Below are 224,266 nucleotides of genomic sequence, written 5' to 3'. Positions count from 1 at the left end.
TCCTTCGGCGGCTCGGGGAAGTCCTCGTCGTGGGAGGAACATACGGGAGGGCGCCGGCATTCCCGCCGGCCGGCCGCACGGGTCCCACGTGATACCCGCCGCATTGGTACGACTACGGGGGCCTCCCTGTGGACAACCGGCTCGCCTGTCTCCGGCGACCTGGCAGCATGGCTGTGTGACAGCAGCAACGCACTCCACTCTCTTCCCACAGGTACCGGACTCGGCCGACGCGGTGCTCGAAGGGCTCGACCCCGAGCAGCGCGCCGTGGCCACCGCCCTGCAGGGTCCGGTGTGCGTGCTGGCGGGTGCCGGCACCGGCAAGACCCGGGCCATCACCCACCGGATCGCCTACGGGGTGCGCGCGGGCATCCTCCAGCCCTCCAGCGTGCTCGCCGTCACCTTCACCAACCGCGCCGCCGGGGAGATGCGCGGCCGGCTGCGCCAGCTCGGTGCCGTCGGCGTCCAGGCCCGCACCTTCCACTCCGCGGCGCTGCGCCAGTTGCAGTACTTCTGGCCGAAAGCGATCGGCGGCTCCCTGCCCCGGCTCGTCGACCGCAAGATCCAGCTGGTCGCCGACGCGGCCACCGCCTGCCGTATCCGGCTCGACCGGGGCGAGCTGCGGGACGTCACCGCGGAGATCGAATGGTCCAAGGTCACCCAGACCGTCCCGGCCGACTACGCGGCCGCCGCCGCCAAGGCCGGCCGGGAGTCCCCCCGTGACCCCGCCGAGATCGCCCAGCTCTACTCCGCCTACGAGGACCTCAAGCGCGAGCGCGCCGTCATCGACTTCGAGGACGTGCTGCTGCTGACCGTCGCCGTCCTGCAGGACCGGCACGACATCGCCGAGCAGGTCCGCGCCCAGTACCAGCACTTCGTCGTCGACGAGTACCAGGACGTCAGCCCGCTCCAGCAGCGGCTGCTGGAACTGTGGCTCGGCGAGCGGGAGAACCTGTGCGTGGTCGGCGACGCCAGCCAGACGATCTATTCGTTCACGGGCGCAACCCCCGACCATCTGCTCGACTTCCGCACCCGTCACCCCGGGGCCACCGTCGTCAAGCTGGTCCGCGACTACCGCTCGACCCCCCAGGTCGTCCGCCTGGCGAACGGCCTGCTCGCCCAGGCCCGTGGCCGGGCCGCCGACCACCGGCTGGAGCTGGTCTCCCAGCGTGCTGCGGGGACCGAGCCGGTCTTCACCGAGTACCCCGACGAGCCCGCCGAGGCGGAGGGCGTCGCCCGACGCATCCGTGAACTGATCGACGCCGGGGTCCCGGCGAGCGAGATCGCCGTCCTGTTCCGGACGAACGCCCAGTCCGAGACCTACGAGCAGGCCCTCGCCGATGTCGGCGTGCCCTACCAGCTACGGGGCGCCGAGCGGTTCTTCGACCGCCCCGAGGTGCGCAAGGCCGGCATCGCCCTGCGCGGCGCGGCCCGCTTCGGCGGCAACGACGCCCTCCTCGACGACGCCCCCGACCTGCCCTCCCAGGTGCGCGCCGTGCTCTCGGGCGAGGGCTGGACGACCCAGCCGCCGGCCGGCTCCGGAGCGGTCCGGGAACGCTGGGAGTCACTGGCCGCGCTGGTGCATCTCGCCCAGGACTTCGCCGCCGCCAGGCCCGGCGCCACCCTCGCCGACCTCGTCGCCGAACTCGACGAGCGGGCCGGCGCCCAGCACGCCCCGACCGTGCAGGGCGTCACCCTCGCCTCGCTGCACTCGGCCAAGGGCCTGGAGTGGGACGTCGTCTTCCTGGTCGGCGTCGCCGAGGGCATGATGCCGATCACCTACGCAAAGACCGACGAACAGATCGAGGAGGAGCGCCGCCTCCTCTACGTCGGTGTCACCCGCGCCCGTGAGCGCCTCCAGCTCTCCTGGGCCCTCTCCCGCTCCCCCGGCAGCCGGCCGAACCGCCGCCCCAGCCGCTTCCTCCACGGACTGCGCCCCGGTTCGAACGCCGCCGCGGGCCGGGCCGGCGCGGCCGGCGCGGGAGGTGTGGAGCGCGGCTCGTTCGGGGCGGCGTCCCCCTCGGTCGTCCCGGGCCCCAGACGCGGACAGCGCAGCCCCGCCCGCTGCCGGGTGTGCGGCCGCACGCTGACCGACGCGGGCGAGATGAAGCTGATGCGCTGCGAGGACTGCCCCACGGACATGGACGAGGGCCTGTACGAGCGGCTCCGTGAGTGGCGCGCCGTCCAGGCGGGGCGCAGCGGGCAGCCGGCCTTCTGCGTCTTCACCGACAAGACGCTGATGGCCATCGCCGAGACGGTCCCCGACGACGAGCACGCGCTGGCCAGGATCCCCGGGGTGGGGATGCGCAAGCTGGGCCGCTACGGAGCCGATGTTCTGGCCATCTGCGCAGGTCGTGACATCACCGAGGAACAGGATCAGGACTGATCCGAACTCGTCGGAAAAATAGTTTGCGCATGCCCCGGCAATCCCCATAGGTTCTTAGGCACGGGGACGGCGGCCTTCTCCAAGGCCCCGCTGCCGTGTTGTACTTGCATATCCGCGGACCGGTTCACCCCGGTCCCCTAGACGCCGAGAGGAGGCGAGTCCAGTGATCAGCATCAACACCAGCTCCATCGTCAAACTGACCGATCGCTCGGCCGTCTCCCTGTGCATGCTCGGCGCCTCGAACCAGGGCACCGGTCTGTCCGGCATTCATGCCGCACGTCTGGTGTCCTCCCTCGCTCCCGCGGCTCCTGCCGTCCGTGAGCGCGATGAGCGACCGACCAAGGCACTGGAAGCGGTAGTGGCACAGGCGAAGGCCTATGCCTTTGCGGCAGCCGGTGCCGGATTCCGGAAGCAGACGACGCAGCACCACCTGATGTGGGCCTTCCGTGGGCCAGAACCCTGGAGTGATCCAGCCTGATGCGATCAGGCCGGCGCCTTCAGGGCCGCGGAACCCCACCCGGGATCCGCGGCCCTTCTGTTTTCCCCCAAGCGGGGAGAGCGAAGCGCCTCGGGACAAGAAAAGAACCCGGTACCAGCCGCCACCCGGCCAACAGGCCGGAAACGACCAGACGAGGAAGACGAACCGTGCAACTCGAAGCGCACGTCCCGTCCGTACCGCCTTCCGACACGATCCCCAAGCCCGGCTCCACGGAGGACCCGACCTTGACTCCGCTCACCGCGCTCACCGCGCTCGACGACGCCATCGAGAACCTCGGCGTGCCCGTCCCGTGCCGTTCCTACGACCCGGAGGTCTTCTTCGCCGAGTCGCCGGCGGACGTCGAGTACGCCAAGTCCCTCTGCCGCACCTGCCCGCTGGTCGAGGCCTGCCTCGCCGGCGCCAAGGAGCGGCGTGAGCCCTGGGGCGTCTGGGGCGGCGAGCTGTTCGTCCAGGGAGTTGTCGTCGCCCGCAAGCGGCCGCGTGGCCGCCCGCGCAAGAACCCGGTCACGGCATGAACACCCCAGGAACGATCGACCGCCCTCTCACGCTCGACCCCCAGAAGCAGGCCCCGATGATGCCGTCCGCCCACGAGCCCTCAGGCTCCGCGACCGAAGACTTCACCACCAGCGGTGCGAACGACTCGCGCCAGAACAGGACCCGAGAGATGCAACTCATCCCAGAAGCCCTGGCCCGTGCGCATATGCACGAGCGACTGCGGGAGGCGCAGCGGGAGCGCCAGGCCGTGCGCCTGGTGACCGCTCGCCGGATGCAGCGCCGGGCCGAGCGCGCCTCCCGGCGCGCCCGCCGCGCGCTCGCCATGGCGGTCATGCAGTAACCGGTCCCACCTGAAGCGGTGGCCTCCCCCAGCCGGAGGCACAGCTCTCCCCGCGGGGGCCGGTCCGTGCGAACGGACCGGCCCCCGCGGTGCGTTGCGCGGGGCGGGCCGTCGGGAACGGCGTTATCGTCGGCGAGTGACGAGTCATCCCGGTGGCGACGACGACGGCTCCGCGGCGGAGCCGGAGCCGCTGGTGTGTGCCCGCTGCGGCACCCGCGCCGAGGGGCCGCGGCCGACCTGGACCTTCTCCGTCGAGGGCGGCGCCCGCCGTCACTACTGCGAGGCGTGCTCCCGCGACAACCTGCGGGCGATCGAGGGCCGCCTGGACGCGCGGTGGTGGTAGCGGCCGGCACGGGAAGCGCCCGCCGCGTCCCTCATGCCCGGGCGGCCGGTTCCTCCACCGCCGGTTCCTCCGGGACGAAACCCGGCAGCCACTCCTCCAGCTCCTCCCGCAGCCGCACCGTCGCGCCCAGCTGACAGAGCACGCCGATCGTGCTCAGGGTCACCCGGTGGATCAACAGGTAGGCCGGGGGAAGGTTGAGCTGCTTGGCCAGCTGGGAGGCGGGGGAGCGGGGGTCGGCTATCCGGGCCGCCTGGCTCCGCATCCAGCCGCGGGTGAAGGTGAACTCGTCGGCCGCGGCCGGCTCGATGATCGGCAGGAGGTAGTCGAGGACGGTGTCGGGGTCCAGTTCGATCGACTCCTTGACGAAGCCCTCGGCGCAGAGCATCTCGTAGACGGTCTCCGCCTCTCCGTCCAGCGTCATCCGCAGGGCCGCGCCGATGGGCTCGGGCAGCCCGCCCGGGAGCCGGTCGACGGTGCCGAAGTCCAGCACACCCAGACGCCAGTCGTCCTCGCCCCGCGGCCCGCCGGGCAGCAGACGGAAGTTCCCGGGATGCGGGTCGGCGTGCAGCAGACCGGTGCGGGCGGGACCGGAGAACAGGAAGCGGGCCAGGAGCTGGCCGGCCCGGTCGCGCTGTGCCTCCGTGCCGTCCGAGATGATCTCCGACAGCGGTATGCCGTCCATCCACTCGGTGACCAGCACCTGCTCGCACTGGTGGACCACATCCGGCACGACGACGTCGGGGTCGTCCGTGAACTCCTCGGCGTGGGTCCGCTGGGCCTGGGCCTCCAGGCCGTAGTCCAGCTCCTCGGAGACCCGGTCCTTGAGCTCCGTGATCAGTGGTTTGACGTCCATGCCGGGGATGAGCGGCCCCAGCAGACGGGCGAAGCGGCTCAGCTGGTTCAGGTCGGACAGCAGGGCCTCGCCGGCGCCCGGGTACTGCACCTTGACCGCCACCTCGCGGCCGTCGTGCCACACCGCCCGGTGCACCTGGCCGATCGAGGCCGCGGCGGACGGCTTGTCCTCGAACTCGAGGAACAGCTCCTGCCAGCCTTCGCCCAGCCGCTCCGCCAGCACCGTGTGGACGGTACGGGTGGGCATCGGCGGGGCTGCCTCCTGCAGCTTGGTCAGCGCCGCCCGGTAAGGGCCGGCGACCTCCTCCGGCAGTGCCGACTCGAAGACCGACAGGGCCTGGCCGAACTTCATCGCGCCGCCCTTGAGCTCGCCGAGCACCTTGAAGAGCTGCTCGGCGGTGCGCTGCTGGAGCTCGCGGCCGACAAGCTCCGCGGACTCACCCACGATCCGCTTGCCGAGCCCCCAAGTAGCCCGCCCGGCGAAGCCGAGCGGGAGCGCGGCCAGTTTGGCGGTCCGGGTGACCGCCTTCCGGGGAAGATCAGACATGCGCCCTCCAAGTCCCTGCCGGCCGTTTCGCGTCCGCCTCGCGGCGCCACTCCTCCGACGGCCCGTGCTCGGTCATTGTCTCGTGCGACCCCCCGTCCCCGGGGGTGTGTTCTCCCTTACCTTTTTCCGGACCTTCGCGCACGGCTCCGCAGGGGCAGGCCGGGTGCGGCCGGACCGGACGCGCATCCCAGTGCAGAGCGGGAAGGGAGACCTCCCAGCGTGCGCCGGCGCTGGACGGGACCCGGCCGTCCAGGAAGGCGAGCGCGTGGGCGGCCGCCAGCCCGGCCACCGTCGTGGCCAGCGTCAGGTCGCAGGCGCCCACCCGGCGCTGCCGCCCGGAGCGCCACTGGGCGGCCAGGCGCGGCCAGGCCGGATCCCGGTCGGTGCGGTCCTGCTGGAGACAGCCCGCACAGCTCGTCTCGCCGGGCAGGACCAGCGGGCCGACCACACCGGTCCCCTCCACGACACCGGCGTAGAGATGGGGTGTGCCCGAGGACACGAGGGGTTCGGCGGCCGCCGGATCGGGCGCGTGCACGGCGACGTCGTCCCGCGGGGCGAGGACGACCAGACCGAAACCGGGGTCGCCCCCTTCGAGGGGGGACCGGGCGGTCCGGTGCGGCGGGCGGTCCGGGGCGGCCTGGCGTACCGCGCGGCGGGCCGCCTCGTCCCTGCGGTCGCCGACGGCCTCGGCGGGCAGCCCGCCCGGCACGACGTCCCACGGCTCGACCTGCCCGACGTCGCGCACGTCGACCTCGCCCACCCCGGCTCCCGACAGCAGCGCCGCGAGGGCGGCACCCACCCGGCCCGCGCCTCTCACCTGCACCCGCATACTGCGGCGCGCCGCCAGCCGGCGCAGCGGATCGCCCGGTTCGGAGGTGGTCAGGGCGAGGGAGGCCAGGTCCGGACGGAGCCGGTCGAGGACCTCCGGTTTCTCCCGCAGGGCCTCGGCGGCCGGCCCGCCGCCCCGCGAGTCGTCCAGCAACCCGGCCCGCGACAGTCGGCGTACCAGCCGGTCGACATGGCCCTCGGGCAGGTCCATGCGCTGTGCCTCCTCCCGCAGGAGCTCCAGCCCGCGGGCGCCGTTGAGCAGGTCGAGAAAGCTGCCCGTGGCCGTGTCCACCGGGCCCAACGTCAACGCGTGGGCCGGCGTCATCCCGAACTGCACGGTGTTGAGATCGCGCCATCCGCGCCGCAGCGCGGGCTTGACCATCGGATGCATGAAAGGCCCCCGTATGTACCGGATCGTCCCGTTGGGCGGTCGAGCCCTTCACGGCTCGTCCGACGCATGCCAGCATGCCGGGACGGGGCGAAGGCCGCCGAAAGTTGTCCACAGGCGGCGGGATTCATCGTACAAATCCGGCGCCCGGTGGGGGATCGCCGCGGAACCGTCCCGGAGCCAAGACTTCCCCGTGTGCAGCGGGTACCGTCGGGACGTGCCCGCCGACCCACTGCACCGCGCCGGAAAGTCACAGCGCAGCACGACGAGCCAGCCGGCGAACGGCTCACGGGCGAGCGCGATCGAGGTCCGCAGGAGCGCCCGCCGCCGCAGAACGGTCTCCGCGTACCGCGAGGGCGACCGCACCGTCGTACTCATCCCTGCCCGGATGTCCGAGGCGGAGGAGCAGCGCTGGGTGACCGTCATGCTCGACAAGCTGGCCGCACAGGAGAGCAGGCGGACGCTCGGGGACACGGAGCTGGCCGAGCGCGCCCGGCGGCTGTCCGAGCAGTACTTCGGCGGACGGGCCAGGCCCGCCTCGGTGCGCTGGGTCACCAACCAGAACACGCGCTGGGGCTCGTGCACCCCGTCCGAGGGAAGCATCCGGCTGTCGCACCGGCTGCAGGGCATGCCCGAGTACGTCGTCGACTACGTCCTCTGCCACGAGCTGGCGCATCTGCTGGTGCCCGGGCACGGCCCGCGTTTCTGGCGGCTGCTGGAGGCGTATCCGAGGACCGAGCGGGCCCGTGGCTATCTCGAAGGAGTGGTCGCGGCCGGGCGGCTGCCGCATGTGCCGGGTGCGCGCGATGCGTGAGCACCGCCCGAGGTGAGCGCGCCGCAGGCCTGTGCGCGCGTTGTGTACCGGGTCTGTACCGACTTCATCCGGTGTCCGGGTTTGCCGTTAGCCTGGCGCGACGCACTCACATTCGGGATGGGGGACGGTCGTACGTATGGCCAGGGAATTCCAACGCGGCCACAAGGCCAGGATCAGTGACCTCACGGCGGGGACGGATCTGTACGTAGGTGTGCAGATCTCCGGCCCGGGGCTGACCTTCGACATCAGCTGCTTCGGTCTCGACGCCGACGAACGGCTCTCCGACGACCGGTACTTCATCTTCTACAACCAGCCGAAGTCCCCCGAGGAGTCCGTCCAGCTCCTGGGTGCCCAGGCGGGCGACACCGAGTCGTTCCGCGTGACGCTGGACCGGATCCCGCAGCAGATCAGGAAGCTGTCCTTCACGGCGACCCTCGACGGCGCCGGGCAGATGTCACAGATCGGTCCCGGGTACATCCGTATCGTCGCGGGCGGCGAGGAGGTGGCCCGGTACCCGTTCAGCGGCTCGGAGTTCTCCACCGAGCGGGCCGTGATGCTGGGTGACTTCTACTTCAAGGACGTCTGGCGGTTCGCCGCCGTCGGGCAGGGCTTCGACGGCGGGCTCGACGCGCTGCTGCGGAACTTCGGCGGAGAGGTGGCCGAGGAGGAGCCGGCCGCCCCGCAGCAGCAGCCGGCCGCCGGCGCAGCCGCACCCGGTTTCGCCCCGCCCGCCCAGGCCACCGCGCCGCCCGCGTTCGGAGCACCCGGCGGCGGCCCGGCCCCCGTGCCCGCTCCGGCCCCCGCCCCCGCCCCGGTTCCTGCGCCCCAGCCCGCCGCGCAGGGCTTCGCGCCGCCGCCGGCCCCCGCACCGTCCGCGCCGCCGGTGCACACCGCGCCGACCATCGTCGCGCCCTTGAACACCCCGCCCGGCGGCTCCCCGGTGCCGCCCCCGGCGCCGGCCCCCGCACCCTACGGCCAGCCGGGCCAGCAGCCGCCGTACGGTCAGCCCGCCCCGCCGCCGGGCTACGGGCAGCCGCCGGCCCCGCAGGCACCGACCGGCTACGGACAGCCGACGCCCCCTCCGGGGTACGGACAGCAGCCGCCGCCCGGACAGCCGCCGGCCCCGCAGGCCCCCTACGGGGCACCGCAGGGTGCCCCCCATGGTGCTCCGCAGGGCGCACCGCAGGGCCCCGGTGTCCTCGGCGCGCTCCAGCAGTTCAAGGAGACGCCCACCGGTCAGCGCTGGACGCAGCAGAACAAGAAGCTCGTCCGCGCGGACCTCGGGATCGGCGGTCAGCCCGTGCTCGCCCGGCAGGGCAGCATGGTGCTCTACCAGGGCAAGGTCGACTTCAGCTACAAGGGCGCCGGCTTCTCCGGCCGCATCGTCGGCAACACCACCGGCCAGGAGATGCAGCTGATGCGCTGCACCGGCCAGGGACAGGTGTTCTTCGCCGAGAACTCCACGATGCTGCACCCGATCGAGCTCCAGGGCGACGCCGTCTGCGTCTCCGCCGAGAACGTCCTCGCCTTCGACGAGAGCCTGCAGTACGAGGTCCGCCGCATCGAGGGGCACGGCATCCCGGGCGGCGCGCTGTTCACGATGCAGTTCCAGGGGACCGGCACCCTCGTCGTCAAGACCCACGGCACGCCCGTGGTGCTGCCGGTCACGCCCACCACGTTCGCCGACTGCAACGCCGTGGTCGCCTGGTCGGCCGCCTCCCAGGTGGTCGTCTCCAGCCAGGTGCGGATGCGCCGCAACTCCTACCCCGGCGACACCGGAGAGAGCGTGAACCTCCAGTTCAGGGGCGCACCCGGCAACTTCATCGTCGTCCAGCCGTACGAGATCTGAGGGAGCCCGTCATGAACCAGCCACTCGCGGGCTACGCCCCCGCCCCCGTCACCGCCCGCATGGAGAACCACGGCAACCACATGGCGAAGATCGCCATGCAGACCGGGAACGACCTCCTCGCGCGTGTCGGATCGATGGTCGCCTACGAAGGGTTCGTCCAGTACGAGCCCAACCCGCCGGCCGTCCGCCAGATCGCCAAGGACTGGATGACCGGTGAGGGCGCGCCACTGATGAAGTGCTCCGGCGACGGTCTGCTCTACCTCGCCGACTACGGCGCCAACGTCGTCGTGATCAACCTCAACGGCGACGGCATCTCCGTCAACGCCACCAACCTGCTCGCCTTCGACGCCCACCTCACCTGGGGCGTGGAGCGGGTCAAGGGCCTGGCGAAGTTCGCCGGACAGGGCCTGTGGAACACCAGGATCTCCGGGCAGGGCTGGGTCGCGCTGACCTCGCGCGGCAAGCCGATCGTCGTCGACTGCGGTGGCGGCGACGACGAGACGTACGTCGACCCGGACGCCCTCGTCGCCTGGTCCCCGAACCTCAAGGTGAAGGGCAAGCGCAGCTTCCGGGCCCAGTCGCTGATCGGCCGCGGCAGCGGAGAGGCCTACCAGATGGCCTTCTCCGGTCAGGGCATCGTCGTCGTCCAGCCCAGTGAGGACAGCACCGACCGTCTCCGGGTCCGGGGCTGAGGGGGAGCACCAACACCATGCAGAGCCCGCTTTTCGCCTTCAACGACCAGCAGACCCAGGAACGCTGGAGCCTGCAGAACCAGCAGATGCTCCGCGTCGCCCTGGAGGGCCACGACGACATCCTCGCCCGCAAGGGCACCATGGTCGCCTACCAGGGACTCGTCGAGTTCGACGCCGAGTTCCAGAGCAACAGCGCGTCACGCGCGCGTGCGCAGACCGGTGAGGGACTCGACCTGATGCGCTGCCACGGGCAGGGCACGGTCTACCTCGCCAATCTCGCCCAGCGCATCCACGTGATGGAGGTGGAGCAGGACGGGCTGACGGTCGACAGCAGCTATGTGCTCGCGATGGACTCCTCGCTGCACCACGAGGTCATCGCCGTCGACAGCCTGTACGGCATCTCCGGCTCCGGGAAGTACCAGCTCAACATCACCGGCAACGGCAGGGTCGCCCTGATGACCTCCGGCATGCCGCTGCTGATGCGGGTGACGCCGGACAAGTACGTCAACTGCGACGCCGACGCGATCGTCGCCTGGTCCACGTCCCTGCGCGTGCAGATGCAGGCCCAGACCCACTCCTCCGGGGTGTGGCGGCGCCGCGGCAACACCGGTGAGGGCTGGGAGCTCAGCTTCATGGGCAGCGGCTTCGCACTCGTCCAGCCCAGCGAACTGCTGCCGCCGCAGAACGCCCAGATCGGCGGCGGTCTCGCCGCGCAGTACGGCGTGGGACAGCAGGGGGCCCGCGGCCAGAACCAGGGCAACGCCTGGAGCTGAACGCACCGGTAAGGGACGGCCGCAAAGGCGGCCGCCCCTTACCCCTGTGTCAGACGCCCAGTCTCGTCCGGGTCGCTTCCACCAAACGGGTGACCGAGGTGTCGGCTACGTCCGCCACCTCGTCGTACGGGAACCAGCGCAGGTCGAGGGACTCGTCGCTGATCGCCTCGACGGCTCCGGACGGAGCCAGCGCCGCGTACTGGACGTCCAGGTGCCAGGCACACGGTGTGTGATGACGGTCCAGACGCACGGGGCCGCCGGGGACCAGGGTCAGTCCCGCGATGCCGGACTCCTCCGTCGCCTCCCGCAGGGCCGCCGCGGCGAGCGAGACGTCACCCGGCTCGCAGTGCCCGCCCATCTGGAGCCACATCCGCAGCTTCCGGTGCAGGGTCAGCAGCACCCGGCCCCGCTCGGGATCGATCACCAGGCCGCTCGCCGTGATGTGACCGTCCGTACAGGCCTTCCACATGCCGTCCGGATGCGCCGCGAGATGGTCCAGATAGGTCTGGCGCAGTCCGGGCTGGTCCTCGTACCCCTTGAGCACGAGGACCGCGTCGTCATGGAGGCTCACTCGGCGTCGTCGCCCTTGTTCTTGCCCTCGTCCTCGCCCTCGTCCTTCTTCTTGAGGTCGGGCTTCCCGCCGGCGGCCTCGCCGAGCATCTTGTCCAGCTCGGAGAAATCGATCTGCTCGCGGTGCACGAAACCGTCCGGATCGTCCAGGTCGGTCGCCGTCGGCAGCATGTCCGGGTGTGCCCACAGGGCGTCCCGGCCGTCGACCCCGCGCGCGTCGGTGAGCGAGGCCCACAGGCGCGAGGCGTCGCGCAGCCGGCGCGGGCGCAGCTCCAGACCGATCAGCGTGGCGAACGTCTGCTCCGCCGGACCGCCCGAGGCGCGGCGGCGGCGCAGCGTCTCGCGCAGCGCGTCGGCCGACGACAGCCGCGGCTTGGCCGCGGCGTGCACCACGGCGTCCACCCAGCCCTCGACGAGTGCCAGCGCCGTCTCCAGACGGGCCAGGGCGGCCTTCTGCTCCGGCGTGTCCTCCGGCTGGAACATGCCCTGCTGAAGGGCCTCCTGCAGCTGCTCGGGGTTCTGCGGGTCGAACTGGCCGACCACGTCCTCCAGCTTGCCGGTGTCGACCTTGATCCCGCGCGCGTAGCCGTCGACCGCGCCGAAGAGGTGCGAGCGCAGCCACGGGACGTGTGCGAACAGGCGCTGGTGGGCCGCCTCGCGCAGGGCGAGGTACAGCCGCACCTCCTCCTGGGAGACGCCCAGGTCCTTGCCGAACGTCTCCATGTTCAGCGGCAGCAGCGCGGCCTTGCCGGCCGGACCCAGCGGCAGGCCGATGTCGGACGAGCCGACGACCTCACCGGCGAGCACGCCGACGGCCTGCCCGATCTGCGTGCCGAACATGGCACCGCCCATGGAGCGCATCATGCCGATCAGCGGGCCGGCCATGGCCTGCATCTCCTCTGGCAGCACATCGCCCATCGCGTTCCCGACGCGCTCGGCCACCGGGTCGACCAGCTCCCGCCACGCCGGAAGGGTGGCCTCCACCCACTCCGCGCGGCTCCAGGCCACGGCGGAGCCGGCGCCCGACGGCAGGGAGGTCGCGTCGTCCAGCCACAGGTCGGCCAGACGGACCGCTTCCTCCACGGCCCTGCGGTCGGCGGGCCCGACGCTCGTGTCCTTCGAGCCCTCCGCGGTGCCCTGCGAGACGGTCTGCCGGGCGATCTGCTTGGCCATGTCCCAGTTCACCGGCCCGCCCTCGTAGGAGAGCATCTGGCCGAGCTGCTGGAACGCCGCGCCCAGGTCGCCCGGGTTCAGCGACCCGAACATCGCGGCGAACGGATTGTCCGCGCCAGGGCCGCCAAAGCCTCCGGCTCCGGGCATGCCGAAGCCGAACGGGTTGGCCGGGCCCTGACCACCACCGCTCTGCGGGTCCTTCTTCTTGCCCTCGTCGCCGTCGTCCGGCTCCTCCGGCGGAAGGCCGAATCCGAATGGGGTGTCACTCACGGGTTTCCTCGGCTGGTAGGGCCACCGGTTCTTTCCGGCGGCACGGCTGCCCGACAACACCACCCAGCGTAGACACCTGAAGCGGTTCGGGCCTCGGTGCTTCGCCGACAGAAGGCCTGCGGCAGGATGGATGCCACCTGGTACGTACGCGTCGCTCGCGCCCGTACTGAAGACAACCGCTGGAGACGCCCGGTGAGTTCCCCAGATCCACAGGTTCGCGCAGCGCGAAACGAGTCGGCCCATCCGCCGCCCGACCACCGCCCCTCGACGACGGCGCTTCGCGCCGGCGGAACGACCGCGGCGCGCGGGCCCGTCGTCGCGGTCACCGGTGCCGCGTCCGGCATCGGCGCGCTGCTCACCGCGCGGCTCGCCGCCTCGGAGGAGATCAAGCAGGTCATCGCCATCGACGAGCGGCGCGGCGAGTGCGCCGAGGCGCGCTGGCACATCCTGGACGTACGGGACCCGGCCATCGCGGACAAGCTGCGCGGGGCCGACGCGGTGGTCCACCTCGCGCTCGACCTCGATCTGGAGACCGATGCCGCCGCCCGGACGGCCTACAACGTGCGGGGCACGCAGACCGTACTGACGGCCGCCGCGGCCGCCGGGGTGCACCGCGTGGTGCTGTGCACGTCGACGATGGTCTACGGGGCGCTGCCGGACAACGAGCTGCCGCTGTCCGAGGACGCGGAGCTGCGGGCCACGGCGGAGGCCACCGGGGTCGGCGACCTCCTGGAGATCGAGCGGCTCGCGCGCCGGGCGCCCAGGGCGCACCCGGGGCTGAATGTCACGGTCGTGCGCCCCGCCGTGCTGGTGGGAGGCACCGACACCGCGCTGACCAGGTACTTCGAGTCGCCCAGGCTGCTCGTGGTGGCCGGATCGAGGCCCGCGTGGCAGTTCTGTCACGTCCAGGATCTGTGCAGCGCCCTGGAGTACGCCGTCCTGGAGAAGGTCGACGGTGAGCTGGCCGTCGGCTGCGACGGATGGCTGGAACAGGAGGAGGTCGAGGAGCTCAGCGGGATCCGGCGGATGGAGCTGCCGTCGGCGGTCGCGCTCGGCGCGGCGGCCCGGCTGCACCGGATCGGGCTCACCCCGTCCCCGGCCGGGGACCTGGCCTACACGATGTACCCCTGGGTGGTGAGCGGGAGCCGGCTGCACGATGCCGGGTGGCGGCCCGCGCACACCAACGAGGAGGTGCTCGCGGAGCTGCTGGAGGAGGTGTCCGGCAGGCACACGGTCGCCGGCCGGCGCCTGGGGCGCAAGGACGCGACGGCGGCGGGCGCCGCGGGGGCGACGGTGGCCCTGCTGGGCGCGGCCGCGGTGGTACGGCGGGCACGCAAGGCCCGGCGCCGGATCTGACGCGCCTCCCGCGGGAGGCTCCGGACGGGCCCGCGCGTGTGCCGGGCGATGACGCTGTTCCGGGTTGTCGCCGGGGTGGGGCACGATGGAGACATGGCATCCACGCACGATCACCCGGGTGAGCAGGCCGCGCAGGACCCGCTCAAGCTGATCTCGATACGCGACACGCCGTTGTCCGTGGACGAGGTCCTCCACGCGGTCGGGGACGACGCGGCCGGCGGAACGGCGCTGTTCGTCGGGACCGTGCGCAACCACGACGGGGGCGCCGACGTCGACGAGCTCGGCTATTCGTGCCACCCCAGCGCCGAGGACGAGATGCGGCGGATCGCCGAAAAGGTCGCCGCCGAGTACCCCGTCCGGGCGCTGGCCGCCGTGCACCGGGTGGGGGACCTCAGGGTCGGCGACCTCGCCGTGGTCGTCGGCGTGTCGTGCCCGCACCGGGGGGAGGCCTTCGAGGCCTGCCGGAAGCTGATCGACGACCTCAAGCACGAGGTGCCCATCTGGAAGCACCAGAGGTTCTCCGATGGGACCGAGGAATGGGTGGGGGCCTGCTGAGCAGGCCCGGACCTCCGGTTGCGTAACCCCACCCCTGGCGTGAGCGTTGTCACTGCGGATGGTTAATCTGCTGATCAGTCAGTGTTGCGGACGCTCATGGGGTTGGGAGGTCGGCATGGCGGTGCTCACCTGGTTGCTGATTCCGCTGGTGGCCGCGATCGGGGCAGGACTGTGGGGCAGTTGGGCCAATCGCACCCGCAAGGTGCGGAGCGACGGCCCCGAACTCATCGGTTACGCCCGGTTCCGCGAGGCCATGGAAAAGTCGCACTCGGGTAGCTGAGGCCAAAGAAGAGCAGGTCACGGTAGACGAAGCGAACAGGGCCGCCCGTCCGGGCGGCCCTGACGGTGCGCTGACAGGCCTGTCCCGTACTGTCGAGGCATGCCACGCCGCACCGCGACGATGCTCGCCTCCACCCTGATGCTGATCGCGCTCCTGTGCGCGGGAGTGTTCATCCCCGTGCCCTACTCGGAGATGTCCCCGGGGCCGACGGTGAACACGCTGGGCGAGCACGACGGCGAGCCGGTGCTGCAGATCTCCGGGCGCAAGACCTATCCGACGGACGGTCATCTCAACATGACCACGGTGCGGGTCACCAGCGCCGACTACCGGATGAACCTCGTCGAGGCCGTCTACGGATGGCTCGCGCACGACAACAAGGTCGTCCCGCACGAGACCCTCTACCCCGACGGCAAGACGGAGGAGGAGTCCACCCAGGAGAACGCCGAGGAGTTCAGCCAGTCCCAGGAGAGCGCCAAGGTCGCGGCCCTGAGGGAACTCGACGTCCCGGTGAAGTCCTGGGTGATCGTCTCCACGGTGGTCAAGGGGTCCCCGGCCGAGGGCAAGCTGCACGCGGGCGACGTGATCAAGAGCGTCGACGGCGAGGCGGTGAAGGAACCGGCCGACGTCGCCGAGCGGGTGACCGAGCACAAGCCGGGCGAGGACGTCGTCTTCACCATCGTGCCCGCCGAGGAGCAGGCCGCCGCCGAGAAGGGGAACCGGACGGCGACGAGGACCGAGAAGGTGACGATCACCACCACGGCCTCCGAGGACGGCGGCGAGAAGCGCGCCATCGTCGGGATCTCCGCCGGGACCGACCACACCTTCCCGTTCAGCATCGACATCAAGCTCGCCGACGTCGGCGGGCCGAGCGCGGGCCTGATGTTCGCGCTCGGCATCTACGACAAGCTCACTCCGGGCAGTCTGACCGGCGGCGAGTTCGTCGCCGGCACCGGCACCATCGACGACGACGGCAAGGTGGGGCCGATCGGCGGGATCCAGATGAAGACGGTCGGCGCGCGCGACAAGGGCGCCGAGTACTTCCTCACGCCCGCCGACAACTGCGCGTCCGCCGCCAAGGACACCCCCGAGGGCCTCACCCTGGTGAAGGTCGACACCATCGACGACGCCCTGGGGGCCCTGGAGGACATCCGCTCCGGCGACACCTCGGACCTGCCGACGTGCACGGCCTCCTGACCGGCCCCGCTACTCCTCGAACGTCGCCGACAGCGCCTGGGCCAGGCCCGGCACCAGTCCGGAGCCGGTGAGGACCTCCGTGGCGGAGTCCTTCTCACGCAGCCGCAGGGCCGACTCGCGGGTCCCGTCGCGCAGCACCGCGACCGTCATCCGGACCTCCTGACGCTCCGGGTGCCGCGCCACCCACTTCGTCAGCGCGGCCTCGTCCAGGTCCTCGGGGACCTGGGCCTCGGCCGACGGCGGCAGCATCAGCCGTTCCACGGTCAGGGCACAGCCGGCCACCGCGTCGGGCCAGGCGATGGTGCCCAGGAACTCGTCGAGCGGCTTGCCCGTTGGAATCTCGTCCTGCTCGATCGGGGTGAGAGCGGTTGTCTCCTGTTCGTCGCCCAGACCGAGCCGGTCCGCGAGCGAGGGCTGTTCGGCCCGCAGCCGGGCGGTGTCGACGAGGGCGAACAGGCGGGCGGGCTGGTCCCAGCCGAGGCCGGAGACGTACTCGTCGATCTCGAGTACGGCCCGGGTGAGCGGGTTGGCCGCCATGGGTGTGTTGGACATGGTCACAATCCTCTCTCGTTCCTGGCCGGAATCGGGAACCGAGTAAAGGGTGAGTAAGTTGCATAGGTGTGGGCCTGCGATCACGGGGGACCACATACGGTCCGTGAAGACGCGGGCTTGACGAATCAACAGCGAACTTCGAGGTGCCTACCTTGGCTTTCCAGATGCCGGACCGCGGCGGAGGCCCGACGGGGCCACGGATCAGAGTGGGCCGCCCGTCCCGGCGGGTCCGGACCCTGCTCATGACACTGGGCGTCCTGGCCGTCCTCGGCATGGTGTTCACCATGTTCGCGGGCTTCTGGACCGACTGGCTGTGGTATCGCTCGGTCAACTACTCGTCGGTGTTCACGACGACCCTGTGGACCAAGATCGGACTGTTCTTCGTCTTCGGTCTGCTGATGGCCCTCGCGGTCGGTTTCAACGTCTGGCTGGCGCACCGCATGCGGCCGCCGCTGAGCGCCATGTCGATGGAGCAGCAGAACCTCGACCGGTACCGGATGGGCATCGCCCCGTACAAGAAGTGGCTGCTGCTCGGCATCACCGCGCTGGTGGGCCTGATCGCCGGCGCCTCGGCGTCGAGCCAGTGGCGGACCTGGCTGATGTGGGTCAACGGTGTGTCCTTCGGCCGGAAGGATCCGCAGTTCAAGCTCGACGTCTCCTTCTACGCCTTCGACCTGCCCTGGTACCGGTTCCTGCTCGGCTTCGGCTTCGCCGCCACGATCCTGGCGCTGATCGCCGCCGCGCTCACCCACTACCTGTACGGCGGGCTGCGCATCACCAGCCCGGGCGCGCGCGCCACGGCGGCGGCCACCGGACACCTGTCGGTGCTCCTCGGTGTCTTCGTCGCCCTGAAGGCGGTCGCCTACTGGCTCGACCGGTACGGGCTGGCGGTGAAGTCCAGCGACTTCAAGGCCACCGACAGCTGGACGGGCCTCAGGTACGTCGACGCCAACGCCTATCTGCCGGCCAAGACGATCCTGTTCTGCATCGCGGTGATCTGTGCGCTGCTGTTCTTCGCCACCCTGTGGCGGCGCACCTGGCAGCTGCCCGTGATCGGCTTCGGCCTGATGGTGCTGTCGGCGATCCTCATCGGCGGCCTGTACCCGGCGATCGTGCAGAAGTTCCAGGTCCAGCCGAACGAGCAGGCCAAGGAAGCGCCGTACGTCGAGAAGAACCTCAAGGCCACGCGTGAGGCCTACGGCATCGACGACTCCAAGGTCACTGACTACCCGGGCACGAGCCAGACCGAGGACAAGACCCAGTTGCGGGACGACGTCACCGACACGGCGAGCATCCGGATCATGGACCCGAACATCGTCTCGCCGACGTTCCAGCAGCTCCAGCAGATCAGGAACTACTACGCGTTCCCGACCAACCTGGACGTCGACCGGTATCCCATCGACGGCCAGGAGCAGGACACGGTCATCGGTCTGCGCGAGCTGAACCTGAACGGCATCCCCAAGCGGAACTGGATCAACGACCACTTCCGCTACACCCACGGATACGGTGTCGTCGCGGCCGAGGGCACCAGCGTGGACTCCGGCGGCCGTCCGGACTTCATCGAGTCCGACCTGCCGTCCAAGGGCGAACTCCCGGAGTACGAGCAGCGTCTCTACTACGGCGAGCGCACCACCACCTACTCGATCGTCGGCGGTCCCCAGAAGGAGATCGACTACTCCGACGACAGCGGCGAGAAGACGTACAGCTACCAGGGCGACAGCGGGGTCAACCTCGAGAACCCGATCAACCGGGCCGCCTACGCGGTCGCGTTCAGCGAGCCGCAGATCCTGTACTCCGGGGCGATCGGCGAGGGATCGCGGATTCTGTACAACCGCACGCCCAAGGAGCGCGTCGAGGCGATCGCCCCGTGGCTGACCATCGACGGCGACGCCTACCCGGCGGTCGTGGACGGCCGTATCCAGTGGATCGTCGACGCCTACACCACGACCAACGGCTATCCGTACGCGTCGCGGACGACCCTCGGCGACACCACGGCCGACTCGCTGACCGCCACCAACGACCAGCGCGCGGTGGTGGCCCAGCAGAACCAGGTCAACTACATCCGCAACTCGGTGAAGGCGACCGTCGACGCGTACAGCGGCGAGGTCAAGCTCTACCAGTGGGACACCCAGGACCCCGTCCTGAAGACCTGGATGAAGGCCTTCCCGGACACGGTGCAGCCGAAGACCGAGATCTCCAGCGCGCTGATGGCCCATCTGCGGTACCCACAGGACCTGTTCAAGGTGCAGCGCGAACTGCTGACCCGCTACCACGTGAAGGACGCCACCACGTTCCTCTCGGGCAGCGAGGTGTGGGAAGTACCGGACGACCCGACCAACAGGACGGGCGACGCGGTGCCTCCGTACTACCTGAGCATGAAGATGCCCGACCAGCAGGAGCAGACCTTCTCGCTCACCACGACGTTCACACCGAACGGCCGTGACAACCTCAGTGCCTTCATGGCGGTGAACGCCGATCCGGGCACCGAGGACTACGGCAAGATCAGAGTGCTGAAACTGCCGACCAGTACCACGGCCGCCGGACCCAAACAGGTGCAGAGCCAGTTCAACTCCGAACAGGACATCGCCGAGTCGATCAGGCTGCTGAGAGGCGGAGACTCCGAGGTCGAGTACGGCAACCTCCTGGCCGTCCCGCTCGACGGAGGGCTGCTCTACGTGGAGCCGGTCTACGTACGTGGTGGTGGACTGAAGTACCCGCTGCTGCGGAAGGTGCTGGTGACCTACGGAGGCCAGACCGCCTTCGAGGACACCCTCGACCAGGCTCTCGCCAAGGTCTTCGGAGGTGAGGGAACGACCACCGAACCACCGGGTGAGGACGAGGGGACCGGCGAGGAGGAGGGTACGACGCCGCCACCGACGTCCGACAACCCCACGGTCCAGGAGGCGCTGAACGACGCCCAGAAGGCCTTCGAGGCCGGCCAGGAAGCCCTGAAGAAGAATGACTGGGAGGCCTACGGCAAGGCGCAGAAGGACCTGGAGGACGCGCTGCGCAAGGCCGAGGAGGCCCAGTCGGCCGAAGGAGGTGGCGGCGCCGGCGGCGGGGAGAGCGGTCCCGGTCCCGACGCGAGTCCGAGCAGTTAGCGAGCAGGCTGGTCAAACGCCCGTCCCGCGCCGTGCTACGGTTGCAACACAACGGCGCGGGGTGGAGCAGCTCGGTAGCTCGCTGGGCTCATAACCCAGAGGTCGCAGGTTCAAATCCTGTCCCCGCTACTCAGGTCGCGAAGTCGGCGACATCAAAGGCCCGGATTCCTCAAGGAATCCGGGCCTTTGTGATGGGCGAACGCATGTGCCTGGGTGAGGGACGGCCGCGCCGCCGACGGGAGTTGGCCGATCTGTGTTTGACTTGTCTCTCTGTGGGCATGTCGACAAAACGCTGTAGTGACCTCACTGACTGCGGTATACCAGGTGTACCCAGGTTGCAGGTGGTGCGACGATGGATGTTATGGGGGACAAGGCAACTCTGTTCGGGACAGGGCGTTTTGTGAAGTCCTCCTCTCAGGAGGAACCCCGGGACGAGACGGGGGAGGCCGCCGACGAGGCGGCCGAGGAGCTGCGTCAGCGGCTCGCCGCCGAGGCCGGCGACGTCGAGGCGATGAGCGTCCTCGGCGCCATGCTGCTGCGCCGCGGTGATCTCGACGGAGCCGAACCCCATCTGCGTGCCGCCACCGCCGCGGGCGACCGCGCCGCCGCCAACAACCTGGGCGTCCTGCTGCACCAGCGGGGCTACGCCGACGAGGCCGCCGGCTGGTGGCGGATCGCCGCCGTGGCCGGCTCCACCGCGGCGGCCCACGCGCTCGGCCGCCACCACCGGGAGCGCGGGGACGAACCCGCCGCCGAGTACTGGCTGCGCCAGTCCGCCGAGCAGGGGCACACCCTGGGCGCGTACGCCCTCGCCGACCTGCTGGAACACCGTGGGGACACGGCCCGGGCCGAGCGCTGGATGCGGGCCGCCGCCGAGCGTGGGCACCGGGAAGGCGCGTACCGGCTGGCCCGCGCGCTGGACCGCCGGGCCGCGCGGGGGAGCGACGACGCCGCCGCGCTGCTGCGGGAGGCCGAGCAGTGGTACCGACAGGCCGCCGCGCGGGGACACCGCCGGGCCGCGCTGCACCTCGGGGCGATCCTGGAGCGGCGCGGCGAGCTCAAGGAGGCCGGCCGCTGGTACCTGACCTCCGCCAAGGACGGCGAGACCCGGGCCGCCTGCGCGCTCGGCTTCCTGCTGCGCGACGCCGGGGACACCGAGAACGCCGCCGTGTGGTGGCTGCGGGCCGCGCAGGACGGCGACGGCAACGCCGCCAACGCGCTGGGCGCGCTGCACGCCGAACGGGGCGAGACCCAGACCGCCGAGCGCTGGTACCGGGCCGCGATGGACGCCGGTGACATCAACGGCGCGTACAACCTCGGGCTGCTCTGCGCCGACCAGGGCCGGACCGGCCCGGCCGAGCAGTGGTACCGCCGGGCCGCGTACGCCGGTCACCGCGAGGCGGCGAACGCGCTGGCGATCCTGCTGCTGCGGGCCGGGGACGAGACCGGCGCGGAGCCGTGGTTCTCCAAGGCCGCGGAGACCGGCAGCGTGGACGCCGCCTTCAACCTCGGCATCCTGTACGCGGGCCGGGGTGATGAGCGGTCCGCGCTGCGCTGGTACGAGCGGGCGGCGGCCGCCGGGCACATGGAGGCGGCGCTCCAGGTCGGGATGGCGCGGCTGCGGGAGGGCGAGGAGGGCGAGGCGGAGCGGTTCCTGCGCTGCGCGGCGGGCGGGGGGAGCGCGGAGGCGGCGTACCGGCTGGCGACGGTGCTGGACGCCCGTAGACCGCCTGAGCCGGCGCACGAGCTGGGGGAGCCGGTGAACCGGCGCAGCGAGTGCGAGGAGTGGTACGAGCGGGCGGCCTCGCAGGGGCACCGGCGGGCGCAGGTGCGGGTCGGGATGCTCGCGGCGGCGCGCGGGGACGTCGTCGAGGCGGCGCGGTGGTACCGGGAGGCGGCGGAGGCCGGGTCGCGGAACGGGGCGTTCAATCTGGGGCTGCTGCTGGCTCGCGAGGGGAGTGAGCCGGAGGCGGTCGTGTGGTGGACCCGGGCGGCCGATGCGGGGCACGGCCGGGCGGCGCTGCGGCTCGCGCTGGTCTGCGCGCGGCGGGGGGAGCTCGCGGAGGGGCAGCGGTGGGCGGAGCGGGCGGCTGCGCTGGGGCCTCCGGCGGTCACGGAGCGGGCGGCGCGGCTGCGGGACGCGTTGCGTGAGGAACTGTCCGCGTGAGGCCGGGAGGGGGTGTGCGAGGTGAGGCAGCGGTGGGCTGAGCGGGGGTGGGTTCCGCAGCCCGGCGTTTGCGGGGCTCCTCCCCACTTTCGGCTCCGCTCGAGCGGGGGGACCCCCATCGCTCACCCGTGCCGCCCTGGGGGCACCTCCCAGGCCCTTTCGGGCTCTGGGGGAGGCACGACTGCCCGCGGCTACGGGCGGAAACGGATTTGCTTCTGTTGGACGTCTTGACGTAGTGTTCCATTCATCGACGCGGGGTGGAGCAGCTCGGTAGCTCGCTGGGCTCATAACCCAGAGGTCGCAGGTTCAAATCCTGTCCCCGCTACTGAAGGCCGAGGGCCGGAATCCGAGAGGGTTCCGGCCCTCGGTGCGTACGGCGCATCCGGACGGCAGAAGAGAAGCCCCGGCACCCATCGGTGCCGGGGCTCGCTCGTGCGCCTCAGGCCGCCGCGCAGTTCGGGCAGACTCCGCGGTACGTCACCTCGACGTCGGAGACCGTGAAGCCGAAGCGCTCCGTGTCGGGGAGGTCGGCCAGCGGATTGCCGGTCGGGTGGACGTCGCGGATCGCGCCGCACCGCGCGCACACCAGATGGTGGTGCGGGCGGTGGGCGTTGGGGTCGTACCGCTTGGCCCGCTTGTCCGTGGCGACCTCCAGCACCTCACCGAGCGAGACCAGCTCGCCCAGGGTGTTGTAGACGGTCGCCCGGGAAATCTCGGGCAGCTTGGCGACAGCCCTGGCGTGCACCTCGTCGGCCGTCAGGTGGACGTGTTCGCCGTCGAGGACCTCGGCCACGACACGGCGCTGCGCGGTCATCCGCCATCCACGTCCGCGGAGCCGATCCAAAAGGTCACTCATAGGCACCAGCCTAACAGCAGGGGGAAAGGAATCCCGAACAGGTGTGACTTTGGAGCTTTGCTTGACTTAGACATTGTCCATTGTAGGATCGGGATCGGATTTGGCCAAGGCACGGTTTGGTCAGCAAGGACGCAGGAGGCGCACGTGACGCAGGGACCGCTCACTACGGAGGCCGGTGCCCCGGTTGCCGACAACCAGAACAGCGAGACCGCGGGCGTCGGTGGCCCGGTCCTCGTTCAGGACCAGCTCCTCATCGAGAAGCTGGCCCACTTCAACCGCGAGCGCATCCCGGAGCGTGTGGTGCACGCCCGCGGTGCCGGTGCCTACGGCACCTTCACGGTGACCGCCGACGTCACGCGGTACACGCGGGCCGCTTTCCTCTCCGAGGTCGGCAAGGAGACGGAGACCTTCCTGCGCTTCTCGACGGTGGCCGGCAACCTGGGCGCCGCGGACGCCGTGCGCGACCCGCGCGGTTTCGCGCTGAAGTTCTACACCGAGGAGGGCAACTACGACCTCGTCGGCAACAACACCCCGGTGTTCTTCATCCGGGACGCGATCAAGTTCCCGGACTTCATCCACACCCAGAAGCGCGACCCGTACACGGGCTCGACCGAGGCGGACAACGTCTTCGACTTCTGGGGCCTGTCGCCGGAGTCCACGCACCAGGTGACCTGGCTGTTCGGTGACCGCGGCATCCCGGCGTCGTACCGCCACATGGACGGCTTCGGCTCGCACACCTACCAGTGGAACAACGAGGCCGGCGAGGTCTTCTGGGTCAAGTACCACTTCAAGACGGACCAGGGCATCAAGAACCTGACCGCCGAGGAGGCCGAGATCCTCGCGGGCAAGGACCCCGACTCCCACCAGCGGGACCTGCGCGAGGCCATCGAGCGCGGCGAGTTCCCGTCCTGGACCGTCTACGTCCAGGTGATGCCGGCGGCCGAGGCGGCCACGTACCGCTTCAACCCCTTCGACCTGACCAAGGTCTGGCCGCACGCGGACTACCCGCTGATCGAGTTCGGCAAGCTGGAGCTCAACCGCAACCCGGAGAACATCTTCGCCGAGGTCGAGCAGTCCGCCTTCAGCCCCGCCCACTTCGTGCCGGGCATCGGTCCCTCCCCGGACAAGATGCTCCAGGGCCGCCTCTTCGGCTACAGCGACGCCCAGCGCTACCGCATCGGCATCAACGCCGACCAACTGCCGGTGAACCGCCCGCACGCCACCGAGGCGCGCACCAACTCCCGTGACGGCTACCTGTACGACGGCCGCCACAAGGGCGCGAAGAACTACGAGCCGAACAGCTTCGGCGGTCCGACCCAGACGGGTCGTCCGCTGTGGCAGCCCATCGCGGTGACCGGCGTCACCGGTGAGACGGTCACGCCCGTCCACGCCGAGGACAACGACTTCGTCCAGGCGGGCAACCTGTACCGGCTGATGACGGAGGAGGAGAAGGAGCGCCTGGTCAACAACCTGGCGAACGCCATCTCCGGCGTCACGCGTGACGAGATCGCCGACCGTGCGATCAACAACTTCCGCCAGGCGGACGAGGACTTCGGCAAGCGGCTGGAGGCCGCGGTCCAGGCCCTGCGCGGCTGATTCCAGCGCTGGACCGCTTGTCGAAACACGGGCCGGACCCCCTCTCGGGGTCCGGCCCGTTCCGCATGTCACTACGCCGGTACCCGCTGGACCGGCTGCCGCTGAGGTACCCAGCAGCGGATGATGTCGCGGACCGAGACGATGCCGGCCGGCTCGTCCCGGTCGAGGACGATCAGGTGACGGAAACCGCCGTGGGCCATGGCGGTGGCGGCCTCCTCCAGGGTCCAGGACGGGGCGGCGAACACGACGTCGGTGGTGGTGTGGGCGTGGGCGCGCTCGGTGTCGGGGTCCTGGCCTAGCCCGACGGAGTTGAGGACGTCCCGCTCGGTGAGGATGCCGATGCCGATGCCGTCGGGATCGAGGACCACGGCCGCGCCCACCCGGCGGGCGGACATCAGGGCGGCGGCCTGGCGCAGGGTGTGCGCGGGACCGATGGTGAGGACCACGGTGCTCATGGCGTCACGGACGAGCATGGATGGAGCCACCTCCTACCGGAAAACGCGAGGTCACGGGCGTAGGAGCCCGTTCGTTCGCGATTTCACAAGTTCACAAGTGGGGGAGCTCTCAGAGTGGCAGGCAAAGCGGGGGTCAACAAGAGGGCGCGTGCGGCCGACCGGGGGCGCGCACGCTCACCCGTGCCGCTCAGTAACGCTGGTTGAGGTACCCCAGCAACTCGTCGTGCAGCAGCCCGTTCGACGCGGCCGCGTTGCCGCTGTGCGGCCCCGGGCGGCCGTCGAGCCCGGTGAAACTGCCGCCCGCCTCCGTGACCACGATCGCGGTGGCCGCCATGTCCCACAGCGACAGCTCCGGCTCGGCGCACAGGTCCACCGATCCCTCGGCGACCATCATGTACGGCCAGAAGTCGCCGTACGCGCGCGTGCGCCACACCTCGCGGGTGAGGTCGAGGAAGCCGTCCAGGCGTCCCTGCTCCTCCCAGCCGCTGAGCGAGGAGTACGCGAAGGAGGCGTCGGACAGCCGGGAGACGCGGGAGACCCGCAGCCGGGAGGCCGACGACAGACTGCGGCCGCTGAAGGCGCCGTGCCCCCGCGCGGCCCACCAGCGACGGCCGAGGGCGGGGGCGGAGACCACCCCGACGACCGGCTGGAAGCCCCCCTCACCGGCCTCCGTCAGGGAGATCAGCGTGGCCCACACGGGCACTCCGCGCACGTAGTTCTTGGTGCCGTCGATCGGGTCGATCACCCAGCGCCGGGGCCCCGTGCCCTCCACCCCGTACTCCTCGCCCAGGATCGCGTCCCTGGGGCGGGCGCGCTTGAGGTGGCCGCGGATGAGTTCCTCGGCGGCCTTGTCCGCCTCACTCACCGGCGTCATGTCCGGTTTGGTCTCCACCTTGAGGTCGAGAGCCTTGAACCGTTCCATCGTCGCGGCGTCGGCGGCGTCCGCCAGGACATGGGCGAGACGCAGGTCGTCGAGGTAGTCGGGCATGCAACGAACGGTATCCGCCGAGGTCGGTGCGGGGCCACCGGGGGGCGGGTCCCGCGAACCCTTGACAGTGCCCGACGGCGCGTCAAATCTAACCGCAGGGTCGGCCGCTCGCCCCGAGGGAGGCGAAGATGCCTGCAGCGCGGGAGTCTCTGCTGGACGCCGCTTACACGGCACTGGCACGTCGCCCGTGGTCCGCGGTGCGGATGGTGGACGTGGCCGCCGCGGCCGGGGTCTCCCGCCAGACGCTGTACAACGAGTTCGGCAGCAAGGACGGCCTCGCCCGGGCCCTCGTCCGCAGGGAGGCCGACGGCTACCTCGCCGGCGTCGACCGCGCCCTCACCGGCCACTCGGACCCGCGCGACCGGCTGACCGCGACCGCCGAGTGGACCACCGCCAGCGCCCGCGAGAACGCCCTGGTCCGCGCGATGCTCACCGGCTGCTGGGGCGAACGCCTGCCCGCCGTGGACCTCGCGGCCGTGACGTCAGGACCCGCCGCGCCCGCGCAGCGCCGCGCCGACGGCCCGCTGCCCTCACCCGCCGACCTCGTCGCCCTCGTCCGCGACCGTGCCGTCGCCGTCCTGGCCAGCCCCGGCGTCCCCCGGTCCGACACCGCCGACCTGGCCCGCTCCTGCGAGCTGGTGGTCCGCCTCGCCCTGTCCTGCGTCACCGCGCCCCCGGCCGACACCGGCGTCGCCGACCTGGTGCGCGGCGCCCTGCGCCGGCCCTCGGCGGTGCCGTAGCGGGGCTCAGTGCGCGGACCCCGACAACTGCAACCCGATCACACCGACGATCACGAACGTGATCGACACGATCTTCAGCGTCGACACCAGGTCCCCGAGGAACACCATCCCGTAGATGGCCGTCCCCGCCGCGCCGATGCCCGTCCACACCGCGTACGCGGGCCCCACGTCCAGCTTCTTCAGCGCCAGGGTCAGCAGCCCGAAGCTGCCCAGCGCGAACGCGCAGAACGCGACGGTCGGCCACAGCCGGGTGAAGCCGTGCGACAGCTTCAGACACACGGCGAAGCCGGTCTCGAGCAACCCGGCCACGATGACCAGCAGCCACGCCATGTGTCGTCCTCCCGCATTCCCCACGTACAGTGACCGCTTCGCCAGGTTCGACGGGTTCGGGTCCGGCTCGGTGCGATTATGCACTTACCGCCCGGCGGCCACGACAAACAACGCGGAGGTCAGTCGCCCTCCGTGTGCTCCCGCGTCGCCAGCAGCCGGCGCAGCGAGTACAGCCGCGCCGGATCCGCGTGCCCCTCGGCCACCCACGCGTCCAGCGCGCAGTCCGGCTCGTCGTGACTGCACGCGCGCGGACAGCCCTCCGTGCCCGGCCCCAGATCGGGGAAGGCGTGGATCACCCGGGACGGGTCGACGTGGGCCAGCCCGAAGGACCGCACCCCCGGCGTGTCGATCACCCAGCCCTCGGCACCCGACAGCGGCAGCGCCAGCGCGGACGTCGTCGTGTGCCGTCCCCGCCCGGTCACCGCGTTGACATGTCCGGTCGTACGCCGCCGTTCCTCCGGCACCAGTGCGTTGACCAGCGTCGTCTTGCCGACCCCGGAGTGCCCCACGAACGCGGTGATCCGGCCGTCCAGATGCTCCCGCACCCGGTCCGCCGCCTCGCCGCTCTCCAGTTCCGCGCGGCTGGTCACGACGTACGGGATGTCGAGGTCGCCGTACAGCTCCAGCAGCTTGTCCGGCGGCGCGAGGTCCGACTTGGTCAGCACCAGCAGCGGCTCCAGGCCGCCGTCGTACGCCGCGACCAGGCAGCGGTCGATCAGCCGCGGACGGGGTTCGGGGTCGGCGAGGGCGGTGACGACGGCGAGCTGGTCGGCGTTGGCGACGACGACCCGCTCGTAGGGGTCGTCGTCGTCCGCGGTGCGGCGCAGCACCGACGCGCGCTCCTCGATCCGTACGATCCGCGCGAGCGTGTCCTTCTTCCCGGACAGGTCGCCGACGAGGGCCACCCGGTCACCGACCACCGCCGCCTTGCGGCCCAGTTCACGGGCCTTCATCGCCAGGACGACCCGGTCCTCGACGAGACAGGTCAGCCGGCCCCGGTCGACGGTGAGGACCAGGCCCGGGGCCGCGTCCTCGTGTTTGGGCCGGATGTGGGTGCGCGGCCGGTTGCCCTTGCGGTTGGGGCGGGAGCGGATGTCGTCCTCGTCGGTGTGCTTGCCGTAGCGGCGCATGGTGAACCCCTACGCCCCGAGCATCCCGGTCCACAGCTCGGGGAAGTCCGGCAGGGTCTTCGCCGTGGTGGCCACGTTCTCGATCCGCACGCCCTCGACCGCGAGGCCGATGACCGCGCCGGCGGTGGCCATGCGGTGGTCCTCGTAGGTGTGGAAGACCCCGCCGTGCAGCCGGCGCGGGCGGATGTGCAGGCCGTCGGCGGTCTCGGTGACGTCGCCGCCGAGCTCGTTGATCTCCTTGGTCAGCGCGGCCAGCCGGTCCGTCTCGTGCAGCCGGAGGTGAGCCACGCCCCGCAGGGTCGACGGGGAGTCCGCGAGCGCCGCCACGGCCGCGATGCCGGGCGTCAGCTCGCCGACCTCGCCGAGGTCCACGTCGATGCCGTGGACCGACCCGGAGCCGGTGAACACGAGCCCGAACTCGGTCAGCTCGCAGGAACCGCCCATCTCGGTGAAGATCTCCCGCAGCCGGTCACCGGGCTGGGTGGTACGGGCCGGCCAGTCCGGGACCACGACCTTGCCGCCGGTCACCAGCGCCGCCGCCAGGAACGGCTGGGCGTTGGACAGGTCAGGCTCGACGGTCAGGTCCCGGCCCAGCAGGGCGCCCGGCGTGACCCGCCAGACGTTCGGCTCGCCGCCCGACTCGGGGGTGTCCACCTGGGCACCCACCGCGCGGAGCATGTCGACGGTCATCCGGATGTGCGGCAGGGACGGCAGCGTCGCGCCGGTGTGGCGGACCTCCACGCCCTGGTTGAAGCGCGGCGCGGACAGCAGCAGGGCGCTGACGAACTGGGAGGACGAGGACGCGTCGACCTCCACGGTGCCGCCGTCCAGGGCGCCGCCGCCGTGCACGGTCATCGGCAGCGCGCCGCGCTCCTCGTCGTCGATCCGGGCGCCCAGCCGGCGCAGCGCGTCGATGACGCCGTCCAGGGGACGCTCGTAGGAGCGGGGGTCGCCGTCGAAGCGGACGGGGCCGTCGGCGAGGGTGGCGACCGGGGGCAGGAACCGCATCACCGTGCCGGCGTTGCCCACGTCGACGGTGGCCGGGCCGCGCAGGCCCGTGGGGAGCACCCGCCAGGCCTCGCCGGTGCCGTCCGGGCCGACGCCCTCCTCGATCTCCACGCCCATCGCGCGCAGGGCGCCGGCCATCAGCAGGGTGTCGCGGGACCGCAGCGGGCGGCGCAGCCAGCCCGGCTCGGAGGCCAGGGCGGCGAGGACGAGGGCGCGGTTGGTGACCGACTTGGACCCGGGCACGTGGACCGTCGCGTCGACGGCTCCGCTCGCGTGCGGGGCGGGCCAGAGGGCGGTGTGTGCGGGGTTCGGGGCCATGGGGCCCACTTTATAAGGAGGTCCGGGGGCAGGCCGTCTTTCGGGTGCGGCCACGTGAGGGGCCTGTCGCGCCCGCGCGGCGGAGCCGCGTGCCGGTACGGCCTCGCGCCCCGGGGAGCCGCCGGCGGCCCTCGACGCCTCACAGCCCCAGGAGCCACCTGCCGCCGCCCAGCAACGCGCACAGGGACACCGCGTGGAACAGGAACAGCCACAGGCCCGCCGGGACGTGGGTCAGGCGCGAGAGCTGGTCCGCGTCCGAGTCGGGTGCGCCGCCGTGGGAGCGCTTGGCCTGGAGTTCGAAGGCCGGGCGTACTCCGCCGAGGAGGAGGAACCAGACCACGGCGTACGCGAACGCCGCCTGCACCTGGGGGCCGGTCAGCCAGGACACCAGCAGGAAGGTGCCGCCGGTGACGACCACGGTCAGCGCGCCGTACGCGTTGCGGATCATCACCAGCATCGCCACCAGCAGCACCGTGGCCAGCCACAGCAGCAGCGTGATGCGGCCGGCGCCGAGCAGCGCGGCGCCGCCCAGACCCAGCAGCGGGGGAGCGGTGTAGCCGGCGGCGGCCGTGAGGATCATGCCGACGCCGTGCGGTTTTCCGCGGCTGACGGTCAGGCCGCTGGTGTCCGAGTGCAGACGTATCCCCGTCAGCGTGCGGCCGGTGAGCAGCGCCACCAGACCGTGTCCGCCCTCGTGGGCGATCGTGACGGCGTTCCGGGACAGCCGCCACAGCCCCTGCGGTACGACGACGGCGGCCGCGGCGGCCAGGGTGGCGACGACCACCCACACATCGGGGTCGGACTGGGTGCCGGAGACCTCGTCCCAGAGGGAGGCGAGTGACGCGGACGCGGTACTGACCATGCTTTCCATCTGTTTCCGGTTGCTCCCTCTGCCTGGGCGTACGGAGTCTGGCAGTGTTGCACGTATGTGCGGACGGTATGCAGCGAGTCGCAGGCCCGAGGATCTCGCGGGAACCTTTGAAATCGACAAGTGGGATCCGGAGGAGACCCTGGCGCCCGACTACAACGTGGCGCCGACCAAGGAGGTCTACGCCGTACTCGACCGTGCCCTGAAGGACGCGGCGGACCCGCGCCCGGTTCGGCAGCTGCGGAAGCTGAAGTGGGGCCTGGTGCCCTCCTGGTCCAAGACGCCCGAGGGCGCCGCCCGGATGATCAACGCCCGCGCGGAGACCGTCCACGAGAAGCCGTCCTACCGCCGGGCCTTCTCCTCCCGGCGCTGCATCCTGCCCGCCGACGGCTACTACGAGTGGGTCACCGGCAAGCAGGAGCGGGACCTGGAGGTCGAGGGGAAGAAGAAGCGGCCCCGCAAGCAGCCCTACTTCGTGACGCCGGCCGACGGATCGGTGTTCGCCATGGCCGGACTGTACGAGTTCTGGCGGGACAAGACGCTGCCGGACGACCACCCCCGGGCCTGGTGGGTGACGTGCTCCGTCATCACCACCGAGGCCGAGACCGGCCCGCTCGCCGTGTCACCGGCGGACGGCCCGCACACCCTCGCCGAGATCCACCCGCGGATGCCGCTGATGCTCACGCCGGACCGCTGGGACGCCTGGCTCGACCCCGCCCGCACCGACGCCGGCGAACTGCGCGAGCTGCTCGCCCCGCCGCCCTCCGGCCTGATGCGCGCCTACCCGGTCCCCACGGCCGTCAGCAACGTCCGCAACAACGGACCGGAGCTGCTGGAAGAGCTGGCCGCGCCGGAAGAGGGCACACTCTTCTGACGTGACCCCCGACACGGCAGACACGACCGACACGAGCGGCGCGTCCGTCTCGACCGAGACCGTTGAGACGGACGCCGGCACCGCCCGCGTCACCTGGCACCCCGCCGGGCGCCGCGCCCGCCTCGTCCTCGCGGTGAGCCACGGCGCCGGCGGCGGCATCGAGGCCCGGGACCTGAAGGCGCTCGCCGCCGTCCTGCCCGCACACGGCGTGACCGTCGCCCTGGTCGAACAGCCCTGGCGGGTGGCCGGCAAGAAGATCGCCCCCGCGCCGAGGACCCTCGACACCGGCTGGCGCGGCGTCTGGCCCGCGCTGGCGAAGCCGGGCCTGCCGGTGATCTCGGGCGGGCGCAGCGCCGGCGCCCGCGTCGCCTGCCGGACCGCCACGGAACTCGGCGCCCACGCCGTACTCGCCCTGAGCTTCCCCCTGCATCCGCCGGGCAGGCCCGAGCGGTCCCGCGCCGACGAGCTGCTCGGCACGGGGGTGCCCACCCTCGTCGTCCAGGGCGGCAACGACCCGTTCGGCAGGCCCGGGGAGTTCCCCGAGGGGACATACGAACTGGCCGAGGTACCCCACGGCGATCACGGCTTCGCCGTGCCCAAGCGGGCGGACCTCACGCAGGAGGAGGCCGTGACGGTGATCACGGACGCGGTCGTGCGGTGGACCGGCACACTCGGATGAGGCCCGGGAATGCCCGGACGGATCCCGCTGTTGGGACGGACGTACATGCCGGTCAGCGGCATCGCCGTCGTAGGAGAGGAAGTCCGCCGCATGGGTTCGACCTTCTGCCCGAGTCGCAGTGCCCGCGCCGATCTGGACTGGACGGTGCTGCACGCGGCCAAGACCGTCCCTGTTCGGGCGGCGGGTGGACCGGATCGTCGTCTATCCTCCGATTCGGGTGAGACCGGTTTCGGTCTCACGACAACTCTGGAGGAGGTGGGTCCGGTTCCCGGTACCGACGCAGGGACCGAACACGGCCAGGCGGAGCAGCCCGAGGGCCAGGGCAGCACGGGCGCGGAGTCGACCACGGAGCGCAGCGCGCGCTTCGAGCGGGACGCGCTCGAGTTCCTCGACCAGATGTATTCGGCCGCGCTGCGCATGACGCGCAACCCGGCCGACGCGGAGGACCTGGTGCAGGAGACGTACGCCAAGGCGTACGCGTCCTTCCACCAGTTCCGTGAGGGCACCAACCTCAAGGCGTGGCTGTACCGGATCCTCACCAACACCTTCATCAACTCGTACCGCAAGAAGCAGCGCGAACCCCAGCGCAGCGCGGCCGAGGAGATCGAGGACTGGCAGCTCGCGCGCGCCGAGTCGCACATGTCCACGGGTCTGCGCTCCGCGGAGTCGCAGGCGCTGGACCACCTGCCCGACTCGGACGTCAAGGAAGCGCTCCAGGCGATCCCGGAGGAGTTCCGCATCGCGGTGTATCTCGCCGATGTCGAGGGCTTTGCCTACAAGGAGATCGCGGACATCATGGGGACACCCATCGGTACGGTGATGTCCCGGCTGCACCGTGGCCGCCGTCAGCTGCGCGGCATGCTGGAGGACTACGCGCGTGAGCGCGGACTGGTCCCGGCCGGCGCCGGAGAGTCGAACGAAGCGAAAGGCTCGGGGTCATGAGCTGCGGAGAGCCGCACGAGACGGATTGCAGCGAAATCCTCGATCATCTCTACGAGTTCCTCGACCGTGAGATGCCGGATTCCGACTGTGTGAAGTTCGAGCACCACTTCGAGGAATGCTCGCCGTGCCTGGAGAAGTACGGGCTCGAGCAGGCGGTGAAGAAGCTGGTCAAGCGCTGCTGCGGACAGGACGACGTGCCGGGCGACCTGCGCTCCAAGGTCATGGGCCGGCTCGACCTGATCCGCTCCGGCCAGGCCGTCCCCGACCAGGACGTCACGGCCTCGCCGGCCGCACCGCAGGAGTCCTGACACTCCGCGGTTCCCCGGCCCCTGTGTCACTCGAACGTGCTAATCCGCGGGTTATCGGCCCGTGGAGGCACCCCTCGCGGTCCTAGGCTCCAGAGCCTGGCAGACGGCAGGTCGGGTGTCGGCGGGCACGGTCGGGGAGGGGCACATGGAGGCGTTACCGGCACGGGTCCGCGCGTATGTCGCCTGTGTCACCGTGCTGGGCCTGCTCTGTCCACTGCCGCTGGTTCCCTCCGTCCCGGTGTCACCGCCGGGCGGTACCCGCTTCTCCTGGTGGGCGGTCGCCCTGCTCGCCGCGCTGTACGCGGGCTGCGAGTGCCTCGCCCGATCGCGTCCGGTCGCCGCCCCGCACCCGGGCGGAACCTTTCACCCCGTCCTGCTCGCCGGGGCCTTCCTGCTGCCACCGCCCGCCGCGGCGCTGGTCGCGCTCCCCGGGGCGCTGCTGCTCCCCGTGGAACAATGCCCGTACCTGGCGCGCAGGCTCTGGCGGGCCGGCAGGCTGATGCTCGCCGTATGGGCCGCGAGCCGGGTCCATCTGGCGGTCGGCGGCCGGGACGCGGTGGCGGACTGCGACGTGTCGGCCGCGCTCGGCACGGCCGGGGCCGCGGTGCTGGCGTTCTGCCTGGTGCTCACCCTGCTGGACGGCGGCATCCCGGCGTCGGCGCCCGGCGTGCTCCCGCGCGGGAGACGGATTCCGGCACCGGCCGCCTGGTGGCGGCTGTTCCTCGGGTCGCTGGCCCCGATCACCGTGCACGGCCTCGCCGGACTCATGATGGCGCTGCTGTGGCGCAGCCCCTACGGCCCGGTGGCCGCGCTGCTGGTACTGCCGCCGATGGGGGTCTCCTGGTGGGCGTTCGTCCAGTACCACCGGGAACGGGCCGCCCATCAGGCGACGATCCGCGCCCTCGTCCAGGCCGTCGACATCAAGGACGGCTACACGCGCGGGCACAGTGAACGCGTCGGACAGGCGTCCATGATGATCGCGCGGGAACTCGGCATGGACGACGAGCGCGTCGAGATGCTCCGCTTCGCGGGCATCCTGCACGACGTCGGCAAGCTCGGCGTGCCCACCCGGCTGCTCACCAAGAACGGCCCGCTGACCCCCGAGGAGCGCCGGGTGATCGAACTGCACCCCGAGTACGGGCACGAGATGGTGCGGGGGATCTCCTTCCTCGGCGAGGCCCGCGCGGCGGTGCTGCACCACCACGAACGGCTGGACGGCACCGGCTACCCCTACGGGCTGGCGGGCGGTCAGATCCCGGAGTCCGCGCGGGTGGTCGCCGTCGCCGACGCCTTCGACGCGATGACCTCCACCCGCTCCTACAGCAGGGCACGGCCCGTGCCCGTGGCGCTGGAGGAACTCCGGCGGTGCGCGGGTGCCCACTTCGACCCGCGGATGGTGGCCGCGCTGGTCCGGGCGATCGGCCGGTCCGGCTGGCACTCGGCGGTGACCGCCGACGAAGCACGACCCGCCCCCGGTGACACGCGGCCCGCCCCCGACGGCCCCCGACCGGTCGCCGGTGCCCCCGGGCCTGCCACGGGCGGCATTCGATCGGTTCTCGGTGACACGCGGCCCGCCGACGGTGGCACGCGACCGGTCGCCGGTGCCCCCGGGCCTGCCACGGGCGGCATTCGATCGGCTCCCGGTGACACGCGGCCCGCCGACGGTGGCACGTCGTCCGCCACCGAGGGCACTCGGTCCGCCACCGGGGACATACGGCCCGCGGCCCTGCCCGGAGCCGCCGGGCCGGTCGTCGGCCGGCCAGGGACGCGCCGATGAGGCCCCGGCTGCACACCGTCGTGCACCTGTGCGCCGCCGTCCTCGCCGCCGGTTCCCTGGGCAGCACGCTCTACGACGGCGTCGAGGAGCGCGGTACGGCCCTCGCCTTCGGGGTGCTCATCGCCGTCGGCGAGCTCACCCGGCGCAACGGGACACGGATCAGGGAGGCCGCGCCGCTCGCCGCCGCGGGTTCACTGTCGTACGCCCTGCTCGGCGAGACCGCGGCCCGGCCCACCCACCACGGCGCCGCCCAGGTCGTCACCGTGGTGCTCGCCGCGTCCCTGCTCGGCAGCGTGCCGCACGTCGGGCGCGGTGAAGGCCCCGCCCTCGACCCGTCGGCCCGCAGGGTGCTGACCGTCGGCTTCGTCGCCCTGTGCTTCCAGCCGCTGTACAACCGGGGCACCTTCGACGGCTGGAGCGGCCCCGCCCACGCGCTGCTCCTGCTCGCCCTGCTCTCCCTCACCGCGCTGTGCGACGCCGTCCTCGCCGCCGCGCTGACCCACTCCCGCACCGGTTGGCCCTTCCCGCCGACGCTGCGCGACGAACTGCGGGCCCTGCCCGGCATCGGGGCCGCCGTCATCGCCACGGGCGCGGTGATGGCGCTCGGGGTCGCGGTCGTGGGGCTGTGGGCGCTGCCCGTCTTCTCCGTACCCCTGCTGCTCGCACAGCTTTCCTACCGGCGGTACGCCGCCGTGCGTGCCACCTACCGGCAGACCATCACCTCCCTCGCGCGGGCCACCGAGATCGCCGGATACACCCCGGCCGGGCACGCCCGCCGGGTCGCCGCGCTCAGCCGGGCGGTGGGGCGGGACCTCGGGCTGACCGAACCCGAACTGACCGTGCTGGAGTACGCCGCCCTGATGCACGACATCGGCCAGCTCAGCCTCGTCGACCCGGTCCCCGACGGCGCCACCGCCGTCCTGCCGGTCACCGAACAGCGGCGGATCGCGCTGCTCGGCGGCGCCGTGGTGCGCCAGACCGGGGTGGACCCGCGCGTGGCCGCGATCGTCGAACGCCAGGCCGACCCGCATCGGGAACAGCCGCTCGCCGCACGTATCGTCCGGGTGGTCAACGCGTACGAGGAGAAGTCCAGGGAAGGCGGACCCGGCGGGCCGCTGACCGCGCTGGAGGAACTGCGCCTGACAACCGCCGGGGAGTACGCGCCGGAGGTGGTCGAAGCACTGGCCCGGGTGCTGTCACGGAACACGGAGGGGGCGCGTGAACACCAGGGCCGAACGTGGCGAGGGCCACGAACGGGACTGTCTGACCCCGGCCGAGGCTGGGTAACCCATGGGTAATGAGCGCCCTCGCGGCCGTACGTGGTTGGATGCGAAGGAGAGGGTGTCCGGGGGCGCGGACAGGTACGGCCAGCCCACCGACGGAACTGGCAGGCGGGAATCGTGAGGATCTTCGGCAAGGGACGGCACCGGCCCTCCGCCTCCTGGCGGCAGGCCACGGACCGTGCGTTCACGCTCATCGGCGACGGCCGGTACGAGGACGCGGGCGCGCTGCTGACCCGTGCCGCCGACCTGGAGCCCTGGTTGTCGGAGTCCTGGTTCAACCTCGCGCTGCTGCACAAGTTCCGGCACGACTGGGAGCAGGCGCGGTCGGCCGGTCTGCGGGCCGTGGCGCTGCTCGACCGCGACACGGGTGCTCCCGACTGGTGGAACGTCGGCATCGCCGCCACCGCCCTGCAGGACTGGCCGCTGGCCCGGCGGGCCTGGCAGGCCTACGGACTCAAGGTGCCCGGACCGGCCACCGACTCCGGCGAGCCCCTCGGCATGGAGCTGGGCAGCGCGGCCGTACGGCTGTCCCCGGAGGGGGAGGCGGAGGTCGTGTGGGGGCGGCGCCTCGACCCCGCCCGGATCGAGGTGCTGTCCATTCCGCTGCCGTCCTCCGGACGCCGCTGGGGCGAGGTCGTCCTGCACGACGGTGTGCCGCACGGGGAGCGGAGCACCGCCGCCGGGCACACCTACCCGGTGTTCGACGAGATCGAGTTGTGGGCGCCCTCGCCGGTGCCGACCTGGGTGGTGCTGTTGGAGGCCGCGACCGAGGCCGACCGGGACGCACTGGAGCAACTGGCCTCCGACGCCGGGTTCGCGGCCGAGGACTGGTCGTCCTCCGTGCGGCTGCTGTGCCGGATGTGCTCGGAGTCCCGGATGCCGTCGGACGAGGGGGAGGGCGAGCATCTGGATCCGCACGATCACAGTGAGCCGGGGCATCCGGGGCCGCTGGGGCACCGGACGGACGGGCAGCTGTGGGTGCCGGAGCGGGAATGCGGCGTCGCCGCCCCTGCCTCCCTCGTACGGGGGTTGCTGGACGGGTGGGTCGCGGACAGTCCGGACTCGCGGGACTGGCGGGATCTCGAAGAGGTGTGCTGAGACCGTTCACCGACCGCAGGTTCGTGGGGGTTGACCGCGCCCACGCGGCGGAGCCGCACATCGATATGGCCCCGCCCCTTTCGGGACGCGTTTCCCCGTACCCTGTACCGAGCATCAACCTGGGTTTCACTGAGGAAGGCGTACGTCGGTCATGGCTCAGCAGGACACCGATCAGCAGCACGCGGGCGTGCTCCCTGTCGACGGCGAGGGGTACGTCATCGACACGGAGGACTGCGAGGAGCGCGAGACGGCGTGGCGGGAGCGCGGTACCTCGCGCCCCATCACCGTGGTCGGCAACCCGGTGCTGCACCAGGAGTGCAAGGACGTCACGGACTTCGGCGACGAGTTCCAGCAACTGGTCGCCGACATGTTCGCCAGCCAGCGCACCGCCGAGGGCGTGGGCCTGGCCGCCAACCAGATCGGCGTGGACAAGAAGGTCTTCGTCTACGACTGCCCGGACGACGAGGGCGTGCGGCACGTCGGCGTGATCTGCAACCCCAAGCTGGTCGAACTGCCCGCCGAGCAGCGCCGGCTGGACGACAGCAACGAGGGCTGCCTGTCGGTGCCCACGGCGTACATGCCGCTGGCCCGCCCCGACTACGCCGAAGTGACCGGCCAGGACGAGAAGGGCAACCCCGTCCGGGTACGCGGCACCGGTTACTTCGCACGGTGTTTGCAGCACGAGACCGACCACCTCTACGGCTACCTCTACATCGACCGGCTGTCCAAGCGTGAACGCAAGGACGCGCTGCGGCAGATGGCCGAGAACGAGCCGCGTTACCCCGTGGTGGCCAACGACTGACCGGCCCTCGGGGCCCCTCCCTCTCCTCACGAACGGCGTCCGATCGAGCACCTTTTCGATCGGACGCCGTTCGTCTGTGCGACCTCCGCAGTGGCGAAAGAAGCAAATCCGTTCCCAGAACGGTCAGTTGTGGTGCTGAATGGAGGTGCGGGGATACGCACGGCGTGCGCCCGGCTCGGGGGCGGGCGCACGCCGACTGGCGGCAGAGAGGGGATTGTTCGTGCATGCTTTGTCACACGGCACCACATCGACACCGACCACCATCGCAGTTCCACCGGCGCTGTCTCTTCCGGTGATCGAGGCGGCGTTTCCCCGGCAACTCCACCCGTATTGGCCCCGACTTCAACAGGCGACCAGGGCGTGGCTGCTCGAAAAGCGGCTCATGCCGGCGGACAAGGTGGAGGAATATGCCGATGGCCTGTGCTACACCGATCTCATGGCGGGCTACTACATAGGCGCCCCCGACGACGTCCTGCAGGCGATAGCGGACTACAGCGCGTGGTTCTTCGTCTGGGACGACCGGCACGACCGCGACATCGTGCACGGCCGCTCAGCCGCCTGGCTGCGGCTGAAGGACCGGCTGCACAGGGCCCTCGACAGCCCCGGTGACCACCTGGACCACGAGGATCCGGTGGTGGCGGGGCTCGCGGACAGCGTGGAGCGGCTGTACGCGTTCCTGCCGGGCGGCTGGAACGACCGGTTCGCCCGGCACTTCCACGAGGTGATCGAGGCGTACGACAGGGAGTTCCACAACCGTACGGAGGGGATCGTCCCCACCGTCGAGGAATACCTGGAACTGCGCCGGCTCACCTTCGCGCACTGGATCTGGACCGATCTCCTGGAGCCGAGCGCGGGCAGTGAACTGCCGGACGAGATACGGAAGTACCCCGCCTACCGGAAGGCGGCACTGCTCAGTCAGGAATTCGCCGCCTGGTACAACGACCTCTGTTCCCTGCCGAAGGAAATAGCGGGCAGTGAGGTGCACAATCTCGGCATCAGTCTCATCACCCACGAGGAACTCACGCTCGAAGAGGCAATCACGGACATGAGGCGCCGCGTCGAGGAATGCATCAGCGAATTCCAGGACGCCGAACGGGACGCCCTGCGCTTTGCGGACGCCCTCGACGACGGCACGGTGGGAGGAAAGGAAACGAGTGCCGCCGTACGCGCCTGCGTCGGCAATATGCGGAACTGGTTCAGCTCCGTCTACTGGTTCCACCACGAGTCCGGCCGGTACCGGGTCGACAGCTGGGACGACCGGTCCACACCCCCGTACGTCGACAACGAAACGGCAGGTGAGTCATGACCGTCGAGTCGGTGAACCCCGAAACGGCCGGGGAGGCCGGACTGCGCGAGCCCCCCGTGGCCGGCGGAGGCGTCCCCGTCCTGGGCCACGGCTGGAAACTGGCGCGCGATCCGCTGTCCTTCATGTCCCGGCTGCGCGACCACGGCGACGTGGTGCGCCTCAAGCTCGGACCGAAGACGGTGTACGCCGTCACCACCCCCGCCCTCACCGGGGCGGTGGCGCTGAGTCCCGACTACATCATCGCCGGACCACTCTGGGAGTCCCTGGAGGACCTGCTCGGCAAGGAGGGCGTCGCCACCGCCAACGGCCCGCTGCACCGGCGCCAGCGCCGCACCATCCAGCCCGCGTTCAGGCTCGACGCCATCCCCGCGTACGGGCCGGTCATGGCGGAGGAGGCGTACGCGCTCGTGGAGCGCTGGCGCCGCGGCGAGGTGCTGGACGTCACGGCGGAGTCCTTCCGCGTGGCCGTCCGGGTGGCCGCCCGCTGCCTGATGCGCGGCAGTTACATGGACGCCCGGGCGGAGCGCATCTGCGCCGACCTCACCACGCTGTTCGGCGGGATGTACCAGCGGATGGTGGTACCGCTCGGACCGCTCTACAAGGTGCCGCTTCCGGCCAACCGGCAATTCAACCGCGCGCTGGCCGATTTGCATGTCCTGGTCGACGAGATCGTCGCCGACCGACGGGCAAGCGGTCAAAAACCGAACGATTTGCTGACGGCTTTGCTGGAGGCGGAGGACGAGAATGGCGAGCCCATAGGGGAACAGGAGATCCACGACCAGGTACTCGCCATCATCACCGCCGGCAGTGAAACCGTCGGATCCACGATCATGTCGCTCCTCCTGGTTCTCACCGAGCACCCGGAACTCGGAGACAAGATCCGCGACGAGGTGAAATCCGTCGTGGGTGACCGCCCGGTCGCATTCGAGGACGTCCGAAAGCTGACGTACACCGCGAATGTCGTCGTCGAGACCCTGCGGCTGTATCCGGCCGTATGGATATTGACGCGCCGCGCGGTGGCCGACACGGAACTCGGCGGATACCGCATTCCCGAGGGCGCGGACCTCATCTACAGTCCGTACGCGATCCAGCGCGACCGGCGGTCGTACGAGCGGCACGAGGAGTTCGACCCCGACCGGTGGCTCCCCGAGCGGGCGGGGGACGTGCCCAAGTACGCGATGAGTCCGTTCAGTGTGGGCAACCGCAAGTGCCCCAGCGACCACTTCTCGATGGCTGAGCTCACGCTCGTCACCGCGGTGGTCGCCTCCGCCTACCGCTTCGACCACGCGCCCGGCTCCGACGCCAGGCCCCGGATCGGCATCACGCTCCGGCCGCGTCGGCTGATGCTGCGGGCGGTGCCCCGCTGACCCGCGCGGCGCGCGTTCAGGCGGCCTGAGGGCCCCTGAACGTGCGCCGGTAGGTCTGGGGCGTCGTACCGACGGCGCGGACGAAGTGGTGGCGCAGCGCCGCCGCGTTGCCGAAGCCGGTACGGCCCGCGATCGCGTCCACCGTCTCGTCCGTCGCCTCCAGCAGACGCTGCGCCAGCAGTACCCGCTGGCGCAGGATCCAGCGGTAGGGCGTGGTGCCGGTCTCCTGCTGGAAGCGGCGGGCGAAGGTGCGCGGCGACATGTGGGCGCGGGCGGCGAGCTGCTCGACGGTGGTCTCCTCGTCGAGATGCCGCTCCATCCACACCAGGACCTCGGAGACGGTGTCGCCCCCGGACCGCGGCAGCGGGCGCTCGATGTACTGGGCCTGCCCGCCGTCGCGGTGCGGGGGCACCACCATGCGCCGGGCGATCTTGTTGGCGACCTCCGGCCCCTGCTCCTTGCGTACCAGGTGCAGACAGGCGTCGATGCCGGCGGCGGTGCCCGCGGAGGTGATCACCGGGTCCTCGTCGACGTAGAGCACATCCGGCTCGACCGTCAGATGGGGATACTTCCTGGTCAGCGCCTCCGCGTGCTTCCAGTGGGCGGCGGCACGCCGGCCGTCGAGGAGTCCGGCGGCGGCGAGCACGAACACCCCGGAGCAGACGCTGAGCACCCGCGCGCCCCGGTCCACCCCTCTGCGCAGGGCGTCCAGCAGTTCGGGCGGGAACTCCCGGGACACGTAGGAGGAACCGGCGGGCACGGCGATGAGGTCCGCGGTCTCCAGACGCTCCAGACCGTGCTCGACCTGGAGGGAGAAGCCCGCGTTGGTGCGCACCGCCGGGCCGTCGGCCGAGGCGACGGCGAAGTCGTAGACCGGCAGGCCGTCGTCGCTGCGGTCGACGCCGAAGACCTCGCAGACGACACCGAGTTCGAAGGGGTTCACACCGTCGAGGAGGACGGCGGCCACGTTCTGGAGCATGGCTCCAGTGTGCCGCGCCCTTGGCAGTAAATCGAGGGTGCACGGCAGTCCTGCCACTGCCGGTAAGGAGTGTCGGGCGCGACAGTGGTGTCATGGATACGACGCAGATGGAAGCACTGATCGCGATGGTGGCCGTTCTCGGCCTGTTCGTCCTCATGATCCTCCCCGCCCTGATCGGCATCGCGCACGACCGGCGGATCGACCGGCAGATCAGGCAGGCCGAGGCCGCCCGCGCCGCCGCCGAGCGCCGCACCGGGCCGGCCGCCGCCCGCCCGGCGCGGGGTGCCGCCCCCCACCGCACCGCACGGGCGGCGTGAGGCGGCACCGGGAGGCCCGGCTCCCTAGAAGTCCTCGTCCAGGTCGACCGTGCCCTCCACGGCGACCTGGTACGCGGACGGGCGCCGCTCGAAGAAGTTCGTCAGCTCCTGGACGCCCTGGAGCTCCATGAAGGAGAACGGGTTCTCCGACCCGTACACCGGCGCGAAGCCCAGCCGCACCAGCCGCTGGTCGGCGACGCACTCCAGGTACTGCCGCATCGACTCGGTGTTCATGCCCGGCAGCCCGTCCCCGCACAGGTCCCGCGCGAACTGCAGCTCCGCCTCGACCGCCTCGCGCAGCATGTCGGTGACCTGCTGCCCCAGCTCCTCGTCGAACAGCTCCGGCTCCTCCTTGCGCACGGTGTCGACCACGTCGAAGGCGAAGGACATGTGCATCGTCTCGTCCCGGAACACCCAGTTGGTGCCGGTCGCCAGCCCGTGCAGCAGACCCCGGCCGCGGAACCAGTAGACGTAGGCGAACGCCCCGTAGAAGAACAGGCCCTCGATGCACGCGGCGAAGCAGATCAGGTTGAGCAGGAAGCGCCGGCGGTCGGCCCGCGTCTCCAGCCGGTCAAGCTTCTCCACCGAGTCCATCCACTTGAAGCAGAACTCGGCCTTCTCCCGGATGGACGGGATGTTCTCCACGGCCGCGAAGGCCGCCGCCCGGTCGTCCGGGTCGGGCAGATAGGTGTCGAGCAGCGTCAGGTAGAACTGGACGTGCACCGCCTCCTCGAAGAGCTGCCGCGACAGGTACAGCCGCGCCTCCGGGGAGTTGATGTGCTTGTAGAGCGTCAGCACCAGGTTGTTCGCCACGATCGAGTCGCCCGTCGCGAAGAACGCGACCAGCCGGCCGATCAGGTGCTGCTCCTCGGGGCTGAGCTTCGCCAGGTCGGCGACGTCCGAGTGGAGGTCGACCTCCTCCACGTGCCAGGTGTTCTTGATGGCGTCCCGGTAGCGCTCGTAGAAGTCCGGGTAACGCATGGGGCGGAGCGTCAGCTCGAAGCCCGGGTCGAGCAGGTTCTTCGTGGTGCTGGTCATTACTGGCAGGCCTCGCAGGACTCGGGGTTTTCCAGGGAGCAGGCGACGGCCTCGGGGTCGGCCGCCTGCGGGACGGGGACGGTGGTGCGGGCCGCCGCGCGGGCGATCCGGGTCGCCGGGCGCGAGCGCAGGTAGTACGTGGTCTTCAGGCCCTGCTTCCAGGCGTACGCGTACATCGAGGAGAGCTTGCCGATGGTGGGCGTCTCCAGGAACAGGTTGAGCGACTGCGCCTGGTCCAGGAACGGGGTGCGGGCGGCGGCCATGTCGATCAGACCGCGCTGCGGGATCTCCCACGCCGTGCGGTACAGCCGCCGCACGTCCTCGGGGATCCACGCGAAGTCCTGCACGGAGCCGTTGGCCTCGCGCAGCGCCTCACGGGTGCGGGCGTCCCACACGCCGAGCCGCTTCAGATCGTCCACCAGGTACGAGTTGACCTGGAGGAACTCCCCGGACAGCGTCTCGCGCTTGAACAGGTTGGACACCTGCGGCTCGATGCACTCGTACACGCCCGCGATCGACGCGATGGTGGCGGTGGGCGCGATCGCCAGGAGCAGCGAGTTGCGCATCCCGACGGAGGCGATCCGCGTCCGCAGCGCCACCCAGCGCTCCGGCCAGGTCAGGTCGGTGTCGTAGTGGTCGGGGTGCAGCACGCCCCGGGCGGTACGGGTCTTCTCCCAGGCCGGGAGCGGGCCGTCCCGCTCGGCCAGGTCGGCGGAGGTCTCGTACGCGGCGAGCATGATCCGCTCGGCGATCCTCGTGGACAGCGCCTTCGCCTCGGGGGAGTCGAAGGGCAGCCGCAGCTTGAAGAAGACGTCCTGCAGGCCCATGGCGCCGAGACCGACGGGACGCCACTTGGCGTTGGAGCGGCCCGCCTGCTCGGTCGGGTAGAAGTTGATGTCGACGACCCGGTCGAGGAACGTCACGGCGGTGCGCACCGTCTCGTCGAGGCGCTCCCAGTCGATGTCCCCCCGGTCCACGAAGGCGCCGAGGTTGACCGATCCCAGGTTGCAGACCGCCGTCTCCCCGTCGTCGGTGACCTCCAGGATCTCCGTGCAGAGGTTCGAGGAGTGGATGACGTGGCCCGGCTCGGCGGTCTGGTTCGCCGTGCGGTTGGCGGCGTCCTTGAAGGTCATCCAGCCGTTGCCGGTCTGCGCGAGGGTGCGCATCATGCGGCCGTACAGCTCGCGGGCCGGGAGGGTCTTCCTCGCCAGGCCCTTCGCCTCGGCGGCCCGGTACGCCGCGTCGAACTCCTCGCCCCACAGGTCGACCAGTTCGGGCACGTCCGCGGGGGAGAACAGCGACCAGGGCGCGTCGGCGTTCACCCGGCGCATGAACTCGTCCGGCACCCAGTGCGCGAGGTTCAGGTTGTGGGTGCGGCGGGCGTCCTCGCCGGTGTTGTCGCGCAGCTCCAGGAACTCCTCGATGTCCAAGTGCCAGGTCTCCAGGTAGACGGCTGCCGCGCCCTTGCGCCGGCCGCCCTGGTTCACGGCGGCGACCGAGGCGTCGAGCGTCTTCAGGAACGGGACGATGCCGTTGGAGTGCCCGTTGGTGCCGCGGATCAGCGAACCCCGGGCGCGGATACGGGAGTACGACAGGCCGATGCCGCCGGCGTGCTTGGAGAGGCGGGCGACCTGGTGGTAGCGGTCGTAGATCGAGTCCAGCTCGTCCTTGGGGGAGTCGAGGAGGTAGCAGGACGACATCTGCGGGTGCCGCGTGCCGGAGTTGAACAGGGTGGGGGAGGAGGGCAGGTAGTCCAGGCGGCTCATCAGCCCGTACAGCGCGGCGACCTCGTCCACGGAGCGGGCGCTGTCGTCCTCGGCGAGTCCGGCGGCGACCCGCAGCAGGAAGTGCTGGGGCGTCTCGACGACCTTGCGGGTGACCGGGTGCCGCAGCAGGTAGCGGCTGTGCAGGGTGCGCAGGCCGAAGTAGCCGAAGCGGTCGTCGGCCCCGGGGTCGATCAGCGCGTCCAGGCGGTCCGCGTGCAGGCGGACGAACGCGGCGGTCCGGTCGGCGATCAGACCCTCGCGGTGCCCGGTCGCGACGGACCCGGTGAACGAGGTGACGCCCTGCGAGGCGGCCTCGGCGCGGATGCCGATGGTCAGCAGCCGGGCGGCGAGCCGGGAGTAGGCCGGGTCCTCGGAGATCAGCCCGGCCGCCGCCTCGGTGGCCAGCTCCCGCAGCTCCGCCTCGTCGGCGGAGGCGGACCGGCCGCGCAGCGCGGCGGCGGCGACCCGGCCGGGGTCGGCGTCGGGCAGGTCGGCGGTCAGCTCGGTCAGGGTCCGCAGCAGCGCGGCACCGGGGCCGCCGCTCTCCTCGGGCACGTCGATCACTGAGGCCGGATCGGCTGGCGCGATGGTCACGTGGGGCTCTCCCTCGCTCGGCACGGGGCCTCGAAGAGCGCAGGGGGCAGTACACGAGCGCACGCGGCGTCGCGTCCACCGGCCCATTCCGCGAGGCCCGGACGTCCACGCACCCGGACCGGACGGCCGGGTGCGCTGTCGGCAGGTCCTCGGACTGACGCCCAGGCACACGCGTACGCGGGCATGGGTACACCGTTGCGGGACAGTTCCGGATTCACACCGGATTCCCCTGCGACGACAGCGAGCATGAGCATACATCTTGTGCCGGGTGTCGTCGGCAACCCCATATGTTGTGTCGCGGAGGTGTCAGAGCGTCAACTCGTAGGTGAGGAGAGTGAGGTCCGGACGCTCCGCAAGGGGGCCCCAGTCGCGCTCCGGGGTGCGGGTGAAACCGAGCCGTTCGTAGATGCGGTGGGCGGCGTGCATGGTGCGCTGGGTCGACAGCACGACCCGTACGCAGCCCCCGGTGGCCCGCGCCCGGTCCACGCAGGCCCGCACCAGGGCCTCCCCGGCGCCCCTGCCCCGGACCGCGCGGGCGACCGCGAGCATCCGGATCTCCGCCTCGCCCGGCCCCGCTATGTCGGCCATCGGGCCGGGGCCCGGCACGAAGGTCACCCCGCCCAGCACCGTCCCGTCCGCCACGGCGACCAGCACCTCGGCGGCGGCCGCCCGCTTCCCCACGTTCCGCAGCTCACCGAGGTACGTGTCGCTCTCCCCGAAGTCGAGCAGTCCGTCCAGCAGATAGGCCTGCGCGGTGATCTCACCGAGCTCCGCGTGCTCGCCGGGCTCCACCGGCCGGATGACGATGTCCATGAGGGGAGTGTGCCGGACGGGTACGACGACGGGCCGCCGGATTTCTCCGACGGCCCGTCGTCCCGGCTCACCGGGGGTCAGTGCGCGCTGCCCGCCGTGGCCGGCGGGAGCTCCACCTGGACACCGGGGTCGCCCGCGTCCGCCGTGTAGTCCTGCGGCCTGGTCTCGTCGATGCCCTCGGGCGCCTTGAGCGCCCTCATGACGAAGGTCAGGACGACCGTGACCAGGACGTTGAGCACGAACGCGGTGAGGCCGATGTAGCCGATCTCCCCGATGCCCGGGATCTCCTCCGACGACCCGCCGAAGTGCTTCTGCGTCGGCGAGGCCACCCCGTACGCGGCGACCGTGCCGTAGATCATGCCGACCGCCCAGCCGCCGATCAGCGCCCAGCGGTGGAACCAGCGGGTGAACAGGCCGCCCACCAGCGCCGGGAAGGTCTGCAGGATCCAGATGCCGCCGAGGAGCTGGAAGTTGATCGCGACCGTCTTGTCCATGGTCAGGACGAAGACCAGCGCGCCCACCTTCACCAGCAGGGACACGATCTTGGAGACCTGGGTCTCCTGCTTCGGCGTCGCGTCCGGCTTGATGAAGTCCTTGTAGATGTTGCGGGTGAAGAGGTTCGCCGCCGCGATCGACATGATCGCCGCCGGCACCAGCGCGCCGATGCCGATGGCCGCGAAGGCCACGCCCGCGAACCAGTCCGGGAACATGTTCTCGAACAGCTGCGGGATCGCCAGCTGGCCGTTGCCGACCTTGACCCCGGCCGCGATCGCCATGAAGCCGAGCAGCGCCAGCAGGCCCAGCATCAGGGAGTACAACGGCAGGATCGTGGTGTTGCGGCGGATCACCTCACGGCTGCGCGAGGAGAGCGTCGCCGTGATCGAGTGCGGGTACATGAACAGCGCGAGCGCCGAGCCGAGCGCCAGCGTGGCGTACGTCCACTGGCCCGCCTCGCCCGGCACCAGCGCACCGCGCGGCGCGCCCGTGGCCGGGTTGGTCTGGCTGTACGCCTCGCTCGCCTTGGCGAAGATCTCGTCGAAGCCGCCCAGCTTGATCGGGATGTAGATGATCGCCACCGCGATCACGATGTAGATCAGCGTGTCCTTGACGAACGCGATCAGCGCGGGGGCCCGCAGACCCGACGAGTACGTGTACGCCGCCAGCACACCGAAGGCGATCAGCAGCGGCAGGTCCTTGACGAACCAGTTGGTGTCCTCGCCGCCGCCGACGCCCATCACGTCCAGCACGGCCTGGATGCCGACCAGCTGGAGCGCGATGTACGGCATCGTGGCCAGGATGCCGGTGACCGCGACGGCCAGCGACAGTCCCTTCGAGCCGAACCGGCCGCGCACGAAGTCGGACGTCGTGACGTAGCCGTGCTTGTGCGACACCGACCACAGCCGGGGCAGGAAGGTGAAGATCAGCGGGTACACCAGGATCGTGTACGGCACCGCGAAGAAGCCGGCCGCGCCCGCCGCGTAGATCGCCGCCGGTACGGCCACGAACGTGTACGCGGTGTACAGGTCGCCGCCGAGCAGGAACCAGGTGACCCAGGTACCGAACGACCGGCCGCCCAGGCCCCACTCGTCGAGGCTGTGCTCGTTCTCGGCCTTGCGCCAGCGCGCGGCCATGAACCCCATGGCCGTGACCAGCAGGAAGAAGAAGATGAAGACGGCGAGTGCCACGCCGTTCACGCCGTCGTTCACTGCGACGCACCGCCCTTCGCGGCCGAGCGGGCGCGCTGGTCACGCTGCCAGAGCTTGTACGCGATCATCGTCAGGGCGGTGGAGACCAGCACCCACAGCATCTGGTACCAGTAGAAGAACGGGATGCCGATGAACGTCGGGTCGGTCTTCGCGTAGGACCCGACCCACAGCATGGCCACGAACGGTGCGACGAGACAGAGGGCGATGACGACGCGCACGGGCGTCACCACCGGCCCTCCTGCGGTTTCTGGGGCTTGTGACATCAGACGGTTCCCGTCCCCTCACTGATCACCGGCGTTGATGCGCGGAAATGTAGGTCAGGGCGTAGCACGGTCGTAACCCCTCGTCCGCATAGCGGTACCCAGGCGCCGCTCAACCGAGAGGAAACAGCAACGAAAACCCTGCCGACCGCCCGCTTCGCCGGGTTTTGCGGCCCCGCCGAAAGCACGGCCGCGGGGACGGTCCGGGCTCAGTCCTGGGGGCGCTTCAGGCGCGCGACGAACTTGTACCGGTCGCCCCGGTACACCGACCGCACCCACTCCACCGGCTGTCCGTCGCGGTCCCGTGAGTGCCGGGACAGCATCAGCATCGGCAGGCCGACGTCGGTGCCGAGCAGGCCGGCCTCGCGCGGGGTGGCCAGGGAGGTCTCGATGGTCTCCTCGGCCTCCGCGAGATGGACGTCGTACACCTCGGCGAGGGCGGTGTAGAGGGAGGTGTACTTCGTCAGGCTGCGGCGCAGCGCGGGGAAGCGCTTGGCGCTCAGGTGGGTGGTCTCGATGGCCATCGGCTCACCGTTGGCCATGCGCAGCCGCTCGATGCGCAGCACCCGCCCGCCGGCCGTGATGTCGAGCAGCCCGGCGAGCCGGTCGTCGGCGGTGATGTAGCCGAGGTCCAGCAGTTGCGAGGTGGGCTCCAGGCCCTGGGCACGCATGTCCTCGGTGTACGACGTGAGCTGGAGCGCCTGGGAGACCTTGGGCTTGGCGACGAAGGTCCCCTTGCCCTGGATGCGTTCCAGGCGCCCCTCGACGACCAGTTCCGAGAGCGCCTGGCGCACGGTGGTGCGCGAGGTGTCGAACTCCGCCGCCAGGGTGCGCTCGGGCGGGACCGGAGTGCCGGGAGGCGCCGTCTCGGTCATGTCGAGCAGGTGCTTCTTCAGCCGGTAGTACTTAGGCACACGCGCGGTACGGACCGTGGGCCCACCCTCGTTCTCCGTACTGCTGACGTCGGTGCTCATGCTCTGCCTTCCCGGCTCCGGGTGCCGAAACGACCGACATCCCCATCGGCCGCGGCTGACATCGTGGCACGGCTCGGGGCGGGGGTGTGCCCCGCCCGCTCCGTGATCCCCTTTGTATACCCCTGGGGCGGGGGCTGGTCCAGACCACGAGGGGCGGTCAGATCCCCTGCCACTCCGGCTTGTTGGCGTAGGTGTGCCGGAAGTAGTCGGCGAGCTTCAGCTTGGCGGCGGCGGCCTCGTCGACGACCACCGTGGCGTGCGGGTGCAACTGGAGCGCGGACGCGGGACACACCGCCGCCACCGGCCCCTCGACGGTCGCGGCGACCGCGTCCGCCTTGCCCTCGCCGGTGGCGAGCAGGACCAGGTGACGGGCCTCCAGGATGGTGCCGATGCCCTGGGTGATGACGTGGTGCGGGACCTGGTCGATGTCGCCGTCGAAGAAGCGGGCGTTGTCCACCCGGGTCTGCTCGGTCAGCGTCTTGATCCGGGTGCGGGAGGCGAGCGAGGAGCAGGGCTCGTTGAACCCGATGTGCCCGTCCGTGCCGATCCCGAGGAGCTGGAGGTCCACGCCGCCGGCCACGGCCAGCTCCCTGTCGTACGCCTCGCACGCGCCCTGCACGTCCTCGGCGGTGCCGTCGGGGCCCATGAAGGCGTCCATCCCGATCCCGAGCGGCTCCAGCACCTCGCGCCGCAGCACCGAGCGGTAGGACTCGGGGTGGTCGGCGGGCAGCCCCACGTACTCGTCGAGCTGGGCGATCCGTGCCCGGGAGGTGTCCACGGCGCCGGATTCCACCTGGGCCGCCAGCGCCTGGTAGACGGGCAGCGGCGTCGAACCGGTCGCCACGCCCAGCAGGGCGTCGGGCTTGCGTCGCAGGAGCTGTGCCATGGCCCCGGCGATGAGCTCGCCGCCCGCCTTGGCGTCCGCAACGATGACAACTTCCACGGTGGGCCTGCCGATCTTGAGGAGGAGCCGACTGGGACCGGATCCGCGAGCACGGATCCGTAGGGTGGTGCAATGTGGTTTAGACCAATCTCAATCTAACAGAGCGGGCACGCCGGCCGCGCGCCGAAATTGCCCTGTCCGACCGGCCCCGCGCGGGAACCCCACGGGTTAGGCTGCGTGACGGACGCCCGTGCGGCCCCGGTGGGATGAACGGCGTCCGACGTAATCGGTCCGACGCATTTACAGGGACAGTGGTCTAGTCCACAATGCGTAGCAGGACGCACCAAGCCTGCCTTCCCCGCACAGGAAGGCGGAACCGAGGAACCGGAGCTCTCTGCCCTGACTGCCCCGGCTCCTCGTCCCTCGGCCGACCGGGACCGCACACCCCACGGCCGATGTTGCTCCGGGCTGCGGTGCCGGGAGGGTTGAGGGTCCCTCTCAGGCGCCGCGGCCCGCGGGTGTTCTCGGAGGTGGTGCCGGCCCCCGGGTACGCTCGCTGACGTGCCCTCCATGAACGAACTCGTACGCCAGCACACCGCCCTCGACGACACCGATCTCGAGTGGCTCCACCTGCTGGTCTCGGAGTGGCAGCTGCTCTCCGACCTCTCCTTCGCCGACCTGGTCCTGTGGGTCCCCACCCATGACGGCACCCGCTACGTCTCCGTCGCCCAGATGCGGCCCAACACCGGCCCGACCTCCTACCAGGACGACATGGTCGGCCATCTCGTCCCGCGCGGACGCCGCCCCATGCTGGACGCGGCCCTGGACGAGGGCCGGATCGTGCGCGAGGGGGACCCGGAGTGGCGCGAGGAGGTCCCCGTACGGGTCGAGTCCATTCCCGTGCGGCGTGAGGGGCGCGTCCTCGGCGTGATCGCGCGCAACACCAACCTGCTCACCGTGCGCACCCCGAGCCGGCTGGAGCTCACCTACCTCCAGAGCGCCTCGGACCTCGCGCAGATGATCGCGGCCGGCGCCTTCCCGTTCGCGAACCAGCAGCTCGAGATGGACGCCTCGCCCCGGGTCGGCGACGGGCTGATCCGCCTCGACGCCGACGGCATCGTCCAGTACGCCTCCCCGAACGCCCTGTCCGCGTACCACCGCATGGGTCTCGCCGCGGACCTGGTGGGACATCACCTCGGCCGGACCACCGCCGAACTGGCCCCCTCCCGCGGGCCGGTGGACGAGGCGCTGGCCAAGGTCGCCAGCGGCTGGGCGCCGCGCGAGTTCGAGATCGAGGCGCACGACGGGGTGATCCAGTTCCGGGCGATCCCGCTCAAGCCGAAGGGGACGCGCATCGGTTCGCTGGTGCTGCTCCGTGACGTCACGGAACTCCGCCGCCGCGAACGCGAGTTGATCACCAAGGACGCGACCATCCGGGAGATCCACCACCGGGTGAAGAACAACCTCCAGACGGTGGCGGCGCTGCTGCGCCTGCAGGCACGGCGCATCGGGTCCGAGCGCGGCCGTGCGGCCCTGGAGGAGGCGGTGCGACGGGTGGGGTCCATCGCGATCGTGCACGAGACGCTGTCCCAGAACCTGGACGAGCGCGTGGAGTTCGACGAGATCGCCGACCGTGTCCTCGCGATGGTCGCCGAGATCTCCCCGGGCAAGGTCACCGGCCGGCGCACGGGCCGCTTCGGCATACTCGACGCCGAGGTCGCCACCCCGCTGTCGATGGTGCTGACCGAGGTGCTGCAGAACGCCCTGGAGCACGGCTTCCGCGAGGGCGAGACCGGCACCGTCGAGGTGTCGGCGGTCCGCGGCGGCACCACCAAGGAGACCCGCCTGCTGGTCACCGTGCAGGACGACGGCGTGGGTCTGCCCGAGGGCTTCGACCCGCACACCGCGGGCAATCTCGGTCTGCAGATCGTACGGACCCTGGTGGAGGGCGAGTTGGGCGGAACCTTCGACATGGTGCCGGCGCCGGAGCGGGGGACCAGGGTGATCCTGGACATCCCGGTGCAGTCGGACAAGTAGCGGGCGCGGACCCGCACGCGTGTGCAGGGACGTGTGCGGACACGCGTGGACGGCGAAGAGCCCCGGACCGCTGAAAGCGGTCCGGGGCTCTTGCTCAACTGCGCGCTGCGGCTCGGGGCGGGAGATGCGTACGCGCCGTACGCGCCGCCAAGCTCAGGCTGTCAGCAGGGGTGGGTTGTCAGGCGGATGCCTGACGGGCCCGGTTGCGGGCGGCACGGCGCTTCATCGCGCGACGCTCGTCCTCGCTGAGACCACCCCAGACGCCGCTGTCCTGACCGGACTCGAGTGCCCACTGCAGGCAGCTCTCGATCACCGGGCAGCGACGGCAGACGGCCTTGGCTTCCTCGATCTGCAGCAGCGCAGGACCGGTGTTGCCGATGGGGAAGAAGAGCTCGGGGTCTTCCTCGCGGCAAACGGCGTTGTGACGCCAGTCCATGGCTGCTACCTCTCCTGGGTATGTACTGCGATTGCTTGTGAATGTGAACGCTTTCACGAATCCCTCGACAAGGGAAGGGCCGACCGCCAGGTTCACTGGCGTCGTCCTTGGGTTTGAAGAGGGGTTCCGGTGATCTGTCGAGGCCGGTGTTGCGGGCCGTCCCGATCGCCAAGAAGAGACTCGCAAACCTCGGCGGCGGATACAACCCCTTCCGGAAAGTTTTTTTTGATTCTTCGGTGTCGACTAGGTCACAGCCGTACTTCCATGGGGTGGACCCTGGCCTAAACGTTCGACTGAAAGGACTTTGGCCCTTTCTGCTCACACAATCACACGCAGTGCACGGCGTACGCCTGTGAACGTCACGCTGGTTCGCAGCCCCAGGTGGTCACCGTCCATCTGGAGGGGCAGCGGCACCTTCGAATGCAAGGTGAAGTGCGTCAGATCGTGCCGGGAGACCGCATGCCTGCCGCGGGGTCCGCGCTCCGGGGACGAAGTGAGCAACTGGGTGCCATACCGGGCAACCGCGGCGGTGGAGAGCCGGTGCAGACCGAAGAGATCGAGCGCCGTATCGAACGAGGCCTTAGGCGACGCGTAGATCGGGCGATTGCCGAGAAACGTCCACGGCGAGGTGTTCGAGACTATGGAGAGCGCGAGATCGGTGACCGGTTCCTCGTCCGGGTGCTCGAACGTGATCACCCCGTTCCGCCGGTGCGGATCGCCGAGCAGTTGACGGACCACCTGGCGCATGTACAGCGCGTGGGTCGACTTCCTGCCGCGCTCCCGCTGCTGCTCCACCCGGCCGACCACGCCGGCGTCGAAGCCCAGCCCCGCGTTGAAGGTGAACCAGCGGGCCGGTACGGCCTCGTCGTCCGAGCCCGGCGTGCCCGAGGTCAGACCCAGGCCGACGGTGCGCTCACGGCCCTCGCGCAGCGCGTCCAGCAGGACGCCGGTGGCCTCCACGGGCTGGTTCGGCAGGCCCAGCGCGCGGGCGAAGACATTGGTGGAGCCGCCGGGGACCACGGCGAGACCGGGCAGGTGCTCCGGGTCGGGCCCCGCGTGCAGCAGACCGTTGACGACCTCGTTGACCGTGCCGTCCCCGCCGAGGGCCACCACCAGGTCGATGTCGTCGCTCTGCGCGGCCTGCCGGCCGAGGTCGCGCGCGTGCCCGCGGTACTCGGTGGTGACCGCCTCCAGCTTCATCTCGCTGGCGAGTGCGTGGATCAGCACATCGCGCGTGCGCGCACTGGTGGTGGTTGCCGCCGGGTTGACCACGAGAAGTGCACGCATGACGTGCAGGGTACCTACTCAGTGGTACCGGGCCCAGACCGAGTCGGGGCGGAGGGGGGAGACGGGGCGTGAACCTCGACACGGGGGCGTGCGCGGCGAGGACTACCCTTCAGGGGTGAGCAGTGAGCAGACCCCCACCACCGCCCCGGACGCCACCGGCCCCCGCCCGCGCCGTCTGACGTACGCCGCGGCGCTGGCCGCCCTGGAGGGGCTCGCGCTGGTGGCCGGCGGCGTGTGGATGGCGGTCCTCGCCCTCACCGGCGAACCGGACGACCGTCAGCAGGCGGTCACCGGCGGGGTGACGCTGATCGTGCTCGCGCTGCTCCCGCTGCTCGCCGCGCGGGGACTGTTCGCCCGGCGGAGCTGGAGCCGCGGCCCCGCCGTCATCACGCAGATCATCGCGCTGCCGGTGGCCTACAACCTGCTGCGCTCCGACAGCGTGGCCATCCCCGCCGGAATCGCGCTCGCCGTCGTGTCCGTCACCGCGCTCGTCCTGCTGGTCAACCCCGAGACGACCCGGGCCCTCGGCATCCGGGGACCCGGGAACGCCGAGAAGTAGCGTCCGTCCCCGGACCCTGCCGGGGTCGCGGGGGTCGGCGTGCACCCCCTGGGGAGGGGCCCAGCGGCGGTGTCGTCGGTCGCCGGCTCCCCACGCTCGACTGCCCCCACTCCCGGCTCCGTTCGAGCGGAGAGGACTCCCGTACGCGGGAGGGAGCCCCGAGGGCGTGGAGGTGTGCGCCTGTCCCGGCCGGGGACCCCGCGCGCGGGAGGGAACCCCATGGCCCCCGCCCGGCCCGGCTGCCAGGCGCCGTCACCCGGGGCGGCCCGATCCGGGAGACGGACCCCGGCGCCCCGGCGCCCGAGCCGGGTCACTCCTCCACGAGCAGCTTCTCCCGGAGCTGGGCCAGGGTGCGGGCCAGCAGCCGGGAGACGTGCATCTGCGAGATGCCGACCTCCTGCGCGATCTGCGACTGGGTCATGTTGCCGAAGAAGCGCAGCAGCAGGATCCGCTTCTCGCGCGGCGGCAGGTCCTCCAGCAGCGGCTTGAGCGACTCCCGGTACTCCACGCCCTCCAGCGCCTCGTCCTCGGCGCCGAGGGTGTCGGCGACCGCCGGGGACTCGTCGTCGGTGTCGGGGACGTCCAGGGACAGCGTGGAGTACGCGTTCGCGGACTCCAGGCCCTCCAGGACCTCCTCCTCGGAGATGGCCAGCTTCTCGGCCAGCTCGTGCACCGTGGGGGAGCGGCCGTGGAGCTGGGACAGCTCCGCCGTGGCCGTGGTGAGCGACAGCCGCAGCTCCTGCAGCCGGCGCGGCACCCGCACCGCCCAGCCCTTGTCGCGGAAGTGCCGCTTGATCTCGCCGACGACCGTCGGGGTCGCGTACGTCGAGAACTCCACGCCCCGGTCGGGGTCGAAGCGGTCGACCGACTTGATCAGCCCGATGGTGGCGACCTGGGTGAGGTCGTCCAGCGGCTCACCGCGGTTGCGGAAGCGGCGCGCGAGGTGCTCGACGAGCGGCAGATGCATGCGCACCAGGCGGTTGCGCAGCTCCGCGTACTCGGGAGTGCCGTCCTGCAGCGTGCGCAGCTCGAGGAACATGGCGCGCGCCCCGCTGCGGTCCTGCGGGTTGTGGTGCGCGTGCCCGCCCTGGGCGCCCGGAGCGCCGGGGGTGCTCCGCGTGCCCCGGGCGGCGGGCGCCCGCGGCGCCTCGTCCTCGGCGTGTCGCTCGTGCTCGCTCATCGTCCCGCCCGTCGCCCTTCCCCGAGCGCTCGCCTCGTCCCCCGCTGCCGGCCCGGCACTGGCGGGGGCGCCCCCCTGGCCCGGAGCGACCCCGGCCGGTCCGGCCGCGGGCGCGCCCCGCGCGGCCCCGCCGGACTGCCCGCCGCCCGGGGCGACGGCCTCCGTGGAGTCGTCCTCCGGATGCGGCCGGGCCTGCTCGGGGATGCCGTCGATGCCGTCCGGCACGCGCTCGGCCGGCAGCTCCCGTGTGCCGCGTTCTTCGTCCCGCACCGGCCCGTCCTCGCTCCTCACGCCGGCCCGGGTCCCGCGCCGCGCTGTTTGTAGAGGCTGATCGACACGGTCTTGTCCTCGTCCACGGCGGAGGAGACCTTGCCGGCGAGCGCGGACAGGACGGTCCAGGCGAAGGTGTCCCGCGAAGGGGCGTGACCGTCCGTGGTCGGCGCCGAGACGGTCACCTCGAGCGAGTCGTCGACGAGCCGGAAGACACAGCTGAGCACCGAACCCGGCACGGCCTGCTGGAGCAGGATCGCGCAGGCCTCGTCGACCGCGATGCGCAGGTCCTCGATCTCGTCGAGGGTGAAGTCCAAACGGGCCGCGAGACCGGCCGTGGCCGTACGCAGCACCGACAGGTAGGCCCCCGCGGCCGGCAGCCGGACTTCCACGAAGTCCTGGGTCGCGGGCTCGCCTGCGATCTGGGACACCCTCACCTCCAAGGTGGTACAAGCGTTTCAGGGCCTGATTCGCCCCCGGGTAACGCGCTACGTGGTTCAGCGGTGACGCTATCGCGCTCTCGACGGTCCTGTCCCCGGGACCCCGACCCGTCTGCTGTCACTCATAGTAAAACTATGAATACGCTCCGTGGCTAGGGGTCTGCGGCTCCCAAATGGGAAGAGCGCGCGCCGCATTGACGTACCCAGACGTCAGACGGTCGAACCGTCCGGCACCGGGGTCACTCCGGGTCACACCAGTACGTGGTCCACGAAGCACCAGCGCCAGTCCTCGCCGGGCTCATGGGTCCTCATCACGGGGTGGCCGGTTTCTTTGTGGTGCTCCGTGGCGTGCCGGTTCGGCGAGGAGTCGCAGCACCCGACGTGACCGCAGGTGAGGCAGAGGCGCAGCTGCACCGGATCGGTGCCGTCCCGCAGGCACTCCGGACACGTCTCACCGAGCGGGACGGGTTCCGGGTGCGGCAGCGCGTCGGCGTGCGTGCACTGTTTCATGATTGCCAGATTACGACGCCCGCGCGGGGAGCCGCGCGGAAAAACGAGGGTGGGCCCGACATGGATGTGATGCCGCTGCTGTTGCTGGTGGCGGGCAGTGCCGCGATTGCCGCGGCCGCCCGGCGCACTCCGGTGCCGCCACCGCTGCTGCTGGTCGCCGCCGGGCTGGCGGTCAGCTACCTCCCCGGCGTGCCCGAGTACACGCTCGACCCGCACGTCGTCCTGCCGCTCATCCTGCCCCCGCTGCTGCACACGGCGGCCACCGACAGCTCCTATCTCGACCTGCGGGCGCAACTGCGGCCGGTGGCGCTGCTGTCGGTGGGGTACGTGCTGTTCGCGACGTTCGCCGTCGGCTGGGTGCTGTACCTGATCGTGCCGGGTCTGCCGCTGACCGCGGCGCTGGTGTTCGGCGCCGTGGTGGCCCCGCCGGACGCGGTCGCGGCGACGGCGGTGGCACGCCGGGTGGGTCTGCCGTCCCGGATCACCACCATCCTCCAGGGCGAGTCCCTGCTGAACGACGCCACCGCGATCACCGCGTTCCGGGTCGCCGTCGCGGCCGCGGTGGGCGAGGGCGCCACCTGGGCCGGGGGAGTCGGCGAGTTCCTGCTCGCGGCGGTCGGCGGGCTGGCGGTCGGCCTGGTGCTGATGGCACCGCTGCACTGGCTGCGCACCCACGTGAAGGAGGCGCTGCTGCAGAACACGCTCTCCCTGCTGATCCCGTTCGTCGCCTACGCCGTCGCCGAGCAGGTGCACGCCTCCGGCGTCATCGCCGTGGTGGTCGTCGCCCTCTACCTGGGGCACCGCGCGTGGGAGGTCGACTTCGCCACCCGCCTCCAGGAGGACGCGGTGTGGAAGATGGTCGCGTTCGTCCTGGAGTCCGCGGTGTTCGCGCTGATCGGACTGCAGCTTCCCGTCGTCCTGAGAGGGCTCGGCGAGTACGAGGGCATCGACGCCGCCTGGTACGCGGTCGCCGTCTTCGCGGTGGTCGTCGTGATCCGGTTCCTCTGGGTGTACCCGGCGACCTGGCTGCCGCCGATGCTGTCGGCGAGGATCAGGGAGCGCGAGGGGAGGCCCGGCTGGAAGGCGCCGTTCGTCATCGCCTGGGCCGGGATGCGGGGCGTGGTCTCGCTGGCCATCGCCTTCTCGATCCCGGTCGCCACCGAGGGCGAGGACTTCCCGCAGCGCAACCTGCTGCTCTTCCTGACCTTCACCACCGTCATCGGGACCCTGGTCGTGCAGGGGCTGACGCTGCCCCCGCTGATCCGGGTGCTCAAGCTCCCCGGACGCGACGCGCAGGCCGAGACCCTGGCCGAGGCCAACGCCCAGGCGCAGGCCTCCCGGATCGCCGAGCAGCGCCTGGACGAGCTCCTCGCCGACGAGCGCAACGCCCTGCCCGCACCGCTCGCCGAACGCCTGCGCACCGTCCTGGAGCGTCGCCGCAACGCCGTCTGGGAACGGCTCGGGCAGGTCAACCCGGTCACCGGGGAGTCGGTGGACGACACCTACCGACGGCTGTCCCGGGAGATGATCAGCGCGGAGCGCGAGGTGTTCGTCCGCCTGCGCGACGGCCGCTACATCGACGACGAGATGCTGCGCACGCTGCTGCGCCGGCTGGACCTGGAGGAGGCGGCGGCGTTCCGGGAGACGACCTAGGGGGTGAGGGGGCGCCGCGCGAGTGCGGTCGAGTGCGGGGAGCGTCCGGCTGCACGGCGGGGGAGGGCGTCGACGAGATGGGGTCCCCCGCGCATGGGGCCCTCCCGCTCCGGCGCAGCCGAGCAGTGGGGAGGCCGGCGACCGGCGACAACGCCGCCGGGGGCACCGCCCACGTCCTTTCGGGCAGTGGGGGAGGGCGTGCCGTGCCCCGCGTCCCCGGCACGATCCGCCGGACAGGCCCTAAGGGAAGGGCCGGCCGGTGATCACCGCGGCGACCGTGCTCCCGCGCGGGAACGCGTTCTCCTCCACCAGGGCGACAAGGGCGTAAAGCAACTTGGCGACATAGAGACGTTCGACCAGGATGTCGTGGCGGTGCTCGAAGTCCTTCGCGAACACCTCGAGTTCCGGGGGGACGCGGGCGTAACCGCCGAAGTGGAAGCGGTCGTCGAGGCTCCAGTCCCCGCGCGGGCCGCCGAACGCCTCGTTCTGCAGGGCCCGTATGTCATCGGCCAGGAAGCCGCCCTTGAGCACGGGTATGCCCAGTGCGCGCGTCCCGCCGCCGAGCCCGGCGGCCAGTCCGGCCAGCGTGCCGCCGGTGCCGCAGGCCACCGCCGCCACGTCCGCCCGGCCGGCCAGTTCCTCCCCGAGTGCCCGGCAGCCGCGCACGGCCGCGGGATTGCTGCCGCCCTCGGGCACGACGTACGCGTCCTCGGCGTCCGCCGCGCGGAGCACGGCCGCCAGGGTCTCCGGCTCGGCCTTGCGGCGGTACGCCGACCGGTCGACGAAGTGCAGCCGCATCCCGTCGGCCGCGCACCGGGCCAGCGAGGGGTTGAGCGGGCGGCCGGCGAGTTCCTGCCCGCGCACCACGCCGACCGTGCGCAGGCCGAGCAGCCGGCCGGCGGCGGCCGTGGCGCGCAGATGGTTGGAGTACGCGCCGCCGAAGGTGAGCACGGTCCGCCCGGCCGCCTCTTCGAGGTTCGGCGCGAGCTTGCGCCACTTGTTGCCGACCAGCTCGGGGTGGATCAGATCGTCCCGCTTCAGCAGGAGCCGTACCCCGTGCCGCTCGAACCGCCCGTCCGCGGCCTCCCGCAGCGGGGAGGGCAGCCGCGGGCGCAGGCCCGCGAGGGCGTCGGGGGTGTCGGAGCCGGTCACCGGGCCATTGTCGCCCGTGGCTCCTCACGGTTTCGGCCGCGGTCCCGGAACATGCCGGTCAGGGAGGGACCGCCCCGCAGGCACCACAGGGCGATCACCGGGTCGCAGATCGCGCAGCCCAGGGACGACGTGTGGGCGAACGGGACGATGGGGTTGCCCTTGATGTGGTGGACGACGTCCCACGCGGTGTGCAGCAGCCAGCCGACGCCGATGAACGTCCAGGAGTCCAGGCCGCGGAAGGCCACATAGGTGACCAGCGCCGTGAAGGCGAACTCCCAGCCGCCCAGCCCGCCGCCGCTGAGGTAGGCGGCGCCCGCACCGGCGACCATGAGGGCGTTCAGGCGCCGCCGGTGCGGTTCACGGACGAGGGACATCAGCAGGGCGTAGAGGACACCGATGCCGACCGGGGCGACGTACTGCATGGCGAGGCCTTTTCCTGGGACCGTCGGGGACGGTTCACCACGCTAGGAGCGGGCCGCCACGGGCCCCAGGGGAGCGAGCGACAGATTCCAACGGGTTGTCGCCGACCGGGCCGTGCGCCGTCGCGCCCGCGCGTCACTTCAACCGGTCGCCGATCCGTTTCCGCATCGAGCCCATCGTGAACCCGCGCGGGTCCACCTTCCCCGGCTGCCACTCCAGGTGCCCGATCACCGACCGCTCGTTCCAGCCGTGATGACGGCACACGGCGGCCGCGGCCTTCTCGATGGCCTCCAGCTGGGCCGCCGGCCAGGGGTCCTCGCCGTCGCCGAGGTTCTCGCACTCGAAGCCGTAGAAGTGCCGGTTGCCGTCGGTGTTCGCCTCGTTGTCCGTCGGCAGTGCCCTCTCGGCGATCACCGCGCGGAGCACGTCGTCGTCGCCGAGCCCGGCGTGGTTGGCCCTGCCGTAGCCGACGAGGTGGACCCGGCCGTCCTTGGTGATGACGCCGTGGCACAGGGGGCCGGGCAGACCCTCGTAGCCCTTGCGGCAGATGTCGACCGTGCGGGCGCTGCCCTTGGTCACGGTGTGGTGGATCATCACGCCGTGGACCGGGCCCCACGGGCCCTTGTGGTTGCGGTTGTGGTCGCGCCAGTCGCCGACCTCGACGACCGTGAGTCCTTCCGCCTTCAGAGCGCGCAGGAACGCGCTCGCGGACATGGGTGGGGCCATGACCGCCCTCCTTCGTGCCGGGCGACGACCGCCCTTCGCGACCGCTCGCCACCAGGCCTATACCTAAAAGGAGTGAGTTCAACTACTCGTCCGTCTCCTGTACGAGCCGATCCGGACAATTTCCTTCCGGTACGGCGCCGTCGAACAGGCGCCCATGTCTGCCCAGTCCTCCCAAGATCCAATCCCGCTCGATCGGGTAATGGTGCGCGCACGCTGCGTGAGGAAGGCTTGATCGCGCAATGCCACGCCCGGCACGGCCGGGTGCGGGATCACCATCGGGGAGGGCAATTCTCTATGTCGGTAGGCGAAGAGGTCCGCACGGAGCAGGCCAGGCAGCAGCAGAGCCTCGGCACGGCGGCCGCGCGGAACCTGGCCACCACGACCAAGTCCGTGCCGCAGATGCAGGAGATCAGCTCGCGCTGGCTGCTGCGCATGCTGCCCTGGGTCGATGTGCAGGGTGGTACATACCGGGTCAACCGGCGGCTGACGTACGCCGTGGGTGATGGCCGGATGACGTTCGTGAAGACCGGCGACCGCGTCGAGATCATTCCCGCGGAACTGGGCGAGCTTCCGGTGCTGCGGGGGTACGAGGACGACGAGGTGCTGACCGAGCTGGCCGCCCGCTGCCGGCAGCGGGAGATCGAGGCCGGCCAGGTCGTCGCCTCCTTCGGCAGCCCGGCCGACGAGGTGTACCTGCTGGCGCACGGCAGGGTGGAGCGGGTCGGCACCGGCCCCTACGGCGAGGACGAGTCCCTCGGGGTCCTCGCCGACGGCGCCTACTTCGGCGAACAGGCGCTGCTGGGCGGGGACGCCATCTGGGAGTACACCGCCCGCACCCTCACCGCCTGCACCGTGCTCGTGCTGCCGCGCGAGGCCGTCGAACAGGTCGCCGAGCGGTCGGACACCCTGCGCGACCACCTCCGCCGGCGGCTCACGGTCCCGGGACAGCGCACCAACAAATACGGAGAGAAGGAGATCGACCTCGCGGCCGGTCACAGCGGAGAGCCGGACATCCCGCACACCTTCGTCGACTACGAGGCCAGGCCACGCGAGTACGAACTCAGCGTCGCCCAGACCGTGCTGCGCATCCACACCCGCGTGGCCGACCTCTACAACCAGCCCATGAACCAGACGGAACAGCAGCTCCGGCTGACCGTCGAGGCGCTGAAGGAGCGCCAGGAGCACGAACTCGTCAACAACCGCGACTTCGGCCTGCTCCACAACTGCGAGTACGACCAGCGGATCCAGCCCCACAACGGCGTGCCGAGCCCCGACGACATGGACGAGCTGCTCAGCAGGCGACGCGGGACCAGGCTGCTCCTCGCCCACCCGCGTGCGATCGCCGCGTTCGGCCGCGAGCTCAACAAGCGGGGACTCGTCCCCGAGACCATCGACATGGGCGGCAACCGCATCCCCACCTGGCGGGGGGTGCCGATCTTCCCGTGCAACAAGATCCCGGTGACCGAGGCCCGGACGACCTCCGTCATCGCCCTGCGCACCGGCGAGGAGGAGCAGGGCGTCATCGGACTGCGGGCCGCCGGAATCCCCGACGAGATCGAGCCGAGTCTGTCCGTGCGGTTCATGGGCATCAACGAACAGGCCATCATCAAGTACCTGGTCACGGCCTACTACTCGGCCGCGGTCCTGGTACCGGACGCGCTCGGCGTCCTGGAGAACGTCGAGATCGGCCGTTGGCGGTGACCTGCCGCCGGCTCCCGCCCCGCACGCCGTGTCCCCGCCCGTCCGGGCGGGTACACCTCGGGGGTACGCGCTCGACGGGTGCGGAAGCACCGCACCTCCGCTCCTTCACCGAGCCGGTCCCAGGGGGAAGTCGATGACGGAGTCCATCACGGAGCCGAAGACGGGGCTTACGGCGGAGAACACGGCCGAGACGCCGGCGGTGCCGGAGCAGCGGCCCGGTGACGGGCACGAGGCGGCGATGCTGCTGGAGCGGGCGCGGGCCGCGGTCGACCCGGTGCTGCGGGCCGCCCTCGGCTCGCTGCCCGGCCCGATGCGCCGCGTCGCGCTCTACCACTTCGGCTGGGAACAGGCGGACGGCACCCCGGCCGGGGGCGGTTCGGGCAAGGCGATCCGCCCCGCCCTGGTGCTCACCGCGGCCTCCGCCCTGGGCGGGCCCGTGGCCCGGGCGGCCGCCGTGCGGGCGGCCGCCGCCGTGGAACTGGTCCACAACTTCACGTTGCTGCACGACGACGTGATGGACCGGGACACCACCCGCCGCCACCGGCCCACCGCCTGGACGGTCTTCGGGGACGCCGACGCGATCCTCGCCGGGGACGCCCTCCAGGCGCTCGCCCTGCGGCTGCTCGCCGAGGACTCCCATCCGGCGGCCTCGGCGGCGGCGGTCCGGCTCGCGGACTGCGTGGTCGAGCTGTGCGTGGGGCAGCACGTCGACACGGCCATGGAGCAGCGGGACCCCGGCGAGGTCACCCTCGCCGAGACGCTCGCCATGGCCGAGTCCAAGACCGGCGCCCTGCTCGGCTGCGCCTGCGCGATCGGGGCGCTGTACGCGGACGCCCAGGACGCGGACGTGGCGGCCCTGGACGGGTTCGGCCGGGAGGCGGGACTGGCCTTCCAGCTCATCGACGACGTGATCGGCATATGGGGCGATCCGCGCCGCACCGGCAAGCCGGCCGGCGCGGATCTGGCCGCCCGCAAGAAGTCGTTGCCGGTGGTCGCCGCGCTCACCTCCGGCACTCCGGAGGCCGCGGAGCTCGCCGCCGTGTACGCGACCCCGTACCACGAGGAGGACGACCTGGAGGAGATCGCGCTGGCCGTGGAGCGGGCGGGTGGCCGGGACTGGGCGCAGACCCAGGCGGCCGACCGGATGGCCCGGGCGATGCAGGAAGTGGCCCGCGCGGTGCCCGACCCGGAGGCGGCGGGCGGGCTGCTGGCCCTGGCCGAGTTCGTGACACGGCGCACCACCTGACGGCCCTTCGGCCGTCTCCCCGGCCCCGGACCCACGGTGCCGTGCGGCTCCTGACCCCGCACGGCACCGTGGCTCCGGCCCGGCGGGTCCCGCACTTCCCCACGATGTGCGGGGCCCGTCCTCCCCACGCCCGTCCCGCACTAGGCTCGACGTCCGTACGTTCGGCGACGGTTGAGGCGAAGGGGCGGACATGGGCGTGGCGATCCGGACGGCTGGGGACGGAGACCGGGAGCTGATCGTCCGGCTCCTGGACGAGGCGTTCCAGGACGACCCGGTCAGTGGCTGGGTCTTCCCCGGTGACGAGTACCGCCGTACGACGCACCACAGGCTCATGGCGGCCTTCACCGACGCCGTGCTCGCCGAGGGGCGTGTCGACCTCACCGAGGACGGCTCGGCGTGCGCGCTGTGGATGTCCGTACCGGCGGACGACCCCGGGCACGGCGGGGATCAGCCGGACGACGACGATTTCGCGCGGATGCGCCGGGCCGTCGACCCGGACAACGAGCGGGTGGAACTGATCGGCCGGCTCACCGCGGGCGTCCACCCCTCGGGGCGGGCCCACGAGTACCTGTGGATGATCGGCGTGGCACCCGGCCGCCAGGGCGAGGGACTCGGCACCGCGCTGATCGGCTCCGTCCTCGACCGCTGCGACCGGGAAGGGCTGGCGGCGTACCTGGAGGCGAGCAGCGAGCGCAGTGCCCTGCTGTACCGGCGCCTCGGCTTCGAGACCACGGGAGAGCCCCTGGCCCTCCCGGACGGCCCGTACATGTGGCCCATGTGGCGCGAACCCCGCACCACCGGCTGACGGACCGGCCGGGCCGGGGCCGGGGAGCCGGCCGCCGGCGGGCCCGGGCCCCCGGAAGGGACGTTCGGCCCTGGCCGCCGGCGCGCGTCCGGACTTCACTGGCTCGCGGGCAGCGCCCGCCGGCCGCACCGACGGACCCGGCGGGTGTCGGACGACGAGGCCGGCAGGGGCGTGACGATGACGATGACGGGCGACGACGGCACGACGAGCGGGAACATCGCGGTGGTGGGGCACGCCGACCTGACCCCGGACACGCTCCTGCTGGTGGAGTCCGTGCTGCGGACCCGGCTGGCGCGGCGGCCCGCCCCGGCCGTGGCCATGGTGCGCACCGGCGCGGGGACGCCCCTGGCGTCCGGCCGGGCCGCGCGGGCGGCGGGGTGCCCGCTGGCCGTGGTGATCCCCACGCGCATCGGGGTGCCGGCCCTGCCGCCCCGGCGGGACCGGATGGCGGCCGGCGAACTGCTGACCCTCGCCGACGAGGTGCGCCTGCTGACCTACGACCCGGTGGACCGCGACTCCTGCATCGGCGCGGACGAACGGCTCGTCGCCGCCGGCGGTCTCCTCCTGGCCGTCTGGGACGGTTCCCCGTCCGACGGCCGCGACGCCACCGCCCACCTGGTGACCTACGCCCGCGCCCGGGGCGTCCCCGTGGAGATCGTGTGGCCCGCGGGGGCCGCCCGGGAAGCACCGTCGGCCCCCCGTGCGGAGGGCTGACGGCGGGAACAGGGACCATCGGCCCCCGCCCGGGACCCTCGCGGGGACCCTTCGACCCATGTGGACCCCTCCCCCCGCCGTCGATCATGGGCGCGCGGAACAGCCTGGGGAGGAAGACGTCCGGTGGACGAGATACGCATGGAGAAGGTCGAAGCCGCGGAGGCCGGACGGTCCCGTCCGGTGCCGCCGTCCGAAGGGACACCCGTGGTGCGCCGGGCCGCGTGGGTGGACTGGCTGACCACCACCGACCACAAGAAGATCGGCACGCTGTACCTGGTCAGCGCGTTCGTGTTCTTCATCGTCGGCGGGGTCATGGCGCTGGTGATGCGCGCCGAACTCGCCCGGCCCGGCCTGCAGATCATGTCGAACGAGCAGTTCAACCAGGCGTTCACGATGCACGGCTCGATCATGCTGCTGATGTTCGCGATGCCGCTGTTCACGGGCTTCGCCAACTGGATCATGCCGCTGCAGATCGGCGCGCCCGACGTGGCGTTCCCCCGGCTGAACATGCTGGCCTTCTGGCTGTTCCTGTTCGGCTCCTCGATCGCCACCGCCGGTTTCCTCACCCCGGGAGGAGCCGCCGACTTCGGCTGGTTCCTGTACGCCCCGCTGTCGAACGCGGTCTACTCACCGGGCATCGGGGCCGACCTGTGGATCATGGGTGTGGCCCTGTCCGGCTTCGGCTCGATCCTGGGCGCGGTCAACTTCATCACCACGATCATCTGCATGCGCGCACCCGGCATGACGATGTTCCGCATGCCGATCTTCACCTGGAACGTGCTGCTGACGGCGCTGCTGGTGCTGATCGTGTTCCCGGTGCTGGCGGCGGCGCTGTTCGCGCTGGAGTGCGACCGGAAGTTCGGCAGCCACATCTTCGACTCGGCCAACGGCGGGGCGCTGCTGTGGCAGCACCTGTTCTGGTTCTTCGGCCATCCCGAGGTGTACATCCTGGCGCTGCCGTTCTTCGGCATCATCTCCGAGGTGATCCCGGTCTTCTCCCGCAAGCCGATGTTCGGCTACATGGGCCTGATCGGCGCGACCATCGCCATCGCCGGCCTCTCGGTGACCGTATGGGCCCACCACATGTACGTCACCGGCGGTGTGCTGCTGCCGTTCTTCGCCTTCATGACGATGCTGATCGCGGTGCCCACGGGCGTGAAGTTCTTCAACTGGATCGGCACCATGTGGAAGGGCTCGCTGAGCTTCGAGGCGCCGATGCTGTGGACGCTGGGCTTCCTGACCACCTTCCTCTTCGGCGGCCTGACCGGCGTCATCCTGGCCTCGCCCCCGCTGGACTTCCACGTCTCCGACACCTACTTCGTCGTGGCGCACTTCCACTACACCGTCTTCGGCACGGTCGTGTACGCGATGTTCGCCGGATTCCACTTCTGGTGGCCGAAGTTCACCGGCAAGATGCTCGACGAACGCCTCGGCAGGATCACCTTCTGGACCCTCACGGCCGGCTTCCACCTGACCTTCCTGGTCCAGCACTGGCTGGGCGTCGAGGGCATGCCGCGCCGCTACGCGGACTACCTCGCCGCCGACGGCTTCACCGCCCTGAACACCCTGTCCTCCATCGGGTCGTTCCTGCTCGGCCTGTCGATCCTGCCGTTCCTCTACAACGTCTGGAAGACGGCCAAGTACGGCAAGCCGGTCGGCGTCGACGACCCCTGGGGTTACAGCCGTTCCCTGGAATGGGCGACCTCCTGCCCGCCCCCGCGGCACAACTTCACCACCCTGCCGAAGATCCGCAGCGAGTCCCCGGCGTTCGACCTGCACCACCCCGAGATCGCCGCGCTCGAACCGGTGAGGTGAGCCGTGCCGCAGCCCGTACTGGCCCTGGGGTGCGCGGTGGTGACGGCCGCCGGATCGGTCTGGTACCTGCCGGCCCTCACCGACCTGCGCGCCGGAGCCGACCGGCCGCTGTCCCGTCGTACGGCGGCGCTCGCCTGCCTGACCGCCTGGGGCACCCTCGGGGCGGTCGCCCTGGTGCTGCTCGTGGCCACGGCCTGGTGGGTGCCGGTGGGGGTGGCGGTCGCGGGTGGTACGGCCGCTGCCGCCCTGTGGACCGATGCCGCCGTGCGGCGCGCCGCTGAGCAGCGGGAGGCGGCCCGGCAGTGGGCACAGTTGCCGTACGCCCCGCTGCCCGTCGGCACCCGCCGCTCCCGCGGCGCGGTCGCCGCCCTGACCGTCGCCGGTCCGGTCGCGGGAGCGGCGGCCACTGTCGCCCTCGGTGTGTTCGTCACGGCCCTGGTCGTGGGCCTCTTCCTGGTGTTCGCCGTACGGCACACCCGTATGGTCCGCCGCACGACGACGGGCCGCGGGCACCCCAGGCCCTAGGCGCCCGGGCCGCCTCTATGCGGAATCCCTTCACCCACTTGCGGCTGATTCGGCAAACCTCCTTGCACCACTACAAGTGAAGTACTACAACTGGAGTTGTTCGAGCGAAGGCAGTCCACGGAAAGAGGCCGCGTTGCGAAAGCTCACGTACTACATCGCCTGCTCCATCGACGGCTTCATCGGGGACCCGCAGGGCGACGCGTCGGCGATGTACGCCTTCGTCGACGAGGAGTTCCTCGGCTTCCTCGTGGCGGAGTACCCGGAGACCATCGCGAGCCCCGCCCGCCGGCAGATGAACATCGACGACCTGCCGAACAAGCGGTTCGACACGATCGTCCAGGGCCGGGGCAGCTACGACATCGCCCTGAAGGAGGGCATCACCAGTCCCTATGCCCACCTGCGTGAATACGTGGCCTCCCGCACGCTGGGGGAGTCGCCCGACCCCAACGTCGAGATCATCGCGGACGACCTGGTCGGCCGGGTGCGCGCGCTGAAGGCGGAGGACAGCGCGTACGACATCTACCTGTGCGGCGGGGCCGAGCTCGCCGGCGCGCTGGTCGACGAGATCGACGAGCTGGTCATCAAGACGTACCCCATCGTGCAGGGCTCCGGCATGCCGATGTTCGGCTCCGGCTTCGCGATCACGCAGTTCGCGCTGGAGTCGGTGCGCTCGTTCGGCAACGGTGCGCTGGTGCGGACGTACAGCAGGAAGCGCTGAACCCATTCCGGGCCTACCCTGGGGGCATGGACAGCGAACAACCCGTCTGTCCCGTCTGCGGACAGCCGGTGGAGACAGTGGTCCGGCGCCACAAGACGCTGGGCGCGTGGGTCCCGGTGTGGACGCACGGCCCGTGCCGCAACCCGAGGTGCCGGGAATCCCGCTTCCAGGAAGCGGAAGCAGAAGTAGAGGAAGCCGTGAACCGGGCACCCACCAAGCGCTAGCGTGGCGGCATGGGTGCGGTGTGGCGATGGGGCGTGGGCATCTGGACTGCCGTCGTGATCGTCGGAGGCGGACTGACCCTGTGGCTGCGGGACGAGACCGAACCGCCGCCCCCGGTCAGCTGGGAAAGGACGGACCCGAGCGCGACCCCCCACCTCCCGGAGTGCCCGCTTCCCGAGCCGCCGCCCGGCGTCGAGGACGGCTCGGTGGTCACCGTCTGCCTCGTCAGCACCGACTAGCCCGACCGGCGGGCCAGCCCGCCCGTCTCCGGATCACGGCCGGTCAGGCAGTACGTACCGCCCGCCGGGTGCCGCATCACCGTCCAGTTGCCGAACACGGCCACGCACACCGCCCCCAGCTCCTCGTGGAGCGCCCGGGCCGCCCCGATGTCGGCGCAGGCGAGGTCCGGATGGGCGGAGGCCGGCCGTTCCTCCTCCAGCCGCTGGAGCAGGATGCGCACGGGCAGCCCGGCCGGCGGCCCGACCACGTGGAACTCCGGGAGCGAGCCGGGCGCCGAGTCCCAGCCGGGCAGCAGCCCGCTCCAGAAGGCGACTTCCGCGTCGTAGGCGGACGGCGGGAGGTCGAGGCACACCTGGTCCAGCCGGCTGCCGTGCACGACGGGCGGCCGCACCGACTCCCCGCGCCAGGGCACCGCGCAGAACAACTGCCCCGCGGGCGACCGCAGTACGGCCCACCCCTCGTGCTCGCCGACCGTCTCCGCGCCCAGCCGCGACGCGTGCGCCACGAACTCCGGCACGTCGTCCACGGAGAAGTCGAGATGGACGCCGCCCCCGCCCGAGGTGACCCCCTGAAGCTTGACGCAGGCGTCGGCGCCGTCCGCCAGCAGGGTCACGAACTCCCCGTCGTCCCCGCGGACTTCGGACAGCCGGGTGCCCGTGACCGCCGTCCAGAACTCGGCGGCCGGACCGGCCTGGGGGGCGGGGCGGTCGATGAAGGCGTACGTCCAGCGGATGCTCATCGCCCGATCGTAGAGCGAGCGCTGCGCCCCTACCTGGTTCTGGGCCGTTCCATGAACCGCAGCATGTTCCCCGCCGGGTCGCGGAACGCGCAGTCACGCACCCCGTACGGCTGGTCCACCGGCTCCTGGAGCACGTCCACACCGGCGGCGCGGACGCGCTCGAAGAGGGCGTCGCAGTCGGTGGTGGTGAAGTTGACCCCGCGCAGCATGCCCTTGGCCAGCAGCTCGGCCATCGCCTGCTTGTCGGCGGGGGAGGCGTCCGGGTTCGCGGCGGGCGGCTCCAGCACGATCTCCACGTCCGGCTGCTCCGGCGAGGCCACCGTCACCCAGCGCATCCCCTCGAACCCCACGTCGTTGCGGACCTCGAGCCCCAGCACGTCACGGTAGAAGGCCAGCGCCTTGTCGTGGTCGTCGACGGCGATGAAGCACTGGGCGAGCCGTACATCGTTTCCTGTGTCCATGGACCCACGCTAAGAGGTTTCGCTCGGACCGACCCTCGCCCGGCCCCGGAGCGGCCGGGTGTACATCCGCGCCACGCACGGCGGAATGACCGCGCTCTCCTCGTGCGACCGGGACCGGTACGCGCTCGGCGTCTCCCCGACCAGCTCGGTGAACCGCGAGCTGAACGACCCGAGCGAGGTGCAGCCGACCGCCAGGCACACCTCCGTCACCGTGAGATCGCCCCGCCGCAGCAGCGCCTTGGCCCGCTCGATGCGCCGGGTCATGAGATAGGCGTACGGCGTCTGCCCGTACGCCTCGCGGAAACTGCGCTGGAAGTGCCCGGCCGACATCAGCGCGGTCCGCGCCAGCTCCGCGACGTCGAGCGGCTCGGCGTACTCCCGGTCCATCCGGTCCCGTGCCCGCCGCAGCCGCACCAGATCATCCAGCTCCATCCGCCCAGCATCCCACGGCCCGCAGACAGCCGTCCCGCATACGCCGAAGGGCCCCGGCCGCACGGAAGCGGCACGGGACCCCCCGGAATGTCCGCGGACCCGCGATGGTGCACCGATCGCCGGCCGTCGCGCGGGTCAGGCCTTCTTGGTCTCCCAGAAGATCTTGTCGATCTGGGCGATGTAGTCCAGCGCCTTCTGGCCGGTGGCCGGGTCCGTCGACGCCTTGGCGGCCGAGAGGGCCTTCAGGGTGTCGTTGACCAGCTGGTGCAGCTCCGGGTACTTCTCGAAGTGCGGGGGCTTGAAGTAGTCGCTCCACAGCACGGAGACGTGGTGCTTCGCCAGCTCGGCGCGCTGCTCCTTGATGACCGTGGCGCGGGCCTGGAAGTGCGGGTCGTCGTTGCCGGCCATCTTCTCCTGGACGGCCTTCACCGACTCCGCCTCGATGCGGGCCTGGGCCGGGTCGTACACGCCGCAGGGCAGGTCGCAGTGGGCGCTGACCTTGACCTTGGGGGCAAACAGGCGGGAAAGCATGGAGCGTTTCCTTCCTCGTGATCGTCTTCTCACACTGGACATTACTCCGTGGCGGACGGCTTTTCGCGGGTGCCCCCGCGGGCTTAGGACAAAAGTCCGGGGTGAGACTGAGACTGGTGGAGGACGAACCGGGGAGGTGCCGGGAGATGCCGGAGCTGTCGCAGGACGCCGAGCGGGCGAGGGCGCCGCTGCCCTTCGGGGTGGCCGAGGTGACCGGGCCGTCCATGGTGCCCACGCTGCACCACGGGGACCGGCTCCTGGTGCACTACGGCGCCCGGGTCAAACGCGGGGACGTGATCGTGCTGCGGCATCCGTTCCAGCAGGACCTGCTCGTCGTCAAGCGGGCCGCCGAGCGGCGCGACGGCGGCTGGTGGGTGCTCGGGGACAACGCGTTCGCGGGCGGCGACAGCACCGACTACGGGGTGGTGCCCGACGAGCTGGTGCTCGGCCGGGTCCGGTTCCGTTACCGGCCGCGCGGCTCCGAGCAGCGTTCGCCGCTGGCCGTGGTGGGCTGGGCGCTGTCGTCGGCGCGGCCCGTGCGCTCCGGCCGGTCGGCCTCCAGGCGTTTGCGGGCGCGGTAGGCGGCCACGTTGGCGCGGGTGGCGCAGCGGTCGGAGCAGTAGCGGCGGGAGCGGTTGGTGGAGGTGTCCAGGTAGGCGTTGCGGCAGGGCGACGCCTCGCACAGGCCGAGGCGGTCCACGCCGTACTCGGTGAGGTGGAAGGCCAGGCCCATCGCGGCGATGGCGGCGTAGCCGGCGGTGGCGTTGGACGGGTGGTCGGCCAGGTGCATGTGCCACAGCGGGCGGCCGTCGTCGTCGCGGAAGTCGTGGCCGGAGATCTGCGGGCTGACCGGGAACTCCAGCAGCAGGGAGTTCAGCAGGTCGACGGCGAGGGTCTCGTCGCCGCCGTCCGCCGCCTCGAAGACCGAGCGGAGCCTGGCCCGGACCGAGCGGAACCGCGTCACATCGGCGTCGGTGGCGCGCCGGGCGGCCGACTGGTTCCCGCCGAACAGATCGCGGACGGCCTCGACGGAGGTCAGCGTGTCCTTCCCCCGGGCCGGTTCCTCGGTGTTGACGAGACGTACGGCGTAATCCGAGTAATAGGCCAGTTCCACTTGTAGTCCTTACGCAGGGGCTCTATGGTCGTGCGTGCGGTCGGGTAATAGACGATCGTGCACCCAGGGTATTACGGGACGTACGTGAAGGAGGCGCTCGATGACGGACGCGGACACCACCACGGCCGCCGCCGACTGGCGGGCCTGGCAGGAGAGCTGGGACCGGCAGCAGGAGTGGTACATGCCGGACCGCGAGGAACGCTTCCGGGTCATGCTCGACATGGTGGAGGCCCTCGTCGGCACCGCGCCGCGCGTGCTCGACCTCGCCTGCGGCACGGGCAGCATCACCGCCCGGCTGCTCGACCGGTTCCCGGACGCCACCAGCACCGGCGTCGACCTGGACCCGGCGCTGCTCGCCATCGCGGAGGGCACCTTCCAGGGGGACGAGCGGGTCTCCTTCGTGACGGCCGACCTCAAGGACCCCGCGTGGCCGGCGAAGCTGCCCCACGACTCCTACGACGCCGTACTGACCGCGACCGCCCTCCACTGGCTGCACCGGGAACCCCTCGCGGATCTCTACGGACACATCGCGGGGCTCGTCCGCGACGGCGGTGTCTTCATGAACGCGGACCACATGATCGACGACACCACGCCCCGGATCAACGCGGCCGAGCGGGCGCTGCGCCACGCGCGCATGGACCAGGCCAAGCGGGACGGTGCCCTCGACTGGGCCCAGTGGTGGCAGCTCGCCGCCCAGGACCCGGTCCTCGCCGGACCGACGGCCCGCCGCTTCGAGATCTACGGCGAGCACGCCGACGGTGACACGCCGTCGGCCGCCTGGCACGCGCGCGTGCTGCGCGAGAAGGGGTTCGGGGAGGCGCGGCCGGTGTGGTGCTCGCCGTCGGACACCCTGCTGCTGGCGTTGAAGTAGCCGGAGGGAACGCGAAGGGGCGGTACGGAAGTCCGTACCGCCCCTTCGCGTGTGTGCTCAGAGCACCTTGGACAGGAACGCCTTCGTGCGCTCGTGCTGCGGGTCGGTCAGGACGTCGCGCGGGTTGCCCGACTCGACCACCACACCGCCGTCCATGAAGACCAGGCTGTCGCCCACCTCGCGGGCGAAGCCCATCTCGTGGGTGACGACGACCATCGTCATGCCGGACTCGGCGAGGTCGCGCATGACGTCGAGGACGTCACCGACCAGCTCCGGGTCGAGCGCCGAGGTCGGCTCGTCGAAGAGCATCAGCTTGGGGTCCATGGCGAGCGCCCGCGCGATCGCCACCCGCTGCTGCTGGCCGCCGGAGAGCTGCGCGGGGTAGTTCCGGGCCTTGTCGCCGAGGCCCACGCGCTCCAGGAGCCCCATCGCGCGCTCCCTGGCCTGCGCCTTGCTCGCGCCCTTGACCTGGACCGGCGCCTCCATGACGTTCTCGACGGCCGTCATGTGCGGGAACAGGTTGAAGCGCTGGAAGACCATGCCGATGTCCCGGCGCTTGAGGGCGACCTCGCTGTCCTTGAGCTCGTACAGCTTGTCGCCCTTCTGGCGGTAGCCGACCAGCTCCCCGTCGACGTACAGACGTCCGGCGTTGATCTTCTCGAGGTGGTTGATACACCTGAGGAAGGTGGACTTGCCGGAGCCGGAGGGGCCGATGAGGCAGAACACCTCGCCGGTTTTCACCTCCAGGTCGATGCCCTTGAGGACCTCGACGTGGCCGAAGGACTTGTGCACGCCCTCCGCCTTGACCATGGGGACGGCGGACCCCTTCGCGGGCGTGTCCGTCCTGCCGAGCTTCTGCTCGCTCATGCCATGCCTCCCTTCGGGCGGCCGAGGGAGAGCATGTTCGCCCTGACCTTCTGCCACGGCGTCGGCGGCAGCTGGCGCGTGGAGCCCTTGGCGTAGTAGCGCTCCAGGTAGTACTGGCCGACGCTGAAGACCGAGGTCAGCAGCAGGTACCAGGCCGCGGCGAGGAACAGCATCTCGGCCGGGGCACCGGAGCTCTGGCCGATGTCCTGTGCGACCCGGAACAGTTCGGAGTACTGGACGACCGAGACCAGCGAGGTCGTCTTCAGCATGTTGATGACCTCGTTGCCCGTCGGCGGCACGATCACGCGCATCGCCTGCGGGATGACGATCCGGCGCAGCGTCTTCGCGTGGCTCATGCCCAGCGCGTGCGACGCCTCGGTCTGGCCCTCGTCGACCGAGAGCAGACCGGCCCGGCAGATCTCCGCCATGTACGCGGCCTCGTTGAGGCCGAGACCCAGCAGCACCGTCAGGAGCGGGGTCATGAACTGCGACCACTCGTCCTTGTAGACCGGCCCCAGGTTGATGTACTCGAAGACCAGGCCCAGGTTGAACCAGACCACCAGCTGCACCAGGACCGGGGTGCCGCGGAAGAACCAGATGTAGAACCACGCGATCGTCGAGGTCACCGGGTTCTTCGACAGGCGCATCACGGCCAGCAGGATGCCGCCGAAGATACCGATCGCCATGGACAGCACGGTGATCAGCAGCGTCTTGACGACGCCGTCGAGGACGCGGTCGTCGAGGAAGTACTCGGGGATCGCGTCCCAGTTGATCCTGCCCTGGGAGAACGCGTAGACGATCCCGCCGAGCAGGACGAGGGCGACGACGGCGGAGACGTACCGCCCGTAGTGCCGGACCGGGATGGCCCTGATGGCCTCCGGACCGGCCGGGGGTGTGCCGGCCGGGCCTGTCGTCTTGTCGATGTCAGTCACGGGTGTTGCCTTTCAGCGCCGCTCGGCCGCGGTCACTTGCCGCCGTTGATGGTGGCTTCCTTCACGGCGCCTTCCGCGACGCCCCACTTGTCCAGGACCTTCTGGTACTCGCCGTTCTTGATGATCTCGTCCAGCGCGGCCTTGAGGGCGTCCCGCAGCTGCGTGTCCTCCTTGGCGACCGCGATGCCGTACGGGGCGGCCTCGACCTGCTCGCCGACGAGCTGGAAGTCGTTGCCGCCGCCCGAGGTCTTCACGGCGTACGCGGCGACCGGGAAGTCGGAGGAACCGGCGTCGGCACCGCCCGCGCGCAGGCGGGTCTGGGCCTGCTGGTCGTTGTCGTAGGGCTCGATGGTGAGCTTCTCGCCCGTGGGGCACTTCTCCGCCTCGGCCTTGGCGAGGTCCTCCGAGACCGTGCCGCGCTGGAGCACGATCTTCTTGCCGCACAGGTCGGACCAGGTCTTGATGCCCTGGTCGTCGCCCTTCTTGGTGTAGATCGAGACACCCGCGGTGAAGTAGTCGACGAAGTCGACGCCCTCGCCGACCTTCTTGCCGGTCTCGGCGTCGACGCCCTCCTGGCGGTCCTTGGTGTCGGTCATCGCGGACATGGCGATGTCGTACCGGTCGGAGCGCAGGCCGGTGATCAGCGTGTCGAAGGTGCCGTTCTCGAACTCGAACTTCACGCCGAGCTGCTTGCCCATGGCGTCCGCGAGGTCGGGATCGATGCCGACGGTCTTGCCGGAACCGTCCTTGAACTCGACCGGGGCGTACGCGATGTCCGAGCCCACCTTGATGACGCCCGCCTTGCGGATGTCGTCCGGGAGCTTGTCGGCGAGGGGAGCGGCGGACGTCTCGGAGGTGCCGGCGTCGTTGCCCTCGTCCGTCTGGTCACCGCAGCCGGTGAGAAGCAGTGCGCCTGCGACCGCGATCGCGCCGGCCGCTGCAAGACGGGAACGCGCGGCGGTGGTACGACGGGTGGTGCTTGCGGTCATGGTGGGTTCCTCCGGCGGATGGGTGGAGATGCCGATGGGCGGGCCCTGCCGACGGGTATCGGCAGCGCCGCAGGTCGACAAGAACACACGTCTTCGAGTGTCGCGACCTCGTGCGATTACGGCATCTTGCCATTCGGTCTGAGCCATTCAGGGGGCCCGCGATGTCAAAATCGGATAACGGGTGACACCCGAACCGCATCACTCCGGGACATCCGACCGGACAGTCTGCGGGAATCAGTCGTTCCGGCCGGAAGATCTGCGGTCCATTCCAGGATGCGGACGCGTCGGCCGTGGTTTTTGTCGTGATTGTGGGCTTGCTCGTAGACCGTCCCGACCTTGTCCTGATATGAAGCGACAATTCAGAGCGGCGGCATGTGACCTTCGCGTTATGGACTCGTCGCCGACGGCGTCCGTCCGGTAAGAAGGTTCTTTACACCCCTCATCCGGGGCTCAGGGCGCGTGTGCGGCGCGCCCGTCGTGTTCGGCCCGTACGCATCAACCCTCCGGGCCGTGCGCGGTCCCGCCCACCCCTCACCAGGAGTGGCAACCCTCAAACCGTGAACATTTAAGGGGTAAAACCAAGTGGCAGCGGAGATTGTCAATCCTCGCAGCGACAGCGAACACCGGAACGGTCGTACGGAGCAGGGCGACGGGGCCGAGCCCCTCGACTCCTTCGACCCGGCGTTCGCGCTGCACCGCGGCGGCAAGATGGCCGTGCAGGCCACCGTGCCGATCCGTGACAAGGACGATCTGTCCCTGGCGTACACGCCCGGCGTCGCGAAGGTGTGCAGCGCGATCGCCGAGCAGCCGGACCTCGTCCACGACTACACGTGGAAGTCGCAGGTCGTCGCCGTCGTGACGGACGGCACGGCCGTGCTGGGACTCGGTGACATCGGGCCCGAGGCCTCCCTCCCGGTGATGGAGGGCAAGGCCATCCTCTTCAAGCAGTTCGGCGGCGTGGACGCGGTCCCGATCGCCCTGGACTGCACCGACGTGGACGAGATCGTCGAGACCGTGGTCCGGCTCGCCCCGTCCTTCGGAGGGGTGAACCTGGAGGACATCTCCGCGCCCCGCTGCTTCGAGATCGAGAAGCGGCTGCAGGAGCGGCTGGACATCCCGGTCTTCCACGACGACCAGCACGGCACGGCGGTCGTGTCGCTGGCGGCGCTGCGGAACGCGGCGCGGCTGAGCGGACGGACGCTCGGTGAGCTGCGGGCCGTGATCTCGGGCGCGGGCGCGGCGGGTGTCGCGATCGCCAAGATGCTGATCGAGGCCGGTATCGGCGATGTCGCCGTGGCCGACCGCAAGGGCGTCGTGTCGCGGGACCGCGAGGACCTCACGCCGGTCAAGGCGGAGCTGGCGTCGTTCACCAACAAGGCCGGCCTCTCCGGATCGCTGGAGTCGGCGCTGGCCGGCGCCGACGTCTTCATCGGTGTCTCCGGCGGCACGGTGCCGGAGGCGGCGGTGGCGTCGATGGCCGAGGGCGCGTTCGTCTTCGCCATGGCCAACCCCGACCCGGAGGTGCACCCGGAGGTCGCGCACAAGTACGCGGCGGTCGTGGCCACCGGGCGGTCGGACTTCCCGAACCAGATCAACAACGTGCTGGCGTTCCCCGGCATCTTCGCCGGTGCGCTCCAGGTGCGGGCCTCCCGGATCACCGAGGGGATGAAGCTGGCGGCGGCCGAGGCGCTGGCCGCGGTGGTCGGCGACGATCTCGCCGCCGACTACGTCATCCCGTCCCCGTTCGACGAGCGGGTCGCCCCCGCGGTGACGGCGGCGGTGGCCGCGGCCGCCCGTGCGGAGGGTGTCGCCCGCCGCTGAGGCGCGCGGATCACCGGTCGGCCCCGTCCCGGGTGGGCGGGGCCGATGCGCTGTGCCGATTCTCGCGCCGGGGGCTTGGGCCGCCCGGGTGGCGGATCCCGCCGGGTGGCAAGAGGGCGTGTCTCACAGCGGGGCCTGGTTCCTTCGGCGGGGCCGGGAACCTATCGTCAAGGTCATGTTCGCCGTCTACGCCGCCCGAATCGACCGCGACCAGCCGCTCGCGGGTCTGGAGACGGGAGAGCGCCCCGCTCCCGAGTCCCGGCCCGGCTGGAGCACCGTCACGGTCAAGGCCGCCTCCCTCAACCATCATGACCTCTGGTCCCTGCGGGGCGTGGGCCTCGCGGAGGACAAGCTGCCGATGATCCTCGGCTGCGACGCCGCCGGCGTCGACGAGGACGGCAACGAGGTCGTCCTGCACTCGGTGATCGGACAGAGCGGCCACGGGGTGGGTCCCCGTGAGCCCCGGTCCATCCTGACCGAGCGCTACCAGGGCACGTTCGCCGAGCGGGTCGCCGTGCCCACCTGGAACGTCCTGCCCAAGCCGAAGGAGCTCTCCTTCGAGGAGGCCGCCTGTCTGCCGACCGCCTGGCTGACCGCGTACCGGATGCTGTTCACCAACGCCGGGGTGCGGCCCGGGGATTCCGTACTGGTGCAGGGGGCCGGGGGTGGTGTCGCCACCGCCGCGATCGTGCTCGGCAGGGCCGCGGGGCTGCGGGTCTTCGCCACCAGCCGGGACGAGGCCAAGCGGAAGCGGGCGCTGGAACTCGGGGCCGTGGAGGCGGTGGAGACGGGGGCGCGGCTGCCGCAGCGGGTCGACGCGGTGATCGAGACCGTGGGGGCGGCCACCTGGTCCCACTCGGTGAAGTCGCTGCGGCCCGGCGGCACGCTGGTCATCTCCGGTGCCACCAGTGGTGACCGGCCCTCGCACGCCGAGCTGACCCGGATCTTCTTCCTGGAGCTGAAGGTCGTCGGGTCGACCATGGGCACCAAGGACGAGCTGGAGGACCTGCTCTCCTTCTGCGCCGCCACGGGGGTGCGTCCCGTCATCGACGAGGTGCTGCCCATGGACCGGGCGCGGGAGGGCTTCGAACGGATGGAGTCCGGCGGGCAGTTCGGCAAGATCGTGCTCACGAACCCCTGAGGGGCGAGGCTCGCCTCGACGGCCGGTCCGGGTCTCCGGGCCGGCCGTCGGTATGTCAACCGGGGTTGACGGCGAGGGGGTGTCAACGTACGTTGACATCATGACTGAGGCAACCGACCTCGCCGAGCGGGCGGGTGATCGCGACCCACGGGTCGGCCTGCGGGCCGTCGCCGCCCTGCGCCGGCTGCTGGAGCAACTGGAGACCGTGCAGGTGCGCAACGCGCGCCACCAGGGCTGGTCGTGGCAGGAGATCGCCACCGAACTCGGGGTCAGCAGGCAGGCCGTGCACAAGAAGTACGGGAGGCATTGATGTTCGAGCGGTTCACGAAGGACGCCCGTGATGTGGTGAAGGGGGCGGTCGGGCACGCGGAGGAGGCGGGGGCCGAGCGGGTCGGTGCCGAGCATCTGCTGCTGGCCCTGCTCGACCGGGAAGGGAGCCGGGCCTCGTTCGTGCTGGCCGCCCTCGGCGCCGCTGAGCGGCGGGAGTCGGTGCGGGCGGCGCTGGGGGAGGCCCGGCGGCGGGCCGGGCTGACGCAGGCCGAGACCGACGCCCTTGCCGGGCTCGGCATCGACGTGCCGGAGATCGTGGCCCGGGTGGAGGAGGTGCACGGGGCCGGGGCGATGTCCGGCGACCGGAAGGCCGGGGGCCGCAGGCCGGGACACCGGCCCTTCGACCGCGCGGCCAAGGACGTCCTCACGGGCGCCCTGCGCGCCGCCACCGCCCTGCGCGACCGCCGTATCGGCGACGAGCACCTTCTGCTCGCCCTCACCACCCGCCCCGGCGTCCCCGCCGAGGTCCTCGCCGACCACGGCGTGACGTACGAGTCCGTGACCCGGGTCCTCCACGGGGGTGGCGAGGCCAAGGCGGGCTGACGTCGGCGCAGGGCCGGCCCGGACCCGGACCCGGGCCTGGCCCGATCCGGGCGGGCCTGGTGCATCCCCGTCGGGCCGGGATCGTCCCGGTGGGCGAGGCCGGAGGGCTTCGGCCAGGCCCGGGTGGGTGCACCGGTCCTGCGGCCACGGCCGGGTCTTGCCGGGTCCGGGGTGTTCCGCCGGACCGGGGTGTGCCGGAGCCCGGGTGCCGGCCCGGTCCGGGTGGGCCGGTGCGGGACTGGTCGTGTCCGGCCGGGACAGGAGGCCTACCGCTTCGGCGTGCGCAGGATCCCCCCGATGTGGGCCGCTGCCGTGGACAGGTGGCGGCGGGCGTCGCGGAGCTGGTCCGGGGTGACCCCGTGGTCGCGGGCCGCGTCGCGGATGTCGTCCCGGAAGCGGTCCAGCAGGCGGTCCAGGTCGCGGGCCGGGTCGCCGGTGGAGTCCGAGGTGTCCTCGTGCGCCCAGGCCGGGGTGTAGCCGGCGGGGAAGTCCTCGGGCGTCTCCGAGTACGACGGCTCCGAGGTCTTGTCGAAGGCTCCCGTGCCGGTGCGGCCGAAGGCGAAGTCCTTGCCGAACCCGCTCATCTCCTTGGCCAGTTCACCCAGGCCCTCGCGCAGCCCCGTCGGCCAGTCGCCCCGCGCGAAGTGGCCCTGCACCTGTTCCTGGACCTGGCGCATGATGCGCTGCACCTCCTCCTGCGCCCTGTCCTGGGCCTCCTTGGCCTGGCGGCGGGCGCGCTGGGCCTCCTCCCGGGAGCGGCGGCTCTCGTCCTTGGCGCGGCGGGCCTGTTCCTTCCACTCCTGCTTGGCGCGGCGCATCTCCTCCTTGGCCGCCTGCCAGGCGTCCTTGTCGCCGAAGACCCCGAAGTCGCCGAAAGCGCCTTCCTCCCCGGCGGACGCCCCGCCCGTACGGCTCTGGCGGGCCTTGCCGGCCGCGGCCCGCATCTCGCGGCGCAGATCGCCCGCCGCGCCGCTGACGTCGGCGCGGATCTCGGCGGCCAGCTCGGCGACCGACTCCCGGATCTCCAGCTCCAGATCGGCCAGCTCGCCGCTGCGGTCGGCCAGTTCGGCGCGGCCGGCGTCGGTGATGGAGTACACCTTGCGGCCGCCCTCGGTGGTGTGGGTGACCAGACCCTCCGCCTCCAGCTTGGCCAGGCGCGGGTAGACCGTGCCCGCCGACGGCGCGTACAGCCCCTGGAAGCGCTCTTCGAGGAGGCGGATCACCTCGTAGCCGTGGCGCGGGGCCTCGTCCAGCAGCTTCAGCAGGTAGAGGCGGAGGCGTCCGTGGGCGAAGACGGGGGGCATGTCAGAGCACCTTCTTGTCGGTCGTACCGGCATTGTCTCCCGAGGCGGCCGGCGGTTCGGGCTCGTGCTCCCCGGCCGGGCGGCGCAGCAGGGCGATGGAGCCGGAGACGGTGGTGGCGCGCAGCTTGCCGCTGCCGGTGCCCAGGCGGCCGGTGAGTTTGTGGGCGCCCCACATGCCCTGGACCCGGAGGTCGTCGAAGGCGTTGGAGATGGCGCCGCTCGCCGTGTTCGCCTCGACGTCCGCGTCCGCGGGGTCCGGCAGGCGGATGGCTATCTCGCCCGAGACGCTGGACAGCCGGACGTCGGTGGGGCCGTCGGGGTCGAGGTCCACGATCATGGATCCGCTGACCGTGTCCGCCCGCACGGAGGGGCCGGAGCCCTCGACGACGGTGAGGTCGCCGGAGACGGAGGCGAAGCGGAGGTCGCCGGTGACGGACTGGGCCTCCACGCTCCCCGAGACGGTCTCCGCGCGGACCGGGCCGGCGAGGGCGACCAGGGTGGTGTCGCCGACGACGCCCTTCACCGAGACGGGGCCCTGGATGCCGGAGACCACGGCACCGGCGCCGACCACGCCCACCTCGATCCGGGTGCGGGCCGGGACGGCGAGGGAGACCACCGCGCTGCGGCGCCAGCCCTTGCGGTCCAGCCACTTGAGGAAGCCCTTCCAGGGGAGGTCGTCGTAGGCGACCGTGAGGGTGCCGTCCTGCTGGGTGACCACCAGGGGTGGGCCCTCGATCTCGGAGACCTGGAGGTGGGCGGTGGGGTCGTCGGTGCCGACGATGTTCACCGTGCCGTTGACGATGCGGACGTGCAGGTCGGTGACGGGGGTGTCGAAGGTGAGCTTCGTGGGTTGCGCGACGGACCACTCGGGCATGGTGGGGCCTCCTGCTCGGCGCATGGCGCTCGGCGCTCGATGGCGACGCGGCATATCGCGTCTTACGTGATTCACGATATATCGCGGCAGGGGAAAGTCAAGGCACTCGTTCTGGTGAACGGTCGGTTTGGTGGCGCGCTGGTGCGCGGTGCACGGTGCGCATTGCGGGGTGCCCCGTACCTGGTGTGGGCCGGGGGTGCGTGGCCCCGGCGCGCGTTACGGGTGCCCCGGCGTGGGGGCGGGCCGGGGGTGGGGTTGCGCGGCCCGGCGCTCGCGGGGTGCCTCCCCCACTCTCGGCTGCGCTCGAGCGGGAGGTACCCCCACCGCCCACCCGTGCCGCCCTGGGGGTACCTCCCAGGCCCTCAAGGCACTGGGGGAGGCACGACTGCCCGCGGCTGACGAGGCATGCGGCGCGGCTGCCCGCGGAGGTGGCGGGAGCGGTGCGGTTGTTCGTGGGAACGCGGTGCGCGGCTGCCCGTGGGCAGCCGCGCGGGTTCTACTCCTCGTCCTCGTCGTCCAGGCGGGCCAGCCAGGTGGCCAGGCGTTCCACCGGGACCTCGAAGTCGGGGTTGAGGTCGACGAAGGTGCGGAGCTGCTCGGCCAGCCACTCGAAGGTGACCTCCTCCTCCCCGCGCCGCTTCTCCAGTTCCTCGATGCCACGGTCCGTGAAGTACATGAGGTCAAGGATATGTGCGGGAAAACGGGCGGGCCGCACCCCCCTGTGAGGGGATGCGGCCCGCGCGTACTGCTCTGCCTGCCGCCGGTTACGCCTCGAAGACCTCGCGCACCAGCTGCTCCTGCTCGGCCTGGTGGCGCTTCGCGGAGCCGACCGCCGGGGACGAGCCGTGCGGCCGCGAGATGCGGCGCAGACGCTCGGCGTGCGGGAGGTCGGCGCCGACCGCCAGGTCGAGGTGGTCGATCAGGTTGAGCGCGATGAACGGCCAGGCACCCTGGTTCGCCGGCTCCTCCTGGGCCCACAGGTACTTCTCGGCGTTCGGGTACTTCTTGATCTCCGCCTGGAGTTCCGCGCCCGGCAGCGGGTACAGGCGCTCGATGCGGATGATCGCCGTGTCCGTGGCGCCGCGCTTCTGCCGCTCGGCCTCCAGGTCGTAGTAGACCTTGCCGGCGGTGAAGACGACCTTCTTGACCGCGGCCGGGTCGACCGAGGCGTCGCCGATGACCGGGCGGAACTGGCCCGTGGTGAACTCCTCCGCCTTCGAGGCCGCGGCCTTCAGGCGCAGCATCGACTTCGGGGTGAAGACGACCAGCGGCTTGTGGTGCGGGTTGTGCACCTGCCACCGCAGGAGGTGGAAGTAGTTCGACGGCGAGGTCGGCATCGCGACCGTCATGTTGTTCTGGGCGCAGAGCTGCAGGAACCGCTCCGGGCGGGCCGAGGAGTGGTCCGGGCCCTGGCCCTCGTAGCCGTGCGGGAGGAGCAGGACCACACCGGAGGTCTGGTTCCACTTCTGCTCGGCCGAGGAGATGAACTCGTCCACGACCGTCTGCGCGCCGTTGACGAAGTCGCCGAACTGCGCCTCCCACAGCACGAGCGCGTCGGGGCGGGCCAGCGAGTAGCCGTACTCGAAGCCCATCGCCGCGTACTCGGACAGCAGGGAGTTGTAGACGTTCAGCCGCGCCTGGTCCTCGGAGAGGTACTGCAGCGGCGTGTACTCGTCACCCGTGCTGCGGTCGATGATGACCGCGTGGCGCTGGCCGAAGGTGCCGCGCTGGGAGTCCTGGCCGGCGAGCCGCACCGGGACGCCTTCGAGAAGCAGCGAGCCGAAGGCGAGGGTCTCGCCCATGCCCCAGTCGATGGTGCCGTCCTCGACCATCGCCGCGCGGCGCTGCAGCTGCGGCAGCAGACGCGGGTGGACGGTGATGTGGTCGGGGATGTTCACCTGGGACTCGGCGATCCGCTTGACGACCTCCGTGGTCACCGCGGTGTTCACGGCGACCGGGAACTCCGCCTGCGGCTCCGAGGACTCGACCGAGGCCGGCTGCGAGGTGGCCTCGCGGACCTCCGTGAAGACCTTCTCCAGCTGGCCTTGGTAGTCCTGCAGTGCCTGCTCGGCCTCTTCCAGGGTGATGTCGCCGCGACCGATGAGGGACTCGGTGTACAGCTTGCGCACCGAGCGCTTCTTGTCGATCAGGTCGTACATCAGCGGCTGGGTGAAGGCCGGGTTGTCCGACTCGTTGTGACCGCGGCGGCGGTAGCAGATGAGGTCGATCACCACGTCCTTGTTGAACGCCTGACGGAACTCGAAGGCCAGCCGCGCGACGCGGACCACGGCCTCCGGGTCGTCGCCGTTCACGTGGAAGATCGGGGCCTCGATCATGCGGGCCACGTCCGTCGCGTACATCGACGAGCGCGACGACTCCGGGGCGGCGGTGAAGCCGACCTGGTTGTTGATGACGACGTGGACCGTGCCGCCGGTGCGGTAGCCGCGCAGCTGCGACATGTTCAGGGTCTCGGCCACCACGCCCTGGCCCGCGAAGGCCGCGTCGCCGTGGATCGCCACCGGCAGGACGGTGAAGTCCGTGCCGCCCTTGCCGATGATGTCCTGCTTGGCGCGGGAGACGCCCTCCAGGACCGGGTCCACCGCCTCCAGGTGCGAGGGGTTGGCGACCAGGGAGACCTTGATCTGCTCGCCGTCCAGGCCGGTGAAGGTGCCCTCGGCGCCCAGGTGGTACTTCACGTCGCCGGAGCCGTGCATCGACTTCGGGTCGAGGTTGCCCTCGAACTCGCGGAAGATCTGCGCGTACGACTTGCCGACGATGTTCGCCAGCACGTTCAGCCGGCCGCGGTGGGCCATGCCGATGACGACCTCGTCCAGGCGGGACTCGGCGGCCGAGTCCAGCACCGCGTCGAGCAGCGGGATGACGGACTCGCCGCCCTCCAGGGAGAAGCGCTTCTGGCCGACGTACTTCGTCTGCAGGAAGGTCTCGAAGGCCTCCGCCGCGTTCAGCCGGCGCAGGATGCGCAGCTGCTCCTCGCGCTCCGGCTTGGTGTGCGAGCGCTCGATGCGGTCCTGGATCCACTTGCGCTGCTTGGGGTCCTGGATGTGCATGAACTCGACGCCGGTGGTGCGGCAGTACGAGTCGCGCAGCACGCCGAGGATGTCGCGCAGCTTCATCAGGGACTTGCCGGCGAAGCCGCCGACGGCGAACTCGCGCTCCAGGTCCCACAGGGTGAGGCCGTGCTCGACGATGTCCAGGTCCGGGTGCTTGCGCTGGCGGTACTCCAGCGGGTCGGTGTCGGCCATGACGTGGCCGCGGACCCGGTAGGAGTGGATCAGCTCGAAGACGCGGGCGGCCTTGGTGACGTCGTCGTCGTGGGAGGCGTCGATGTCCTTGAGCCAGCGGACCGGCTCGTAGGGGATGCGCAGCGCCTCGAAGATCTCGTCGTAGAAGCCGTTCTCGCCGAGCAGGAGGTTGGCGACCGCGCGCAGGAACTCGCCGGAGGCGGCGCCCTGGATCACCCGGTGGTCGTAGGTCGACGTGAGCGTCATGACCTTGGAGATGCCGAGCTTGTTCAGGGTGTCCTGGGAGGTGCCCTGGAACTCCGCCGGGTAGTCCATGGAGCCGACGCCCATGATCACCGACTGGCCGGGCATCAGGCGCGGCACGGAGTGGACGGTGCCGAGGCCGCCGGGGTTGGTCAGGGAGACCGTGACGCCGGTGAAGTCGTCCATCGTCAGCTTGTTGTCGCGGGCGCGACGGACGATGTCCTCGTAGGCCTGCCAGAACTCGAAGAAGTTCAGCGTCTCGGCCTTCTTGATGGCCGCGACGACCAGCTGGCGGTCGCCGTTGGGCTTCACCAGGTCGATGGCCAGACCGAGGTTGACGTGCTCCGGCTTCACCAGGGTCGGCTTGCCGTCCACCCGCGCGAACGAGTGGTTCATCGCCGGCATGGCCTTGATGGCCTGCACCATCGCGTAGCCGATGAGGTGCGTGAAGGAGATCTTCCCGCCCCGGGCCCGCTTGAGGTGGTTGTTGATGACGATGCGGTTGTCGAACAGCAGCTTCACCGGGACCGCGCGCACGGACGTGGCCGTGGGCAGCTCCAGGGAGGCGTCCATGTTCTTCGCCACGGCGGCGGACGGGCCGCGCAGGACGACCTGCTCGGGGCCGGTCTTCACCTCGGTGGCGGGCTCCGCCTTCGGCTTCGCGGCGGCGGGCGCGGCGGCCTTCGCCGGAGCGGGAGCCGGAGCCGGGGCGGCGGGCGCCTTGGCGGCCGGCTGAGCGGCGGGCGCGGCGGCGGGCCGCGCGGCCGGCTGAGCGGGCGCGGCGGGCTGGGCCGGAGCGGCCGGCTGGGCCGGGGTGGTGGTTACCGCGGCCCCCGCGGCCGCGGTACCCGCCGGAGCCGAGGTCGCAGGCGCGCCCGGCTTGTAGTCGGCGAAGAAGTCCCACCAGGCTCGGTCCACCGAGTTCGGGTCCTGGAGGTACTGCTGGTAGATCTCGTCGACGAGCCATTCGTTGGCACCGAAGGCCGCAGCGGGGTTCTTGCCCGCTTGGTCGGTGTCGGTCGAGATGCTCGAGTTACTGGGGGACTGTGGCGACACGGCGTCAACCGCCCTCTTCCGCTTCGCAAGATGATGGACAGCGGAAATAAAGGCTACGCCCCCCGGAGCGAGAAGGTCAGGCCGGGCCCGTCCATCGTCGTGTAAGTCACATCACGGCGGGTGTTTCGGCGCGGGAAATGGCGGGAAACAACCCTGGTTCCGCGTCTCCGGGCCGCTTCAGGGATCGCTCGGACGGGCCCCGGCGCGCAGTTCGCGCGGGCCTCTGCCTGATCACACGTGTCCGTCAGGGCGAACACCGGTGGATCTTGCGGCTCCGCTTCGAACTTTACGTCAACCCGGTACGGATGACGCTCCCGGAAGAGTGATGAGAATGCGGCAGCCCCGCTCGGATTCGGCCACTCCGATCCGGCCGCCGTGCAGATCGACGGCCCAGCGGGCGATCGCCAGGCCGAGACCGGTGCCTCCGTCGCTGCCCGGACCGTGCGGCCGGTTGACGCTGCCCCGGTTGAACCGCTCGAAGACGCGGTGCCACTCGGCCCGCGGAATGCCGGGCCCCTCGTCCAGCACCTCCAGCTCCAGCGACCCCGGCTGGTCCCCGGGCCGCGCCCGGACCGTCACCCGGCCGTGCGGCGGGCTGTGCTTGACCGCGTTGTCGATGAGGTTGGCGACGACCTGGTGGATGCGCTCGGGGTCGGCGTACGCGACGAGCTCCAGCGGCGACACGTCGAGGTGCAGATGGACGTCCGTACGGGTGTGGCTGCCCGATCCGGAGGCCATGCCCGCGCGGGCCGTGGAGACCATGTTGGCCTCCTTCAGCACTCCGGACAGGTACGGCCACACCTCGAACCGCCGCTTCTTCAGCGGCACCACGCCGTTGTCCAGGCGGGACAGGTCGAGGAACGTCTCCACGAGGCGGCCCAGCCGCTCGGTCTGCTTCAGGGCCGTGCGCATCGTCTCGGGGTCGGCCCGGGTGATGCCGTCGACGATGTTCTCCAGCACCGCGCGCAGGCCCGCGATGGGCGTGCGCAGCTCGTGCGAGACGTTGGCGATCAGCTCCTTGCGCTGGCGGTCCTGGGCCTCCAGCTCGTCGGCCATGACGTTGATCGTCCGGGCCAGGTCGCCGAGCTCGTCCCAGCGGTTCTCGCGCACCCGGCGGGTGTAGTCGCCGTGCGAGATGGAACGGGCCACGGCGTTCATGTCGTCCAGTGGCGCGGTGAGCGAGTGCGCCACGAACTGCGTGATGAGCAGCGTCGCGATCATCGAGAAGATCGTGATGAAGCGCAGCTCCGTCTTGGTGTGCACGGCGATCACCGAAAGGCCCGTGGTGATCAGGACCGAGACGACGACCAGCGCACCCAGCTTGGTCTTGATCGAGAACGGGCGTACACCGCCCCAGGGCTGCCGCGCCCCGGGGCCTCTGCGTCCGGCCGGACCGCCGTTCATGGCGTCGGCGTCTCCAGGGCGTAGCCCACGCCGTGCACGGTGCGGATGCGCTCGGCGCCGATCTTCCGGCGCAGCGCCTTGATGTGGCTGTCGACCGTGCGGGTGCCGGAGGCGTCCGCCCAGTCCCACACCTCGGCCAGCAGCTGCTCACGGGAGAGCACCGCGCGGGGGGTGTTCGCCAGGCACACCAGGAGGTCGAACTCGGTGGGCGTCAGATGGACGTCCTCGCTGCGCACCCGCACCCTGCGCTGCGCGTGGTCGATCTCCAGTTCGCCCAGGCGCAGGATGCCGCTGCGCGGGGTCGTCGCCGCGAGGGCGGCCCGCTCCATGCGGCGCAGCAGGACGTGCACGCGGGCCGCCAGCTCCCGCATGGAGAAGGGCTTCGTCATGTAGTCGTCGGCGCCGACGCCCAGCCCGACCAGCATGTCGGTCTCGTCGTCCCGCGCGGTGAGCATCAGCACCGGCACCGGCCGCTGGGCCTGCACGCGCCGGCAGACCTCCAGGCCGTCGAAGCCGGGCAGCATGATGTCGAGGATCAGCAGGTCGGGCTGCCAGGCCTCCGCCGTGTCCACCGCGGACGGACCGTCGCCCGCCGTTTGCACCAGGAATCCCTCGGCGCGCAGGCGCGTCGCGATGGCGTCCACGATCGTCGCGTCGTCCTCGACCACCAGGACCCGGCGCTGGGCGCCGGGGGTGGCCGTGGCCGTGCCGTTGTGGGAGGTCTGTGTCTGCTCCATCGCCCGCCCCTGAGGTGTGCTTTTTCCGGAATCCGTGGGGTGATCCGTCGTCTGCGCATCACTGCTATTGACGCTTGAATGACCGCGTCAGGGCAGCAGCGTACGGGGATTCACCGCGGCTTTGCTATCCAGGGCGGACGCCGAGGTGCACGACGTCCGGAACGCCCCGGGCAACGGGGATCTCTTCGGTACGCACCTGCTGGAACCCGGCATTCCGCAAGGTTCCCTCGAATTCCGGAGACGGCTTCGCCGACCACACGGCGAGTACCCCGCCCGGCCTCAACACCCTTGCGCAGGCGGCCAGTCCGGCTGCCGAATAGAGCCCTTCGTTGTCCTCGGTGACGGTCCAGTCGGGCCCGTTGTCGATGTCGAGACAGAGCGCGTCGAACGTGTCCGATGTCTCATCGAGATAACGGACGAGGTCCGCGTCGACGATCTCCGTGCGCGGATCGGCGAGGGCCCGCGCGGAGAGCCCGGACAGCGGTCCCGCGCGGTGCCACTCGACGATCGCCGGCTCGCGCTCCACCACGGCGATCCGTCCCCACCGGGGCTGCCCGGCGGCGTGTGCGAGCGAGAAGCCCACCCCGAGGCCGCCGATCAGGACGTGCGGCTCCGTCACGCGCGCGTCGAGGGCGGCCAGGGCGGCGTCGACGAGCCGCCGCTCCGAACGGCCGTCGGAGGTGTCCATCAGGAAGCAGCCGTTGGCGATGATCTGCAGCAGGTCACCGTGCCTGCGCAGCACGACCTCGCCGTACGGGCCCTCGCGGCGGTCCAGGACTTCGGGGGCATCGGGAATGTCGTACGGGGTGGACATGCGTTCATCCTGGCAGCTTCGTTTTCCCGGCGTTCACGGCTTCGGCACCCGCAGGCGGTGATCGCTCAGAGCGAACGGCCTCTTGGGAACATTCGGCGGCTCACATGCATTGAGTCGGCATAGCTCAACTTGACTGCCGAAGGGGAGATCATGGCTGCTGAGTCCACACCGCTCGCCCTGCCCGTGCTGCCGCTCGACGACGAGGTCGTGCTGCCCGGGATGGTGGTTCCGCTGGACCTGAGTGATTCCGAGGTGCGCGCCGCGGTGGAGGCCGCCCAGGCCGCCGCCCGCGACGAACCGGGCAAGCCCCGGGTGCTCCTGGTGCCACGCGTCGACGGGACCTACGCCGGCACCGGTGTGCTGGGCACGGTCGAGCAGGTCGGCCGGCTGGCCGACGGCGATCCCGGCGCACTGATCCGCGGCCGGGGCCGCGTGCGCATCGGCGCCGGTACGACCGGGCCGGGCGCGGCGCTGTGGGTGGAGGGCACCCGGATCGACGAGACCGTGCCCGAGCCGCTGCCGGGACACGTGACCGAACTCGTCAAGGAGTACAAGGCGCTCGCCACCGCCTGGCTGCGCAAGCGCGGCGCCTGGCAGGTCGTCGACCGGGTCCAGGCCATCGACGACGTCTCCGCGCTCGCCGACAACTCCGGTTACTCGCCGTTCCTGACCACCGAACAGAAGACCGCCCTGCTGGAGACCACCGACCCGGTGGCCCGGCTCAAGCTCGCCACCCAGCAACTGCGCGACCACCTCGCCGAGCAGGACGTCGCCGAGACCATCGCCAAGGACGTCCAGGAGGGCGTCGACAAGCAGCAGCGCGAGTTCCTGCTGCGCCGCCAGCTCGAGGCCGTACGCAAGGAGCTGCGCGAGCTCAACGGCGAACAGGAGGGCGAGGAGTCCGACGACTACCGGGCCCGCGTCGAGGCCGCCGATCTCCCCGAGAAGGTCCGCGAGGCCGCGCTCAAGGAGGTCGACAAGCTGGAGCGCGCCTCCGACCAGTCGCCCGAGGGCTCCTGGATCCGCACCTGGCTCGACACGGTCCTGGAGATGCCGTGGAGCGAGCGCACCGAGGACGCGTACGACATCCAGGGCGCCCGCGCCGTACTGGACGCCGAGCACGCGGGCCTGCAGGACGTGAAGGAGCGGATCACCGAGTACCTGGCGGTGCGCAAGCGGCGCAACGACCGGGGGCTCGGCGTGGTCGGCGGCCGGCGCGGCGGTGCCGTACTGGCCCTGGTCGGCCCGCCCGGCGTCGGCAAGACGTCCCTCGGCGAGTCCGTCGCCCACGCGATGGGCCGCAAGTTCGTCCGCGTCGCCCTCGGCGGCGTCCGCGACGAGGCCGAGATCCGCGGCCACCGCCGTACGTACGTCGGCGCGCTGCCCGGCCGGATCGTGCGGGCGATCAAGGAAGCCGGCTCGATGAACCCGGTCGTGCTCCTCGACGAGATCGACAAGGTGGGCTCCGACTTCCGCGGCGACCCGGCCGCGGCGCTGCTCGAGGTCCTCGACCCGGCGCAGAACCACACCTTCCGGGACCACTACCTGGAGGTCGAGCTCGACCTGTCCGACGTGGTGTTCCTCGCGACGGCCAACGTCCTGGAGGCCATCCCGGAGGCCCTGCTCGACCGCATGGAGCTGGTCCGCCTCGACGGCTACACCGAGGACGAGAAGGTCGTCATCGCCCGCGACCACCTGCTCCCGCGCCAGCTCGAGCGCGCCGGACTGGACGGGGACGAGGTGACGATCGACGAGGGCGCGCTGCGCAAGCTGGCCGGCGAGTACACGCGCGAGGCGGGCGTGCGCACCCTGGAGCGGTCCGTCGCGCGGCTGCTGCGCAAGATCGCCGCCCAGCACGAACTGGGTGAGCGGAAGCTGCCCTTCACCGTGACCGACGGCGACCTGCGGGACCTGATCGGCCGTCCGCACCACGTGCCCGAGTCCGCCCAGGACCCGGCCGAGCGCCGTACCGCCGTCCCCGGTGTCGCCACCGGGCTCGCCGTGACCGGTGCCGGCGGGGACGTCCTCTACGTGGAGGCGTCCCTGGCCGACCCGGAGACGGGCGCGGCGGGGCTGACCCTGACCGGCCAGCTCGGTGACGTGATGAAGGAGTCCGCGCAGATCGCGCTGAGCTTCCTGCGCAGTCACGGCGCCGAACTGGAGCTCCCGGTGGGCGACCTGAAGGACCGGGGCGTGCACATCCACTTCCCGGCGGGCGCGGTCCCCAAGGACGGCCCGAGCGCGGGCGTCACCATGACCACCGCCCTGGCCTCGCTGCTCTCCGGCCGGCTGGTCCGCACCGACGTGGCGATGACCGGCGAGGTCTCGCTGACCGGGCGGGTGCTGCCGATCGGCGGGGTGAAGCAGAAGCTGCTCGCCGCGCACCGCGCGGGGATCACCACCGTCATCATCCCCAAGCGCAACGAGCCCGACCTGGACGACGTCCCGGCGGAGGTGCTGGACAAGCTCGACGTCCACGCCGTCACCGACGTCCGCCAGGTCCTGGAACTGGCGCTGTCGCCGGCCACCCACGGCGCGGCGCCCGAGATTCCGGTCGCGGCGTGACGGACGCGGCCGGATGAGGGAAGGCCCGGGTCCCGTGAGGGAGGCCCGGGCCTTCGCCACGCCCGGCCGCCGCCGGCGCATCCGTGGACCGCTCCCCTCGGCGTCCTGCCGCCGGCGTCGCCGACGGCTTCCGTGCCGCCCGGCGGGGACCGGCCGGGTCAGCCCAGCGCGAAGGTCCGCACCCGGTCCAGGGTGCCGTTGAAGAGGTCGTGGTCCCCGACGGTCGGGCCGGTCGAGGTGTACTGCCACATCGTGTACGTGCTCCAGCCCGCGGGCAGCTCGCCCACGGTGGAGGCGTACCGGGCGATCCACAGCGGGGTGGTGGCGGCGAAGCCGGCGTAGTTGCCGGTGCACTGCTTCCACCAGCTGGTGGCCGTGTAGAGGACGGCGTCCCGGCCGGTGCGGTACCGGTACTGGTCCAGGAAGTCGCGGATCCAGCTCACCATCGCGCTCTGCGACTTGCCGTAGCAGGCGTCGCCGTACGGGTTCCACTCGATGTCGAGCACGCCCGGCAGGGTCCGCCCGTCCGCCGACCAGCCGCCGCCGCGGTCGACGAAGTAGTCGGCCTGGGCGGCGCCGCTCGCCGTGTCGGGCGTGCCGAAGTGGTAGGCGCCGCGGACCATGCCGACGTCGTAGGAGCCGCCGTACTGCTGCGAGTGGTACGGGTTGGTGTAGTACGTCCCCTCCGTGGCCTTGGCGTAGGCCCAGCGGACCCCGCTGTTCCACAGGGTCGTCCAGGCGACGTCGCCCTGGTGGCTGGAGACGTCCACCCCCTCCGTCCGGGTGGAGCGGACGGTGGGCAGGCCGCCGCTGCCGTCGTGGGCGGCGACGCCCATGCCCATGCGGGCGGAGCCGCGCGGAGGCACGGTGGGGGCGGATCCGGCCGCGGCGGCCGGGTGGGGGAGGGAGAGCACCGCGAGCAGGACCGCGCCGGCGGTCGCGAGCGCGCGTATGCGGAGGAGACCGGATCTGTGTACGGGCATGACGCATCTCCGAAAGGTCGGTGTGGGGCGAACCCGGAATGTGGCCCACGTCCCAGGTGGTGGGCATGCCGCGCGATCGCCCGGTGAGGAAACCGCGCACGCGGACCACGACGGGGACGGGGCGTCCTCCCCGCTGTCCGCATGAGGCGGGAGGTGGCCCCGGCCGTCATTGGTCCACGCCTGCGAAATACTGGTGGAGCCGCGGCGACGTCGCCACTTGGCGGGAAACTCGTCGGACCGGAAAACCGAAGCAGGGGCAGACGTGCACGAACAAGGACACCGCGGCGAAGAGCGCGCCGCCTCCCCGGAGCCCGCACCGGGTGTGGACCAGCCGGGATTCCTGGCGCTGGAACGCGAGTTGACGGTGCTGCTGCGGCGCGCCCGGGCCAGTCAGGGGGAGATGGCCCGCGCGGTCCATCCCGACCTGGAGCCGTCCGCGTACGGGCTGCTGGTCCGTCTGGATGAGTGCGGCCGGCAGCGGGCCACCGAGCTCGCCGCCTACATCGGCGTCGGCAAGGCGACGATGTCGCGTCAGCTTCGCGCGCTGGAGCAGCTCGGCCTCGTCGCCCGCGAGCCGGACCCCGCCGACGGCCGCGCCTGGCTGATCGCCCTCACGCGGGAGGGCCACGAACGGGTCCGCAGGGTCCGCGAGGCCCGCCGCGCGCGCTACGCCGGCCGGCTCGCCGACTGGGACCCCGCCGAGGTCACGGAACTCGCCCGGCTGCTGAACCAGCTCAACCGGGGCATGGAGAAGTGACCCCGTACGGGCTACAGCCGACGGGGTGACAGCTCGGCGTACACCACCGTCGCGTCGTCGTGCGTCTTGCCGCGGCGCGGCGGTATCCGGTCCGCGTCCGCCCGTTCCAGGGTCCGTACGCGGTCCACCAGGGACCGGGCGCCCTCCTCGCGGACCAGGGTGAGGCAGTCCGCCCAGTCGCCCTCGTGGAACCTCTCCACCCAGCGCGCCGCACCGTCCGTCAGGGCGGCCAGGGCGCGCACCCCGTCGCGCGGCAGCGAACCGGTGACCGCGCGGGAGGCCACCGAGGGATCCGCCGCCGCGGTGAAGAAGCCGCCCTCCTTGTTGCGCAGCGTGGTGTCCACCAGGGTGTGGGAGGCCAGCGCCGAGCGGGGCAGCCGGTCCAGCCGGTCGTCCAGGAACGGGGTGACCGTCCCGTCGGGGGACTCGACGAGCAGGGCCGAGTCGGACAGCACCAGGTAGTCCACCGAGGCCGGTGACCAGCGGGCCAGCACCACGGTCGCCTGCGGCGTACGGGGGTGAGAAAGGTCACAGGTTGCCGCGTGACCGGCGGCGGTACGCGCGAGGGCCCGGGACAGCAGCTCGGCCAGGGGCACATCCGGGAGGGAAACGGTCAGTTCGGTCAGCGCCCCGCCCAGCCGCGCGGTGAACCAGGGCACGGAATGCAGACATCCGCCGCCGTCCCCCGGTGGCGTGACCCCGTCCAGCACCACGAGCGAACCGCCCTGTCCGGAGGCCGGAAGACCGACGCTCGCGAAGTCCTCGTTGGGGCGGCCGGGGTCACCGGGCTCCGAGACAAGCTCCGTACGCATCCCGTCAGTCTGCACGACCCCTTCACAAGGGCCGCGAAAGGCCCTCGCCGGTCGCCGGATACCCGCAGCGGCGCAGGTCAGGCGCCTGGTTTGGGAGGGAATACAGTGCTCCGGGAAGACGTGGCGGCGAATATTGCCACCGCCCGCCGCAGACGTCCAACCGGCGTGCCGCGCGGGGCCGCTGCGGGAGCCGGCGGAACTTGCCCCTCAACTCACCTCCGGGGTTCACTCCTTCGAGTGGCGGGTCAGGTGATGCGCATCCACTGTCCACGCTCACTGGGAGGGTCGGGGAGCGATGGGGGCGCCTCGCTGTCCGAGCGCGGTCAAGAGCTCGGGGTGAACGCCCGCACCCGTTGACGGAGCGTCACCCGGACCCACGGGTACACGAGTCAGGAATGCGAGCACCGGTGCAGAAGTCGCGGCCTCGTCGCACAGGCAAGCAGACGGCCCCCACGGGGGACGCGGAGCGGAAGCCCACCGTCGGCAGGGGTCGCCCCACCCATGTACGCAACCGGCTCATCGTCGCCGTGGCCGTGGTGGCCGCCGCGATCGCCGCGGCCGGGGCACCCTCCGTACTCACGGCCTCCGGGCAGCTCAAGGACTCACAGGACCTGGTGACGCTCGCCGAGCAGACCCAGGACGCCCTCACCCTGGCGCACTCCCTCGCCGACGAGCGCGACGAGGTCGTCCCCTACATCGCGGCCGGCCGCCCCGAGTCCAAGGCGCCCTCCGAGGACCACAGCGCCCGCGTCGACCGGCAGGTCGAGGAGCTGCGCACCGACGCCGACATGCCGCAGGAGCTGCGCGACGGCCTCGACGCCGTCGCCACCGTGCGCAGAGCGGCGCTCACGGGCAAGAGCAGCGCCCTCGAAGCGCATCAGGCGTACTCCACCGCCGTCACCCTGCTGCACCGGCTCGCCGAACAGCTCGCGGAGCAGACCCCGCCCCGCGCCGGCTCGGGCGCCCACGCGCTCACCGAACTGGACTCCGCCGTCCAGCAGGCCGCCGCCACCCGCGGACTGCTGCTCGCCGCGCTGAACGTGCCGGCCACCACCGAGACCGTGATCGACCCGATCACCGGCCTGCCGTCCACGGTCACCGGCTCCTCGGACGCCGACACGAAGCGGCGCGACGAGCTGACCGCCGCCGCGCTCCAGGCCCGGCTGCGCTCCGACGCGGCCCTCGCCGACTTCCGCGAGACCGCGCCCAGGAGCGCCCGCGGCTCCTACGACTCCACGGTCACCGGACCCGAGGTCGAGACCGCGGAGAAGTACCTGGCCCGCCTCACCGACGAGCCCACGCTCTCCGACGACGATCTCGGCACCAGCGTCAAGAAGCTGCGGGACGCGCTCACCGCGCGGATCGACACGATGCGCGGCGTCGAGTCCGCGCTCTTCGACCAGCGCACCAAGGACCTCGCCCGGCTCCGCGACGACGACGTCACCGCGCTGGAGATCCGGATCGCCGTCCTCGGCGCCCTGATGCTGCTCGCGATCGGCATCGCCACGGCGATGGCCCGCACCCTGACACGCCCGCTGTCGGTGCTGCGCCGGGGCTCCGCCCGCCTCGCCGAGGCGGAGGACCTCACCGGCCAGGAGCCGGTCGCCTTCACCGGCCGCAACGACGAGTTCGCCCAGGTCGTCCGCTCCGTCAACGCCCTGCACACGCGCGCCGCCGCCCTCGCCGAGCGGATCGCCACCCTGGAGGCCGACCGCAAGCACCTCGTGGGCCAGCGGCAGAAGATGGCCGACGCCCGCGAGGAACTGCGCACCGAACTCGCCGAGTCCGCCGCCCACCTGGAGCGGCTGCGCGCCGGCATCGGCGGTACGTTCGTCAACCTCGCCCTGCGCACCCTCGGACTGGTCGAGCGTCAGCTCGGCGTCATCGAGGGGCTGGAGGAGCGCGAGGACGACCCGGACCGGCTGGCCACCCTGTTCAAGCTCGACCACTTCGCCACGGTGATGCGCCGGCACAGCGAGAACCTCCTGGTCCTCGCCGGCACCGAGCACGGCCGGCACACGGCGGGCCCGGTTCCGCTGGTGGACGTCGTACGGGCCGCGGTCAGCGAGATCGAGCGGTACGAGCGGGTCCGGATCGCCGCGCTGCCGCCGCACGCGCACATCGCCGGGTTCGCCGCGGACGACCTGTCCCACCTGCTGGCCGAGCTCATGGAGAACGCCACCTCGTTCTCCCCGCCCGACCTGCCCGTCGAGATCTCCGGCTGGCTGCTGGAGAGCGGCGAGGTCATGCTCTCCGTCCGGGACGAGGGCATCGGCATGACCGGGGAGCGGCTGGAGCGGCTCAACGCCCGGCTGTCCGACTTCGACCCGGAGGTCACCTACGACGCGGAGGCCGAGGACGGTCTCGGGCTCGGCCTGTACGTCGTGGCCCGGCTCGCCCACCGGCACGGGGTGCGGGTCAAGCTGCGCGAGCAGAAGCAGGGCGGCATCGCCGCGGTCGTCGTCCTCCCCGAGCCCCTGCTGGCACCCGCCGCCCCCGGCGCGGTCCCCGCCTCCGTCACCGGCGCCACCTCCACGTACACCCTCCCGGGCGCCGACGCCGAGGCCAACTCCAACGTCCTCCATGGCCGTACGGAGTCGGACGACCCGCTGGTCGCCCTGGCGGAGAAGGCGGTACGCCGCCAGGGCGCACCCGGTGACGGGACACCGGGCGCGTCGGCGGAGTCGCCGGCGGCGGACGGCGCGGAGGGGTCCTCGCCGGCCCCCGCGGAGACCCTCGCGAAGACCCCCGCGAGGGGCTCGGCCGGGCAGTCCGCGCAGGCACCCGCGGAGGACGCCCAGCCGGACGGTGACGACGGTCCGGCGGACGCGAAGGCCCCTGCCGGGGAGGCGGAGGAGTCCGCGCCCGGCCGCGGGGACGAGTCCGCGAGCGGTCTCGCTGGGCGTGAGGGCGGCGACGCGCCGGCCGAGCGGCCCGCCGAGGTCACGATGGAGTTGCTGATCCCGGTGCAGCCGGAGGCGGCCGACGAGCCGGAAGCCGCCCGGGACCACGGCGCCGGCGCCGACCGCACGGCCGTCCCCGGCGCCCGGGGAGCCGAGGCCGGAACCGGACCTGCCGCCTCCGCCGAGCCCGGTACCGACGCCGTCGGCCGGGCGGAGGGCGAGAGCGTTCGCCCGGGGGCGGGGCACGCGGGCGGTGACGAGGCCGCGGGCGCCGCCGCGCAGCCGTTCGCCGGGGGCGCGGACGACACCGTCCGCCCGGGCGCCGGTCACGCGGCCGCGGACGAGGAGTCCCCGTCCGGTGCCGCGAGCCGGCCGGCCGGTGAGGACCCGGAGGACACCGCTCACCCGGTCGCGTCCCCCAGGGACACGCCCGGCACGGACGCCGGGCCCGGGACTCACCCCGAAGCCGAAGCCGGCGGTGACACGGAGCACGCGCGTGTCGCCGACGGAGACGGGAACGAGGACGGGGACGAGGAACCGGTCACGGCCAAGGGGCTGCCCAAGCGCACGCCCCGGATCACCGCGCCCGTCGCGGCCCCGCGCCCGCGTACCGGTTCCGTGGACGCCGAGGCCCTGCGCCGCCGGCTCGGCGGTTTCCGCCAGGGGGCGGACGCCGGACGCCGGGACGTCGAGGCGGAACTCGCCGAACGGACCGGTGGCCACCAGGCGCCGTCCGGCCCGGCCGGCACATCCGAAGAGACCACGGGGGGCACAGTCGAGGAGGCAAGCAGTTGACCGCGTCGCCCAGTACTGTCGGACTGAGCAGTGAGGCCCGCAACCTGCACTGGCTGTTGAGCAACCTCGTCGAGGAGGTGCCCGGCATCCTCTCCGTCGCGGTGGTCTCCTCCGACGGCCTGCTCCTGCTGTCGTCCGACGACTCCCGCAACACCGAGGCCCGCGACGCGCGGAGCGCGAGACGCACCGGCCCCCGCGGCTCCGCCGCCGACCTGGCCACCGTCGTCTCCGGCATCGGCAGCCTGACCGTCGGTGCCTCGAAGCTGATGGACTTCGGTCCGGTCAAGCACACGATGGTGGCGATGGACGAGGGCAGCCTGTTCGTGATGTCCATCAGCGACGGCTCCCTGCTCGGCGTGCACGGCTCCGCGGAGTGCGACATGAGCGTGGTGGCGTACCACATGGCCCTGTTCGTCGGCCGCGCCGGCCATGTCCTGACCCCGGAACTCCGCAGCGAGCTGCGCCAATCCCTGGAGAGCGAGTCCACCGGGGGTTCCCGATGAGCAAGTCCAGGAAACTGCTCCCGGTCCGCGGCGGCGACCGCAAACCCGCCCGGGTCCGCCCCTACTCGCTCACCGGCGGCCGCACCCGCTTCGGCCACGTCCTGCTCGTCGAGACGTTCGTCGGCGCCACCGCCGCGCTCGAAGCCGCCGGGGAGCGCAGGGAACTGACGAACGGCAACCTCACCTCCCGCGTGATGCCGGAGATGCGGGCCATCGTCGAACTGTGCCGCCGCATGCGAACGGTGGCCGAGATCGCCGCGCTGCTGAGGATGCCGCTCGGCGTGGTCCGCGTCCTCCTCAGCGACCTCGCGGACCAGGGAAAGATCCGTGTCTACGGAACGGGAACCGGCCACGGCACGGGCCGCCCGGACCGCGCGCTGCTGGAAAGGGTGCTGAGTGGACTCCGTCGTCTCTGACGTCGCGCACGGCGTCTCCCCGCTCACGGAAGAGGGCGACGAGCCGCTGCTGCCCTGGCAGACGGACCGTACCCGCGCGCCCGTCGCCACGAAGATAGTGGTGGCGGGCGGGTTCGCCGTCGGCAAGACCACGCTGGTCACCTCCGTCTCGGAGATCACGCCCCTGCAGACCGAGGCGCTGATGACCGAGGCGAGCGAGGGGACCGACGACCTCACCGCCACGCCCGGCAAGCTGACCACCACCGTGGCCATGGACTTCGGCCGCATCACGCTCGACGACGACCTGGTGCTCTACCTGTTCGGCACACCGGGCCAGCAGCGGTTCTGGTTCATGTGGGACGACCTGGTGCGCGGCGCGATCGGCGCCGTCGTGATGGCCGACACCCGCCGCCTGAAGGACTGCTGGCCGGCGCTGGACTACTTCGAGAGCTGCGGACTGCCGTACGTCGTCGCGGTCAACCACTTCGACGGCAGTGAGCGGTTCGACGCCGAGGACGTGCGGGAGGCGTTGACGATCCCCGCACACATACCTGTCATGATCATGGACGCGCGCCGCCGGATCTCGGTCATCGAGACCCTCCTGTCCCTCGTGGGCCACGCGCTCGACGAAACCCCCGAGTAATCCCCGAGCCATCCTCGAGCAGCCCCCTTAGGAGCATCCCCCGTATGCGGAAGATACTCGTCGTCGGAGCCGGCCAGTCCGGTCTCCAGCTCGCCCTCGGCCTCCAGTCGCACGGGTACGAGGTCACCCTGATGTCCAACCGGACCGCGGACGAGATCCGCGCCGGACGGGTCATGTCGACGCAGTGCATGTTCCACACGGCACTCCAGCACGAGCGCGACCTCCAGCTGAACTTCTGGGAGTCCCAGGCCCCGAAGATCGAGGGACTCGGCGTCTCGGTGGCGGCCCCCGGCTCCTTCGACCCGGGCCCCTCGCAGCGCGCGATCGACTGGCTGGGCCGGCTCGACGGGTTCGCGCAGTCGGTGGACCAGCGGGTGAAGATGGCCGGCTGGATGGAGACCTTCGCCCAGCGCGGCGGCCAGCTCGTCATCCACGGCGCGGCGGTCGGCGACCTCGACTACTTCTCCCGCACGTACGACCTGGTCCTCGTCTCGGCGGGCAAGGGCGAGCTCGTGCAGATGTTCGCCCGCGACCCGGAGCGCTCCCCGTACAGCGAGCCGCAGCGCGCCCTCGCCGTCGCCTACGTCCACGGCCTCGGCCCGCGTCCGGAGCACCCGGACACGGAGGCGGTCCGCTGCAACCTGGTCCCCGGCGTCGGCGAGATGTTCGTCATGCCGACCCTCACCACCTCGGGCCGCGCCGACATCCTGTTCTGGGAGGGCATACCCGGCGGCCCGCTGGACGCCTTCAAGGACGTCAAGGACCCCTCGGAACACCTCTCCCTGACCCTGGAACTCATGGAGCGGTTCCTCCCCTGGGAGTACGCGCGGGCCACCAAGGCCGAACTGACCGACGCCGGCGGCACCCTCGCCGGCCGCTACGCCCCCACCGTCCGCAACCCCATCGGCCGGCTGCCCTCCGGCGGACTCGTCCTCGGGGTCGCCGACGTGGTCGTCGCCAACGACCCGATCACCGGCCAGGGCTCCAACTCCGCCTCCAAGTGCGCCGCCTCCTACCTCGCCTCGATCCTGGAGCACGGCGACAAGGAGTTCGACGAGGCCTGGATGCAGCAGACCTTCGACCGCTACTGGGACGTGGCCCAGCACGTCACCAAGTGGACGAACGCCATGCTCGCCCCGCCGCCGGAGCACATCCTGAACCTCCTCGGCGCCGCCGGACAGCTCCAGCCCGTCGCGGACCGCTTCGCCAACGGCTTCGACGACCCGGCCGACTTCGAGAACTTCTTCTACGACCCGAAGAAGGCCGAGGGATACCTGATGGAGGTCTCGGGCGCGGCCGGCGCGTAACCCCCGTCGGGCCCCTCCGTCGCCCCGTCGGGGAGCTCCGGCGGCACGTACCGCCGTACGGGCTCCCCGTCCGGGTCGGGGCGTACGGCGCCCAGCACCGGGTTGGCCGCGATCGGGGAGACCTTGATCCGCGCGCCGGGGCGGGGTGCCTGCACCACCATGCCGTCGCCGAGGTAGAGGGCGACGTGCGTGGCCTCCGGGAAGTACACGACGAGGTCACCCGGCCGCAGCTCGTCCAGCGGCACCCGCTCCAGCCGCGCCCACTGCTCCTGGCTGGTCCGGGGGACCGGCGTCCCGGCGGCGGCCCACGCCTCGGAGGTCAGCCCCGAGCAGTCGTACGCGGCGGGCCCCTCCGCACCCCACGCGTACGGCTTCCCGAGCTGCTCCACGGCGTACCGCACGGCCCGTTCGCCCGCCGCCGAGGGAGGAGTGCCGCCGCTGCCCAGCGCGCCGGAGGCCACCAGCTCCTCCTGCGCCTCTGCCGTGTTGCCCCGCTCCAGCTCGGCCAGGGCGGCGAGCTGCTCGGCGGTGAGCGAGGCGAGGAGTTCCTCGACCGCGCGGAGCCGTTCGCGGACCTCGTCCCGCTGCTTCCCGCGCCGCTCGGTGAGGGCGAGCCGGGCGCCGAGGGCCTTGCGCGCCCGGCGGGCCAGCGCCTCGGCCTCCCGCTCGTCGCCGGTCAGCCGGCCCACCGTCTCCGCCCGCTCCCGCGCCAGCCGCCCGATCACGTGCCCCTGCTCGAGCGCGCGCTGCGGATCACGTGCCAGCAGCAGCCGTACGTAGGGGGAGAGGCCGGTGACGCTCTGGTACTGCTGGCGGGCCAGCCGTCCGGCCGCGCCCCGGCTGTCGTGCAGGGAGAGCCGGGTGCGGGCGAGGGCGCGCTCCAGCCGCGCGGTCTCGGCACGCTGCCTCCTCAGCCGTTCCTCGGTGGCGTTGTAGGTCTCGGTGGCCTTCTCGGCCTCCCGGTACAGGGTCTGAAGCTCCGTCAGCAGCTCGGCGACGGAACGGCCGTCGGAGCCGGCGTCGCCGCCGCCCGGTTCCGGGACGGCCGCCGCGGGCACGGGCGCGAGGACGGCCCCGGCCGCCAGTACCGCCGTACACACCAGACGCAGCAGCTTTCCTGACACTCCATCACCTCCGGCGCGGGGCGGCTCGTCCGCTCCGCACCGCGAGCATCGGGCGGGTGTCCGCGGTCCGCTCGCCGAGTGTGCGCGGTTCGGCGCAACCCGGTCACCCGTCGGCGTCGTCCGGCTTGCCCTCCGGCGTGGCGTCCGGACCGTGCGCGGGCCTCGACCACGGCCACTTCCGGCCGTCGCCGGCCCGCCCCGTGGGGTCGTACAGGTACTTCCAGCCCCGCGTCAGCCCGGTCCGCGCGCTCCGCGCCCGGGGCGCCCGCCGGTAGACCAGCACGGTGGGCGGGCCGCCGTCCGGGGCCGGGACGGGGATGCGGTACGTCTTCGGCGGGTGCCCGGTGATGCCCAGCAGCACGGGCAGCACGCGCCCGTCCATGGGTCCGCCCTCGAAGGGGGTGTCTTCGCTCTTCACGCCCCCAGTGTCGGCGACGCGCGGGCCGTCAGAGGTCCGCGGCCAGCTCCCGCACCAGTGCGTCGGCCTGCGCGTCGCGCCGCGCGGTCACCGTCAGCACCGCCACGAACTGCTCCACGAGCCAGTCCCGCAGTTCGTCCAGGGGCGGCTGTTTGTCCTCGTCGAGCCAGATCAGCGAGGCCGCCTCCACGGCGGTGATCCACATCCGGACGGTCATCCGGAGCCGGCGTCCGGGCTCCGTGACCCCGAGGTGGCTGAGGACGTGCTCGGCGGCGGCCCGCCGTACGCCGTCCACGATGGCGGTCGTACGGGAGGTCTCCACGACGCTCCCGCCCTGGAGCAGCGCGCTGAACCCGGTGTCGTGCCGGTCGACGAAGGCGAGGTAGCGGTCGAGGGCGCGGGACAGCCGGGACAGCAGCGGGCCCTCGTGCGGTTCGTCGAAGCAGTGCCCCAGCTCGTCGGCGGCGGAGCGGAGGGCGGCCTCGTAGAGCTGCTGCTTGCCGCCCGGGAAGTACCGGTACACCAGGGGGCGTGACACGCCGGCCGCCTCCGCCACGTCGTCCAGGGAGACGTCCTCCGGGGCGCGGTGGGCGAAGAGGGAGAGCGCGGCCTCGAGCAACTGGCTGCGGCGCTCCTCGACACTGAGCCGCCGGTAGGCGGGGGTGGGGGCCTGCGAGGTCATGCCCGCAGGGTATCCGCCCGCCCGTCTGGGCGAGCGGTCCCGACGACTGCTGCGGCTCCCGTCCGGCTCCGCGCGGTACGCCGATGCCGTCGAGGCTGTGCTCGATGTGCGGCTGCGCCGCGTGGCAGTGAGCCGTTCGGGGGGGGCGGGTGCGGGCGCCCGTCTACGCGAGCAGCCCCGACGACCGCCACAGCTTCCGTCCGACTCCGCGCAGCACACCGATGTCGTCCAGGAAGTCCGTGAGCCGCTTCGAGCCCTGCTGCATCACCTCCCGGCGGTGGGCGCTCGCCCTGACCTGGGCGACGGCCGCGCGCCGGTCCAGGCCGACGTTCGTGTACACCTCGGGGTTCACGAAGGCCACGGAGAACACCCGGGCGAACTCCCCGGAGGTGACCCGGGTGAACTCCTGCGACCACTTCGGCGCGGTCACCATCTGGCGCCGCAGCTCCTCACGGGCGTACCGCACGTGCCGGGCCTCCTCGATCACATGGATGCGCGTGACGCCCCGGATCAACGGCTGGACCCGCTCGTCCGGGAAGGTCAGCCGCTGCATCCAGTCCAGGACCTCCTCGCCGAGCAGGGTCGCGGTGAAGGAGCCGGGGGTGGTGGAGATCGTCTTGAAGAGCCGGCCGAGGTTCTGGTGGACGCGGCTCACCGGGTACCAGGGCGTGCCGCCGCGCGCGATCAGCCGGGCGAACATCTTGGAGTGCCGGCACTCGTCCTCGATCTCGGTGAGGGCGTAGCGCACGTGCGCGCTGGTGGCGGACTTGTCGTAGATGTGCCGGACCAGGAGCTGCATCAGGATCAGCTCGAACCAGATGCCGAGCGAGGCCAGCGCCGCCGCCTCGTGCCCCGAGAGCAGGAGGCGCTGCTCCTCGCTCATCCGCTTCCACATCGGGGTGCCGTACAGCGACACCAGCTCCGGCGGCCAGAACCACTTGCCCTCCTCGAAGGGCGCCTCCCAGTCCAGCTCCCTGTCCGGGTCGAAGGAGTGCTTCGCGGAGGACTCGAGCAGTCTCAGGGCCACCTGCTCCCGGTCCTTGAGCGTCCCGAGCGCGTCCCGCAGACCATCGATCGCGTCGGCTTCGGACAAGGTCGTCATGACGGTTCCACCTCGGGGCGTCTCGGGTTACCGGAGGGTCACCCCCTTATGAGACTGCCTGTCAGCAAGGTCGTCAATCCCTCGGGCGGGACTTGTCGTCGATGAATCCCGTCCGTCCTGTCTCGCTGGATACACTGGCCACGCCGAGCGGACTTCCGTGCACAGGAGCGACCATGAGAGCCACACGTGACTTCGGGCTGGACGACGATCACGAGTGGCCTCGTCCGCCGGAGGGCGGCTGGGTGGCGGACGACCTGGACGAGCTCCCCAACCTGCCCCGGCGTACGGAGCTGCTCGACGGGAGCCTCGTCTTCGCGAGTCCGCAGACCCGATTCCACGCACGCACGGTCAGCCTGTTGGATCGCGCCCTCTACGAGCAGGCGCCGGAGGAATGCGTCGTCTACTGCTCATTCACGGTGACCCTCGACAGGCGGAACCGTCCGGAGCCCGACGTCCTGGTGGCCCGTGCCGGTGCCGACGAAGGGCCGAAAGGGACAAGGCTCCTGCCCCAGGACGTCTTCCTGGCCGTCGAGGTCGTCTCCGAGGACTCGGAGGAACGGGACCGTGAGGTCAAACCCCGGAAGTACGCGAAGGCGGGGATTCCGCACTACTGGCGCGTGGAGGCGAACGAGGGGCTTCCTGTGGTCCACGTCTACGAACGCGACCCCGCGACTCAGGCCTACGGGCCGGTCGGCATCTTCCGCGACCGCCTCGAGCTCACCGTGCCGTTCCCTGTCGACATCGACCTCACGGCCGTCGACCGCCGTCGTTCCTAGGCCGAGCAGCCCAGCCCCTCCGGTACCTCGCCCGTCACCGGTGCCGACGATTCCGGCGGGAACGACGTCCGCAGGGTGAAGGCGTGCGGGGTCGGGCCGTTGGTGCGGAGGTGGAGGAGGCGGGATTCGGCCTCCGCGACCGTCGGGCGGTGGCCCGCCGGGACCCACCACAGCGCGACCATCGCCTCCTCGACGCGCTCGAACCACTCCCGCCGCCGCGCCAGCATCTCCCGGTGGCGGCCCTGGTACATGAACGCCGTCAACGCGTCGGTGTCCCGCCACACGGACAGGTTGAGGATCAGCCAGGAGTCGCCGAAGGCGGCGATGTCCGTCGCGTCACCCCCCTCGCCCTTCAGACGCCAGACGAAGCCGCCTGCGGCCTCCGCGTCGGCGTTCACCGGGTCGAGACCGTCGACGAAGTCCTTCAACTGAGGGGAGTCCAGCGGAGCCTTGAGGCGGGCGATGTTCACCTGGGCGAGTTCGTACGCGGTATCGGTCATGTACCGGACGTTAGGTAGGGAACGTGTCGCTCCGGCACCCCCGTCTCACCAAGTGGGCTGTTTGACCTACGAGTTCAGCACCGCCTCCATCACCGCCCGCGCGATCGGCGCCGCCGTCCCGCCGCCGCTGATCTCCCGCCGGTTCGCCGCCGCGTCCTCGACCACGACCGCGACCGCCACCTTCGCCTCCATGTCCGCACCGCCCCGCGCCCAGGAGATGAACCAGGCGTACGGCGTCCCGGAGTTGCCCAGCCCGTGCTGGGCGGTGCCGGTCTTGCCGCCCACGATCGCACCGGGGATCGCGGCCTTCGTGCCGGTGCCGTCCTCCACCACGCCCCGCATCAGCTCCCGCAGCCGCGTCGCCGTCGCCGGGTACATGGCCCGCCGTACCGGACGGGAACCCGCCGTCGACACCGTGCTGCCGCCCGCCCGCGTGGTCCGCTCCACCAGGTACGGCTCCCGCACCTGCCCGCCGCCCGCCACGGCCGCCGCGACCATCGCCATCTGCAGCGGGGTCGCCCGGGTGTTGTACTGCCCGATCGACGACAGCGCGAGCTGCGCCCGGTCCACCGTGGTGTCGAAGGTGCTGCGCGCCACCCGGAACGGGATCCGTACGTCCGGGTCGTTGAAGCCGAAGGCCTCGGCCGTCGCCCTCATCCTCTCCACCCCGGTGGTCACCCCCAGCTTGGCGAACACCGTGTTGCAGGACCAGACGAACGCCTCCCGCACCGAGGCGTCCTCGCACCCCTCGGACCCGTTGGTCAGCCGGGTCCTCGTCCCCGGCAGGGTGTACGGGTCGGGGGAGTCCGTCGGCCTGTCCAGGTTCCCCACCACCCCGGCGTCCAGCGCCGCCGCCGCGGTGACCACCTTGAACGTCGAACCCGGCGGATACGTCCGCCGCACCGCCCGGTTCAGCATCGGCCGGTCCGGATCGGCGTTCAGCCGCTCCCAGGCGTCCCGCGCCGCCGCGCCGTTCCCGGACAGCAGCGCGGGGTCGTACGACGGGACCGACACCAGTGCCAGGATCCTTCCGGTCGACGGCTCCACCGCCGCCACCGCGCCCTTCCGCGACCGCAGCCCCTCGTACGCCGCCCGCTGCGCCGCCGGATCGATCGTCGTCACGACGTGACCGCCCGCGTTGCGGCTGCGCGTGAACTCGTTCCACAGCGGCAGCGGCGCGAGCACCGGGGCGGCCCCGGACAGCAGCCCGTCCTCCGTGTGCTCCAGCAGCGTCGTGCCGTACTCCTGCGAGGCGAAGCCGGTCACCGGGGCGTACAGCGGCCCGTCGCGGTACGTCCGTTCGTAGCGCAGGTGCTCCCCGGTGTCCCGCGAACCGGTGACCGGCCGCCCGTCGACCAGGATGTCGCCGCGCGGCTGCCGGTAGCGGGCGATGGTGTCCCGGCGGTTGGCCGGGTTGGTCTCGTAGTCCTCGGCGTGCAGGACCTGCACACGGGTGGCGTTCACCAGCAGCGCCACCAGCAGCAGGGCGCAGAACAGCGCGGCGTGCCGGATGTGCCGGGTCACCGGGGCGCACCCCCGCCGCCCTGCCGCCGCGCGGAGTCGCTCAGCCGGACCAGCAGCGCCACGATCGCCCAGTTGGTCACCACCGACGAGCCGCCCTGCGCCAGGAACGGCATCGCCATCCCGGTCAGCGGGATCAGCCCGGTCACCCCGCCCGCGATCACGAACACCTGGAGCGCCACGAGCGAGGCGAGGCCCACCGCGAGCAGCCGCCCGAAGGGGTCGCGCAGGGCCAGCCCCGCCCGGTAGCCGCGCTCCACCAGCAGCCCGTAGAGCAGGAAGATCGCGGACAGCCCGGCCAGGCCCAGTTCCTCACCGGCCGTCGCCAGGATGAAGTCGGACTTGACCGCGAAGCCGATGAGCACCGAGTGCCCGAGCCCGAGCCCGGTGCCGAGCGTCCCGCCCTCCGCGAAGGCGAACAGGGACTGGGCGATCTGGTTCGGGCCCTCGCCCGCCTCGATGGAGCCGAACGGGTGCAGCCAGGTCTCGATCCTGTGGTGCACGTGCGGCTCCAGCCGGCCCACGGCCACCGCCCCCAGCGAGGCCAGCAGCAGCCCCACCGCGATCCAGCCCGTGCGGCCGGTGGCGACGTACAGCAGGACCACGAACAGGCCGAAGAACAGCAGCGAGGTGCCGAGGTCCCGCTCCAGCACCAGCACGCCCACGCTGACCAGCCAGACGGCGAGGATCGGGCCGAGCACCCGCCCGGTGGGCAGCCGCAGCCGCAGCCACCGGACGCGGCGGCCGGCGTAGGTGAGGGCGCCCCGGTTCGCGGCGAGGTACGCGGCGAAGAAGACCGCCAGCAGCACCTTCGCGAACTCGCCGGGCTGGATGGAGAATCCGGCGACCCGGATCCAGATCCGCGCCCCGTTCACGGCGGGGAAGAGGATCGGGACCGTCAGCAGGACCAGCGCGACGGTGACGCAGACGTAGGTGTAGTCCTGGAGCACCCGGTGGTCGCGCAGCACCAGGACGACCACGATGAACAGCGCCACGCCCAGCGTCGACCAGACGAGCTGGGTCGGGGCCGCCGGATCGCCCGGCGTCTCCAGGTCGAGCCGGTAGATCAACACCAGGCCGAGACCGTTGAGCAGCACTCCGATGGGGAGCAGCACCGGGTCGGCGCACGGAGCGCGCCAGCGCACCGCCAGATGGGCGACCAGCGCGAGCACGCCGAGCCCGGCGCCGTAACCGGCGGCGCCGGGCGGGACGGTGCCGTTCCTGGCGAGGCCGACGGCACAGTAGCCGTACACCGACAGCAGGACGGCCAGGACGATCAGGGCGAGTTCGACGCCGCGGCGCCCGGTGAGGCGGACGGCGGGCGCGGGCGGATCCGCCGTCACCAGGGTGATACCGGCCTTGCTCATGTCCGGAACTTACCCAAATAGGGCGCCTTGCGTGCTTCGCTCATCAGCACCAGCGTGGCGCGGGACCGAGGTTGTCGATGTGGGCGGCCGGGCCCCACGCCCAGGTGCCGTCCGTGAGGAGGTACCAGAGGGGGTTGCCGTTCACCTTGTCGCCCGGGACCTTGCAGAAGATCGAGACGACGTCACCCTTGTGGGCGTACCGGATGATCTGCGAACCCCGGTTCGGGGCGCTGCGCAGGGCCAGGGAGTCGACCGTGACGACACCCTTGTACTGGCCCTGGTCGTCCCGGTTGCCCTGGTCGCCGAAGTTTCCTTGGTCGCCCTGGTGGCCGCCGCCCTGGTTGCCCAGGCCGTTGCCGCCGCCCTGGTTGCCCAGGCCGTTGCCACCGCCCTGCTGGTTGCCGTTGCCGTTGTTGCCGTTGCCGCCCTGCTGGTTGCCGTTGTTGTCGCCACCGCCTTGCTGGTTGCCGTTACCGTTACCGCCTTGCTGGTAACCGCCACCGCCCTGCTGGTTGCCGTTGTTGTTGCCGTTGCCGTTGCCGCCTTGCTGGTGGCCGCCCTGCTGGTTGCCGCCACCGCCCTGCTGGTTGCCGTTGCCGCCACCGCCACCGCCCTGCTGGTGGCCGCCGTCTTGCTGGTTGCCGTTGCCGTTGTTGCCGTTACCGCCCTGCTGGTTGCCGTTGTTGTTGCCGTTGCCGTTGCCGCCCTGCTGGTTCCAGTTCCACTGGCCGCCGCCCTGGTTCGGGTCGTCGGCGGCGACGGCGGGGGCGACGGCGGCCGCGACCACGAGGGCCCCGGCGGCGACAGCTATGGGCAGGCGGCGGGTGAGCGGGGGACGCAGGGACATGGGATACCTCCACATGCGGGAAAACGGGTCGAAGGTGACTTATCGCCACATTAGGAGCGGCCCTCCGTGCCCGCCCGCCCTGCTGCGCCATCGGGGACGGCACCACCCGCTCCGCCTACTCCTCCGGCTCCTCCGGCAGCCGTGCCGTGGGCAGCCCGGTACGGAGGTAGTCGACGAACAGGTCGTTGTGCAGGGCCCAGGACGAGCGGCGGGAGCGGATCAGCCGGATCGCCGCCTCGGCGGTCCTGCCCCGCCGTACCAGCGCGTGCGCGACCACCAGGCCCGAGCGGTTGTACCCGTGGTAACAGCGCACGAGGACCGTACGGCCGCCGTCCAGTGCCTCGCACGCCGCCTCGGCCAGCCGGATCACGCCCGCGAGCTGCGCCCCGTCCAGCGGCCCGTCGGGGATCGGCCACACCTGGTGCTCGACCCCGGGATCCGGCCCGTACCCGGGCAGCCGCAGCAGCGTCTGCACAAGATCGAACCGCCGGTCCACCACGGCGGACTCCAGTCGCCCGGAAAGGCCCCGGAACTCGTGCCCGCCCATCCACAGGCCGGGCACGACCTCGTTCCACGGACTGCCCGGAGCCGGTACGTCGGGTTGCCTCCCGCGGGTACGCAACGACGCCTCACCGCCCAACTCTTCTCCAAGGTAACCGCCTTCTTGCCCCCGGAGCACCCGCCTGTTCCCATGGATGTGGGGTGATGATGCATGGACGGACTGCGCGTCATACCGACCTGGTGGCACGGCCGGGAAAGGCTGTACGTCCGCCTCCCGGACGGCCGGAACCTCGCCTGGTGCGACCGCGAGACGGCCAGGGTCGACCTGCTCGACGAGGATCACGAGGAGGACGTGCTCACCGCGCTCGGTCCCTTCCTCACCGGCCCGGTCTCGGTCGGCCCGCCCCCGGTCCCCACCCCCGCCGAGCTGGCACGCCTGTCCCTGCACCCCGACGACGACCTCGCGCCGAACCGCCCCGGCGAGGCCCTGCTGATCGACCTCGACCGCGATCCCGGCCCGGCCCGCCGCCTCCGCCCCGACCCGCGCCGCAGGGCGCTCGCCGCGGAGCGGACGGTGGGCGAGGCCCTGGACCGCATGGACGGCGCCGGCTGGCACACCCTGCACTCGATCCCGCTCCCCGGCGGCGACCGCATCCACCACCTGCTGATCGGCCCCGGCGGCCTGTACGCCGTCCACGCCCTGTACGCCCACCGGCAGCGGGTGACGGTCGCCGACCCCCGGATCGCCCTGGGCCGCCACGAACCGCGCCCTGTGCTGCACCGGGTCCGGGCCGACGCCGACCGCGCCTCCCACGCCCTGACGGCCGAGGTCCGCCCGGTACTCGTCCTGGTCGGCGCGTCGGCCGTGACGGTCCCGGCCCCGCCCCGCGAGGTGCGCGTCCTGACGGACGCCGACGTGGAGACCCTGGCCCGCACGGGCGGAGTCCTGAAACCGGCCGACACGGAGGCCCTGCACGCGCTGGCCCGGGACCGGAACACCTGGTCCCGGCTGTGACCGACCGCCCCCGCCGCCCTCCCGGCGAAGAACGCCATAAGATGAGAATCTCGTGCAAAGTGTGACAAACATCCGACCGTGATCGGCGAACGGCCGGACCGGAAAGGTGCTGCACATGAGATCCATCTGGAACGGCGTGATCTCGTTCGGCCTGGTCAGGATCCCGATCAAGCTCGTGAACGCCACCGAGAGCCACGCGGTCCCCTTCCGCGAGATCCACACGGAGGACGGCGGCCGGATCCGCCACCGCAAGTTCTGCGAGCTGGAGGACCGCGAGGTCACCCCCCAGGAGATCAGCAGGGGCTACGAGGAGGCGGACGGCACGATCATCCCGATCACCGACGAGGACCTGGCCCACCTGCCGATTCCCACCGCCAGGACGATCGAGATCGTCACCTTCGTCCCCGAGGACAGCATCGACCCGCTCCAGATGAGCGCCGCGTACTACCTGGCGGCGGGCAGGGCGCCGGCCGCCCGGCCGTACACACTCCTGCGGGAGGCCCTGAAGCGCGGCAACAGGGTGGCCATCGCGAAGTTCGCGCTGCGGGGCAGGGAGCGACTGGGCATGCTCCGGGTGGTCGGCGAGGCGATCGCCCTGCACGGTCTGCTCTGGCCGGACGAGGTCCGCGTCCCCGAGGGGATCGCCCCCGCCGCGGACGTCACCCTCCACGACAAGGAGCTCAACCTCGCGGACGACCTGGTGGACGCCCTCAGCGAGGTCGGCCTGGAGGACCTGCGCGACGAGTACCGCGAGGCGGTGGAGCAGGTCGTCGCCGCCAAGATCTCCGGCGAGGCCCTGCCCGAGGTGCCCGAACCGGAGCGCGGCGTCGAGGTCCTGGACCTGACGACGGCCCTGGAGCGGAGCGTCCGCGCGCTCCGCGGTGAGCCGGACGAAGCCGGGACCGGGCGGTTGCCGCGACGCGGGACGTCCCGCTCGTCCCCCAAGGAGACCGGCGGCAGGAAGTCCACGTCGACGGCGGAGAAGAAGACGCCGTCCCCGGCGCGCAAGCCGACGTCGAGGACGAGCCGGACCGAGCAGAGGACGACGGCGAAGAGCACGGCCAAGAGCACGGCGAGGAACACGGCCAAGGACACGGCCGGGAAGGCACCCGCGGAGAAGGCCCCGGCGAAGGCGAGGAAGACGGCGGCGTCCCGCAAGCGTTCGGCCTGACCCGCCGCGGGGACCGCCCGCACGCCGCGCTCGCGGCACCGGCGTGCGGGCCCCCGCCCCCGCCTGCTCCCGTACGCCGTGCCGCTCATCGAACAGCCCCTGCCACGACTCGCCCGCACCGACGCCCGGCAGGGTGACGGCGCCGCGCCCGGTGGCGACGGCCCGCCGCGCCCCCGCCGCCCGCACGGGGCGCGGTTCGTGCCGTACGACGTGTCCCTCCCGGTAGGCCCCGGCGATCCGCGTGCGGCCCCTATGAGTCACCCAGCCACAGGCCGCGCGTGCAAAACGTCATGAACCTCCCGACAGCCCCCATAGCTCCCCCGCCAGTTCCTCCGCGTACCCCGTCGGGGACGGATCGTTCGGCAACTGCGCGGGCACGGTGGTGTTCCTCTTCGCGCCCGGCCGGTCGGCGAACAGTGCCACGGCCAGGGTGAGCCGGGAGTCGTACCCGACGGACCAGACGGTGCGCCGGGTGATCCCACCCCCCGCCCCGGCGGTGAGGAACGTGCCGTTCCCCGTCTCCTCGCCGGGCCGGGCGGCGGGGAGGACGGGAGCGGCCTGCCCGTCGAAGCCCTGCCGCGCCCGGGCCGTCACCGCGAACGCGCCCTTCCCGTCCAGCACCCGCCGGGTCTCCGGGCGCGCGGTGTGCACGGTCCGCCCCCCACGGGTGATCCGGGCCACCGTGCGGGGCTTCGCGTACACCCCGTCCGCCGCCACGGCCGCGTACGCCGAGGCCAGCCGCAGCGGCGTCGGCGCCGTGGACCCGTGCAGCCCGCGCAGCGGACCGCCGAGCCGTACGCCGCCGAACGGATCGAGCACCGAGCCCGCCTCCACCGCCCCGCTCACCGCGTCGTTGAACGGCTGCCGGGCGTAGTCCGCCCCGCCGTACAGCACCCGCACCGCCCCGTCACCCGGTTCGATCCCCACCACCGCCGTGTGCACCCGGACGCCGCCGTCGCCGGAGCCCTCCGCCCGCTCCTTCACCGACTCGGCGGTGGCGTCCTGCAACGCCAGGTCGAAGGTGGTGTGCACGGTGTAACCGCCGCGCGCGAGCTGGTCCCCGGTGATCCCGAGCCGGTCGGCGGCCTCCCGCGCGGCCACGTCGATCAGGTACTGCCGCTGTCCCTCCGTCCCACCCGGCGGATAGAACCGGAACGCCGGGAAACGGGCGGCCGCCCGCTGCGCGCCCGTGATGTCGCCGGCCGTCTCCATCGCGTCGAGCACCCACTCCCACCGGTCCCGGAGCCGCGCCGTCACCTTCGGGTCGGAGCCCGCCTTCTCGTAGTACGAAGGGATGTTGACGATCGACGCCAGCGCCGCGCCCTGGGAGACGGTGAGGTCCTCCGGCGCCACGTCGAAGTAGTTCCGGGCGGCGGCCCGGACACCGGCGGCGCCCCGGCCGAAGTACACGGTGTTGAGATAGCCCTCCAGGATCTCGTCCTTGTCGCGCGTACGGTCGAGCTTGACGGCGATCAACGCCTCGCGCGCCTTGCGCGTCAGCGACCGCTCCGGGGTGAGCAGCGCGTTCTTCACGTACTGCTGCGTGATCGTGGAACCGCCCTGCGGGGCGCCGCCGGACACCGTGGCCCACACCGCGCGGGCGACGGCGCGCGGCGACACCCCGGTGTCCGTACGGAACGAACGGTTCTCCGCGGCGATCACCGCGTCCTGGACGTGCCGGGGCACCTGGGACAGCGGCACCTCCTGCCGGTCGACCGGACCGCGCCGGCCCAGGTAGGAGCCGCCGGCGTCGACGAAGACCGTGCTCTGCACGACGGTCTCGGGATGCGGCTCGGGGATGACGGTCAGCCTGTACGCGACCACGACCCCGCCGCAGGCGAGGACGACGAGCGTGAGGCAGGTGACGAGCAGCCGCCGCAGCAGGCGTCCGCGGTTGCGGCGGAGACGGGTGCGGAAGGGCACGCGGGGACGGTCCGGGTCCCTGCGCGGGAGCCGGCCGGCGATCGGGGGCAGCCTCATGAGCGCCACGCCCCGACGGACACCGGCCGCGCCACCGGGGGACCGAGGTCCGACCGCATCAGGACGTCACCGGACGCGTCGTACACGGTGACGGTCCGGGCACCGCCGGCCGCGGCGTCCTCCGGCGGCGTCCTCGCGTACCACACCCCCCACCCCGGACTGCCCGCCAATGTCAGGACGTTCGCGGTGACCGTCCTGCCGCCGGCGCGGATCTCGACGCGGGCGGGATCGGCGCCCAGCCCGTGGTAGACGCCGGACCGGAAGTACGTCCCGTCGTCCAGCCTCTCGCCCTGCACGGAGACGCCCTGCACGGAGACGCCTCGGACGGAGCCGCCTTGGACGGAGCCGCCCGCCACGGCGCGGCCGGGGTTTCCGTCGCTCGCCGGGCGGAACCGGTTGCGTGCCCGCGGGGACGACCAGTGCTGCCCGTCCGGCGTCAGCCAGACCTCCACACCGGGAGCGGCGGCCACCCGCTCACCGGGGGCGACGACCCGCACCGGCCCGGGTTCGAAGCGGTCGGGCACCTCCGGGGCCCCGTCGGCGCCGCCGTCCCCGAGGGGACCGGCGGCGAGGACGGCCGGCGGGGCGAGCAGCAGGGCGCACCCGGCGGCGACCGCCCCCGCCCGCCGCCGGCGGCGCAGCGCGCCGTCCCGCAGGATGCCGTCGAGCGGAACGGCCGGCGGCACGAAACCGGCGAGCACCGCGGCGAACCCCGCCCGCCGTTCCTCGGCCGGGACACGCTTCCCCTCGCGCCGCAGCACCGCGCGCACGGCCCCCACCGAACACCCCAGCACCTGCGCGATCTCGGCCTCGCCCAGCCCCTCCCAGTACCGCAGCACCAGCACCACCCGGCGCCGGCCGCCCGCACGGCGTGCCCGTCCGCGCAGATGCGCCCGGACCAGGGACCGCCGTACGTGGAAGTCGACGTCGTCGCGCGGGATCCGCCGCCACCGCGCGCACACCCGCACCAGCGTGCGCCGCGCCAACTCCCCGGCGTCCCGCGCGTCCTCGGTGAGCAGCCGCGCGGTGACGACCAGCCGCGGCCAGCGGTCGTGCGCGTACCCGGCGAAGTCACCGTCCCCGGCCCGCACTCGGGGCGGGCGCGCCGGGCGGAGAGGGGAGTACGCCACGTCCGTGACGGCGGGCCGATGGATCCCGGCACCCGTGTTCAACGTCTTCCTCCAGGGTTGTGCTTCGATGTGCGCGACCTGCGGAACCTGTACGCATGGCGGGGGCGGCCGGGTTGCACGGGAAATCCGAGACACCGGTGGAGGGCATGACCGAGGAAGAGTTCGACGCTTTCTACGCGGCCGCGTTCCCCCGTCTGACCGGGCAGTTGTACGCCTTCACCGGGGACCTCGGCGAGGCCCAGGACGTGGTCCAGGAGGCGTTCGTACGGGCTTGGGACCGGCGTCGGAAGCTGCTCGCCGACGAGGCGCCCGAGGCATGGGTACGCACCGTCGCCATGCGCCTCGCGGTGAGCCGCTGGCGCCGTGCGAGACGCTGGCTGGAACTGGTGCGGCGCACCCCCCCGCAGGAGACCACCCCCGGACCGGGCCCCGACCGCACCGCCCTGGTCACCGCGCTGCGCCAACTGCCGGAGCAACAGCGCATGGCCATCGTCCTGCACCACCTGTGCGACCTCAGCGTCGAACAGGTAGCCTCCGAAACAGGCGCACCCGTGGGCACGGTCAAGGCCAGGCTGTCCCGCGGACGGGCGGCACTGGCCAGACACCTGGCGGTGGACGAGGCCGAGGAGCCGGCCTGGAGGGAGAGCGGCCGTGTCGGATGAACTCGCCGGTGCCTTGCGCGAGTTGGCCGCACAGCACGAGACCCCGCCGCGCGTCGGCGCCGCGGAGGTCCGCGACCGCGCCCGGCGCCGCTCCCGCCGCCGCAGGGCGAGTGCCGTGCTCGGCACGGCGGCCGCGGCGGCCTGCGCGCTGACGGCCGTCGCGTTCACCCTGCACACCGGGGACCCCGGCCGGGACGGCCGGACCCCGGCGGCGGCACCCGGGGCGCCCACCCCGAGCGCGGCGACCCCGGCTCCCACCCCCGTCGGCGTCGGCGTCCTGGACCTGGGCCGTCACACCCTCACGTTCGGCGGGCGCGTCCTGCGCGTCGAATCGCACTCCTTCCCCCGGTTCCCGTCCGGCAGTCGCATGACGGTGGTCGCCAAGGACGACGTCAGGACGCTGCGGCTCGAGAACGGCATCAAGTCCGGCACCGAGATCAAGGTCCCGTACCTGGTGGAACTGCGCACCTCCGGCCGGCAACCGGTCTACGCGGGCGCCCCCGCCTTCGACATCAAGGAACTCGCCGCGCTCTCCGCCGGGACGGGCTGGCTGGGCATGAGCGCCACGGACGCGAAGTGGTTCTACGCCCGGGTGCGGGAGGGCGACCGCGTCGAGATCACGTCGACGGTCACCCCGGACGCGGGGGCGACGGCCACCGCCCCGGCACGGGCGGAGACGGCGGCCGGTGCCCCGGGAACCACGGACCGCACCGGGACGCCCGGCACGGACGACTGACCTCCGGTCGGCCGCCACCACGCCCGGGGCGCCGTACGGGAGGACGCCCCGGACGGGCTTCCGTACCGGACAGGACGTTCCCGGCGTCAGACCTTGATGACGGTGGCGCGTGTTCCGCAGAACGCGGTGATGTCCTCCGGGTCCGAGGTGAGCACGGTGACGGGCCCGGGAGCGGCCAGGGCGGTCGCGCTGAGCATCGCGTCGATGGCGTACTTGTGACCGTGCAGTCCGGTGTCGGCCAGCAGGGCGGCGGCGTGGCGGGCGATCGCCTCGGTGACGGGTTCGACGACGAGGCGGGAAAGGGTCCATTCCAGAGCGGGGCGGTTGATGCGGGGGTGAACGACCTCCACGAGCGTGGCCGTGGACGTGATCACCCGCAGGTCGTCGGCACGGGCGAGGGCGAGCCAGGCGGTGACCGCGCGGTCGCGGAGGACGGCCTTGGCGAGCCCCTCGCTGTCCAGCACCAGCGTGCCGCCCGGGACGGCGGGGGAGCGGCTCACGCGGCGTTCGCTCCACCCGGCGTCTGCTGCTGCCGGGCCTGGTGGAGCTGGTCGCGCAGGGCCAGGATCTCGTCCTCGGTGACGGGCCCGTGCTCGGCCTCGGCGACGGCGATGAGTTCGTTGAGATTGTCGCGTTCGATCTGACGGGCGACCGCGGCGGCGACATAGGCGGACAGCCCCGACGGGCCACTGCGGGCCTTGGCCGCTTCGGCGATGTCACGCGGCATGGTGATCGAATACTTGCCGGTAGGCTCACTCATGCCACTCATCCTACCTTTTATCCTCCCCGCTGGGCCGGTATGCCGGACGGACCGGCCCTTCACCCCCCACAGGAAGCCCGCCGAGGCCTGCCGGCTGGCGAAGGGCTCACCGGCCGTCGGAAACCCCCGTTCCACCAGGGCGGCCATACCACCGCCCTCCCCCTTGACCGCCCCCGACGTCAGCCCCCGGATGAACGACCGCTGCAGCGCCGGGAAGGCCCCCACCAGCAGCACCTCGATGCCCCCTGAGCCACCATGCACGGCACCATGTTCCGTATGGCCGACAACCGGATCGTGAACACCCACCAGTCCGAGGCGTGGAACGGCTACGAAGGCCGGCACTGGGCCGACCACCAGTCGCGCTACGACGCCCTCAACGACTCCACCAACGCCCCGCTCCTGTCCGCCGCCCGCCTCCGGGACACGGACGGCGTCCTGGACATCGGCTGCGGCAACGGACACCTGACCCGGCTGGCCGCCCGCACCGCGCATCACGCCGTGGGCGTCGACCTGTCGGCCCCCATGCTGGAACGGGCCCGCGCGAGCACCGCCGCGGACCACCTCACCAACGTCACTTACCTCCGGGCCGACGCCCAGGTGCACCCGTTCGAGCCCGCGTCCTTCGACGTCGCCCTGAGCCGCTTCGGCATCATGTTCTTCGCCGACCCGGTCGCCGCGTTCACGAACATCGGACGCGCCCTGCGCCCGGGCGGACGGCTGGCCTTCGTCTGCCCGCAGTCCATCGACCGCATGGACCAGTCGGTGATCTTCGCGGCGATGGCCGAGCACGTCTCCCTGCCCGACTTCTCCGAGAGGACGGAGACGGGCCCCGCCGCCTTCGCCGACCCGGCACGCACCCGGCACGTCCTGAGCGAGTCCGCCTACGACGCGATCACCGTCACCCCGCTCGAAGTACCGCAGATGTGGGGCACGGACGCGGCCGACGCCGCCGCCTTCCTCTTCGGCTGGGGCCCCGTGCGCCACTGGCTGCGCGACGCCACCCCCGAGGCCACCGCCAGGGCCCGCCAGGCCGCCACCGCCGCCTTCCGCCCCTACGAGACGAAGAACGGCGTACGCCTCACAGCCCACCACTGGCTGGTGACAGCGACCTGGCCGGGACGCGCGTGAGGCGGTACGAAGGGAAGGGGCCCCGGCCGGTCCCGCCGACCGGTGGCCATCGGCGAGCGTCTCTCGGGCAACAGCCCGTAGAGGAGGCGTGATCGTGCTTTCACCGGCTGCGTCCTGGCGCAGCCGCCGTGGGCCCTTCCGCCGCTGCGGCTACTTCACGTTGCCCACGAAGATCGCCGCCTCCGATTCGAAGTCGGGTGAGACTTCGACCTGGAGGTACTTCTCCTTCTTCGGGATCTCGCAACCCCAGGTGATGGACAGCGAACGTCCCGCGAGGATGCGTGTGTCGGGAAGCCCGTCGAGCCCTTCGTCGAAGACGGCTTCGCTCTCCCTGCCGTCATCGCCGTAGGCGCAGTTGACGGTCATCCCGGTCGCGTCGACGGTTTCGGTGGAACCATTGACGACCTTGATCGTGAACTTGGCGTAGGGAGTGTTCTCGGGAGAGGCGTACTCGCTGGAGACACTGCGGGAGAACTTCGACAGGCTGACTTCGACGTCGTTCTCGTAGGTCACCGTGTCGGTGAGGCTGTACGAGTCGCTGCTGCTCTCCTCGTCGGCCGGTTCCGACTCGGCGTCCGCGGCGGTGTCCGCGCCCTCGACGGTCTCCGTCTCGGTGACGGTGACGGTCGGTGCGGGCTTGGCCTCATCGCTGTTCGTCACGCCGGCCGTGACGGTGGCCGCGATGACGGCGGCGACCACGGCAGCGGCGGAAGCGATGATGATCGTGTGCGTCTTCGTGTTCTTCGGCGGCGCCGGTGGAGCCGGCGGGAAGCCGGGCATGGGCGGCGGCGTGGCGTTGTAACTCATCGTCCCCCCAGGATGTGCGTGGTTGCGTTACGCATCATTCCTGGTGAAGGAGTGTTTGTGGAGAGTTCGTGTTGGAATTGTGTCCATTGCTCGTACGGGGGCGTGCGCTGGTCGTGACGCCGTAGGCGCTTTGTGACAGGCGGATGCCAGGGGGGCGACGGCGCTCGGGCGCCGGGTTCCTGACGCGGCACGCCAGGGAACGGCCGTACCGGAGGAAAGTGGCCGGTGACATCGTGTCCGCGCCGATCCGGACGACCGGAACACAGATCCTGCACCAGGACACCACAGTCCTATAGTGACCCGGGCAACGACACTGCCGTACGGGGGGATCGAACGCTGTGCGATCGGACGGACCACGACGAACAGGCGTGATCGCCCTGCTCTGTGCCGCCGCCGTACTGCTCCTCGGCGCGTGCGGAACGGAAACGGCCGGCGGGGGAGGAGGAACGCGGTCGTCGGCGGCGACCGAGCCGCTCCCCTGGACCACGGCGCAGCCCTCCGCGGTCACCGGAGCCCGCCTCGGTGACGACCGCCGCACCCTGTTCCTCGAGACACGGGTGCCCAGTGGTCCGCACCCCTGCGTGCGCGACCTCAAGGCAGTGCTCACCGACCCGATGACCGACCTCGCCCGGGTACAGGTCACCTTCACCTCACCGTCCGGGGACAGGTCCTCCGGATGCGCCGAGGAGCGCACGGCCACGGTAAAGGTCACCCTGCCCGAGCCACTGGGCGACCGGGACGTGATCGTCGACAACTACACGCGCTTCACCGCCGACGGCGCCGAGCCGCCCGCGCTGCGGCTGTGCGGAGAGCTGGGCTGTACGCCACCGGCCACCGGCTGCACCACCGCCTCCTACGAACAGGCGTTGATGGCCGTCGGCGCGCCCGACCACACCTACCGGAACTCGGAGAAGTGCGACGGGAAGTGGCTGGTGCTGGACTTCTCCTGGCGCACGGGACCGGCCTGCGGCGGTTCGGCGGACCCCGCCTGCTCGTCCCGGCTGGGCGACCGCTACTTCTTCCGCGCGGAGGAATCCGGCTGGGATCCGATCTTCCGCACCTCGGCCGGAGGCTGCCAGGACATCCAGCGCAGGGAGCCCGCCTTCCCGACCTCGCTCTGCGCGTCCCTGGAGCCGCTGTCCCCCTCACTGCACCCGAGCCATCCCCCGGCGACGACCACCCCGTGAGCCGCCCGGCCCCCGGACGTCACCGACACGCGTGACCGGACTCACCCGCCTTCCAGCGGACGAGCCCGGTCACCTCCGGCACCGCCGGGCCACCGTCACGAACGGCGGCCGGCCGCCTTGGGCCGTGCCACACCCGCGTCCGGGAACGATTCCGGACCGTCGTCCGGACCGAAGGACCAGTCGTCCCCGAAGTCCGGGGCGTGGAAGGGCTGTGTCGCCGGAGGCGGCGCTGCCGCGGAAGCGGGGCGAGGCGCCTTTTCCGGGGCGGAGAACTGCGAGGTCAGATCGATGAGGGAACTCCCATTCGTTACGGGTCCCGGTGGGACCCGGCGTGCCGTGACCGGGCACAGCGGTGCTACAGCTTGGTCATCTTGGAGTAAGGGCTCAGGATCCGCCGTTCCTCCGAGCCGAAGTTCACGACGGTGGCGATCCCCTCCTCGACACCGGTGACCCGGCCGAGGCCGTACATGTCGTGGGTGACCTGGTCGCCCACGGCGAACTCCTTGGGCGGCAGCGTGACCGGGGCCTTGAAGGGGCTCGTGGGCAAATGGCGCTTGGGTGCAGCAGACTTTGTCATTGCCCCCAGTATGCGCCCGCCGCCCCCGGCTTGCTGCGGTCCTGCGACGCCCGAATCGTCACACTCCCACAACGCCGTCGACCGGACGCCCTTCGCGATCAGGCGAGTGCGAGCGGCGCCGGGGGCGCTGACCTGCGGAAAGGCCCGCAGGAACACGAGGAACGGCCCCTTTCCGGCGCCATCACCCCGACCCGGGACGGGAGCGGACCGACGGGACACCGCGCACGGGCGGCACGAGGCGAACCTCGCAGCATCATTGGGAATCCGCCGGGACAGATACAGGGGCGCCTTTTGTTCACCTGGCACCGCGCCGGACGGGACACGCCGTGACCCGCCCTCTTCGGTCCGAGGCCCGCGCGCTGAAGAGTGCGCCCTTATTGCGTCGCGTCGCAGCTCTCGCAGCGGCTCACAGCCGTCCGCTCGGTGTTGCCCTGGGTGGCGCGGAGCGGGCTGGAGGGAGCGAGACGACGCCATGCTCCGGGTGAGGGGGTGAGCACCCAGCCGTAGCGGGGCGGCCGGATGTCGGCCGGGACGATGTGCGTGCAGCCCGGAAGGTGGGCCTTGCCGCTGGCGTGGATGATGATCGCGGCCGCCGGCCAGCCGTCCCATTCGCCGGTGGTAGGTGCGCCGCCGTGAGGTGCGCGCGGAGCGCAGTCGGCGCAGTTGTGCATTTCATGGCGTTCGCAGTACCGCATCGTCCTCACCCTGCCAGGTCTCGAGCTGTCGCTCGGTGCGCTCGAGCCACCTCCGGTACCAGTGCGCGAAGTCATGCCCGGTCGGCTCGATTCCCCGGTCCGCCGGTCTCAGATCCTCCCAGATGGCGCCCCGGTGCGGGCCCGTCATCACCAGCAGTGACGCGTAGCCGCACCCCTGTTCGCTGAGGAACACCGCCCCCGCCTCCTGCGCGTCGTACAACTCCTCGTAACGTGCGTCCCAGGCCGCGTGCGCGCGACCGAACTCCTCGTCGGTCGCGAAGGCGTCCGGCGTGGGCTCCTGTGTCTCGAGCGCGTCGAGCTCGCTTTGCAGTGCCTCGGCCACGAAGGGACGTCCGGCGAACTCGGCGGTGGTCGGCTGTGCGGGGAAGGCGAGCCCGACGCCGAGCCACCGCCACCCGTCGTCGCCCATGACCGGTGTCATCAGGCCGTAGTCGGGGCCGGCTCCCCCCGCTCCGACGTGAAGCAGGAAACTCCGGTATTGCGCCGGCAGACTGACGCCCAGATCTGCTTCCAGCGCTCGGATCTGCTCTTCGCCCATGACCGGACCGAGGCGAAAACCATGCCCCCGCGCCCCGAAGACCTTGCCTGCTCCGGGGTGTTCGACAAGCCGAAGCACCCGCTCCCGCACTCCCGCCCACATGTCTTCGCTCACGGGTTCACGCTAGTGAGACGCGCGCCGTACCGGCACGGGATTTTTCCGTGGAGCAAGGATGACCGCCTACCGTGTCGCATGGATTGTCATACTGTCCGACTAGCCTTCGGCGTATGGGGCTTGGCGACATCAGGTACGAGGACGTCATCGCGGCGACCGAGGAGTTCCGCCGTCTGGGCCGGGACGACTTCCTTCAGAAGTACGGCTTCAAGCGAGCCAGGTCGTACGAGTTGGTCCTGGACGGCCTCCGCTACGACTCGAAGGCCATCGCAGGTGTCGCCCACGGGCATGCCACAGGCGAATTCCTCCGCGCGGGGGACTTCAGCGGCGGTGCGGCCACGGTGGCGCGATGCCTGAGTGAGCTCGGCTTCGTGGTGGAGAACGGGGAGACCCCCCTTGACCGCGCCGCCCTCCTGAAGCACCTCCGGAAACTCAAGGTCTCCCGCGGCCCCGGGAACCCGGCCCCCAGCCGTCACCAACCGCTGAGCCTCCTGTGGGCGATATCCCGCGAAGCCGACGAGCGGCCCCGCCTGACCCCGTGGCCACAGTTCCGGGACGAGGTCGGCCCGCTCCTGGTCGAGTAGGCCTTCCCAACGCGAAGGCCACACCGGAGTATCCGTTCTGGCACCTCCGGGGCAGTGGACTGTGGGAGGTCCAGGGCATACCGGCCGAGTCGGTCTGTAGCCGGGGCGCCGCGAGCCCTACAGCAGGTGGTCGGCCTTACCGGCTTTGATGTCGGTGATGAGAGTGCGCAGGGCTTCGAGGGAGTCGGTGAGAGGGCTCTCCTCCTGACCGGCGACAGCTATGTATCCGTTGCCGTCGGCATCGGTACCGAGGCGGAAGCAGGAGCTGCCCTCGGCGCAGAACGGGGCTTCCCAGATGATGTCGGGCATCGATACTCCTCAGAGTTGGCGTGAGATGTCGCGGACGAAGTCTCTGGACCGCTCTGGCGACAGAGCCAGACTTTCCAACAGATCGAGCTGCGCCCGGTATTTCGCCAACTGACCCTCGGCGTGGAGGAAGGTGGGCCCGTGAGAGCTGTCCACCTGCACCGTATCGAGCTGCGGGACGGGCCCCTCGATGTGGACGACCGTCTGCCCGGCGCCCGGGAAGGCACCGTGGGCGAAGGGCAGAACAAGCACGGTGACGTTGTCCCGCTCAGAGACCTCCAGAAGGTATTCCAACTGGGCGCGGGCCACGTCGGTACCGCCAAACTGCATGCGGAGCGCCGCCTCGTGGATGACCGCGACGTACGGGACCGCCCTGTCACCGGCGATCACCTGTTGGCGTTCGGCACGCAGCGCAAGCCGCAGGGCGACCTCGTGCTCGGGCAAGGCGGGAACCGCGGCCCGGAAGATGGCCATCGCCTGTTCCGAGGTCTGGAGCAGGCCGGGCACGTGCACGGTGTTGGCACCGCGCATGCGCACCGCGTGGCTTTCCGTCTCCGCGATGTCCAGCAAGCCTTGGGGCAGGACGCCTCGGTAGCGCTCCCACCAGCCCGTACTCGCCTGAGCCATCTCGACGAGCGCCTCGATGTACGTCTCATCGGTCACATCACAGTTGCAGGCCAGCGTGCGCAGACGGTCGGCGCTGATACCCCGGACCCCGGACTCGATGTTGGAGATCTTGCCCCGATCCACACCCAGCAGGCCCGCCGCGAACTCCGCGGACATCCCTGACGCAGTGCGGATGCGCCGTAGCTCACTTCCCAGCCGCTTCTGCCGCTCTGTGGGGGTCGTCCTCGGGGGCATCGGGATTCCTTCCATCCGAGGCAGGGGTCGCTCGGCGGCGCTCGGAGGCCGCCCTACCTCTCCGTGGTGAATTCTCTTGAGCGCGTGGGAAATTTACCACCGACTGCTCTACTGTCGGTATCGCGCAAGCTACACACAGTGATGCCGGAAGCGCACCGCGCGAGCATGCTCGCCTGCCCTGGGGCGGGTGTGCCCGCGACCAGGGCGGTAGGCCACCGGCGAGCCCCGAACCCCCTACAACAGCACTGGAGTTCGTCATGCCCGAAATCCCCCTGGTACCCGTCCACTGGCACTTCCCCGCCCACCCCGCCTCCGTACGGAGAGCCCGCCACGCCGTCACCGAATCGCTGCCGCACGTCCTCCGCCCGCACCTGGGTGACGACCTGAGCCTGCTGACCTCCGAACTGGTCACCAACGCCATCCGCCACGGAGCCTGCCGGGAGGACGAGGACCTCATCGAGCTCGTGCTGTGGCCGGCCGACGGCCACTACTGGCTCGCCGTCTCCGACCCCGGCACCGGCAAGCCCGCACTGTCCCACCCGGACGCGGCCTCCGAAAACGGCCGGGGCCTGCTCCTCGTCGACAGCCTCGCCACAGCCTGGACCGTCCGCCCCCGCCCCACACGCGGAACCTCCGTGGTCGCGGGCCTCTCTTTCCGCCAAGGCGGTTGACCCGGCGGAGTGGTCAGCAGGGCCGGTCGGACAGTACGGCCCTGCCGGTGCTGTCCGACCGGCTAACCCGCTGAAGCGGGGCGTCTCATCAAAGGCTGACAGAGAGGCCTCGGCGCTGTCGACGTGGCTCAACGCCGGTGTCGACCCGACCGAGGTGGCCGAGCGCGTCGGCAACAGCGTCGCGGTCCTGCTGACCCGCTACGCGGAGTGCCTCGACGGACAGCAGGACGTTGCCTACCGGCGTATAGAGGGTCTGCTGCGCGAGTACGAGTAGGCATCCCTGCCCGTACCCGAGGCCCTGGCATCGCGTTCGGGGGCCTCGTCGTCGCTCCATGTCCCAGCTCATCGGGTAGCCGCTCTCCGTGATGTCCTTCACGAGGTCTGCCAGGACGATCTCCGAGTTCAAAAACTCCACCCGAAGCATATTGACTCGGTGCGTAACCTGCCTAATCTGGTTAATAAGCCACAACACCGGAAGAGTCACAAAGTCGATGAGGACGCCTAGTCGGCGGAGTGGCTTGGACAGGATGCGGTGTAGGCCCCCGGCAAGCCGGCGCGATACCGGAGTGACAGTGACGACTGAAGCTCCAGGACACGTGCAGTACTACCGGGGACTGTTTTTGCCCTCGCAGCCTTCGCGCGGCCTGGCCGCAGTGCGAAGGCTGCGTCATGACCACGAAGCCGCCCGTCTGGTTTCCCTGTTGTGGGCGGCTCATGCCGTGGGTGTGCAGCGATCGAGGGCGGCGGTGGCACCCCGTAGGCGCCCTGGGCTGACCGCCGCGTCACCATGCGCGCGCCCTTTCGGGGCGTCCTGAGTGTCCGACTCTTGGAGCTGTTCAGGGACCTTCCTGTTTCCTGGGGCTCACCTCCGGCGATGCCCCAAGATCCCGTCCACGCCTCGTCCACGGACCCCGACATACGGCCGCTCCGGGCCGCACACGCCTGCACATACGCGAAGACCCCGGCCTCAGCGTTTCCGCTGGTGACGGGGTCTTTAGGCACCTTCTTCGAGGTGCCCCCGGCAGGATTCGAACCTGCGCACACGGCTCCGGAGGCCGTTGCTCTATCCCCTGAGCTACGGGGGCGTGTCCGTCGCGGTGATCGCGGCGACGGGTAGAACATTACCAGCTCTCCGGGGGTGGTCATGAACCCGTTTTCGCAGCAGGTGGAAGGAGGCGGGGGTCGGTCCGGGGTGCGGGGGGTCGCCCGTGCGGGGCGGAAGTCGGGAAACGCCGGACGCGGTGGCCGGGAGCGACCTACTCTCGAGTTGTGCCAGGCGCATCGGGCCGGGTTCTTGTTGTGGACGACAACAAGGTCATCCGGCAGTTGATCAGGGTCAACCTCGAGCTGGAGGGCATCGAGGTCGTGACCGCGGCCGATGGTGCCGAGTGTCTGGAAGTCGTCCATCAGGTGCGGCCCGACCTCGTCACCCTCGACGTCGTCATGCCGCGGCTCGACGGGCTCCGGACGGCGGCCCGGCTGCGCAAGGATCCCCGGACCAGTCATCTCCCGCTCGTCATCGTCAGTGCCTGCACCCAGTACGAGGTCGAGAGCGGGCTCGACGTGGGAGTGGACGCCTTCCTCGCCAAGCCCTTCGAGCCCGGGGAGCTCGTGCGGCTCGTGCAGCGGCTGATCCTCGGTCCCCTCGGGCGGGTCCGTGGGCCCGGGGACGCCGAGCCGGCCGCCGGGCACGCCGGAGGGTGAAGCCGACGGCCGTCCACATCTCGGGATCGCGGCCCAACTCATTCGTCTACCCACCCCCCTCCTCCCCTACGCTTGTCCCGTGACCCCCGTCGAGCTCTCCCGCACCGTGCTGCACGCGGTGCGCCGTGCCGTCGACGAGGGGGAGCTGAGGGTGGCGTTGCCGGAGAAGGTGCTCGTCGCGCCTCCCCGTCCCGGAGGGTGCGGGGACTACGCGACCAATGTCGCCCTCCAGCTCGCACGGCCGGCCGGACAGCCGCCCCAGCGGGTCGCCGAGATCCTCCGGCCCCGTCTTCTGCGCGCCCCCGGCATCGGTGACGTCGTCGTCACCGGACCCGGGTTCCTCAACATCAGCCTCGCCGACGCGGAAGGGGCGGAAGGGGCCGCCGGGCTCGTCCGCGAGATCCTGCGGTGCGGTTCCCGGTACGGGCACGGTGACGCCCTGAGCGGTCGCACCGTCCGGCTCCGCGCGGTCTCCGAGGTGCGGGCCGTCGTCCAGGCCGAGGCGCTCGGCCGGATCCTCCGGTCCCAGGGTGCCGTCGTCCACCTCGACGACGATCACGGCACCGTCGTCCGGCCCGTCCCCGTGCCCGCCGACCCCTTCCGTCTCGGCCCCGACGCCGCCCGCTGGGCCCTGCTGCACCCCGCCCCGCACGACCGGCCCCGGATCGGCGACGAGCACCTGGTGCAGCGGGAGAGCAATCCGCTGTTCCGGGTCCGGTACGCCCATGCCCGCACCCGGGCGCTGCTCCGCAACGCCGCCGACCTCGGATTCGGTCCCGGGCCCGGTCCCGTGGCGGAGGGCCGGTCGTTGGTCCAGGTTCTCGCCGACCACCCCCGTGTCCTCGTCGCCGCCGCCACCCACCGCGCGCCCGACCGGCTCGCCCGGCAGCTCGTCGCCGTCGCCGATGCCGTGATGCCGCTGCTGCCCGCCGTACTGCCCCTCGGCGACGAGAAACCCTCGGCCGCCCACCGTGCCCGGCTCGCGCTCGCCGACGCCGCCGGGACGGTGCTGGCCGGCGGCCTGTCCCTGCTCGGCATCGACGCACCCGACCATCTCTGAGAGAGCACGCGAACAATGAGCCGTTCCGCCCACCCCGCCGGGCCCCGTCACGCCGACGTCCTCCCCGAGGGGCACTACTCCGCACCGCCCACCGACCTCAACGCCCTCGACTCCAAGGTGTGGGCCGAGACCGTCACCCGTGACACGGACGGTGTGCTCACCGTCGGCGGGATCGACGTCAAGCGGCTCGCCGAGGAGTACGGCACCCCCGCCTACGTCCTCGACGAGGACGACTTCCGGAGCCGGGCGCGGGCCTGGCGCACCGCCTTCGGCAGCGACGCCGACGTGTTCTACGCCGGCAAGGCGTTCCTCTCCCGGGCCGTCGTGCGGTGGCTGGACGAGGAGGGGCTGAATCTCGACGTCTGTTCCGGGGGCGAACTCGCCACCGCGCTCTCCGCCGGGATGCCCGCCGAGCGGATCGCCTTCCACGGCAACAACAAGTCCACCGGCGAGATCCGGCGGGCCGTCGAGGCCGGGGTCGGGCGGATCGTGCTCGACTCGTTCCAGGAGATCGTCCGGGTCGCGCACATCGCACGGGAGCTCGGTACGCGGCAGCGGGTGCAGATCCGTATCACCGTGGGCGTCGAGGCGCACACGCACGAGTTCATCGCCACCGCCCACGAGGACCAGAAGTTCGGCATCCCGCTGGCGGGCGGGCAGGCCGCGGAGGCCGTGCGGCGGGCGTTGCAGCTCGATGGTCTCGAGCTCATCGGGATCCACTCCCACATCGGGTCGCAGATCTTCGACATGTCCGGGTTCGAGGTGGCCGCGCACCGGGTGGTGGGGCTGCTCAAGGACATCCGGGACGAGCACGGGGTCGAGCTGCCCGAGATCGACCTCGGGGGCGGGCTCGGGATCGCGTACACCAGTGACGACGACCCGCGCGAGCCGCACGAGATCGCCAAGGCGCTGACCGAGATCGTCACCCGGGAGTGCGAGGCCGCGCGGCTGACGACTCCCCGGATCTCCGTCGAGCCGGGGCGGGCCATCGTCGGGCCCACCGCCTTCACGCTCTACGAGGTCGGCACCGTCAAGCCGCTCGACGGGCTGCGGACCTACGTCTCCGTGGACGGCGGGATGTCGGACAACATCCGGACCGCGCTGTACGACGCCGAGTACAGCGTCGCCCTCGCCTCCCGTGTCTCCGACGCCGAGCCGATGCTGTGCCGGGTCGTCGGCAAGCACTGCGAGAGCGGGGACATCGTGGTGAAGGACGCCTTCCTGCCGGGGGACCTGGCACCCGGTGACCTCATCGCCGTCCCCGCGACCGGGGCGTACTGCCGGTCGATGGCCAGCAACTACAACCACGTGCTGCGTCCGCCCGTCGTCGCCGTCAAGGACGGCGAGGCGCGCGTGATCGTGCGGCGGGAGACGGAGGAGGATCTCCTCCGTCTCGACGTCGGATGAGCGGCGGCGACAGGAACACCGACCGGGGAGGCGGAAGATCTTCTGTCTCCCCGGTCGTGAAAATGAAATAGATGTCTCACGATCCGGACATAACGCAGAAAGTCCCGTCCGGTGAGTGAGACTGGTGCAACCGAGACGGTAATCAGGAAACGAGGTCGGATGATGCGTACGCGTCCGCTGAAGGTGGCGCTGCTGGGCTGTGGAGTGGTCGGCTCAGAGGTGGCGCGCATCATGACGACGCACGCCGACGACCTCGCCGCCCGGATCGGGGCCCCGGTGGAGCTCGCGGGCGTGGCGGTACGGCGGCCCGACAAGGTGCGCGAGGGGATCGACCCCGCCCTGGTCACCACCGACGCCACCGCGCTCGTCAAGCGCGGCGACCTCGACATCGTCGTGGAGGTCATCGGCGGCATCGAGCCCGCCCGTACGCTCATCACCACCGCCTTCGAGCACGGCGCGTCCGTCGTCTCCGCGAACAAGGCGCTGCTCGCCCAGGACGGCGCCGCGCTGCACGCCGCCGCCGAGGAGCACGGCAAGGACCTCTACTACGAGGCCGCCGTCGCCGGCGCCATCCCGCTGATCCGGCCGCTGCGCGAGTCCCTCGCCGGTGACAAGGTCAACCGGGTGCTCGGCATCGTCAACGGCACCACCAACTTCATCCTCGACAAGATGGACTCCACGGGCGCCGGCTACCAGGAGGCGCTCGACGAGGCCACCGCGCTCGGGTACGCCGAGGCCGACCCCACCGCCGACGTCGAGGGGTTCGACGCCGCCGCCAAGGCCGCCATCCTCGCCGGGATCGCCTTCCACACGCGGGTGCGGCTCGACGACGTCCACCGCGAGGGCATGACCGAGGTGACCGCCGGCGACTTCGCCTCCGCCCGGGAGATGGGCTGCACCATCAAGCTGCTCGCCATCTGCGAGCGGGCCGAGGACGGGGCGTCGGTCACCGCGCGGGTGCATCCGGCGATGATTCCGCTCAGCCACCCGCTGGCCTCCGTGCGCGGCGCGTACAACGCCGTGTTCGTCGAGTCGGACGCCTCCGGGCAGCTGATGTTCTACGGGCCCGGTGCCGGTGGCGCGCCGACCGCCTCCGCCGTGCTCGGCGACCTCGTCGCCGTGGGGCGGAACCGGATCGGCGGGACGACCGGACCCGGTGAGTCCGCGTACGCCGCGCTGCCCGTCTCGCCGATGGGCGAGGTCGTCACGCGGTACCACATCAGCCTCGACGTGGCCGACAAACCGGGTGTTCTCGCCCAGGTCGCGACCGTGTTCGCCGAACACGGCGTCTCGATCGATACGGTTCGCCAGTCGGGGAAGGACGGTGAGGCCTCCCTCGTCGTCGTCACCCACCGTGCGTCCGACGCGGCCCTCGGCGGGACCGTCGAGGCGTTGCGCAAGCTCGACACCGTGCGCGGTGTCGCCAGCATCATGCGGGTTGAAGGAGAGTAACCAGCAATGACCCACCAGTGGCGCGGAATCATCGAGGAGTACCGGGACCGGCTGCCGGTCTCCGACACCACGCCGGTCGTGACGCTCCGCGAGGGCGGCACGCCGCTCGTGCCCGCGCAGGTGCTCTCCGAGCGCACGGGCTGCGAGGTGCACCTCAAGGTCGAGGGCGCGAACCCGACCGGGTCCTTCAAGGACCGCGGGATGACCATGGCCATCTCCAAGGCCAAGGAGGAGGGCGCCCAGGCCGTCATCTGCGCCTCCACCGGCAACACCTCCGCCTCCGCCGCCGCGTACGGGGTGCGGGCCGGGATGGTGTCCGCCGTCCTCGTGCCGCAGGGCAAGATCGCGCTCGGCAAGATGGGGCAGGCGCTGGTCCACGGGGCGAAGATCCTCCAGGTCGACGGCAACTTCGACGACTGCCTCACGCTGGCCCGCGCGCTGAGCGACAACTACCCGGTGGCGCTGGTCAATTCGGTCAACCCGGTACGGATAGAAGGCCAGAAGACGGCAGCCTTCGAGATCGTGGACATGCTGGGCGACGCCCCCGACATCCACGTCCTGCCGGTGGGCAACGCGGGCAACATCACCGCGTACTGGAAGGGGTACAAGGAGTACGCCGCCGACGGTGTCAGCACGAGGACGCCGCGCATGTGGGGCTTCCAGGCCTCCGGCAGCGCGCCGATCGTGCGCGGCGAGGTCGTCAAGGACCCGTCGACCATCGCCACCGCCATCCGCATCGGCAACCCCGCCTCCTGGGACTTCGCGCTCGCCGCGCGGGACGAGTCGGGCGGCGCCATCGACGAGGTGACGGACCGTGAGATCCTGCGCGCCTACCGGCTGTTGGCCTCCCAGGAGGGCGTCTTCGTCGAGCCCGCGTCCGCCGCGTCGGTCGCCGGTCTGCTGAAGGCCGCCGAGCAGGGCAAGGTCGACCCGGGGCAGAGGATCGTGTGCACCGTCACCGGCAACGGCCTGAAGGACCCGGACTGGGCCGTCGCCGGCGCCCCGCAGCCGGTCACCGTCCCCGTGGACGCCGCGACCGCCGCCGAGCGGCTCGGCCTGGTCTAGCACAGGCGGCCGGACGCGACCGGGCCCGCACAGCGGGCGTAAGAGGGCGTCCACCTGGGGAAGTTCCCTAGAGGGGGTGCACGGGGGGCTTGCGACACGCATCGTGCGCCTCCTGTGCGCCCTATGTCGCCACTGAACCTTCCTTCGATAGGCTGTACCGAACCCGCCCGCCGCATATGCCGCGGTATCGCGGCGTCTCCGTGGTCCGGAAAGCGGCCCGGAGCGGCCGGAGAGCGGCCGGCCACCCCGGTCGGCGGCGATCCCGGGAGTCGGCCCCCAGGGGTTGACCCCAGGGGGTTTCGTACACCCTCGAATGTCCATCGAATGCCCTCGAACGTTCATCGAATGTCATTCGACAGTCACGCAGCTCAAGGAGAGTCTTCGAGCGATGGCCGGTCCCGCGTTCCGCGCCGCCGCCGTCCGGGTGCGCGTCCCCGCCACCAGCGCCAACCTCGGCCCGGGCTTCGACGCCCTCGGCCTCGCGCTGGGTCTCTACGACGACGTGGTCGTCCGGGTGGCCGACTCCGGACTGCACATCGACATCGCCGGTGAGGGCGGCGAGACCCTCCCGCGCGACGAGCGCCACCTGCTCGTACGCTCCCTGCGCACCGCCTTCGACCTGCTCGGCGGGCAGCCGCGCGGCCTGGAGATCGTCTGCGCCAACCGCATCCCGCACGGCCGGGGCCTCGGCTCCTCCTCCGCCGCCATCTGCGCCGGCATCGTCGCCGCCCGCGCCGTGACCATAGGCGCCGAGGCCAAACTCGACGACACCGCGCTCCTCGAACTCGCCACCGAGATCGAGGGCCACCCCGACAACGTCGCGGCCTGTCTGCTGGGCGGTTTCACCCTCTCCTGGATGGAGCGCGGCGCGGCCCGCGCGATCAGGATGGAGCCCGCCGATTCCATCGTTCCGGTGGTTTTCGTGCCCGGGAAGCCGGTTCTCACCGAGACCGCGCGCGGACTGCTCCCGCGCACCGTGCCGCACGTCGACGCCGCCACCAACGCGGGCCGTGCCGCCCTGCTCGTCGAGGCCCTCACCCGGCGCCCCGAGCTGCTGCTGCCCGCCACCGAGGACCGACTGCACCAGGAGTACCGCGCCCCGGCCATGCCCGAGAGCGCCGCCCTGGTGGAGCGGCTGCGGGGGGATGGGATCCCCGCGGTGATCTCCGGCGCCGGACCCACGGTCATGGCGCTGGCGGACGCGGAGACGGCCGACAAGGTCGAAGCGCTGGCCGGCGACGACTGGGCCGCCAACCGGCTCGGCCTCGACGCGCGGGGCGCGAGCGTGCTTCCGCTCGCCACCTGACACACGGTCGCCGGATTTGGAGAGGGGGAATGTTTGTTGGATCCGGTAGTGTTAACCTCAAGTCTGCACCCGACCCCACCATGGCGAGGTGCCTCGTGTCCCCGTCCGGGACAGACATTCTTCCGGGAGCCCCCCAAGCCGCACTGTGTTCTCTGCTACGTACGCGGGCAGTACGTCGTACGCGAATGCTGAACGGCCCGCGGGGCGGGCTTCGGAACCGGTGCGACCACGCCACGTGACACTGGGTGCCACGGCTCGGGGAAGCGCCATCACCAGATATCTCTTCCGCCGCTCAGGCGGACAACCGCCCCGGCACGGTTCACACAGCAAGGACCGATGCCGGACAGCACAACCGGTCGCCGAGCCAGACAGGCCGACGTCCGCTCCAGGGAAGGACCCTTCGTGAGCGACACCACCGATCTGATGGGCGCACGTGTCGAGGAGACCGCTGCCGCGCCCGCCACGGACGCTTCCGCGCCTGCCACCGGTGCCGGCTCCCGGCGGCGCCGCGGTACCGGCCTCGAGGGCATGGTGCTGGCCGAGCTGCAGCAGGTCGCATCAGGCCTCGGAATCAGGGGCACCGCGCGGATGCGCAAGAGCCAGCTGATCGAGGTCATCAAGGAGGCGCAGGCCGCCGGAGGCACCGCCCCGGCCAAGGCCGAGTCCGCCGCCGAGACCAAGCCCAAGCGCCGCGCCACCTCCCGGACCCGTACGGGTGAGGCCGCCGAGAAGAAGACCGACGCCCAGGCCGAGCAGGCCCCCGCCGAGAAGGCCGCGGCCCAGCAGCAGATCGAGATCCCGGGCCAGCCCTCCCCGAAGGCCTCCGAGCAGGCCGAGGAGGCCGCTCCCGTCGAGCGCCGCCGCCGTCGGGCCACCGCCGAGGCGGGCGCCCCGGCCGCCGCCGCGACCGAGACGGCCACCGCCGAGGCGAAGGCCGAGCCCAAGGCCGAGACCCCGGCCCAGCAGCAGTCGCAGCAGCAGGGCGACGCCAAGTCCGACCACGACGGCGAGGGACGCCGCCGCGACCGCCGTGAGCGCGGCCGCGACCGTGACCGCGGTGAGCGTGGCGACCGCGGTGAGCGTGGCGACCGCGGGGACCGCCGCGGCAAGGGCGACGACCAGCAGCAGGGCCAGGGCGGCCAGGGCCGTCAGCAGAACCAGCAGGGCGGCGGCGGCCGGCAGGACCGCCAGCAGCACGACGACGACGACTTCGAGGGCGGCCGTCGTGGCCGTCGCGGGCGCTACCGCGACCGCCGTGGCCGTCGTGGCCGCGACGACATGGCCTCCGAGCCGCAGCTCACCGAGGACGACGTCCTGATCCCGGTCGCGGGCATCCTGGACATCCTCGACAACTACGCGTTCATCCGGACCTCCGGCTACCTGCCCGGCCCGAACGACGTGTACGTCTCCCTCGCCCAGGTCCGCAAGAACGGCCTGCGCAAGGGTGACCACGTCACCGGCGCCGTGCGCCAGCCCAAGGAGGGCGAGCGCCGCGAGAAGTTCAACGCGCTGGTCCGCCTGGACTCGGTCAACGGCATGGCGCCCGAACACGGCCGAGGCCGCCCGGAGTTCAACAAGCTCACCCCGCTGTACCCGCAGGACCGCCTCCGCCTGGAGACGGACCCGGGCGTGCTCACCACGCGGATCATCGACCTCGTGTCGCCGATCGGCAAGGGCCAGCGCGGTCTGATCGTGGCCCCGCCGAAGACCGGCAAGACCATGATCATGCAGGCGATCGCCAACGCGATCACCCACAACAACCCCGAGTGCCACCTGATGGTCGTCCTCGTCGACGAGCGTCCGGAAGAGGTCACCGACATGCAGCGGTCGGTGAAGGGCGAGGTCATCTCCTCGACCTTCGACCGCCCGGCCGAGGACCACACCACGGTCGCCGAGCTCGCCATCGAGCGCGCCAAGCGCCTGGTGGAGCTGGGTCACGACGTCGTCGTGCTGCTCGACTCGATCACCCGTCTGGGCCGTGCGTACAACCTCGCCGCCCCGGCCTCCGGCCGCATCCTGTCCGGTGGTGTCGACTCGACCGCCCTGTACCCGCCGAAGCGCTTCTTCGGTGCGGCCCGCAACATCGAGGACGGCGGCTCGCTGACCATCCTCGCCACCGCGCTGGTGGACACCGGGTCCCGCATGGACGAGGTGATCTTCGAGGAGTTCAAGGGCACCGGCAACATGGAGCTCAAGCTCGACCGGAAGCTCGCCGACAAGCGCATCTTCCCCGCGGTGGACGTCGACGCGTCCGGTACCCGCAAGGAGGAGATCCTGCTCGGCAACGAGGAACTGGCCGTCGTCTGGAAGCTGCGCCGGGTGCTGCACGCGCTCGACCAGCAGCAGGCGATCGAGCTGCTCCTCGACAAGATGAAGCAGACCAAGTCGAACGCCGAGTTCCTGATGCAGATCCAGAAGACGACGCCGGGCAACGGCGACTGACGTCACGCTGTCCGCCGGAAGGGCCGCTCCCGCGAGGGGGCGGCCCTTTTGCGTACGGCGAGGGCTCCGCCCGGTCCTGCGTTTTCCTGTCCGCCCCGACGGCGGGACGATGGATGTCGTACGGCGGTGGCGGCCGGGTCCGGCACCGGGTGCGGGGGGCGACCGACCGAGGACGAGCCGAGGAGCACATGTACGCCGAGAGCACACCGGGCCACCGGGGCGAGGAACGCCGGAGCAAGGGCCACCGGGGCCTGAAGGCCGCGGCCTGGGCCGCCGCCGGCGTCGTCGCCCTCGGCGGCACCGGCGCCGGATACATGTACCTCAAGCTCGACGGCAACATCGAGAGCCTCGACATCGACCGGGTCCTCGGCGCCGACCGGCCCGAGGAGGCCCGCAACGGCTCCGAGAACATCCTGATCCTCGGCTCCGACACCCGCTCCGGCGGCAACGAGGAGCTCGGCGGCGGCACCGGTGACACAAGCGCCCGCTCCGACACCGCGATGATCGTCCACGTCCACGAGGGCCGCACGAGGGCGAGTGTGGTCTCCGTCCCGCGCGACACCCTCGTCGACCGCCCCGAGTGCACCGGCACCGACGGCGGCACCCACCCCGCCGCGCGCGCCGTGATGTTCAACTCCGCCTACACCATGGGCGGGGCGGCCTGCGCGGTGAAGACCGTCGAGTCGGTCACCGGCCTGCGCATGGACCACTACCTGGAGATCGACTTCACCGGCTTCCGGAAGCTCGTCGACGAACTCGGCGGCGTCGAGGTCACCACCGGCGAGGACATCGAGGACCCGGACAGCCACCTCGACCTGAAGGCCGGCACCCACCGGCTCGACGGCGAACAGGCCCTCGGCCTGGTCCGCACCCGGCACGGCGTCGGCGACGGCTCCGACCTCGGCCGCATCCGGCTCCAGCAGGCCTTCCTCAAGGCCCTGGTACGACAGGCCGGGGAGGTCGGCGTCCTCACCGGCCCCAAGAAGCTCTACGACCTCGCCGACACCGCCACCAAGGCCGTCACCACCGACTCCGGCCTCGGCTCGGTCAACGCCCTGATGTCCTTCGCGTCCGGCCTGAAGGACATCACCCCCGCCGGCCTGCGCATGATCACCATGCCGGTGACCTACGACCCGGCCGACGCCAACCGGGTCCTGATCAAGAAAGCCGAGGCCCAGCAGGTCTGGAACGCCTTGAGGAACGACCAGCCGATCCCGAAGAGCGCCACGGAAGGAACGGCCACGGGTGAGACGAGGGGCGTGGTGACTCCCTGAGGGGCGCGGGGCTGTATCGATGTGCGGCTCCGCCGCGTGGGCGCGAGAAACCACAGACGGCCCGCAGGGAATACACAACGCGAACCCCCGGTTTTGGGTGATGGCGCCAGTCCTGGCAGACTGGTAAGTCGGCCCCGGTTCACGCTCCCGCACCCCGCGGATGCGACCCGGTGCCCTCCCGAACCTAGGAGACACCTTGAAGCGCGACATCCACCCCGAGTACGTCGAGACGCAGGTCAGCTGCACCTGTGGCGCGTCGTTCACCACCCGCAGCACCATCGAGAGCGGCACCATCCGCGCCGAGGTCTGCTCCGAGTGCCACCCGTTCTACACGGGCAAGCAGAAGATCCTCGACACCGGTGGCCGTGTGGCCCGCTTCGAGGCCCGCTTCGGCAAGGCCGCCGGCTCCAAGAAGTAGCGAGCCCCATACCGCCGGTCCACGGCCGCGTCCCCACCCGGGGGCAGGCCGGGACCGGCGTTTTTGGTCGCCCGCCCTTCACCCACGCAATCGCAGGAGCCCAAGATGTTCGAGGCCGTCGAGGAACTCGTCGCCGAGCACGCCGACCTGGAGAAGAAGCTCGCCGACCCGTCGGTCCACGCCGACCAGGCGGGCGCGCGCAAGCTGAACAAGCGCTACGCCGAGCTCACCCCGATCGTCGCCACGTACCGCTCCTGGAAGCAGACGGGCGACGACATCGAGACCGCGCGCGAACTGGCCGCCGACGACCCCGACTTCGCCGCCGAGGTCAAGGACCTGGAGAAGCAGCGCGAGGAGCTCACCGAGAAGCTCCGCCTGCTCCTGGTCCCGCGTGACCCCAACGACGACAAGGACGTCATCCTCGAGATCAAGGCGGGCGCCGGCGGCGACGAGTCCGCCCTGTTCGCCGGCGACCTGCTGCGCATGTACCTGCGGTACGCCGAGCGCGTCGGCTGGAAGACCGAGATCATCGACGCCACCGAGTCCGAGCTGGGCGGCTACAAGGACGTCCAGGTGGCCGTGAAGGCCCGCGGGCAGGTCGAGCCCGGCCAGGGCGTGTGGGCCCGGCTGAAGTACGAGGGCGGCGTGCACCGCGTGCAGCGCGTGCCGGCCACCGAGTCGCAGGGCCGCATCCACACCTCCGCCGCCGGTGTCCTGGTGACCCCCGAGGCGGAGGAGGTCGACGTCGAGATCAACCCGAACGACCTGCGCATCGACGTCTACCGGTCCTCCGGACCCGGCGGGCAGTCCGTCAACACCACCGACTCCGCCGTGCGCATCACGCACCTTCCGACCGGAGTCGTCGCCTCCTGCCAGAACGAGAAGAGCCAGCTCCAGAACAAGGAGCAGGCGATGCGTATCCTGCGCTCCAGGCTGCTCGCGGCGGCGCAGGAGGAGGCGGAGCGGGAGGCGGCCGACGCCCGCCGCAGCCAGGTCCGCACCGTCGACCGCTCCGAGAAGATCCGCACGTACAACTTCCCGGAGAACCGCATCTCGGACCACCGCGTCGGCTTCAAGGCGTACAACCTCGACCAGGTCCTGGACGGGGAGCTCGCCGCGGTGATCCAGGCCTGTGTCGACGCGGACTCCGCCGCCAAGCTCGCCGCCGCGTAAATCCCGTAGACAGCCCGGAGGACCGTCGTGAACCTGCTGCTCGCCGAGGTGGCCCAGGCCACCCAGCGGCTCGCCGACGCCGGCGTGCCCTCGCCGCGAACCGACGCGGAGGAGCTCGCCGCGTTCGTGCACGGCGTCAAGCGCGGCGAGCTGCACACCGTGAAGGACTCCGACTTCGACGCCCGGTACTGGGAGGTCATCGCCCGCCGTGAGGCCCGCGAGCCGCTCCAGCACATCACCGGGCGGGCGTACTTCCGCTACCTGGAGCTCCAGGTCGGCCCCGGAGTGTTCGTGCCGCGCCCCGAGACCGAGTCGGTGGTCGGCTGGGCGATAGACGCCGTCCGCGCGATGGACGTCGTCGAGCCCTGCATCGTCGACCTGTGCACCGGCTCGGGCGCCATCGCGCTGGCGCTCGCGCAGGAGGTGCCGCGCTCGCGCGTGTACGCCGTGGAGCTGTCCGAGGACGCCCTTCAGTGGACCCGCAAGAACATGGAGGGGTCACGGGTCGAGCTGCGCCAGGGAGACGCCCTGACGGCCTTCCCGGACCTCGACGGCCAGGTCGACCTGGTCGTCTCCAACCCTCCGTACATCCCGCTCACCGAGTGGGAATACGTCGCCCCGGAGGCCCGCGACTACGACCCCGACCTCGCGCTGTTCTCCGGTGAGGACGGCCTCGACCTGATCCGCGGCCTGGAGCGCACCGCGCACCGGCTGCTGCGCCCCGGCGGGGTGGTCGTCGTCGAGCACGCCGACACCCAGGGCGGGCAGGTCCCGTGGATCTTCGCCGAGGAACGCGGGTGGGCCGACGCGGCCGACCACCCCGACCTGAACAACCGCCCCCGGTTCGCCACCGCCCGCAAGGCGCTGCCGTGAGCACCCCGCATACTTCATTCCCCCAGCAGCACCCGTACGAGGAGGCCCGCTAGATGGCTCGCCGATACGACACCAACGACGCGACCGACCGCACGACCGGTCTGCGCGAGGCCGCGTCCGCCGTCCGCCGGGGCGAGCTCGTGGTGCTGCCGACGGACACCGTGTACGGGATCGGCGCCGACGCGTTCACCTCGGAGGCCGTCGCCGATCTGCTGGACGCCAAGGGACGGGGCCGCAACATGCCCACGCCCGTCCTCATCGGCTCCCCGAACACCCTGCACGGCCTGGTCACCGACTTCTCCGAGCTGGCCTGGGAACTGGTCGACGCGTTCTGGCCGGGCGCGCTGACGCTGGTCGCCCGGCACCAGCCGTCGCTGCAGTGGGACCTCGGGGACACCCGGGGCACGGTCGCCGTGCGGATGCCGCTGCACCCGGTCGCCATCGAGCTGCTCACCGAGGTCGGGCCCATGGCCGTGTCCTCGGCGAACCTGACCGGTCACCCGGCGCCGGAGAACTGCGACGCCGCGCAGGAGATGCTCGGCGACTCCGTCTCCGTGTACCTGGACGGCGGACCCACCCCGGGGAACGTGCCCTCCTCCATCGTCGACGTCACCCGGCCCGTGCCCGTGCTGCTGCGCGAGGGCGCGATCTCGCCGGAGGAGCTGCGCAAGGTGGTACCCGACCTCGAGGTGGCGAATTGACGGCCCCTGAGTCGGGGCGTGGCATAGGCAACGGGGAATCCAGCGCGGAGATCACGACGACCTTCGGATTTCCGCGTGACACCTTCCGCATCCTCCACGTCAGTACCGGAAACGTGTGCCGCTCGCCCCTCACCGAGCGGCTGACCCGGCATTTCGTGAGCCAGCGGCTGGGGATCCTGGGCGGCGGGCTGATCGTGGAGAGCGCGGGGACCTGGGGGCACGAGGGCGCGCCCATGGAGGCCCACGCGGAGACCGTGCTGGCGGAGTTCGGGGCGGACGCGTCGGGGTTCGTGGGGCGGGAGCTGCTGGACGAGCACGTGATCCGGGCGGACCTCGTGCTGACCGCTACGCGGGATCACCGGGCGCAGGTCATCTCCATGGGGCATTCGGCGGGGCTGCGGACGTTCACGCTGAAGGAGTTCACGCGGCTGGTCAACGCGATCGATCCGGCGACGTTGCCTCCGCTGGACGAGGGGCTGGTCATGCGTGCCCGGGCGCTGGTGCGGGCTGCGGCGGCTCTACGCGGGTGGCTGCTGGCGCCGACGGCCGAGGCGGACGAGGTGTACGACCCGTACGGGGCGCCGCTGACGTTCTTCCGGTCGATCGGGGACGAGATATTCGAGGCGCTGGATCCGGTGGTGACGGCGCTGACCGGGGTGCCGGCCCGGGCGTAGGCCGGCTGCTGCCGGGGGTGGGTTCGCAGGCCTCCGGCGTTGTTCCGCTGGCCCACCCTCCCTCTTGCCCGAAAGGCATGGGAGGTACCCCCATCGCCCTGCGGAACGACTGCCCACAGCGGGGGCGGGGCGGCTGCCCACAGCGGGGCGGGTGGGTGAATGCCCGCAGCGACGTCGGGTGGAGCAACGGGGGCGTTTTCGGGGTGTGCGGCATACATTGGGCGGTATGACGGTCGGGCATGCCCTTGAGGTCGATGTGGTGCGGCGGCAGGATCCCGAGCTGGCCGGTGTGCTGCTCGCGGAGTGGGAGCGGCAGTCGAGTTCGCTTCAGCTGATCGCCGCCGAGAACTTCATGTCGCCGGCCGTGCTGGCCGCCCTCGGCTCGCCGCTGGCCAACAAGTACGCCGAGGGGTACCCCGGCAACCGGCACCACGGCGGCTGCGAGGTCGTCGACGTCGCCGAGCGCCTCGCCGTGGAGCGGGCGAAGGCGCTGTTCGGCGCCGAGCACGCCAACGTGCAGGCCCACTCCGGCTCGTCCGCCGTGCTCGCCGCGTACGCCGTCCTGCTGCGCCCGGGCGACACGGTCCTCGCCCTCGGCCTGCCCCACGGCGGTCACCTCACCCATGGCTCGCCCGTCAACTTCTCCGGCCGCTGGTTCGACTTCGTCGGCTACGGCGTGGACGCGGAGAGCGGGCTCATCGACCGCGACCAGGTCCGCGCCCTCGCGCACACGCGCCGCCCCAAGGCGATCGTCTGTGGCTCCATCGCCTACCCCCGCCACATCGACTACGCGTTCTTCCGCGAGGTCGCCGACGAGGTGGGCGCGTATCTGATCGCCGACGCCGCGCACCCCATGGGTCTCGTCGCCGGGGGAGCGGCGCCCAGCCCGGTGCCGTACGCGGACATCGTGTGCGCGACGACGCACAAGGTGCTGCGGGGGCCGCGCGGCGGGATGATCCTGTGCGGCGGCGAGCTGGCCGAGCGCGTCGACCGCGCGGTCTTCCCCTTCAGCCAGGGCGGCGCCCAGATGAACGCCGTCGCGGCCAAGGCCGTCGCGTTCGGGGAGGCGGCGACCCCGGCGTTCGCCGCGTACGCGCACCAGGTGGTCGCCAACGCGCGGGCGCTGGCCGCCGCGCTGGCCGCGGAGGGGCTGGCGGTCACCACCGGCGGCACCGACACCCACCTGATCGTCGCCGACCCGGCGCCGCTCGGCGTCGACGGGCGCACCGCGCGCGGCCGGCTCGCGGCGGCCGGGCTCGTCCTGGACTGCTGTGCGCTTCCGCACGACGACGACCGCGGGCTGCGCCTGGGCACGGCGGCGGTGACCACCCAGGGCATGGGGGCGAGGGAGATGGTGTTCGTCGCGGGGCTGCTGGCGAGCGTCCTGCGGGGCGGTACCGAGCCCGCGCGGGCCCGGGAGGACGTACGGGAACTGGCCGCGGCGTTCCCGCCGTACCCCCGCTGAGCGGGCCGGTTCCGGGGGAGGCGGCACGGACGCACCGTCACGCGTGCAACCATCGTCCGTACCCGGAAGTCCCCACTCGTATGCGTGCCTCGCTAGGGTGTGGGGCTGTGATGGCCAGCGAGACCTGTGGGGAAGCCCGTGCGTGAATACCTGCTGACGCTCTGCATCACGGCCGCGGTGACGTACCTGCTGACAGGGCCGGTACGGAAGTTCGCGATCGTGGCGGGGGCGATGCCGGAGATCCGGGCACGTGACGTGCACCGGGAACCCACTCCGCGGCTCGGCGGTATCGCCATGTTCTTCGGACTGTGCGCGGGTCTGCTGACCGCCGACCACCTCACCAACCTGGGCCAGCTCTTCGAGAAGTCCAACGAGCCGCGGGCGCTGCTCTCCGGGGCCGCGCTGATCTGGCTGATCGGTGTGCTGGACGACAAGTTCGAGATCGACGCGCTGATCAAGCTGGGCGGTCAGATGATCGCCGCGGGCGTGATGGTCATGCAGGGTCTGACGATCCTGTGGCTGCCCGTCCCGGGCGTCGGCACGGTCGCGCTGACCCAGTGGCAGGGCACCCTGCTCACGGTGGCGCTGGTCGTCATCACCATCAACGCGGTCAACTTCGTGGACGGCCTCGACGGCCTCGCCGCCGGCATGGTGTGCATCGCGGCGGCCGCGTTCTTCATGTACGCCTACCGCATCTGGTACTCGTACGGCATCGAGGCCGCCGCCCCCGCGACGCTGTTCGCGGCCATCCTGATGGGCATGTGCCTGGGCTTCCTGCCGCACAACATGCACCCCGCGCGGATCTTCATGGGCGACTCGGGCTCGATGCTGATCGGTCTGGTCCTGGCGGCGGGCGCGATCTCCATCACGGGACAGGTGGACCCGGACAGCCTGTTCGGCGGGTCCGAGCGCAGCACGGTGCACCAGATGGTGCCGGTCTACATCCCGCTGGTGATGCCGCTGACGATCATCGCGATCCCGGCCGCCGACCTGATCCTGGCGATCGTGCGGCGCACCTGGCGCGGTCAGTCGCCGTTCGCGGCGGACCGGGGGCATCTGCACCACCGGCTGCTGGAGATCGGCCACTCGCACAGCCGGGCGGTGCTGATCATGTACTTCTGGTCGGCGCTGATCGGCTTCGGCGCGCTGACCTACTCGGTGAACTCGGCGTCGATGTGGATCGTGCTGGGCGTCGTCATCCTCTCCGCGCTCGGCCTCGTCCTGCTTCTGCTGCCCCGCTTCACGCCGCGCGCCCCGCGCTGGGCGGAGGCCTTCGTCCCGCCGCGCTACCGGCGCCGCCGGCGGGCGGCCCTGGCCGTCGCCCCGGACGCGTCGGTCCCGGCGGACCCCGGGTCCGCCGACGACGACCACCGCACCCCGGTCGCCGCGGGTGTCTCCGGTGTCAACGGCGCGACCGCCGTCGGCCCCCGCGCACGCCTGGCCGACCGGTCACGGTCAAGGTAAGAATCCGACTAGAGCATTGCCAAGTCGTGGGGCTTCGTTGGGTCCTCGTTGGGTGTGCGAACCGCCCCAATACCAGACAAACGGGCCGCGTTCTTGCTCAGACGCGCAGATTCACTCTCATGTGTGACGGCAAGCACACCGAACAGGTAAAGACTGCATCAAATAGTTTGTGATACCGTTCACGAGAACCCCGGATACAGCCAAGGAACCGCAGTGCGACGGTTCACCGGCGTGAGGAATTCACCCTCGGCCCGGGGGTCTACGCTCGTCCATGACGACACCCTGCCCCCTGCGAAAAGCGGAGTTGCCGCCATGCCGTCCCCTGACGTCCGGATCCTGGCCCAGGCCGCCGTGCCCACGGCTGCCGCCGGCGCTGTCGCCGCCGTCGTCAGCGCGGTGGTCGCCGGTGGCAAGGGCGCGATCGGGGCGCTCGTCGCGACCGTGGTGGTGATCCTCTTCATGGGGATCGGCCTCTACGTACTGCAGCGCACCGCCAAAACGCTCCCGCACCTGTTCCAGGCCATGGGGCTGATGCTGTACGCGGCACAGATCCTGCTGCTGTTCGTCTTCGTCGCCCTGTTCCGGGACACCACCCTGTTCCACCCCAAGGCTTTCGCTCTCACGCTGGTCGGCACCACCCTCGTGTGGATCGCCGCACAGACGCGCGCGCACATGAAGTCCAAGATCCTCTACGTCGAACCCGAGTCGACGACGGCCGGAAAGCCCGGAAACTCGGGGCACTCCTCGTGAGGGGTAGGCCCGGGATAAAGAGGCCCCGGAACTCCTGCTATCGTCCGGTGCCAACTGCGGCATCGCGGGCGCGGGCATCCGAGCTGACGCCTGCTCAATGGCGAGGCGAGATGCCCCCCAGCCGCCCTTACATCCGAACCACCAGTCCCGTGCCGAACCGCGGCCGTGCGCCGCGCCGACACAACGAGGTTGCCGTACCTATGCGCCACGATGAAGGAGCCCGCGGTGAGTGCTGACCCGACGCAGGTGCTCGCCTTCGAGACCGACTGCCACCTGTTCGACGGTTGTGGCTTCCCGGCTCCGGGCCTGCACTCGTTCCTCTTCGAGCCGCTCTGGGGCGACGCAGACGGCAACGGCCTGTACTTCAACAAGCCGATGCTGCTCGCGCTGCTCGGTTCCATCATCGTCGTGGGCTTCTTCTGGGCCGCGTTCGCCAAGCCCAAGCTCGTCCCGGGCAAGCTCCAGATGGTCGCCGAGGCCGGCTACGACTTCGTCCGCACCGGCATCGTGTACCAGACGCTCGGCAAGCGCGAGGGCGAGAAGTACGTCCCGCTCGCCGTCTCCCTCTTCTTCTTCGTCTGGATGATGAACCTCTGGTCGATCATCCCCGTCGCCGCCTTCCCGGTGACGTCGATCATCGCCTACCCGCTGGTGCTGGCCCTGATCGTCTACATCACCTGGGTCTCGCTCACCTTCAAGCGGCACGGCTTCGTCGGCTTCTTCAAGAACGTCACCGGCTACGACAAGTCCCTCGGCGCGGTGCTCCCGCTGTCGATGACCATCGAGTTCTTCTCGAACCTCCTGGTCCGCCCGTTCACGCACGCCGTGCGACTCTTCGCGAACATGTTCGCGGGCCACACCCTGCTGCTGCTCTTCACGATCGCCAGCTGGTACATGCTCAACGGCATCGGCATCGCCTTCTCCGCCGTGTCGTTCACCATGGTCATCGTCATGACGCTCTTCGAGCTCTTCATCCAGGCCGTGCAGGCATACGTCTTCGTCCTGCTGACCTGCACGTACATCCAGGGCGCGCTCGCCGAGCACCACTGAGCGACCCAGGTTCCCACCCCCCGTAGTCGTCCGGTGGCCAACCCCCACCGGTCCGTAAAGAGAAGGAAGAACTGGCCATGTCCCAGATGCTCGCTGCTGTCGACGGCAACCTCGGTTCCATCGGTTACGGTCTCGCCGCGATCGGTCCTGGCGTCGGCGTCGGCATCATCTTCGGTAACGGCACCCAGGCCCTCGCCCGCCAGCCCGAGGCCGCCGGCCTGATCCGCGCCAACCAGATCCTGGGCTTCGCCTTCTGTGAGGCGCTCGCCCTGATCGGTCTCGTCATGCCGTTCGTCTACTAAGACGAGCACTGACGACCGACCCTTTCGACGAAAGGCACTGATGTGAACTCCGCCCTGGTTTTCCTGGCGGCTGAGGGTGAGAAGGAGAATCCCCTCATTCCGCCGTGGCCGGAAGTTGTCATCGGCCTCATCGCTTTCGTCATCGTCTTCGGTTTCCTCGCCAAGAAGCTCCTCCCGACCATCAACAAGGTCCTGGAAGAGCGCCGCGAGGCCATCGAGGGCGGTATCGAGAAGGCCGAGGCCGCTCAGACCGAGGCCCAGAGCGTCCTTGAGCAGTACAAGGCTCAGCTCGCCGAAGCCCGGCACGAGGCCGCGCGTCTGCGCCAGGAGGCGCAGGAGCAGGGTGCGACGCTCATCGCCGAGATGCGGGCCGAGGGCCAGCGTCAGCGCGAGGAGATCATCGCCGCCGGCCACGCGCAGATCGAGGCCGACCGCAAGGCCGCCGCGTCCGCGCTGCGCCAGGACGTCGGCACGCTCGCCACCACCCTGGCCGGCAAGCTCGTCGGCGAGTCCCTCGAGGACCACGCCCGGCAGAGCCGCGTGATCGACCGCTTCCTCGACGAGCTCGACCAGAAGGCCGAGGCCGCGCGATGAACGGAGCGAGCCGCGAGGCCCTGGCAGCCGCACGCGAGCGTCTCGACGCGCTGACGGACTCCACGTCCGTGGACGCCGGCTCGCTCGCCGACGAGCTGGCCGCCGTCACCGCGCTGCTCGACCGCGAGGTGTCGCTGCGTCGGGTCCTCACCGACCCGGCGCAGGCCGGTGAGGCCAAGGCCGACCTGGCCCGGCGCCTGCTCGGCTCGCAGGTCAGCGGCCCGGCCGCCGACCTGGTGACCGGCATGGTGCGTTCCCGCTGGTCGCAGTCGCGCGACCTGGTGGACGCACTGGAGGAACTGGCCTCCGTGGCCGACCTCACCGCCGCCCAGAAGGCCGGCGCGCTCGACGACGTCGAGGACGAGCTGTTCCGGTTCGGCCGGATCGTCTCCTCCAGCACCGAGCTGCGTGCCGCGCTGACCAACCGGAGCGCCACCGCCTCCGCCAAGGGCGCGCTGCTGCGCAGCCTGCTCGGCGGCAGGGCGGCCACGGCCACCGAGCGTCTGGTCACGCGTCTTGTGACCGCGCCGCGGGGACGTAGCCTGGAGTCGGGACTCGAGTCCCTGTCCAAGCTCGCCGCCGAGCGCCGGGACCGTACGGTGGCCGTCGTCACCTCCGCGGTGCCGCTGAGCGACCGGCAGAAGCAGCGCCTGGGCGACGCCCTCGCGAAGCTCTACGGCCGCCGTATGCACCTCAACCTCGACGTCGACCCCGCGGTCGTCGGCGGGATCCGGGTGCAGGTCGGCGACGAGGTCATCAACGGTTCCATCGCGGACCGGCTCGAGGACGCCGGCCGTCGGCTGGCCGGCTGAGCAGCGCATTTCTTCATAGCAGTACGTAATTACGGCCCTGGTTGGGCCGTGCAGAGGATTCACCTCGTATCGGGGGGAGTCCCCATATCCCCCCAAGTGAAACTTCGGGCCCAACAAGGAGAGCAGGGAACTCAGATGGCGGAGCTCACGATCCGGCCGGAGGAGATCCGGGACGCGCTGGAGAACTTCGTCCAGTCGTACAAGCCGGACGCGGCCTCGCGCGAGGAGGTCGGCACGGTCACCCTTGCCGGCGACGGCATCGCCAAGGTCGAGGGCCTTCCCTCGGCCATGGCGAACGAGCTGCTGAAGTTCGAGGACGGCACCCTCGGCCTCGCCCTCAACCTCGAGGAGCGCGAGATCGGTGCCATCGTCCTCGGTGAGTTCAGCGGTATCGAGGAGGGCCAGCCGGTCACCCGCACCGGCGAGGTGCTGTCCGTCGCCGTCGGCGAGGGCTACCTCGGCCGCGTGGTCGACCCGCTCGGCAACCCGATCGACGGCCTCGGCGAGATCGAGACCGAGGGCCGCCGCGCCCTCGAACTGCAGGCCCCCACGGTCATGCAGCGCAAGTCGGTGCACGAGCCGATGGAGACGGGCTACAAGGCCGTCGACGCCATGACCCCGATCGGCCGTGGTCAGCGCCAGCTGATCATCGGCGACCGCCAGACCGGCAAGACCGCCCTGGCCGTCGACACGATCATCAACCAGCGTGACAACTGGCGCACCGGCGACCCGAAGAAGCAGGTCCGCTGCATCTACGTCGCCATCGGCCAGAAGGGCTCCACCATCGCGTCGGTCCGCCGCGCGCTGGAGGAGAACGGCGCGCTGGAGTACACGACCATCGTCGCCGCCCCGGCGTCCGACCCGGCCGGCTTCAAGTACCTCGCGCCGTACACCGGTTCGGCCATCGGCCAGCAGTGGATGTACGAGGGCAAGCACGTCCTGATCATCTTCGACGACCTGTCGAAGCAGGCCGACGCCTACCGCGCCGTCTCCCTGCTGCTGCGCCGCCCGCCGGGCCGCGAGGCCTACCCGGGTGACGTCTTCTACCTGCACTCCCGTCTGCTGGAGCGCTGCGCCAAGCTCTCCGACGACATGGGCGCGGGCTCGATGACCGGTCTGCCGATCGTCGAGACCAAGGCCAACGACGTGTCGGCGTTCATCCCGACCAACGTCATCTCCATCACCGACGGCCAGTGCTTCCTGGAGTCGGACCTGTTCAACGCCGGTCAGCGCCCCGCGCTGAACGTCGGTATCTCCGTCTCCCGAGTCGGCGGTTCCGCGCAGCACAAGGCGATGCGACAGGTCTCCGGCCGTCTGCGCGTGGACCTCGCCCAGTTCCGTGAGCTGGAGGCGTTCGCCGCCTTCGGTTCCGACCTGGACGCCGCGTCGAAGGCGCAGCTGGAGCGCGGTCAGCGCATGGTCGAGCTGCTGAAGCAGAACCAGTACGAGCCGATGGCCACCGAGGACCAGGTCGTCTCCGTCTGGGCCGGTACCACGGGCCGCATGGACGACGTGCCGGTCGCCGACATCCGCCGCTTCGAGAAGGAGCTGCTGGAGTACCTGCACCGCCAGGAGCAGGGCCTGATGACCTCCATCAAGGAGGGCGCCAAGATGTCCGACGACACGATCCAGGCGATCGGCGACGCCGTGGCGGCCTTCAAGAAGCAGTTCGAGACGAGCGACGGCAAGCTGCTCGGCGAGGACGCCCCGTCCGCCGCCAAGTGACGTAAGGAAGGGACCTGACTCATGGGAGCCCAGCTCCGGGTCTACAAGCGTCGCATCCGATCCGTCACCGCGACCAAGAAGATCACCAAGGCGATGGAGATGATCGCCGCCTCGCGCGTCGTCAAGGCGCAGCGCAAGGTGGCGGCCTCCACGCCGTACGCGCGGGAACTCACCCGCGCGGTCACGGCGGTCGGCACCGGGTCGAACACCAAGCACCCGCTCACCACGGAGGCGGAGAACCCGACCCGTGCCGCGGTCCTGCTCCTCACGAGCGACCGCGGTCTGGCCGGCGCCTTCAACTCCAACGCCATCAAGGCGGCGGAGCAGCTGACCGAGCGCCTGGAGCGCGAGGGCAAGCAGGTCGTCACGTACATCGTCGGCCGGCGCGGTGTCGCCCACTACAACTTCCGTGAGCGCAAGATCGCGGAGACGTTCACCGGCTTCACCGACGAGCCCTCGTACGCGGACGCCAAGAAGGTCGCGGCCCCGCTGATCGAGGTGCTCCAGACGGAGACGACGGACGGCGGCGTGGACGAACTCCACATCGTCTACACCGAGTTCGTGTCGATGATGACGCAGACGGCGGTCGACTCCCGGATGCTTCCGCTGCGCCTCGAAGAGGTCGCGGAGGAGACGTCCACCAAGGGCGAGATCCTGCCGCTGTACGACTTCGAGCCCTCGGCGGAGGACGTCCTCGACGCCCTGCTGCCGCGGTACGTCGAGAGCCGGATCTACAACGCGCTGCTCCAGTCGGCCGCTTCGAAGCACGCCGCCACGCGGCGCGCGATGAAGTCGGCCACCGACAACGCGGGCGAGCTGATCAACACGCTCTCCCGTCTTGCCAACGCGGCCCGCCAGGCCGAAATCACCCAGGAAATCAGCGAGATCGTCGGTGGCGCCAGTGCCCTGGCCGACGCGACCGCGGGGAGTGACAACTAATGACCACCACTGTTGAGACCGCGGCGGCCACGGGCCGCGTCGCCCGGGTCATCGGCCCGGTCGTCGACGTGGAGTTCCCCGTCGACGCGATGCCGGAGATCTACAACGCCCTCCACGTCGAGGTCGCCGACCCGGCCCAGGAGGGTGCGCTCAAGACGCTGACCCTCGAGGTCGCGCAGCACCTCGGTGACGGCCTGGTCCGCACCATCTCCATGCAGCCCACCGACGGTCTGGTCCGCCAGGCCCCGGTGACCGACACGGGCTCCTCCATCTCGGTGCCGGTCGGCGACTTCACCACCGGCAAGGTGTTCAACACCCTCGGTGAGGTGCTGAACGTCGACGAGCAGTACACCGGTGAGCGCTGGCCGATCCACCGCAAGGCGCCCAACTTCGACGAGCTCGAGTCGAAGACCGAGATGTTCGAGACCGGCGTCAAGGTCATCGACCTTCTCACCCCGTACGTCAAGGGTGGAAAGATCGGTCTGTTCGGCGGTGCCGGCGTCGGCAAGACGGTGCTCATCCAGGAGATGATCTACCGCGTCGCCAACAACCACGACGGTGTGTCGGTGTTCGCCGGTGTCGGTGAGCGCACCCGTGAGGGCAACGACCTCATCGACGAGATGAGCGAGTCGGGCGTCATCGACAAGACCGCCCTGGTCTTCGGTCAGATGGACGAGCCCCCGGGCACCCGTCTGCGCGTGGCCCTCGCCGGTCTGACCATGGCGGAGTACTTCCGCGATGTGCAGAAGCAGGACGTGCTGTTCTTCATCGACAACATCTTCCGCTTCACCCAGGCCGGCTCCGAGGTGTCGACCCTGCTCGGCCGTATGCCCTCCGCGGTGGGTTACCAGCCGAACCTGGCCGACGAGATGGGTCTCCTCCAGGAGCGCATCACCTCGACCCGTGGTCACTCGATCACCTCGATGCAGGCGATCTACGTCCCCGCGGACGACCTGACCGACCCGGCCCCGGCCACCACCTTCGCCCACCTCGACGCGACGACGGTGCTCTCCCGTCCGATCTCGGAGAAGGGCATCTACCCGGCCGTGGACCCGCTGGACTCGACGTCCCGCATCCTCGACCCGCGGTACATCGCGGCGGACCACTACAACGCCGCGATGCGCGTGAAGAACATCCTGCAGAAGTACAAGGACCTGCAGGACATCATCGCGATCCTCGGTATCGACGAGCTCGGCGAGGAGGACAAGCTCGTCGTCCACCGTGCCCGTCGCGTGGAGCGCTTCCTGTCCCAGAACACCCACGTCGCCAAGCAGTTCACCGGCGTCGACGGGTCGGACGTCCCGCTGGACGAGTCGATCGCGGCCTTCAACGCGATCTGCGACGGCGAGTACGACCACTTCCCGGAGCAGGCGTTCTTCATGTGCGGTGGCATCGAGGACCTGAAGAACAACGCCAAGGAGCTGGGCGTCTCCTGAGCATCAGGCTCACCGTGAACCCCTGAGGTTCACACCCGAGGGGGCGGGTGCGTCCCGCCCCCTCGTTCACGCCCCTTAGACTTGTAACCAACACCCGGCACAACCGCCGGGTGGTGACCCGAGGAGCCACCTTGGCTGCTGAGCTGCACGTCGCGCTGGTCGCGGCCGACCGAGAGGTCTGGTCCGGCGAGGCCACCCTGGTCGTCGCGCGCACCACGTCCGGCGACATCGGCGTCATGCCCGGTCACCAGCCGCTGCTCGGTGTGCTGGAGTCGGGCCCGGTGACCATTCGTACGCGTGAGGGCGGGACGGTCGTCGCCGCGGTGCACGGCGGTTTCATCTCGTTCGCGGACGACAAGCTGTCGCTGCTGGCCGAGATCGCCGAGCTGTCGGACGAGATCGACGTCCAGAGCGCGGAGCAGGAACTCGCCCGCGCGAAGGCGGAGGACGACGCGGAGGCCGAGCGCCGCGCGGACGTCCGTCTGCGGGCGGCGTCGGCAGGGCGCTGATACCGGCGCGGTGGGATGACGTCACTCAGCCGCGGCCGGCACCGGAGCGATCCGGAGCCGGTCGCGGCTGAGGCAGATATGGATGATTTTTCCGTTCCGTTACCTAGGAGACGAGGAGGTCGGTGTCGATGGTCCTCGCTCTGACTGTGTGCGGAATCGTGGTGGCCCTCGTGGTGGTGGGGCTCTTCGTCTTCGGCCTGCGCCGCCGCCTCATCCAGCGTTCCGGAGGAACGTTCGACTGCAGCCTGCGCTGGGACGCGCCCGAGTCGGGCGACTCCGGCGGCAAGGGCTGGGCGTACGGGGTGGCACGGTACAACGGTGACCGGGTCGAGTGGTTCCGGGTCTTCTCCTACGCGCCCCGTCCGCGCCGCGTCCTGGAGCGTTCCGCGATCGAGGTGGCCGGCCGCCGGCTGCCCGAGGGCGAGGAGGAGCTGGCGCTGCTGTCGGACTCCGTGATCCTCGCCTGTCTGCACCGGGGCACGCGTCTGGAGCTCGCCATGAGCGAGGACGCGCTGACCGGTTTCCTCGCCTGGCTCGAGGCGGCCCCGCCCGGGCAGCGGGTCAACGTCGCGTAGAGCGACGTTCAGGGCCCCGCTGGGGGAGGGGCAACGTGGCCCGGACGCGAGCACCCTCCCCGGACGAGTCCGGGGAGGGTGGATGTCGCGTGGTACTTCCCGAGGGTTACTTCAGGCCGTTGTCGATGGCCGTCACGAGTTCACCGTTGGTGGTGTCGCCGCTGAACTCCCAGAAGAAGGCACCGCCCAGGCCCTGGCTCTTGGCCCAGGCCATCTTGCTGTTGATGGTGGACGGGGTGTCGTAGGACCACCAGTTGCTGCCGCAGTGGGCGTACGCCGTGCCGGCGATGGTGCCGTTGGCCGGGCAGGAGTTCTTCAGGACCTTGTAGTCCTCGATGCCCGGCTCGTAGGTGCCCGGGGCCGGGCCGGTCGCCGTGCCGCCGGGGGCGGACTGGGTGACGCCGGTCCAGCCGCGGCCGTAGAAGCCGATGCCGAGCAGCAGCTTGGCGGACGGGACGCCCTTCGACTTCAGCTTGGCGATCGCGTCGGCCGAGTTGAAGCCGGCCTGCGGGATGCCGTTGTACGAGGTGAGCGGCGAGTGCGGGGCCGTCGGACCCTGCGCGTTGAAGGCGCCGAAGTAGTCGTACGTCATCACGTTGTACCAGTCGAGGTACTGCGAGGCGCCGCCGTAGTCGGCCGCGTCGATCTTGCCGCCGTTCGAGCCGTCGGCGGTGATGGCGGCGGTGACCAGGTAGTCCTTGCCGAACTCGGTGCGCAGGGCCTGCGAGAGGTTCTTGAAGGCCGCGGGTCCGCTGCTGTCACAGGTGAGACCGCAGGCGTTCGGGTACTCCCAGTCGATGTCGATGCCGTCGAAGACGTCGGCCCAGCGCGGGTCCTCCACGACCTGCTTGCAGGACTTGGCGAACGCGGCCGGGTTCTGCGCGGCCTGGCCGAAGCCGCCGGAGTAGGTCCAGCCGCCGAAGGAGTACAGCACCTTGATGTGCGGGTACTTCGCCTTCAGCTGGCGAAGCTGGTTGAAGTTGCCGCGCAGCGGCTGGTCCCAGGTGTCGGCGGTGCCGCTGACGGACTGGTCGGCGGTGTAGGCCTTGTCGTAGGCGGCGAAGGTGTCGTCGACGGTGCACTGACCGTTCTTGACGTTGCCGAACGAGTAGTTGATGTGGGTGATCTTGGCGGCCGAGCCGGACGTCACCAGGTTCTTGACGTGGTAGTTGCGGCCGTAGATGCCCCACTCGGTGAAGTAGCCGAGCTTGACCTTGTCGCCGGTGGGCGGCGGCTCCTCGGTGGTGCCGGTGGTGCGGACCTTCACGGCGCCGCTGACCGGGCCGGTCTGGTCGGCGGTGTCACGGGCCTGCACGGTGTACGAGTAGTCCGTGCCCTTGCTGAGGCCGGTGTTCGTGTACGAGGTGCCGGTCACGGTGGCGACCTTGGCGCCGTCGCGCAGGACGTCGTAGTTCTTGACGCCCTTGTCGTCGGTCGCCGCCGACCAGGACAGCTTCACCGAGGTGTCGGTGATGTCCGAGGCGGTCGGGGTGCCGGGGGCGGAGGGGGCCGCGTCGCCGGGGACCTGCGGGCCTCCGTCGCAGCTCCCGCCGTTGAGCTTGCAGCCGGAGGGGGCGCCGGAACCGCTGCCGTTGAAGCCGAAGGAGACCGACGCCCCGGGGGCGAGGGTGCCGTTCCAGCCGACGTTCTTGGCGGTCCAGTGGTCACCGGAGTTGGTGACGGTGGCGTCCCAGGCGGAGGTGACCTTGGTGCCGGAGGGGAAGTCCCACTCGACGGTCCAGGAGCTGAGGCTCGTGGTGCCGGTGTTCTTCACCGTCCACTTGCCCTCGAAGCCGGAGCCCCAGTCCTGGGTCTTGGCGTAGGTGGCGGTCGCCGAGGTGGCGGCCTGGGCGGGGCTCGCGAGGGCGACGAGGCCGGCGGCGGGGAGCAGCAGGGTCGCGAACCCTGCGGCGGCTCTGTGTCTGAAGCGCATGCTGCGCCTCCTTATGGGGGAGAAGCCGTCGTGGGCGTGACTGAGCCATCACGCCCGCAGTGCCGCGAGAATAGAAAGGTCTGGACCACAGGTCAATAGGTCTGGACCACTTGTCCTCGTCGTTCCCCTGTGCTTCCGCTAGAGACCCAACTCCTGCGCCAGCACCGCCGCTTGCACCCGACTGCGCAGCTCCAGCTTGCCCAGCAGACGGCTGACGTGCGTCTTCACCGTCGCCTCCGCCATGTCGAGACGGACCGCGATGGCGGCGTTGGACAGCCCCTCGCCCAGACAGGACAGCACCTCGCGCTCGCGCCGGGTGAGGGCGTCCAGCACCGCCGGATCGGCACCTGGCCGGGGGGCGGGCTTCGCGGCGAACTCCGCGATCAGCCGGCGCGTGACGGCCGGGGCGACGATGCCCTCCCCGTGCGCCACCGTGCGCACCGCTGTGATGAGGTCCTTCGCGTCCGTGTTCTTCAGCAGGAACCCGGCCGCCCCGGCCCGCAGCGCCCCGAACACGTACTCGTCGAGGTCGAAGGTGGTCAGCACCAGCACGTCGGCGAGCCCCTCCCCGACCACCCGCCGGGTCGCCGACACCCCGTCCAGGCGCGGCATCTGTACGTCCATCAGCACCAGGTCGGGACGGAGTTCACGGGCGAGCGCCACCGCCTCCTCGCCGTCGCCCGCCTCGCCGACCACCTCGATGTCGGGCGCGCTGCGCAGGATCAGCACCAGTCCGGCACGGACGGCGGACTGGTCCTCGGCGACCAGGACCCGGATCATTCCAGTTCTCCTCGGGTGATGTCGGTGACGGGAAGGGACGCGCGTACCACCCACAGCTTGCCGTCCGGGCCGCTCTCCGGCGCCGCCTCGAACGTGCCGCCCAGCAGGGCCACCCGCTCCCGCATGCCGACCAGCCCGGCCCCGGACCCCGGTGCGCGCGGGGTGTCCCGGCCGCCGTACGGGCTGCTCACCCGGATGTCGAGGCCGTCGTCCAGGCGGCGCAGCAGCACGGTGACCTTCCCCGGCGCGGCGTGCTTCAGCGCGTTCGTCAGCGACTCCTGCACGATCCTGTACGCGGCGAGCTCGACCGGTGCGGGCACGGAGGTGTGGGTGGCGTCGAGGGTGACGTCCAGGCCGTTGGCGCGGGCGCCCTCGACCAGGGCGCCGAGGCCGTCGAGGGTGGGGGTCGCGGCCGGTTCCCGGTCGTCGGCCCCGTCGCGCAGGATGCCGATGAGCCGTCGCATCTCGGACAGTCCCTGGACGCTGTTCTCCCGGATCACGGCGAGCGCGTCGCGGGAGGTCTTCTCGTCGTCCAGGGAGAGCGCGGCCGTGGAGTGGATGGCGATCGCGGAGAGGTGGTTGGCGACCATGTCGTGCAACTCCCGTGCCATCCGGGCGCGTTCCGCGGTCACCGCCTGGGTGCGGTCCATCTCGGCGAGCAGCGCGGTCTGTTCGGCCCGCAGCCGGGCCGCCTCGGCGGCATCGCGGTGGTTGCGCACGATCAGGCCGGTCGACGCGGGCGCGAACGACACGATGCCGACCGCCACCCCGATCAGCAGCGCCTCCGGCACCCGCCACACGGCGTACGGCACCAGCGTCGCGGCGATGCTGAGCAGTCCGGTGATCCGCGGGATGCGGCGGGCGGAGGCGGGCGTGCCGTACAGGACGGCGGCGTACATCAGGTCGGTGTACATGATGACCGTGGCCAGGCTGCCCTGGGTGAGGGTGTCCGCGGTCAGGGCGAGGGTGCCGGTCAGCAGGGCGGTCCGCGGGGCGGCCCGGCGCAGCAGCTCGCAGCCGGCCGTCACGAAGAGCGGAACGAGGAGCGGCCAGCGGCCGTCGAACAGCACGATCGGTTCGTCGGCAGGCCGGGTGCCCAGCCCGATGCCCCACAGCAGCAGTCCGCCGAGCAGCCCGGCGAGTGCCAGCCACAGGTCGAAGCGGTGGGGGCGGGGCAGTCGTACGGCCATGGCACCATCCAACACGCTGCGCGCACCCGGCACCTGATCCCCGCGGACGGTCCTGGACTGCATCTTTCGATGTACCGCGAGTTCATCGGCGACGACGACGAAACGGGCCGCTTCGCACGGGAGCCTGAAAAGGTGACCGAAGGGAGTAAACCGTGATCGTCGCCTTGATCGCCGCCTGTGAGATCGGCTTCTGGGTGCTGCTGGCCGCCGGACTGGCCTGCCGCTACCTGCTGAGGATGCCGCGCACCGGTCTGGCGCTGCTGCTGTGCGAGCCGCTGCTGGAGGTCGTCCTGCTGGTCGCCACCGCGCTGGACCTGAAGAACGGCGCCGAGCCGAACTGGACCCACGGCCTGGCCGCGCTCTACATCGGCTACACCGTGGGCCACGGCCACCGCACGGTGAAGTGGCTCGACGGCCACGCCGCCCACCGGCTGGGCGGCGCCCCGAAGCCGCTGGGCCCGCCCCGCTACGGGATGGCCCGTGCCCGGCACGAGGCCAAGGTCTGGCTGGGCACGCTGACCGCCGCCGTCGTGGCGACCGCGCTGCTCCAGTTCGCCATCTGGTACGTCGACGACCCGGGCCGCGTCACGTCCCTGGAATCCTGGCGCTTCACCGCGTGGCGGATCGCCGGAATCCACGGCCTGGTGGCCCTGGCCTACTGGATCTGGCCGAAGAAGGCCCCGGCGGACGAGCGGGACGTCACCGGCGTCGGCAAGGAGCGTGTCGGCCGGTGACACGGGCGTCCAGGAACCTTCTCGCGGGGCCCGCCACGCTGGTGGCGGGCCTGGCGCTGTGGCTGTTCGCCCAGGGAGTGGACCTGCCGGTGGTCGACCCCGTCAAGGTCGGCGTGGTGCTGATGTGCGTCGGCGGCGCCGAGACCCTGCTGGGCCTCCACCGGGCCGTGCGCGGCCGGGCGGAGCCCCGGTAGGGCTCAGCGCTCCCCGCCCGGCACCCACAGCACGTCGCCGGTCTCCTTGTTCGCGACGCGGGCCAGGATGAACAGCAGGTCGGAGAGGCGGTTGAGGTAGGTGGCGGTGAGGGGGTTCATGGTGTCGCCGTGGACCTCCAGCGCCGCCCAGGTGGAGCGCTCGGCGCGACGGACGACCGTGCAGGCCTGGTGCAGCAGGGCCGCGCCGGGCGTGCCGCCGGGCAGGATGAAGGAGCGGAGCTTCTCCAGCCGCTCGTTGAAGGTGTCGCAGTCCGCCTCCAGCCGGTCGACGTAGAACTGCTCGACCCGCAGCGGCGGGTACTCGGGGTTCTCCACGACCGGCGTCGACAGGTCGGCGCCCACGTCGAACAGGTCGTTCTGGACGCGGGTGAGGACCTGGACGACCTCGTCCTCCAGACCCCCCAGCGCGATCGCCGTGCCGATCACCGCGTTCGCCTCGTTGGCGTCGGCGTAGGCGGAGATCCGCAGATCGGTCTTGGCGACCCGGGACATGTCACCGAGGTTGGTGGTGCCCTTGTCGCCGGTCCGGGTGTAGATACGCGTCAGGTTGACCATGGGGCCAGCCTAGTTACGCTCCGGCCGTCCGGAACACGCGTGTGCCCACCGTCACGGCGAGGACCGCGAGGGCGACGGCGACGACGGCGCCGTACAGCATGGAGGCCGTCGCGTAGGCGCCGACGTAGGCGTCCCGCATCGCGTCGACCAGATAGCGGAACGGCATCAGGTGCGACAGCACGTCCAGCCAGGCGGGTCCCAGGGTCATCGGGAGCATCAGGCCCGACAGCAGCATCGACGGCATGGTCAGGGCGTTGATCGTCGGCCCGAACGTCTGCGGGGTGTCCATCCTCATGGCGAGCGCGTAGGACAGCGCCGCCAGGGACACGGTCAGCAGGGCGACGAAGGCGAAGCCGATCAGCACCCCGGCCAGCGGAGCCCGCAGCCCCATCACCAGCGCCGCCAGCACCAGCAGCACCGCCTGGAAGACGAACAGCGTGGCGTCCCGCAGCACCCGGCCCAGCAGCAGGGCGAGCCGGCTGACCGGTGTGACCCGCATCCGCTCGACCACCCCCTGCCCCTTCTCGATGATGATCGAGAAACCGGCGAACGAGGCCCCGAACAGGCCGAGCTGCAGCAACAGCCCCGGCACCAGCAGTTGCCAGGAGCTGCCCCGCCCGCCGAGCGGCAGGTCGGTCAGCAGCGGGCCGAAGAACAGCAGGTACAGCAGCGGCATCAGCGCCCCGAAGAGCAGGGCGAAGCGGGAGCGCAGGGACTGGCGCAGATAGCGCCCGTAGACGAGCGCGGTGTCGTGGAGCAGCATCGTGGGGGTCCTATACGGCTACGGGGGCGGCGTCGGCCGGGGTGGCGCTGCGGCCGGTGATGGCGAGGAAGGTGTCCTGGAGCGAGGCGTCGATCGAGCCGCCGTACTCCAGCTTCAGGGCGGCCGGTGTGCCCTCGGCGACGACCGTGCCCCGGTCGACGACGACCAGCCGGTCCGCGAGCGCGTCCGCCTCGTCGAGGTAGTGGGTGGTCAGGAACACGGTGGTGCCGTGCTCGTCGCGCAGCCGGCGCACCAGGTCCCAGAGATCGGCGCGGCTGCCGGGGTCGAGTCCGGTCGTCGGCTCGTCCAGGAACAGCACCTTCGGGCGGTGGGTGAGCGCCATCGCGATGTCCAGACGGCGCCGCTGGCCGCCGGAGAGCGCGGCGCACGTGCGGTCCAGCAGCCCGGTCAGGTCCAGGTCGCGGGCCAGTTCCTCGGCGCGCTCGGCGGCCCGCGCCCGGGTGAGCCGGTAGAGCCGTCCCTGGGTGACCAGCTCCTCCCGCACCGTGATCTGCGGATCGACCCCGCCGGACTGGGCCACGTAGCCGCAGGCCCGCCGCACCCCGGCCGGGTCGGTCGCCAGGTCGTGGCCGGCCACGGTGGCCGCGCCGCCGGTGGGGGCGAGCAGGGTCGTGAGCATCCGCAGGGTGGTGGTCTTTCCGGCCCCGTTGGGGCCCAGAAAACCGAGGATCTCCCCCTCGCGGACGGTGAGGTCGACACCGCGCACGGCCTCCACCGGGCCGCGCTTGGTCTGGAAGGTACGGGCCAGTCCGGCCGTACTGATGATTGCCATGACCCCAGAAAAACAGAGTCACTGAAACTTTGCAATCCCCCCAAAAATATAGAGGCACCAGTGATCGCCGGGCCGACCTACGATGAGAGGCATGACAGAGGGGCTCAGGGAGCGGAAGAAGCGCGAGACCAGGCAGCGGATCTCGGACATCGCCACCGGACTGTTCCTGGAGCACGGCTTCGTGACCGTGACGATGGCGGAGGTGGCGGAGGCCGCCGACGTCTCCGTGAACACGGTCTACAACTACTTCCCCGCCAAGGAGGACCTCTTCTTCGACCGCTCCAAGGGCGTCGTCGACCAGCTCGCCCGCTGGGTCCGGGCCCGGGACGCGGGGGAGTCGGCCGCCCGCGCCGTACTGCGCGAACTGCGCGCCGACATCGAGGCGGTGTCACCCCGGGTGGGCCTGATGGAGGGCTACGACCGCTTCATGCGGGTCATCCACGACTCCCCGCCGCTGCGCTCCCGGCTGTGGAGCCTGCAGCAGGAGGTCCAGGACAACCTCGAGGCGGCGCTCCGCGAGGAGACGGGCGCCGCCCCCGGCGACCCGCTGCCGGGCCTGGTGGCCGGTCAGATCTGCTGGATCCACAGCACGGTGTTCGTCACCATCGGCCGGGAGATGCTGAAGGGCCGCGCACCGGCCGAGGTGTCGCGCGAGGTCCTCGGACTGGTCGACGACATCGAGGAGCTGCTGAGCGACCGGGTCCTCGGTTACGCGGTGCGCGGCTGAACCGGGCTACGCCGGCGGGGCCGCGTACAGGACGCACAGCAGGCCCCGCGCGCGGGTGCCGTCGGGCGCCTCCCACGCGCCCGCGACATGGCCCGCCGCTCCCGGCCCGGGAAGCGGTGTGCCGTCCGGGGCGGGCAGCAGGGTGCGCAGGACCCGCAGGGCGGTGCCGTCCGGCGCGGACAGCTCGGTGTGCTCCGGGGTGTCCTCGACGGCGGTGAACTCCGCCGGGACCGGGGTCTCACCCGCGCAGGCGCGGGTGACCTCCTCGTCCGGGGTGTCGCTGACGCTCTGGGCCTGGGCCCGTACGCGGCCTTCGACCAGCGCCGCCAACTCGGCGGCCGCCACCGGGTCGTGGCAGCCGTCGTAGACCCAGCGCCGCCCGAGGACACCGTGTTCCGCGGTGCCGACGAGGGCGTGCTCCGCCCCGTCGAGCGGAGCGCCCCGGTAGGTGAGCGGCACCAGGTAGGCGGCCGGCTCGGCGCCGGAGGCGTCGGTGACGACCATGAACTCGACACCGACCTCCCCCTTCGGGTCGTCGAGCCGGAAACCGCCGGCCCTGGTCAGCCGCGGGCCCTCCGCGCCCCCGTGGTACCAGGGGCGCGAGGGCAGCCAGGCGGTCAGCAGGTCGAGCTTGGTCGGCTCGAGGGTGGTGCGGTGGATCACGGCCATGCCGAGGTTCTCCTCCGTCGATCGGACACCGGCCCCCCTACCCTCGCACCACGGGACGGCACCTGACGGCCCGTCGGATCCACCGGCGCCTGCCGCCGGTGTGATGTCCGTCATGTGAGACGTGACGCGCGTTACTTACCGGTCACACCGGGCCCCGCGAACGCTAATGTCCGCTCCTGGAGAACAAGACAGCGCGTATCAGGGGAGTCGCACAGTGGCACGCAAGCTCGCCGTCATCGGGGCCGGTCTCATGGGGTCCGGCATCGCCCAGGTATCCGCCCAGGCGGGCTGGGACGTCGTCCTGCGGGACGTCACCGACGAGGCGCTCACGCGCGGCACCGACGGGATCAAGGCGTCGTACGACAAGTTCGTGAGCAAGGGCAAGCTGGAGGCGCACGACGCCGACGCCGCCCTCGCCCGGATCACCGCCACCACCGACCTGGACGCCTGCGCGGACGCGGACGTCGTGGTCGAGGCGGTGTTCGAGAAGCTCGAGGTCAAGCACGAGATCTTCCGCACCCTCGACAAGATCGTGCGCGAGGACGCCGTCCTCGCCTCCAACACCTCCGCCATCCCGATCACCAAGATCGCGGCCGTGACGGAGCGCCCGGAGCGGGTCGTCGGCACCCACTTCTTCTCGCCGGTGCCGATGATGAAGCTGTGCGAACTGGTCCGCGGCTACAAGACCAGCGACGAAACCCTCGCCAGGGCGCGGGAGTTCGCCGAGTCGGTCGGCAAGACCTGCATCGTCGTCAACCGCGACGTCGCCGGCTTCGTCACCACCCGCCTCATCAGCGCCCTCGTCGTCGAGGCCGCCAAGCTGTACGAGTCGGGCGTGGCGAGCGCCGAGGACATCGACCTCGCCTGCAAGCTGGGCTTCGGCCACGCCATGGGACCGCTGGCCACCGCCGACCTCACCGGCGTGGACATCCTGCTGCACGCCACCGACAACATCTACACCGAGTCCCAGGACGAGAAGTTCGCCGCTCCCGAGCTGATGCGCCGGATGGTTGACGCCGGTGACATCGGCCGCAAGAGCGGGCAGGGCTTCTACGAGCACTGACACCGCGCATTCGCCCCGGCGCGCATCACACGCCGGGGTGAATTCGGTATCGGTTCGCTCACAGGCAGCAACCTCGGACACCGCCACGCAGTCAGAGGTTGCATCACCGGCCATCAGAAAACGCGGAGCACGAGACGCCTATAGGGGAGCGCATATGTACATCAAGGGCGACCACGCCGGGCTGGTCGTCGGGGGCCGCCTCGACGTCCGCAGCGCGGCGGACGCCCGTACGGTCCTGCACTCGGCCGTCGACGACGGAGTCGGCGACCTGGTACTGGACCTGTCCGACCTGGACTCCTGGGACGCCACCGGACTCGGCGTGATCATGGGGGCCCACCGGCGGGCCGGCCGCTGTGGCCGGCGCCTGGTACTGCGGGACGTTCCGCCGCAGATGCAGCGCCTGTTGGTGGCCACCCGGCTGCACCGGATCCTGGCGATCGAGGGAGGCATCGGGGTGGACACGCTGCCCCGCGTATGAGGGCGTACGGGTACGGGACGGACGACCTCCGGGAACCCGGACCGACCTCGACGAACCCTTCGACGCGCGCACAATCCTCACGAGACCGTGACGTCCGGGACCACGCGGTACCCCGGACTGTCGTAGATACTGAGCGAAGGTTTAGGGTTCGGCTGCCTGCTGCCCTGCAAACCCTGAGCGGGCCCGGACCAGAAGCGACAGCGCGGTGTGCGACGAGGCCGGGAGGGGCTTCCACCACACGACGCTTTTGGGGGGCTAGGACCTATGGACCCGAACAACCCGGGACCCGAGGAGTACGGCCATGAGGGTGACGGCCCGGCGCCGCGTCAGCGTCCGCCCAGGGAATCCCTCACGTCCGACTTCGGACAGCACGCGCCCGCGCTCGCGCGCACGGTGCAGCTCGTCTCCGGCGACTTCCTGCTGACCGTCAACCCCGTCGACGGCAGCGAGATCGAGCCCTGCCCGCCCGCCGAACGGCCGGCCCGCCCCGCGAAGCTGACCGAGGCCGAGCGCGCCGAGATCGAGCGGGCCGCCAGGCCGCCCGTCCCGCCGGGACCCGCGCAGCTCCCGCTGCCGCTGCTGGCCCGTCAGGACGAGCGCGAGAAGCTGGTCCGGCTGCTGGCCCGCGGCCGCTCCGTGCGCCTCACCGGCCCGGCTGGCTCCGGCCGCACCCGGCTCCTCGACACCGTCGCCGAGGACTGCGCGGACCTCGCCCCCGACGGCGTCGTCCGCCTGAACGGCCACCGCCGCTCCGCCGACGACCTGCTGCACGACCTCTTCTACGCCGTCCACGACGCCCCGCTGCACCGCCCGGACCGGGACGAACTCACCGACCAGGTCCGCGAGATCGGCGCCGTCGTCGTCCTCGACGACCTGGAGTTCGGCGGCGCCGCCCTCGACGAGCTGCTGGACGCCACCCCCGAGTGCGCCTTCCTGCTCGGCGCCACCCCGGACGTGCCCGAGCCGTCCGCCGGCGCCGGCATCGAGGAGATCACCCTTCCCGGCCTCGACCGCGCGGCCAGTCTCGACCTGCTCAAGCACGCCGTCGGCCGGGACCTCACCGAGGACGAGTCGAACTGGGCCGGCGACCTCTGGTTCGAGTCCGAGGGCCTGCCGCTGCGCTTCGTCCAGGCCGGTGCCCTGCTGCGGCAGCGCGACCGGCTGCGGGCCGGCGCCGACGCCGTCGACGAGTTCGGCGTCTTCGAGGACGTACGGCCCGACGAGACCTCCTACGCCCCCGCGGACGGCGACGAGGTGCCGCTGCCCTCGCTCGGCGAGGCCGCCGCCCCCGCCCCGCTGCTCGCCTCCCGGCTCAGCGTCTCCGCCCGCGCCACCCTGCGGTTCGCCGTCGCGCTCGGCGGCGAGGTGCCCCACCAGGCGCATCTGCCCGCTCTGGTGGGCGACACCCACGCCGACGCCGCGCTCGGCGAGCTGGCCGCCTGCGGACTGGTCTCCGCGGCCGGTTCCCGCTACCGGCTCGCCGCCGGGGTGCCGGCCCAGCTCGAGGCCGCCGGATACGCCGACGAGGCCGAGGACCAGGTCCGCGCGGCCGCCCGGCACTACGCCTGGTGGACCGGGCACCCCTCGGTCACCCCGGAGCGGGTGTGCGCCGAGGCCGACGCGGTGCTCGCCGCGCTCACCCTGCTGTCGCCGCTCACCACGGCCGTCACCGAGGGCGAGCAGAGCACGGCCGTGCGGCTCGCCCGTACCGCCGCGCCCGCGTTCGCCTCGGGCCTGCACTGGAGCGCCTGGGAGAAGGCGCTGCGGGCCGGCGCGGAGGCCGCCCGGCTCGCGGGGGACGTGGCGGAACAGGCCTACTTCCACCACGAACTCGGCATCCACGCGCTGTGTGCCGGACAGCTCGACCGGGCGCGCGCCGAACTGGAGGCGTCCGTCGGGCTGCGCGGCGCCCTCTCCGACAAGCGCGGCACCGTCGCCGGGCGCAGGGCGCTGGCCCTCGTCGCGGACCGCTCCGGAACCCCGCTCGCGCTCATGCCGACCGCGGGGGAGGAGGTACCCGAGGCCCGCTACGAGGAGTCGGCCCCGCCGCCCCGCGGGGTGCCGATGGCCTTCCCGGACCTCCAGCTTCCCTCCGACACCGGTCTGGTCGTCAACCGCACGGTGCCGCCGCGGCCCACGCCGTCCACGCCGGCGGCCAAGCCGGGCGGCGGCCTCAAGGGGCTGGCCCGGCGCAACCTGGTGGCGGCCGGCGCGGGCGCGCTGCTCGTCGCCGTGCTGGGCACGGTGGTCACCCTGGGCGCCACGTCGGAGAACGACGCCGGCACCCCGTCCGAGAACGTCGGCGTCAACCCCTCCGCCAGCCAGGGCGTCGACGACGGCAGCCTCGGCGCCGATCCGGCGACCGGGGGCGAGGGCGACACCGGTGAGGCCACCAGCCGGCCGACCGATCCGGGCCCGGACGGCACCGTGGGCACGTCCGACGACCCGACGCCGACGGCCAGTTCGTCGAAGGAACCGTCGGACGGGCCGAGCGACACCCAGAAGCCGGACGATCCGTCGAAGTCCCCGTCGAAGTCCCCGTCGAAGACGCCGCCGCCCGGGCCGTCCGACAGCGGGTCCCCCACACCGACCGAGACGGAGACGGAGGGGGAGACGCCGCCGGAATCGCCGACGCCGACGGACTCGGGAACGCCGACGGACACCACGCCCACCACCACCAACTCCGCGAGCGACGCCGCCCCGTCCACCCCCGTGGAGACGAACGCGAGCGCCCCGCAGAGCGGCGAAGCGGACCCGCCCGGGGACCCGGAACAGGTCATCTGACCCGCGGGACACGCACGAGGGCCGGGTTCCCCGCGGAACCCGGCCCCCGGTCCGTACCGGCGCGGCTCAGAACAGCCGCAGCTTGTCGTCCTCGATGCCGCGCATCGCGTCGTAGTCGAGGACCTGGCAGCCGATGCCCCGGTCGGTCGCGAGGACCCGGGCCTGCGGCTTGATCTCCTGCGCGGCGAACACGCCCCGCACCGGGGCGAGATGGGGATCGCGGTTCAGCAGCTCCAGATAGCGCGTGAGCTGCTCCACGCCGTCGATCTCGCCGCGCCGCTTGATCTCCACCGCGACGGTCCGCCCCTCGGCGTCCCGGCACAGGATGTCGACGGGGCCGATCGCCGTCATGTACTCGCGGCGGATGAGGGTGTAGCCCTCGCCGAGGATCTCGATCCGGTCGGCGAGCAGTTCCTGGAGGTGCGCTTCCACGCCGTCCTTGATCAGGCCGGGGTCGACGCCCAGTTCGTGCGAGGAGTCGTGGAGGATCTCCTCCATCGTGATGATGAGCTTCTCGCCCGCCTTGTTGACGACGGTCCAGACTCCCTCTTCGTCGCCGGTTCCCTCCTTCAGGACGCAGGGCGGCGACATCCAGTTCAGGGGCTTGTAGGCCCGGTCGTCGGCGTGGATCGAGACGCTGCCGTCCGCCTTGACCAGGATGAGACGGGGTGCCGACGGCAGGTGCGCGGTGAGCCGCCCGGCGTAGTCCACGGAGCAGCGGGCAATGACGAGACGCATGGTCGGCAACGCTACTCGACCGGCCGGGGTCGACGCGATTCGCCGTCACACACGCCCCTCGGGACCCACCGGGCGCGTCCTGAATCTCCGGGAAAACGCTTGTTTCGGCGGTGGCCGATTACCGGCCCACAGGAAGTCCCGCATCCGGGCATTCGCCTGGTGCCGTCACCGTCCGTTGCTTACGGTATTGAACGGGAGGTCGCGAACTGTGTACGCAGCGTGTCCGATAACGCGCACTCCCTTATCTGTCAGGCAACCCCTGCTCGTTGGGGGTGCGAGAGGAGAACCCATGTCGCTCGACGTCTCACCGGCCCTACTCGAACAGGCCGAGCGAGGCGAGGTCGACGAAGCGGAATTCGTCGACTGCGTCCGGACCTCCCTGCCCTTCGCATGGGAGATGATCAGCTCCCTGGTGGCACAGCTGAAGGTGGACGGCGGACCCTTCGCCGACAACCAGACGCCCCCGCCGGACGAGCACGCACGCGGTCAGCTGCTGCGTGCGCTCGCGAGTGACGCGATACGCGGCGCGCTGCAACGGCACTTCGGTGTACGGCTGGCCTTCCAGAACTGCCACCGGGTGGCGGTGTTCCCGCTCGACCCCTCGGTCGACGAGAGGCACGCCCGTTTCACCTCGGTGCGCGCTCAGATCCTGAACCAGTCGCCGGAACTGCGCGACTGCTGACGCGCTCCACCGTTCGCTTGCCGCTCCGTACGCGGGAGGTGCAGTCGTACCGGGGCGGCAAGCCTGCGTGAACCCCGCTCGCTCAACCGAGCCGGGGCAGTACCTCGGTCCCGAGCCGCCGGACGTTCTCCTCGGTCGCCGCCAGGTCGCCGGAACCCTCGACGAGCAGGGCGAAGCGGGAGATGCCGGTCCGCTCGCTGGTCGCGGCGAGCCGGTCGGCGCACAGCCGCGGAGGGCCCACCGGGTGGAGTCCGCAGAGGAGTTCGGTGTACGCCAGCGGATCACGCATCCGCCGCTGCCGCCCGTCCACCGTGACATGGGCCTCAAGACCCTGTTTCAGCCAGCCGGGCATCGCCTTCATCAGGGTCTCCGCCGCGTCCGAACGCCGGTCCGCGATCTGGCAGACGCCGGCCGAGACATGGGCCGCGCGGTGGATCTCCCGGGCCGGCCGCCCGCAGGCACGGGCGTGGTTGCGCCACAGGGCGACCATCTCGGCCTTCTCCTCGTCCCCGATGTGCATGCCGAGCAGCATCGGCAGTCCGCGCTCGGCGGCCAGCCGTACGCTCGCCGGGGAGGTGCAGGCGACCACGACCTCCGGGCCCTCCGCCTCGTCCAGGGACTCCGACGGGCGCGGCACGACGGGCACCTCGCGGAACCGGAACCGCTCGCCGTCGGCCCCGACGGACGGTTCACGCAGCCAGCGCACCAGCAGATCGAGTGATTCCGGGAACCCCTTCTCGTACGCCTCCAGGCCGGCCCCGAACACCTCCAGGTCGACCCACGGCCCGCCGCGCCCGAGGCCCAGCGAGAACCGGCCGCCGCTCGTGATGTGCAGCAGCGCGGCCTGTTCGCCGAGGGCGACGGGGTGGACGGTGGGCAGCACGCTGACCGCCGTACCGACCCGCAGCCGGCGGGTGCGGCCGAGCAGTAACGCGGCCAGGGTGACGGCCGACGGACAGGTGCCGTAGGGCACGAAGTGGTGCTCGGCCAGCCAGACCGTGTCGAGGCCCGCCTCCTCGGCGACCTCGGCCGAGCGGACCGCGCGGTGCAGTGCCTCTCCCTCGCCCTGCCCGGGGAACTGGGCGGCCAACACGAAACTTCCAACGCGCATCGCTTTTTTCCTGCTTCCTTGGCTCCGACGCGGAGCTCCCCCGCAGGGCATAACCGCCCGACACGTGCCGAGGACACGGCCGGGCGGGGGACTTTGCGGATTGTCTGCAGAATCGGCCGCTCAGAGGGGGGAGTGCCGCACCGTCACGGAGGGGACTTGTAACGATTGGCGCCGTACGCGTACCCCGGCGCGCGCCGCGTAGGCTGGATGCGGCCCCAGCATCCTGTATAGCCCCGTGAGGTGTCCTGTGTCCCCGCGTCGCAACCGACCCAAGGGAGCCGGTCCGTTCGGCCGGAGCGCCGAGGAGGACGGCTCCGGCCGCTACGGCGGCTGGCAGTCCACGGAGAGCTGGCAGGGCGAGGAGTGGAGCGTGCGGCACGTGGCCGGCGCCAGTGCCCAGGGCAAGGCCTACCGGTGCCCCGGCTGCGACCAGTTGATCCCGGACGGGGTGCCGCACGTGGTGGCCTGGCCCGAGCACTCGGGTGTCGACGAGCGCCGCCACTGGCACAAGGCGTGCTGGAACGCGAAGGACCGCCGCACCACGCGGGTGCGGCGGTCCCGTAACGCGCCGAGGTTCTGAACTCCGCTACACGTCCCGCCGCTGCAACAGGGCGAAGGCACCGCCGAGCGCGGCCGCCGTGACGACCAGCATGATCCACAGCGGGTCCCAGCCCGACGGGCCGGACTCGCTCAGCGAGTTGGCGTAGAAGATGCTCATCTGGTTCGGGATGGAGTACTCGAACAGCGCCTGCTGCACGTCCTCCAGCGAGGACGAGAACATGAACAGCGCGATCACCAGCGGGGCGAGCACGGCACCGATCATGAGGGTGATGGCGCCCGCCGAGTGCCGGATGACCGACCCGAGCGCCAGCGACAGCGTGCCCAGCAGCGCCACGTAGAGCGAGACGCCGACCGTGGCCTTCAGCCACTCCTCACCGGTGGGCTCCTTGGCGTTGTACCCCTCCAGCAGCGCCACGTGCAGGAAGCCGACCAGCGTCGCGCACACCAGGGTCACCACGAAGGCGATCAGGAAGAACACCAGGGCCTTCGCCATGAGCACCCGTCCGCGCGAGGGACAGGCGACCATCGTGGTGCGGATCATGCCGGTGCCGTACTCCGACGCCGTGGTGAGCACGCCCAGCGTGATGATGCACATGGTGCCCAGCAGCAGCCCGAAGAAGCCGAAGGCCAGCGGGCTCTCGCCGCCCATGTCGGGGTCGGAGCTGGAGACCACCAGGCCGGCCAGCAGGCCGATGCCGACCACGAGCAGCACGAACACGCCCAGCGTCCACACGGTCGAGCGCACGGACCTGATCTTCGTCCACTCGGAGGCGAGCGCGTGCCCGAGGTGCGTACGGACCACGGGGATCGGCGAGGTGTAGGTCGGGTACGGGGAGCCGGGCGCCGCCTGCCAGTCGGGTGCGGCGGCCTGCGGCATCGGGGGCGGGGGCGTGCTCATCGGGCGTCCTCGGGCTTGGTCAGGTCGGCGGCGGGAGCGGTGGGGGGCGCGGCGGGCGCTGCGGGAGCGGTCGCGGGTGCGGCGGGCGGCGCCGCCGGAGCCTGGGCGGGCGGCGCCTGGGGCGCCTGCGGGGCGGGCTGCGCGTACGGGTTGGGCGCGGGGACGCCCGGGGCCGCTCCGGGGGCGCCCGGGGCGCCGTAGGGGCCCGCGGGGGCCTGCGCGGGCACGCCCTGCGGCGCGGCGAAGGGCTGCCCGCCCTGCTGGGGCGGCGGCGGGGCGTACCAGCCGGGCTGGCCCTGCCCCGGCACCGGCATCGGCGGCTGCGCGCCGGGCGGCAGCGGCTGCTGGAGCCCGGCCTTCTGGTCGGTGGTCGAGCGGTAGTCGACGGCGCCCTGCGTCATCCGCATGTACGCCTCCTCCAGCGACGCCTGGTGCGGCGACAGCTCCCACAGCCGTACGTCGGCGTCGTGGGCGATGTCGCTGATGCGCGGCAGCGCCAGTCCGGTCACCCGCAGCGCGCCGTCCTGCTCGGGCAGTACGCGGCCGCCGGCCTCGGTGATCGCGGCGGACAGCTTCTCGCGCTGCTGCGGCTCGGTCTCGGGGGTGCGCACGCGCGCGAAGTCGGCGGAGTTGGCGGAGATGAAGTCCGTCACGCTCATGTCCGCGAGGAGCTGTCCGCGCCCGATGACGATGAGGTGGTCGGCGGTCAGCGCCATCTCGCTCATCAGGTGGGAGGAGACGAAGACCGTACGGCCCTCGGCGGCCAGCGCCTTCATCAGGTTGCGCACCCAGAGGATGCCCTCGGGGTCGAGCCCGTTGACCGGCTCGTCGAACAGCAGTACCTGGGGGTCGCCGAGCAGCGCGGCGGCGATGCCGAGCCGCTGGCCCATGCCGAGGGAGAAGCCCTTGGACCGCTTGCGCGCCACCTCGTGCAGGCCCACCACGCCCAGCACCTCGTCCACCCGCCGGGCCGGGATGCCCGAGAGCTGGGCCAGGCTCAGCAGGTGGTTGCGGGCGGACCGGCCGCCGTGCACCGCCTTCGCGTCCAGCAGCGCGCCGACCTGACGGGGGGCGTTGGGCAGCTTGGCGTACGGGTAGCCGCCGATCGTGACCCGTCCCGCGGTGGGGTTGTCCAGACCGAGGATCATCCGCATCGTCGTCGACTTGCCCGAGCCGTTGGGCCCCAGGAACCCGGTGACGGTCCCCGGACGCACCTGGAAGGAGAGGTTGTACACAGCGGTCTTGTCGCCGTACCGCTTGGTCAGGCCGACTGCCTCGATCATGCTCCGCACCCATCGAAAGGTTCAGGACAGCGGGGCACACGCCCCCGTAAGGGTTAGGAGCTTATCGAGGCGCTGACGGTTCCGCTCAAACCGAGGTAAAAACCGGTCCCGCGCGGTCACTCACTGGGCGTCGCGCCGCTTCAGCAGCACATAGCCGCCGACGACCGCCGCGAGCACCCAGAACGCCATGATCCCGAGGCCGCCCCAGGGCCCGTACGGGGTGTCGTCGTCGAGGGGCGTCACCACCCGCATGATCCTGCTGCCGGCCTGGTCGGGCAGGAACTGTCCGACCTGCTTCGTGGCGTCGACGTTGCCGAGGATGTTGGAGATCAGGAAGAAGAACGGCATCAGGATGCCCAGCGACAGCAGGGGGAAGCGCAGCATCGTGGCGGCGCCCATCGAGAACAGCGCGATCAGCGTCATGTAGAGGCCGCCGCCGATCACCGCCCGCAGCACCCCGTCGTCCCCGATCGACGCCTTGAGCTCGCCGAGCGTCGCCTGGCCCAGGAAGAACGTGGCGAAGCTGGTCGCCATGGAGACGGCCAGGGCGAGCGCGGTGGCGACCGCGAGCTTGCTGAACAGGAAGGTGCCGCGCCGCGGTACGGCCGCCAGCGAGGCGCGGATCATGCCGGTGCTGTACTCGTTCGACACCACCAGCACCCCGAACACGATCATCGCGAGCTGTCCGATGCTCATCCCGGCGAAGCTGATGAACGTCGGGTCGAAGGAGAGCCGGTCCCGCGCGCCCAGGGTCTCGAACTCGTTCTTCGACAGCGCCGAGATCAGCATGCCGAGCGCGATGGTGACGACCACCGCCAGGGAGAGCGTCCACACCGTGGACGCCACCGACCGGATCTTGGTCCACTCCGACCGTACGACCTGCGTCACCGCCATGCCGCTCAGCCCTTCTTCCAGCTCTCGCCCCACTGCCGCCGCGCGGGCGCGGACGCGCCGGCGTGCGCGTGGTACTCCACCGACTCCGCGGTCAGCCGCATGAACGCCTCCTCCAGGGAGGCCTGCTGCGGGCTCAGCTCGTGCAGCACCACCTGCCGCCGGGCCGCCAGCTCCCCGATGTGCTCGGCCTTGGAGCCGTCCACCTCCAGCGCCCCGTCGCCGCTCTCCACGGCGGTGATCCCCGCCTGGCGCAGCACGTCGAGCAGCCGCTCGCGCTGCGGGCTGCGGATCCGGACGTACGAGCGGGAGTTGCGCTCGATGAACTCGGTCATGGAGGTGTCGGCGAGCAGCCGGCCCTGGCCGATGACGACGAGGTGGTCGGCGGTCAGCGCCATCTCGCTCATCAGGTGGGAGGAGACGAAGACCGTACGGCCCTGGACGGCGAGGGATTTCATCAGCGTGCGGATCCAGTGGATGCCCTCGGGGTCGAGGCCGTTGACCGGCTCGTCGAACATCAGGATCCGCGGGTCGCCGAGCAGCGCGGCGGCGATCCCGAGCCGCTGGCCCATGCCGAGCGAGAACCCCTTGGCCTTCTTCCGCGCCACCGCCGTCAGCCCGACCGCGTCCAGCACCTCGTGCACCCGCTGCCGCGGGATGCCGTTGCTCTGCGCCAGGCACAGCAGGTGGTTGTAGGCGCTGCGGCCCGGGTGCGCGCCCTTGGCCTCCAGCAGGGCGCCGATGCGGGTCAGCGGGTTCTTGAGCCGCTCGTAGTGCGTGCCGTCGATCCGTACGTCCCCGGCGGTCGGGTGGTCCAGGCCCAGGATCATCCGCATGGTGGTCGACTTGCCGGCGCCGTTCGGGCCGAGGAAGCCCGTGACGATACCCGGCCGGACGGTGAAGGTCAGATCCCTGACCGCCACCTTCTCGCCGTACCGCTTGGTCAGCCCCTCGAGCTCGATCATGCGATCACGCTAGAACGGGACAAAGCCCTCTGCCACCTCAGTGGCAGAGGGCTTCGCCGGTACCTCGGTCGCCGTTACCGGGACTGCTGGGCCGGGACCCCGCGGGAGATCGGCTCGTCCTCGGTGGCGGGCGAGCCGGTCGCCGCCACCGCGGCACCGGTGAGCGTCGCCAGCATCTCGCGGACGTTCGTGAGCTGGGCGTTGATCGAGTCGCGGCGGTTGGTCAGCGCCGCGAGCTCACGCTCGGATTCCGAACGGATCCGGTCGGCCTTGGCGTTGGCGTCGGCCACGATGTCCTCCGCCTGACGCTGGGCCGTCTCCACCGTCTGGCGGGCGCGGCGCTCGGCGTCGGTGCGCAGCTTCTCGGCCTCCAGGCGGAGCTGCTCCGCGCGGTGCTCGATCTCCGCGAGGCGCTTCTCGGCCTTCTGCTGGCGCGAGGCCAGGTCGCGCTCGGACTGCTCGCGGCGCTTGGCGAGGTTCGTCTCGAAGTCGGCGGCGGCCTGCGCGGCCTTGGCGCGGGTCTCCTCGAAGAGGGCGTCCGCCTCCTCCCGCTTGGACTGCGCGTCCTTCTGCGCCTCGGAACGCAGCTGGGCGGCGTCGCCCTGGGCCTTCTCGACGATCCGGGCGCCCTCGTCCTCCGCCTTCGACTTGCGCTCGGCGGCGTAGGACTCGGCGTCGTTGCGCACCTGCTGGGCGGCCGACTCGGCGAGCTCGCGGTGCTGCTCCGCCGCGCGCCGGGCCTCCTCGCGCAGGTCCTTCGCCTCCTCCTCGGCGAGGCGGAGGATCTTCTCCACGCGCGCGCCGAGACCGGCGTACGACGGCTCGGCGTCGTTGACCTGGGCCTGGGCGTTCTGTGTCTCGAGGTGGAGCTCTTCGATGCGCTTTTCCAGAGCGGTGATGCGGGCGAGAGCGCTGTCACGGTCGGAGACGAGCTTGGAGATACGTTCGTCCACCTGAGCGCGGTCGTATCCACGCCGCACAAGCTCGAAGCCGTAGGGGGAAGTGTCGCTCATGGGGTTCCTGTCGAATGAGACCGGTGAGGTGATAGGTGGAATCCTAGGGGCGAAAGCGCTGTGTCATCGAGCGGATGCACGTTTGATACGGAGAATGACACCCCTTTTGAGTGGCTCGCCGCCGGAATGCTTGCCAAAAGCATGATCAAAGCCCTCACCTTACAAGGGATTTCGTCCGCTTTGCCAGCTATTCCGCCGACTTGCCACTCGTACGGGTACCGCCCGCGGTGGCCCCCGCCTTGACCCCGTTGTCCTTCGCGCCCCCCGGCGCCTCGAAGGACTCCAGCGCCTCCAGCACGTCCTGCACACGGGAGATCTCCGCGTTGATGTCCTCGCGGCGCCGCACCAGCACCTCCAGCTCGCGCTTGCCCTCCTCGACCGTGCGCCGCGCCTCCCGGACCGCCTCGGCCTTCAGCTCCTCGGCCTCCCGCACGAGCGAGGCCTTCTTCTGCTCCGCCTCCTTGAGCAGGCCCTCGGCCTTCTTCACGGCGGCGATCCGCACCTTGCCGGCCTCGGAGTTGGCCTCGGAGACGATCTCCTTGGCCTTCGCCTCCGCCTTGGCGAGCTGCTCCTCGGCGGCCTTGATGAGCGCGTCGCAGCGGTCACCCGTCGACTTCATCGTCTCCGCCGCCTCACGGCGGGCCCGCTCGTGCAGCTCCTCGATCTCGGAGGTGATCCGGTCGCGCAGCTCCTCCGCGCGCTCCCTGATCTGCGTCGCGTCCCGGCGCGCGCCGACCAGCAGCTCGTCCGCGTCCGTACGGGCCCTCTCCACCCGCGCGTTGCCCTCGACGGTCGCCTCGGCGACCAGCCGGTCGGCCTCGCTGCGGGCCGCGCCGACCATCGTGTCCGCCTGCGCCTCGGCCTCCGCCGTCGTCTTCAGCGCCTGCTGCTGCGCCTCGGTGAGCAGCTTGTCCGCCTCGGCGGTGGTCTCCGTGATGAGCGTGTCCACCTGCTCGGCCGCCTCGGAACGCCGCTTGTTGGCGTCCTTGCGGGCCTCGTCCAGCGTCCGCTCCGCCTCCTCGCGCGCGGCGGACACCAGCCGCTCGGCCTCCGACTCCGCGCCGGACCTGACCCGCTCGGCCTCCTGGCGCATCCGCTCCGCGTGTGCCTGCGCCGACCCGACCGTCTCCGCGGCCTCGGCGCGCAGCCGCTCCGCGTCCCCGGTGGCGTCCGCGATCAGCTTCTCCGCCTTGGACACCGACTCCGACCGCACCCGCTCGCTCTCCGCGAGGGTCTCGTCGGTGAGCCGCTCCGCCTCACTGCGGGCCTCGGTGATGAGGGTGTCCGCCTGCGTCGCCGCGTCCGAACGGATCCGGTTGGCGTCCTCACGGGCGTCCGCCCGGGTGCGCGCGGCGGCCTGCTCCGCCTCGGCGATCGTGTCCGACGCCTCCGTACGCACCCGCTGGGCGTGCTCGGACACGTCCGTACGGATCCGGTCGGCCTCCGCGATGGCCTCGGACACCGTCCGCTCGGCCAGCGCCTTCGCGGCCTCCGTCTCCTCCTGCGCCTCGCGCCGCAGCCGGCCCGCGTCCTCGCCGGCCCGCTCCCGCTCCGCGTAGGCGTCGGAGCGGACCCGGTCCGCCTCCTCCTCGGCCTCACGGCGGGTGCGCTCCGCCACGTGCTCGGCGGCGCTGCGCAGCCCGGCGATCTCCTCCTGCGCCTGCTCGTGCAGCCCGGCCACGGAGTCCCGCACCTGCTGGGCGTGCTGTTCGGCCGCCGACACCATCTCGGTGGCGCGCCGGTCGGCCTCCTCGACCAGCCGTACGGCCTCGGCCTGCGCCTCCTCCACGCGGGTGCGCGCCGACGCCAGCAGCTCCTCGCTCTGCTCGCGGGCCCGCTCGCGCTCCTGGCCGGCCTCCTGCCGGGCCGCGCCGAGGAGTTCCTCGGCCTCGCGGCGGCGCCGGGCGGCCTCCTCCTGCGCGGCGGCCAGCGTCTCCGAGGCCTCCGTACCGATCCGCTCGGCGGCGGCCTGCGCCTCCGCGCGCATCCGGTCGGCGCTGTCCTGCGCCTCCGACTTCAGCCGCTCCGCCTCGGCCGCGGCCTCCGACCGCAGCCGCACGGCGACGGACTCGCCCTCCGCGCGGAACGCCGACGCGTCCGCGGCGGCCTCGTCCCGCAGCCGCTCGGCCTCCGCCTCCGCCTGCTGCCGCAGCGCCCGGATCCGCTCGGCGGCCTCCGCGCGCAGCCGCTCGGTCTCCTCGGCCGCCTCCCGGCGGATCCGGCCGGCCTCCTCACGCGCCTCGCTCAGCGCCTGCTCGGCCGACGCGAGCCGCTCCTCGGCCTCCGTGTGCAGCCGCGTCAGCTCCTCGGCGGCCTCCGCACGGCGCGCCTGAACGGCCCGCTCGGTCTCCTCGCGCAGCTCGCGCGCGGCACGCTCGGCGTCCTCCTTGAGCGCGTCGGCCTGCTCGACGACCTCCGCGCGGTGCCGCTCGGCCTCCTGGCGGGTGCGCTCCAGCGTCTCCTCGGCCTGCCGGCGCAGCGTCGTGGCCCGCTCGATGGCCTCGGTGCGGACCTTCTCGCTGTCGCCCTGCGCGGTGGAGCGCAGTTCGTCGGCGTCCGCCTTCGCCTTGGCGAGCAGCTCCTCGGCGGACTTCGCCGCCTCCTCGATCTGCGCCACGGCCTCCTTGCGGGCCTCCGCGCGGATCTTCTCGCCCTCGGCGACCGCGTCGGCGCGCAGCTGCTCGGCCTCGCCGCGCAGCCGGCGGGCCTCCTCCTGCAGCTCGACCGTCTTGGCGCGGTACTCCTTGGTGTCGTCCTTCGCCGCGCCCTTGAGCTGCTCGGCGATGTCGTGCGCCTCCGCGCGCAGCCGGTCCGCCTCGGCCTCGGCCTCGCGGCGGATCCGCTCGGCCTCCTCGGCCGCCGCCCTGGTGGTCCGCTTGGCCTCCTCGGACGCCTTGTTGAGGACGTCCTCGGCGGTCCTGGCCGCCTTGGAGAGCTGGGTGGCGGTCTCCTCGGCGGTGAGCGCGCGGGCCTTCTCGGCGGCCTCCGCGACGATCTTCTCGGCCTCCGCGCGGGCGTCGGCGACCAGCTGCTCGGCCTCCGCCTTGGTGGACTCGGCCTCCTTGGTGGCCTCACTGACCAGCCGCGCCACCTGCTCCTTGGCGGTGCGCGTACGGGTCTCGTTGGCGGACTCGGCGGAGGCGAGCGCCTTCGAGGCGGACTCCTTCGCCTCGGCGAGCACCTTCTCCGCCTCCGCGCGGGCCTCGCGCAGCGCGGATTCGGCCTGGGACATCCGCTCCTCGGCGGCCCGGCTGAGCTCCTGCGCCTCACGGCGCGCGGCCTCCGCCTCGCCGGCCGTCGACGTCCGGAGCTGCTCGGCGTGGTCGGTGGCCTCCTGGGCCTGCGTCGAGGCCGCGTTCAGCAGCCGCTCCGCGTCCGCGCGGGCCCGGCGCAGGATCTGCTCGGCCTCCGCGCGGGCCGACTCCGCCTCGCTCCGCAGCCGCTGCCGGGCCTCGGCCGTCAGCCGCTCCGCCTCCGCGCGGGCGGCGGCCAGCGCTTGCTCGGTCTCCGCGCGGGACTCCTCGAGGAGCCGGCGGGCCTGCTGCTCGGTGCGGGCGCGCAACTGCTCCGCCCACGCCACGTTCTCGTTGACGTGCGACTCGACGGTCTGCCGGCGCTCCGCCAGCTCCTGGTCGAGCTGCTGGCGCCGCGTCACCGCCTCCTGGTGCAGCTCCGCCTGGAGCCGGGCCGCCTGCTCCGCGTGCTCCTGGAGGATCCGCTGGGTCTGCGCCCGCGCCTGGCTCAGCTCCCGCTCGGCGTCCGCGCGGAGCTGGTCGGCCTGCAGTTGCGCGTTGCGCAGCAACTGCTCGGCCTGGTAGCCGATGTCACCGCCGTCGTACGCGGGCCGGGACATGATGGTGCGCCGCGCCTCGTGCAGCTTGGCGCGCAGCACCTCGACCTGGTAGCCGAGGTCCTCGGCGTGCTGGATCGCCTTTTCCCGCTCGGTCTTCAGCCGCTTCATCTCGGCTTCGAACCGAGAGAGGTGGTCGACGTCAGCCGCCGGCTCTCGCTCCTGGCTCTCGTAGCCCCGCACTGCGCGGTCCCATCCGTCCCCTGGTCGCAAGTCTGGCCGAGCTCCGTCCATCCGCCGAACGGGGCCCCCGGGGAATGGTGTCAGATCAGCGGCGGAGCATGGGCTGCCGCCCCGCGCTCGCCCCCCGGAAACCGGACCCCGGCGATCCCGCCGCCAAAGACGACGGGACTCGGTCACCACGCATCGAGCGGCGACCGGACCCAACCCTACCGGCCCTTATGTACGTGGGTCAGTGCCCGGACGACTCAACGGGCGCCGAAGTGACCAGTTCCGTCAGTACGCCGTGGCAGTCCTTGGGGTGCAGGAAGGTGATTCGTGACCCCATGGAGCCGCGCCGGGGCTCTTCGTACAGAACGCGTACGCCCTTGTCCTTGATGTCCGCGGCCTCCGCGTCCACGTCCGCCGTACCGAAAGCGATGTGGTGGACGCCCTCGCCGTTCTTCGCCAGCCACTTGGCGACGGTGGAGTCCTCCCGGGTCGGCTCCAGGAGCTGCAGGTAGGAGGCCCCGCCGTCGGAGGTGTCGTTGATCTTGAGCATGGCCTCGCGCACGCCCTGCTCCTCGTTGACCTCGGAGTGGAACACCTCGAAGCCGTACGTGGCCCGGTAGAACTCGACAGTCCTGTCGAGGTCGAAGCAGGCGATCCCGATGTGGTCGATTCGCGTCAGCATGGATTCAGTGCAGCGCTCCCGCGATGGTTACGCAACGTGCGCGCGATCACACCGAAAGGGCGATGACGTGGTCCACCGCACGTCAGTACATTCGAAGTAAACCCTCGTTCACTCCTCGGCTGTGCAGCCGGAAGGGGATCGCAGCTCATGTCTTCCGAAACTTCCGCACCATCCGCAACGAACGGCACGACCTCCGTCATCGTCGCGGGCGCCCGCACCCCCATGGGTCGGCTGCTCGGCTCACTGAAGTCCTTCTCCGGAGCCGACCTCGGCGGCTTCGCGATCAAGGCCGCCCTCGACCGTGCGGGGATCGGCGGCGACCAGGTCCAGTACGTGATCATGGGCCAGGTGCTCCAGGCCGGGGCGGGCCAGATCCCGGCCCGCCAGGCCGCCGTCAAGGCCGGCATCCCGATGAGCGTCCCGGCGCTCACCGTCAACAAGGTGTGCCTGTCCGGCCTCGACGCCATCGCGCTGGCCGACCAGCTCATCCGCGCCGGCGAGTTCGACGTGATCGTCGCCGGCGGCCAGGAGTCCATGACCAATGCCCCGCACCTGCTGCCGAAGTCCCGCGAGGGCTTCAAGTACGGCGCGGTGCAGATGCTCGACGCCATGGCGCACGACGGTCTGACCGACTCCTTCGAGAACATCGCCATGGGCGAGTCCACGGAGAAGCACAACACCCGCCTCGGCATCGCCCGCCCCGAGCAGGACGAGATCGCCGCCCTGTCCCACCAGCGGGCCGCCGCCGCGCAGAAGAACGGCGTCTACGAGGCCGAGATCACCCCGGTCGAGATCCCGCAGCGCAAGGGTGACCCGGTGCTGTTCAGCAAGGACGAGGGCATCCGCGGCGACACCACGGTCGAGTCCCTCGGCAAGCTGCGCCCGGCCTTCTCGAAGGACGGCACGATCACCGCGGGCTCCTCCTCGCAGATCTCGGACGGCGCGGCGGCCGTGGTCGTGATGAGCAAGGCCAAGGCGCAGGAGCTGGGCCTGGACTGGATCGCCGAGATCGGCGCCCACGGCAACGTGGCCGGTCCCGACAACTCCCTCCAGTCGCAGCCGTCCAACGCGATCCGGCACGCCCTGAAGAAGGAGGGCCTGGAGGTGTCCGACCTCGACCTCATCGAGATCAACGAGGCCTTCGCCGCGGTCGCCGTGCAGTCAATGAAGGACCTGGGCGTTTCCACCGAAAAGGTGAACGTCAACGGCGGTGCCATCGCGCTGGGTCACCCGATCGGGATGTCCGGCGCCCGTCTCGTCCTGCACCTGGCGCTGGAGCTGAAGCGGCGCGGCGGCGGTGTCGGCGCGGCGGCGCTGTGCGGCGGCGGCGGCCAGGGCGACGCGCTGATCGTGCGGGTTCCCAAGGCCTGAGCCGCTTTTTTGCAGGTTTTCCTCTCGTGAACGGAGCTGTGATGCAGGACGTCTCCTCGCTGGTCGCCCAGGCCAGGGAAGGCAGGCCACGGGCCGTGGCCCGGCTGATCTCCCTGGTGGAGGGGGCGTCCCCGCAGCTCAGGGAGGTCATGGCGGCCCTGGCGCCGCTGACCGGGAACGCGTACGTGGTCGGCCTGACCGGCTCCCCGGGCGTGGGCAAGTCCACGTCCACCTCGGCCCTGGTGACCGCGTACCGCAAACAGGGCAAGCGGGTCGGCGTCCTCGCGGTGGACCCCTCCTCGCCCTTCTCGGGCGGCGCCCTGCTCGGCGACCGCGTCCGCATGTCGGAGCACGCCTCCGACCCGGGCGTCTACATCCGCTCGATGGCCACGCGAGGCCACCTGGGCGGCCTGGCGTGGGCGGCCCCGCAGGCCATCCGCGTCCTGGACGCGGCGGGCTGCGACGTGATCCTGGTCGAGACGGTCGGCGTAGGGCAGTCGGAGGTGGAGATCGCCTCCCAGGCCGACACGTCGGTGGTGCTCCTGGCCCCCGGCATGGGCGACGGCATCCAGGCGGCGAAGGCCGGAATCCTGGAGATCGGCGACGTCTACGTGGTCAACAAGGCCGACCGCGACGGCGCCGACGCCACCGCCCGCGAGCTGAACCACATGCTCGGCCTCGGCGAGTCCCGCGCCCCCGGCGACTGGCGCCCGCCGATCGTGAAGACGGTCGCCGCGCGGGGCGAGGGCGTCGACGAGGTCGTCGAGGCCCTGGAGAAGCACCGCGCCTGGATGGAGGAGGGGGGCGTCCTGACGGAACGCCGCCTGGCCCGGGCCTCCCGCGAGGTCGAGACCATCGCGGTCACGGCCCTGCGCGAACGCATCGGCGACCTCCACGGCGACCGCCGCCTGGGCGCACTGGCGGAACGCATCATCGCCGGCGACCTGGACCCGTACCGGGCGGCGGACGAACTGGTGGCGGGGCTGACCCGGGGCTGACCGCAGTGGTCAGAGATCGTCGGGCAGGAGCCGGAAGACGGGTTCTCCGGTGAGCGGCCGCATCATGCGGAAATGGCTGTCCGCGGTGAAGAGGGACGTCGTCCGGAAGGCCGCCGCCAGCGCCACGTTCATCGCGTCCGCCAGCCCCACCCCTGCCCCGCCGTCGGTGTCGGCATATCCGCGCATCACCGCCATGGCCGCCCTCAGGTGTGGCGTGGTGTCGGGAATCTCGAACCGGCGGGCCTCTGCCTGCCCTGCGACGAAGTCCAGCGCGTTCATGGCCGCACGGGCGCCGATCCGTGACGTCAGCAAGTAGTCCAGCTCGGTGAGCACCATGGGGGACACCACGAGGTGACCCATGCGGGCCAGAGCTTCCCGGTGAGCGGCGTGGTGGGGGTCCTTCGGGGTGAACAACCGGTACAGCGCATTGGTATCGGCGATCGCCACCGGGATGTCAGCCATCGGTCTCCTCGGCCGTCGCCCCACCCATACCGCGCAGCGTCGCCTCGATCTCGTCGTCGTCGAGCACCGGACCACCCAGGTCGGGGATGTCCAGGTCGCCCATGGGGTCGGTGCGGAACGGGTACGCGGGGCGGCCCGTGGGCGTCCCCCGGGGAACGATGTCCCCTATGGGCACGCCGTCCTTGGTGATGGTCACCGTCTCCCCGGCCGCCACGCGGGCCAGGACGCGTGATGTCTGCTGATTGAGTTCCCTGAGCGGGACCTCGGCACCGTCACTCATTCCTCTAATGTACTACGTGTTCTACACGACGGGGCGGCGCTCAGTCGTCGTCCGAGTCGTCCTTCTGATCGGCCGTGACCTTGCCGTTGCTCAGATCGACCCGCCAGTCCCGCTCATTCCCGCCGGAGGTGCGGGTCTCGGTCTCCCAGCCCCGGTCATCGTCGTCATCAAGGTCCACGGAGACCACCGTCCCCTTGGCGGCAGCCGCCTTCGCGGCCTCCTCGGCCGTCACCGAGGCGCCCTTCAGGGCGGCCCGTGCCTCGGCGGTGTCGTCCTCGTCGTCCTCCGAGGAGCCCAGGACCTTTCCGGTGCCCGGGTCGATACGCACGCTGTGCCAGGTGTCCCCCTTGCCGAGGACGTCGACCTCCCAGACCGCGTCGTCCAGTTCGGCGGAGACGGCCGTGCCCGGCGTGTGCTTCAGCGCGGCGGCGATGGCGTCGGCGGCGGTCACGTCACCGGAGGAGGTGGTGCGGTTCCGGTCGTCGCGGTCGTCGTCCTGATCGCCGGCGTCCGCACGCCCCCGCTCGTCGTCGTGCCCGTCGTCGTCCCGCCCGTCGTCATCCCCCACCCGGCTCTCCGTCTGCGCCACCGGCGCCGCCCCGTCGTCGTCCCCCGATACCGCGAGGGCCGTGGCCGTGCCGCCCCCGATGAGAGCCGCGGCCGTGACGACGGCGATCACGATGTTGCGCTTCATGTGGGTTCCTCCCGAGTCGCTTCGTTTTCGACGCCCTCAATCTCGCCGACCGACGCTGAGGGGAACCTGAAACCTCCTGAAGGGATCTTCAGGTTCCCTTTGCGACCCTTGACCCATGCGCCTGCTGATCGTGGAGGACGAAAAACGCCTCGCCCTCTCCCTCGCGAAGGGCCTCACCGCCGAGGGCTACGCCGTGGACGTCGTCCACGACGGCCGGGAGGGCCTGCACCGGGCCACGGAGGGGACGTACGACCTCCTCATCCTCGACATCATGCTGCCCGGCCTGAACGGCTACCGGGTCTGCGCCGCCCTGCGCGCCGCCGGCCACGACGTGCCGATCCTGATGCTCACGGCGAAGGACGGCGAGTACGACGAGGCGGAGGGCCTCGACACCGGCGCCGACGACTACCTCACCAAGCCGTTCTCGTACGTCGTCCTCGTCGCCAGGATCAAGGCGCTGCTGCGCCGCCGGCCGGCCGGCGGGGCCTCCCCGGTCCATGTGCACGGTGACCTCAAGGTGGACACCGCCGCCCGCCGGGTCTTCCTGGGCGAGGACGAGGTGACCCTGACCGCCAAGGAGTTCTCGGTCCTCGAACACCTGGTGCTGCGGGCCGGCGAGGTGGTCTCCAAGGCCGACATCCTCGAACACGTCTGGGACTTCGCCTACGAGGGCGACCCCAACATCGTCGAGGTCTACATCAGCGCCCTGCGCCGCAAACTGCGCGCCGGCCTCATCCGCACCGTGCGCGGCGCCGGTTACCGCCTGGAGACGGCGCCGTGAGCCGGCTGTTCGGCTCGGTCCGCGCGCGGGCGACGCTCGGCGCCACCCTCGTGGTCGCGGTCGCCCTCGTCGCGGCCGGCACCGCCGTCCTGCTGTCGCTGCGTTCCAACCTGATCGGCGAGGCAGGCACCCAGGCGGAACGCTCCGCGCGGGCGGTCGCCTCCGAACTCGCCGCCCGGACGCCGTACGACAGGCTGTCGGGGCTGGACGGGGACGACCGCCCGGTGCAGATCGTCGACGAGGACGGACGACTGGTCGCGGCGAGCGAGGACCTGCGACGGATCACCGGCACGGCGACCACCGACGTGACCCCGCAGTCGCCGAAACCGGACGATGACGACGATTCCGACGACGACTCGGACGACTCCGGCGACGAATCCGCCGACGGCTCCCTCGCCCCCGGAGAGATCTCCGCCGAGACCACCTTCAGCAACGGCTCCGCGACCGTCGACGGCGACACCGAGGACTACCGCTTCGCCGCCGTGGAGGTGGAGACCGACGACCGGGGCCGCCTCACCGTCCACGCGGGCGCCCCCCTCGCCGCCGAGCACAGCGCCGTACGGACCGCGCTGACCGTGATGCTCATCGGCTTCCCGCTGCTCCTGGCGGTCGTCAGTGCGGTGACCTGGCTGGTCACCGGCCGGGCGTTGCGCCCGGTGGAGGGCATCCGGAGCGAGATGGCCGCGATCACCGCCTCCGAGGACCTCGCCCGCCGCGTCCCCGAACCGGCGACCCACGACGAGATCGCCCGTCTGGCCCGCACCACCAACGAGACACTGGCCGCGCTGGAGGCGTCCGTGGAACGGCAGCGGAGGTTCGTCGCCGACGCCTCGCACGAGCTGCGCAGCCCGATCGCGTCCCTGCGCACCCAGTTGGAGGTGGCCGCCGCCCACCCCGGGCTGCTCGACCTGGACGGCGCCGTCGAGGACACCGTGCGGCTCCAGCACCTCGCCGCCGATCTGCTGCTGCTCGCCCGCCTTGACGCGGGGGAGCGGCCCGCCGACGCCCGGGTCGACCTGTCCGCGCTGGCCCGCGAGGAGGCCGCGGGACGTACCGGCGTGACGGTGGACGCGGAACCGGCGGAGGTGACCGGATCGCGGGGGCAACTGGCGCGCGTGCTCGCCAATCTGCTGGACAACGCCCGGCGGCACGCCCGCGAGCGGGTCACCGTGACCGTACGGCGGGAGGGCGACCGGGCGGTCCTGGGGGTGGCCGACGACGGCGAGGGGGTGGCCGAGGCCGACCGGGAGCGGATCTTCGAGCGGTTCGTACGGCTGGACGCCGCCCGCAGCCGCGACGACGGTGGCGCGGGGCTGGGGCTGGCGATCGCGCGGGACGTCGCCGTACGGCACGGCGGGACGCTCACGGCGTCCTCGGCGCCGGCCGGCGGAGCCCTCTTCGAACTCCGCCTGCCGCTCGCCCGCTGAGACCGAGGGCCGTCAGTGACGCCCCCGCTGCCCCCGCAGGTGCTCGGCGATGGGCTTGAGGGCCTTGTCGAGCTCGGTGAGGGCCTCGGGGGAGAGCAGGTCGATGAAGTGCCGGCGCACGGACGCCACATGGTGCGGCGCGACCTTCTGCATGGTCTCCATGCCGTGGTCGGTGAGGACCGCGTACAGCCCGCGGCGGTCGGACTCGCAGTTCTCCCGCCGGACCAGGTGCGCGTTCTCCATACGGGTGATCTGGTGCGAGAGGCGGCTCTTGGACTGCATGGTGGCGGAGGCGAGGTCGCTCATCCGCATCCGCCGGTCCTCCGACTCGGACAGGTTCACCAGGATCTCGTAATCGTTCATCGTCAGGCCGAACGGCTGCAGATCCTTCTCGAGCTGGTACGTCAACAGCCTGTTGACCTCCAGGTGGGTGCGCCAGGCGCACTGCTCCGCATTGGTCAGCCAGCGGGTGGCCGTCTCGGTCTCCATGAATGAAGTCTACCTAAGAAAGTTGAATGGCGAACTAATAAGGCTTCCGTGTGACACCGCGCGCAGGCGTTCGATGTCACACCCCGCACATTACCGCTCACAGCCCGAAGCGACGCTGGAGGTCTCCGAGCTGTCCGGGAAGACGCGGTGTGCCCGCCCCCTGCCCGTGGCCACCCGGAACCCCGCCCCCGGGCACCCCCGGCTCGTGCGGAGTCACCCCCGTCGCCTGCTCCGCCATCAACGTCTCGGACGACTGGAGCAGCACCGTGCCCGCCCCCACGAACTCGAACTGGTGCTCCTCGCCCGAGGCCCCGCCGAGGCCCGTCATCGCACGTAGACCACCCATCAGGCCGGTCATGTAGCCGTGGTCGTAGTGGTGGCACGGGGAGGGGCAGTCCGCCCATCCGACCAGCGCCTGCGGATCCACCCGGATGGGAGGTTCCATGAACACCACCGGACCGTTGGATGCGGCCACGAACTTTCCGGTTCCGATCAGCGTCAGGAAACCCGGCACGATCGACTGCTTGAGCGCGAGACTTGGCTGAAAAGCGAGAAGGTTGCCCGAGCGAATGGTCAGGTTGCCGTCTTCCAGGTCGTACGAATTCACGTCGAAGGCCCGGTCGGCGAGGAGCATCTTGCCCGAGCCCTCCGCCACGACCCAGTCGCTCGCGTGCAGTGGCGAATGGAACGACGTACGGACCAGTCGGTCGAGTCGCCCGTGTCCGATCCCGTTGAACTCGATCGAACCGTAGTAGGCGATCATCTTCCCCTTCTGCATGAACCACTGGGTGCCCTTGAGCTCCACGCAGAAGGTGTAGTGATCGACGTTGTCGTCGGACGGCAGCGTCGCCGGATCGTGGACAGTGGTGCTCACAGCTTCTCCTCCGACGCCTGGACGTACACGGCACCGCTGCCGCTCAGCTCCAACTGGAAGGCCTCGCCGGAACCCCGGCCCACCATGTCCCGCCAGCCGAGGGCGGTCGACAGCTTGTTGCGGACGTCGCCGTGGTGGGCGACGTAGGCCTGCGGATCGACGTGCACCGGCCGCTGCGGGGTGATCGGGACCTCGATGACCCCTCCGTGGGCCATCACCGCGACGGCCCCGTGCCCCTTCAGCGACGTCGTGAACAGCCCCTGCCCGGAGACCTGCCCCCGCACCATGCCCATCACCCCGCCCTGCGAGCCGAGGAACACCGTGCCCTGCTCCAGGGTGCCCTCGAAGGCCAGCAGCCGGTCGGCCTCGACGTACAGCGTGTCCCCGGCGAGGCTGATCACCTGCACGTGGTGGCCGCCGTGCCCGAACAGGACGGTGCCGCTGCCCTCGACGGTCATCAGCGGCGTGTCCTCGCCCGCGACCCGCCGCCCGATCATCGACATCACCCCGCCCTGACCGCCGGCCATGTTCGGGGTGAAGCTGACCTCCCCCTTGTACGCGAGCATCGCGCCGCGCTGACTGAACAGCCGCTGACCGGGTGACACCGTCGCCTCGATCATCTTCGCGTTGATCTCCCGGAAGCCCATGTCACACGTCCCCCGCGATCGTGTTCCGCTCACTGGGCTGCACGTAGACCAGCCCGTCGCCCTCGAACCGGATCTGGAAGGCCTCGCCGCCGCCCTCGCCCATCAGGGTGCGGAAGGTCACACCCGACTGGAAGGACTGCCGCAGGTTCCCCTGGTGGGCCACATAGGCGCCGGGGTCGACCGTCAGCGGGTACTGCGGGCTGACCCGGAGCAGCACCGCCGGCCCGTCCGACAGGAGCGCCGCCTGACCGTGCCCCTCGACCGTCGTCGTGAACAGCCCGTTGCCCTGGGAGGCCCCGCGCAGCCCCGTGAAACTCGTCCCCGTGCGCAGCCCGCCGTCGGTCGCCAGCAGATTGCTGGACTCCACGTACAGCTTGTCGCCCCGCAGACCCACCAGATTGATCTCGGAGGCACGGTCCGCGAAGAAGCAGGTCCCGTGCCCTTTCACCTCCATCAGCGTCATCTGCTCACCCGTGAGCCGACGGGTCACCATCCCCCGCAGCCCCTCACCACCACCGCTGAGCTTCTTGAAGGCCATCTCACCGTCGTACGCGACCATGGAGCCGTTCTTCGCCTTCACGGCATCCCCGGTCATGTCGACGGCGAGCACCTTGCTGCTCTGAAGTCGGAACATCGCCACGCCTGCGACGGTAGCCGCACCGTCGCCCCCGCCGACAGATCCCGAGGGTGGAGTCGCACCCCGACCGGCCCCCTACGGGATGCGCGGACCCCCTCCGGTGATCACGGACGGCGTTTGCCACAATGGCGGGACGCTTGTGCGTGTGTTCACAAGCCGTCCGACCCGTCAACGCCGACGTCTCTCCCACCGAAGGTGACCCGTGGACATCAAGACCGCCTCCGCCCTCCGCCGCCTCCGCCTGGTCTCGGGCCCCGAAGCGATCTCGTTCCTGCTGCTGCTCGTCTGCTCGGTCCTGAAGCGGACGACCGACTTCAACGCCGTCCCGGTGATGGGCGCGGTCCACGGCTTCCTCTTCGTCCTCTACGTGCTCTTCTGGGCCGACGCCTGGAACCGCGCCAAGTGGCCGCTGAAGACCGCCGCCTTCTACTTCCTGATGTCGGTCCTCCCGACCGGCGGCTTCTTCGCCGACCGCCGCCTCAAGCGCGAGGCCGAGGACGCGGTGATCGCCTCCCGCGCCCGCAGCGAGAAGGTCGTGGGCGCGTGATCGTCGCCTTCTCCGTGACACCGCTCGGCGTCGGCGAGGACGTGGGGGAGTACGTCGCCGACGCCGTGCGCGTGGTCCGCGCATCCGGCCTGCCGAACCGCACCGACGCGATGTTCACCTCGATCGAGGGCGAGTGGGACGAGGTCATGGACGTGATCAAGCGCGCCGTGGCCGCGGTGGAGGCACGCGCGCCGCGCGTCTCCCTGGTCCTCAAGGCGGACATCCGCCCGGGCGTGGAGGACGGCCTCACGTCCAAGGTGGAGACCGTCGAACGCCACTTGGCACACGGCGACGGATGACGACGGACCGATGAGTGAGACGGGGCTGACCGACATATGACCGGCCGGTAGGGTCTGGTCCGTGCCGAAGCCGCTCAGTCTCTCGTTCGATCCCATCGCCCGCGCCGACGAGCTCTGGAAGCAGCGCTGGGGAAACGTACCGTCGATGGCCGCGATCACCTCGATCATGCGGGCGCAGCAGATCCTGCTGGCCGAGGTGGACGCGGTGGTCAAGCCGTACGGGCTCACGTTCGCGCGGTACGAGGCGCTGGTGCTGCTGACCTTCTCCAAGTCCGGTGAGCTGCCGATGTCCAAGATCGGCGAGCGGCTCATGGTGCACCCCACGTCGGTGACGAACACCGTGGACCGCCTGGTGCGCTCGGGCCTGGTCGCCAAGCGCCCCAACCCCAACGACGGCCGCGGCACCCTCGCGACCATCACCGACAAGGGCCGCGAGGTGGTCGAGTCCGCCACCCGCGACCTGATGGCCATGGACTTCGGCCTGGGCGTCTACGACGCCGAGGAGTGCGGCGAACTCTTCGCGATGCTCCGGCCGCTGCGGGTGGCGGCGGGGGACTTCGCGGAGGACTGACCCGGGACAAGATCTCCCGGAACGGCCCGTTACGCTCGACTCCATGAAGCGAAGCGTGCTGACCCGCTACCGGATCATGGCCTACGTCACCGGTGTCCTCCTCGTCGCCCTGACCCTCGGCATGATCGGCAAGTACGTGCTCGACATGGGTGGCGCGGCCGACTTCACGCAGGTGGTCAGCATCGCCCACGGATGGCTGTACGTCGTCTACCTGATCTTCGCCTTCGACCTCGGCTCCAAGGCGAAGTGGCCGGTCAAGAAGCAGCTCTGGGTGCTGCTCGCCGGGACCGTCCCCACCGCCGCGTTCTTCGTGGAGCGCAGGATCAGCCGCGAGCTGGAGGGCAAGGTCGCGGACGAGGCCCCCGCGGTCGCGTAACGCGTCTCACCGCCGTACGGAGCAGCGTGCGGCGGTCTCCCATCGACATTTACTAGGACGTCCTAGTAAATTCGAGGGTATGGACGCTGACGCCATCGAGGAGGGCCGCCGACGCTGGCAGGCCCGGTACGACGCCGCTCGCAAGCGCGACGCGGATTTCACCACGCTCTCCGGCGATCCCGTGGAGCCGGTGTACGGGCCCCGGACCGGGGACACCTATGAGGGGTTCGAGCGGATCGGCTGGCCGGGGGAGTACCCCTTCACCCGCGGGCTGTATCCGACCGGCTACCGGGGGCGGACGTGGACCATCCGGCAGTTCGCCGGGTTCGGGAACGCGGAGCAGACCAACGAGCGCTACAAGATGATCCTCGGCAACGGCGGGGGCGGCCTCTCCGTCGCCTTCGACATGCCGACGCTCATGGGCCGCGACTCCGACGACCCGCGCTCCCTGGGCGAGGTCGGCCACTGCGGGGTGGCGATCGACTCGGCCGCCGACATGGAGGTCCTGTTCAAGGACATCCCGCTCGGGGACGTGACGACCTCCATGACGATCAGCGGGCCCGCCGTGCCCGTCTTCTGCATGTACCTCGTCGCCGCCGAGCGCCAGGGCGTCGACCCCGCCGTGCTCAACGGCACGCTGCAGACGGACATCTTCAAGGAGTACATCGCGCAGAAGGAGTGGCTCTTCCAGCCCGAGCCCCACCTGCGCCTCATCGGCGACCTGATGGAGCACTGCGCCGCCGGCATCCCCGCCTACAAGCCGCTCTCCGTCTCCGGCTACCACATCCGCGAGGCCGGGGCGACGGCCGCGCAGGAGCTGGCGTACACGCTCGCGGACGGCTTCGGGTACGTGGAACTGGGGCTCAGCCGCGGGCTGGACGTGGATGTGTTCGCGCCCGGGCTCTCCTTCTTCTTCGACGCGCACGTCGACTTCTTCGAGGAGATCGCCAAGTTCCGTGCGGCCAGGCGCATCTGGGCGCGCTGGATGCGGGACGTCTACGGCGCGCGGAGCGACAAGGCGCAGTGGCTGCGCTTCCACACCCAGACCGCCGGTGTCTCGCTGACCGCGCAGCAGCCGTACAACAACGTCGTACGGACCGCCGTGGAGGCGCTGGCCGCGGTGCTCGGCGGGACGAACTCCCTCCACACCAACGCCCTCGACGAGACCCTCGCGCTGCCCAGCGAGCAGGCCGCCGAGATCGCCCTGCGCACCCAGCAGGTGCTGATGGAGGAGACCGGCGTCGGCAACGTCGCCGACCCGCTGGGCGGTTCCTGGTACGTCGAGCAGCTCACCGACCGCATCGAGGCGGACGCCGAGAAGATCTTCGAGCAGATCAAGGAGCGGGGCCTGCGCGCCCACCCGGACGGCAAGCACCCGATCGGGCCCATCACCTCCGGCATCCTGCGCGGCATCGAGGACGGCTGGTTCACCGGCGAGATCGCCGAGTCGGCGTTCCGCTACCAGCAGGCGCTGGAGAAGGGCGACAAGCGGGTCGTGGGCGTCAACGTCCACACCGGGTCCGTCACCGGCGACCTGGAGATCCTGCGCGTCAGCCACGAGGTGGAGCGCGAGCAGGTGCGGCTCCTCGGCGAGCGCAAGGCCGCCCGCGACGACGCCGAGGTGCGCGGCGCGCTCGACGCCATGATCGCGGCCGCGCGCTCCGGCGCCAACATGATCGAGCCGATGCTGGACGCCGTACGCGCGGAGGCGACCCTCGGCGAGATCTGCGGTGTCCTGCGCGACGAGTGGGGCGTGTACACCGAGCCCGCCGGGTTCTAGATTCCGTGACGGACGGGGCCCGCAGGCTACGGCTTGCGGGCCACCGCCCCGTACAGCGAGATCACCGCGTGCTCGTCGGTGGTCTCGCCGACCGCGAGTTCGGGATGCCAGTCGGTCAGCCGGACCAGGCCCGGCTCCACCGGCTCCAGACCTTCGAAGAAGCGGGCGATCTCCGCACGGCCGCGCGGTGCGAGCGTGACGCCGCCCGCCTTGTACATCTCGACTCCGCGGCCGACCGCCTCGGGGTCGAAGTCGGCGGTGAGCTGCGACAGCACCAGGTAGCTGCCGGAGGGCAGCGCCCCGACGAGCCGCTCCACCAGCCCGTACGGATCGTCCTCGTCACCGAGGAAGTGCGTCAGCGCGACCAGGGACAGCGCCACCGGCCGGTCGAAGTCCAGCTTCTCGCGGGCCTGTTCCAGGATGCGGACGGGCTCGCGCACATCGGCCTGGACGTAGTCGGTGATGCCCTCGGGGGTGCTGCGCAGCAGCGCCTCGGCGTGCTTCAGGACGATCGGGTCGTTGTCCGTGTAGACGACGCGGGACTCGGGTGCGATGCCCTGGGCCACCTGGTGCAGATTGGGCTCGGTGGGGATGCCGGTGCCGATGTCCAGGTACTGGCGGATTCCCGCCTCACCGGCCAGCCACCGGGTGACCCGCTGCATGAACCAGCGGTTGGTGCGGGCGATGTGCCGGGCCGTGCCGTCGACGCCCATGATCTGCCGGCCCAGTTCCTCGTCGACCGGGTAGTTGTCCTTGCCGCCGAGGAACCAGTCGTAGACCCGGGCCGGGTGCGGCCTGGAGGTGTCGATCCGTGCGGCGGCGGATTCGGTCCCTGTCCCGGTCATGTGCGCCTCCCTGGCTGCTCGGCGTCCCGCACGTCCCGGTGCGGGGCGATCATCGATCCTCGCAGCGCGCCGGGGGCGGTGACAGGCGACTACCGGCCGACCGTGGCCGGTTCAGGGCCCTGGGGCGGCGAGGCCCGACAGCAGGACCCGGGTGAAGCCGTGCACCCACTCCTCGTCGGCCGGTTCCGCGCTCACCAGGGTGCGGTGCACCACCGCGCCGGCCACCATGTCGAAGATCAGGTCGACCGTGCGTTCCGCCTCCCGCGCGTCGGGCTCGGGCGGCAGCTCGCCCCGCACCTGTGCCCGCGCCCGGCCGGCGAGGACGAGGCGCTTCTGCCGGTCCACGATCGAGGCGCGGATGCGTTCGCGCAGGGCGTCGTCGCGGGTGGACTCCGCGACCACCGCCATCAGGCCGTTCCTGGCCTCCGGGCGGGCCAGGATCGCGGCGAACTGGAGCACCACGCCCTCGATGTCGGCGGCGAGCGAGCCGCGGTCGGGCAGGGCCAGCTCGTCGAAGAGTTCCGCGACGGCGTCCACGACCAGCTCGTTCTTGCCCGCCCAGCGCCGGTAGAGGGTCGTCTTGGCGACCCCGGCGCGGACCGCCACGTCCCCCAAGGTGAGCTTGGACCAGCCCAGTTCGACCAGAGCCGCACGGGTCGCGGCCAGGATCGCGGCGTCCGCGGCGGCACTGCGCGGGCGCCCGGTGCGACTGGCTGGGGTGCGGCTCTGCATGGTCCGACGATAACGGCGGATTCCGTGCGGCCGTGCGTGAGGGAGATCACCGGGGCGCCCTGTTCAGCGGGGACCGGTCGGTATTACGCTACGACCCGTAGCGAAAGCACGTGCGACCGGCGTGCCCGAGCGACGACCACCGGCGCGGGGTGGGGACCCCGCGTCAACGGCACACGTACGCCTGGCTTTCCCGGGCGTTTTCACACACACGCGGAGTACGGGGGAGGATAGACGCATGCAGCCACGGAACATGTCCATGAGCGGAGTCGTCGACCTCGCCGCGGTGAAGGCGGCCCAGGAGGCCAAGGCGAAGGCGGAGCAGGCGCGCGCGGAGGCCGCCCGCCAGGGCGGCGGGGGCGCGATCTCCCCGGCCGATCTCGTCATCGACGTCGACGAGGCCGGCTTCGAGCGCGACGTCCTGCAGCGGTCCACCGAAGTCCCGGTCGTCATCGACTTCTGGGCCGAGTGGTGCGAGCCCTGCAAGCAGCTGAGCCCGCTGCTGGAGCGGCTCACCGTCGAGTACAACGGGCGCATCCTCCTCGCCAAGATCGACGTCGACGCCAACCAGATGCTGATGCAGCAGTTCGGGATCCAGGGGATCCCGGCGGTCTTCGCGGTGGTGGCCGGACAGGCGCTGCCGCTCTTCCAGGGGGCCGCGGGCGAGGCGCAGATCCGCCAGACCCTGGACCAGCTGGTGCAGGTCGGCGAGCAGCGCTTCGGCCTGACCGGCCTCGACGTCGACCCCGACGCCGAGCCGGGCGGCGGCGCGCAGGCGGCCCCGGCCGAGGCCGTCGGTCCGTACGACGCCCTGCTGGAGGCCGCCGTTCAGGCTCTGGACGGCGGTGACCTCGCCGGTGCCGTCCAGGCGTACAAGAACGTGCTCGCCGACGACCCGACCAACCCCGAGGCCACCCTGGGTCTCGCCCAGGCCGAACTGCTCCAGCGGGTGCAGGGCCTGGAGCCGCAGCAGGTGCGCAAGGACGCCGCCGAGAAGCCGGGGGACGCCGGGGCGCAGATCGCCGCCGCCGACCTGGACCTGGTGGGCGGTCATGTCGAGGACGCCTTCGGCCGGCTCATCGAGACGGTGGCGCGCACCGCGGGCGACGACCGCAACGCCGTACGGGTGCGGCTGCTGGAGCTGTTCGAGGTGGTCGGCGCCGACGACCCGCGCGTGGTCGCCGCGCGCCGGGCGCTGGCGCGGGCCCTGTTCTGAGCCACCCGGGCGCCGTTGCCCGATTCCGGTCGGTTTGCCGGGGGTTCGGGTGCGTGGGGTTCGAGTTGTCGAACGGATCACGGATGCCGGTGCGGCCGCGCTTTACCAAAACTTGGTAATCGCGGCCGCTGTTACTGCGAGTAAGTCGCGGGCGTGAATCTGTCGGAATCTGTCCATCGATCAACGGTTTTGTACGGCACGTGCGGTGAACCCAGCGTCGCCGCGCGGCGCCGTCGGGTCGTTGCGGGGTTACCCGGCCGTTACCAGCGAGTAACGAAGCCCCTTGTGCCGACGGCGAGAATGGACCACGATCGGCGACGCTCGGTCCATTGCCCGTATCCCGACAGCCGGTCGGGCCGCGGGAGCTCCTGGGTCCCCACCGAGCAGAACCGGCGGCAGTGACGCCGGTTCTCGGACAGGGGGGTCTTCGCTCACCCGGCGAAGCCTGTCCAGCAGGGTTGTGCGTGATGCGTGTCAGGCGCGACCAGTGGTTGTCGCTCGGGGGTGATCGCCGGTGATCGGGCGCGTCGTACGCGCCGCCGAGCTCGGGCGCTCTCCTTCCCGAGGACGTAGCACTTCTCCCATCCCTGCCCGGCCGGGCCGCCGTTCACGGCGACGGGCCGGAGCAGGAGATGTACGTCCGAGAAGGAGGAAATATGGAGTCCCAAGTGCGTGGCGGGACCAGATGGAAGCGGTTCGCTGTGGTCATGGTGCCCAGCGTGCTCGCGACGGCGGCGGTGGGCGTCGGGTTGGCGCAGGGCGCTCTCGCGGCGTCGTTCAGTGTGTCCGGCCAGCAGTTCAAGGTGACGGCCGGTCACCTGCACGGTGAGGGTTTCGCCCAGTACGGCGGAATCGACACCGTCTACACGTCGACCGATGGTGAAAAGCAGACGCAGGTTCCGGTCGCCATCTCGTCGTTCACCGACGCGACGATCACCAAGATGTGCCAGTCGGTGGCGACGAAGATCCCGGTCATCAACAAGACGATCTACCTTCGTCTTGACGCGGGCAGGGACAAGGACAAGCCGGTCACGGCCAAGAACCTCTACATCGACGTCGCCCAGCTCGACGCCGATGCGACGTTCAACAACATCGACATCGGTGTTGCGGTCAAGAACAAGAGCCGCGGCCCTGCCGTCAAGGAGGGTGAGAGCGTGCTGCCGGGCGGCTTCGCCCAGCAGGCCGAGTCGGCCGACCTCTACGGCGTCGAGCAGACGGCGTGGGCGACCACGGCCGGCACGTTCACGCTGAACGGCCTGTCGATGCGTCTCGGCACGGACGCCAAGATGGAGTGCTACTAGACGGCTTCCGTCACCGGGGTGTCCCGGGGCGGCTGAGCTGCCCCGAGGGGCGGAGAGGCCATCGCTTCTCCGCCCCGCCGCCCGGCCGGTCCGCGTGCCGGACCACCCCACAGACCCACACTTCCGGCTTCTCCACGCCTACGGCCGAGCCGGTACGTACTTCCACCGGACCCAGGGAGCTTTTTCCATGAGTGCCGAGACTCCGGTCCAGAGCGCCGGGACCTTCACCCGGCTGCGTCTGCGATTCCGCGACTGGCGGGGCACCCGGCCGTTCTGGGCCGGTCTGTTCACGCTGCTGGGCGGCATCCCCATCGCGTACTTCCCCTACGCCACGCTCAAGCTGGGCCACATGTCGCTCGCCATGGCGACGACGGCCGGCGCCGGGTCGCTGATCATCGGCGTGCTGCTGTTCACGCTGGGCCTGACCATGTGGTTCCAGTCGGCCACCCGGGTCTTCGCCGGTGTCGCCGCGATCCTGCTGGCCCTGGTGTCCCTGGTGGTCTCCAACATAGGCGGCTTCCTGATCGGCTTCCTGCTCGCGCTGATCGGCGGGGCGCTCGCCCTCTCCTGGGCGCCGGGCGAGCCGCCGGTCGAGGCGGCGGGGGAGCACGACGGCGCCGACGCGCCCACGGGTGAGGCGGCACCGGACGGCACGCCCCAGGACCCCGCCGTAGCGCCGCAGTTCCCGGCCGTCTCCTTCGAGAAGGGGGAAGACGGTGAGGCGGACGGCGTCCGGGCCGCAGGGGGGCACCGTGTCGGCTGACGAGGTGCGCGGGCCGCGGCACGCGGCCCCGAAGAAGCCGCTGTTCACCAGGTTCCACGTGCCGAGTGGCAAGGCGATCGCCCTGGCGGCGATGCCCACGGCGGTCCTCATGGGGATGGGGTTCACGCCGACGCTGGCCCTCGCCGACAACAACGACGGGACGCCGACGGCGAACAGCCTGACCGTCGACGAGTACCAGGCCTGCCTGGAGATCGTCGAGAACGCCGGGAAGGACGACGCCTCCGCGTCGCCCACGCCGTCCGCGTCGGCGAGCGAGAGCGCGTCCGCGGACGAGGAGCCCTCGGCGGAGACCTCCGGTGAGCAGAAGGCCCCCGAGGCGGACAAGGGCACGGACAAGGACACGTCCTCTTCGTCGGATTCAGGTTCCGACGACAAGGACGAGCCGGCGCCCGCCCCCTCGGCCTCCGCCCCCGCCGCAGAGGACACGGCCGAGCCCGAGCCGGAGCCCTCCAGAACCGACCGCAACCTCCTTGAGGGCCTCGGAGACGCCCTCAAGGACGTCCTCACCCCGAAGGAGAAGGAGGCCGAGGCGAGCCCCACCCCGTCCGCCTCCGCCACGGAGGACGAGGCAAGGAGCGCGGCAGAAACCGCCGAGGAGACCACCGAGAAGGTCACCGAAGCGGCGAAGGACACCGCCGAGGACACCGGCGACAAGGCCTCGGAGACCGCCGAGGACACCAAGGAGACGGCCGAGGAAGCCACAGAGGAGACCCCCGCGGCCCCCGAGGCCACCGCCACCGCCACCGCCTCCCCCACCCCCTCCGCGTCGGCCACGGTCGACCCCGAGGACTGCCCGGTCGCCACCGACGCCGAGGGAGGCGTCGACAACGAGCTCCTGCTGCCCGACGACCCCTGGACCCTCAACGCCAGCTCGCTGCTGCTGAAGGGCGCCTCGTACAAGGGCATCGTCGAGGTGCGGACGGCCAGCGGCGCCACCAAGAGGGTGCTGAAGTACGTCATCTCCGACGGCACCGACATCGGCGACCTGCACCAGACGGTCAAGGACAAGCAGTCCGGCGCGACCCACCACGTGCAGGCGGCCAAGGGGTCGACGTCCACCATCCGCGACGGCGACACCGTGATGTACACCGAGAGCATCTCCGGCAACCTGCTCGGACTGATCCCGATCACGTTCGACCCGGAGCACCCGCCGCCGCTCGACATCCCGCTGATCTACTTCACCAAGGTGACGGTGAAGCAGGCCGGTCAGTTCGGCGGCACCCTGCACGTCCCCGGGCTCCAGCAGTACATCACCACCGGCTGAACGCCGCCGAGAACCCCCCCGGGAGCCGCAACAACACCGAGGGCGTCCCCTGTGAGACCACAGGGGGCGCCCTCGGTGCCGTACAGGACCCTTTACGGTCAGCCGGTCGCCTCGCCCAGGTGGTGGACGCGGACCATGTTGGTGGTGCCGGGGACGCCGGGGGGCGAGCCGGCCGTGATGATCACGATGTCGCCCTCGCTGAAGCGGTTCAGCTTGAGCAGCTCCTGCTCCACCAGCTCGACCATCTCGTCGGTGCTGTTCACGAACGGCGCGACGTACGGCTCCACGCCCCAGCTCAGCGCGAGCTGGTTGCGGGTGGACTCGTCCGTGGTGAACGCCAGGATCGGCTGGGTGGCGCGGTAGCGGCTCAGCCGCCGGGCCGTGTCACCGGACTGGGTGAAGGCCACCAGGCCCTTGCCGCCGAGGAAGTCGGCGATCTCGCAGGCCGCGCGGGCCACCGAACCGCCCTGGGTGCGCGGCTTCTTGCCCGGCACCAGCGGCTGCAGGCCCTTGGAGAGCAGCTCCTGCTCGGCCGCCTGGACGATCTTCGACATCGTCCGCACGGTCTCGATCGGGTACGCGCCCACGCTCGACTCGGCCGACAGCATGACCGCGTCGGCGCCGTCCAGGATCGCGTTGGCCACGTCGGAGGCCTCGGCGCGGGTCGGCCGGGAGTTGGTGATCATCGACTCCATCATCTGGGTCGCCACGATCACCGGCTTGGCGTTGCGCCGGCAGAGCTCGATCAGGCGCTTCTGCACCATGGGGACCTTCTCGAGCGGGTACTCGACGGCCAGGTCGCCGCGGGCGACCATGACGGCGTCGAAGGCCGCCACGACGTCCTCCATGTTCTCCACCGCCTGCGGCTTCTCCACCTTGGCGATGACGGGGACCCGGCGCCCCTCCTCGTCCATCACGCGGTGGACGTCGGCGACGTCCTTGGCGTCCCGGACGAAGGAGAGCGCGACCAGGTCGCAGCCCATCCGCAGGGCGAAGCGCAGGTCCTCGATGTCCTTCTCGGACAGCGCGGGCACGTTCACCGCCGTGCCGGGCAGGTTGATGCCCTTGTGGTCGGAGATGACACCGCCCTCGATGACGATCGACTTCACGCGGGGGCCGTCGACCTCGGTGACCTTCAGCTCGACGTTGCCGTCGTTGATCAGGATCTGGTCGCCCTTGGCCACGTCACCGGGCAGGCCCTTGTAGGTCGTTCCGCAGATCGTCTTGTCGCCCGGGACGTCCTCGGTGGTGATGGTGAACTCGTCACCGCGCACCAGCTCGACGGGCCCCTCGGCGAAGGTCTCCAGGCGGATCTTCGGGCCCTGGAGGTCGGCGAGGACGCCGATGGCCCTGCCCGTCTCCTTGGCGGCGGCACGGACCCGGTCGTACCGGCCCTGGTGCTCGGCGTGCGAGCCGTGGCTGAAGTTGAAGCGGGCCACGTTCATGCCGGCTTCGATCAGAGCGACGAGCTGCTCGTGGGAGTCGACCGCGGGGCCGAGAGTACAGACGATTTTCGAACGGCGCATGGGGCGATCCTATCGGTTTGTTTCGCAGCGGAATATTCCGTCTGACGGAAAGTACATATGAGGAAGTCCCTGCTCAGTTGTACTTTCCGACCAGTGCGTATGTCTGCTGAGCGATCTCCATTTCCTCGTCCGTCGGTACCACCGCGACCGCGACCCGCGCGCCCTCGGGCGAGATCAGCCGCGGCCCGCCGCCGCGTACGGCGTTGCGCCCGCCGTCCACCGCCAGGCCCAGCCCCTCCAGGCCCGCCACGGCCGCCTCCCGCACCGGGGCGGCGTTCTCGCCGACCCCGGCGGTGAAGGCCACCGCGTCCACCCGTCCGAGAACGGCGTAATAGGCGCCGATGTACTTCTTCAGACGGTGAATGTAGATGTCGAACGCCAGCTTCGCCTGTTCGTCGCCCTCGTCGATCCGGCGCCGGATCTCCCGCATGTCGTTGTCACCGCAGAGTCCGACCAGACCGCTCTTCTTGTTGAGGAGAGTGTCGATCTCGTCGGCGGACATTCCGCCAACACGCATCAAATGGAAGATGACGGCCGGGTCCATGTCTCCGGACCGCGTACCCATCACGAGCCCCTCCAAGGGCGTCAGCCCCATGGAGGTGTCCACGCAACGACCGCCCCGTACGGCCGAGGCGGACGCCCCGTTGCCCAGGTGCAGCACGATGACGTTCACCTCCTCGGGCGCCTTCCCCAGCAGCTTCGCGGTCTCCCGGGAGACGTACGCGTGCGAGGTGCCGTGGAAGCCGTAGCGGCGGACGCGGTGCGCGTCGGCGGTCTCGACGTCGATCGCGTAGCGGGCGGCCGACTCCGGCATCGTGGTGTGGAAGGCGGTGTCGAAGACGGCGACCTGCGGCAGGTCCGGGCGCAGTGCCGTGGCGGTGCGGATGCCGGTCAGGTTGGCCGGGTTGTGCAGCGGCGCCACCGGGATCAGCCGCTCGATCTCGGCCAGCACCGGGTCGTCGATCACCGTCGGCTCGGTGAAGCGCTTCCCGCCGTGCACCACCCGGTGGCCGATCGCGGCCAGCTCGGGGGAGTCGAGGCCGAGACCGTCGGCGGCCAGCTCCTCGGCCATCGCCTTCAGCGCGGCGTCGTGGTCGGCGACCGGGCCGGTGCGCTCCCGGGTCCCGCCGCCCGCCGCGAGCGGGGTGTGCCGGACGAGGGAGGTCCGCTCACCGATCCGCTCGACCAGACCGGAGGCCAGCCTGCTGCTGTCGCGCATGTCCAGCAGCTGGTACTTCACCGACGAGGAGCCGGAGTTGAGGACGAGGACGCGGGTGCGGCTCACTGGACGGTCGCCTTCTCGGTCGGGGACTGGGCCTGGATCGCCGTGATGGCGACGGTGTTGACGATGTCCTGCACCAGGGCGCCCCGGGACAGGTCGTTGACCGGCTTGCGCAGCCCCTGGAGCACCGGGCCGACGGCGATGGCGCCGGCCGAGCGCTGCACGGCCTTGTAGGTGTTGTTGCCGGTGTTCAGGTCGGGGAAGACCAGCACCGTCGCCTGCCCGGCCACCTCCGAGCCGGGCAGCTTGGTCGCCGCGACCGACGGCTCCACGGCCGCGTCGTACTGGATCGGCCCCTCGATCCGCAGGTCGGGCCGGCGCGAGCGCACCAGTTCGGTGGCGGCGCGCACCTTGTCGACGTCGGCGCCCGTCCCCGACGTACCGGTCGAGTACGACAGCATCGCGATCCGCGGCTCCACCCCGAACCGCGCCGCCGTGACCGCCGACTGCACCGCGATGTCGGCGAGCTGCTCGGCGTCCGGGTCCGGGTTGACCGCGCAGTCGCCGTAGACCAGCACCTTGTCGGCCAGGCACATGAAGAAGACGGACGACACGATCGAGGCGTCCGGCTTGGTCTTGATGATCTCGAAGGCCGGCCGGATCGTCGCCGCCGTGGAGTGCACCGAGCCCGACACCATGCCGTCGGCGAGGCCCTCCTGCACCATCAGCGTGCCGAAGTAGTTCACGTCGGAGACGACGTCGTAGGCCAGCTCCACGGTGACGCCCCGGTGGGCGCGCAGGGCCGCGTACTGCTCGGCGAAGGAGTCCCGCAGCTCGGAGGTCGCGGGGTCGATCAACTGGGTGTCGCCGAGGTCGATGCCCAGGTCGGCGGCCTTCTTGCGGATCTGGTCGACGTCACCGAGCAGCGTCAGCTCGCACACGCCCCGGCGCAGCAGCACCTCGGCCGCGTGCAGCACCCGCTCCTCGGTGCCCTCGGGGAGCACGACCCGGCGCAGGTCGGAGCGGGCCTGCTCCAGCAGCTTGTGCTCGAACATCATCGGGGTGACGCGGTCGCTGCTCGGCGCGGAGACCCGCTTGGTGAGGCCCGCGGTGTCGGCGTACCGCTCGAACAGGCCGAGCGCCCGCTCCGCCTTGCGCGGGGTGGCCGCGTTCAGCTTGCCCTCCAGGGAGAAGAGCTGCTCGGCGGTGGGGAAACTGGTGCCCGGCACCGACAGCACCGGCGTGCCGGGGGCGAGCCGGTCGGCGAGGGTGAGGATGTGCTCGGCCGGGACCTCGTCCAGGGTGAGCAGCACCCCGGCGATCGGCGGGGTGCCGGCGCTGTGCGCCGCCAGCGCGCCGACGACCAGGTCGGCGCGGTCGCCCGGCGTGACGACGAGGCAGCCCGGGGTCAGGGCGGCGAGGAAGTTCGGCAGCATCGCACCGCCGAACACGAAGTCCAGGGCGTCGCGGGCCAGCCCGGAGTCGTCGCCGAGCACCACCTTCGCGCCGAGGGTGTGCGCGATCTGGGAGACGGTCGGGGCGGACAGCGCCGGCTCGTCCGGCAGCACGTAGCAGGGCACCGGCAGCCGGCCGGCGAGCCGCTCGGCGAGCTCGTCCCGGTCCTCGCGGGCGACCCGGTTGACCACCACGGCGAGCACGTCGCAGCCGAGGGTGTCGTAGGCGCGGTAGGCGTTGGTGGTCTCGGCGCGCACCGACTCGGCGGTCTGCTTGCGGCCGCCGACGACCGGGATCACCGAGGCGCCGAACTCGTTGGCGAGCCGGGCGTTCAGGCTCAGCTCGTCCGGGAACTGGGTGTCGGCGTAGTCGGTGCCGAGGACGAGGACCACGTCGTAGTCGCGGGCGACCCGGTGGAACCGGTCGACGAGGGTCGACACCAGCTCGTCCGTGCCCTGCTCGGCCTGGAGGGCGGACGCCTCGTGGTAGTCCAGACAGTAGACGGTCGCCGGGTCCTGGGAGAGCCGGTACCGGGCGCGCAGCAGCTCGAAGAGGCGGTCGGGCCCGTCGTGCACCAGGGGACGGAAGACGCCCACCCGGTCGACCTGCCGGGTCAGGAGCTCCATGACCCCGAGTTCGACGACCTGGCGGCCGTCGCCGCGGTCGATACCGGTCACGTACACGCTGCGGGTCACGCGCGCTCTCCGTTTCGTCGAGGGCCGCAAGGGTCTTCGGCGGGGCCGCAAAAAATCGCCCACCCAGGTGAGCGGACCCCTCTTGACAATACCTCCGGCGCTGGCTAGGCCGCCCACCCGTACGGCGTCGGCGGCGCCCCGGGGGACGTGAAACAATCGGGACTGGCTCACCGGTATCGACAGCGACCAGGAGACACGGCACGATGCGTATAGGAGTGCTCACCGCAGGCGGCGACTGCCCTGGACTGAACGCAGTGATCCGGTCGGTCGTGCACCGGGCGGTCGACAACTACGGCGACGAGGTCATCGGCTTCGAGGACGGCTACTCGGGCCTGCTCGACGGCCGCTACCGCACGCTCGACCTCGACGCGGTCAGTGGCATCCTGGCCCGCGGCGGCACCATACTGGGCTCCTCCCGGCTGGAGCGCGACCGCCTCCGCGAGGCCTGCGAGAACGCCTCCGACATGATCCGCGACTTCGGCATCGACGCGCTGATCCCGATCGGCGGCGAGGGCACGCTCACCGCGGCGCACATGCTGTCGGACGCGGGCCTGCCGGTGGTCGGCGTCCCGAAGACGATCGACAACGACATCTCCTCCACCGACCGCACCTTCGGCTTCGACACGGCGGTCGGTGTCGCCACGGAGGCGATGGACCGCCTCAAGACCACCGCCGAGTCCCACCAGCGCGTGATGGTCGTCGAGGTCATGGGCCGGCACGCGGGCTGGATCGCCCTGGAGTCCGGCATGGCCGCCGGCGCCCACGGCATCTGCCTGCCCGAGCGCCCCTTCGACCCGGCCCAGTTGGTCAAGATGGTCGAGGAACGCTTCGCCCGCGGCAAGAAGTTCGCGGTGATCTGCGTCGCCGAGGGCGCGCACCCGGCCGACGGCACCATGGACTACGGCAAGGGCGAGATCGACAAGTTCGGCCACGAGCGCTTCCAGGGCATCGGTACGGCCCTGGCGTACGAGCTGGAGCGCCGGCTCGGCAAGGAGTCCAAGCCGGTCATCCTCGGCCACGTCCAGCGCGGCGGCGTGCCGACGGCGTACGACCGCGTCCTCGCGACCCGCTTCGGCTGGCACGCGGTGGAGGCGGCGCACCGGGGGGACTTCGGCAAGATGACGTCCCTGCGGGGGACCGACATCGTGATGGTGCCGCTGGCGGAGGCGGTCACCGAACTGAAGACGGTCCCGAAGGACCGGATGGACGAGGCGGAGTCGGTTTTTTAGGCGGGTACGGCACGAGGGCCACCCCCGCCCCGCCGAGCGAACGCTGCCGCCGAACCCGCCGGACGGCTGCTCAGGCCTCCGTGCCGACAGCGTGATGGGACTGTTTCTCCCGGCGACACACCGTATGAGCGGCGTCATGCCGGGAGAAACTGTCCAATCACCGAACGGTGACAGGGGGCACCCGTGCTCACTCACACCGTGATGATGTTGATCGAGGGCCGGCTCGGTGGGTGCGGAGCGGCGGCCCTACTGCCCCGAGCGCCGTACCTCGAGCGGCGTGAGATGTGAGAGCGGACAGCGCCACGTGAACATCATGACGGCCCGGACCATCAGCACCCGTCGGCTGGACCTGCTGCCGCTGCACGTCGAGCACGCCGAGGAGATGGCCGCGGTGCTGTCCGATCCCGCCCTGCACACCTTCATCGGCGGCACTCCGGACACGGCCCAGGCCCTGCGGTCGCGTTACCAGCGCATGACCGCGGGTTCCCCCGACCCGGCCGTGGCCTGGCTGAACTGGGTGATCCGGCTGCGTGACGAGTCCTGCCTGACGGGCACCGTCCAGGCGACGATCAGCCTCGACGGTCACGGCGCCGTCGCGGAGATCGCCTGGGTGGTGGGAACCCCGTGGCAGGGAAGAGGCATCGCCACCGAAGCGGCCCGAGGACTCGCCGGCTGGCTCGGCCGGCCCCCGGTGCACGCCATCATCGCGCACGTCCACCCTGAACACCGAGCCTCCGCTGCCGTCGCCGCAGCCGCCGGACTCACGCCCACCGACGAATGGCACGACGGCGAGATCCGATGGCACCGGAGCGTCAGGCCGTGACTGCGGCAGTCCGTAGATCGTGACGGTTGCTCATGCGGAAAGCAGTTGGCACTCATTTCCGCAGATGGGTGATCTCACGGTCCGCGCCGGCCTTGATCCGGACCTTTGCTGCTTTCGGCCACAGTGTCTCTTCGTCGACTCCCCACGCCTGACGTGCGGGATCAGGCCGACGCCCTCGCCTACTCGCCTAGAGGAGGTGGTCGGCCTTGCCGGACTTGATGTCGCGGATGAGGGTGCGGAGGGCTTCGCGGGTGTCGGTGAGGTAGCGGTCCTCCTGGCCGGCGACGGCGATGTAGGCGTTGCCTTGGGGGTCGGTGCCTATGCGGAAGCAGTTGGCGCCCTCTCCGCAGAACGGTTCTTCCCAGCTGATGTCGTTCATGGGGTCTCTCCTAGAGATCGTGTGCCAGGGCGTGGATGAAGTCGCGTGAGGCGGGCGGGGTGAGGGCAATCCCCTGCGCGGCATCCAGTTGGGCGCGGTACTTGGCGAGTTGAGCTTCGTTGTCGATGAACTCCGGGCCGTGGGTGCTGTCGAGCTCCACGGTGTCGAGACGGGGAACAGCTGCAACGGCGTAGATGACGGACTGTCCGGCTCCTGGGAAGCCGCCTGCCTTGAACGGGATGACTCGAAGGGTCACGTTTTCGCGCTCGGACATGTGCAGCAGGTGCTCCAACTGTCGTCGTGCGACCGCAGGACCGCCGAACTCCATGCGGAGGGCGGCCTCGTGGAGGATCACGTCGAGTGTCGGCGGGCTCGGACGATCGAGCACCTGGTGCCGGTCGATCCGGTGGGCGACGCGGACGTCGATGTCTTCCGACGGCAGGCGGGGGATCACGGCCTCGAAGACAGCGCGGGCGTGGTCCTCGGTCTGGAGCAGCCCTGGTAGGTGCATGGCTACGGCGATACGTAGCCGGGTGGCGTGCCACTCCATCTCGGCGATGTCCAGAAAACCGTCCCGGAGTTGCCCCCGATACGCCTCCCACCAGCCCTTCTCGCGCCCGGTGGCCATGGCGGCGAGAGCCTCGACGAGGGACTGGTCCGTGCAGCCGTAGTTTCCCGCGAGGGTGCGTACGCGTTCCGCGCTGATGCCGGAGCGCCCGGACTCCATGTTGGGCACATTCGTACGCGGGACGTTCAGCAGGGCGGCGGCGTGCTCCGTGGTCATCCCGGCCGCGACGCGCAACTTGCGCAACTCGGAACCGAGTCGTCGCTGACGCTCCGTAGGAGCGCTCCTCGGCGGCATTCGTCCTCCCGTTCAGCGGTGTGACGGGGACAGTCTGCCGTTGGTGTGACGAGTCGGTCCACCAGGGACTTCGGTGGAGAGTAGTACACGTACTCCGAGATTGCTCTACAGTCAGTGATGAGCCGCTTACGGTCCGACGCCGTTGGAAGTGCATCGCGCGAGCCTGCCCGTGTACTCCTTCCCTGGGAGAGGGCTGGCCCGTGCCAGGGAGACAGGCCACCACTGGTCGGGGTGTCGGCGCGTCATCGAATATCCGAAGCGAACAAGGGAGTTGCCCATGACCGTGTCCGCAGCCGGGGCCGTCTTCACCTGTCCCGTATTCGCCGAGAAGGTGGACTTCGCGCCACCCTCGCTCGGTGCGCTCTCGTACAGCCTCACGCTGCCCGCCGAGCCGGTCGGCTCGCGGATCGCGCGGGTCGCGACGCGGGCCGTGCTTCAAGGGCACGGGCTGGAGGACATGGCGGACGCGGTGGTGCAGGTGGTGGGGGAACTCATCGCCTGTGTCTGCCGGTTCACGCCCAGGGGTGAGGTGTACGTGTCGCTGCGGTACCGGGAGGGGGCGCTGCGGGTGGTGCTCTACGACGGGCACCGACGGCACGAGCACCCTCGGCTGGGCGAGGCCTGCGATGCGCGAAGGCGGGCGGCGCTGCGGGTGCTGGGGTGCGTGGTGCGGGAGTGCGGCGGGGAGTGGGGGGTCGGGGAGGCGCGGGAGCCCGGGGGCGGGACGCGGATGTGGGCGGTGGTGCCTTGGCGGGGGGCCCGGGGGTATGTGGGGGTGGGGTAAGGGCCTAGGGAGTCAGTCGAGTAGTTCGGCGGCGCGGGTACGGGCCTGGTTGGCTTCAGTGGGGGCGTTGGCACGGGTGTAGGCATCGACGGCCTGGAGCCAGGCGGTGCGGGCCTCGGCGGGGCGGTGGGCGTCCTCGTAAGTGAGGGCCAGGCTGTGGAGGGTCTGTCCCTCGCCGTACCAGTCCTCGTACTCCCGGCAGATCTCCAGATCCTTGCCGTACGCCTCGATCGCCTCCTCCCTCCGGCCCGCATCCTGCAGTGCGCTACCGAGGTTGTGCCACGCCCTACCCTCGCCGTGGCGGTCTCCTGTGGCCTGGTACAGGTCGCGGGCCCGGCTGTGGGCGTCGATCGCCTCCTCCTCCCGGCCCGCCTCCCCCAGTGCGGTGCCGAGGCTGTCCCACGCCATGGCCTCGCCGTGGCGATCCCCGATGGACTGATACAGGTAGCGGGCCCGGGTGAGGGCGTCGATCGCCTCCTCCTCCCGGCCCGCCGCTTGCAGGGTGCTGCCGAGGTTGCCCCACCCGACGGCCTCGCAGTGGCGGTCTCCTGTGGCCTGGTACAGGTCGCGGGCCCGGCTGTGGGCGTCGATCGCCTCCTCCTCCCGGCCCGTTTGCCGCAGGGCGTTGCCGAGGTGGTTCCATGCCCTGGCCTCGTCCAACCGGCCCCCGGCAAGCTGTGCCACCTCTCGCGAGGCTTCCGCGACGGCGATCCAGTCGTCGAAATGCCGCCGCCAGGCCAGGTATTCCCCCAGACACAAGGCCAGTCGCACCGCCGCACTCGCGAACCGCTCCTCCCGTGCCCACCCCACCGCCGCCACCAGACCCACACGCTCGCCGTCCAGCCACGCCAATGCCTGCCCCCGGTCCCCGAACCGCTCCGGCTCCGCCATCCCCGGCCGCCACCGCAACCGGTCATCGGCAGCGTCCGCCCACCGCAGGTAGAACTCCAGCACCCGCTCCCGCGCCGCCTCCCCCTCCTCCCGCAAGCCCGCGTCCGCCGCCACACCCGCCCCGAACACCCGCACCAAGTCATGCAACCGCCACCGCACAGCGGAAGTCGTCCCGTCGCCGCTCCCCACTGGCGTGACGAGATGTCTGGCGGCCAGATCTTCCAGCAGCGACAGCACGGACTCGGTGTTGAGGTCGGCAAGAGCGGCGATCGCCTCCGTGCCGGTCTCCGCACCGGGCGCGAGGCAGAGCAGGCGCAACAGTCGGGCCTGATCGGGCGGCAACCGGCGATGGGAGGTCTCCAGAACAGGCCGTAGGACGAGTGAGCGTCCATAAAGGTCGGTTCCGGGACTGCCGCGGTCGAGGACGGCGGTTGCGTCCTCGGCTTCCCGGATCTCGGCCACCAGAGAGGCGATGCCCCGGTGGCGCCGGCGGCGCAGCATCCCCGCCGCGATCTGGAGGGCCAGGGGTAAGTGACCGCAAAGATCAGCCAGCTCGCACAACGCGTCAGGTTCACGTGCTGGGCGGTCGTCCCGTTCGTCGGTGTCGTGCAGGGCACGGGTCAGAAGGGCGACGGAGTCGGCCGGGGTGAGGGCTTCCAAGTCGATCAGGCGTACCGGAAGGGCGTCGGGGCGGTCCCGGGAGGTGATGAGTACCCGGTGGTGGTCCGTGCCGGGCAGGAGGGGCAGGTACTGGGACGGGTCCGAGGCGTTGTCCAGGATCAGCAGCATCCTGTCCCGTCGTTCGGCGAGGAGCGCGCGGTACGCGTCGTACTGGCGGTCCGTCGTCGGTGGCAGATCCCCGTCCCGTACGCCGAGCGCGTCGAGCAACGCCAGGACCGCCTGATCGGCCGTGACCGGGTCCTCGTCGTATCCGCGCAGGTCCACGAAGAGCGTTCCGCCCGGGAACCAGCCCTGCGCACGGGCCCGGTGTGCCGTCTCCACGGCCAGTGCGGTCTTGCCGACGCCGCCCATCCCCGTGACGGCGAAGATGAGGAGCGGGAGTGCAGCCGTGTCGTTCTCGTTGGGGGAGAGGTGCGGGAGCAGACGGTCCAGCTCCGCCGATCGACCGGTGAAGCCCAGGGGGCGGGGTGGGAGGGTGGCGGTCGCTCGTGGGACCGGGCCGTGGACGGTCCCCCTACCGCCGTCCTCCGCTCTGCTTGCCGGTGACCGGGCCGTAGAAGGTGCCGTCCCGGAAGTCGATGTGGTCCCCGCCGTACGTCGCTCCGCCGTCCCCGTGCCGATGGGGACGCTCCTCGGAGTCGGAGGAACCCTCGCGGGGCCGGTGCTTGTGCAGCACCGCCACCGTCACCGCAGCGGCCTGCTCGGCGGCGCGCTTCTGCGAACCCGAGGCGTCGGCCTTGTGCTTCTCGGCGTCGGCCCGGTCGCTGATGCCCCGGATCACCAGGGCGTTCAACTGGCCGTTCAGGTGGGCTGCCAGGAGTGCTCCGGAGCCCTCCATCTCGATCGCGCCCGCGTCGTTGTAGTTCTTGCGAATGAACCGGGCGATCTCGGACTTGGCGTCCGCCAGGACGACGTCGCCCGTGGCGATCGGCAGGAAGTGCGCCCGCACGTCGGGCATGTCCCGCGCGGCGGAGCGGGCCGCCTGTTCGAGTGCGAGCGAGCCAGGCAGGGCCTTCGGCCGGACCTGGAAACCCTCCGGCGTCTGCTTGCCGCCGTGGATCTCGTACACCTGCGTGCCCACGACGACGTCGCCGATCTCGATGTCGTCCTTCAGACTGCCGGCGACACCGACGAAGAACACGGCCTCGGGGCGCAGCCAGTTGATGAGCTGGGTGGTGAGGGCGGCGGCCCGGTCGGCGCCCATGCCCAGCTCGGCGAGGGCGACGTGCCAGGAAGTGCCGGGGAGCCGGCCCTTCTCGACCCGGGTCCCGTCACGGTGCACCAGCTCCTCCCGCTCCTCGACGTGCGCGCGAACAGCGGTGTATTCGAGGGGGAGTGCGGTCAGGACCAGAACTGTGGGCCGGGTCTCCTGCATAGTCATAAGTTACAACCGGGGGAAGGGAATCGGGTGCCGGAACAGGACCTCACCGTCGGGCAGTTGCTGCTCGCCGAGTACCAGACCGTGAAGGACGAGCAGAAGGCGAGGATCGGGTTCCGGGACAACCTCCTCTACGTGACGCTGGCCGTCGTGGCCGCCGTCATCGCCGCCGCGGCCCAGGCGAAACAGCCCTCGATGCTTCTGGCGCTGCCGCCGGTGTGCGTCGTCCTCGGATGGACCTACCTCGTCAACGACGAGAAGATCTCGGCCATCGGCCGCTACGTCCGGGACGATCTGGGACCCCGGCTGGCCGCCCTCGCGGCGCACGGGAGCGGCTTCACGACGTTCGGGTGGGAGGCGTACCACCGGAGCGACACCCGGCGCCGGTCCCGCAAGAGGATCCAGACCGTGATCGACCTGACGGCGTTCTGCGCGGTCCCGCTGGCCGCCCTGGTCGTGTTCTGGGTGAACGGCGACGGCGGCGGGCTGATGGTCACGCTGTCGATGCTGGAGGCGCTCGCCGTGGCGGGGCTCGGCTCGCAGGTCGTGTGGTACGCGAGGGCGGCATGAACATCCCTTCCACGTACTACCTTTGACGCACTGTCGTGGGTTTTTGACGGGGGCGAGTACGGCGCATGGAAGCGGCACTACTGGCGGCCCTGGCCGAGGGTGCGGGTGGGGACGGCGGACGTCGGGCGGTGGAGAGGCTGGCGCGGGCGGTGGGGCTCGACGTCGGTGCATCCGCCCAGGAGATCGCCGAGGCGGCACAGGACCCGGCGCGACGGGAGGCCGTACGGGAGTGGGGCGAGGCGCTGGCCGACCTGCTCGCCGCCGATCCGCGGGGCCTCGCCGGTACCGTCGCGCGGGCCATGGAGCGGTCCGCGCCGGGGAGCGGGACGTCCTGGTACGACGGCGATCACACCGACTTCCGGGGCGGGGTCTTCCTGCGCGAGGTGATCGGCGTGCAGGTCGTGATCCAGCAGGGCGGGGTCGCCGTCCCTGAGGCGATGGCCGGTCTGCCGCCGAGACCCGGCGGGTTCACGGGGCGGGAGCGCGAGACGAGGGAACTGCTGCGCGAGCTGGACCCGGCCGGGAAACAGTCGGCAGCGACCCTCGTCGCCGCCGTGTCCGGTCTCGGCGGCATCGGCAAGACCGCGCTCGCCGTCGAGACCGCGCATCTGGCCCGTGAACGGGGCTGGTTCCCCGGCGGGGTCCTCTTCATCGACCTGCACGGCTACGACCGGGAGCCCGTCACCGCCGACCGTGCCCTTCAGGCCCTGCTGCGCGCCCTCGGTACTCCGCCGGAACACATCCCCACCACGACGGACGAGCGGGCGGCGTTCTACCGCTCAAGGCTGGCCGCTCGGGCTCACGAGTGCGGCCCGGTGCTGGTCCTGGCCGACAACGCCTCCTCGCCGGACCAGGTACGGCCCCTCCTGCCGGGCGACTCCCGGCACCACGTCCTGGTCACGTCACGCGACCGGCTGCCCCAATTGGGTGCGCGGCTCGTTTCCCTGGACCAGCTCGGCCCGAGAGAGGCGTATGAACTCCTCGATCTTGCCCTGCGGATCGCCGATCCGTACGACAGCCGGGTGGCCGACGACCCCGACACGGCCGAGCGACTCGCCGACCTCTGCGGGCACCTCCCGCTGGCCCTGCAGATCGCGGCCGCGCTGCTGGCGGAGGACCCCGGCAAACCAGTGACCGAACTCATGACGGAACTAGCCGAGTCCCACGACCGCCTCGACCACCTCGACGACGGCGAGCGCAGCGTCCGCGCAGCCTTCGAGCTCTCCTACCGCCGACTGCCGCCCGAGTCCGCGCGGCTGCTGCGCCTGCTTGCTCTCGCGCCGGGGCCGGAGGCGAGCGACGAGGTCGTTGCCGTGCTGGTTGGCGCTGAGGAGCCTCCGGTGCGGGTTTTGAAGGCCCTGGCCCGTGCCCACCTCGTGGAGCGGGGGAGTGAGCGCGGATGGTGGCGGTTGCACGACTTGGTGCGGGTGTTCGGGGCGGGTGTGGTGGCGGGGGACGCGAGGTTGCGGGAGGAAGGGGAGGCGGCGCGGGAGCGAGTGCTGGGGTTCTACTGGCGGTGGGCGAAAGCGGCTGATGAACGGTTGCGGTGGCTGCCGGGTTCGGAGGAGCCGGAGCGGTTCGGGGACCGGGGGCAGGCGTTGGCGTGGCTGGACGGTGAGCGGGCGGGGCTGGTCGCGGCGGTGGGATGGGGACGGGAGGAGCGGTTCGCGGGTACGGCGGTGCGGCTGGCTCTGTGCCTGGGGCAGTACCTGGACTGGCGGCGGTATTTCGATGACTTGATCGCCGTCGCGGAGGCCGCGCGGGAGGCCGCACGGCTTGCCGGAGACCGGATGAGAGAGGCCATCGCATGGAGCTACCTGGGCCTCGCCCTGCAGGAAGTGGACCGGACGGGGGAGGCGATCGACGCCCACACCCGGGCGCGTGAAGTGTTCCAGGCCGTCGGAGACCGTCACCGCGAGGCCATGGCCTGGGGGAACCTCGGTGGCGCCCTGCTGGAGGCGAGCCGGGCGGAGGAGGCGATCGACGCCCACACCCGGGCGCGTGAAGTGTTCCAGGCCGTCGGAGACCGCCACGGCGAGACCATGGCCTGGGACAACCTCGGCAGCGCCCTATTGGAGGCGGGCCGGGTGGGGGAGGCGATCGACGCCCACACTCGGGTCATCAACATGTATCAGGACATCACGGACCGTCAGGGCGAGGGCAGGGCCTGGCACAACCTCGGCAGCGGCTTGCGGGTGGCGGGCCGGGTGGAAGAGGCGATCGAGGCGTACGGCAAGGACCTGGAGATCTGCCGGGAGTTCGAGGACTGGTACGGAGAGGGGCAGACCCTATACAACCTGGCCCGCGTGCACGAAGACGTCCACCGCCCCGCCGAGGCCCGCGCCGCCTACCTCCGGGCCGCCGACGCCTTCACCCGGGCCAACGCCCCCACCGAAGCCGCCCAAGCCCGCACCCACGCCGCCGCCCTGGACACCCCCGCCCCCTAACCCCCCTTCCCCACCCCCCGAACCCACCGATAAACCAACTCCGGCCTCCCCACCTGCCCATAAACCGGAGCCCGCCCGGCCCTCCCCGCCTCCACCAGGTGCTCCAGATACCGCCGGGCCGTGATCCGGGAGATCCCCACCGCCTCGGCGACCCCCGCCGCGGTCAGCCCGTCCCCCGCCTCCCGCAGCACCCCCGTCACCCGCTCCAGTGTCGGCCCGCTCAGCCCCTTCGGCAGCGCGGCCGGTCCCGGGGCCCGCAGGGCCGCGAGCGCCCTGTCCACCTCGTCCTGCCCGCTCGCCTCGCCCACCGCCGCGTGGAACTCGGCGTAGCGCACCAGCCGGTCCCGCAGGGTCGCGAAGGTGAACGGCTTCAGTACGTACTGGACGACACCCAGCGACACCCCTTCCCGGACGACCGCCAGGTCCCGCGCCGACGTCACCGCGATCACGTCGGCGTGGTGGCCGGCCGCCCGCAGGGAGCGGGCGAGCTGGAGTCCGTGCACGTCGGGCAGGTGGAGGTCGAGGAGGAGCAGGTCGACGGGGGTGCGGTCCAGGGCGCGGCGGGCCTCCGCGCCGGTGTGCGCCTTGCCGACGGCGACGAAGCCGGGCACCCGGCCGACGTACATGACGTGGGCGTCGGCGGCCACCGGGTCGTCCTCGACGACCAGCACTCTGATGGGCTCCCCGGTCATACGGTGCCTCCCGGACCCTGCGCGACAGCGGCGTCCCTCAACGGCAGCCGTGCCTCGAACACCGCGCCGCCCTCCTCCCCGGACGTCACCGACAGCGTCCCGCCGTGCCGGCCCGCCGCCTGCCGTACGAGCGCCAGCCCCAGCCCCCGCCCGCCCGGCCCGGACGGTTTGGTCGTGAAGCCCCGCTGGAAGACCGCCTCCGTGTGGTCGGGGTCGACGCCGGGGCCGGTGTCGGAGACCCGCAGGATCAGCTCCGAGCCGTCTCCGTCCCCGTCCTCTTCCGTCAGCGCCGTCACCGTCACGCGGGGCCGCACCCCGCCCTGCGCCGCGTCCACGGCGTTGTCGATCAGATTGCCGAGGATGGTGACCAGGTCCCGGGCGGGCAGGGTGTCCGGGAGGAGGCCGTCGTCCAGGCGGCTGTCGTCCGACACCACCAGTTCCACGCCCCGCTCGTTCGCCTGCGCCGTCTTGCCCAGCAGCAGCGCGGCCAGCACCGGCTCGCTCACCGCCGCCACCACCTGGTCGGTGAGCGCCTGCGCCAGCTCCAGCTCGGCCGTGGCGAAGTCCACCGCCTCCTCCGCGCGGCCCAGCTCGATCAGCGAGACGACGGTGTGCAGCCGGTTCGCCGCCTCGTGCGCCTGTGACCTGAGCGCCTGCGTGAAGCCGCGCTCGGAGTCCAGCTCGCCCATCAGCGACTGGAGCTCGGTCACGTCCCGCAGCGTCACCACCGAGCCGCGCCGCTGGCCGCCGGTGACCGGCGAGGTGTTCACCACCAGCACCCGGTCCGCCGTCAGGTGCACCTCGTCCACCCGGGGCTCGGAGGCGAGCAGCGCGCCCGTCAGCGGTGTGGGCAGCCCCAGCTCCGCCACCGACCTGCCCACCACGTCCTCCTCCCGGCCCACGCCCAGCAGCTCCCGGCCGCCGTCGTTGATCAGCGCGACCCTGTACCGGCCGTCCAGCATCAGCAGCCCCTCGCGCACGGCGTGCAGCGCGGCCTGATGGTAGTCGTGCATATGGCTGAGCTCGGCCGCGTTCATGCCGTGGGTGTGGCGGCGCAGCCGGGCGTTGATGACGTACGTGCCGATCGCGCCGAGCCCGAGGGCGCCGGCCGCGACCACCAGCAGTGCCGTGAGCTGGCCCTGGGCGCGCTGGCTGATCTCCTCGACCCTTATGCCGGCGCTGACCAGGCCGGTGATCCGGTCGCCGTCCCGGATCGGGGTGACCGCCCGGACCGACGGGCCGAGGGTACCGGTGTAGGTCTCGGTGAAGGTACGCCCCTCCAGCGCCGGGCCGGTGTGGCCCTGGAAGACCAGGCCGATCTGGTCGGGGTCGGGGTGGGTCCAGCGGATGCCCCGCGGGTCCATGATCGTGACGAAGTCGATGTCGGTGTCCCGTACCACCGCCAGCGCGTACGGCTGGAGCTCCGCCGACGGGTCGGGGGTGCGGATCGCCTCCCGCACGGAGGGCGAGTCGGCGATCGAACGGGCCACGGAGGTGGCCTGGCGGCCGGCCGCCTGTTCGGCCTGGCTGCGGTCGCCGACGTAGGTGAACAGTGCGTATCCGGCCACGACGACCGCGATGAGCACGGCCTGCATGGCGAAGAGCTGGCCCGCGAGGCTGCGGGGGCGGGGCAGGGGGATACGCATTCAGCCAGTCTGCCTCTCGGTTCCACGGTGAACTAAATGAACGGAAGGGTGACCGCGCTCACAAGGCACGACATAGTCACGGCATTCCCCGAAAACCCATCCCCCGGACGTGAGCCGCACGCCGGTGATGCCGACGACGTCGTCAAGGAGGGCCGCCGTGACCAGCACATCCGCTACGGCACCTGCCGCACCCAAGGCCAAGCGGGACCGCACGCACTATCTCTACATCGCGGTGATCATCGCGGTCGCCCTCGGTATCGCCGTCGGTCTGATCGCGCCCGACTTCGCGACCGAGCTGAAGCCGCTCGGCACCGGGTTCGTGAACCTGATCAAGATGATGATCTCGCCGATCATCTTCTGCACCATCGTGCTGGGCATCGGCTCCGTGCGGAAGGCCGCCAAGGTCGGCGCGGTCGGCGGTATCGCGCTCGGCTACTTCATGGTCATGTCGGTCGTCGCGCTCGCCATCGGCCTGATCGTCGGCAACATCCTGGACCCGGGGACGGGCCTCGCGGTCACCGACGCCGTCAAGGAGACCGGTCAGGCGCAGGTCGACGCGGAGGCCAAGAGCACCGTCGACTTCCTGATGGGCATCATCCCGACCACGATCGTCTCCGCGTTCACCGCCGGCGAGGTCCTGCAGACCCTGCTGGTCGCCCTGCTCTGCGGCTTCGCCCTCCAGGCCATGGGCTCCGCCGGACAGCCCGTCCTGCGCGGCATCGAGCACATCCAGCGGCTGGTCTTCCGCGTCCTGGCGATGATCATGTGGGCGGCCCCGATCGGTGCCTTCGGCGCCATCGCCGCGGTCACCGGCTCGGCCGGCGTCGACGCGCTCAAGAGCCTCGCCGTGCTGATGCTCGGCTTCTACGTCACCTGTGTGCTGTTCATCTTCCTGGTGCTGGGCACGATGCTGCGCCTCATCGCGGGCGTCAACGTCTTCTCGCTCTTCAAGTACCTGGGCCGCGAGTTCCTGCTGATCCTCTCCACCTCCTCCTCGGAGTCGGCGCTGCCGCGCCTCATCGCGAAGATGGAGCACCTGGGTGTCAGCAAGCCGGTGGTCGGCATCACCGTCCCGACCGGCTACTCCTTCAACCTCGACGGCACCATGATCTACATGACCATGGCCTCGCTGTTCATCGCCGACGCCATGGGCACGCCGATGTCGATCGGTGAGCAGATCCCGCTGCTGCTCTTCCTGCTGGTGGCCTCGAAGGGCGCGGCCGGTGTCTCCGGTGCCGGTCTGGCCACGCTGGCCGGCGGTCTGCAGTCGCACAAGCCGGCCCTGGTGGACGGCATCGGCCTCATCGTCGGCATCGACCGCTTCATGAGCGAGGCCCGTGCCCTCACCAACTTCGCGGGCAACGCCGTCGCCACCGTCCTGATCGGCACCTGGACCAAGGAGATCGACCGGGCCCGGGTGGACGAGGTCCTGGCCGGCCGCGTCCCCTTCGACGAGAAGACGCTGCTGGACGACCACGCCGTCGGCGGCGACTCGGACGAGTCCGGCGCCGAGCTGCCCGCGAAGGGCGGCGAGAAGGAGCTGGCCAAGGCCTGACGGCCGCCGGCGTCACACGCCCCACGGACCCGGGTGGCTGGGACACTCCCCCCGTTGCCCAGCCACCCGGTCACGGAGGCCCGTCGCCCGTATCCGGGCCTCCACAGCCGCCGAGCGGCCGGACCCCACCCCCGTGGGTCCGGCCGCTCGGCCCTTTCCGTCCCGTCCGCCCCGCCTGCCCTTGCCTTGACGCCGACGTCAAGGCTTACGTTCGTCGGCATGCGAATCGGCGAGCTGGCCGCACGGGCCGGGACCACCACGCGGACGCTGCGGTACTACGAGTCACGCGGGCTGCTGTCCGCGCGGCGCACCGGCAACGGGTACCGGACGTACGACGAGAGCGATCTGAGGCTGCTGCGGCAGATCCGCACGCTCCAGGACTTCGGGTTCGACCTGGAGGAGACCCGGCCCTTCGTGGAGTGCCTGCGGGCCGGGCACCCCGAGGGCGACGCGTGCCCCGCCTCGCTCCAGGTCTACCGGCGCAAGCTGGACGAGCTGGACGCCCTGATCGGCGAGCTGCGCGCGGTGCGGGAGAAGGTCGGCGAGCAGCTCGCGCGGGCGGAGTCGGCGCGGGACGGGCTGGCCGCCGACGCGGAGGTTCCGGGCGGTCCGGAGCCGGTGTGCGAACTGGGAGGGGAGCTGTGATGAGCAAGGCGAGTGGTGTGCCCGAGGTGACCGACGCGGACTTCGCGGACGAGGTGATCGGGGCGGAGCTGCCGGTGCTGGTGGAGTTCACGGCCGACTGGTGCCCGCCGTGCCGGCAGATGGCGCCGGTGCTGAGCGCGCTGGCCGCCGAGGAGGAGGGCCGGCTGAAGGTCGTCCAGCTGAACGTGGACGCCAATCCGGACACGACCAACACCTACAAGGTGCTGTCGATGCCGACCTTCATGGTGTTCCGCGACGGGGAGCCGCTGCGGTCGATGGTGGGGGCCAGGCCCAAGCGGCGGCTCCTCGAAGAACTGTCGGACGTGCTCTGACCTGGTACGACGACCTGGTGCGAGCTGGTGCGCGGCACAAGAAAACCCCCGGGCAATTGCGCCCGGGGGTTTTCTTTGCGTATATTCATTGATTCGCGACTTCGTTTTGAAGGAGTCGCAGTGAAGTTCAGTGACCACAGTATATCCGGGCGGGAGCGGAATTGTCAAACACCGAATTTCCGGACGAGGAATTGCGGCAGGAACAGCAATTCATCGACGGACTGTACGCACGCGTGGACGTCCTGCGCGGCGACGCCGAGGTGTCCGTCACGGAGGCGCTCGCCCAGGGCCACACCCCGAGGCAGGACCGGCTGGAGCGGGACATCCTGGTCGCCGAGCGCTCCGGCCTGCTCGCCGCGCTGAACGCGGTGGACGGCTCCCTCTGCTTCGGCCGCATCGACCTCGCCTCCGGCGACACCCACCACATCGGCCGCATCGGCCTGCGCGCCGACGACGCCGAGCGCACGCCCGTCCTCATCGACTGGCGCGCCGACGTGGCCCGCCCGTTCTACCTGGCCACCGGCCACACCACGATGGGCCTCAGGCGCCGCCGGCACATCTCCACCGAGGGCCACCGGGTCACCGCCCTGCACGACGAGGTCCTCGACCTCGGCGACGAGACCCGCACCGGCCATGAGGACCCCACCGGCGACGCCGTGCTGCTCGCCGCGCTGAACTCCGCGCGCACCGGCCGCATGGGCGACATCGTGCGCACCATCCAGGCCGACCAGGACCGCATCATCCGCGCCCCGCACCGCGGGGTCATGGTCGTCGAGGGCGGCCCCGGCACCGGCAAGACCGCCGTCGCCCTGCACCGCGCCGCCTACCTGCTCTACGAGCACCGCGAGCTGCTGGCCCGCCGCGCCGTCCTGATCGTCGGCCCCAACCCGGCGTTCCTCGGCTACATCGGCGAGGTGCTGCCCAGCCTCGGCGAGACCGGCGTGCTCCTCGCGACCGTCGGCGAGCTGTACCCCGGTGTGAGGACCACCCGGACCGACACCCCCGAGGCCGCCGCCGTGAAGGGCCGCGCGGAGATGGCCGGCGTCCTCGCCGACGTCGTACGCGACCGGCAGGCACTGCCCGACCCGGTGATCGCGATCGAGCACGACCGCGAGGTCCTCATGCTCGACGACGGCCTGGTGAACGTCGCCCGCGAACGCACCCGCGCCGCCAAGCTGCCGCACAACGTGGCCCGCGAGCACTTCGAGGGCCACATCCTCAACGCGCTCACCGACATGGTCGCCGAACGCATCGGCACCGACCCCTACGACGGCTCCAACCTGCTCGACCCCAGCGACATCACCCAGATCCGCGACGAGCTCGCCGAGAACCCCGAGGTCTGGTCCGCGATCGACCGGCTGTGGCCCCGCGTCACGCCGCAGCGCCTGGTCGCCGACTTCCTCGCCGCCCCCGAGGGCTACCTCTCCGACGAGGACGCCGCCGCGGTCCGCCGCCCGGTCACCCGGCACTGGACCGTCTCCGACGTGCCCCTGCTCGACGAGGCCGCCGAACTCCTCGGCCAGGACGACCGCCTCGAACGCGAGCACGCCGAACGCGAACGACAGAAGCAGATCGCCTTCGCCCAGGGCGTGCTGGACGTCTCGTACGCCTCCCGCACCTTCGAGTTCGAGGACAAGGAGGACGACGACCCGGACTCCTCCGAGGTGCTGTCCGCGCACGACATCATCGACGCCGAACGCTTCGCCGAACGACATGAGGAGGACGACCACCGCAGCGCCGCCGAACGCGCCGCCGCCGACCGCACCTGGGCGTTCGGGCACATCATCGTCGACGAGGCACAAGAACTCTCCCCGATGGCGTGGCGGCTGCTGATGCGGCGCAGCCCCACCCGCTCGATGACCCTGGTCGGCGACCCGGCGCAGACCTCCGAGGCGGGCGGCGTCGGCTCCTGGGCGGACATCCTCACCCCGTTCGTCGAGGATCGCTGGGAGCACACCCGGCTCGGCGTCAACTACCGCACCCCCGCCGAGATCATGGACGTCGCCGCGGCGGTGGTGCGGGCCGAGCACCCCGGCTTCGAGCCGCCCGGTTCCGTCCGCTCCACGGGCGTACGGCCCTGGGCCCGCGCCACCGACGACCTGCCCGGCGCGGTCGCCGAGGCCGTCGCGGAGCTCACCCCCGACGAGGGCCGCCTCGCGGTCATCGCCCCGCGCGAGCTGCACCGGGCGCTGGCCGCCCGCCTCGACGGGGTGACGGCGGGCGCCGAGCCCGACCTGGCGCACGCCGTCGTGCTGCTCGACCCGCGCCAGGCCAAGGGGCTGGAGTTCGACTCGGTCCTGGTCGTCGAGCCGGGGAGGTACGGCACCAGCGACCTGTACGTGGCGCTCACCCGCGCCACCCAGCGGCTCGGCGTCCTGCACACCGAGCCGCTGCCGAAGCCGCTGGCCGACGCCCTGGACTGAGCGGAGGAGCTCAGGCCGGACGCAGCCACACCGTCGCCAGGGGCGGCAGGGTCAGCCGGATCGACGCCGGGAACCCGTGCCGTCCCTGCGGCTCCGGCTTCACCGGGTCGGGGCGGGTGACGTCACCGCCGCCGTAGCGGCCGGCGTCGGTGTTCACCACCTCGTGCCAGGCGGGCACGTCGTCGGGGACGCCGATCCGGTAGTCCTGCCGCACCACCGGGGCGAAGTGGGAGACCGCGAGCAGCGGGGAGCCGTCGGAGTCGTACCGCAGGAACGCGAACACGTTGTCCTCGGCGGCGTCCCCGGTCACCCATCGGAAACCGGACGGCTCGGTGTCGCCCTCCCACAGCGCCGGGGTGTGCCCGTACACGGTGTTGAGGTCGCGCACCAGGTCGCGCACCCCGCGGTGGTCGGCCTCGGCGCCGTAGTGCGGGTCGAGCAGCCACCAGTCCGGGCCGTGCGCCTCCGACCACTCCGCCCCCTGCGCGAACTCCTGCCCCATGAAGAGGAGCTGCTTGCCGGGGTGGGCCCACATGAAGCCCAGGTAGGCCCGCAGGCCGGCGCGCTGCTGCCACCAGTCGCCGGGCATCTTCGACACCAGGGACCGCTTGCCGTGCACCACCTCGTCGTGGGAGATCGGCAGCACGTAGTTCTCGCTGTAGGCGTACACCATCGAGAAGGTCATCTCGCCGTGGTGGTAGCGGCGGTGGACCGGCTCGTGGCTCATGTACTGGAGCGAGTCGTGCATCCAGCCCATGTTCCACTTCAGGCCGAAGCCGAGCCCGCCGAAACCGCTGGGGCCCTTGTGGTGGGTGGCCCGGGTGACGCCGTCCCAGGCCGTGGACTCCTCCGCGATGGTCACGACCCCCGGCACCCTGCGGTACACGGTGGCGTTCATCTCCTGGAGGAACGCCACCGCGTCCAGGTTCTCCCGGCCGCCGTGCTCGTTCGGCGTCCACTGGCCCGGCTCGCGCGAGTAGTCCAGGTAGAGCATCGAGGCGACCGCGTCCACCCGCAGCCCGTCGATGTGGAACTCCTCGCACCAGTACAGGGCGTTGGCGACGAGGAAGTTGCGCACCTCGCACCTGCCGAAGTCGAACTCCAGCGTCCCCCAGTCGGGATGGGCCGCCCGCAACGGGTCCTCGTGCTCGTACAGCGGCCGCCCGTCGAACTCCGCCAGCGCCCACTCGTCACGCGGGAAGTGCGCCGGCACCCAGTCCATCAGCACCCCGATCCCGGCCCGGTGCAGGGCGTCGACCAGGTACCGGAAGTCGTCCGGGGTGCCGAGGCGGGCCGTGGGCGCGTAGAACCCGGTGACCTGGTAACCCCACGAGCCGCCGAAGGGGTGCTCGGCGACCGGCATCAGCTCCACGTGGGTGAAGCCGAGGTCCTTGACGTACGCGGGGAGCTGCTCGGCGAGCTGCCGGTACGTCAGCCCCGGCCGCCAGGACGGCAGGTGCACCTCGTAGACGGAGAACGGCGCCCGGTGCGCGGGCACGGCCGCCCGCCGCTCCAGCCATTCCGCGTCACCCCACTCGTACGCCGACGACGTGACGATCGACGACGTGGCCGGCGGGACCTCCGTACGGCGGGCCAGCGGGTCGGCGCGCAGGGTCTTCGAACCGTCGGGGCGGGTGATCTCGAACTTGTACAGCTCGCCCTCGCCGATCCCCGGCGCGAACAGCTCCCACACCCCCGTCGAGCCCAGCGACCGCATGGGGAAGCCGCTGCCGTCCCAGAAGTTGAAGGTGCCGCACACCCGCACCCCGCGCGCGTTCGGCGCCCACACCGAGAAGCGGGTGCCGGTGACGCCCTGGTGGGTCATGGGGTGCGCGCCGAGGACCGTCCACAGCTCCTCGTGCCGGCCCTCGCCGATCAGATGCAGGTCGAGCTCGCCGAGCGTGGGCAGGAAGCGGTACGCGTCCTCCGTCTCGTGCACCGTCCCCTCGTACGTCACGAGCAGCCGGTACGCCGGGACCTCGCCCAGCGGCAGCAGTCCCGAGAAGAAGCCGTCGCCGTCGTCGTGCAGCTCGACGGTGAGGCCCCCGGAGACGACGGTCACCGCGAGGGCGTATGGCCGGAACGCCCGGAAGGCGACCCCGCCGGGCACCGGGTGCGCGCCGAGCACGGAGTGCGGGGCGTGATGCGTCCCGCTCAGCAGCCGCTCCCGGTCGGCGGCGTCCACGGCGGGGGAGACGGCGATCTCCATCTCGGGCGGGGCGGACTGGGAGGCGGGGACGGCCTTCGGCGCCGTCTTCTTCGCCATGGCCTGCTTGACGGGGGTCTTCCCGGCCGGGGTCTTCTTCGCGGCCTTCTTCGCCGGGTTCTCGGCAGCGGCCGTCTTCACCGCGGCCTTCTTCGCCACTGCTTTCTTCGCCGCCGCCTTCTTCACGGCGGCCTTCTTCACCGTCGCTTTCTCGGTCGCCGCCTTCTTGATCGCCGCCTTCTTGGTCGTGGCCTTCGCCGCCGAGGGGGTCTTCTTCCCGGCGGTCTTCTTCGCGGTGGCCTTCTTCGTCGGCTCGGCGGCCGCGGGCTGCCGCTCGGCCGGCTGCTCCGGATGCGAACCGCTGGACTCGGGGCGGGGGGTCACGGGCGAAGCCTCCTGGACGCGGGTCGGATGGGTCAGATCAGGTCGGTCGTGGCGAGCCGGTGCGCGGCGGCCATCGGTACGGGCAGCCACTCGGGACGGTGCCGGGCCTCGTAGACCACTTCGTAGACCGCCTTGTCGGTCTCGTACGCGCGCAGCAGCACCGGATCGGTGCGCGGGTCCCGGCCGGCCGCCTCCGCGTAGCCGGAGCAGTACGCCGCCCGGCACCGCGCGGCCCAGTCCGGCTGCGGCGGGTCCACCGAACGCGCCGCGTAGTCGAAGGACCGCAGCATGCCGGCCACGTCCCGCACCGCCGGCTGCGGCATCCGGCGCTCGGCCAGCGGACGGGCCGGTTCGCCCTCGAAGTCGATCAGCGACCACTCCCCGGTCGGGGCGCGCAGACACTGGCCGAGGTGCAGATCGCCGTGCACCCGCTGGGCGGTCCAGACGCGCCCTTCGGCGGCCAGGTCGTCCAGCGCCGTGAACGCCGAGCGCAGCCCGTCCGCGTACGGGCGCAGCGCGGGCACCGCGTGCACGGCCGCCTCCAGCCGCTCGGCCATGCCGTCGACCATCGTGCGGAGCTGGGCGTGCCCCAGCGTGACCGTGGGCAGCGCGCGGGCCAGCGCGGTGTGCACCTCGGCGGTGGCCCGCCCGAGGTCCCGTGCCTCGGCGACGAAGTCCTCCCCCTTGGCCAGCTCCCGCAGCGCCAGCTCCCAGCCGTCCGCCGCGCCCTGCACGAACGGCTGGAGCACCCCCAGGACGTACGGCTCGGCCGACGGCGGCGGACCGGGCGACTCGTCGGGTTCCGCGACCAGCCAGGCCGTCGGCGGGGGCACCCGGGGGCAGCCCACGCGGGCCAGCGCCAGCGGCAGCTCCAGATCGGGGTTGATCCCGGGCACGATCCGGCGCAACAGTTTCAGAATGAACGTATCTCCGTAGACGACCGACGAGTTCGACTGCTCGGCGGTCACCAGGCGCGGCACCAGACCGGACCGGATCTCCTGGCGCGCATCCCGCTCGAAGCGAAGCCCGCCGATCCGGGCCTGGGTGCGCAGCGCCTCCAGGAGCAGTTCGGCGGGCCGGGTGTCGTGCAGGGCCTCGTAGACCGTCCGTCCGGCCAGCGGGCCCTGCGTCACATGACCGATCAGCGCGGGCGCCAGCCGGGGCGGCAACGCCTCGCGCACGCCTATGAGCAGTTGGTAGCAGTCGCCGGGCTGCTCGGGACCGGCGTGGCCCGGCCGGCTCGGCTGGTGTGCGCGCACCAGCAGGTGGTACAGGCCCAGCTTGGCCGAGGGCGGCAGCAGTTCGGTGGCCGCGACCAGGGAGAACCCGGTGACGGGGCGGCCCTTGCCCGCGAACCAGCGCTGCCGCGGCAGCCATTCCCTCAGCAGTGGATCCAGTGACGCAAGGAGGCCGGGCGGGGTCGTGACGGTGCGTGTGACGGCTTCCGACATGGCGTCGCGTCCTCTCCCCTCGTTCGGCGCGCCCACGGGGCGCCGCCGGTGGGCGGGGTGTTACTCATGCGTGCCCCGGGCGGAGCGGTGGAAACCGCCCCGCCCCGGGTTCTACGCGGCGTCCTTGCGGAGCCGGAACCAGTAGAAGCCGTGGCCCCCGAGGGTCAGCAGGTACGGCAGTTCGCCGACGGCCGGGAAGCGCACCCCGCCGAACAGCTCGACCGGGTGCCGTCCCCCGAAGGCGCTGAGATCGAGCTCGGTGGGCTGGGCGAAGCGGGAGAAGTTGTTCACGCAGAGCACCAGGTCGTCCTCGTACTCGCGCAGGAAGGCGAGGACGGCCGGGTTGGAGGACGGCAGCTCGGTGTAGGAGCCGAGGCCGAACGCCGGGTTCTGCTTGCGGATCTCGATCATCCGGCGGGTCCAGTGCAGCAGCGAGGACGGGGAGGCCATGGAGGCCTCGACGTTGGTGACCTGGTAGCCGTAGACCGGGTCCATGATGGTCGGCAGGAACAGCCGGCCGGGGTCGGAGGACGAGAACCCGGCGTTGCGGTCCGGGGTCCACTGCATGGGCGTGCGGACCGCGTCGCGGTCGCCGAGCCAGATGTTGTCGCCCATGCCGATCTCGTCGCCGTAGTAGATGATCGGCGAACCCGGCAGGGAGAGGAGGAGGGCGGTGAAGAGCTCGATCTGGTTGCGGTCGTTGTCCAGCAGCGGGGCGAGCCGGCGGCGGATGCCGATGTTGGCGCGCATGCGGGGGTCCTTGGCGTACTCCGCCCACATGTAGTCGCGCTCTTCGTCGGTGACCATCTCCAGGGTCAGCTCGTCGTGGTTGCGCAGGAAGATGCCCCACTGGCAGCCCGACGGGATGGCCGGGGTCTTGGCCAGGATCTCCGAGACGGGATAGCGGGACTCCCTCCGCACGGCCATGAAGATGCGCGGCATGACCGGGAAGTGGAAGGCCATGTGGCACTCGTCGCCGCCGGCGGCGTAGTCGCCGAAGTAGTCGACGACGTCCTCCGGCCACTGGTTGGCCTCGGCCAGCAGCACCGTGTCCGGGTACTGGGTGTCGATCTCCTTGCGCACCCGCTTCAGGAAGGCGTGGGTCGCCGGGAGGTTCTCGCAGTTCGTCCCCTCCTGCTGGTACAGGTACGGCACCGCGTCCAGGCGGAACCCGTCGATGCCCAGGTCCAGCCAGAACTTCAGCGCGGAGATCATCTCCTCCTGGACCGCCGGGTTCTCGTAGTTGAGGTCCGGCTGGTGGGAGAAGAAGCGGTGCCAGTAGTACTGCTTGCGCACCGGGTCGTACGTCCAGTTGGAGGCCTCGGTGTCGACGAAGATGATCCGCGCGTCCTGGAACTGCTTGTCGTCGTCCGCCCACACGTAGTAGTCGCCGTACGGGCCGTCGGGATCCCTCCTCGACTCCTGGAACCACGGGTGCTGGTCGCTGGTGTGGTTCATGACGAAGTCGATGATCACGCGCATCCCGCGCTGGTGGGCGGCGTCGACGAACTCCACGAAGTCGGCGAGGTCGCCGAAGTCGGGGAGGACGGCGGTGTAGTCGGCCACGTCGTAGCCGCCGTCGCGCAGCGGCGACTTGAAGAAGGGCGGCAGCCAGAGGCAGTCCACGCCCAGCCACTGCAGGTAGTCCAGTTTGGCGGTCAGACCCTTCAGGTCGCCGATGCCGTCACCGTTGCTGTCCTGGAAGGAGCGGACCAGGACCTCGTAGAAGACGGCTCGTTTGAACCAGTCCGGGTCCCGGTCCTTGGTGGGGGTGTCCTCGAAGGTGTCCGGGACGGGTTCGTTGACGATCATGCTGTGGGTGACCCTCCGATCGACGGGCTGGACGGTCGCAGAACACGGCTGTGCTCACCCGGCGGCTCACTCCCGGATGCCCGGCCGACGACGAGCACATGCGCTCCTCCCGGCTCCAGGCGCACATAGTTGGCCCTGCCCCATTGATAGGTCTCGCCGGTGAGCTCGTCGCGCACCGGTACCGACTCGTGCCACTCCAGGCCGAGTTGCGGCATGTCCAACGAGACCGTGGCCTCCTGGGTGTGGTGGGGGTCGAGGTTGGCGACCACCAGAACCGTGTTCGAACCCCGCCGCTTCGCGTAGGCGATGACCTCCTCCTTGTCGGCGTGGTGGAAGTGGAGGTCGCGCAGTTGCCGCAGGGCCGGGTTCTCGCGGCGGATGGTGTTGAGCCGGGTGAGGAGGGGGGTGATGGTGCGGCCCTCGCGTTCGGCGGCCGCCCAGTCGCGGTGTTTGAGCTGGTACTTC

At 71.3% G+C, this 224,266-nt stretch carries 217 protein-coding genes, 3 tRNA genes, 3 pseudogenes and 1 riboswitch; of the genes and pseudogenes, 120 read left to right on the top strand and 103 right to left on the bottom strand.

The window, feature by feature from the left end; translation table 11 throughout:
• Positions 1–175 precede the first annotated feature (175 nt).
• From ACF1DX_RS05420 to ACF1DX_RS05400, 5 genes are all read left to right on the top strand, one after another.
• The gene (locus tag ACF1DX_RS05420) at positions 176–2,383 is read left to right on the top strand and encodes an ATP-dependent DNA helicase UvrD2 (protein WP_391789914.1); all 2,208 of its coding nucleotides are present in this window, start codon (positions 176–178) and stop codon (positions 2,381–2,383) included.
• Between the two features lie 163 nt (positions 2,384–2,546).
• Positions 2,547–2,861 carry a hypothetical protein gene (locus ACF1DX_RS05415; RefSeq protein ID WP_085574754.1) on the top strand — a complete coding sequence of 105 codons (315 nt, stop codon included), beginning with the start codon at positions 2,547–2,549 and terminating at the stop codon, positions 2,859–2,861.
• A gap of 167 nt (positions 2,862–3,028) precedes the next feature.
• Positions 3,029–3,397 (top strand): WhiB family transcriptional regulator, encoded by a 369-nt coding sequence (locus ACF1DX_RS05410; RefSeq protein WP_024884377.1) that lies wholly within the window; start codon positions 3,029–3,031, stop codon positions 3,395–3,397.
• Positions 3,394–3,717: a hypothetical protein gene (locus tag ACF1DX_RS05405; RefSeq protein WP_391789913.1), complete on the top strand. Its 324-nt coding sequence runs from the start codon at positions 3,394–3,396 to the stop codon at positions 3,715–3,717. Before ACF1DX_RS05410 ends, ACF1DX_RS05405 begins: the two co-directional genes overlap by 4 nt.
• 136 nt (positions 3,718–3,853) lie before the next feature.
• Entirely contained in the window at positions 3,854–4,060 is a 207-nt protein-coding gene (locus ACF1DX_RS05400) for a hypothetical protein (protein ID WP_391789912.1), read from the top strand.
• Positions 4,061–4,091: 31 nt separating this feature from the next.
• Here ACF1DX_RS05400 and ACF1DX_RS05395 read toward each other — a convergent pair whose 3' ends face one another.
• Together ACF1DX_RS05395 and ACF1DX_RS05390 are read right to left on the bottom strand one after the other, a co-directional pair.
• Positions 4,092–5,459, bottom strand: a complete 1,368-nt coding sequence (locus tag ACF1DX_RS05395) for an ABC1 kinase family protein (protein WP_391789911.1) — start codon at positions 5,457–5,459, stop codon at positions 4,092–4,094.
• Positions 5,452–6,678, bottom strand: a complete 1,227-nt coding sequence (locus ACF1DX_RS05390; protein WP_391789910.1) for a TOMM precursor leader peptide-binding protein — start codon at positions 6,676–6,678, stop codon at positions 5,452–5,454. The genes ACF1DX_RS05395 and ACF1DX_RS05390 overlap by 8 nt, the downstream gene beginning before the upstream one ends.
• A gap of 214 nt (positions 6,679–6,892) precedes the next feature.
• Between ACF1DX_RS05390 and ACF1DX_RS05385 the strand changes: the two genes are divergently transcribed.
• The 4 genes from ACF1DX_RS05385 (at position 6,893) to ACF1DX_RS05370 (ending at position 10,803) form a co-directional block, all read left to right on the top strand.
• Entirely contained in the window at positions 6,893–7,489 is a 597-nt protein-coding gene (locus ACF1DX_RS05385; RefSeq protein WP_391789909.1) for a M48 family metallopeptidase, read from the top strand.
• Positions 7,490–7,625: 136 nt separating this feature from the next.
• On the top strand, positions 7,626–9,338 hold the full coding sequence (locus tag ACF1DX_RS05380) for a TerD family protein (RefSeq protein WP_391789908.1): 1,713 nt from the start codon (positions 7,626–7,628) through the stop codon (positions 9,336–9,338).
• An 11-nt stretch (positions 9,339–9,349) separates the two neighbouring features.
• A complete protein-coding gene (locus ACF1DX_RS05375; RefSeq protein ID WP_384719552.1) occupies positions 9,350–10,030 on the top strand; it encodes an AIM24 family protein in 681 nt (226 codons plus the stop codon).
• Positions 10,031–10,047: 17 nt separating this feature from the next.
• On the top strand, positions 10,048–10,803 hold the full coding sequence (locus tag ACF1DX_RS05370; protein WP_391789907.1) for an AIM24 family protein: 756 nt from the start codon (positions 10,048–10,050) through the stop codon (positions 10,801–10,803).
• 49 nt (positions 10,804–10,852) lie between these two features.
• Here the strand turns inward: ACF1DX_RS05370 and ACF1DX_RS05365 are convergent, their stop codons facing one another.
• A complete protein-coding gene (locus ACF1DX_RS05365; RefSeq protein WP_391789906.1) occupies positions 10,853–11,374 on the bottom strand; it encodes an NUDIX hydrolase in 522 nt (173 codons plus the stop codon).
• Entirely contained in the window at positions 11,371–12,816 is a 1,446-nt protein-coding gene (locus tag ACF1DX_RS05360; protein ID WP_391789905.1) for a zinc-dependent metalloprotease, read from the bottom strand. Before ACF1DX_RS05360 ends, ACF1DX_RS05365 begins: the two co-directional genes overlap by 4 nt.
• A gap of 192 nt (positions 12,817–13,008) precedes the next feature.
• Between ACF1DX_RS05360 and ACF1DX_RS05355 the strand changes: the two genes are divergently transcribed.
• The 4 genes from ACF1DX_RS05355 (at position 13,009) to ACF1DX_RS05340 (ending at position 16,201) form a co-directional block, all read left to right on the top strand.
• Positions 13,009–14,172, top strand: coding sequence for an SDR family oxidoreductase (locus ACF1DX_RS05355; RefSeq protein WP_391789904.1), 1,164 nt, complete (start codon positions 13,009–13,011; stop codon positions 14,170–14,172).
• Between the two features lie 93 nt (positions 14,173–14,265).
• Positions 14,266–14,727, top strand: a complete 462-nt coding sequence (locus tag ACF1DX_RS05350; RefSeq protein ID WP_391789903.1) for a molybdenum cofactor biosynthesis protein MoaE — start codon at positions 14,266–14,268, stop codon at positions 14,725–14,727.
• 115 nt (positions 14,728–14,842) lie between these two features.
• The gene (locus ACF1DX_RS05345; protein ID WP_391789902.1) at positions 14,843–15,007 is read left to right on the top strand and encodes a hypothetical protein; all 165 of its coding nucleotides are present in this window, start codon (positions 14,843–14,845) and stop codon (positions 15,005–15,007) included.
• A gap of 99 nt (positions 15,008–15,106) precedes the next feature.
• The gene (locus tag ACF1DX_RS05340; protein ID WP_391789901.1) at positions 15,107–16,201 is read left to right on the top strand and encodes a PDZ domain-containing protein; all 1,095 of its coding nucleotides are present in this window, start codon (positions 15,107–15,109) and stop codon (positions 16,199–16,201) included.
• Between the two features lie 9 nt (positions 16,202–16,210).
• On the opposite strand, the gene ACF1DX_RS05335 is transcribed toward ACF1DX_RS05340, so the two are convergent.
• Positions 16,211–16,753, bottom strand: a complete 543-nt coding sequence (locus tag ACF1DX_RS05335) for a PPA1309 family protein (RefSeq protein WP_391789900.1) — start codon at positions 16,751–16,753, stop codon at positions 16,211–16,213.
• A gap of 164 nt (positions 16,754–16,917) precedes the next feature.
• Between ACF1DX_RS05335 and ACF1DX_RS05330 the strand changes: the two genes are divergently transcribed.
• The 4 genes from ACF1DX_RS05330 (at position 16,918) to ACF1DX_RS05315 (ending at position 22,346) form a co-directional block, all read left to right on the top strand.
• Entirely contained in the window at positions 16,918–19,854 is a 2,937-nt protein-coding gene (locus tag ACF1DX_RS05330) for a UPF0182 family protein (protein WP_391790453.1), read from the top strand.
• Positions 19,855–19,909: 55 nt separating this feature from the next.
• A tRNA-Met gene (locus ACF1DX_RS05325) sits at positions 19,910–19,983 on the top strand.
• 223 nt (positions 19,984–20,206) lie between these two features.
• Positions 20,207–22,021, top strand: a complete 1,815-nt coding sequence (locus tag ACF1DX_RS05320; RefSeq protein WP_391789899.1) for a tetratricopeptide repeat protein — start codon at positions 20,207–20,209, stop codon at positions 22,019–22,021.
• A gap of 251 nt (positions 22,022–22,272) precedes the next feature.
• Positions 22,273–22,346: transfer RNA gene (locus tag ACF1DX_RS05315), tRNA-Met, on the top strand.
• A gap of 114 nt (positions 22,347–22,460) precedes the next feature.
• Here ACF1DX_RS05315 and ACF1DX_RS05310 read toward each other — a convergent pair.
• Positions 22,461–22,877, bottom strand: a complete 417-nt coding sequence (locus ACF1DX_RS05310) for a Fur family transcriptional regulator (protein ID WP_391789898.1) — start codon at positions 22,875–22,877, stop codon at positions 22,461–22,463.
• A 144-nt stretch (positions 22,878–23,021) separates the two neighbouring features.
• On the opposite strand from ACF1DX_RS05310, the gene ACF1DX_RS05305 reads away from it, so the two are divergent.
• Positions 23,022–24,473 (top strand): catalase, encoded by a 1,452-nt coding sequence (locus ACF1DX_RS05305; protein ID WP_391789897.1) that lies wholly within the window; start codon positions 23,022–23,024, stop codon positions 24,471–24,473.
• A 71-nt stretch (positions 24,474–24,544) separates the two neighbouring features.
• Here the strand turns inward: ACF1DX_RS05305 and ACF1DX_RS05300 are convergent, their stop codons facing one another.
• Together ACF1DX_RS05300 and hisN are read right to left on the bottom strand one after the other, a co-directional pair.
• Entirely contained in the window at positions 24,545–24,946 is a 402-nt protein-coding gene (locus ACF1DX_RS05300; RefSeq protein WP_391789896.1) for a cyclic nucleotide-binding/CBS domain-containing protein, read from the bottom strand.
• Positions 24,947–25,115: 169 nt separating this feature from the next.
• Positions 25,116–25,916 carry a histidinol-phosphatase gene (hisN, locus tag ACF1DX_RS05295; RefSeq protein WP_391789895.1) on the bottom strand — a complete coding sequence of 267 codons (801 nt, stop codon included), beginning with the start codon at positions 25,914–25,916 and terminating at the stop codon, positions 25,116–25,118.
• A gap of 128 nt (positions 25,917–26,044) precedes the next feature.
• Between hisN and ACF1DX_RS05290 the strand changes: the two genes are divergently transcribed.
• A complete protein-coding gene (locus ACF1DX_RS05290; protein ID WP_391789894.1) occupies positions 26,045–26,656 on the top strand; it encodes a TetR/AcrR family transcriptional regulator in 612 nt (203 codons plus the stop codon).
• A gap of 6 nt (positions 26,657–26,662) precedes the next feature.
• Here the strand turns inward: ACF1DX_RS05290 and ACF1DX_RS05285 are convergent, their stop codons facing one another.
• The 4 genes from ACF1DX_RS05285 to ACF1DX_RS05270 form a co-directional block, all read right to left on the bottom strand.
• The gene (locus ACF1DX_RS05285) at positions 26,663–26,986 is read right to left on the bottom strand and encodes a multidrug efflux SMR transporter (protein WP_030860215.1); all 324 of its coding nucleotides are present in this window, start codon (positions 26,984–26,986) and stop codon (positions 26,663–26,665) included.
• A gap of 119 nt (positions 26,987–27,105) precedes the next feature.
• Positions 27,106–28,116: a ribosome small subunit-dependent GTPase A gene (gene rsgA, locus ACF1DX_RS05280; RefSeq protein WP_391789893.1), complete on the bottom strand. Its 1,011-nt coding sequence runs from the start codon at positions 28,114–28,116 to the stop codon at positions 27,106–27,108.
• A 9-nt stretch (positions 28,117–28,125) separates the two neighbouring features.
• Positions 28,126–29,442, bottom strand: a complete 1,317-nt coding sequence (aroA, locus tag ACF1DX_RS05275; protein ID WP_391789892.1) for a 3-phosphoshikimate 1-carboxyvinyltransferase — start codon at positions 29,440–29,442, stop codon at positions 28,126–28,128.
• Positions 29,443–29,581: 139 nt separating this feature from the next.
• Entirely contained in the window at positions 29,582–30,304 is a 723-nt protein-coding gene (locus ACF1DX_RS05270) for a M50 family metallopeptidase (RefSeq protein ID WP_391789891.1), read from the bottom strand.
• Positions 30,305–30,368: 64 nt separating this feature from the next.
• On the opposite strand from ACF1DX_RS05270, the gene ACF1DX_RS05265 reads away from it, so the two are divergent.
• From ACF1DX_RS05265 to ACF1DX_RS05220, 10 genes and pseudogenes are all read left to right on the top strand, one after another.
• Positions 30,369–31,184, top strand: coding sequence for an SOS response-associated peptidase (locus tag ACF1DX_RS05265; RefSeq protein WP_391789890.1), 816 nt, complete (start codon positions 30,369–30,371; stop codon positions 31,182–31,184).
• Position 31,185: 1 nt separating this feature from the next.
• On the top strand, positions 31,186–31,863 hold the full coding sequence (locus ACF1DX_RS05260; RefSeq protein WP_391789889.1) for an alpha/beta family hydrolase: 678 nt from the start codon (positions 31,186–31,188) through the stop codon (positions 31,861–31,863).
• A gap of 255 nt (positions 31,864–32,118) precedes the next feature.
• Positions 32,119–32,805 (top strand): RNA polymerase sigma factor SigR, encoded by a 687-nt coding sequence (gene sigR / locus ACF1DX_RS05255; RefSeq protein WP_030860226.1) that lies wholly within the window; start codon positions 32,119–32,121, stop codon positions 32,803–32,805.
• On the top strand, positions 32,802–33,113 hold the full coding sequence (gene rsrA, locus ACF1DX_RS05250) for a mycothiol system anti-sigma-R factor (RefSeq protein ID WP_085575468.1): 312 nt from the start codon (positions 32,802–32,804) through the stop codon (positions 33,111–33,113). Before sigR ends, rsrA begins: the two co-directional genes overlap by 4 nt.
• A gap of 145 nt (positions 33,114–33,258) precedes the next feature.
• Positions 33,259–34,641: pseudogene (locus ACF1DX_RS05245) on the top strand (HD-GYP domain-containing protein); the annotation flags it as partial.
• A gap of 245 nt (positions 34,642–34,886) precedes the next feature.
• The gene (locus tag ACF1DX_RS05240) at positions 34,887–36,188 is read left to right on the top strand and encodes an HD-GYP domain-containing protein (RefSeq protein ID WP_391789888.1); all 1,302 of its coding nucleotides are present in this window, start codon (positions 34,887–34,889) and stop codon (positions 36,186–36,188) included.
• A 102-nt stretch (positions 36,189–36,290) separates the two neighbouring features.
• Positions 36,291–37,271 carry a hypothetical protein gene (locus tag ACF1DX_RS05235; protein WP_030860234.1) on the top strand — a complete coding sequence of 327 codons (981 nt, stop codon included), beginning with the start codon at positions 36,291–36,293 and terminating at the stop codon, positions 37,269–37,271.
• 151 nt (positions 37,272–37,422) lie between these two features.
• Positions 37,423–38,073, top strand: coding sequence for a peptide deformylase (def, locus tag ACF1DX_RS05230; protein WP_391789887.1), 651 nt, complete (start codon positions 37,423–37,425; stop codon positions 38,071–38,073).
• 220 nt (positions 38,074–38,293) lie between these two features.
• Entirely contained in the window at positions 38,294–39,379 is a 1,086-nt protein-coding gene (gene cyc1, locus ACF1DX_RS05225) for an epi-isozizaene synthase (RefSeq protein ID WP_391789886.1), read from the top strand.
• The gene (locus tag ACF1DX_RS05220; RefSeq protein WP_391789885.1) at positions 39,376–40,746 is read left to right on the top strand and encodes a cytochrome P450; all 1,371 of its coding nucleotides are present in this window, start codon (positions 39,376–39,378) and stop codon (positions 40,744–40,746) included. The genes cyc1 and ACF1DX_RS05220 overlap by 4 nt, the downstream gene beginning before the upstream one ends.
• Before the next feature lie 16 nt (positions 40,747–40,762).
• Here ACF1DX_RS05220 and ACF1DX_RS05215 read toward each other — a convergent pair whose 3' ends face one another.
• Positions 40,763–41,725, bottom strand: a complete 963-nt coding sequence (locus ACF1DX_RS05215; protein ID WP_391789884.1) for a GlxA family transcriptional regulator — start codon at positions 41,723–41,725, stop codon at positions 40,763–40,765.
• Positions 41,726–41,817: 92 nt separating this feature from the next.
• Here ACF1DX_RS05215 and ACF1DX_RS05210 point away from each other — a divergent pair, with 92 nt between their 5' ends.
• Positions 41,818–42,042 (top strand): hypothetical protein, encoded by a 225-nt coding sequence (locus ACF1DX_RS05210; protein ID WP_391789883.1) that lies wholly within the window; start codon positions 41,818–41,820, stop codon positions 42,040–42,042.
• A 24-nt stretch (positions 42,043–42,066) separates the two neighbouring features.
• Here the strand turns inward: ACF1DX_RS05210 and ACF1DX_RS05205 are convergent, their stop codons facing one another.
• The 7 genes from ACF1DX_RS05205 to nagB form a co-directional block, all read right to left on the bottom strand.
• Complete coding sequence (locus ACF1DX_RS05205; protein WP_391789882.1) at positions 42,067–43,080, bottom strand: ribonucleotide-diphosphate reductase subunit beta; 1,014 nt, start codon at positions 43,078–43,080, stop codon at positions 42,067–42,069.
• Positions 43,080–45,440 carry a ribonucleoside-diphosphate reductase subunit alpha gene (locus tag ACF1DX_RS05200; RefSeq protein ID WP_391789881.1) on the bottom strand — a complete coding sequence of 787 codons (2,361 nt, stop codon included), beginning with the start codon at positions 45,438–45,440 and terminating at the stop codon, positions 43,080–43,082. The genes ACF1DX_RS05205 and ACF1DX_RS05200 overlap by 1 nt, the downstream gene beginning before the upstream one ends.
• Positions 45,441–45,562: 122 nt before the next feature.
• Positions 45,563–45,724: riboswitch (cobalamin riboswitch) on the bottom strand.
• 22 nt (positions 45,725–45,746) lie between these two features.
• Complete coding sequence (locus ACF1DX_RS05195) at positions 45,747–46,253, bottom strand: GNAT family N-acetyltransferase (RefSeq protein WP_391789880.1); 507 nt, start codon at positions 46,251–46,253, stop codon at positions 45,747–45,749.
• A gap of 77 nt (positions 46,254–46,330) precedes the next feature.
• A complete protein-coding gene (gene mctP / locus ACF1DX_RS05190; protein WP_391789879.1) occupies positions 46,331–47,959 on the bottom strand; it encodes a monocarboxylate uptake permease MctP in 1,629 nt (542 codons plus the stop codon).
• On the bottom strand, positions 47,956–48,222 hold the full coding sequence (locus tag ACF1DX_RS05185; RefSeq protein ID WP_391789878.1) for a DUF3311 domain-containing protein: 267 nt from the start codon (positions 48,220–48,222) through the stop codon (positions 47,956–47,958). Before ACF1DX_RS05185 ends, mctP begins: the two co-directional genes overlap by 4 nt.
• Before the next feature lie 206 nt (positions 48,223–48,428).
• The gene (locus ACF1DX_RS05180; RefSeq protein ID WP_030860249.1) at positions 48,429–49,193 is read right to left on the bottom strand and encodes a GntR family transcriptional regulator; all 765 of its coding nucleotides are present in this window, start codon (positions 49,191–49,193) and stop codon (positions 48,429–48,431) included.
• Positions 49,194–49,350: 157 nt separating this feature from the next.
• The gene (gene nagB, locus ACF1DX_RS05175; protein ID WP_391789877.1) at positions 49,351–50,136 is read right to left on the bottom strand and encodes a glucosamine-6-phosphate deaminase; all 786 of its coding nucleotides are present in this window, start codon (positions 50,134–50,136) and stop codon (positions 49,351–49,353) included.
• Between the two features lie 510 nt (positions 50,137–50,646).
• Between nagB and ACF1DX_RS05170 the strand changes: the two genes are divergently transcribed.
• On the top strand, positions 50,647–52,113 hold the full coding sequence (locus ACF1DX_RS05170; protein WP_391790452.1) for a sensor histidine kinase: 1,467 nt from the start codon (positions 50,647–50,649) through the stop codon (positions 52,111–52,113).
• A 178-nt stretch (positions 52,114–52,291) separates the two neighbouring features.
• Here ACF1DX_RS05170 and ACF1DX_RS05165 read toward each other — a convergent pair whose 3' ends face one another.
• Positions 52,292–52,549 (bottom strand): WhiB family transcriptional regulator, encoded by a 258-nt coding sequence (locus ACF1DX_RS05165; protein WP_030219886.1) that lies wholly within the window; start codon positions 52,547–52,549, stop codon positions 52,292–52,294.
• A 318-nt stretch (positions 52,550–52,867) separates the two neighbouring features.
• Positions 52,868–53,836 carry a diacylglycerol/lipid kinase family protein gene (locus tag ACF1DX_RS05160; protein WP_391789876.1) on the bottom strand — a complete coding sequence of 323 codons (969 nt, stop codon included), beginning with the start codon at positions 53,834–53,836 and terminating at the stop codon, positions 52,868–52,870.
• Between the two features lie 115 nt (positions 53,837–53,951).
• On the opposite strand from ACF1DX_RS05160, the gene ACF1DX_RS05155 reads away from it, so the two are divergent.
• Positions 53,952–54,395 carry a hypothetical protein gene (locus ACF1DX_RS05155; protein ID WP_391789875.1) on the top strand — a complete coding sequence of 148 codons (444 nt, stop codon included), beginning with the start codon at positions 53,952–53,954 and terminating at the stop codon, positions 54,393–54,395.
• A 310-nt stretch (positions 54,396–54,705) separates the two neighbouring features.
• Here ACF1DX_RS05155 and ACF1DX_RS05150 read toward each other — a convergent pair whose 3' ends face one another.
• From ACF1DX_RS05150 to ACF1DX_RS05140, 3 genes are all read right to left on the bottom strand, one after another.
• A complete protein-coding gene (locus tag ACF1DX_RS05150; RefSeq protein WP_391789874.1) occupies positions 54,706–55,845 on the bottom strand; it encodes an RNA polymerase sigma factor SigF in 1,140 nt (379 codons plus the stop codon).
• Between the two features lie 17 nt (positions 55,846–55,862).
• On the bottom strand, positions 55,863–56,276 hold the full coding sequence (locus ACF1DX_RS05145) for an anti-sigma regulatory factor (RefSeq protein ID WP_004925829.1): 414 nt from the start codon (positions 56,274–56,276) through the stop codon (positions 55,863–55,865).
• A gap of 258 nt (positions 56,277–56,534) precedes the next feature.
• A complete protein-coding gene (locus ACF1DX_RS05140; RefSeq protein WP_030860259.1) occupies positions 56,535–56,795 on the bottom strand; it encodes a UBP-type zinc finger domain-containing protein in 261 nt (86 codons plus the stop codon).
• Positions 56,796–56,855: 60 nt separating this feature from the next.
• On the opposite strand from ACF1DX_RS05140, the gene ACF1DX_RS05135 reads away from it, so the two are divergent.
• A complete protein-coding gene (locus ACF1DX_RS05135; RefSeq protein WP_391789873.1) occupies positions 56,856–58,448 on the top strand; it encodes a Na+/H+ antiporter in 1,593 nt (530 codons plus the stop codon).
• A 240-nt stretch (positions 58,449–58,688) separates the two neighbouring features.
• Here the strand turns inward: ACF1DX_RS05135 and ACF1DX_RS05130 are convergent, their stop codons facing one another.
• From ACF1DX_RS05130 to ACF1DX_RS05120, 3 genes are all read right to left on the bottom strand, one after another.
• A complete protein-coding gene (locus ACF1DX_RS05130) occupies positions 58,689–59,600 on the bottom strand; it encodes a 1-aminocyclopropane-1-carboxylate deaminase/D-cysteine desulfhydrase (protein WP_391789872.1) in 912 nt (303 codons plus the stop codon).
• A complete protein-coding gene (locus ACF1DX_RS05125) occupies positions 59,597–60,022 on the bottom strand; it encodes a DUF6010 family protein (protein WP_391789871.1) in 426 nt (141 codons plus the stop codon). Before ACF1DX_RS05125 ends, ACF1DX_RS05130 begins: the two co-directional genes overlap by 4 nt.
• 133 nt (positions 60,023–60,155) lie before the next feature.
• Positions 60,156–60,734: an N-acetylmuramoyl-L-alanine amidase gene (locus ACF1DX_RS05120; RefSeq protein WP_391790451.1), complete on the bottom strand. Its 579-nt coding sequence runs from the start codon at positions 60,732–60,734 to the stop codon at positions 60,156–60,158.
• 306 nt (positions 60,735–61,040) lie between these two features.
• Here ACF1DX_RS05120 and ACF1DX_RS05115 point away from each other — a divergent pair, with 306 nt between their 5' ends.
• The 9 genes from ACF1DX_RS05115 (at position 61,041) to ACF1DX_RS05075 (ending at position 68,731) form a co-directional block, all read left to right on the top strand.
• Positions 61,041–62,447, top strand: coding sequence for a family 2B encapsulin nanocompartment shell protein (locus tag ACF1DX_RS05115; protein WP_391789870.1), 1,407 nt, complete (start codon positions 61,041–61,043; stop codon positions 62,445–62,447).
• 238 nt (positions 62,448–62,685) lie between these two features.
• Positions 62,686–63,693 (top strand): family 2 encapsulin nanocompartment cargo protein polyprenyl transferase, encoded by a 1,008-nt coding sequence (locus ACF1DX_RS05110; protein ID WP_391790450.1) that lies wholly within the window; start codon positions 62,686–62,688, stop codon positions 63,691–63,693.
• Positions 63,694–63,883: 190 nt separating this feature from the next.
• On the top strand, positions 63,884–64,498 hold the full coding sequence (locus tag ACF1DX_RS05105; protein WP_391789869.1) for a GNAT family N-acetyltransferase: 615 nt from the start codon (positions 63,884–63,886) through the stop codon (positions 64,496–64,498).
• A 183-nt stretch (positions 64,499–64,681) separates the two neighbouring features.
• Entirely contained in the window at positions 64,682–65,212 is a 531-nt protein-coding gene (locus tag ACF1DX_RS05100) for a hypothetical protein (RefSeq protein WP_391790449.1), read from the top strand.
• A 123-nt stretch (positions 65,213–65,335) separates the two neighbouring features.
• Complete coding sequence (gene ctaD / locus ACF1DX_RS05095) at positions 65,336–67,027, top strand: cytochrome c oxidase subunit I (protein WP_391789868.1); 1,692 nt, start codon at positions 65,336–65,338, stop codon at positions 67,025–67,027.
• Positions 67,028–67,030: 3 nt separating this feature from the next.
• Complete coding sequence (locus tag ACF1DX_RS05090) at positions 67,031–67,552, top strand: hypothetical protein (protein ID WP_391789867.1); 522 nt, start codon at positions 67,031–67,033, stop codon at positions 67,550–67,552.
• A 133-nt stretch (positions 67,553–67,685) separates the two neighbouring features.
• Positions 67,686–68,270: a dihydrofolate reductase family protein gene (locus ACF1DX_RS05085; protein ID WP_030860277.1), complete on the top strand. Its 585-nt coding sequence runs from the start codon at positions 67,686–67,688 to the stop codon at positions 68,268–68,270.
• A gap of 26 nt (positions 68,271–68,296) precedes the next feature.
• Positions 68,297–68,494 (top strand): hypothetical protein, encoded by a 198-nt coding sequence (locus ACF1DX_RS05080; protein WP_391789866.1) that lies wholly within the window; start codon positions 68,297–68,299, stop codon positions 68,492–68,494.
• A gap of 9 nt (positions 68,495–68,503) precedes the next feature.
• Positions 68,504–68,731 (top strand): hypothetical protein, encoded by a 228-nt coding sequence (locus tag ACF1DX_RS05075; protein WP_391789865.1) that lies wholly within the window; start codon positions 68,504–68,506, stop codon positions 68,729–68,731.
• Here the strand turns inward: ACF1DX_RS05075 and ACF1DX_RS05070 are convergent.
• The 4 genes from ACF1DX_RS05070 to sodN form a co-directional block, all read right to left on the bottom strand.
• Positions 68,728–69,471: a VOC family protein gene (locus ACF1DX_RS05070; protein WP_391789864.1), complete on the bottom strand. Its 744-nt coding sequence runs from the start codon at positions 69,469–69,471 to the stop codon at positions 68,728–68,730. The two genes, ACF1DX_RS05075 and ACF1DX_RS05070, sit on opposite strands and share 4 nt — an antisense overlap.
• Before the next feature lie 29 nt (positions 69,472–69,500).
• Complete coding sequence (locus ACF1DX_RS05065) at positions 69,501–69,932, bottom strand: VOC family protein (protein WP_391789863.1); 432 nt, start codon at positions 69,930–69,932, stop codon at positions 69,501–69,503.
• A gap of 9 nt (positions 69,933–69,941) precedes the next feature.
• Entirely contained in the window at positions 69,942–70,364 is a 423-nt protein-coding gene (locus ACF1DX_RS05060) for a helix-turn-helix transcriptional regulator (RefSeq protein WP_391789862.1), read from the bottom strand.
• 135 nt (positions 70,365–70,499) lie between these two features.
• Complete coding sequence (sodN, locus tag ACF1DX_RS05055; protein ID WP_004983535.1) at positions 70,500–70,895, bottom strand: superoxide dismutase, Ni; 396 nt, start codon at positions 70,893–70,895, stop codon at positions 70,500–70,502.
• 146 nt (positions 70,896–71,041) lie between these two features.
• Between sodN and sodX the strand changes: the two genes are divergently transcribed.
• Complete coding sequence (sodX, locus tag ACF1DX_RS05050) at positions 71,042–71,476, top strand: nickel-type superoxide dismutase maturation protease (protein ID WP_391790448.1); 435 nt, start codon at positions 71,042–71,044, stop codon at positions 71,474–71,476.
• On the opposite strand, the gene ACF1DX_RS05045 is transcribed toward sodX, so the two are convergent.
• The gene (locus ACF1DX_RS05045; protein WP_391789861.1) at positions 71,359–72,009 is read right to left on the bottom strand and encodes a CGNR zinc finger domain-containing protein; all 651 of its coding nucleotides are present in this window, start codon (positions 72,007–72,009) and stop codon (positions 71,359–71,361) included. The genes sodX and ACF1DX_RS05045 overlap by 118 nt on opposite strands.
• A 100-nt stretch (positions 72,010–72,109) precedes the next feature.
• Between ACF1DX_RS05045 and ACF1DX_RS05040 the strand changes: the two genes are divergently transcribed.
• A complete protein-coding gene (locus tag ACF1DX_RS05040; RefSeq protein WP_391789860.1) occupies positions 72,110–72,880 on the top strand; it encodes a class I SAM-dependent methyltransferase in 771 nt (256 codons plus the stop codon).
• Between the two features lie 57 nt (positions 72,881–72,937).
• On the opposite strand, the gene ACF1DX_RS05035 is transcribed toward ACF1DX_RS05040, so the two are convergent.
• Genes ACF1DX_RS05035 through ACF1DX_RS05025 form a run of 3 tightly spaced genes read right to left on the bottom strand, consistent with a single transcriptional unit; the run spans position 72,938 to position 75,668 of the window.
• Positions 72,938–73,690: an amino acid ABC transporter ATP-binding protein gene (locus ACF1DX_RS05035; protein ID WP_391790447.1), complete on the bottom strand. Its 753-nt coding sequence runs from the start codon at positions 73,688–73,690 to the stop codon at positions 72,938–72,940.
• Positions 73,691–73,743: 53 nt separating this feature from the next.
• Complete coding sequence (locus ACF1DX_RS05030; protein WP_391789859.1) at positions 73,744–74,679, bottom strand: amino acid ABC transporter permease; 936 nt, start codon at positions 74,677–74,679, stop codon at positions 73,744–73,746.
• Positions 74,680–74,711: 32 nt separating this feature from the next.
• Positions 74,712–75,668 (bottom strand): ABC transporter substrate-binding protein, encoded by a 957-nt coding sequence (locus ACF1DX_RS05025; protein WP_391789858.1) that lies wholly within the window; start codon positions 75,666–75,668, stop codon positions 74,712–74,714.
• 582 nt (positions 75,669–76,250) lie between these two features.
• On the opposite strand from ACF1DX_RS05025, the gene ACF1DX_RS05020 reads away from it, so the two are divergent.
• The 4 genes from ACF1DX_RS05020 to ACF1DX_RS05005 all read left to right on the top strand — a co-directional run bounded on the left by ACF1DX_RS05020 (position 76,251) and on the right by ACF1DX_RS05005 (position 79,503).
• Positions 76,251–77,489 carry an NADP-dependent malic enzyme gene (locus tag ACF1DX_RS05020; protein WP_391789857.1) on the top strand — a complete coding sequence of 413 codons (1,239 nt, stop codon included), beginning with the start codon at positions 76,251–76,253 and terminating at the stop codon, positions 77,487–77,489.
• A 175-nt stretch (positions 77,490–77,664) separates the two neighbouring features.
• Positions 77,665–78,630: a zinc-binding dehydrogenase gene (locus tag ACF1DX_RS05015; RefSeq protein WP_391789856.1), complete on the top strand. Its 966-nt coding sequence runs from the start codon at positions 77,665–77,667 to the stop codon at positions 78,628–78,630.
• A gap of 100 nt (positions 78,631–78,730) precedes the next feature.
• Entirely contained in the window at positions 78,731–78,940 is a 210-nt protein-coding gene (locus ACF1DX_RS05010) for an HTH domain-containing protein (RefSeq protein WP_030219802.1), read from the top strand.
• A complete protein-coding gene (locus tag ACF1DX_RS05005; RefSeq protein WP_391789855.1) occupies positions 78,940–79,503 on the top strand; it encodes a Clp protease N-terminal domain-containing protein in 564 nt (187 codons plus the stop codon). The genes ACF1DX_RS05010 and ACF1DX_RS05005 overlap by 1 nt, the downstream gene beginning before the upstream one ends.
• A gap of 266 nt (positions 79,504–79,769) precedes the next feature.
• Here ACF1DX_RS05005 and ACF1DX_RS05000 read toward each other — a convergent pair whose 3' ends face one another.
• From ACF1DX_RS05000 to ACF1DX_RS04970, 7 genes are all read right to left on the bottom strand, one after another.
• A complete protein-coding gene (locus tag ACF1DX_RS05000) occupies positions 79,770–80,807 on the bottom strand; it encodes a helix-turn-helix transcriptional regulator (RefSeq protein ID WP_391789854.1) in 1,038 nt (345 codons plus the stop codon).
• Position 80,808: 1 nt separating this feature from the next.
• On the bottom strand, positions 80,809–81,681 hold the full coding sequence (locus tag ACF1DX_RS04995; RefSeq protein ID WP_391789853.1) for a DUF4097 domain-containing protein: 873 nt from the start codon (positions 81,679–81,681) through the stop codon (positions 80,809–80,811).
• Positions 81,682–82,177: 496 nt separating this feature from the next.
• Complete coding sequence (locus tag ACF1DX_RS04990; RefSeq protein WP_023586593.1) at positions 82,178–82,357, bottom strand: DUF6104 family protein; 180 nt, start codon at positions 82,355–82,357, stop codon at positions 82,178–82,180.
• An 88-nt stretch (positions 82,358–82,445) separates the two neighbouring features.
• A complete protein-coding gene (locus tag ACF1DX_RS04985) occupies positions 82,446–86,243 on the bottom strand; it encodes a multifunctional oxoglutarate decarboxylase/oxoglutarate dehydrogenase thiamine pyrophosphate-binding subunit/dihydrolipoyllysine-residue succinyltransferase subunit (RefSeq protein ID WP_391789852.1) in 3,798 nt (1,265 codons plus the stop codon).
• Positions 86,244–86,534: 291 nt separating this feature from the next.
• Positions 86,535–87,647 (bottom strand): ATP-binding protein, encoded by a 1,113-nt coding sequence (locus tag ACF1DX_RS04980; RefSeq protein ID WP_391789851.1) that lies wholly within the window; start codon positions 87,645–87,647, stop codon positions 86,535–86,537.
• The gene (locus tag ACF1DX_RS04975) at positions 87,644–88,384 is read right to left on the bottom strand and encodes a response regulator transcription factor (protein WP_030834147.1); all 741 of its coding nucleotides are present in this window, start codon (positions 88,382–88,384) and stop codon (positions 87,644–87,646) included. Before ACF1DX_RS04975 ends, ACF1DX_RS04980 begins: the two co-directional genes overlap by 4 nt.
• A 124-nt stretch (positions 88,385–88,508) precedes the next feature.
• Positions 88,509–89,198 carry a spermidine synthase gene (locus ACF1DX_RS04970; RefSeq protein ID WP_391789850.1) on the bottom strand — a complete coding sequence of 230 codons (690 nt, stop codon included), beginning with the start codon at positions 89,196–89,198 and terminating at the stop codon, positions 88,509–88,511.
• A gap of 150 nt (positions 89,199–89,348) precedes the next feature.
• Here ACF1DX_RS04970 and lon point away from each other — a divergent pair, with 150 nt between their 5' ends.
• On the top strand, positions 89,349–91,763 hold the full coding sequence (gene lon / locus ACF1DX_RS04965) for an endopeptidase La (protein WP_391789849.1): 2,415 nt from the start codon (positions 89,349–89,351) through the stop codon (positions 91,761–91,763).
• A gap of 158 nt (positions 91,764–91,921) precedes the next feature.
• Here lon and ACF1DX_RS04960 read toward each other — a convergent pair whose 3' ends face one another.
• Complete coding sequence (locus ACF1DX_RS04960; protein WP_391789848.1) at positions 91,922–92,746, bottom strand: lysozyme; 825 nt, start codon at positions 92,744–92,746, stop codon at positions 91,922–91,924.
• 262 nt (positions 92,747–93,008) lie between these two features.
• Here ACF1DX_RS04960 and ACF1DX_RS04955 point away from each other — a divergent pair, with 262 nt between their 5' ends.
• A complete protein-coding gene (locus ACF1DX_RS04955; RefSeq protein ID WP_030860322.1) occupies positions 93,009–93,503 on the top strand; it encodes a MarR family winged helix-turn-helix transcriptional regulator in 495 nt (164 codons plus the stop codon).
• Positions 93,504–93,514: 11 nt separating this feature from the next.
• Here the strand turns inward: ACF1DX_RS04955 and ACF1DX_RS04950 are convergent, their stop codons facing one another.
• Entirely contained in the window at positions 93,515–94,315 is an 801-nt protein-coding gene (locus tag ACF1DX_RS04950) for a protein phosphatase 2C domain-containing protein (protein WP_391789847.1), read from the bottom strand.
• 395 nt (positions 94,316–94,710) lie between these two features.
• Between ACF1DX_RS04950 and ACF1DX_RS04945 the strand changes: the two genes are divergently transcribed.
• From ACF1DX_RS04945 to ACF1DX_RS04925, 5 genes are read left to right on the top strand one after another with little or no spacing between them, the layout of a single operon-like run.
• Positions 94,711–98,013, top strand: a complete 3,303-nt coding sequence (locus tag ACF1DX_RS04945; protein WP_391789846.1) for a nitrate- and nitrite sensing domain-containing protein — start codon at positions 94,711–94,713, stop codon at positions 98,011–98,013.
• On the top strand, positions 98,010–98,516 hold the full coding sequence (locus ACF1DX_RS04940) for a roadblock/LC7 domain-containing protein (protein WP_391789845.1): 507 nt from the start codon (positions 98,010–98,012) through the stop codon (positions 98,514–98,516). The genes ACF1DX_RS04945 and ACF1DX_RS04940 overlap by 4 nt, the downstream gene beginning before the upstream one ends.
• Positions 98,513–98,932, top strand: a complete 420-nt coding sequence (locus ACF1DX_RS04935; RefSeq protein WP_391789844.1) for a DUF742 domain-containing protein — start codon at positions 98,513–98,515, stop codon at positions 98,930–98,932. The genes ACF1DX_RS04940 and ACF1DX_RS04935 overlap by 4 nt, the downstream gene beginning before the upstream one ends.
• Positions 98,913–99,554: an ATP/GTP-binding protein gene (locus ACF1DX_RS04930; RefSeq protein ID WP_073932439.1), complete on the top strand. Its 642-nt coding sequence runs from the start codon at positions 98,913–98,915 to the stop codon at positions 99,552–99,554. The genes ACF1DX_RS04935 and ACF1DX_RS04930 overlap by 20 nt, the downstream gene beginning before the upstream one ends.
• Before the next feature lie 44 nt (positions 99,555–99,598).
• Positions 99,599–100,861 (top strand): styrene monooxygenase/indole monooxygenase family protein, encoded by a 1,263-nt coding sequence (locus ACF1DX_RS04925; RefSeq protein ID WP_391789843.1) that lies wholly within the window; start codon positions 99,599–99,601, stop codon positions 100,859–100,861.
• Here ACF1DX_RS04925 and ACF1DX_RS04920 read toward each other — a convergent pair.
• From ACF1DX_RS04920 to ACF1DX_RS04905, 4 genes are all read right to left on the bottom strand, one after another.
• Positions 100,801–101,985 carry an NlpC/P60 family protein gene (locus tag ACF1DX_RS04920; RefSeq protein WP_391789842.1) on the bottom strand — a complete coding sequence of 395 codons (1,185 nt, stop codon included), beginning with the start codon at positions 101,983–101,985 and terminating at the stop codon, positions 100,801–100,803. The two genes, ACF1DX_RS04925 and ACF1DX_RS04920, sit on opposite strands and share 61 nt — an antisense overlap.
• A gap of 103 nt (positions 101,986–102,088) precedes the next feature.
• Complete coding sequence (locus tag ACF1DX_RS04915) at positions 102,089–102,403, bottom strand: hypothetical protein (protein ID WP_391789841.1); 315 nt, start codon at positions 102,401–102,403, stop codon at positions 102,089–102,091.
• Between the two features lie 28 nt (positions 102,404–102,431).
• The gene (locus ACF1DX_RS04910; protein ID WP_391789840.1) at positions 102,432–103,085 is read right to left on the bottom strand and encodes a TetR/AcrR family transcriptional regulator; all 654 of its coding nucleotides are present in this window, start codon (positions 103,083–103,085) and stop codon (positions 102,432–102,434) included.
• A 163-nt stretch (positions 103,086–103,248) separates the two neighbouring features.
• Positions 103,249–104,187: a diiron oxygenase gene (locus ACF1DX_RS04905; protein ID WP_391789839.1), complete on the bottom strand. Its 939-nt coding sequence runs from the start codon at positions 104,185–104,187 to the stop codon at positions 103,249–103,251.
• Positions 104,188–104,360: 173 nt separating this feature from the next.
• Here ACF1DX_RS04905 and ACF1DX_RS04900 point away from each other — a divergent pair, with 173 nt between their 5' ends.
• Entirely contained in the window at positions 104,361–104,963 is a 603-nt protein-coding gene (locus ACF1DX_RS04900; protein ID WP_391789838.1) for a Uma2 family endonuclease, read from the top strand.
• Here ACF1DX_RS04900 and ACF1DX_RS04895 read toward each other — a convergent pair.
• The 5 genes from ACF1DX_RS04895 to ACF1DX_RS04875 all read right to left on the bottom strand — a co-directional run bounded on the left by ACF1DX_RS04895 (position 104,960) and on the right by ACF1DX_RS04875 (position 109,820).
• Positions 104,960–105,463, bottom strand: a complete 504-nt coding sequence (locus ACF1DX_RS04895) for a DUF3291 domain-containing protein (RefSeq protein ID WP_391789837.1) — start codon at positions 105,461–105,463, stop codon at positions 104,960–104,962. The two genes, ACF1DX_RS04900 and ACF1DX_RS04895, sit on opposite strands and share 4 nt — an antisense overlap.
• Before the next feature lie 66 nt (positions 105,464–105,529).
• Entirely contained in the window at positions 105,530–106,987 is a 1,458-nt protein-coding gene (locus ACF1DX_RS04890) for a penicillin-binding transpeptidase domain-containing protein (protein ID WP_391789836.1), read from the bottom strand.
• Positions 106,984–108,351, bottom strand: a complete 1,368-nt coding sequence (locus ACF1DX_RS04885) for an FtsW/RodA/SpoVE family cell cycle protein (RefSeq protein WP_391789835.1) — start codon at positions 108,349–108,351, stop codon at positions 106,984–106,986. Before ACF1DX_RS04885 ends, ACF1DX_RS04890 begins: the two co-directional genes overlap by 4 nt.
• Before the next feature lie 43 nt (positions 108,352–108,394).
• A complete protein-coding gene (locus ACF1DX_RS04880; protein ID WP_391789834.1) occupies positions 108,395–109,198 on the bottom strand; it encodes an SH3 domain-containing protein in 804 nt (267 codons plus the stop codon).
• A 115-nt stretch (positions 109,199–109,313) separates the two neighbouring features.
• On the bottom strand, positions 109,314–109,820 hold the full coding sequence (locus ACF1DX_RS04875; protein ID WP_391789833.1) for a protein phosphatase: 507 nt from the start codon (positions 109,818–109,820) through the stop codon (positions 109,314–109,316).
• Between the two features lie 90 nt (positions 109,821–109,910).
• Between ACF1DX_RS04875 and ACF1DX_RS04870 the strand changes: the two genes are divergently transcribed.
• Both ACF1DX_RS04870 and ACF1DX_RS04865 read left to right on the top strand, forming a co-directional pair.
• A complete protein-coding gene (locus ACF1DX_RS04870; RefSeq protein WP_391789832.1) occupies positions 109,911–110,714 on the top strand; it encodes a nuclease-related domain-containing protein in 804 nt (267 codons plus the stop codon).
• Positions 110,715–110,820: 106 nt separating this feature from the next.
• Positions 110,821–111,885, top strand: coding sequence for a Ku protein (locus ACF1DX_RS04865; protein WP_391789831.1), 1,065 nt, complete (start codon positions 110,821–110,823; stop codon positions 111,883–111,885).
• Between the two features lie 288 nt (positions 111,886–112,173).
• Here the strand turns inward: ACF1DX_RS04865 and ACF1DX_RS04860 are convergent, their stop codons facing one another.
• Positions 112,174–113,808 carry a transglycosylase domain-containing protein gene (locus ACF1DX_RS04860; RefSeq protein WP_391789830.1) on the bottom strand — a complete coding sequence of 545 codons (1,635 nt, stop codon included), beginning with the start codon at positions 113,806–113,808 and terminating at the stop codon, positions 112,174–112,176.
• A 53-nt stretch (positions 113,809–113,861) separates the two neighbouring features.
• Positions 113,862–114,995, bottom strand: coding sequence for a sigma factor-like helix-turn-helix DNA-binding protein (locus ACF1DX_RS04855; protein ID WP_391789829.1), 1,134 nt, complete (start codon positions 114,993–114,995; stop codon positions 113,862–113,864).
• 146 nt (positions 114,996–115,141) lie between these two features.
• On the opposite strand from ACF1DX_RS04855, the gene ACF1DX_RS04850 reads away from it, so the two are divergent.
• Together ACF1DX_RS04850 and ACF1DX_RS04845 are read left to right on the top strand one after the other, a co-directional pair.
• Positions 115,142–115,657: a SigE family RNA polymerase sigma factor gene (locus tag ACF1DX_RS04850; protein WP_391789828.1), complete on the top strand. Its 516-nt coding sequence runs from the start codon at positions 115,142–115,144 to the stop codon at positions 115,655–115,657.
• On the top strand, positions 115,647–116,393 hold the full coding sequence (locus ACF1DX_RS04845; RefSeq protein WP_391789827.1) for a hypothetical protein: 747 nt from the start codon (positions 115,647–115,649) through the stop codon (positions 116,391–116,393). The genes ACF1DX_RS04850 and ACF1DX_RS04845 overlap by 11 nt, the downstream gene beginning before the upstream one ends.
• Positions 116,394–116,479: 86 nt before the next feature.
• Here ACF1DX_RS04845 and ACF1DX_RS04840 read toward each other — a convergent pair whose 3' ends face one another.
• Together ACF1DX_RS04840 and ACF1DX_RS04835 are read right to left on the bottom strand one after the other, a co-directional pair.
• The gene (locus tag ACF1DX_RS04840) at positions 116,480–116,893 is read right to left on the bottom strand and encodes a type II toxin-antitoxin system VapC family toxin (protein ID WP_391789826.1); all 414 of its coding nucleotides are present in this window, start codon (positions 116,891–116,893) and stop codon (positions 116,480–116,482) included.
• Positions 116,890–117,153 (bottom strand): CopG family transcriptional regulator, encoded by a 264-nt coding sequence (locus ACF1DX_RS04835; RefSeq protein ID WP_073932456.1) that lies wholly within the window; start codon positions 117,151–117,153, stop codon positions 116,890–116,892. The genes ACF1DX_RS04840 and ACF1DX_RS04835 overlap by 4 nt, the downstream gene beginning before the upstream one ends.
• Positions 117,154–117,429: 276 nt before the next feature.
• On the opposite strand from ACF1DX_RS04835, the gene ACF1DX_RS04830 reads away from it, so the two are divergent.
• Positions 117,430–118,281: a class I SAM-dependent methyltransferase gene (locus ACF1DX_RS04830; RefSeq protein WP_391789825.1), complete on the top strand. Its 852-nt coding sequence runs from the start codon at positions 117,430–117,432 to the stop codon at positions 118,279–118,281.
• A 150-nt stretch (positions 118,282–118,431) separates the two neighbouring features.
• On the opposite strand, the gene ACF1DX_RS04825 is transcribed toward ACF1DX_RS04830, so the two are convergent.
• A complete protein-coding gene (locus ACF1DX_RS04825) occupies positions 118,432–119,088 on the bottom strand; it encodes a hypothetical protein (RefSeq protein ID WP_391789824.1) in 657 nt (218 codons plus the stop codon).
• A gap of 368 nt (positions 119,089–119,456) precedes the next feature.
• Between ACF1DX_RS04825 and ACF1DX_RS04820 the strand changes: the two genes are divergently transcribed.
• Entirely contained in the window at positions 119,457–120,275 is an 819-nt protein-coding gene (locus tag ACF1DX_RS04820) for a hypothetical protein (protein ID WP_391789823.1), read from the top strand.
• 355 nt (positions 120,276–120,630) lie between these two features.
• Here ACF1DX_RS04820 and ACF1DX_RS04815 read toward each other — a convergent pair whose 3' ends face one another.
• The 3 genes from ACF1DX_RS04815 to ACF1DX_RS04805 form a co-directional block, all read right to left on the bottom strand.
• Positions 120,631–120,852, bottom strand: a complete 222-nt coding sequence (locus ACF1DX_RS04815) for a hypothetical protein (RefSeq protein WP_391789822.1) — start codon at positions 120,850–120,852, stop codon at positions 120,631–120,633.
• Positions 120,853–121,226: 374 nt separating this feature from the next.
• Entirely contained in the window at positions 121,227–121,547 is a 321-nt protein-coding gene (locus tag ACF1DX_RS04810) for a hypothetical protein (RefSeq protein WP_391789821.1), read from the bottom strand.
• Positions 121,525–122,220, bottom strand: a complete 696-nt coding sequence (locus ACF1DX_RS04805; protein ID WP_391789820.1) for an SMI1/KNR4 family protein — start codon at positions 122,218–122,220, stop codon at positions 121,525–121,527. Before ACF1DX_RS04805 ends, ACF1DX_RS04810 begins: the two co-directional genes overlap by 23 nt.
• A 113-nt stretch (positions 122,221–122,333) precedes the next feature.
• On the opposite strand from ACF1DX_RS04805, the gene ACF1DX_RS04800 reads away from it, so the two are divergent.
• Entirely contained in the window at positions 122,334–122,804 is a 471-nt protein-coding gene (locus ACF1DX_RS04800) for a hypothetical protein (RefSeq protein WP_391789819.1), read from the top strand.
• Positions 122,805–122,921: 117 nt separating this feature from the next.
• On the opposite strand, the gene ACF1DX_RS04795 is transcribed toward ACF1DX_RS04800, so the two are convergent.
• Both ACF1DX_RS04795 and ACF1DX_RS04790 read right to left on the bottom strand, forming a co-directional pair.
• Entirely contained in the window at positions 122,922–123,113 is a 192-nt protein-coding gene (locus ACF1DX_RS04795; protein WP_391789818.1) for a hypothetical protein, read from the bottom strand.
• A 9-nt stretch (positions 123,114–123,122) separates the two neighbouring features.
• Positions 123,123–123,971 carry a helix-turn-helix domain-containing protein gene (locus ACF1DX_RS04790; RefSeq protein WP_391789817.1) on the bottom strand — a complete coding sequence of 283 codons (849 nt, stop codon included), beginning with the start codon at positions 123,969–123,971 and terminating at the stop codon, positions 123,123–123,125.
• Between the two features lie 257 nt (positions 123,972–124,228).
• Between ACF1DX_RS04790 and ACF1DX_RS04785 the strand changes: the two genes are divergently transcribed.
• Positions 124,229–124,642 (top strand): ATP-binding protein, encoded by a 414-nt coding sequence (locus tag ACF1DX_RS04785; protein WP_391789816.1) that lies wholly within the window; start codon positions 124,229–124,231, stop codon positions 124,640–124,642.
• A 103-nt stretch (positions 124,643–124,745) separates the two neighbouring features.
• A pseudogene (locus ACF1DX_RS04780) lies at positions 124,746–124,916 on the top strand (site-specific integrase); the annotation flags it as partial.
• A 739-nt stretch (positions 124,917–125,655) separates the two neighbouring features.
• Here ACF1DX_RS04780 and ACF1DX_RS04775 read toward each other — a convergent pair.
• Positions 125,656–125,727 (bottom strand) — tRNA-Arg (locus tag ACF1DX_RS04775).
• A gap of 184 nt (positions 125,728–125,911) precedes the next feature.
• Here ACF1DX_RS04775 and ACF1DX_RS04770 point away from each other — a divergent pair.
• The 25 genes from ACF1DX_RS04770 (at position 125,912) to ACF1DX_RS04650 (ending at position 151,812) form a co-directional block, all read left to right on the top strand.
• Positions 125,912–126,346 (top strand): response regulator, encoded by a 435-nt coding sequence (locus ACF1DX_RS04770; protein WP_391789815.1) that lies wholly within the window; start codon positions 125,912–125,914, stop codon positions 126,344–126,346.
• Between the two features lie 79 nt (positions 126,347–126,425).
• A complete protein-coding gene (gene nrtL / locus ACF1DX_RS04765) occupies positions 126,426–127,406 on the top strand; it encodes an ArgS-related anticodon-binding protein NrtL (protein ID WP_391789814.1) in 981 nt (326 codons plus the stop codon).
• Between the two features lie 15 nt (positions 127,407–127,421).
• Positions 127,422–128,813 (top strand): diaminopimelate decarboxylase, encoded by a 1,392-nt coding sequence (lysA, locus tag ACF1DX_RS04760; protein ID WP_391789813.1) that lies wholly within the window; start codon positions 127,422–127,424, stop codon positions 128,811–128,813.
• A gap of 159 nt (positions 128,814–128,972) precedes the next feature.
• Positions 128,973–130,265, top strand: a complete 1,293-nt coding sequence (locus ACF1DX_RS04755) for a homoserine dehydrogenase (RefSeq protein ID WP_391789812.1) — start codon at positions 128,973–128,975, stop codon at positions 130,263–130,265.
• A 6-nt stretch (positions 130,266–130,271) separates the two neighbouring features.
• Positions 130,272–131,330 carry a threonine synthase gene (thrC, locus tag ACF1DX_RS04750; protein WP_391789811.1) on the top strand — a complete coding sequence of 353 codons (1,059 nt, stop codon included), beginning with the start codon at positions 130,272–130,274 and terminating at the stop codon, positions 131,328–131,330.
• Positions 131,331–131,718: 388 nt separating this feature from the next.
• Entirely contained in the window at positions 131,719–132,636 is a 918-nt protein-coding gene (thrB, locus tag ACF1DX_RS04745) for a homoserine kinase (RefSeq protein WP_391789810.1), read from the top strand.
• 402 nt (positions 132,637–133,038) lie between these two features.
• Complete coding sequence (gene rho / locus ACF1DX_RS04740; protein WP_391789809.1) at positions 133,039–135,078, top strand: transcription termination factor Rho; 2,040 nt, start codon at positions 133,039–133,041, stop codon at positions 135,076–135,078.
• 188 nt (positions 135,079–135,266) lie between these two features.
• The gene (locus ACF1DX_RS04735) at positions 135,267–136,352 is read left to right on the top strand and encodes an LCP family protein (protein ID WP_391789808.1); all 1,086 of its coding nucleotides are present in this window, start codon (positions 135,267–135,269) and stop codon (positions 136,350–136,352) included.
• A 196-nt stretch (positions 136,353–136,548) separates the two neighbouring features.
• Positions 136,549–136,770 carry a 50S ribosomal protein L31 gene (gene rpmE, locus ACF1DX_RS04730; protein WP_015657814.1) on the top strand — a complete coding sequence of 74 codons (222 nt, stop codon included), beginning with the start codon at positions 136,549–136,551 and terminating at the stop codon, positions 136,768–136,770.
• A 105-nt stretch (positions 136,771–136,875) separates the two neighbouring features.
• The gene (gene prfA, locus ACF1DX_RS04725; RefSeq protein ID WP_391789807.1) at positions 136,876–137,943 is read left to right on the top strand and encodes a peptide chain release factor 1; all 1,068 of its coding nucleotides are present in this window, start codon (positions 136,876–136,878) and stop codon (positions 137,941–137,943) included.
• Positions 137,944–137,970: 27 nt separating this feature from the next.
• Positions 137,971–138,816, top strand: a complete 846-nt coding sequence (gene prmC, locus ACF1DX_RS04720; protein ID WP_391789806.1) for a peptide chain release factor N(5)-glutamine methyltransferase — start codon at positions 137,971–137,973, stop codon at positions 138,814–138,816.
• Between the two features lie 53 nt (positions 138,817–138,869).
• Positions 138,870–139,517: an L-threonylcarbamoyladenylate synthase gene (locus tag ACF1DX_RS04715; RefSeq protein ID WP_073932492.1), complete on the top strand. Its 648-nt coding sequence runs from the start codon at positions 138,870–138,872 to the stop codon at positions 139,515–139,517.
• Entirely contained in the window at positions 139,514–140,191 is a 678-nt protein-coding gene (locus ACF1DX_RS04710; protein ID WP_391789805.1) for a protein-tyrosine-phosphatase, read from the top strand. Before ACF1DX_RS04715 ends, ACF1DX_RS04710 begins: the two co-directional genes overlap by 4 nt.
• Before the next feature lie 226 nt (positions 140,192–140,417).
• Positions 140,418–141,656, top strand: coding sequence for a serine hydroxymethyltransferase (glyA, locus tag ACF1DX_RS04705; protein WP_391789804.1), 1,239 nt, complete (start codon positions 140,418–140,420; stop codon positions 141,654–141,656).
• 138 nt (positions 141,657–141,794) lie between these two features.
• A complete protein-coding gene (locus ACF1DX_RS04700) occupies positions 141,795–143,120 on the top strand; it encodes an MraY family glycosyltransferase (protein ID WP_391789803.1) in 1,326 nt (441 codons plus the stop codon).
• Between the two features lie 312 nt (positions 143,121–143,432).
• Positions 143,433–143,870, top strand: coding sequence for a hypothetical protein (locus ACF1DX_RS04695; protein ID WP_391789802.1), 438 nt, complete (start codon positions 143,433–143,435; stop codon positions 143,868–143,870).
• Positions 143,871–144,080: 210 nt separating this feature from the next.
• Entirely contained in the window at positions 144,081–144,920 is an 840-nt protein-coding gene (atpB, locus tag ACF1DX_RS04690; RefSeq protein WP_030860412.1) for a F0F1 ATP synthase subunit A, read from the top strand.
• Positions 144,921–144,997: 77 nt separating this feature from the next.
• Entirely contained in the window at positions 144,998–145,222 is a 225-nt protein-coding gene (atpE, locus tag ACF1DX_RS04685) for an ATP synthase F0 subunit C (protein ID WP_030860414.1), read from the top strand.
• Positions 145,223–145,264: 42 nt separating this feature from the next.
• Positions 145,265–145,816 carry a F0F1 ATP synthase subunit B gene (locus ACF1DX_RS04680; protein WP_030223820.1) on the top strand — a complete coding sequence of 184 codons (552 nt, stop codon included), beginning with the start codon at positions 145,265–145,267 and terminating at the stop codon, positions 145,814–145,816.
• The gene (locus ACF1DX_RS04675) at positions 145,813–146,628 is read left to right on the top strand and encodes a F0F1 ATP synthase subunit delta (protein WP_391789801.1); all 816 of its coding nucleotides are present in this window, start codon (positions 145,813–145,815) and stop codon (positions 146,626–146,628) included. The genes ACF1DX_RS04680 and ACF1DX_RS04675 overlap by 4 nt, the downstream gene beginning before the upstream one ends.
• 135 nt (positions 146,629–146,763) lie before the next feature.
• Positions 146,764–148,353: a F0F1 ATP synthase subunit alpha gene (atpA, locus tag ACF1DX_RS04670; protein ID WP_391789800.1), complete on the top strand. Its 1,590-nt coding sequence runs from the start codon at positions 146,764–146,766 to the stop codon at positions 148,351–148,353.
• 21 nt (positions 148,354–148,374) lie between these two features.
• Positions 148,375–149,292: a F0F1 ATP synthase subunit gamma gene (locus ACF1DX_RS04665; protein WP_391789799.1), complete on the top strand. Its 918-nt coding sequence runs from the start codon at positions 148,375–148,377 to the stop codon at positions 149,290–149,292.
• Positions 149,292–150,728 (top strand): F0F1 ATP synthase subunit beta, encoded by a 1,437-nt coding sequence (gene atpD / locus ACF1DX_RS04660; RefSeq protein ID WP_391789798.1) that lies wholly within the window; start codon positions 149,292–149,294, stop codon positions 150,726–150,728. Before ACF1DX_RS04665 ends, atpD begins: the two co-directional genes overlap by 1 nt.
• 131 nt (positions 150,729–150,859) lie before the next feature.
• On the top strand, positions 150,860–151,237 hold the full coding sequence (locus ACF1DX_RS04655; RefSeq protein ID WP_030860424.1) for a F0F1 ATP synthase subunit epsilon: 378 nt from the start codon (positions 150,860–150,862) through the stop codon (positions 151,235–151,237).
• 128 nt (positions 151,238–151,365) lie between these two features.
• Positions 151,366–151,812, top strand: a complete 447-nt coding sequence (locus ACF1DX_RS04650) for a DUF2550 domain-containing protein (protein ID WP_030860426.1) — start codon at positions 151,366–151,368, stop codon at positions 151,810–151,812.
• A 106-nt stretch (positions 151,813–151,918) separates the two neighbouring features.
• Here the strand turns inward: ACF1DX_RS04650 and ACF1DX_RS04645 are convergent, their stop codons facing one another.
• The 3 genes from ACF1DX_RS04645 to ACF1DX_RS04635 form a co-directional block, all read right to left on the bottom strand.
• Positions 151,919–153,745: a glycosyl hydrolase family 18 protein gene (locus ACF1DX_RS04645; protein WP_391789797.1), complete on the bottom strand. Its 1,827-nt coding sequence runs from the start codon at positions 153,743–153,745 to the stop codon at positions 151,919–151,921.
• 138 nt (positions 153,746–153,883) lie between these two features.
• Positions 153,884–154,525, bottom strand: a complete 642-nt coding sequence (locus ACF1DX_RS04640; protein ID WP_391789796.1) for a response regulator — start codon at positions 154,523–154,525, stop codon at positions 153,884–153,886.
• The gene (locus ACF1DX_RS04635; RefSeq protein ID WP_391789795.1) at positions 154,522–155,715 is read right to left on the bottom strand and encodes a sensor histidine kinase; all 1,194 of its coding nucleotides are present in this window, start codon (positions 155,713–155,715) and stop codon (positions 154,522–154,524) included. The genes ACF1DX_RS04640 and ACF1DX_RS04635 overlap by 4 nt, the downstream gene beginning before the upstream one ends.
• 152 nt (positions 155,716–155,867) lie before the next feature.
• Between ACF1DX_RS04635 and ACF1DX_RS04630 the strand changes: the two genes are divergently transcribed.
• Complete coding sequence (locus ACF1DX_RS04630; protein ID WP_391789794.1) at positions 155,868–156,449, top strand: hypothetical protein; 582 nt, start codon at positions 155,868–155,870, stop codon at positions 156,447–156,449.
• The gene (locus ACF1DX_RS04625) at positions 156,446–156,643 is read left to right on the top strand and encodes a DUF5708 family protein (RefSeq protein ID WP_391789793.1); all 198 of its coding nucleotides are present in this window, start codon (positions 156,446–156,448) and stop codon (positions 156,641–156,643) included. The genes ACF1DX_RS04630 and ACF1DX_RS04625 overlap by 4 nt, the downstream gene beginning before the upstream one ends.
• Positions 156,644–156,646: 3 nt before the next feature.
• On the opposite strand, the gene ACF1DX_RS04620 is transcribed toward ACF1DX_RS04625, so the two are convergent.
• The 3 genes from ACF1DX_RS04620 to ACF1DX_RS04610 are packed head-to-tail and all read right to left on the bottom strand — an operon-like array spanning position 156,647 to position 158,775.
• Positions 156,647–157,219, bottom strand: coding sequence for a cob(I)yrinic acid a,c-diamide adenosyltransferase (locus ACF1DX_RS04620; protein WP_391789792.1), 573 nt, complete (start codon positions 157,217–157,219; stop codon positions 156,647–156,649).
• A 13-nt stretch (positions 157,220–157,232) separates the two neighbouring features.
• Entirely contained in the window at positions 157,233–157,982 is a 750-nt protein-coding gene (locus ACF1DX_RS04615; RefSeq protein ID WP_391789791.1) for an ABC transporter permease, read from the bottom strand.
• 10 nt (positions 157,983–157,992) lie between these two features.
• Positions 157,993–158,775 (bottom strand): ABC transporter ATP-binding protein, encoded by a 783-nt coding sequence (locus ACF1DX_RS04610; protein WP_391789790.1) that lies wholly within the window; start codon positions 158,773–158,775, stop codon positions 157,993–157,995.
• Between the two features lie 91 nt (positions 158,776–158,866).
• Here ACF1DX_RS04610 and ACF1DX_RS04605 point away from each other — a divergent pair, with 91 nt between their 5' ends.
• On the top strand, positions 158,867–159,502 hold the full coding sequence (locus ACF1DX_RS04605; protein WP_391789789.1) for a TetR/AcrR family transcriptional regulator: 636 nt from the start codon (positions 158,867–158,869) through the stop codon (positions 159,500–159,502).
• Positions 159,503–159,508: 6 nt separating this feature from the next.
• Here ACF1DX_RS04605 and ACF1DX_RS04600 read toward each other — a convergent pair whose 3' ends face one another.
• Positions 159,509–160,171: a 1,4-alpha-glucan branching protein gene (locus ACF1DX_RS04600; protein ID WP_391789788.1), complete on the bottom strand. Its 663-nt coding sequence runs from the start codon at positions 160,169–160,171 to the stop codon at positions 159,509–159,511.
• A 214-nt stretch (positions 160,172–160,385) separates the two neighbouring features.
• Here ACF1DX_RS04600 and ACF1DX_RS04595 point away from each other — a divergent pair, with 214 nt between their 5' ends.
• The 3 genes from ACF1DX_RS04595 to ACF1DX_RS04585 all read left to right on the top strand — a co-directional run bounded on the left by ACF1DX_RS04595 (position 160,386) and on the right by ACF1DX_RS04585 (position 164,496).
• Positions 160,386–161,234: a 3-hydroxyacyl-CoA dehydrogenase family protein gene (locus ACF1DX_RS04595; RefSeq protein ID WP_391789787.1), complete on the top strand. Its 849-nt coding sequence runs from the start codon at positions 160,386–160,388 to the stop codon at positions 161,232–161,234.
• Positions 161,235–161,388: 154 nt separating this feature from the next.
• Positions 161,389–161,712 (top strand): STAS domain-containing protein, encoded by a 324-nt coding sequence (locus ACF1DX_RS04590; protein ID WP_030860450.1) that lies wholly within the window; start codon positions 161,389–161,391, stop codon positions 161,710–161,712.
• A gap of 264 nt (positions 161,713–161,976) precedes the next feature.
• Positions 161,977–164,496: an ATP-binding protein gene (locus ACF1DX_RS04585; protein WP_391789786.1), complete on the top strand. Its 2,520-nt coding sequence runs from the start codon at positions 161,977–161,979 to the stop codon at positions 164,494–164,496.
• A 66-nt stretch (positions 164,497–164,562) separates the two neighbouring features.
• Here the strand turns inward: ACF1DX_RS04585 and nucS are convergent, their stop codons facing one another.
• A complete protein-coding gene (gene nucS, locus ACF1DX_RS04580) occupies positions 164,563–165,234 on the bottom strand; it encodes an endonuclease NucS (protein ID WP_030860454.1) in 672 nt (223 codons plus the stop codon).
• A gap of 289 nt (positions 165,235–165,523) precedes the next feature.
• Here nucS and ACF1DX_RS04575 point away from each other — a divergent pair, with 289 nt between their 5' ends.
• Positions 165,524–165,916: an SCO5389 family protein gene (locus ACF1DX_RS04575; protein WP_030860456.1), complete on the top strand. Its 393-nt coding sequence runs from the start codon at positions 165,524–165,526 to the stop codon at positions 165,914–165,916.
• A gap of 82 nt (positions 165,917–165,998) precedes the next feature.
• Here ACF1DX_RS04575 and ACF1DX_RS04570 read toward each other — a convergent pair whose 3' ends face one another.
• Positions 165,999–167,027 carry an LLM class flavin-dependent oxidoreductase gene (locus ACF1DX_RS04570; protein ID WP_391789785.1) on the bottom strand — a complete coding sequence of 343 codons (1,029 nt, stop codon included), beginning with the start codon at positions 167,025–167,027 and terminating at the stop codon, positions 165,999–166,001.
• A 247-nt stretch (positions 167,028–167,274) separates the two neighbouring features.
• Between ACF1DX_RS04570 and ACF1DX_RS04565 the strand changes: the two genes are divergently transcribed.
• Entirely contained in the window at positions 167,275–167,607 is a 333-nt protein-coding gene (locus ACF1DX_RS04565; protein WP_391789784.1) for an ATP/GTP-binding protein, read from the top strand.
• Positions 167,608–167,613: 6 nt separating this feature from the next.
• On the opposite strand, the gene ACF1DX_RS04560 is transcribed toward ACF1DX_RS04565, so the two are convergent.
• The 7 genes from ACF1DX_RS04560 to mce form a co-directional block, all read right to left on the bottom strand.
• The gene (locus ACF1DX_RS04560; RefSeq protein ID WP_391789783.1) at positions 167,614–168,486 is read right to left on the bottom strand and encodes an ABC transporter permease subunit; all 873 of its coding nucleotides are present in this window, start codon (positions 168,484–168,486) and stop codon (positions 167,614–167,616) included.
• Complete coding sequence (locus tag ACF1DX_RS04555; RefSeq protein ID WP_391789782.1) at positions 168,483–169,769, bottom strand: ABC transporter ATP-binding protein; 1,287 nt, start codon at positions 169,767–169,769, stop codon at positions 168,483–168,485. Before ACF1DX_RS04555 ends, ACF1DX_RS04560 begins: the two co-directional genes overlap by 4 nt.
• A gap of 120 nt (positions 169,770–169,889) precedes the next feature.
• Positions 169,890–170,663, bottom strand: a complete 774-nt coding sequence (locus tag ACF1DX_RS04550) for an ABC transporter permease (RefSeq protein WP_391789781.1) — start codon at positions 170,661–170,663, stop codon at positions 169,890–169,892.
• 5 nt (positions 170,664–170,668) lie between these two features.
• Positions 170,669–171,625 (bottom strand): ABC transporter ATP-binding protein, encoded by a 957-nt coding sequence (locus tag ACF1DX_RS04545; RefSeq protein ID WP_391789780.1) that lies wholly within the window; start codon positions 171,623–171,625, stop codon positions 170,669–170,671.
• Positions 171,626–171,699: 74 nt separating this feature from the next.
• Positions 171,700–172,638: a cellulose-binding protein gene (locus tag ACF1DX_RS04540; RefSeq protein ID WP_085572687.1), complete on the bottom strand. Its 939-nt coding sequence runs from the start codon at positions 172,636–172,638 to the stop codon at positions 171,700–171,702.
• Positions 172,639–172,825: 187 nt separating this feature from the next.
• Complete coding sequence (gene scy / locus ACF1DX_RS04535; RefSeq protein ID WP_391789779.1) at positions 172,826–176,671, bottom strand: polarized growth protein Scy; 3,846 nt, start codon at positions 176,669–176,671, stop codon at positions 172,826–172,828.
• A gap of 229 nt (positions 176,672–176,900) precedes the next feature.
• A complete protein-coding gene (mce, locus tag ACF1DX_RS04530) occupies positions 176,901–177,341 on the bottom strand; it encodes a methylmalonyl-CoA epimerase (RefSeq protein WP_391789778.1) in 441 nt (146 codons plus the stop codon).
• A gap of 147 nt (positions 177,342–177,488) precedes the next feature.
• On the opposite strand from mce, the gene ACF1DX_RS04525 reads away from it, so the two are divergent.
• Both ACF1DX_RS04525 and meaB read left to right on the top strand, forming a co-directional pair.
• Positions 177,489–178,712 carry an acetyl-CoA C-acetyltransferase gene (locus ACF1DX_RS04525; RefSeq protein WP_391789777.1) on the top strand — a complete coding sequence of 408 codons (1,224 nt, stop codon included), beginning with the start codon at positions 177,489–177,491 and terminating at the stop codon, positions 178,710–178,712.
• 41 nt (positions 178,713–178,753) lie between these two features.
• The gene (gene meaB, locus ACF1DX_RS04520; RefSeq protein ID WP_391789776.1) at positions 178,754–179,710 is read left to right on the top strand and encodes a methylmalonyl Co-A mutase-associated GTPase MeaB; all 957 of its coding nucleotides are present in this window, start codon (positions 178,754–178,756) and stop codon (positions 179,708–179,710) included.
• A gap of 9 nt (positions 179,711–179,719) precedes the next feature.
• Here the strand turns inward: meaB and ACF1DX_RS04515 are convergent, their stop codons facing one another.
• From ACF1DX_RS04515 to ACF1DX_RS04505, 3 genes are read right to left on the bottom strand one after another with little or no spacing between them, the layout of a single operon-like run.
• The gene (locus ACF1DX_RS04515; protein WP_391789775.1) at positions 179,720–180,172 is read right to left on the bottom strand and encodes a PIN domain-containing protein; all 453 of its coding nucleotides are present in this window, start codon (positions 180,170–180,172) and stop codon (positions 179,720–179,722) included.
• Complete coding sequence (locus ACF1DX_RS04510) at positions 180,165–180,452, bottom strand: type II toxin-antitoxin system Phd/YefM family antitoxin (protein ID WP_030860488.1); 288 nt, start codon at positions 180,450–180,452, stop codon at positions 180,165–180,167. Before ACF1DX_RS04510 ends, ACF1DX_RS04515 begins: the two co-directional genes overlap by 8 nt.
• Positions 180,453–180,492: 40 nt before the next feature.
• Positions 180,493–181,146: a PepSY domain-containing protein gene (locus ACF1DX_RS04505; protein WP_391789774.1), complete on the bottom strand. Its 654-nt coding sequence runs from the start codon at positions 181,144–181,146 to the stop codon at positions 180,493–180,495.
• Between the two features lie 115 nt (positions 181,147–181,261).
• Between ACF1DX_RS04505 and ACF1DX_RS04500 the strand changes: the two genes are divergently transcribed.
• Both ACF1DX_RS04500 and ACF1DX_RS04495 read left to right on the top strand, forming a co-directional pair.
• On the top strand, positions 181,262–181,927 hold the full coding sequence (locus ACF1DX_RS04500; protein ID WP_391789773.1) for a response regulator transcription factor: 666 nt from the start codon (positions 181,262–181,264) through the stop codon (positions 181,925–181,927).
• Positions 181,924–183,354 carry a sensor histidine kinase gene (locus ACF1DX_RS04495; protein ID WP_391789772.1) on the top strand — a complete coding sequence of 477 codons (1,431 nt, stop codon included), beginning with the start codon at positions 181,924–181,926 and terminating at the stop codon, positions 183,352–183,354. Before ACF1DX_RS04500 ends, ACF1DX_RS04495 begins: the two co-directional genes overlap by 4 nt.
• Positions 183,355–183,366: 12 nt before the next feature.
• On the opposite strand, the gene ACF1DX_RS04490 is transcribed toward ACF1DX_RS04495, so the two are convergent.
• The 4 genes from ACF1DX_RS04490 to ACF1DX_RS04475 all read right to left on the bottom strand — a co-directional run bounded on the left by ACF1DX_RS04490 (position 183,367) and on the right by ACF1DX_RS04475 (position 185,998).
• Positions 183,367–183,843, bottom strand: coding sequence for a MarR family winged helix-turn-helix transcriptional regulator (locus tag ACF1DX_RS04490; RefSeq protein WP_030860498.1), 477 nt, complete (start codon positions 183,841–183,843; stop codon positions 183,367–183,369).
• Between the two features lie 97 nt (positions 183,844–183,940).
• Positions 183,941–184,717 (bottom strand): AIM24 family protein, encoded by a 777-nt coding sequence (locus tag ACF1DX_RS04485; RefSeq protein ID WP_391789771.1) that lies wholly within the window; start codon positions 184,715–184,717, stop codon positions 183,941–183,943.
• On the bottom strand, positions 184,714–185,364 hold the full coding sequence (locus tag ACF1DX_RS04480; RefSeq protein WP_391789770.1) for an AIM24 family protein: 651 nt from the start codon (positions 185,362–185,364) through the stop codon (positions 184,714–184,716). Before ACF1DX_RS04480 ends, ACF1DX_RS04485 begins: the two co-directional genes overlap by 4 nt.
• A gap of 1 nt (position 185,365) precedes the next feature.
• Entirely contained in the window at positions 185,366–185,998 is a 633-nt protein-coding gene (locus tag ACF1DX_RS04475) for an AIM24 family protein (RefSeq protein WP_391790446.1), read from the bottom strand.
• Positions 185,999–186,203: 205 nt separating this feature from the next.
• On the opposite strand from ACF1DX_RS04475, the gene ACF1DX_RS04470 reads away from it, so the two are divergent.
• The 5 genes from ACF1DX_RS04470 to ACF1DX_RS04450 all read left to right on the top strand — a co-directional run bounded on the left by ACF1DX_RS04470 (position 186,204) and on the right by ACF1DX_RS04450 (position 189,574).
• A complete protein-coding gene (locus ACF1DX_RS04470) occupies positions 186,204–186,548 on the top strand; it encodes a DUF3817 domain-containing protein (RefSeq protein WP_391789769.1) in 345 nt (114 codons plus the stop codon).
• Complete coding sequence (locus ACF1DX_RS04465) at positions 186,545–186,847, top strand: MTH1187 family thiamine-binding protein (protein ID WP_391789768.1); 303 nt, start codon at positions 186,545–186,547, stop codon at positions 186,845–186,847. The genes ACF1DX_RS04470 and ACF1DX_RS04465 overlap by 4 nt, the downstream gene beginning before the upstream one ends.
• Positions 186,848–186,908: 61 nt before the next feature.
• Complete coding sequence (locus tag ACF1DX_RS04460; RefSeq protein WP_391789767.1) at positions 186,909–187,418, top strand: MarR family winged helix-turn-helix transcriptional regulator; 510 nt, start codon at positions 186,909–186,911, stop codon at positions 187,416–187,418.
• Positions 187,419–187,461: 43 nt separating this feature from the next.
• Entirely contained in the window at positions 187,462–187,794 is a 333-nt protein-coding gene (locus tag ACF1DX_RS04455) for a DUF3817 domain-containing protein (protein ID WP_391789766.1), read from the top strand.
• A 79-nt stretch (positions 187,795–187,873) separates the two neighbouring features.
• The gene (locus ACF1DX_RS04450; protein ID WP_391789765.1) at positions 187,874–189,574 is read left to right on the top strand and encodes a methylmalonyl-CoA mutase; all 1,701 of its coding nucleotides are present in this window, start codon (positions 187,874–187,876) and stop codon (positions 189,572–189,574) included.
• A gap of 26 nt (positions 189,575–189,600) precedes the next feature.
• Here ACF1DX_RS04450 and ACF1DX_RS04445 read toward each other — a convergent pair whose 3' ends face one another.
• Entirely contained in the window at positions 189,601–190,419 is an 819-nt protein-coding gene (locus ACF1DX_RS04445) for an SAM-dependent methyltransferase (RefSeq protein ID WP_391789764.1), read from the bottom strand.
• A 111-nt stretch (positions 190,420–190,530) separates the two neighbouring features.
• Entirely contained in the window at positions 190,531–191,151 is a 621-nt protein-coding gene (locus ACF1DX_RS04440; protein ID WP_391789763.1) for a TetR/AcrR family transcriptional regulator, read from the bottom strand.
• Positions 191,152–191,386: 235 nt separating this feature from the next.
• Between ACF1DX_RS04440 and ACF1DX_RS04435 the strand changes: the two genes are divergently transcribed.
• From ACF1DX_RS04435 to ACF1DX_RS04420, 4 genes are all read left to right on the top strand, one after another.
• Positions 191,387–192,364 (top strand): tetratricopeptide repeat protein, encoded by a 978-nt coding sequence (locus tag ACF1DX_RS04435; protein WP_391789762.1) that lies wholly within the window; start codon positions 191,387–191,389, stop codon positions 192,362–192,364.
• Positions 192,365–193,020: 656 nt separating this feature from the next.
• Positions 193,021–193,665: a DUF6230 family protein gene (locus ACF1DX_RS04430; protein ID WP_030860535.1), complete on the top strand. Its 645-nt coding sequence runs from the start codon at positions 193,021–193,023 to the stop codon at positions 193,663–193,665.
• Positions 193,666–193,852: 187 nt separating this feature from the next.
• A complete protein-coding gene (locus tag ACF1DX_RS04425; protein WP_391789761.1) occupies positions 193,853–194,428 on the top strand; it encodes a DUF6114 domain-containing protein in 576 nt (191 codons plus the stop codon).
• Positions 194,418–195,713 (top strand): hypothetical protein, encoded by a 1,296-nt coding sequence (locus tag ACF1DX_RS04420; protein WP_391789760.1) that lies wholly within the window; start codon positions 194,418–194,420, stop codon positions 195,711–195,713. The genes ACF1DX_RS04425 and ACF1DX_RS04420 overlap by 11 nt, the downstream gene beginning before the upstream one ends.
• Positions 195,714–195,811: 98 nt before the next feature.
• Here the strand turns inward: ACF1DX_RS04420 and pyk are convergent, their stop codons facing one another.
• The 3 genes from pyk to pta all read right to left on the bottom strand — a co-directional run bounded on the left by pyk (position 195,812) and on the right by pta (position 200,611).
• A complete protein-coding gene (pyk, locus tag ACF1DX_RS04415; RefSeq protein ID WP_391789759.1) occupies positions 195,812–197,239 on the bottom strand; it encodes a pyruvate kinase in 1,428 nt (475 codons plus the stop codon).
• A gap of 73 nt (positions 197,240–197,312) precedes the next feature.
• Positions 197,313–198,524, bottom strand: coding sequence for an acetate kinase (locus ACF1DX_RS04410; RefSeq protein ID WP_391789758.1), 1,212 nt, complete (start codon positions 198,522–198,524; stop codon positions 197,313–197,315).
• The gene (gene pta, locus ACF1DX_RS04405) at positions 198,521–200,611 is read right to left on the bottom strand and encodes a phosphate acetyltransferase (RefSeq protein ID WP_391789757.1); all 2,091 of its coding nucleotides are present in this window, start codon (positions 200,609–200,611) and stop codon (positions 198,521–198,523) included. The genes ACF1DX_RS04410 and pta overlap by 4 nt, the downstream gene beginning before the upstream one ends.
• A gap of 203 nt (positions 200,612–200,814) precedes the next feature.
• Between pta and ACF1DX_RS04400 the strand changes: the two genes are divergently transcribed.
• Positions 200,815–201,840 carry an ATP-dependent 6-phosphofructokinase gene (locus ACF1DX_RS04400; RefSeq protein WP_030860548.1) on the top strand — a complete coding sequence of 342 codons (1,026 nt, stop codon included), beginning with the start codon at positions 200,815–200,817 and terminating at the stop codon, positions 201,838–201,840.
• Positions 201,841–202,153: 313 nt separating this feature from the next.
• Complete coding sequence (locus tag ACF1DX_RS04395; protein WP_391790445.1) at positions 202,154–202,663, top strand: GNAT family N-acetyltransferase; 510 nt, start codon at positions 202,154–202,156, stop codon at positions 202,661–202,663.
• Positions 202,664–202,850: 187 nt separating this feature from the next.
• Here ACF1DX_RS04395 and ACF1DX_RS04390 read toward each other — a convergent pair whose 3' ends face one another.
• Positions 202,851–203,042 carry a hypothetical protein gene (locus tag ACF1DX_RS04390; RefSeq protein ID WP_391789756.1) on the bottom strand — a complete coding sequence of 64 codons (192 nt, stop codon included), beginning with the start codon at positions 203,040–203,042 and terminating at the stop codon, positions 202,851–202,853.
• A 10-nt stretch (positions 203,043–203,052) separates the two neighbouring features.
• Positions 203,053–203,853 carry a helix-turn-helix domain-containing protein gene (locus ACF1DX_RS04385; RefSeq protein ID WP_391789755.1) on the bottom strand — a complete coding sequence of 267 codons (801 nt, stop codon included), beginning with the start codon at positions 203,851–203,853 and terminating at the stop codon, positions 203,053–203,055.
• 328 nt (positions 203,854–204,181) lie between these two features.
• Between ACF1DX_RS04385 and ACF1DX_RS04380 the strand changes: the two genes are divergently transcribed.
• Complete coding sequence (locus ACF1DX_RS04380; protein WP_391789754.1) at positions 204,182–204,688, top strand: ATP-binding protein; 507 nt, start codon at positions 204,182–204,184, stop codon at positions 204,686–204,688.
• Positions 204,689–204,700: 12 nt separating this feature from the next.
• Here ACF1DX_RS04380 and ACF1DX_RS04375 read toward each other — a convergent pair whose 3' ends face one another.
• Positions 204,701–206,683 (bottom strand): ATP-binding protein, encoded by a 1,983-nt coding sequence (locus tag ACF1DX_RS04375; RefSeq protein WP_391790444.1) that lies wholly within the window; start codon positions 206,681–206,683, stop codon positions 204,701–204,703.
• Between the two features lie 91 nt (positions 206,684–206,774).
• A complete protein-coding gene (locus ACF1DX_RS04370) occupies positions 206,775–207,641 on the bottom strand; it encodes a nucleosidase (protein WP_391789753.1) in 867 nt (288 codons plus the stop codon).
• Positions 207,642–207,668: 27 nt separating this feature from the next.
• Here ACF1DX_RS04370 and ACF1DX_RS04365 point away from each other — a divergent pair, with 27 nt between their 5' ends.
• Entirely contained in the window at positions 207,669–208,208 is a 540-nt protein-coding gene (locus ACF1DX_RS04365) for a hypothetical protein (protein ID WP_391789752.1), read from the top strand.
• A 65-nt stretch (positions 208,209–208,273) separates the two neighbouring features.
• Entirely contained in the window at positions 208,274–210,655 is a 2,382-nt protein-coding gene (locus ACF1DX_RS04360) for a tetratricopeptide repeat protein (protein ID WP_391789751.1), read from the top strand.
• On the opposite strand, the gene ACF1DX_RS04355 is transcribed toward ACF1DX_RS04360, so the two are convergent.
• Both ACF1DX_RS04355 and ACF1DX_RS04350 read right to left on the bottom strand, forming a co-directional pair.
• Positions 210,652–211,347: a response regulator gene (locus ACF1DX_RS04355; protein ID WP_391789750.1), complete on the bottom strand. Its 696-nt coding sequence runs from the start codon at positions 211,345–211,347 to the stop codon at positions 210,652–210,654. The genes ACF1DX_RS04360 and ACF1DX_RS04355 overlap by 4 nt on opposite strands.
• Positions 211,344–212,993 (bottom strand): ATP-binding protein, encoded by a 1,650-nt coding sequence (locus tag ACF1DX_RS04350; RefSeq protein ID WP_391789749.1) that lies wholly within the window; start codon positions 212,991–212,993, stop codon positions 211,344–211,346. The genes ACF1DX_RS04355 and ACF1DX_RS04350 overlap by 4 nt, the downstream gene beginning before the upstream one ends.
• A gap of 157 nt (positions 212,994–213,150) precedes the next feature.
• On the opposite strand from ACF1DX_RS04350, the gene ACF1DX_RS04345 reads away from it, so the two are divergent.
• From ACF1DX_RS04345 to ACF1DX_RS04330, 4 genes are all read left to right on the top strand, one after another.
• Positions 213,151–214,548, top strand: a complete 1,398-nt coding sequence (locus ACF1DX_RS04345; protein ID WP_391789748.1) for a cation:dicarboxylate symporter family transporter — start codon at positions 213,151–213,153, stop codon at positions 214,546–214,548.
• A 219-nt stretch (positions 214,549–214,767) separates the two neighbouring features.
• On the top strand, positions 214,768–215,193 hold the full coding sequence (locus ACF1DX_RS04340) for a MerR family transcriptional regulator (RefSeq protein ID WP_391789747.1): 426 nt from the start codon (positions 214,768–214,770) through the stop codon (positions 215,191–215,193).
• Between the two features lie 17 nt (positions 215,194–215,210).
• Positions 215,211–215,525 (top strand): thioredoxin family protein, encoded by a 315-nt coding sequence (locus ACF1DX_RS04335; protein ID WP_391790443.1) that lies wholly within the window; start codon positions 215,211–215,213, stop codon positions 215,523–215,525.
• 191 nt (positions 215,526–215,716) lie between these two features.
• A complete protein-coding gene (locus tag ACF1DX_RS04330; protein ID WP_391790442.1) occupies positions 215,717–217,948 on the top strand; it encodes a HelD family protein in 2,232 nt (743 codons plus the stop codon).
• Between the two features lie 10 nt (positions 217,949–217,958).
• Here the strand turns inward: ACF1DX_RS04330 and glgB are convergent, their stop codons facing one another.
• From glgB to ACF1DX_RS04310, 4 genes and pseudogenes are all read right to left on the bottom strand, one after another.
• Positions 217,959–220,538 carry a 1,4-alpha-glucan branching enzyme gene (gene glgB, locus ACF1DX_RS04325; RefSeq protein WP_391789746.1) on the bottom strand — a complete coding sequence of 860 codons (2,580 nt, stop codon included), beginning with the start codon at positions 220,536–220,538 and terminating at the stop codon, positions 217,959–217,961.
• 32 nt (positions 220,539–220,570) lie between these two features.
• Positions 220,571–221,989, bottom strand: coding sequence for a maltokinase (locus ACF1DX_RS04320; RefSeq protein WP_391789745.1), 1,419 nt, complete (start codon positions 221,987–221,989; stop codon positions 220,571–220,573).
• A 111-nt stretch (positions 221,990–222,100) separates the two neighbouring features.
• Entirely contained in the window at positions 222,101–223,801 is a 1,701-nt protein-coding gene (gene treS / locus ACF1DX_RS04315; RefSeq protein WP_391789744.1) for a maltose alpha-D-glucosyltransferase, read from the bottom strand.
• Positions 223,798–224,266, bottom strand: a pseudogene (locus ACF1DX_RS04310) (alpha-1,4-glucan--maltose-1-phosphate maltosyltransferase); the annotation flags it as partial. The pseudogene ACF1DX_RS04310 and the gene treS, both read right to left, overlap by 4 nt.

This window comes from Streptomyces sp. NPDC014676 (assembly GCF_043084105.1).
Lineage (GTDB): Bacteria > Actinomycetota > Actinomycetes > Streptomycetales > Streptomycetaceae > Streptomyces.
This window is presented reverse-complemented; position numbering and strand designations above follow the sequence as displayed.

Bases quoted from the DNA above. Each gene is read 5' to 3' on its own strand.
- thrC (WP_391789811.1), top strand. From the start codon at position 130,272: ATGACCCACCAGTGGCGCGGAATCATCGAGGAGTACCGGGACCGGCTG.
- ACF1DX_RS04355 (WP_391789750.1), bottom strand. From the start codon at position 211,347: ATGACCGGGGAGCCCATCAGAGTGCTGGTCGTCGAGGACGACCCGGTG.
- ACF1DX_RS04480 (WP_391789770.1), bottom strand. From the start codon at position 185,364: ATGGGCTTCCGGGAGATCAACGCGAAGATGATCGAGGCGACGGTGTCA.
- ACF1DX_RS05040 (WP_391789860.1), top strand. From the start codon at position 72,110: ATGACGGACGCGGACACCACCACGGCCGCCGCCGACTGGCGGGCCTGG.
- ACF1DX_RS05105 (WP_391789869.1), top strand. From the start codon at position 63,884: ATGGGCGTGGCGATCCGGACGGCTGGGGACGGAGACCGGGAGCTGATC.
- ACF1DX_RS04550 (WP_391789781.1), bottom strand. From the start codon at position 170,663: ATGGCGGTGACGCAGGTCGTACGGTCGGAGTGGACCAAGATCCGGTCG.
- ACF1DX_RS05320 (WP_391789899.1), top strand. From the start codon at position 20,207: ATGGATGTTATGGGGGACAAGGCAACTCTGTTCGGGACAGGGCGTTTT.
- ACF1DX_RS04665 (WP_391789799.1), top strand. From the start codon at position 148,375: ATGGGAGCCCAGCTCCGGGTCTACAAGCGTCGCATCCGATCCGTCACC.
- ACF1DX_RS04455 (WP_391789766.1), top strand. From the start codon at position 187,462: ATGAAGCGAAGCGTGCTGACCCGCTACCGGATCATGGCCTACGTCACC.
- ACF1DX_RS04360 (WP_391789751.1), top strand. From the start codon at position 208,274: ATGGAAGCGGCACTACTGGCGGCCCTGGCCGAGGGTGCGGGTGGGGAC.
- ACF1DX_RS04400 (WP_030860548.1), top strand. From the start codon at position 200,815: ATGCGTATAGGAGTGCTCACCGCAGGCGGCGACTGCCCTGGACTGAAC.
- ACF1DX_RS04540 (WP_085572687.1), bottom strand. From the start codon at position 172,638: ATGAGCGACACTTCCCCCTACGGCTTCGAGCTTGTGCGGCGTGGATAC.
- ACF1DX_RS04605 (WP_391789789.1), top strand. From the start codon at position 158,867: ATGACAGAGGGGCTCAGGGAGCGGAAGAAGCGCGAGACCAGGCAGCGG.
- ACF1DX_RS04515 (WP_391789775.1), bottom strand. From the start codon at position 180,172: ATGGCTGACATCCCGGTGGCGATCGCCGATACCAATGCGCTGTACCGG.
- ACF1DX_RS05170 (WP_391790452.1), top strand. From the start codon at position 50,647: ATGAACGAACTCGTACGCCAGCACACCGCCCTCGACGACACCGATCTC.
- ACF1DX_RS04815 (WP_391789822.1), bottom strand. From the start codon at position 120,852: ATGACAAAGTCTGCTGCACCCAAGCGCCATTTGCCCACGAGCCCCTTC.
- ACF1DX_RS04615 (WP_391789791.1), bottom strand. From the start codon at position 157,982: ATGCTGCTCCACGACACCGCGCTCGTCTACGGGCGCTATCTGCGCCAG.
- rsrA (WP_085575468.1), top strand. From the start codon at position 32,802: ATGAGCTGCGGAGAGCCGCACGAGACGGATTGCAGCGAAATCCTCGAT.
- ACF1DX_RS05025 (WP_391789858.1), bottom strand. From the start codon at position 75,668: ATGACCGCAAGCACCACCCGTCGTACCACCGCCGCGCGTTCCCGTCTT.
- ACF1DX_RS05215 (WP_391789884.1), bottom strand. From the start codon at position 41,725: ATGCTCCAGAACGTGGCCGCCGTCCTCCTCGACGGTGTGAACCCCTTC.
- ACF1DX_RS04555 (WP_391789782.1), bottom strand. From the start codon at position 169,769: ATGATCGAGGCAGTCGGCCTGACCAAGCGGTACGGCGACAAGACCGCT.
- ACF1DX_RS05120 (WP_391790451.1), bottom strand. From the start codon at position 60,734: ATGTCCGCGAGCGCGTTCCTGCGCGCTCTGAAGGCGGAAGGACTCACG.
- ACF1DX_RS04835 (WP_073932456.1), bottom strand. From the start codon at position 117,153: ATGAGTGAGCCTACCGGCAAGTATTCGATCACCATGCCGCGTGACATC.
- ACF1DX_RS04475 (WP_391790446.1), bottom strand. From the start codon at position 185,998: ATGTTCCGACTTCAGAGCAGCAAGGTGCTCGCCGTCGACATGACCGGG.
- ACF1DX_RS05335 (WP_391789900.1), bottom strand. From the start codon at position 16,753: ATGTCCAACACACCCATGGCGGCCAACCCGCTCACCCGGGCCGTACTC.
- prfA (WP_391789807.1), top strand. From the start codon at position 136,876: ATGTTCGAGGCCGTCGAGGAACTCGTCGCCGAGCACGCCGACCTGGAG.
- ACF1DX_RS04650 (WP_030860426.1), top strand. From the start codon at position 151,366: ATGGTCCTCGCTCTGACTGTGTGCGGAATCGTGGTGGCCCTCGTGGTG.
- ACF1DX_RS04380 (WP_391789754.1), top strand. From the start codon at position 204,182: ATGACCGTGTCCGCAGCCGGGGCCGTCTTCACCTGTCCCGTATTCGCC.
- ACF1DX_RS05135 (WP_391789873.1), top strand. From the start codon at position 56,856: ATGGATGTGATGCCGCTGCTGTTGCTGGTGGCGGGCAGTGCCGCGATT.
- ACF1DX_RS04935 (WP_391789844.1), top strand. From the start codon at position 98,513: ATGAGCAAGTCCAGGAAACTGCTCCCGGTCCGCGGCGGCGACCGCAAA.
- ACF1DX_RS04785 (WP_391789816.1), top strand. From the start codon at position 124,229: ATGCCCGAAATCCCCCTGGTACCCGTCCACTGGCACTTCCCCGCCCAC.
- ACF1DX_RS04430 (WP_030860535.1), top strand. From the start codon at position 193,021: ATGGAGTCCCAAGTGCGTGGCGGGACCAGATGGAAGCGGTTCGCTGTG.
- ACF1DX_RS04905 (WP_391789839.1), bottom strand. From the start codon at position 104,187: ATGACGACCTTGTCCGAAGCCGACGCGATCGATGGTCTGCGGGACGCG.
- ACF1DX_RS05110 (WP_391790450.1), top strand. From the start codon at position 62,686: ATGCTGCTGGAGCGGGCGCGGGCCGCGGTCGACCCGGTGCTGCGGGCC.
- rsgA (WP_391789893.1), bottom strand. From the start codon at position 28,116: ATGCGCCGCTACGGCAAGCACACCGACGAGGACGACATCCGCTCCCGC.
- ACF1DX_RS05060 (WP_391789862.1), bottom strand. From the start codon at position 70,364: ATGGAGCTGGATGATCTGGTGCGGCTGCGGCGGGCACGGGACCGGATG.
- ACF1DX_RS05370 (WP_391789907.1), top strand. From the start codon at position 10,048: ATGCAGAGCCCGCTTTTCGCCTTCAACGACCAGCAGACCCAGGAACGC.
- ACF1DX_RS05140 (WP_030860259.1), bottom strand. From the start codon at position 56,795: ATGAAACAGTGCACGCACGCCGACGCGCTGCCGCACCCGGAACCCGTC.
- ACF1DX_RS04570 (WP_391789785.1), bottom strand. From the start codon at position 167,027: ATGCGCGTTGGAAGTTTCGTGTTGGCCGCCCAGTTCCCCGGGCAGGGC.
- ACF1DX_RS04640 (WP_391789796.1), bottom strand. From the start codon at position 154,525: ATGATCCGGGTCCTGGTCGCCGAGGACCAGTCCGCCGTCCGTGCCGGA.
- ACF1DX_RS04795 (WP_391789818.1), bottom strand. From the start codon at position 123,113: ATGCCCGACATCATCTGGGAAGCCCCGTTCTGCGCCGAGGGCAGCTCC.
- ACF1DX_RS05010 (WP_030219802.1), top strand. From the start codon at position 78,731: ATGACTGAGGCAACCGACCTCGCCGAGCGGGCGGGTGATCGCGACCCA.
- ACF1DX_RS05345 (WP_391789902.1), top strand. From the start codon at position 14,843: ATGGCGGTGCTCACCTGGTTGCTGATTCCGCTGGTGGCCGCGATCGGG.
- ACF1DX_RS04340 (WP_391789747.1), top strand. From the start codon at position 214,768: ATGCGAATCGGCGAGCTGGCCGCACGGGCCGGGACCACCACGCGGACG.
- ACF1DX_RS05310 (WP_391789898.1), bottom strand. From the start codon at position 22,877: ATGAGTGACCTTTTGGATCGGCTCCGCGGACGTGGATGGCGGATGACC.
- ACF1DX_RS04810 (WP_391789821.1), bottom strand. From the start codon at position 121,547: ATGCGGTACTGCGAACGCCATGAAATGCACAACTGCGCCGACTGCGCT.
- ACF1DX_RS04575 (WP_030860456.1), top strand. From the start codon at position 165,524: ATGTCGCTCGACGTCTCACCGGCCCTACTCGAACAGGCCGAGCGAGGC.
- ACF1DX_RS04395 (WP_391790445.1), top strand. From the start codon at position 202,154: ATGACGGCCCGGACCATCAGCACCCGTCGGCTGGACCTGCTGCCGCTG.
- ACF1DX_RS04505 (WP_391789774.1), bottom strand. From the start codon at position 181,146: ATGAAGCGCAACATCGTGATCGCCGTCGTCACGGCCGCGGCTCTCATC.
- ACF1DX_RS04995 (WP_391789853.1), bottom strand. From the start codon at position 81,681: ATGCCCGAGTGGTCCGTCGCGCAACCCACGAAGCTCACCTTCGACACC.
- ACF1DX_RS05205 (WP_391789882.1), bottom strand. From the start codon at position 43,080: ATGACCAGCACCACGAAGAACCTGCTCGACCCGGGCTTCGAGCTGACG.
- ACF1DX_RS04545 (WP_391789780.1), bottom strand. From the start codon at position 171,625: ATGATCGAGCTCGAGGGGCTGACCAAGCGGTACGGCGAGAAGGTGGCG.
- ACF1DX_RS04675 (WP_391789801.1), top strand. From the start codon at position 145,813: ATGAACGGAGCGAGCCGCGAGGCCCTGGCAGCCGCACGCGAGCGTCTC.
- ACF1DX_RS04850 (WP_391789828.1), top strand. From the start codon at position 115,142: ATGACCGAGGAAGAGTTCGACGCTTTCTACGCGGCCGCGTTCCCCCGT.
- ACF1DX_RS05100 (WP_391790449.1), top strand. From the start codon at position 64,682: ATGACGGGCGACGACGGCACGACGAGCGGGAACATCGCGGTGGTGGGG.
- ACF1DX_RS05395 (WP_391789911.1), bottom strand. From the start codon at position 5,459: ATGTCTGATCTTCCCCGGAAGGCGGTCACCCGGACCGCCAAACTGGCC.
- aroA (WP_391789892.1), bottom strand. From the start codon at position 29,442: ATGGCCCCGAACCCCGCACACACCGCCCTCTGGCCCGCCCCGCACGCG.
- ACF1DX_RS04870 (WP_391789832.1), top strand. From the start codon at position 109,911: ATGGACGGACTGCGCGTCATACCGACCTGGTGGCACGGCCGGGAAAGG.
- ACF1DX_RS05015 (WP_391789856.1), top strand. From the start codon at position 77,665: ATGTTCGCCGTCTACGCCGCCCGAATCGACCGCGACCAGCCGCTCGCG.
- ACF1DX_RS04370 (WP_391789753.1), bottom strand. From the start codon at position 207,641: ATGACTATGCAGGAGACCCGGCCCACAGTTCTGGTCCTGACCGCACTC.
- ACF1DX_RS04910 (WP_391789840.1), bottom strand. From the start codon at position 103,085: ATGACCTCGCAGGCCCCCACCCCCGCCTACCGGCGGCTCAGTGTCGAG.
- ACF1DX_RS04895 (WP_391789837.1), bottom strand. From the start codon at position 105,463: ATGACCGATACCGCGTACGAACTCGCCCAGGTGAACATCGCCCGCCTC.
- ACF1DX_RS04960 (WP_391789848.1), bottom strand. From the start codon at position 92,746: ATGCCCGTACACAGATCCGGTCTCCTCCGCATACGCGCGCTCGCGACC.
- ACF1DX_RS05290 (WP_391789894.1), top strand. From the start codon at position 26,045: ATGCCTGCAGCGCGGGAGTCTCTGCTGGACGCCGCTTACACGGCACTG.
- ACF1DX_RS05265 (WP_391789890.1), top strand. From the start codon at position 30,369: ATGTGCGGACGGTATGCAGCGAGTCGCAGGCCCGAGGATCTCGCGGGA.
- ACF1DX_RS05195 (WP_391789880.1), bottom strand. From the start codon at position 46,253: ATGGACATCGTCATCCGGCCGGTGGAGCCCGGCGAGCACGCGGAGCTC.
- atpB (WP_030860412.1), top strand. From the start codon at position 144,081: ATGAAGGAGCCCGCGGTGAGTGCTGACCCGACGCAGGTGCTCGCCTTC.
- ACF1DX_RS04715 (WP_073932492.1), top strand. From the start codon at position 138,870: ATGGCTCGCCGATACGACACCAACGACGCGACCGACCGCACGACCGGT.
- ACF1DX_RS05115 (WP_391789870.1), top strand. From the start codon at position 61,041: ATGTCGGTAGGCGAAGAGGTCCGCACGGAGCAGGCCAGGCAGCAGCAG.
- ACF1DX_RS05035 (WP_391790447.1), bottom strand. From the start codon at position 73,690: ATGGTCAAGGCGGAGGGCGTGCACAAGTCCTTCGGCCACGTCGAGGTC.
- ACF1DX_RS04510 (WP_030860488.1), bottom strand. From the start codon at position 180,452: ATGAGTGACGGTGCCGAGGTCCCGCTCAGGGAACTCAATCAGCAGACA.
- ACF1DX_RS05065 (WP_391789863.1), bottom strand. From the start codon at position 69,932: ATGGACACAGGAAACGATGTACGGCTCGCCCAGTGCTTCATCGCCGTC.
- ACF1DX_RS05005 (WP_391789855.1), top strand. From the start codon at position 78,940: ATGTTCGAGCGGTTCACGAAGGACGCCCGTGATGTGGTGAAGGGGGCG.
- glyA (WP_391789804.1), top strand. From the start codon at position 140,418: ATGACGGTCGGGCATGCCCTTGAGGTCGATGTGGTGCGGCGGCAGGAT.
- ACF1DX_RS05160 (WP_391789876.1), bottom strand. From the start codon at position 53,836: ATGCGTGCACTTCTCGTGGTCAACCCGGCGGCAACCACCACCAGTGCG.
- ACF1DX_RS04790 (WP_391789817.1), bottom strand. From the start codon at position 123,971: ATGCCCCCGAGGACGACCCCCACAGAGCGGCAGAAGCGGCTGGGAAGT.
- ACF1DX_RS04945 (WP_391789846.1), top strand. From the start codon at position 94,711: ATGCGAGCACCGGTGCAGAAGTCGCGGCCTCGTCGCACAGGCAAGCAG.
- ACF1DX_RS05330 (WP_391790453.1), top strand. From the start codon at position 16,918: ATGCCGGACCGCGGCGGAGGCCCGACGGGGCCACGGATCAGAGTGGGC.
- ACF1DX_RS04825 (WP_391789824.1), bottom strand. From the start codon at position 119,088: ATGAGTTACAACGCCACGCCGCCGCCCATGCCCGGCTTCCCGCCGGCT.
- sodX (WP_391790448.1), top strand. From the start codon at position 71,042: ATGCCGGAGCTGTCGCAGGACGCCGAGCGGGCGAGGGCGCCGCTGCCC.
- ACF1DX_RS04885 (WP_391789835.1), bottom strand. From the start codon at position 108,351: ATGAGCAAGGCCGGTATCACCCTGGTGACGGCGGATCCGCCCGCGCCC.
- ACF1DX_RS05000 (WP_391789854.1), bottom strand. From the start codon at position 80,807: ATGCCCCCCGTCTTCGCCCACGGACGCCTCCGCCTCTACCTGCTGAAG.
- ACF1DX_RS04830 (WP_391789825.1), top strand. From the start codon at position 117,430: ATGGCCGACAACCGGATCGTGAACACCCACCAGTCCGAGGCGTGGAAC.
- atpA (WP_391789800.1), top strand. From the start codon at position 146,764: ATGGCGGAGCTCACGATCCGGCCGGAGGAGATCCGGGACGCGCTGGAG.
- atpE (WP_030860414.1), top strand. From the start codon at position 144,998: ATGTCCCAGATGCTCGCTGCTGTCGACGGCAACCTCGGTTCCATCGGT.
- ACF1DX_RS04735 (WP_391789808.1), top strand. From the start codon at position 135,267: ATGTACGCCGAGAGCACACCGGGCCACCGGGGCGAGGAACGCCGGAGC.
- ACF1DX_RS05080 (WP_391789866.1), top strand. From the start codon at position 68,297: ATGGACAGCGAACAACCCGTCTGTCCCGTCTGCGGACAGCCGGTGGAG.
- ACF1DX_RS05340 (WP_391789901.1), top strand. From the start codon at position 15,107: ATGCCACGCCGCACCGCGACGATGCTCGCCTCCACCCTGATGCTGATC.
- ACF1DX_RS05405 (WP_391789913.1), top strand. From the start codon at position 3,394: ATGAACACCCCAGGAACGATCGACCGCCCTCTCACGCTCGACCCCCAG.
- ACF1DX_RS05165 (WP_030219886.1), bottom strand. From the start codon at position 52,549: ATGGACTGGCGTCACAACGCCGTTTGCCGCGAGGAAGACCCCGAGCTC.
- ACF1DX_RS04880 (WP_391789834.1), bottom strand. From the start codon at position 109,198: ATGTCCCTGCGTCCCCCGCTCACCCGCCGCCTGCCCATAGCTGTCGCC.
- ACF1DX_RS05300 (WP_391789896.1), bottom strand. From the start codon at position 24,946: ATGCTCGTCCGTGACGCCATGAGCACCGTGGTCCTCACCATCGGTCCC.
- ACF1DX_RS04585 (WP_391789786.1), top strand. From the start codon at position 161,977: ATGGACCCGAACAACCCGGGACCCGAGGAGTACGGCCATGAGGGTGAC.
- ACF1DX_RS04975 (WP_030834147.1), bottom strand. From the start codon at position 88,384: ATGGAGCAGACACAGACCTCCCACAACGGCACGGCCACGGCCACCCCC.
- ACF1DX_RS04390 (WP_391789756.1), bottom strand. From the start codon at position 203,042: ATGAACGACATCAGCTGGGAAGAACCGTTCTGCGGAGAGGGCGCCAAC.
- ACF1DX_RS04350 (WP_391789749.1), bottom strand. From the start codon at position 212,993: ATGCGTATCCCCCTGCCCCGCCCCCGCAGCCTCGCGGGCCAGCTCTTC.
- ACF1DX_RS04950 (WP_391789847.1), bottom strand. From the start codon at position 94,315: ATGCGTACGGAGCTTGTCTCGGAGCCCGGTGACCCCGGCCGCCCCAAC.
- meaB (WP_391789776.1), top strand. From the start codon at position 178,754: ATGCAGGACGTCTCCTCGCTGGTCGCCCAGGCCAGGGAAGGCAGGCCA.
- thrB (WP_391789810.1), top strand. From the start codon at position 131,719: ATGGCCGGTCCCGCGTTCCGCGCCGCCGCCGTCCGGGTGCGCGTCCCC.
- sodN (WP_004983535.1), bottom strand. From the start codon at position 70,895: ATGCTTTCCCGCCTGTTTGCCCCCAAGGTCAAGGTCAGCGCCCACTGC.
- ACF1DX_RS05075 (WP_391789865.1), top strand. From the start codon at position 68,504: ATGGGTGCGGTGTGGCGATGGGGCGTGGGCATCTGGACTGCCGTCGTG.
- ACF1DX_RS04645 (WP_391789797.1), bottom strand. From the start codon at position 153,745: ATGCGCTTCAGACACAGAGCCGCCGCAGGGTTCGCGACCCTGCTGCTC.
- ACF1DX_RS04425 (WP_391789761.1), top strand. From the start codon at position 193,853: ATGAGTGCCGAGACTCCGGTCCAGAGCGCCGGGACCTTCACCCGGCTG.
- ACF1DX_RS05210 (WP_391789883.1), top strand. From the start codon at position 41,818: ATGGATACGACGCAGATGGAAGCACTGATCGCGATGGTGGCCGTTCTC.
- ACF1DX_RS05180 (WP_030860249.1), bottom strand. From the start codon at position 49,193: ATGAGCACCGACGTCAGCAGTACGGAGAACGAGGGTGGGCCCACGGTC.
- ACF1DX_RS05390 (WP_391789910.1), bottom strand. From the start codon at position 6,678: ATGCATCCGATGGTCAAGCCCGCGCTGCGGCGCGGATGGCGCGATCTC.
- ACF1DX_RS04610 (WP_391789790.1), bottom strand. From the start codon at position 158,775: ATGGCAATCATCAGTACGGCCGGACTGGCCCGTACCTTCCAGACCAAG.
- ACF1DX_RS04925 (WP_391789843.1), top strand. From the start codon at position 99,599: ATGCGGAAGATACTCGTCGTCGGAGCCGGCCAGTCCGGTCTCCAGCTC.
- ACF1DX_RS04450 (WP_391789765.1), top strand. From the start codon at position 187,874: ATGGACGCTGACGCCATCGAGGAGGGCCGCCGACGCTGGCAGGCCCGG.
- ACF1DX_RS04560 (WP_391789783.1), bottom strand. From the start codon at position 168,486: ATGAGCACGCCCCCGCCCCCGATGCCGCAGGCCGCCGCACCCGACTGG.
- ACF1DX_RS04440 (WP_391789763.1), bottom strand. From the start codon at position 191,151: ATGCAGAGCCGCACCCCAGCCAGTCGCACCGGGCGCCCGCGCAGTGCC.
- ACF1DX_RS05285 (WP_030860215.1), bottom strand. From the start codon at position 26,986: ATGGCGTGGCTGCTGGTCATCGTGGCCGGGTTGCTCGAGACCGGCTTC.
- ACF1DX_RS04900 (WP_391789838.1), top strand. From the start codon at position 104,361: ATGAGAGCCACACGTGACTTCGGGCTGGACGACGATCACGAGTGGCCT.
- ACF1DX_RS04590 (WP_030860450.1), top strand. From the start codon at position 161,389: ATGTACATCAAGGGCGACCACGCCGGGCTGGTCGTCGGGGGCCGCCTC.
- ACF1DX_RS04990 (WP_023586593.1), bottom strand. From the start codon at position 82,357: ATGTACTTCACGGACCGTGGCATCGAGGAACTGGAGAAGCGGCGCGGG.
- ACF1DX_RS04980 (WP_391789851.1), bottom strand. From the start codon at position 87,647: ATGAACGGCGGTCCGGCCGGACGCAGAGGCCCCGGGGCGCGGCAGCCC.
- ACF1DX_RS04635 (WP_391789795.1), bottom strand. From the start codon at position 155,715: ATGGCCGTACGACTGCCCCGCCCCCACCGCTTCGACCTGTGGCTGGCA.
- nucS (WP_030860454.1), bottom strand. From the start codon at position 165,234: ATGCGTCTCGTCATTGCCCGCTGCTCCGTGGACTACGCCGGGCGGCTC.
- ACF1DX_RS04970 (WP_391789850.1), bottom strand. From the start codon at position 89,198: ATGTCCACCCCGTACGACATTCCCGATGCCCCCGAAGTCCTGGACCGC.
- mce (WP_391789778.1), bottom strand. From the start codon at position 177,341: ATGCTGACGCGAATCGACCACATCGGGATCGCCTGCTTCGACCTCGAC.
- ACF1DX_RS04320 (WP_391789745.1), bottom strand. From the start codon at position 221,989: ATGTCGGAAGCCGTCACACGCACCGTCACGACCCCGCCCGGCCTCCTT.
- ACF1DX_RS04435 (WP_391789762.1), top strand. From the start codon at position 191,387: ATGCAGCCACGGAACATGTCCATGAGCGGAGTCGTCGACCTCGCCGCG.
- ACF1DX_RS04755 (WP_391789812.1), top strand. From the start codon at position 128,973: ATGATGCGTACGCGTCCGCTGAAGGTGGCGCTGCTGGGCTGTGGAGTG.
- ACF1DX_RS05220 (WP_391789885.1), top strand. From the start codon at position 39,376: ATGACCGTCGAGTCGGTGAACCCCGAAACGGCCGGGGAGGCCGGACTG.
- ACF1DX_RS05270 (WP_391789891.1), bottom strand. From the start codon at position 30,304: ATGGTCAGTACCGCGTCCGCGTCACTCGCCTCCCTCTGGGACGAGGTC.
- ACF1DX_RS05375 (WP_384719552.1), top strand. From the start codon at position 9,350: ATGAACCAGCCACTCGCGGGCTACGCCCCCGCCCCCGTCACCGCCCGC.
- ACF1DX_RS04800 (WP_391789819.1), top strand. From the start codon at position 122,334: ATGGGGCTTGGCGACATCAGGTACGAGGACGTCATCGCGGCGACCGAG.
- ACF1DX_RS05240 (WP_391789888.1), top strand. From the start codon at position 34,887: ATGAGGCCCCGGCTGCACACCGTCGTGCACCTGTGCGCCGCCGTCCTC.
- atpD (WP_391789798.1), top strand. From the start codon at position 149,292: ATGACCACCACTGTTGAGACCGCGGCGGCCACGGGCCGCGTCGCCCGG.
- ACF1DX_RS04500 (WP_391789773.1), top strand. From the start codon at position 181,262: ATGCGCCTGCTGATCGTGGAGGACGAAAAACGCCTCGCCCTCTCCCTC.
- ACF1DX_RS05380 (WP_391789908.1), top strand. From the start codon at position 7,626: ATGGCCAGGGAATTCCAACGCGGCCACAAGGCCAGGATCAGTGACCTC.
- ACF1DX_RS04525 (WP_391789777.1), top strand. From the start codon at position 177,489: ATGTCTTCCGAAACTTCCGCACCATCCGCAACGAACGGCACGACCTCC.
- ACF1DX_RS04695 (WP_391789802.1), top strand. From the start codon at position 143,433: ATGCCGTCCCCTGACGTCCGGATCCTGGCCCAGGCCGCCGTGCCCACG.
- lysA (WP_391789813.1), top strand. From the start codon at position 127,422: ATGAGCCGTTCCGCCCACCCCGCCGGGCCCCGTCACGCCGACGTCCTC.
- lon (WP_391789849.1), top strand. From the start codon at position 89,349: ATGGCTGCTGAGTCCACACCGCTCGCCCTGCCCGTGCTGCCGCTCGAC.
- hisN (WP_391789895.1), bottom strand. From the start codon at position 25,916: ATGCCCGACTACCTCGACGACCTGCGTCTCGCCCATGTCCTGGCGGAC.
- ACF1DX_RS04490 (WP_030860498.1), bottom strand. From the start codon at position 183,843: ATGGAGACCGAGACGGCCACCCGCTGGCTGACCAATGCGGAGCAGTGC.
- treS (WP_391789744.1), bottom strand. From the start codon at position 223,801: ATGATCGTCAACGAACCCGTCCCGGACACCTTCGAGGACACCCCCACC.
- ACF1DX_RS04600 (WP_391789788.1), bottom strand. From the start codon at position 160,171: ATGGCCGTGATCCACCGCACCACCCTCGAGCCGACCAAGCTCGACCTG.
- ACF1DX_RS04445 (WP_391789764.1), bottom strand. From the start codon at position 190,419: ATGACCGGGACAGGGACCGAATCCGCCGCCGCACGGATCGACACCTCC.
- def (WP_391789887.1), top strand. From the start codon at position 37,423: ATGGCTCAGCAGGACACCGATCAGCAGCACGCGGGCGTGCTCCCTGTC.
- ACF1DX_RS05350 (WP_391789903.1), top strand. From the start codon at position 14,266: ATGGCATCCACGCACGATCACCCGGGTGAGCAGGCCGCGCAGGACCCG.
- ACF1DX_RS05125 (WP_391789871.1), bottom strand. From the start codon at position 60,022: ATGCAGTACGTCGCCCCGGTCGGCATCGGTGTCCTCTACGCCCTGCTG.
- pyk (WP_391789759.1), bottom strand. From the start codon at position 197,239: ATGCGCCGTTCGAAAATCGTCTGTACTCTCGGCCCCGCGGTCGACTCC.
- ACF1DX_RS05070 (WP_391789864.1), bottom strand. From the start codon at position 69,471: ATGAGCATCCGCTGGACGTACGCCTTCATCGACCGCCCCGCCCCCCAG.
- ACF1DX_RS05185 (WP_391789878.1), bottom strand. From the start codon at position 48,222: ATGTCACAAGCCCCAGAAACCGCAGGAGGGCCGGTGGTGACGCCCGTG.
- ACF1DX_RS04620 (WP_391789792.1), bottom strand. From the start codon at position 157,219: ATGGTCAACCTGACGCGTATCTACACCCGGACCGGCGACAAGGGCACC.